This is a genomic window from Rothia sp. HMSC064F07, assembly GCF_001837265.1.
Lineage (GTDB): Bacteria > Actinomycetota > Actinomycetes > Actinomycetales > Micrococcaceae > Rothia > Rothia mucilaginosa.
Window position 1 is genome coordinate 385,194 of sequence record NZ_KV831926.1, and the last position, 202,243, is coordinate 587,436.

At 59.0% G+C, this 202,243-nt stretch carries 172 protein-coding genes, 5 tRNA genes and 1 pseudogene (1 of these 178 running past the window's edge); 127 read left to right on the top strand and 51 right to left on the bottom strand.

Annotation, left to right across the window (positions count from 1 at the left end; translation table 11 throughout):
- The 5 genes from HMPREF2712_RS04045 to HMPREF2712_RS04065 form a co-directional block, all read left to right on the top strand.
- Positions 1 to 907 carry the 3' portion of a TadA family conjugal transfer-associated ATPase gene (locus HMPREF2712_RS04045; protein ID WP_246828670.1) on the top strand. Its footprint begins 680 nt before the window's first position, so only the last 907 of its 1,587 coding nucleotides appear in the window; its start codon lies off the left edge, out of view; its stop codon occupies positions 905 to 907.
- Positions 908 to 947: 40 nt separating this feature from the next.
- Complete coding sequence (locus HMPREF2712_RS04050; RefSeq protein WP_070819340.1) at positions 948 to 2,219, top strand: type II secretion system F family protein; 1,272 nt, start codon at positions 948 to 950, stop codon at positions 2,217 to 2,219.
- Positions 2,220 to 2,362: 143 nt separating this feature from the next.
- Complete coding sequence (locus HMPREF2712_RS04055) at positions 2,363 to 3,022, top strand: DUF4244 domain-containing protein (RefSeq protein WP_070819341.1); 660 nt, start codon at positions 2,363 to 2,365, stop codon at positions 3,020 to 3,022.
- Positions 3,023 to 3,178: 156 nt separating this feature from the next.
- Positions 3,179 to 3,622 carry a TadE family type IV pilus minor pilin gene (locus HMPREF2712_RS04060; protein ID WP_231840284.1) on the top strand — a complete coding sequence of 148 codons (444 nt, stop codon included), beginning with the start codon at positions 3,179 to 3,181 and terminating at the stop codon, positions 3,620 to 3,622.
- Between the two features lie 7 nt (positions 3,623 to 3,629).
- Entirely contained in the window at positions 3,630 to 4,232 is a 603-nt protein-coding gene (locus HMPREF2712_RS04065; protein WP_210401008.1) for an Rv3654c family TadE-like protein, read from the top strand.
- A 39-nt stretch (positions 4,233 to 4,271) separates the two neighbouring features.
- Here HMPREF2712_RS04065 and HMPREF2712_RS04070 read toward each other — a convergent pair whose 3' ends face one another.
- Positions 4,272 to 7,034, bottom strand: a complete 2,763-nt coding sequence (locus HMPREF2712_RS04070) for a DEAD/DEAH box helicase (RefSeq protein WP_070819343.1) — start codon at positions 7,032 to 7,034, stop codon at positions 4,272 to 4,274.
- Between the two features lie 179 nt (positions 7,035 to 7,213).
- On the opposite strand from HMPREF2712_RS04070, the gene HMPREF2712_RS04075 reads away from it, so the two are divergent.
- The 6 genes and pseudogenes from HMPREF2712_RS04075 to HMPREF2712_RS09150 form a co-directional block, all read left to right on the top strand.
- The gene (locus HMPREF2712_RS04075; RefSeq protein WP_049338579.1) at positions 7,214 to 8,125 is read left to right on the top strand and encodes an oxygen-dependent tRNA uridine(34) hydroxylase TrhO; all 912 of its coding nucleotides are present in this window, start codon (positions 7,214 to 7,216) and stop codon (positions 8,123 to 8,125) included.
- A complete protein-coding gene (locus HMPREF2712_RS04080; protein WP_049338580.1) occupies positions 8,125 to 8,622 on the top strand; it encodes a GyrI-like domain-containing protein in 498 nt (165 codons plus the stop codon). Before HMPREF2712_RS04075 ends, HMPREF2712_RS04080 begins: the two co-directional genes overlap by 1 nt.
- A gap of 328 nt (positions 8,623 to 8,950) precedes the next feature.
- A complete protein-coding gene (locus HMPREF2712_RS04085) occupies positions 8,951 to 10,042 on the top strand; it encodes an LLM class flavin-dependent oxidoreductase (protein WP_070819344.1) in 1,092 nt (363 codons plus the stop codon).
- A gap of 195 nt (positions 10,043 to 10,237) precedes the next feature.
- Complete coding sequence (locus HMPREF2712_RS04090) at positions 10,238 to 10,597, top strand: Cd(II)/Pb(II)-sensing metalloregulatory transcriptional regulator CmtR (protein WP_005508274.1); 360 nt, start codon at positions 10,238 to 10,240, stop codon at positions 10,595 to 10,597.
- The gene (locus HMPREF2712_RS04095; RefSeq protein WP_005508275.1) at positions 10,594 to 11,244 is read left to right on the top strand and encodes a cation diffusion facilitator family transporter; all 651 of its coding nucleotides are present in this window, start codon (positions 10,594 to 10,596) and stop codon (positions 11,242 to 11,244) included. The genes HMPREF2712_RS04090 and HMPREF2712_RS04095 overlap by 4 nt, the downstream gene beginning before the upstream one ends.
- 38 nt (positions 11,245 to 11,282) lie before the next feature.
- Positions 11,283 to 11,369, top strand: a pseudogene (locus HMPREF2712_RS09150) (luciferase); the annotation flags it as partial.
- Between the two features lie 264 nt (positions 11,370 to 11,633).
- Here the strand turns inward: HMPREF2712_RS09150 and HMPREF2712_RS04105 are convergent.
- Both HMPREF2712_RS04105 and HMPREF2712_RS04110 read right to left on the bottom strand, forming a co-directional pair.
- On the bottom strand, positions 11,634 to 12,182 hold the full coding sequence (locus HMPREF2712_RS04105; RefSeq protein WP_070819346.1) for a pyrimidine dimer DNA glycosylase/endonuclease V: 549 nt from the start codon (positions 12,180 to 12,182) through the stop codon (positions 11,634 to 11,636).
- 2 nt (positions 12,183 to 12,184) lie between these two features.
- A complete protein-coding gene (locus HMPREF2712_RS04110; RefSeq protein ID WP_246828671.1) occupies positions 12,185 to 13,951 on the bottom strand; it encodes a DUF7059 domain-containing protein in 1,767 nt (588 codons plus the stop codon).
- Between the two features lie 165 nt (positions 13,952 to 14,116).
- Between HMPREF2712_RS04110 and HMPREF2712_RS04115 the strand changes: the two genes are divergently transcribed.
- From HMPREF2712_RS04115 to HMPREF2712_RS04135, 5 genes are all read left to right on the top strand, one after another.
- On the top strand, positions 14,117 to 14,575 hold the full coding sequence (locus tag HMPREF2712_RS04115; RefSeq protein ID WP_070642161.1) for a pyridoxamine 5'-phosphate oxidase family protein: 459 nt from the start codon (positions 14,117 to 14,119) through the stop codon (positions 14,573 to 14,575).
- Between the two features lie 247 nt (positions 14,576 to 14,822).
- The gene (gene topA, locus HMPREF2712_RS04120) at positions 14,823 to 17,642 is read left to right on the top strand and encodes a type I DNA topoisomerase (RefSeq protein WP_070819348.1); all 2,820 of its coding nucleotides are present in this window, start codon (positions 14,823 to 14,825) and stop codon (positions 17,640 to 17,642) included.
- Positions 17,643 to 17,933: 291 nt separating this feature from the next.
- Positions 17,934 to 18,905, top strand: coding sequence for a Ppx/GppA phosphatase family protein (locus HMPREF2712_RS04125; RefSeq protein ID WP_070819349.1), 972 nt, complete (start codon positions 17,934 to 17,936; stop codon positions 18,903 to 18,905).
- Positions 18,906 to 19,036: 131 nt separating this feature from the next.
- Positions 19,037 to 20,578 carry a hypothetical protein gene (locus HMPREF2712_RS04130; protein WP_070819350.1) on the top strand — a complete coding sequence of 514 codons (1,542 nt, stop codon included), beginning with the start codon at positions 19,037 to 19,039 and terminating at the stop codon, positions 20,576 to 20,578.
- A 644-nt stretch (positions 20,579 to 21,222) separates the two neighbouring features.
- Entirely contained in the window at positions 21,223 to 21,771 is a 549-nt protein-coding gene (locus tag HMPREF2712_RS04135; RefSeq protein ID WP_070691093.1) for a DUF6609 family protein, read from the top strand.
- Positions 21,772 to 21,846: 75 nt separating this feature from the next.
- On the opposite strand, the gene HMPREF2712_RS04140 is transcribed toward HMPREF2712_RS04135, so the two are convergent.
- Positions 21,847 to 23,256, bottom strand: coding sequence for a chloride channel protein (locus HMPREF2712_RS04140; protein ID WP_070819351.1), 1,410 nt, complete (start codon positions 23,254 to 23,256; stop codon positions 21,847 to 21,849).
- Between the two features lie 347 nt (positions 23,257 to 23,603).
- On the opposite strand from HMPREF2712_RS04140, the gene proC reads away from it, so the two are divergent.
- Positions 23,604 to 24,449 (top strand): pyrroline-5-carboxylate reductase, encoded by an 846-nt coding sequence (gene proC / locus HMPREF2712_RS04145; RefSeq protein WP_070819352.1) that lies wholly within the window; start codon positions 23,604 to 23,606, stop codon positions 24,447 to 24,449.
- Between the two features lie 201 nt (positions 24,450 to 24,650).
- Here proC and HMPREF2712_RS04150 read toward each other — a convergent pair whose 3' ends face one another.
- Both HMPREF2712_RS04150 and HMPREF2712_RS04155 read right to left on the bottom strand, forming a co-directional pair.
- Positions 24,651 to 25,313 carry a potassium channel family protein gene (locus tag HMPREF2712_RS04150; protein ID WP_005504725.1) on the bottom strand — a complete coding sequence of 221 codons (663 nt, stop codon included), beginning with the start codon at positions 25,311 to 25,313 and terminating at the stop codon, positions 24,651 to 24,653.
- Positions 25,306 to 26,931 (bottom strand): TrkH family potassium uptake protein, encoded by a 1,626-nt coding sequence (locus tag HMPREF2712_RS04155; protein WP_070687218.1) that lies wholly within the window; start codon positions 26,929 to 26,931, stop codon positions 25,306 to 25,308. Before HMPREF2712_RS04155 ends, HMPREF2712_RS04150 begins: the two co-directional genes overlap by 8 nt.
- 412 nt (positions 26,932 to 27,343) lie before the next feature.
- Here HMPREF2712_RS04155 and HMPREF2712_RS04160 point away from each other — a divergent pair, with 412 nt between their 5' ends.
- From HMPREF2712_RS04160 to HMPREF2712_RS04170, 4 genes are all read left to right on the top strand, one after another.
- Entirely contained in the window at positions 27,344 to 28,570 is a 1,227-nt protein-coding gene (locus HMPREF2712_RS04160; protein WP_070819353.1) for an ArsR/SmtB family transcription factor, read from the top strand.
- Positions 28,571 to 28,663: 93 nt separating this feature from the next.
- A complete protein-coding gene (locus HMPREF2712_RS04165; protein ID WP_070819354.1) occupies positions 28,664 to 30,730 on the top strand; it encodes a FadR/GntR family transcriptional regulator in 2,067 nt (688 codons plus the stop codon).
- A gap of 263 nt (positions 30,731 to 30,993) precedes the next feature.
- On the top strand, positions 30,994 to 31,092 hold the full coding sequence (locus HMPREF2712_RS08920) for a 30S ribosomal protein bS22 (protein WP_005504750.1): 99 nt from the start codon (positions 30,994 to 30,996) through the stop codon (positions 31,090 to 31,092).
- Between the two features lie 144 nt (positions 31,093 to 31,236).
- Positions 31,237 to 31,926: a histidine phosphatase family protein gene (locus HMPREF2712_RS04170; RefSeq protein ID WP_070819355.1), complete on the top strand. Its 690-nt coding sequence runs from the start codon at positions 31,237 to 31,239 to the stop codon at positions 31,924 to 31,926.
- Between the two features lie 126 nt (positions 31,927 to 32,052).
- Here HMPREF2712_RS04170 and HMPREF2712_RS04175 read toward each other — a convergent pair whose 3' ends face one another.
- The 8 genes from HMPREF2712_RS04175 to gluQRS form a co-directional block, all read right to left on the bottom strand.
- The gene (locus HMPREF2712_RS04175; protein ID WP_070819356.1) at positions 32,053 to 32,496 is read right to left on the bottom strand and encodes a PLD nuclease N-terminal domain-containing protein; all 444 of its coding nucleotides are present in this window, start codon (positions 32,494 to 32,496) and stop codon (positions 32,053 to 32,055) included.
- A 128-nt stretch (positions 32,497 to 32,624) separates the two neighbouring features.
- The gene (locus HMPREF2712_RS04180; protein WP_070819357.1) at positions 32,625 to 33,539 is read right to left on the bottom strand and encodes a 1,4-dihydroxy-2-naphthoate polyprenyltransferase; all 915 of its coding nucleotides are present in this window, start codon (positions 33,537 to 33,539) and stop codon (positions 32,625 to 32,627) included.
- 109 nt (positions 33,540 to 33,648) lie between these two features.
- Positions 33,649 to 35,004, bottom strand: a complete 1,356-nt coding sequence (locus HMPREF2712_RS04185) for an AMP-binding protein (protein WP_070819358.1) — start codon at positions 35,002 to 35,004, stop codon at positions 33,649 to 33,651.
- 170 nt (positions 35,005 to 35,174) lie between these two features.
- A complete protein-coding gene (locus HMPREF2712_RS04190; protein ID WP_005508297.1) occupies positions 35,175 to 36,128 on the bottom strand; it encodes a 1,4-dihydroxy-2-naphthoyl-CoA synthase in 954 nt (317 codons plus the stop codon).
- Between the two features lie 87 nt (positions 36,129 to 36,215).
- On the bottom strand, positions 36,216 to 36,830 hold the full coding sequence (locus tag HMPREF2712_RS04195; RefSeq protein WP_070819359.1) for an RloB family protein: 615 nt from the start codon (positions 36,828 to 36,830) through the stop codon (positions 36,216 to 36,218).
- Positions 36,820 to 38,202, bottom strand: coding sequence for an AAA family ATPase (locus HMPREF2712_RS04200; RefSeq protein WP_070819360.1), 1,383 nt, complete (start codon positions 38,200 to 38,202; stop codon positions 36,820 to 36,822). Before HMPREF2712_RS04200 ends, HMPREF2712_RS04195 begins: the two co-directional genes overlap by 11 nt.
- A 205-nt stretch (positions 38,203 to 38,407) precedes the next feature.
- The gene (gene putP / locus HMPREF2712_RS04205) at positions 38,408 to 39,895 is read right to left on the bottom strand and encodes a sodium/proline symporter PutP (RefSeq protein WP_070819361.1); all 1,488 of its coding nucleotides are present in this window, start codon (positions 39,893 to 39,895) and stop codon (positions 38,408 to 38,410) included.
- Positions 39,896 to 40,276: 381 nt separating this feature from the next.
- On the bottom strand, positions 40,277 to 41,308 hold the full coding sequence (gene gluQRS, locus HMPREF2712_RS04210) for a tRNA glutamyl-Q(34) synthetase GluQRS (RefSeq protein ID WP_070819362.1): 1,032 nt from the start codon (positions 41,306 to 41,308) through the stop codon (positions 40,277 to 40,279).
- 254 nt (positions 41,309 to 41,562) lie between these two features.
- Between gluQRS and HMPREF2712_RS04215 the strand changes: the two genes are divergently transcribed.
- The gene (locus tag HMPREF2712_RS04215) at positions 41,563 to 42,471 is read left to right on the top strand and encodes an MBL fold metallo-hydrolase (RefSeq protein WP_070598963.1); all 909 of its coding nucleotides are present in this window, start codon (positions 41,563 to 41,565) and stop codon (positions 42,469 to 42,471) included.
- A 108-nt stretch (positions 42,472 to 42,579) separates the two neighbouring features.
- Here the strand turns inward: HMPREF2712_RS04215 and HMPREF2712_RS04220 are convergent, their stop codons facing one another.
- From HMPREF2712_RS04220 to HMPREF2712_RS04230, 3 genes are all read right to left on the bottom strand, one after another.
- Positions 42,580 to 43,599, bottom strand: a complete 1,020-nt coding sequence (locus HMPREF2712_RS04220) for a glycosyltransferase (protein ID WP_070629961.1) — start codon at positions 43,597 to 43,599, stop codon at positions 42,580 to 42,582.
- A 276-nt stretch (positions 43,600 to 43,875) separates the two neighbouring features.
- Positions 43,876 to 45,705: a 2-succinyl-5-enolpyruvyl-6-hydroxy-3-cyclohexene-1-carboxylic-acid synthase gene (menD, locus tag HMPREF2712_RS04225; protein WP_070819363.1), complete on the bottom strand. Its 1,830-nt coding sequence runs from the start codon at positions 45,703 to 45,705 to the stop codon at positions 43,876 to 43,878.
- A gap of 78 nt (positions 45,706 to 45,783) precedes the next feature.
- Entirely contained in the window at positions 45,784 to 46,827 is a 1,044-nt protein-coding gene (locus HMPREF2712_RS04230; RefSeq protein WP_070819364.1) for an o-succinylbenzoate synthase, read from the bottom strand.
- A gap of 293 nt (positions 46,828 to 47,120) precedes the next feature.
- Between HMPREF2712_RS04230 and HMPREF2712_RS04235 the strand changes: the two genes are divergently transcribed.
- The 3 genes from HMPREF2712_RS04235 (at position 47,121) to HMPREF2712_RS04245 (ending at position 50,407) form a co-directional block, all read left to right on the top strand.
- On the top strand, positions 47,121 to 48,803 hold the full coding sequence (locus tag HMPREF2712_RS04235; RefSeq protein WP_049356277.1) for a phosphatase PAP2 family protein: 1,683 nt from the start codon (positions 47,121 to 47,123) through the stop codon (positions 48,801 to 48,803).
- Positions 48,804 to 48,971: 168 nt separating this feature from the next.
- Complete coding sequence (locus HMPREF2712_RS04240) at positions 48,972 to 49,349, top strand: cupin domain-containing protein (protein ID WP_049327511.1); 378 nt, start codon at positions 48,972 to 48,974, stop codon at positions 49,347 to 49,349.
- 224 nt (positions 49,350 to 49,573) lie between these two features.
- Positions 49,574 to 50,407 carry an oxidoreductase gene (locus tag HMPREF2712_RS04245; RefSeq protein ID WP_070819365.1) on the top strand — a complete coding sequence of 278 codons (834 nt, stop codon included), beginning with the start codon at positions 49,574 to 49,576 and terminating at the stop codon, positions 50,405 to 50,407.
- 100 nt (positions 50,408 to 50,507) lie between these two features.
- Here HMPREF2712_RS04245 and HMPREF2712_RS04250 read toward each other — a convergent pair whose 3' ends face one another.
- The 3 genes from HMPREF2712_RS04250 to HMPREF2712_RS04260 form a co-directional block, all read right to left on the bottom strand.
- A complete protein-coding gene (locus HMPREF2712_RS04250; RefSeq protein ID WP_049343223.1) occupies positions 50,508 to 51,287 on the bottom strand; it encodes an amino acid ABC transporter ATP-binding protein in 780 nt (259 codons plus the stop codon).
- 34 nt (positions 51,288 to 51,321) lie between these two features.
- The gene (locus HMPREF2712_RS04255) at positions 51,322 to 52,125 is read right to left on the bottom strand and encodes an amino acid ABC transporter permease (protein ID WP_070819366.1); all 804 of its coding nucleotides are present in this window, start codon (positions 52,123 to 52,125) and stop codon (positions 51,322 to 51,324) included.
- A 132-nt stretch (positions 52,126 to 52,257) separates the two neighbouring features.
- Complete coding sequence (locus HMPREF2712_RS04260; RefSeq protein WP_049349163.1) at positions 52,258 to 53,097, bottom strand: ABC transporter substrate-binding protein; 840 nt, start codon at positions 53,095 to 53,097, stop codon at positions 52,258 to 52,260.
- A 255-nt stretch (positions 53,098 to 53,352) separates the two neighbouring features.
- Between HMPREF2712_RS04260 and HMPREF2712_RS04265 the strand changes: the two genes are divergently transcribed.
- The 4 genes from HMPREF2712_RS04265 (at position 53,353) to HMPREF2712_RS08925 (ending at position 57,317) form a co-directional block, all read left to right on the top strand.
- Positions 53,353 to 54,084, top strand: coding sequence for a demethylmenaquinone methyltransferase (locus HMPREF2712_RS04265; RefSeq protein ID WP_049349165.1), 732 nt, complete (start codon positions 53,353 to 53,355; stop codon positions 54,082 to 54,084).
- Positions 54,085 to 54,138: 54 nt separating this feature from the next.
- The gene (locus HMPREF2712_RS04270; protein WP_070643047.1) at positions 54,139 to 55,200 is read left to right on the top strand and encodes a polyprenyl synthetase family protein; all 1,062 of its coding nucleotides are present in this window, start codon (positions 54,139 to 54,141) and stop codon (positions 55,198 to 55,200) included.
- A gap of 381 nt (positions 55,201 to 55,581) precedes the next feature.
- Complete coding sequence (locus tag HMPREF2712_RS04275) at positions 55,582 to 57,165, top strand: sodium-dependent transporter (RefSeq protein WP_049353824.1); 1,584 nt, start codon at positions 55,582 to 55,584, stop codon at positions 57,163 to 57,165.
- Between the two features lie 8 nt (positions 57,166 to 57,173).
- Positions 57,174 to 57,317: a methionine/alanine import family NSS transporter small subunit gene (locus HMPREF2712_RS08925; RefSeq protein WP_080974200.1), complete on the top strand. Its 144-nt coding sequence runs from the start codon at positions 57,174 to 57,176 to the stop codon at positions 57,315 to 57,317.
- 91 nt (positions 57,318 to 57,408) lie between these two features.
- On the opposite strand, the gene rarD is transcribed toward HMPREF2712_RS08925, so the two are convergent.
- Both rarD and HMPREF2712_RS04285 read right to left on the bottom strand, forming a co-directional pair.
- A complete protein-coding gene (gene rarD, locus HMPREF2712_RS04280) occupies positions 57,409 to 58,395 on the bottom strand; it encodes an EamA family transporter RarD (RefSeq protein ID WP_070819367.1) in 987 nt (328 codons plus the stop codon).
- 153 nt (positions 58,396 to 58,548) lie between these two features.
- Entirely contained in the window at positions 58,549 to 59,892 is a 1,344-nt protein-coding gene (locus tag HMPREF2712_RS04285) for a DUF6882 domain-containing protein (RefSeq protein ID WP_070819368.1), read from the bottom strand.
- Positions 59,893 to 60,172: 280 nt separating this feature from the next.
- Between HMPREF2712_RS04285 and HMPREF2712_RS04290 the strand changes: the two genes are divergently transcribed.
- A complete protein-coding gene (locus HMPREF2712_RS04290) occupies positions 60,173 to 61,507 on the top strand; it encodes an SseB family protein (RefSeq protein ID WP_070819369.1) in 1,335 nt (444 codons plus the stop codon).
- Positions 61,508 to 61,610: 103 nt separating this feature from the next.
- On the opposite strand, the gene HMPREF2712_RS04295 is transcribed toward HMPREF2712_RS04290, so the two are convergent.
- Positions 61,611 to 62,201, bottom strand: a complete 591-nt coding sequence (locus tag HMPREF2712_RS04295) for a Fur family transcriptional regulator (RefSeq protein ID WP_070819370.1) — start codon at positions 62,199 to 62,201, stop codon at positions 61,611 to 61,613.
- A 193-nt stretch (positions 62,202 to 62,394) separates the two neighbouring features.
- On the opposite strand from HMPREF2712_RS04295, the gene HMPREF2712_RS04300 reads away from it, so the two are divergent.
- Positions 62,395 to 62,658, top strand: coding sequence for a hypothetical protein (locus HMPREF2712_RS04300; RefSeq protein WP_070819371.1), 264 nt, complete (start codon positions 62,395 to 62,397; stop codon positions 62,656 to 62,658).
- 139 nt (positions 62,659 to 62,797) lie between these two features.
- Positions 62,798 to 63,682, top strand: coding sequence for a zinc metalloprotease HtpX (htpX, locus tag HMPREF2712_RS04305; protein ID WP_070819372.1), 885 nt, complete (start codon positions 62,798 to 62,800; stop codon positions 63,680 to 63,682).
- Positions 63,683 to 63,893: 211 nt separating this feature from the next.
- Here the strand turns inward: htpX and HMPREF2712_RS04310 are convergent, their stop codons facing one another.
- On the bottom strand, positions 63,894 to 64,385 hold the full coding sequence (locus HMPREF2712_RS04310; RefSeq protein WP_070819373.1) for a YajQ family cyclic di-GMP-binding protein: 492 nt from the start codon (positions 64,383 to 64,385) through the stop codon (positions 63,894 to 63,896).
- A gap of 141 nt (positions 64,386 to 64,526) precedes the next feature.
- Between HMPREF2712_RS04310 and HMPREF2712_RS04315 the strand changes: the two genes are divergently transcribed.
- The 3 genes from HMPREF2712_RS04315 to trxA all read left to right on the top strand — a co-directional run bounded on the left by HMPREF2712_RS04315 (position 64,527) and on the right by trxA (position 65,990).
- Positions 64,527 to 64,913 (top strand): hypothetical protein, encoded by a 387-nt coding sequence (locus tag HMPREF2712_RS04315; RefSeq protein ID WP_005508323.1) that lies wholly within the window; start codon positions 64,527 to 64,529, stop codon positions 64,911 to 64,913.
- Positions 64,914 to 65,150: 237 nt separating this feature from the next.
- Positions 65,151 to 65,232 (top strand) — tRNA-Tyr (locus tag HMPREF2712_RS04320).
- A 380-nt stretch (positions 65,233 to 65,612) separates the two neighbouring features.
- Positions 65,613 to 65,990: a thioredoxin gene (gene trxA / locus HMPREF2712_RS04325; protein ID WP_012902990.1), complete on the top strand. Its 378-nt coding sequence runs from the start codon at positions 65,613 to 65,615 to the stop codon at positions 65,988 to 65,990.
- 96 nt (positions 65,991 to 66,086) lie between these two features.
- Here the strand turns inward: trxA and HMPREF2712_RS04330 are convergent, their stop codons facing one another.
- Positions 66,087 to 67,232, bottom strand: a complete 1,146-nt coding sequence (locus tag HMPREF2712_RS04330; RefSeq protein WP_070819374.1) for a DNA-3-methyladenine glycosylase family protein — start codon at positions 67,230 to 67,232, stop codon at positions 66,087 to 66,089.
- 338 nt (positions 67,233 to 67,570) lie between these two features.
- On the opposite strand from HMPREF2712_RS04330, the gene HMPREF2712_RS04340 reads away from it, so the two are divergent.
- The 5 genes from HMPREF2712_RS04340 (at position 67,571) to HMPREF2712_RS04360 (ending at position 72,840) form a co-directional block, all read left to right on the top strand.
- Complete coding sequence (locus HMPREF2712_RS04340) at positions 67,571 to 69,412, top strand: DUF2079 domain-containing protein (RefSeq protein WP_070819376.1); 1,842 nt, start codon at positions 67,571 to 67,573, stop codon at positions 69,410 to 69,412.
- A gap of 659 nt (positions 69,413 to 70,071) precedes the next feature.
- On the top strand, positions 70,072 to 72,279 hold the full coding sequence (locus tag HMPREF2712_RS04345) for a DEAD/DEAH box helicase (protein WP_070629949.1): 2,208 nt from the start codon (positions 70,072 to 70,074) through the stop codon (positions 72,277 to 72,279).
- A gap of 304 nt (positions 72,280 to 72,583) precedes the next feature.
- A tRNA-Thr gene (locus tag HMPREF2712_RS04350) sits at positions 72,584 to 72,655 on the top strand.
- Positions 72,656 to 72,693: 38 nt separating this feature from the next.
- Positions 72,694 to 72,767 (top strand) — tRNA-Met (locus HMPREF2712_RS04355).
- Between the two features lies 1 nt (position 72,768).
- Positions 72,769 to 72,840 (top strand) — tRNA-Thr (locus HMPREF2712_RS04360).
- A 158-nt stretch (positions 72,841 to 72,998) separates the two neighbouring features.
- Here HMPREF2712_RS04360 and HMPREF2712_RS04365 read toward each other — a convergent pair.
- A complete protein-coding gene (locus HMPREF2712_RS04365) occupies positions 72,999 to 74,000 on the bottom strand; it encodes an LLM class flavin-dependent oxidoreductase (protein WP_070819377.1) in 1,002 nt (333 codons plus the stop codon).
- A 235-nt stretch (positions 74,001 to 74,235) separates the two neighbouring features.
- Here HMPREF2712_RS04365 and HMPREF2712_RS04370 point away from each other — a divergent pair, with 235 nt between their 5' ends.
- From HMPREF2712_RS04370 to HMPREF2712_RS04380, 3 genes are all read left to right on the top strand, one after another.
- A complete protein-coding gene (locus HMPREF2712_RS04370) occupies positions 74,236 to 74,688 on the top strand; it encodes a MaoC family dehydratase N-terminal domain-containing protein (protein WP_005504824.1) in 453 nt (150 codons plus the stop codon).
- Positions 74,688 to 75,149 (top strand): MaoC family dehydratase, encoded by a 462-nt coding sequence (locus HMPREF2712_RS04375; RefSeq protein ID WP_005508334.1) that lies wholly within the window; start codon positions 74,688 to 74,690, stop codon positions 75,147 to 75,149. Before HMPREF2712_RS04370 ends, HMPREF2712_RS04375 begins: the two co-directional genes overlap by 1 nt.
- A gap of 234 nt (positions 75,150 to 75,383) precedes the next feature.
- Positions 75,384 to 76,490, top strand: a complete 1,107-nt coding sequence (locus HMPREF2712_RS04380; RefSeq protein ID WP_070819378.1) for a UDP-N-acetylmuramate dehydrogenase — start codon at positions 75,384 to 75,386, stop codon at positions 76,488 to 76,490.
- A 117-nt stretch (positions 76,491 to 76,607) separates the two neighbouring features.
- On the opposite strand, the gene HMPREF2712_RS04385 is transcribed toward HMPREF2712_RS04380, so the two are convergent.
- Positions 76,608 to 77,579 carry a histidine kinase gene (locus tag HMPREF2712_RS04385; RefSeq protein ID WP_070819379.1) on the bottom strand — a complete coding sequence of 324 codons (972 nt, stop codon included), beginning with the start codon at positions 77,577 to 77,579 and terminating at the stop codon, positions 76,608 to 76,610.
- A gap of 132 nt (positions 77,580 to 77,711) precedes the next feature.
- Complete coding sequence (locus HMPREF2712_RS04390) at positions 77,712 to 79,136, bottom strand: MFS transporter (protein WP_070819380.1); 1,425 nt, start codon at positions 79,134 to 79,136, stop codon at positions 77,712 to 77,714.
- Positions 79,137 to 79,444: 308 nt separating this feature from the next.
- Between HMPREF2712_RS04390 and HMPREF2712_RS04395 the strand changes: the two genes are divergently transcribed.
- A complete protein-coding gene (locus tag HMPREF2712_RS04395; RefSeq protein ID WP_005504836.1) occupies positions 79,445 to 79,741 on the top strand; it encodes a PGPGW domain-containing protein in 297 nt (98 codons plus the stop codon).
- Between the two features lie 106 nt (positions 79,742 to 79,847).
- Here HMPREF2712_RS04395 and asd read toward each other — a convergent pair whose 3' ends face one another.
- From asd to HMPREF2712_RS04430, 7 genes are all read right to left on the bottom strand, one after another.
- Entirely contained in the window at positions 79,848 to 80,987 is a 1,140-nt protein-coding gene (gene asd / locus HMPREF2712_RS04400; RefSeq protein WP_070819381.1) for an aspartate-semialdehyde dehydrogenase, read from the bottom strand.
- A gap of 209 nt (positions 80,988 to 81,196) precedes the next feature.
- Positions 81,197 to 81,847 (bottom strand): dihydrofolate reductase, encoded by a 651-nt coding sequence (locus tag HMPREF2712_RS04405; protein WP_070819382.1) that lies wholly within the window; start codon positions 81,845 to 81,847, stop codon positions 81,197 to 81,199.
- 22 nt (positions 81,848 to 81,869) lie between these two features.
- Complete coding sequence (locus tag HMPREF2712_RS04410) at positions 81,870 to 82,751, bottom strand: thymidylate synthase (RefSeq protein ID WP_049353365.1); 882 nt, start codon at positions 82,749 to 82,751, stop codon at positions 81,870 to 81,872.
- Positions 82,752 to 82,904: 153 nt separating this feature from the next.
- Positions 82,905 to 83,912: an NUDIX hydrolase gene (locus HMPREF2712_RS04415; protein WP_070615210.1), complete on the bottom strand. Its 1,008-nt coding sequence runs from the start codon at positions 83,910 to 83,912 to the stop codon at positions 82,905 to 82,907.
- Between the two features lie 251 nt (positions 83,913 to 84,163).
- Entirely contained in the window at positions 84,164 to 86,437 is a 2,274-nt protein-coding gene (locus HMPREF2712_RS04420; RefSeq protein ID WP_083309665.1) for an RNA degradosome polyphosphate kinase, read from the bottom strand.
- 65 nt (positions 86,438 to 86,502) lie between these two features.
- Positions 86,503 to 87,567 carry a mycothiol synthase gene (mshD, locus tag HMPREF2712_RS04425; protein ID WP_070615208.1) on the bottom strand — a complete coding sequence of 355 codons (1,065 nt, stop codon included), beginning with the start codon at positions 87,565 to 87,567 and terminating at the stop codon, positions 86,503 to 86,505.
- A 179-nt stretch (positions 87,568 to 87,746) separates the two neighbouring features.
- Positions 87,747 to 88,424, bottom strand: coding sequence for a winged helix-turn-helix transcriptional regulator (locus HMPREF2712_RS04430; protein ID WP_005508348.1), 678 nt, complete (start codon positions 88,422 to 88,424; stop codon positions 87,747 to 87,749).
- 639 nt (positions 88,425 to 89,063) lie between these two features.
- Here HMPREF2712_RS04430 and HMPREF2712_RS04435 point away from each other — a divergent pair.
- Entirely contained in the window at positions 89,064 to 89,753 is a 690-nt protein-coding gene (locus HMPREF2712_RS04435) for a nitrobindin family protein (protein WP_049341091.1), read from the top strand.
- A 65-nt stretch (positions 89,754 to 89,818) separates the two neighbouring features.
- Entirely contained in the window at positions 89,819 to 91,054 is a 1,236-nt protein-coding gene (locus tag HMPREF2712_RS04440) for a CAF17-like 4Fe-4S cluster assembly/insertion protein YgfZ (RefSeq protein WP_070615205.1), read from the top strand.
- A gap of 132 nt (positions 91,055 to 91,186) precedes the next feature.
- On the opposite strand, the gene HMPREF2712_RS04445 is transcribed toward HMPREF2712_RS04440, so the two are convergent.
- Both HMPREF2712_RS04445 and HMPREF2712_RS04450 read right to left on the bottom strand, forming a co-directional pair.
- The gene (locus HMPREF2712_RS04445; RefSeq protein WP_005504866.1) at positions 91,187 to 92,218 is read right to left on the bottom strand and encodes a 6-phosphofructokinase; all 1,032 of its coding nucleotides are present in this window, start codon (positions 92,216 to 92,218) and stop codon (positions 91,187 to 91,189) included.
- Positions 92,219 to 92,690: 472 nt separating this feature from the next.
- A complete protein-coding gene (locus tag HMPREF2712_RS04450; RefSeq protein ID WP_070819383.1) occupies positions 92,691 to 93,893 on the bottom strand; it encodes a pyridoxal phosphate-dependent aminotransferase in 1,203 nt (400 codons plus the stop codon).
- Between the two features lie 353 nt (positions 93,894 to 94,246).
- On the opposite strand from HMPREF2712_RS04450, the gene HMPREF2712_RS04455 reads away from it, so the two are divergent.
- From HMPREF2712_RS04455 to HMPREF2712_RS04510, 12 genes are all read left to right on the top strand, one after another.
- Positions 94,247 to 94,319: transfer RNA gene (locus tag HMPREF2712_RS04455), tRNA-Trp, on the top strand.
- 77 nt (positions 94,320 to 94,396) lie between these two features.
- Positions 94,397 to 94,675, top strand: a complete 279-nt coding sequence (secE, locus tag HMPREF2712_RS04460) for a preprotein translocase subunit SecE (protein ID WP_070819384.1) — start codon at positions 94,397 to 94,399, stop codon at positions 94,673 to 94,675.
- Between the two features lie 104 nt (positions 94,676 to 94,779).
- On the top strand, positions 94,780 to 95,526 hold the full coding sequence (gene nusG, locus HMPREF2712_RS04465; protein ID WP_049338063.1) for a transcription termination/antitermination protein NusG: 747 nt from the start codon (positions 94,780 to 94,782) through the stop codon (positions 95,524 to 95,526).
- A gap of 266 nt (positions 95,527 to 95,792) precedes the next feature.
- The gene (gene rplK / locus HMPREF2712_RS04470) at positions 95,793 to 96,221 is read left to right on the top strand and encodes a 50S ribosomal protein L11 (protein WP_005504870.1); all 429 of its coding nucleotides are present in this window, start codon (positions 95,793 to 95,795) and stop codon (positions 96,219 to 96,221) included.
- Positions 96,222 to 96,358: 137 nt separating this feature from the next.
- Positions 96,359 to 97,054, top strand: coding sequence for a 50S ribosomal protein L1 (rplA, locus tag HMPREF2712_RS04475; protein WP_070819385.1), 696 nt, complete (start codon positions 96,359 to 96,361; stop codon positions 97,052 to 97,054).
- 304 nt (positions 97,055 to 97,358) lie between these two features.
- Positions 97,359 to 98,333: a TDT family transporter gene (locus HMPREF2712_RS04480; RefSeq protein WP_070819386.1), complete on the top strand. Its 975-nt coding sequence runs from the start codon at positions 97,359 to 97,361 to the stop codon at positions 98,331 to 98,333.
- Positions 98,334 to 98,434: 101 nt separating this feature from the next.
- Positions 98,435 to 99,562, top strand: a complete 1,128-nt coding sequence (locus tag HMPREF2712_RS04485) for an ABC transporter ATP-binding protein (protein ID WP_070819387.1) — start codon at positions 98,435 to 98,437, stop codon at positions 99,560 to 99,562.
- A gap of 409 nt (positions 99,563 to 99,971) precedes the next feature.
- On the top strand, positions 99,972 to 100,502 hold the full coding sequence (gene rplJ, locus HMPREF2712_RS04490) for a 50S ribosomal protein L10 (protein WP_005504882.1): 531 nt from the start codon (positions 99,972 to 99,974) through the stop codon (positions 100,500 to 100,502).
- A 156-nt stretch (positions 100,503 to 100,658) separates the two neighbouring features.
- Complete coding sequence (rplL, locus tag HMPREF2712_RS04495; protein WP_005504884.1) at positions 100,659 to 101,033, top strand: 50S ribosomal protein L7/L12; 375 nt, start codon at positions 100,659 to 100,661, stop codon at positions 101,031 to 101,033.
- Positions 101,034 to 101,381: 348 nt separating this feature from the next.
- Complete coding sequence (locus HMPREF2712_RS04500) at positions 101,382 to 102,923, top strand: glycoside hydrolase family 32 protein (protein ID WP_070819388.1); 1,542 nt, start codon at positions 101,382 to 101,384, stop codon at positions 102,921 to 102,923.
- A gap of 239 nt (positions 102,924 to 103,162) precedes the next feature.
- The gene (locus tag HMPREF2712_RS04505) at positions 103,163 to 105,151 is read left to right on the top strand and encodes a PTS sucrose transporter subunit IIABC (protein WP_070819389.1); all 1,989 of its coding nucleotides are present in this window, start codon (positions 103,163 to 103,165) and stop codon (positions 105,149 to 105,151) included.
- 273 nt (positions 105,152 to 105,424) lie between these two features.
- Positions 105,425 to 106,078 carry a GNAT family N-acetyltransferase gene (locus HMPREF2712_RS04510; protein WP_005504890.1) on the top strand — a complete coding sequence of 218 codons (654 nt, stop codon included), beginning with the start codon at positions 105,425 to 105,427 and terminating at the stop codon, positions 106,076 to 106,078.
- Positions 106,079 to 106,181: 103 nt separating this feature from the next.
- On the opposite strand, the gene HMPREF2712_RS04515 is transcribed toward HMPREF2712_RS04510, so the two are convergent.
- From HMPREF2712_RS04515 to moaA, 5 genes are all read right to left on the bottom strand, one after another.
- Positions 106,182 to 107,273 (bottom strand): LacI family DNA-binding transcriptional regulator, encoded by a 1,092-nt coding sequence (locus HMPREF2712_RS04515; protein WP_005504892.1) that lies wholly within the window; start codon positions 107,271 to 107,273, stop codon positions 106,182 to 106,184.
- Between the two features lie 136 nt (positions 107,274 to 107,409).
- On the bottom strand, positions 107,410 to 108,723 hold the full coding sequence (locus HMPREF2712_RS04520; RefSeq protein WP_070819390.1) for a molybdopterin molybdotransferase MoeA: 1,314 nt from the start codon (positions 108,721 to 108,723) through the stop codon (positions 107,410 to 107,412).
- A gap of 150 nt (positions 108,724 to 108,873) precedes the next feature.
- Positions 108,874 to 109,566, bottom strand: coding sequence for a molybdenum cofactor guanylyltransferase (locus tag HMPREF2712_RS04525; protein ID WP_005504901.1), 693 nt, complete (start codon positions 109,564 to 109,566; stop codon positions 108,874 to 108,876).
- On the bottom strand, positions 109,566 to 109,832 hold the full coding sequence (locus tag HMPREF2712_RS04530; protein ID WP_005504902.1) for a MoaD/ThiS family protein: 267 nt from the start codon (positions 109,830 to 109,832) through the stop codon (positions 109,566 to 109,568). The genes HMPREF2712_RS04525 and HMPREF2712_RS04530 overlap by 1 nt, the downstream gene beginning before the upstream one ends.
- A 126-nt stretch (positions 109,833 to 109,958) precedes the next feature.
- The gene (gene moaA / locus HMPREF2712_RS04535) at positions 109,959 to 111,170 is read right to left on the bottom strand and encodes a GTP 3',8-cyclase MoaA (protein WP_005504903.1); all 1,212 of its coding nucleotides are present in this window, start codon (positions 111,168 to 111,170) and stop codon (positions 109,959 to 109,961) included.
- A gap of 227 nt (positions 111,171 to 111,397) precedes the next feature.
- Here moaA and modA point away from each other — a divergent pair, with 227 nt between their 5' ends.
- From modA to tuf, 22 genes are all read left to right on the top strand, one after another.
- Positions 111,398 to 112,204 carry a molybdate ABC transporter substrate-binding protein gene (gene modA / locus HMPREF2712_RS04540; protein ID WP_005504904.1) on the top strand — a complete coding sequence of 269 codons (807 nt, stop codon included), beginning with the start codon at positions 111,398 to 111,400 and terminating at the stop codon, positions 112,202 to 112,204.
- 43 nt (positions 112,205 to 112,247) lie between these two features.
- Positions 112,248 to 113,120, top strand: a complete 873-nt coding sequence (locus tag HMPREF2712_RS04545; RefSeq protein ID WP_044145744.1) for an ABC transporter permease — start codon at positions 112,248 to 112,250, stop codon at positions 113,118 to 113,120.
- Between the two features lie 122 nt (positions 113,121 to 113,242).
- Positions 113,243 to 114,622, top strand: a complete 1,380-nt coding sequence (locus HMPREF2712_RS04550) for a molybdopterin molybdotransferase MoeA (RefSeq protein WP_070819391.1) — start codon at positions 113,243 to 113,245, stop codon at positions 114,620 to 114,622.
- Between the two features lie 107 nt (positions 114,623 to 114,729).
- Positions 114,730 to 115,230 (top strand): cyclic pyranopterin monophosphate synthase MoaC, encoded by a 501-nt coding sequence (moaC, locus tag HMPREF2712_RS04555; RefSeq protein WP_005504909.1) that lies wholly within the window; start codon positions 114,730 to 114,732, stop codon positions 115,228 to 115,230.
- Between the two features lie 65 nt (positions 115,231 to 115,295).
- Positions 115,296 to 115,814, top strand: coding sequence for a MogA/MoaB family molybdenum cofactor biosynthesis protein (locus HMPREF2712_RS04560; RefSeq protein ID WP_005504911.1), 519 nt, complete (start codon positions 115,296 to 115,298; stop codon positions 115,812 to 115,814).
- The gene (locus HMPREF2712_RS04565) at positions 115,804 to 116,310 is read left to right on the top strand and encodes a molybdenum cofactor biosynthesis protein MoaE (protein WP_005504913.1); all 507 of its coding nucleotides are present in this window, start codon (positions 115,804 to 115,806) and stop codon (positions 116,308 to 116,310) included. The genes HMPREF2712_RS04560 and HMPREF2712_RS04565 overlap by 11 nt, the downstream gene beginning before the upstream one ends.
- Before the next feature lie 113 nt (positions 116,311 to 116,423).
- Complete coding sequence (locus HMPREF2712_RS04570; RefSeq protein ID WP_070819392.1) at positions 116,424 to 117,617, top strand: ThiF family adenylyltransferase; 1,194 nt, start codon at positions 116,424 to 116,426, stop codon at positions 117,615 to 117,617.
- 78 nt (positions 117,618 to 117,695) lie between these two features.
- Positions 117,696 to 121,415 carry a nitrate reductase subunit alpha gene (locus tag HMPREF2712_RS04575; RefSeq protein ID WP_070819393.1) on the top strand — a complete coding sequence of 1,240 codons (3,720 nt, stop codon included), beginning with the start codon at positions 117,696 to 117,698 and terminating at the stop codon, positions 121,413 to 121,415.
- Complete coding sequence (narH, locus tag HMPREF2712_RS04580; RefSeq protein ID WP_005504921.1) at positions 121,415 to 123,028, top strand: nitrate reductase subunit beta; 1,614 nt, start codon at positions 121,415 to 121,417, stop codon at positions 123,026 to 123,028. Before HMPREF2712_RS04575 ends, narH begins: the two co-directional genes overlap by 1 nt.
- Before the next feature lie 3 nt (positions 123,029 to 123,031).
- A complete protein-coding gene (gene narJ / locus HMPREF2712_RS04585; RefSeq protein ID WP_005504922.1) occupies positions 123,032 to 123,772 on the top strand; it encodes a nitrate reductase molybdenum cofactor assembly chaperone in 741 nt (246 codons plus the stop codon).
- A gap of 26 nt (positions 123,773 to 123,798) precedes the next feature.
- A complete protein-coding gene (narI, locus tag HMPREF2712_RS04590; protein WP_049347293.1) occupies positions 123,799 to 124,632 on the top strand; it encodes a respiratory nitrate reductase subunit gamma in 834 nt (277 codons plus the stop codon).
- Positions 124,633 to 124,662: 30 nt separating this feature from the next.
- Positions 124,663 to 125,883, top strand: a complete 1,221-nt coding sequence (locus HMPREF2712_RS04595) for an MFS transporter (protein ID WP_049353781.1) — start codon at positions 124,663 to 124,665, stop codon at positions 125,881 to 125,883.
- A 286-nt stretch (positions 125,884 to 126,169) separates the two neighbouring features.
- Positions 126,170 to 129,010 carry an aminomethyl-transferring glycine dehydrogenase gene (gene gcvP, locus HMPREF2712_RS04600; RefSeq protein WP_070819394.1) on the top strand — a complete coding sequence of 947 codons (2,841 nt, stop codon included), beginning with the start codon at positions 126,170 to 126,172 and terminating at the stop codon, positions 129,008 to 129,010.
- 172 nt (positions 129,011 to 129,182) lie between these two features.
- Positions 129,183 to 130,301, top strand: coding sequence for a glycine cleavage system aminomethyltransferase GcvT (gene gcvT / locus HMPREF2712_RS04605; protein ID WP_049353778.1), 1,119 nt, complete (start codon positions 129,183 to 129,185; stop codon positions 130,299 to 130,301).
- A gap of 276 nt (positions 130,302 to 130,577) precedes the next feature.
- Complete coding sequence (locus HMPREF2712_RS04610) at positions 130,578 to 132,074, top strand: L-serine ammonia-lyase (RefSeq protein WP_070819395.1); 1,497 nt, start codon at positions 130,578 to 130,580, stop codon at positions 132,072 to 132,074.
- A 257-nt stretch (positions 132,075 to 132,331) separates the two neighbouring features.
- On the top strand, positions 132,332 to 135,838 hold the full coding sequence (gene rpoB / locus HMPREF2712_RS04615) for a DNA-directed RNA polymerase subunit beta (protein WP_005504932.1): 3,507 nt from the start codon (positions 132,332 to 132,334) through the stop codon (positions 135,836 to 135,838).
- Positions 135,839 to 135,948: 110 nt separating this feature from the next.
- Positions 135,949 to 139,851 carry a DNA-directed RNA polymerase subunit beta' gene (locus tag HMPREF2712_RS04620; protein ID WP_070687283.1) on the top strand — a complete coding sequence of 1,301 codons (3,903 nt, stop codon included), beginning with the start codon at positions 135,949 to 135,951 and terminating at the stop codon, positions 139,849 to 139,851.
- Positions 139,852 to 140,433: 582 nt separating this feature from the next.
- Entirely contained in the window at positions 140,434 to 142,464 is a 2,031-nt protein-coding gene (locus HMPREF2712_RS04625) for a neutral/alkaline non-lysosomal ceramidase N-terminal domain-containing protein (RefSeq protein WP_070819692.1), read from the top strand.
- Between the two features lie 663 nt (positions 142,465 to 143,127).
- Positions 143,128 to 143,502 carry a 30S ribosomal protein S12 gene (rpsL, locus tag HMPREF2712_RS04630; protein ID WP_005504939.1) on the top strand — a complete coding sequence of 125 codons (375 nt, stop codon included), beginning with the start codon at positions 143,128 to 143,130 and terminating at the stop codon, positions 143,500 to 143,502.
- Positions 143,502 to 143,972 (top strand): 30S ribosomal protein S7, encoded by a 471-nt coding sequence (rpsG, locus tag HMPREF2712_RS04635; RefSeq protein WP_005504941.1) that lies wholly within the window; start codon positions 143,502 to 143,504, stop codon positions 143,970 to 143,972. Before rpsL ends, rpsG begins: the two co-directional genes overlap by 1 nt.
- Before the next feature lie 72 nt (positions 143,973 to 144,044).
- Positions 144,045 to 146,159, top strand: a complete 2,115-nt coding sequence (gene fusA / locus HMPREF2712_RS04640; protein ID WP_005508395.1) for an elongation factor G — start codon at positions 144,045 to 144,047, stop codon at positions 146,157 to 146,159.
- Positions 146,160 to 146,359: 200 nt separating this feature from the next.
- Positions 146,360 to 147,550, top strand: a complete 1,191-nt coding sequence (gene tuf / locus HMPREF2712_RS04645; protein WP_005508397.1) for an elongation factor Tu — start codon at positions 146,360 to 146,362, stop codon at positions 147,548 to 147,550.
- A 603-nt stretch (positions 147,551 to 148,153) separates the two neighbouring features.
- Here tuf and HMPREF2712_RS04650 read toward each other — a convergent pair.
- Positions 148,154 to 151,294 (bottom strand): Fe2+/Zn2+ uptake regulation protein, encoded by a 3,141-nt coding sequence (locus HMPREF2712_RS04650; RefSeq protein ID WP_246828672.1) that lies wholly within the window; start codon positions 151,292 to 151,294, stop codon positions 148,154 to 148,156.
- A gap of 765 nt (positions 151,295 to 152,059) precedes the next feature.
- Between HMPREF2712_RS04650 and rpsJ the strand changes: the two genes are divergently transcribed.
- From rpsJ to glmM, 37 genes are all read left to right on the top strand, one after another.
- Positions 152,060 to 152,368: a 30S ribosomal protein S10 gene (rpsJ, locus tag HMPREF2712_RS04655; protein WP_004005287.1), complete on the top strand. Its 309-nt coding sequence runs from the start codon at positions 152,060 to 152,062 to the stop codon at positions 152,366 to 152,368.
- Positions 152,369 to 152,381: 13 nt separating this feature from the next.
- Positions 152,382 to 153,038, top strand: a complete 657-nt coding sequence (gene rplC, locus HMPREF2712_RS04660) for a 50S ribosomal protein L3 (protein ID WP_005504955.1) — start codon at positions 152,382 to 152,384, stop codon at positions 153,036 to 153,038.
- Positions 153,039 to 153,044: 6 nt separating this feature from the next.
- Complete coding sequence (rplD, locus tag HMPREF2712_RS04665; protein ID WP_005504957.1) at positions 153,045 to 153,662, top strand: 50S ribosomal protein L4; 618 nt, start codon at positions 153,045 to 153,047, stop codon at positions 153,660 to 153,662.
- A complete protein-coding gene (gene rplW, locus HMPREF2712_RS04670) occupies positions 153,662 to 153,964 on the top strand; it encodes a 50S ribosomal protein L23 (RefSeq protein ID WP_070819397.1) in 303 nt (100 codons plus the stop codon). The genes rplD and rplW overlap by 1 nt, the downstream gene beginning before the upstream one ends.
- Before the next feature lie 40 nt (positions 153,965 to 154,004).
- Positions 154,005 to 154,841, top strand: coding sequence for a 50S ribosomal protein L2 (gene rplB, locus HMPREF2712_RS04675; RefSeq protein WP_005504961.1), 837 nt, complete (start codon positions 154,005 to 154,007; stop codon positions 154,839 to 154,841).
- Positions 154,842 to 154,853: 12 nt separating this feature from the next.
- Complete coding sequence (gene rpsS / locus HMPREF2712_RS04680) at positions 154,854 to 155,135, top strand: 30S ribosomal protein S19 (protein ID WP_004005282.1); 282 nt, start codon at positions 154,854 to 154,856, stop codon at positions 155,133 to 155,135.
- Between the two features lie 60 nt (positions 155,136 to 155,195).
- Positions 155,196 to 155,561: a 50S ribosomal protein L22 gene (gene rplV / locus HMPREF2712_RS04685; RefSeq protein WP_005504964.1), complete on the top strand. Its 366-nt coding sequence runs from the start codon at positions 155,196 to 155,198 to the stop codon at positions 155,559 to 155,561.
- On the top strand, positions 155,562 to 156,359 hold the full coding sequence (gene rpsC / locus HMPREF2712_RS04690; RefSeq protein ID WP_005504966.1) for a 30S ribosomal protein S3: 798 nt from the start codon (positions 155,562 to 155,564) through the stop codon (positions 156,357 to 156,359).
- Positions 156,360 to 156,779, top strand: coding sequence for a 50S ribosomal protein L16 (gene rplP / locus HMPREF2712_RS04695; RefSeq protein ID WP_005504968.1), 420 nt, complete (start codon positions 156,360 to 156,362; stop codon positions 156,777 to 156,779).
- A 5-nt stretch (positions 156,780 to 156,784) separates the two neighbouring features.
- Entirely contained in the window at positions 156,785 to 157,024 is a 240-nt protein-coding gene (gene rpmC, locus HMPREF2712_RS04700) for a 50S ribosomal protein L29 (RefSeq protein WP_005504969.1), read from the top strand.
- Entirely contained in the window at positions 157,021 to 157,293 is a 273-nt protein-coding gene (gene rpsQ, locus HMPREF2712_RS04705) for a 30S ribosomal protein S17 (RefSeq protein ID WP_005508401.1), read from the top strand. The genes rpmC and rpsQ overlap by 4 nt, the downstream gene beginning before the upstream one ends.
- 473 nt (positions 157,294 to 157,766) lie before the next feature.
- Positions 157,767 to 160,502 carry an LPXTG cell wall anchor domain-containing protein gene (locus HMPREF2712_RS04710; RefSeq protein WP_070819398.1) on the top strand — a complete coding sequence of 912 codons (2,736 nt, stop codon included), beginning with the start codon at positions 157,767 to 157,769 and terminating at the stop codon, positions 160,500 to 160,502.
- A gap of 922 nt (positions 160,503 to 161,424) precedes the next feature.
- Positions 161,425 to 162,615 (top strand): YncE family protein, encoded by a 1,191-nt coding sequence (locus HMPREF2712_RS04715; RefSeq protein WP_070819399.1) that lies wholly within the window; start codon positions 161,425 to 161,427, stop codon positions 162,613 to 162,615.
- Positions 162,616 to 163,279: 664 nt separating this feature from the next.
- Complete coding sequence (gene rplN, locus HMPREF2712_RS04720) at positions 163,280 to 163,651, top strand: 50S ribosomal protein L14 (protein WP_005504986.1); 372 nt, start codon at positions 163,280 to 163,282, stop codon at positions 163,649 to 163,651.
- A 3-nt stretch (positions 163,652 to 163,654) separates the two neighbouring features.
- Positions 163,655 to 163,990 (top strand): 50S ribosomal protein L24, encoded by a 336-nt coding sequence (gene rplX / locus HMPREF2712_RS04725; protein WP_005504988.1) that lies wholly within the window; start codon positions 163,655 to 163,657, stop codon positions 163,988 to 163,990.
- A complete protein-coding gene (rplE, locus tag HMPREF2712_RS04730) occupies positions 163,990 to 164,550 on the top strand; it encodes a 50S ribosomal protein L5 (protein ID WP_070819400.1) in 561 nt (186 codons plus the stop codon). The genes rplX and rplE overlap by 1 nt, the downstream gene beginning before the upstream one ends.
- Before the next feature lie 73 nt (positions 164,551 to 164,623).
- The gene (gene rpsH / locus HMPREF2712_RS04735) at positions 164,624 to 165,022 is read left to right on the top strand and encodes a 30S ribosomal protein S8 (RefSeq protein ID WP_049331925.1); all 399 of its coding nucleotides are present in this window, start codon (positions 164,624 to 164,626) and stop codon (positions 165,020 to 165,022) included.
- A 27-nt stretch (positions 165,023 to 165,049) separates the two neighbouring features.
- Positions 165,050 to 165,586 carry a 50S ribosomal protein L6 gene (gene rplF, locus HMPREF2712_RS04740; protein WP_005505004.1) on the top strand — a complete coding sequence of 179 codons (537 nt, stop codon included), beginning with the start codon at positions 165,050 to 165,052 and terminating at the stop codon, positions 165,584 to 165,586.
- Between the two features lie 2 nt (positions 165,587 to 165,588).
- Positions 165,589 to 165,948, top strand: coding sequence for a 50S ribosomal protein L18 (gene rplR / locus HMPREF2712_RS04745; protein WP_070819401.1), 360 nt, complete (start codon positions 165,589 to 165,591; stop codon positions 165,946 to 165,948).
- A 29-nt stretch (positions 165,949 to 165,977) separates the two neighbouring features.
- Positions 165,978 to 166,622, top strand: coding sequence for a 30S ribosomal protein S5 (gene rpsE / locus HMPREF2712_RS04750; protein ID WP_171840195.1), 645 nt, complete (start codon positions 165,978 to 165,980; stop codon positions 166,620 to 166,622).
- A 2-nt stretch (positions 166,623 to 166,624) separates the two neighbouring features.
- Positions 166,625 to 166,831 (top strand): 50S ribosomal protein L30, encoded by a 207-nt coding sequence (rpmD, locus tag HMPREF2712_RS04755; protein ID WP_004005265.1) that lies wholly within the window; start codon positions 166,625 to 166,627, stop codon positions 166,829 to 166,831.
- 2 nt (positions 166,832 to 166,833) lie between these two features.
- Complete coding sequence (gene rplO, locus HMPREF2712_RS04760; RefSeq protein WP_005505008.1) at positions 166,834 to 167,280, top strand: 50S ribosomal protein L15; 447 nt, start codon at positions 166,834 to 166,836, stop codon at positions 167,278 to 167,280.
- Positions 167,281 to 167,561: 281 nt separating this feature from the next.
- Positions 167,562 to 168,869, top strand: a complete 1,308-nt coding sequence (secY, locus tag HMPREF2712_RS04765; RefSeq protein WP_070633781.1) for a preprotein translocase subunit SecY — start codon at positions 167,562 to 167,564, stop codon at positions 168,867 to 168,869.
- Positions 168,866 to 169,429 (top strand): adenylate kinase, encoded by a 564-nt coding sequence (locus tag HMPREF2712_RS04770; RefSeq protein ID WP_070633782.1) that lies wholly within the window; start codon positions 168,866 to 168,868, stop codon positions 169,427 to 169,429. The genes secY and HMPREF2712_RS04770 overlap by 4 nt, the downstream gene beginning before the upstream one ends.
- 120 nt (positions 169,430 to 169,549) lie before the next feature.
- Entirely contained in the window at positions 169,550 to 170,389 is an 840-nt protein-coding gene (gene map, locus HMPREF2712_RS04775; RefSeq protein WP_070633783.1) for a type I methionyl aminopeptidase, read from the top strand.
- 122 nt (positions 170,390 to 170,511) lie between these two features.
- A complete protein-coding gene (gene rlmN, locus HMPREF2712_RS04780; protein ID WP_044150213.1) occupies positions 170,512 to 171,726 on the top strand; it encodes a dual-specificity RNA methyltransferase RlmN in 1,215 nt (404 codons plus the stop codon).
- A 286-nt stretch (positions 171,727 to 172,012) separates the two neighbouring features.
- Complete coding sequence (gene infA / locus HMPREF2712_RS04785) at positions 172,013 to 172,234, top strand: translation initiation factor IF-1 (protein WP_005505018.1); 222 nt, start codon at positions 172,013 to 172,015, stop codon at positions 172,232 to 172,234.
- A 124-nt stretch (positions 172,235 to 172,358) separates the two neighbouring features.
- Positions 172,359 to 172,472: a 50S ribosomal protein L36 gene (rpmJ, locus tag HMPREF2712_RS04790; protein WP_004005257.1), complete on the top strand. Its 114-nt coding sequence runs from the start codon at positions 172,359 to 172,361 to the stop codon at positions 172,470 to 172,472.
- 179 nt (positions 172,473 to 172,651) lie between these two features.
- The gene (gene rpsM / locus HMPREF2712_RS04795; RefSeq protein WP_005505026.1) at positions 172,652 to 173,020 is read left to right on the top strand and encodes a 30S ribosomal protein S13; all 369 of its coding nucleotides are present in this window, start codon (positions 172,652 to 172,654) and stop codon (positions 173,018 to 173,020) included.
- Positions 173,021 to 173,088: 68 nt separating this feature from the next.
- Positions 173,089 to 173,496, top strand: a complete 408-nt coding sequence (rpsK, locus tag HMPREF2712_RS04800; protein WP_005505028.1) for a 30S ribosomal protein S11 — start codon at positions 173,089 to 173,091, stop codon at positions 173,494 to 173,496.
- 138 nt (positions 173,497 to 173,634) lie between these two features.
- Positions 173,635 to 174,627, top strand: a complete 993-nt coding sequence (locus tag HMPREF2712_RS04805; RefSeq protein WP_005505031.1) for a DNA-directed RNA polymerase subunit alpha — start codon at positions 173,635 to 173,637, stop codon at positions 174,625 to 174,627.
- Between the two features lie 105 nt (positions 174,628 to 174,732).
- Positions 174,733 to 175,386, top strand: a complete 654-nt coding sequence (gene rplQ, locus HMPREF2712_RS04810) for a 50S ribosomal protein L17 (RefSeq protein ID WP_070819402.1) — start codon at positions 174,733 to 174,735, stop codon at positions 175,384 to 175,386.
- A gap of 174 nt (positions 175,387 to 175,560) precedes the next feature.
- Complete coding sequence (truA, locus tag HMPREF2712_RS04815; RefSeq protein ID WP_005508409.1) at positions 175,561 to 176,526, top strand: tRNA pseudouridine(38-40) synthase TruA; 966 nt, start codon at positions 175,561 to 175,563, stop codon at positions 176,524 to 176,526.
- Positions 176,527 to 176,890: 364 nt separating this feature from the next.
- Positions 176,891 to 177,334, top strand: a complete 444-nt coding sequence (rplM, locus tag HMPREF2712_RS04820; RefSeq protein WP_005505035.1) for a 50S ribosomal protein L13 — start codon at positions 176,891 to 176,893, stop codon at positions 177,332 to 177,334.
- Between the two features lie 31 nt (positions 177,335 to 177,365).
- Positions 177,366 to 177,857, top strand: a complete 492-nt coding sequence (gene rpsI, locus HMPREF2712_RS04825; RefSeq protein ID WP_070541455.1) for a 30S ribosomal protein S9 — start codon at positions 177,366 to 177,368, stop codon at positions 177,855 to 177,857.
- A 177-nt stretch (positions 177,858 to 178,034) separates the two neighbouring features.
- Positions 178,035 to 179,102: a polyphosphate kinase 2 gene (ppk2, locus tag HMPREF2712_RS04830; protein WP_049353767.1), complete on the top strand. Its 1,068-nt coding sequence runs from the start codon at positions 178,035 to 178,037 to the stop codon at positions 179,100 to 179,102.
- 242 nt (positions 179,103 to 179,344) lie between these two features.
- The gene (gene glmM, locus HMPREF2712_RS04835; RefSeq protein WP_012903068.1) at positions 179,345 to 180,703 is read left to right on the top strand and encodes a phosphoglucosamine mutase; all 1,359 of its coding nucleotides are present in this window, start codon (positions 179,345 to 179,347) and stop codon (positions 180,701 to 180,703) included.
- A 176-nt stretch (positions 180,704 to 180,879) separates the two neighbouring features.
- On the opposite strand, the gene mscL is transcribed toward glmM, so the two are convergent.
- The 3 genes from mscL to coaA all read right to left on the bottom strand — a co-directional run bounded on the left by mscL (position 180,880) and on the right by coaA (position 183,568).
- On the bottom strand, positions 180,880 to 181,260 hold the full coding sequence (gene mscL, locus HMPREF2712_RS04840; protein WP_012903069.1) for a large conductance mechanosensitive channel protein MscL: 381 nt from the start codon (positions 181,258 to 181,260) through the stop codon (positions 180,880 to 180,882).
- 292 nt (positions 181,261 to 181,552) lie between these two features.
- Positions 181,553 to 182,461, bottom strand: coding sequence for a M15 family metallopeptidase (locus HMPREF2712_RS04845; RefSeq protein WP_070819403.1), 909 nt, complete (start codon positions 182,459 to 182,461; stop codon positions 181,553 to 181,555).
- A gap of 150 nt (positions 182,462 to 182,611) precedes the next feature.
- Positions 182,612 to 183,568 carry a type I pantothenate kinase gene (coaA, locus tag HMPREF2712_RS04850; protein WP_070819404.1) on the bottom strand — a complete coding sequence of 319 codons (957 nt, stop codon included), beginning with the start codon at positions 183,566 to 183,568 and terminating at the stop codon, positions 182,612 to 182,614.
- Between the two features lie 183 nt (positions 183,569 to 183,751).
- On the opposite strand from coaA, the gene glmS reads away from it, so the two are divergent.
- From glmS to HMPREF2712_RS04865, 3 genes are all read left to right on the top strand, one after another.
- Positions 183,752 to 185,635 (top strand): glutamine--fructose-6-phosphate transaminase (isomerizing), encoded by a 1,884-nt coding sequence (gene glmS, locus HMPREF2712_RS04855; protein ID WP_070819405.1) that lies wholly within the window; start codon positions 183,752 to 183,754, stop codon positions 185,633 to 185,635.
- A 277-nt stretch (positions 185,636 to 185,912) separates the two neighbouring features.
- Positions 185,913 to 186,350, top strand: coding sequence for a holo-ACP synthase (locus tag HMPREF2712_RS04860; RefSeq protein WP_005505045.1), 438 nt, complete (start codon positions 185,913 to 185,915; stop codon positions 186,348 to 186,350).
- Between the two features lie 70 nt (positions 186,351 to 186,420).
- Positions 186,421 to 188,007 carry a bifunctional ADP-dependent NAD(P)H-hydrate dehydratase/NAD(P)H-hydrate epimerase gene (locus HMPREF2712_RS04865; protein WP_070819406.1) on the top strand — a complete coding sequence of 529 codons (1,587 nt, stop codon included), beginning with the start codon at positions 186,421 to 186,423 and terminating at the stop codon, positions 188,005 to 188,007.
- Between the two features lie 218 nt (positions 188,008 to 188,225).
- Here the strand turns inward: HMPREF2712_RS04865 and HMPREF2712_RS04870 are convergent, their stop codons facing one another.
- The 3 genes from HMPREF2712_RS04870 to HMPREF2712_RS04880 form a co-directional block, all read right to left on the bottom strand.
- Positions 188,226 to 189,707 (bottom strand): sugar transferase, encoded by a 1,482-nt coding sequence (locus HMPREF2712_RS04870; protein ID WP_049356369.1) that lies wholly within the window; start codon positions 189,705 to 189,707, stop codon positions 188,226 to 188,228.
- Between the two features lie 505 nt (positions 189,708 to 190,212).
- The gene (locus HMPREF2712_RS04875; RefSeq protein ID WP_049338094.1) at positions 190,213 to 190,995 is read right to left on the bottom strand and encodes a phosphatase; all 783 of its coding nucleotides are present in this window, start codon (positions 190,993 to 190,995) and stop codon (positions 190,213 to 190,215) included.
- Between the two features lie 28 nt (positions 190,996 to 191,023).
- Positions 191,024 to 192,286, bottom strand: coding sequence for a glycosyltransferase (locus HMPREF2712_RS04880; RefSeq protein ID WP_070819407.1), 1,263 nt, complete (start codon positions 192,284 to 192,286; stop codon positions 191,024 to 191,026).
- A 144-nt stretch (positions 192,287 to 192,430) separates the two neighbouring features.
- On the opposite strand from HMPREF2712_RS04880, the gene alr reads away from it, so the two are divergent.
- From alr to tsaD, 5 genes are all read left to right on the top strand, one after another.
- Positions 192,431 to 193,744 (top strand): alanine racemase, encoded by a 1,314-nt coding sequence (gene alr, locus HMPREF2712_RS04885; RefSeq protein WP_070687294.1) that lies wholly within the window; start codon positions 192,431 to 192,433, stop codon positions 193,742 to 193,744.
- Complete coding sequence (gene tsaE / locus HMPREF2712_RS04890; RefSeq protein ID WP_070819408.1) at positions 193,744 to 194,349, top strand: tRNA (adenosine(37)-N6)-threonylcarbamoyltransferase complex ATPase subunit type 1 TsaE; 606 nt, start codon at positions 193,744 to 193,746, stop codon at positions 194,347 to 194,349. Before alr ends, tsaE begins: the two co-directional genes overlap by 1 nt.
- Before the next feature lie 23 nt (positions 194,350 to 194,372).
- Positions 194,373 to 195,170 carry a tRNA (adenosine(37)-N6)-threonylcarbamoyltransferase complex dimerization subunit type 1 TsaB gene (tsaB, locus tag HMPREF2712_RS04895; RefSeq protein WP_070819409.1) on the top strand — a complete coding sequence of 266 codons (798 nt, stop codon included), beginning with the start codon at positions 194,373 to 194,375 and terminating at the stop codon, positions 195,168 to 195,170.
- On the top strand, positions 195,171 to 195,725 hold the full coding sequence (gene rimI, locus HMPREF2712_RS04900; RefSeq protein WP_070819410.1) for a ribosomal protein S18-alanine N-acetyltransferase: 555 nt from the start codon (positions 195,171 to 195,173) through the stop codon (positions 195,723 to 195,725). It abuts the gene before it with no gap.
- 144 nt (positions 195,726 to 195,869) lie between these two features.
- Positions 195,870 to 196,970: a tRNA (adenosine(37)-N6)-threonylcarbamoyltransferase complex transferase subunit TsaD gene (gene tsaD, locus HMPREF2712_RS04905; RefSeq protein WP_070819411.1), complete on the top strand. Its 1,101-nt coding sequence runs from the start codon at positions 195,870 to 195,872 to the stop codon at positions 196,968 to 196,970.
- A gap of 173 nt (positions 196,971 to 197,143) precedes the next feature.
- Here the strand turns inward: tsaD and HMPREF2712_RS04910 are convergent, their stop codons facing one another.
- Entirely contained in the window at positions 197,144 to 198,292 is a 1,149-nt protein-coding gene (locus HMPREF2712_RS04910) for a glutamate--cysteine ligase (protein ID WP_070819412.1), read from the bottom strand.
- A gap of 352 nt (positions 198,293 to 198,644) precedes the next feature.
- Positions 198,645 to 200,120 (bottom strand): class I SAM-dependent methyltransferase, encoded by a 1,476-nt coding sequence (locus HMPREF2712_RS04915; RefSeq protein WP_371326249.1) that lies wholly within the window; start codon positions 200,118 to 200,120, stop codon positions 198,645 to 198,647.
- 226 nt (positions 200,121 to 200,346) lie between these two features.
- On the opposite strand from HMPREF2712_RS04915, the gene groES reads away from it, so the two are divergent.
- Together groES and groL are read left to right on the top strand one after the other, a co-directional pair.
- Positions 200,347 to 200,634 (top strand): co-chaperone GroES, encoded by a 288-nt coding sequence (gene groES, locus HMPREF2712_RS04920; protein ID WP_005505066.1) that lies wholly within the window; start codon positions 200,347 to 200,349, stop codon positions 200,632 to 200,634.
- A 105-nt stretch (positions 200,635 to 200,739) separates the two neighbouring features.
- Positions 200,740 to 202,243: chaperonin GroEL (gene groL, locus HMPREF2712_RS04925; protein WP_070634853.1), on the top strand; the 1,504-nt coding region annotated here is incomplete at its 3' end.

Sequence of the window (202,243 nt, forward strand, 5' to 3'; positions counted from 1 at the left end):
AACCATCACCGATATCTACGTGAATTCGCCCTGTGATATCTGGGCGGGCATCAACGGAACCACCCGCCCCGTGGCGCTGAGCCTCGGTAATGAGCGGCGTGTGCGTGACCTCGCCGAGCGGCTCATCCGCAGGCATGGCGGGCAGCTGGACGCTGCGCATCCGGCGGCTGACATTAGTGATGAGCACGGCAGGCGCATCCACGCGATTATCCCGCCGCTGAGCGAACGCACCCGGCTCTCCGTGCGCCTACCCGCCCGCGAGCGCCCCACCCTGGCGCAGCTGCAGGCCGCGGGGCTGTGCGATGAGGCGACCGCCGCCTACCTGCGCCGCATGATTGCCGAACGCCGCGGATTCCTCATTAGCGGGGGCACAGGCACCGGCAAAACCACCCTGCTCAACGCCCTGCTGGGGCTGTGTACGCCGCAGGAGCGCCTCATTCTGCTCGAAGACACCCCGGAACTCGCGCCGCAGCATGAACAGGTTATTGCCCTCAAAACCCGCGCCGCCAACTCCGAAGGTGCCGGCGAAATCGGGCTGGGTGAGCTGATCGTGCAGGCGCTACGCATGGGCCCGGATCGGCTCGTGGTCGGCGAGTGCCGCGGTGCGGAGGTGGTGCACCTGCTGACCGCCATGAATACCGGTCACCGCGGCGCCGGAACGACCCTGCACGCCAATAGTGCGCAGGCGGTGCCCCTGCGTTTGTGCGCCCTGGGTGCGCTCGCCGGACTGGATAGTAGAACGGTCGCTCTACATACGGCGACGGCTTTTGAACGCATTATCCACCTGGAACACCGGGACGGATGCCGCCGCATCGAGGGTATTTACAGCCTGCACCCCGCCACACAGGGGAGTGAAGAGTACCTGCAGGTCAGGCGTATTTCTGTGGGCTCTGAAGTTGGGTACTAGCCCCCGTAAAGGGGAAACGGAAAACGTGAAAGGAGGAACCATGAAAAGGGAAGAAACGAGTCGAGGAAGCCTTCGCGAACGCTGGGCTGAGCACCTCGCCGGAGCAGCCAGCGCCGAGGAAATGCGCATGTGGCCGCTCATGCTACGCACCCTCGCCCTGAACCTGCGCGCCGGCATTCCCCTGCAGGAGGCGGTGCACACCGACCCGGGCTCTGGTCAGTTCAGGCAGTTCGGGGAGAACGAGCTGATGCCGGGTACGGGGAAAACGCGCGCGAAGAATAGCTCTCGGAAAAGCGCCAGGAAAAACACCCGAGCTCGACGTGCACGAGGGTCCTCTTTCGAAGACTACGGGCACAAGCGGTGCGCCGAAGATATCCGCCGCTTCACGCAGGCGCTCGCCACGGTCACCTCCTGGGGTGCCCCCGCGCACCTCGCCTGCGCGCAGCTACTCGAAAATAGCACCCGGATGCGCCCGCACAGCCGCGAGCGCCTGCACGACCTGCAACTGAGCCTGCGCATGAGCGAGAGCGCCGGTGCGCCGCTCGCCACGAGCCTGGAACGCGCCGCCGAACACGCCGAAGAACGCATTGACGCGCTCCTGGGCAGGCAGAGCGCCCTCGCCGCGCCGCGTGCCACTGGCAGGATCCTCTCATGGCTACCGCTGCTCGGCCTCGGCTTGGGGGTACTCATGGGAAGCGACCCCGTGGGTGTGCTGACAGGGTCCGTTCTCGGAGCGCTCACCGGTTTGCTCGGGCTGGGGCTTGCCTTCGCCGGGCGCCGCTGGACCGCCGCGCTCGTACATCGGGCGGAGGTGGAGAGCGCAAGGCCGAGCACCAGGGTGGCGAATGCTGAATCTGAGATGGAAAAGCCTGCCTCGCCAGCAGGTGCCGTGCCCATTGATACCGCCCTCGTGCTGGAACTACTCGCCGCGCAGTTGAGAGCCGGGCTCGCACCGCTCGCCGCACTGGGCACCCTCGCCGAGGCGCTTAACAGCCGACCGTTGCACACGGTCTGCCAGCGCCTACAGATGGGTAGCGGCTGGGGGAGTGCCTGGTCGGGGTCCGCGGCGGGAACCTTCGGTGAGCTGCGGGATGCGCTCGCCCCCGCCTACACGGGCGGCGCACCCAGCACGGCGCTGCTGCTCTCCCTTGCCGATGCGCACCGCCTCAGCGAGCGACGCGCGGCAGAACGCGCCGCCGGAAAGCTCTCCGTAGCGCTCGTGGTGCCCCTCGGGTTGTGCTCGCTACCCGCCTTTATCTGCTTGGGTATTGTGCCCATCATCATTTCGCTACTACCCACGCTGACCGGCTAAAGAACCATGTCCATAAGCGCTGTCGATTAGCCGAAATGCTGAAAAGTTTAGACCTTCGCTTTTAGACCTTTGCCCATCTGCCGTGAACGCGGATGAGCACCCACCCCGCCCCGCATGTTTAGGGCACAACGAAAGGAAAACCAATGACGAACACCCTCTGCGAAGTAATCCGCCACGACCTGCACACTGTCGACGCTCCGGTCAACGCCCCGGCCGGTGCTCCGAGCGAAATTCAGCCCGCCGCGCTCGGTGCCGTGCAGGGCGCTGAAACGCAGACCATTCTGGGCCCCGTGCCGCTGTCCATTGCCATCGCAACCACCATGAAGCAGCTGCGTGAAGAATGCCCTGAGCTTTTTACCGATGCTGAGCTCTTCACTGATACCGAACTTTCCACCGGCGCTGAGCAGAAGCATGCCGGCCCCAGGATTGACCCTTGCGAAATGGAGATTGATATGAATACGAGTCACCTGAACCCCGAACAGGCGCTGACCATTGCCCGCGCGCTCGCCGAGGGCTGCACCCTGGACGAATGCGGCGCCACCTGCCGCAGCCTGGGTGAGCACGCGCCCGGCTGCACCGAATATGTACCCGCTGAGGGACACGAAAAGGCGCTCGAAGACTACGCCCCCGCGGGTGACCCGGAGGAGGGCGCCTCCACCGCGGAGTACGGCATTGTGATGCTCGCGGCGGTCGGTTTCGCGGGCCTGCTGGTGCTGATTCTCAAGTCGGATGAGGTGCGTTCCATGCTCCTGGATATTGTGCGTAACGCCCTGTCCATTGCGGGCAATACGGGACTGCTCTAGAGGCCTTAGTCTAGAGGTATTGGAAAACCCGCCGTAGGGTTTTGTCCCTAGATGCTAGGTTCTTTGGAAAATCAAGCCAGAAGGGAGGAATAAAGAATGAACGCTCATGTGAATTTGGGTGCTTTGCGGCGCACTTGCTCCGCAGGGAAAACCAGTGTGGACCCGACACTCTCGACCCCGCACAAGAGCCCGGCAGAAGAGGGCGTGATTACCGCCGAATTTGCGGTCGCCCTACCCGCCGTGACGGTGGTGCTCGCCCTCTGCATGGGTGCCGCCTCCACGGGGGTTGCGCAGCTGAAGGTGGAGGAGTCCGCGCGAACGGCTGCACGAGCCGCCGCCCGCGGAGATTCCGAGGCGCAGATTCGCTCCGCCGTCAGCCGCATCGACCCGGCGCAGAGCGTGCAGATTTCTGTTTCTCCTGATGATGTAGTCGTGACAGAGGCGGGGCGCGCCCGGGAAGTGCACGTTCGGGTGAGCCGCCCCGCCCCCGGTGTGATTGGTTCGGCAACCGGCTGGGTGCTGCGGGCGGACGCCCACGCCCGCGTTGAAGCCGGCGCTGAAAACGATGCTGAAAACGGTGCGGGTCATGAAGGTGAGTAGAGCCGCTATGGGTCCCACCCCGAAAACAGCCTCCGAGAATCAATACCCCGAAGCGGGTAGCGGCACCGTCCTTGCCCTCACCATTATTGCCGCGCTACTGGTGGTGACCGTGGTGATTGCCGGGCTCATTGGGGTGGTGTCCGCAAACCGCAGGGCTTCCGCGGCCGCCGATTTGAGTGCGCTCGCGGCGGCGGACGCCTACCGCGGGCTCACTGAGGGGGACCCGTGCGCGGTCGCGGCGGATCTTGCCGAACGCCACGGCGCGCACCTGGAATCCTGCACGTTTCCGGACCGCCCCGAAACGGTGGAGGTGACGGTCGCCGTCCCGGTCGCGGGGCCCATGGGTGCGCTGGGCCCGGCGAGGGTGCGTGCCCGCGCCGGGGCTGAGCATCTCGAAGAAGGGCGCCCCGAAGAAGAGCACGCGGCGGGCAACGTGGAGGAGCTGAGCCCCGATGAGGTAGCCGAGCTGGAGGAAGAGCTGGAAGCTGCGCAGGACTCAGCGCCCGAGCCTCCCGCACCAGAAAGCTCCGCAGAATCAGAGAATCCAGTTGAGCCAGAAAACCTACCCGAGACAGAAGGCTCAGCCGAGTCGGAAAACCCGGCCGACTAGGCTATTTACACTCATTGGGAGTTGTCATCCCAGCGTGTTCTACGCCTCCGCCATGCTCCGTAGCATCGCCTGCAGTAGCGCCCGGGCGCCGTGCTTGCTGAGCGGCTCGTTGCGGTTGCCGCATTTGGGTGAGTGCACGCAGGAGGGGCAGCCGTTGTCGCATCCGCAGCTTTCGATGGCTTCGAGGGTGGCGCTCAGCCACTGCGTAACCGCGTTGAAGCCGCGCTCGCTAATGCCCGCGCCGCCGGGGGCTGCGTCGTAGACAAAAATGGTGGGCCTGCCGGTGTCCACGTGAAGCAGTGTGGAGAGCCCGCCCAAGTCCCAGCGGTCGCTGGTGGCGATGAGCGGTAGCAGCCCGATGGCGGCGTGCTCGGCGGCGTGCAGGGTGCCGGGGCCGTCCTCTTCGGTCACGCCCGCGCCGAACAGGTAGCTGGGTTCGAAGGTGAACCAGACCGCCTCGGTCATGAGCACTTCCGGCGGCATGGGTTGCGCCTCTTCGCCCAGGTATTCGCCGCCGTAGACGGAGAATCGCCGGTATCCGGTGACCTGGTCGGTGACCTGAACCTGCCCGCGGTGCATGGTGAGCGGGGCGAGCTGCTGTTCTCCAGAAGCACTCTCGACGGGAGCAGTCTCGCCGGGAACCGCTTCCCCAACAGCGTTTTGCGCACCGTAACTAACCCGCGCACGCTCTGCCAGAATACGCACCTCTGTGCTCTCAATGGCGCGCGTGTAGTAGTCCGGGTAGACGCGGCTGAGTAGGATTACGCGCTCGCCCTCGCTGAGGGACTCGACCACGTACTGCGCGTTCTGGTGAATATAGATTGCGCCCGGGTGCCCCTGGCTCATGGCGTGCGCGGCGTCCATGGTGCCAACCAGGGTGCCGTCTTCGGCGTCGATGAGCTGGTAGGGTCCGCCGCCGGTGCCGCGGATATCGACCAGGTCGGCGGCTGATTCGGCGTGCGTCCAGTACCAGCCATCCGGGCGGCGACGCAGGTACCCCTGCTGCACCAGTCGATCCAGCAGAGCGGCGGTATGCGGCCCGAAGAGGCTCAGCTCTTCGGCGCGGATGGGCGCCTCCTGAGCGGCGGCGCACAGCTGCGGTGAGAGCACATACGGGTTTGTCGGGTCGAAAACGGTCGCCTCAACCTCCTGCCCGAAAATCGCCTCCGGGTGGTGCACCAGGTAGGTATCGAGCGGGTTGTCGTCGGCGATGAGCACGGCGAGCGCGTCCTGACCGCTTCGACCCGCCCGGCCCACGCGCTGCATGAAGGAGGCGCGGGTACCCGGCCAGCCCGCAACGAGTACGGCGTCCAGCCCGGAGATGTCGATGCCCAGTTCCAGCGCGGAGGTGCTCGCCAGGCCGAGCAGTTCGCCGTTGCGGAGTTTGCGTTCGAGTTCGCGGCGCTCTTCGGGGGTGTACCCGGCGCGGTATGCGGCGACGCGGTGGGAGAGGCCCGCCTCCACCTCGTCGAGGTAGCGTTGGGTCTTCTGCGAGAGGATTTCTACGCTGCGGCGCGAACCGGCGAAAACCAGCGAGCGGGTGCGGGAAAGCACCAGGTCGGTGAGCATTTGCGCGCCCTGCTCCACGGGGGAGACGCGGCGCGGCGCCTCCTGCTCAGCCTTCGACTGGACTGCCTGCTGCTGGGTGCTGCGGGCACCCTTGGCAAGCTGATCGTGCGCCTTGGGCGGCATGAATTCGGGCTCCCAGAGCGCGACGGTGGTTTCACCGCGTGCGGAGGTGGACTCGGTAATGGCGGTGACCGCCTGCTGCGGCACGCCGATGAGCTTGGAGAAAGACTCGACCGGGTTGGAACTGGTCGCGGAGGCGCCGTAGAACACGGGCACGGTGCGGTAGAGTGCGCAGACGCGGCGCAGGCGGCGTAGCAGGTTGGCGATGTGCGCGCCGAAAACGCCGCGGTAGCTGTGTGCCTCGTCGAGCACCACGTAGCGCAGCCCGCGCAGGAAGGATGACCACTGCCGGTGGTTGCTCAGGATTGAGTAGTTGAGCATGTCCGGGGTGGTGAGGATGAAGTTGGCGTGTTCGCGGATCCAGCGGCGTTCGCCGGTGGGGGTGTCGCCGTCGTAGCTTGCCGCGTGGAGTCCTGGCAGGTTGTAGGAGGTGAGGGCGGTGAGCTGGTCGGCGGAGAGTGCCTTCGCCGGTGAAATGTAGAGAACGTTCGCTCTATTATTGAGGTTTTCTGCTCCCGAATACGCGGAAGTTGAGCTCACCGGCTCGCCACACGATGCGCGATAAATAGCGTCCAGAGTGGGCATCAGGTAGCTCAGGGTCTTGCCCGAGGCGGTACCCGTCGCCACAATCACGTGCCCGCCGCTGCCGGTACTCTTCGCGTCTTCGGTGCGCGTTGCTGCCGATGCTTCGATACGCTCAGCTTCGATGCGCCCTGCCTGCCAGCCGTAGCGCGCCGCGCTCGCCGCCAGCGCCGCATCGAGACCGGCATGGGCGGCGTTCGCCGCCTGCACCTGGTGGGCGTAGGGCTCGGCAATACCGAGCGATTCAAAAGCCTCCACCACACGCGGATGCAACCACTGCGGCCACGGCGCGTAGCTCGCCTCCCTGGCGGCAATGGTATGGATATGGGTCACCTGCTCGGGCAGGATTCCGGTGCGTTCTGCCTCCGGCAGCAGGGATGCCAGCACCTGCTGTGCGCTCGTGGGCAGCTCTCGGTAACGGAGCGTTTTTGGGCGCGCCGCAGACTGCCCCTGCTCGGGCTGGTGTGTGGACTGCTGTTCGGGGTGCTGGTTGGCGTTCTGCGAAGGGGTGCTGTGCGGCATGGGTTCCATTGTAGAGCGGCGGGCTACAACACCCCGACCTGCCGCCGGTCATGTGCCGTCCTGAATCTGTGCCCCGTGCCTGTCTGAACCCCGCCTCGGCACCGCTTTTGTGCTGCCGACCCCGTAGTCAGCGCGCACATATCAAAAAATCTGCATGCTTTAGGCGTATATGACGATAAAATAGTTTCGTGGCTCAAAATAAGATTATTCTGTATTACCAGTTCGCCCCCATCGCCGACCCGCAGGCGGTCATGCTCTGGCAGCGTGCCCTCTGCGAGAAGCTCGGCCTGCGCGGGCGCATCCTCATTTCCAAGCACGGTATTAACGGCACCCTCGGCGGCGAAATCAACGCGGTCAAGGCGTACACCAAGGAAACCCGCAAGTACCCCGGCTTCAAGAACATGGAGTTCAAGTGGTCCGAGGGTGGCGCGGAGGACTTCCCCCGCCTGTCCGTGAAGGCACGCGACGAGATTGTGGCTTTCGGTGCTCCCGACGAGCTGCAGGTGGACGAGAACGGCGTCGTTGGTGGCGGCGTGCACCTGAAGCCTGAAGAGGTCAACAAGCTTGTTGAAGAGCGCGGCGACGAAGTGGTCTTCTTTGACGGCCGTAACGCGTTTGAGGCGAAGATTGGCAAGTTCAAGAACGCTATCGTTCCCGACGTGCGCACCACCCACGACTTCATCCGCGAGATTGAGTCCGGCAAGTACGATCACATTAAGGACAAGCCGGTCGTCACCTACTGCACCGGCGGTATTCGCTGTGAGATTCTCTCCGCGCTCATGAAGAACCGCGGCTTCAAGGAAATCTACCAGATCGACGGCGGCATCGTGCGTTACGGCGAGAAGTACGGCGATAAGGAACTGTGGGAAGGCTCGCTCTACGTCTTCGACAAGCGCATGCACATGGAGTTCACCCCGGACACCGTCACCATCGGCAAGTGCGAACAGTGCGGCGCCCCCTCGAACAAGTTCGAGAACTGCTCTAACGAGAACTGCCGTGAGCTGGTTCTGCTCTGCCCCGAGTGCGCAGCTGATGACGCGAAGCGTCATTGCGTGCCCGAGTGCTCGGTGGACCGCGAAGCAGCTGAGGCGAACGCCTAATGGCAGCCGCTAAGGGCGGCGCGGTTCAGATTTCTGAACCTCGCATTGAGGAGCACCCGGCGATGGTCGTTGCCGGCGTTTCGCAGGTGTTCCCCCTGGACGGCGACTTCTCCTCGCTGTGGGATGAGCTGAATCAGAAGGCGTCCCCGGCGATGCTGGATGTTCTGAACGTGACCCAGTACCTGGGCGTGTGCACTCAGCCGAACCCGAAGGGGCAGGTCCGCTACACGGCGGGCTTCCTAGTTTCGGAGCCGGCGAGCGCGGCGAAGCTTGGTCTGGGCGTGCTGGAGTTGCCTGCGAGCACCTATGCGGTGGTTGAGGTGACCGGCCCGATTTCGGAGTCCATTCCGGCTGGCTTTGCGAGCTTTGAGGAGGCGTTCTTCGCGAAGAATCCGCAGTACCGCCCGGTGGGTGGTCTTGAGGTGTACGGTCGCGGCGATATGCAGGCGGCTGATTACCGTATGGAGCTGTGGGTTCCGCTGGCGAAGCGTTCCTAGGGCAGTTTGTTTCTGCCGTTGTAGTTGCAGTTTTAGCTGTTGAGTAGAAGGGCCCGGTGGTGCGATGCGTTCGTGCCGCCGGGCTTTTCTGTGCCCTTTTCGGCTATATTTTGCGTCAGCATTTTGTGGCGGTATGTGTGCGCCGGGTGGGTGGGGTGTGCAGGCGGGTGAGGCGTGCGGGCGGGTGAGGTGTGCGGCGAAAGGGGAGTGGTGCTCTGTGTGTAATACTCCGAAACAAAATACTTGACATGTAAAGTATTTGGGTTTAGATTTAAACCACCAGCCCGGCACTACACGAACCCGGGCGCAACCCGCAAAGGAAAAAACAATGAGCACCCCCACCAACCCCGGCACCCCGCAGCTCGACGAGTCCATCCGCATCAGCCACCTCGAACCCATGCACGGCGACGAGAAGAAGCTCGGCTTCCTCTCCTTCGGCCACTGGGCTGAGGTCCCCGGCTCCCGCGTGCCCTCCGCCGCAGAATCCCTGCACCAGGCAATCGACCTCGCCGTAGGTGCCGAAGACATCGGACTGGACGGCGCGTTCTTCCGCGTGCACCACTTCGACCAGCAGCAGGCAACCCCCTACCCGCTGCTCTCCGCAATCGCCGCCAAGACCGAACGCATCGAGCTCGGCACCGGTGTGATTGACATGCGCTACGAAAACCCGCTCTACATGGCTGAACTTGCCGCCATGGCAGACCTCATTGCGGCGGGCCGACTGCAGCTCGGTGTCTCCCGCGGCTCGCCCGAATCCGTTATTCGCGGCTTTGAGAGCTTCGGCTACTACCCGGCAGAAGGCGAAAACGAGAGCGATATGGCGCGCCGCCACCTCGACATTTTCCTCAAGGCAATCGAGGGTGAGGGTATGGCGCCCAGTGCCCGTGTGGCGGGCAAGTACGCCCCCGTCCAGCCGCAGTCGCCGGGTCTGCGCGAGCGCATCTGGTGGGGCGCGGGCACCGATAGCACCGCCGTGTGGACCGCGCAGAAGGGTCTGAATCTCATGTCTTCAACCCTGATGCTGGAAGATAGGGGCATTCCCTTCGATCAGCAGCAGGCGCAGCAGATTCGCCTCTTCCGCTCCGAGTGGGTGAAGGCGGGCAATTCGGGTGTTCCGCGTGTTTCGGTGTCCCGCTCGGTGCTGCCCATTATTGATGAAACCTCGGCGCGCTACTTCGGGCGCCGCGCCGCGGAGGACTCGCAGGATTACACCGGCATTATCGACAACAGCTTCTCCCGCTTTGGTCGCAGCTACATTGGTGATCCTGCGGATATTGCCGAAGAGCTCGCTCGTGATGAGGCGGTTCAGGCGGCGGACACCGTGCTGCTGACCATCCCGAACCAGCTGGGTGTGGACTTCAATCTGAAGATGCTTGAGGCAATCGTGAAGGAGGTCAAGCCCGCGCTGACCACTAAGTAAAGCCCCTGAGGTGAAGACTCCGCAGAACCTTCTGCGCTAGCAGGGTTTCGCGCCAGCGTGCCGCCGTCGCTTCCGTGATGGGCGGTGGTCGCTGATGAGCGCGAACTCTGCCGCCTCCCGAGGGCAAGGGCGCGGAGCACGTGCGGCAGCCCGCACAAGTGGACAATTGGTCAGTTATCACTGTATAGTCATCGTATGCTGACTATTGCTTCACACCTCGACGTCATGAACCGGCTCGGCCGCGCCATGGCCGACCCGACACGTTCCCGGATTCTGATGACCCTCCTCAGCGGCCCGAGCTATCCAGCCGTGCTCTCGCGCGAGCTGGAGCTGACCCGCTCGAACGTGTCCAACCACCTGACCTGCCTGCGCGATTGCGGAATCGTCGTCGCCGAGCCCGAGGGCCGCCAGACGCGCTACGAGATCGCCGACCCGCACCTCGCCGCGGCACTGACGTCCCTAATCGACGTCACGCTCGCGGTGGACGAGGCCGCGCCGTGCATCGACCCGGCATGCTCGGTGTCGGGCTGCTGTGGAACGGCGGCGGGAGCATGAGCGAGACCCTGACCACCGCGCGCCGCGCGATGCTGCACCGGCGCGTCCGCTTCATCGTCGGCTTCACGATCACGTACAACGTAATCGAGGCAATCGTCGCAGTCTGGGCAGGCGTCCTCGCCTCGTCCGCGGCGCTCATTGGCTTCGGGCTCGACTCGGTTGTCGAGGTACTCTCGGCCGCGGCCGTCACCTGGCAGTTCACCCGCAAGGACCCTGAGCGGTGGGAAACGGTCACCGTCAAGGCCATCGGTATCGCGTTCTTCGCGCTGGCGGCCTACGTCTCAATCGACGCGGTGCTAGCCCTGGTCGGCCAGGAGGGCCCCGACCGCAGCCCGCTGGGTCTCGGTATCACCGCGCTGAGCCTGGTCGTCATGCCTCTGCTGGCGTGGATTGAGGTCCGCACCGGGCGGGAGCTGGGCTCCAAGAGCGTGATGGCCGACGCCAAGCAGCTCATCCTGTGTATCTACCTCTCCGGTGCAGTGTTCATCGGCCTCGTCCTCGACAGCCTGTTCGGCTGGTGGTGGGCTGACTCGGTCGCGGCGCTGGTCGTGGCGGTGCTCGCGGTGCGCGAAGGCCTGGAGGCCTGGCGCGGCGACGTCGAGTCGCCGTTCGAAGTGCTAGAGGACCTCGAAGACGAGGACGACTAACCCGTCACCCGACGATGAAGAGCCAGTGCTGCAACCCAGACATGCGCTACGAAAACCCGCTCTACATGGCTGAACTTGCCGTCATGGCCGATCTCATTGCGGCGGGTCGACTGCAGCTGGGCGTGGACTTCAACCTGAAGATGCTGGAGGCAATCGTGAAGGAAATTAAGCCCGCGCTGGCCACCAGGTAAAGGTCCTGAGGTGAAGGTCCTGGGGTAATGACCCCGTGCCAAGCTGTTTCCAGCGCTCTGTAACGCGCTGAGGTGCTTGTTTCCTTACAGCTTGAGCCACACATACAGCGATGCCCCGGCAGGCACCCGCAAGGGTTCTCGCCGGGGCATTACTATGCTTACGTTCTTAGAAATCCTTCTGTCTAGAAATCCCTCTGTCTAAAAGTCTTTCGTCTTTTCCCAAGGCTCAATAGCGCCCGGAACCACCTCAAAGAGCGGATGCGCACACGCCGCCAGCTCGCCGCGTGCCGCCAGGCGCTCGCTCAACCGGTGCTCCCACTCGGGGTCGCGCCCCGCCACCTTGTGCCGCAGAAAGGCGAGCTCGTACTCCAACTGACCCAAAGGAACGGGAATCAGGGCGACCGAAGCATAAGGGTTTTCTGCCTTGTCAGCGCAGTTTTTATCGGTGTCGTTTTTGCCTGCGCTATTTTCGTTTGTACTATCTTTGCCTGCATCATGTTCGCCCGCGCCAATCAGTGCACGGTTGAACGAGTAGCCGCGGGCATCCGCCTCATCCACCAGCCCGGACAGGTAGGCGGCAACCGCCTCCAGCGGCTGCGGATGCGCGCGAAAACGAATCAGCTGCGGGTGGTTCGTGTACCCGCGAGTCAGACCCCGCAGCACCTTCTGCGCCAGCAGGGTTTCACGCCAGCAGGCGACCAGGGCGCGCCGATCGAGCAGGCAGGGGTGAAGGGACCAAATGCGCACGCCTAGCCCTGCGCTTCTGCCGCATATACCTCAGCGGCATTTTCACCAGCCGACGCTGCGCCCGCGTGCTCGTCGCTAAAGTGCAGGAAGCTCTTGAGCACCAGCTCACGCACCGCGTGCAGCAGGGTATCGCGCGGATGCTGCTCCTGCGTACCGCGTGCCGCGGCGGCCGCCTCGTCGTATTCGGGCCAGGACAGCAGCATGGCAAGGGCCGCCACAATCTGACCGACGGCAAGCTCACCATCGCTTGCCGACGCAAAGCCCGCCGTCTCGGTGGAGAGCAGCTGGGTGCGGCACAGACCTGAACCGGCACGCAGCAAAATGACGCTGGGGTGCTCGGCGCCGGGGCGGCCGTGGCGTTCCTCGGTGACGTCCTCGGCGACCTCCAGGTGCGTGGCGAGGAGCGCCTCATCGTCCATGGCGGCGAGGCGGTCGTAGCGGCGTACGGACTCGGTGAGGGCGCGGGCAATGGGCTGCTGAATCGGGTAGGTAATCTCCTCGAATCGCTGCAGGGGCTCGGTTACGCCTGCCGCGGTAGATTCGTTCGGGCGGCGCAGCCAAATCATGCCGAAACCAATAGAATGAACGTTCCGGGAAGCGAAGTCGTTCAGGTACGCCACGTAGGTCTGCTCGTAGTGGCTGCGGTCGCGGTTCTCGCTCGCATCCTTCAGCCAGGTTTCCGCGTAGGAGGCGGGGGTCAGCGCCTCACGCTGAATGAACCACGCCTCCGCACCGCCGTCGGCAACCCAGGCACGCGGACGCTCATCCCACGGGCGGGGTGCTTCCGGGTCCGCCGAGTCGCGAATAATCTCCCAGTTGCCCAGCATCTGCGCGCGGCCACCGGGCACCAGCACCGACGGCAGCTGGCGCACCATCGTGCTCACAATTTCGTCACCGGGCAGGCCGCCGTCACGGTAGGTGAACTGCTCCTCGGCGCTCTCACCGGCAACGCGCGGGGTAATCACGAACGGCGGGTTCGACACCACCAGGTCAAAAAGCTCACCGGCGACCGGCTCCAGCAGGGAACCCATGCGCAGGCTCACGCGCGCCTGCGGGTTCTGCGGATCAATATTGAGCGCCTGCGCGTTCAGCAGCAGGTTAAAACGGGTGAACGCCAGGGCACGTTCCGAAATATCGGTGGCGGTCACGTGCTCAGCGTGGGCGAGCAGGTGGAAAGTCTGAATACCGCAGCCGGTGCCCACATCCAGGGCACGCTTGACGGGGGTGCGCTCGGTAATCTGCGCCAGCGTCAGGGAGGCGTGACCGATGCCGAGCACGTGATCCTTGCGGAGCACGCCGGGACGCTGATGCGCACCCAGGTCGGCGGCAACAAAGATTTCGGTGCCGTCATCGGCGGCGTGCGGGCGCAGGTCAACGCTCGCAGTCCAGCGGGAGGAATCCTCAGCGTCGCGCTCAACCAGCGCGGCGTCCGCAAAATCCTGCAGGGTCTCGCCGAAAACCTCGGTTGCCTCAGCCTCAGTGAGCGGGCGAGCCAGCAGGAAAAACGCCAGTAGACGCGCCAGGTTCTTCTCACCCGCGCTGTACTCGCCGCGCAGAACGTGCTCCACACGCCACAGACCCGGAACCACCTGGTCACGAGCCATCGCCTCAGCCGCCTCAACACCCAACAGCTCCTGCACAGCGTCATAGCTGTAATTCAACGCCAGCAGGCGTTCACGGATGCGGGTCAGGCGGGCGTAATCATCGCTGCGGGGAGCATCCGCAACGGCGGCATACTCGGGAGCAAAAGAGGCGGCAGAAATAGTCATGCACACCATTCTACGCACCCGCCGCACCCGACCGCCCTGCCCAGCTGCCTTACCTAACCGCCCGAGCGCGCCGCACCGCTGCATGTGTTTTCCAGCTCCGACCCACCCACTGACCAAAACCGTCATCTGCGCAAGAGTACCCAGCCCATCGCATACACTGAAACCATGAGTAACCTGTACCCCGATGAAAGCATCAGCGTCGACAAGTGCTGGGAGCGCCTGCACGCGAACACTCTCGGCCGCCTCATCCTCACTGACGGACAGCACGTTGATGTGCTGCCCGTGCTCTACGCCGTCGCTCACCAGGGCGATACCCAGGAAATCTACATCCGCACCACTCGCGGCAATAAGTTCTCCTCCGTGGTGGTCAGCCGCCGCGTCGCCTTCGAAATTGATGAGACCCTCGAGGACGGTATTCGCTCCGTCATCGTGGTCGGTATTGCGCACTGGCTGCCGCCGGAAATGACCCCGCAGATCGTGCGCACCTTCGACCTGCCCGACTCCGAAACCCACGAAATGCAGTGGGTGCGCATCGTGCCGCAGACCGTGTACGGTCGCGAATACCCGCTGCTGCCCGCATACCTGGACGGCACCCAGCCCGACTCGGACACCCTCACCAGCTAGAAGCATCGGTTAGTGGGTGCCGTGCGGCGCGCCCCAGCACCCGCCCCCCATGTACCCCGTGCACACACCACCTCCTCGGTACCGTATGATGTACCGAGTACCCTGCGCACTCGTGCAGACTCAACAAAAATACTCACCCCCACCGATCACCTCACCCCACGTACACCACACCCTGTCGGCGCCCACAAGCGCCAGCGTAGGTTATGGTTGAATACGTAGCTTTTCAACACACAGATAGAGGAGTGCCGTGCCCGCTCAGGCAAAGACCGGAAAAGCCCTGCTGATTGTGGAGTCTCCCTCCAAGGTCAAAACCATTAGCAGCTACCTCGGCGAGGACTACCTTGTCGACTCGTCCATGGGCCATATCCGCGACCTTCCGCAGCCCTCCGAACTGCCCGAAAACCTCAAAAAGAGCCCCGTCGGCAAGTTCGCTGTCAACGTTGAAGAGAACTTCGAACCCTACTACGTGGTCAACCCCGACAAAAAGAAAAAGGTCGCCGAACTCAAGCGCAAGCTCAAAGAAGTAGACGCGCTCTACCTGGCAACCGATGGTGACCGCGAAGGTGAAGCCATTGCATGGCACCTGAAGGAAGTCCTCAAGCCCAAGGTACCCGTCTACCGCATGACCTTCCCCGAAATCACCCGGGAAGCCATTCAGCGTGCCTTCGGCGAACTGCGCGACATCGACCTGCACCTGGTCGACGCACAGGAAACCCGCCGCATCCTCGACCGCATCTACGGTTACGAAATTTCCCCCGTACTCTGGCGCAAGGTAGGCCGCGGCCTCTCCGCAGGTCGCGTGCAGTCTGTCGCAACCCGCCTCGTGGTTGAGCGCGAACGCGAACGCATGGCATTCGTTGCCGCCAACTACTGGGACCTGACCGGACGCTTCCTGACCGCAGCCTCCGAAGGCTTCGACGCCAAGCTGGTCGCCGTAGACGGCAACCGCATCGCCACCGGCAAGGACTTCGCCGACAACGGCACCCTCAACACCTCCAAGGTCACCCACCTGACCGAGGAAGCCGCCCGCGCGCTCGCCGCAGCCCTGCAGTCCGCCGCGTTCTCGGTACGCTCCGTTGAGACCAAGCCGTACAAGCGCCGCCCGGCAGCGCCGTTCACCACTTCCACCCTGCAGCAGGAAGCCGCGCGTAAGCTGCGTTTCTCCTCCCGCGTGACCATGCAGGTGGCGCAGCGCCTCTACGAAAACGGTTATATCACCTACATGCGTACCGACTCGGTGGCGCTGAGCGAGCAGGCAATCTCCGCCGCACGCCGCCAGGCATCCGAGCTGTACGGCGCAGAGTTCGTGCCCTCCGCACCGCGCGTGTACACCTCCAAGAGCAAGAACGCGCAGGAAGCCCACGAGGCAATCCGTCCCGCGGGTGACACCTTCCGCACCCCGGACGCCGTGCGCGGCTCTCTGTCCAACGACGAGTTCCGCCTCTACGAGCTGATCTGGAAGCGTACCGTCGCCTCCCAGATGGCTGACGCGACCGGTTCCACCGCCTCCGTGCGCCTGGGCGCCGTGGCATCTAACGGCCAGGACGCCGAGTTCGCTGCATCCGGTACCGTCATCACCTTCCGCGGCTTCCTCGCCGCCTACGAGGAGGGCGTTGACGCATCCCGCGTGGCTGAGCGTGAGGCGAAGGACGCTGAGAAGCGCCTGCCGAACCTGACTACCGGCGAGGCACTGACCGCCGAGGCGATTGAACCCGCCGGCCACGAGACCCTGCCGCCTCCGCGCTACACCGAGGCGTCCCTCGTGAAGACCCTGGACGAGCTGGGCATTGGCCGCCCCTCCACCTACGCGGCGGTTATTTCGACCATCATGGACCGCGGATACGTGAACGTTCGTTCTGGTTCGCTGATCCCGTCCTGGATCGCGTTCTCCGTGGTGCGCCTGCTCGAATCCAGCTTCGGCCCCTACGTGAACTACGAGTTCACCGCGCAGATGGAAGAAGACCTCGACCGCATCGCACGCGGCGAAGAATCCCGCGTTGAATGGTTGGGTGAGTTCTACTTCGGCGGCGGCTCCAAGCGCGGCCTGAAGCCCATCGTCGACAACCTCGGCGAGATTGACGCCCGCAGCATCAACTCCATCCCGATTGCGGACGGCATTGTGCTGCGCGTGGGCAAGTTCGGCCCCTACCTGGAAGCCGAAGGCACCCTCGACACCGAGACCGGCGAACTGACCGAACCGATCCGCGCGAATGTACCCGCCGACCTGGCACCGGACGAACTGACCGAAGCGAAGGCACGCGAACTGCTCGAACAGGGCAAGTCCGACGGCCGCGTGCTCGGCGTGGACCCGGTCTCCGGCAACCAGATTGTGGCTCGCGACGGCCGCTACGGACCCTACGTCACCGAAGTCATCGAAGAGATGACCGAGGAGCAGATTCAGGCGTACCTGGACGCGCAGCCGACCGAATACTACAAGAACGGCAAGCCCAAGCCGAAGAAGAAGCCGAAGCCCGCCAAGCCGCGCACCGCGTCCCTGTTCAAGTCCATGGACCTGGCGACCGTGACCCTTGAGCAGGCACTGCAGCTGATGAGCCTGCCGCGCGTGCTTGGTACCGACGCTGAGGGCGTGGAAATCACCGTGCAGAACGGCCGCTTTGGCCCGTACCTGAAGAAGGGCACGGACTCCCGCTCGATTGGCAGCGAAGACGAAATCTTCACGATTACGCTGGAGCAGGCGTTGGAGATTTACTCCCAGCCGAAGCAGCGCGGTCGTGCGGCGGCTAAGCCTCCGCTGGCTGAGCTGGGCGTGGACCCGGTCAGCGAGAAGAAGATCGTGGTGAAGGACGGCCGCTTTGGCCCGTACATCACCGACGGTATTACGAATATTACGGTTCCGCGTGCGGAGTCGGTCGAGTCGCTGACCCACGAGCGTGCGGTGCAGCTGCTTGCTGACAAGCGTGCGAAGGGCCCGGTCAAGCGTAAGACCACCACGGCGAAGAAGACTACCACGGCGAAGAAGACTACTGCTAAGAAGACGACCGCAAAGTCTACTACCGCGAAGAAGACGACCACTCGTAAGACCGCGGCGAAGAAGACCGCCGAGTAATCTGCCGCGTCGTCAGCCGAGTAGCGTTTCTACTTGAAGGCGCAGGATGCGTCCCGAACCCCTTAGCGGGGTGGGGCGCCTCCTGCGCCTTTCGCGTGCTCGGGAGAGTACATGCCCTGCGCATTTTTTTGCCCGCGCTGCGTTTCTTAGGCTTGCGCTGTGCTGATGCTGGGCATCCGCCCGGATTGTTTGCGGAGTGAGCCGCGCCTCTGACAGACTGGAAGAGGCGCCGCACCTGCGGTACCGCACACAGACAATATCCCGCCGCGGGGCGGGGGAGGGGAGCGCATCGTGCGCCTGGGAGTTCTGGATGTCGGGTCGAATACGGTCCACCTGCTACTGATTGACGGCAGCCCTGGAGCGCGCCCCGAACCGTACGCATCGCACAAGATTCCGCTGCAGCTCGTGCAGTACCTCGACGCTGAGGGCAATATCTCGCAGGAAGGTGCGGACGCGCTGACCCGCTTCGTGACCAGCGCCCGCGACTTCGCGATCGAGAATGAGGCGGAGGACCTGCTGGCGTTCTCCACGAGTGCTATCCGTGAGGCGGGTAATGGTGCGGCGGTGCTGCAGCAGGTGCGTGAGCAGACCGGCGTGAGCCTGAACGGTATTTCGGGCGACCAGGAGGCGGCGATTACGTACTTTGCGGTGCGCCGCTGGCAGGGCTGGGGTGCGGGCCGTATCCTTGATTTTGATATTGGTGGCGGCTCGTTTGAGTTTTCGACGGGTACGAATGCGTTGCCGGATGCGGCGATGAGCGTGCCGTTGGGTGCGGGTCGTCTGACGCGTGAGTTTTTTGATGAGCAGCCGCCGAGCCCGAAGCAGGTGAAGCGTCTGCGTAAGTATGTGCGTGAGCAGATCGCCCCGGTGGCGGAGAATCTGCTGCGTTATGGTGCGCCGGATATGACGGTGGGTACGTCGAAGACGTTCCGTTCGTTGGCGCGTATTTGTGGTGCGGCGCCGTATTCGGCGGGCCCGCATGTGAAGCGTGAGATGCATCTGCAGGATTTGCGCCTGTGGACTCGTCGCATGGAGGCGATGACGGTGTCTGAGCGTAGCGATTTGCCGGGTGTTTCGAAGGCGCGTGCGGAGCAGATGCTGGCGGGCGCTATCGCTGCGGAGGCGGCGATGGAGGCGTTCGGGGTTGAGACGATGCGCGTGTGCCCGTGGGCGCTGCGTGAGGGCCTGATTCTGAAGCGTATTGAGCATCTGGCGGAGGGTACGGGTACTCCGGTCAACCCGAAGACCCTCCTGGGTGCGTAACCGGTGCGTGACGTGGCCGAATAGCCGCAGCTGAACCCCGCAGGCTGGTGTGTAATGGGCACCAGCCTACGGGGTCACCGCGTTTCTTGTACATACCCGCCGACAAAGACGTAGGAAAGGAACAATCACCGATGAAAATCCAAGAAGTTATTGACGAAGTCAACGGAGCTTGGGGCGAAGAGCACGAAGAAAAGAAGAAACAAATATATTGGGAAAATATTATTTGGATACCTTTCAAATTATTCAGAAATATTTCTTTTTGCTATATGGTTTTGGTTATTATTTTTTTGGTTATGTCTAGTACGGAACCTACTGAGGTTAGGCAATTTTTTCTAGATTTTATAAGCTCGATATTCAACATTCCATATTATCTTCTTGATGTGCGTAGCTCGATCATTGCTTCATTGGCTAGCTTGCTTTTAAGCTTGTATATTAGTGTTGGAAAATTTGCTGATAATATTGAAGGCGTTATTGGTGAGGCTCGCCGTGCTGTCTATCGACAATTTGCCAAAATTGTTAGTGGTATTGTTTTCGTAATATTTATAATTAACTTTTGGTATGGGCTGCTTGCTGGGTATTTTCAGGGGTCATCTAACGCACCTTCGATATTTGGGGCTTGGAGTGTGGGGCCTGGATGGGGTAAGGTTATCGTTCCAGAATACATTGACCTTTCCAGGTACGGTGAAATTCCTCAATGGGTATTGTTATTTTTTGCATGGTTTACGCTATCATCATCCCTGATGCTTACATATAACGAGAAAAGTATATTAATTAAAAATTCACTTTTTCTCAATAGGCTGAAGGGTGCCGATGCGACAGGGAAATCGACATATGAGGCGGAGTATGAAATAGCAAGATATGAATTTGAATACGGGAACCCGAAGAAAAATTGTGAAGAAAGTGATGGATTGAAAGAATCTGATGACTTGAATTGTGGTAAAGATGAAGCAGTTTATTACTCTAGTATCTTAAAGTTTGGGGAACGGTATTCCAATTTTTCCGCCGATGTGAATATTCGATCATATATTTTAAGCATACATTTTTTGAAGGTTTTCATTCCCTTGTTTGGTGTATGTGTTCTGTCCTCAATCTTTTTGGGGCGGGATGGAATTAAGCTTAATTTCACTCTGACTGCACTCTATGGTTTATATTGGTTTATGGTTATAGAAAATGCTATTAATCTTATGCCGGGAATATATAAATTAAATATTGTTTACCTGACTCGAAAATATCGTAGGGCGTTTGAGTATATTTCATTTTATTGGGTAGTGTGGGCAAATAGAATATTTGCATTTATAGCTTCCGTTGCTGCTCTCATGGTGCTGGTTGGTAAATATATTAGGGAGATATCGGATTTAATCAACGGGCTTAATTTTTCGGATGAAATTTCAATAGCGGTGTTTATTGCCGCGATTATAGCCACGGCTTTGATCGTGACTTATATTGTTGTTGCCCTTGTGGAAAATTCTGTGCGTGGGTCTCTAAAGGATATTATTAAAAGAGAATCTATACCAATTCTGGCAAAAAATTTTAAGTTTTCTGCCCTGGTATCCAGGGAGAAGGAGAAAGTTGATTTTATGGTGGTTGCCTACATCTATTATTTGATGTGGGTTGCAAGTGATATATATTCCAGGTATAAGTCTGAGGCGGGAGAAGTGAAATCTGAGGTTTAATCGAACCATGTATGATTTTAGAAAATGTGAGCGACTGAGCTTGAGATTTATGGATCTTTGCAAAGGTGTTATAAATAATTCGTTTTAGACACTTTTTGACTCATTAAAATTAAATTTGAGAAGCCACATGTGTTTCGAGCAGCCACGTCATAAGTGGCTGCTCGAAACACATGTGGCTTTTTTCTATTGGGGGCTGTAACCCGTGCAGAATTTGTGCCATGGTTTAGCGTCTTCTGCCATGGTTTTTAACTACGACCAAAGACACTAACCTATGGCACAAATCCGGAACTCATGACCGAATCTCTGGCTGCGCCATGTAGGTGAGAGTCGGTTATGGGTTATGATTTATCCTTTTCATCGATAGATTAGTGTCTTCACGGTGGGTTAAAGACCCATGGCGAAGGCACTAACCTATCGAAAACCTCGGTCTAAAAAGCATGGTGGCCCCGGACGCACACATGCATCCGGGGCTGCTTCTTTCGCTTTTTTGACGAATTCTCTATTATCATTTTGATATAATTATAGGAGATGTAATTAATAGTCAGAAGGACTGGGGTATCTTGATATATTGCAGAATTTTTTCATATTAAAATTTAGTGACGCAACAAGAGAAGTGACTCTATGAGAGGCTATTGGAGGTATCGATGAGTTTTCTAAACTATAACAAAGATGAAAAGCTAGAATTTAACTATAAGAGGGCATGCGGCCTGTGGTTAATTGTGGTGGCGGCAGTTATAGCAATAGCTACCTTGGTTGGAGGAAAGCAAATAATAAATATGCAAGTATTCAGCATTGGGTACGTCGTCAGCTTTTTCTCAATCAACATGAACAAGAAGGTGCTGGATAGACTAGCCGATGGCCCTTCGAGCGAATTTCAAAAGAAAGTATCTTCACGTGCCGTTATTCTATTATTTGTCTTAATGGTTTTGCTGGGTGGCCAATTCTTTGCAACTGAAAATTGGAGGCTGATTTGGCTTGGAGCGCTGATGGCAACCGCGCTACACTTCTTCCCATACTATTTTGTGCATGGAAAGTCAATGATATACCTGGGTCTTATCTGTGCCATTAATGTTTTCGTAGGATATGTTTATGTCGATGTTCCGCTAGAGGTAATTGCATATATTGATGCGGCAATTAAGCTCATGTTCGGAATTTATCTACTATTTCTTTCAAAGCCATCAAAGCAAATATAAGGCGCAGTTTGTCGATGTGCTAAAAAGCGGCCCCGGACGCACACGCATCCGGGGCCGTCCGCCACCTGTCTGAGCCTATTTCTTAGCGCCGAACGCCCGCGTCCACGCCCAACGGGTCAGCACCGCCGTACCCACCGCAACCGCCATCGGCAGCCACGCACTCGCACCCTGACCCGTAAAACCAATCAACAACGTCAACGCAGACAACGGCGCATTCATCGACACACCCAAAAACGCCGCCGTACCCGTCAACGCCGCCGCATACAACACCATCGACGCACCACCCGGCACCCCGCCCAAACCCGGGAACGCCCACAGCACCAGCGCCGCCACACAAAACGCAGCCGCCGCACCCAATGCCAAACCCGGAGTCAACGTACCGCCATAAGAACCGAAATGCAGACTCAACACCACCATGGCAGCCTTCGCAACAGCCAACGCCAACACATACACTGCCGCCGCCGCAGTCAAACCGCCAGCCGCCGCATCCAACGACACATTAAACGTGTGCTGAGTCAGCAGACGACCATTACCCAGAATCTCCGGGAGCCACAGCGAAACCACCGCGACCAGCGCAAACGCCACAGGAATACGCCACAACAGAGAACGATCCTTCGCCTTCAACTTCTCCGCACGCTGCGACAACGCCCTAAAACCCAACGCCAACGGAGTCAACACCACACCCGTCAGCGCCGCCACCGTCAGCGTCGTCGCATCCAACGGAAGCTGCGGCACCGGGTACGTCGGCTCATTGACGATCACCAGATTCGCCGTGACCGTCGCCGTCCACACCGTCACCGCACCCACATACAGCGACCGCAGGCTCAAACCAACAGCCATCGCCTCCACAAGGTATACCACGCCACCAATCGGCACCTGATACACCGCCGCCAAACCAGACGCCGCACCCGCCGCCACCAGCAGACTACGCTCACGATTACCTAACAGCGGGGCACCATCAGCGCCCACAAAACCAAGACGCTCCAGCAGATTCGAGGTACGGCCAGCCGCCAAAGCACCCAGCTCACGAGGTGCGACCTCCTTACCCACAGGAGAGCCCGCACCCACAGCAACAATCTGAATCACCGAATGGGCGATCTGCCGCCACAGCGACGGGGTACGGTCCTCCTCGGTAGCACCGGCAATCTGCGACTTCACGCCGACCACACGCCGACCGCCCGACTGCAGGTAATACCAAACCAGCGCCACAAACGGCCCCAAAGCCGCCAAAACCAGGGCACGACGCGCCGGATCGGCGCCGTCAGTCACCATCGGGTGATGCCCCTCAGTCTGGCCGAAAGTTAGCTCCTGCATAAAGTCCAGAACATAATGCAGAGTAATCGCGCCCAAGCCGCTGAACACGCCCGTGACCAGCGCGGCAAGGGTCAGCCCCAGCAGGAGGCGAAACGAAAAAGAACGGAAACCCGCAGGATTCTGCGGGCTATTCGGGGAAGAACTCGAGGAAGAACCAGTATGAGAAGACATAGAAAAATTTGTGTGTTGCGTGCTGTGTGGTGTTGGAGGCTTCATGCCCGGCACAAACTGCCGCGGGTGATGCTGTTCTCATTCTACGCCCGCAGAATTACGCCCTCCCCAGCATGCCAGAACGTGAGAAGCGGACCCCGCCCATTGGGTCGCGGAGCATGAGGTGAAGCCGCCGCCCAGAAAACGCGGAAGAAACACGAGCCAGGTCACATGCCCATAGCCGCACCCGCTATGCTGGAAGGGTACGCCTCCACGCGCCCGCCGCGCACCGAACAGTAGCCCCCGGAACACACCGGCGGCACGCCTGCCGGCACCCGGCGCAGGCACCCCATTAGGAAGGATCAACGATGACCGCAACTATTGCTTTTCTCGGCACCGGCTCCATGAACGGCTCCATTGCCGCAGGTCTGCTCGCTGCAGGCCACGACCCCGCCCACATCCGCGCTACCGTGCGTAGCGAAGAATCTCGTGCCGCCCTCGCCCAGCGCCTCGGCGACAAGGTAGAAATCATCACCACCGGCGGCGAAGCTGACGGCAACCACAAGGCAACCGCCCACGCAGATGTCGTGCTGCTCGGTGTGAAGCCCTACGGCATTGTTGAGCTTGCCCGCGATATCGCACCCGCCCTCGCACCGAACGCCGTCGTGGTGTCCGTTGCTGCTGGCGTGACCCTCGAAACCCTCGCCGAGTGCCTTCCCGCAGGTCAGCCCATTGTCCGCTGCATGCCGAACACCCCCTCCTCCGTGGGCAAGGGCGTGCTCGCCATCTCCACCACCGACACCGTGAAGGCCGAGCAGAAGAAGCTCGTCGAAGAGGTCCTGGGCACCGTCGGCTTGGTCGTTGAGGTCCGCGAAGATCAGATGGATGCGGTCACCGCCGTCTCCGGTTCCGGCCCGGCATACGCGTTCCTGCTTGCGGAGGCGATGGCAACCGCCGGTGAGAAGCTCGGCCTGGACGCAGACACCGCCCTCAAACTTGCCAGCGCAACCGTTGCCGGTGCGGGCTTCCTGCTCGACACCAACCCGGATGCCCCCGCCCTGCGCCGCGCCGTGACCAGCCCGAACGGCACCACCGAGCGTGCGCTGAACACCTTCGTGGACGGTGGCCTCTTCCAGCTGACCGAGGACGCGATGCGCGCCTGTGCGGCACGTTCGGCGGAAATGAGCCAGCTGTACACCGCTGACGAGGACTAATCAGCGGGGACTAATACCGTCCGGTAGCATCCCCCTGACTAGGTGAAACTATAGAAAAACAGCCTCCTCCCGGCAGAACGGGAAGAGGCTGTTTTTCTATGCCTATTTGCTTTTCTATGTCTAATCGTGGGCTACTCAACCGCGGCTCCTCAAAACCAACAGAGCGGGGGAAGATAACCGCCGCAGCGCGGAAAAACGCGCTTAGGGTCGAGCCGCGAAGCGCTCAATCAGGTCCACCTGACCGGACACAATCAGAATGTCACGCGAGTGAATGCGGGTGGTCGCGTCCGCGTAGGTGAAGTCCTCACCGGGCGACTTAATACCGACCACGGACACACCGTACTTGGAGCGGATATCCGACTCGGCGAGGGTAAAGCCGTGGGTTTCCTTCGGCGGGCGCATCTTCGCAATCGCGAAGTCGTCATCAAACTCAATGTAATCCAGCAGACGACCCGAGACCAGGTGCGCGGCGCGGCGGCCGGCGTCCGCCTCCGGGTAGACCACGTGGTGCGCGCCAATACGCTCCAGAATCTTGCCGTGCGCGGGGGTGATAGCCTTCGCCCAAATACGCTCCACGCCAATGTCCACGAGGTTCGCGGTAATCAGCACGGATGCCTCCACGGAGGTGCCCACACCCACCACGGCGGAACCGAAATCGTCCGCACCCAACTGGTGCAGGGTGTCGATATCGGTCGCGTCGGCGGAGACCACGTGCGTCAGCACGCCGGACCACTTCTGCACCAGCTCGGGGTCCTTCTCAATAGCAAGGACCTCCTTGTTCTGCAGGCGCAGCTGGGCCGCCACCGCGGAGCCGAAGCGTCCCAGACCAATCACGAGGACGGGGGCGTTATGTGCACTAGCCAATGGTGGGCCTTTCTTCGGGGAACTTGTAGAGGCGGCGGCGTGAACGCAGCGCCAGGCCGGTCGCGGCGGTTGTGGTGCCCACACGGCCAATGAGCATCAGGCCGCTGAGCACGTAGATACCCGCCGGCGGCAGGCTGGAGGAGAGACCATTCGAGAGGCCGCAGGTCGCGAAGGCGGAGATGACCTCGAAAATGACTTCCTTGAGGTCCGCGCCGCTAATAATCAGAATCGACGCGGCGCCGACACCTACCACGGTAGCACCCATAACAATCACGGAGATAGCAATACGCAGGGAGGACTCGGGGATGGTGCGGTTGAACGCGACAACCTTCTGATCGCCTCGCGCCTCAGCAAGGATAGACAGGGCAATCACGGCGATGGTCGTGACCTTCACGCCACCTGCGGTCGAGCCGGAGCCACCGCCAATGAACATGAGCATGTCCGTCAGGAGCGTGGAGACGGGGGTAATGCTGCTCATGTCGACCAGATTGAAGCCGCCCGAACGCATCATGACAGAAGCAAAAATGGCGTTCAGAACCTTGTCGCCTGCGGAGTAGTCGCCGATGGTGGCGGGGTTGTTCCACTCGAAGAGACCCCAGAAGAACGCGCCAAAAGCAAAGAAAAACAGGGTCGTCACGGTGGTCAGCTTCGCGGTGAGCGACCAGTGGCGGGGGCGGAAAGGATGATGCTGAATCGCAATGAAAACAGGGAAACCGAGCGAGCCCAAGAACACGGCAATGCAGATGGGCACGAGCAGGAAAAGGTCATGACCGTAAGGCACGATGCCGTCGGAATGCGGGGTGAAGCCTGCATTGTTGAAGGCTGAGATGGAGTAGAAAATGCTGTGCCAGATCGCCTGGAACGGGTCTTCGCCGAGGGTCAGGAAACGAGGAATCAGCACAAGCGCAATGATTGCCTCGATGGAGAATGAAGCATAGGAGACGCTCTTGATGATGCCACCGACCTCGCCAAGACGGCTGATGTTCAGGTCTTCCTGTGCGATGAGCTTGGTGCGCAGACCCATCTTACGGCCGATAGCCAGCGCCAGCAGGGAGGTAATGGTTAGAGTACCCAAACCACCGACCTGACAAGCCACAAGAATCATTGCCTGACCGAAGGTGGACCACTGCTCGGCGGTGGAGACGGTAGTCAGGCCGGTCACGGTCACCGCGCTGGTAGAGGTAAAAAATGCGTGGTGGAAAGGCGCGGGCTGCCCATCATTGGAGGAGATGGGCAGTAGCAAGGTGAGCGTAAAGAAGATGATGACCAGAAGAAACGCAGTGATTGCGGTGCGCGAAGGCGAGGCAAGAACGGTCACGTCAATAAAGTCACGGAACCGTTCGAGGGTCTGCAGATTGAACCCCATGGGGGCGCGCTTACGCTGAACCTCGGAGGTTTCGCTCACGTGGTCGCGTAGGGCGAGCAGACGATCGAGGTCAATACCGGGCACGCTCGTGAGGATGCTAAGGTTTTCGGCCTCGAGGCGGTCGCGTCGGCTACGGTGAACCTGCTGCTTTTGAGGTACGGATGTGGTGCCGCTGAGGGTGTCCCAGCGGCGGTTGAGCTGGCCCTGGGGGTGGTGATGTCGGCGCCGGGTGCGGCGGAGTATGCGTCCCATGCGCCTCCTTCAGCGGGTGTCTGGGTGTTGGTGTGTTGGGCGGCGGATTTGTGCCTGTTTTGACGCCTTCTAGTGTATCGCGCCGGGTGCTTTGAAAGGGGGTAGTGTGTTGATAGCTGGACGCTCAATATGTGAGTTTGGCAAAGGCGTAGGGGCGGTTTTCTGTATAAGGCGCGGAAGAGTGTATATGCTCTTTATGGTATATATACTGTGGTGGGTTGAAATATCAGCATATGCCCAAGAAGAGATACAGATATGTACCCTTACAATGTGACGGACACTTCATGCTTTTATCCCCTTCAATCCTGCATTTTGAGCTAGTGCTCAGGCTTCTTTCAGAATTTTTGAAGGTAATTTCTGCATCACCCTCATTCTAAGCTTGAGGCGCCACTTTATATGTCATAATCGCTATATGCATTCTGATGTTTTTTCTGTCATCGCGGATCCGACTCGCCGCCGAATTGTGCGTATTCTCGCCGAGCAAACCCACACTGTGGGTGCAGTGGTCGAAAAGCTGGGCATGAGCCAGCCGACCATCTCAAAGCACCTGAAAGTACTTCGCGATGCAGACGTGGTCTCCGTGACCGTGGAGGGGCAACGTCGCCTCTACTCCCTGAACCCGGATGTATTCGCCACCGTGACCGAGTGGATTAACGAGACCGTTCAGATTGCACGTCAGTCCAGCGAAGCGCACGTGCCCGTGGCACTGCCCGGTGGCGTGACTGCATCTGCCTCGAATAAGGCGACGGCTGAAAAGATGGCAGCTGAGAATGCAGTCGAGAAGGCTGTACAGAAGCCGGTCGAGAAGACCTCTGAGAAGAGCGCAACCGCTGAAAAGACCGAGGCGACCGACTCTGAGGCTCTTACCGTTGAGGCTCCCTCCGCTGAGGAAATCGAGCAGGCTCGCATCCAGCGCGCCCGCGCCCAGTACCTGACCCCGAGCGCACGCATTTACTCGCGCCCGGCGGAGCAGGCTGCTGAAAGTGCCGCCTCCGAATCGACTGTTGAGAAGACCACTGCTGAGCCCACCTCGCAGGAAGAGACAGTGGATAGCACCCCGATGCGCCCCTTCACTCCTGCATCGTACGGTTACGACGCTGGGGTGACCCCCGCGGCGTCGGCAACCCCCGTTCAGCCCGCTACCCCGGTGGCATCCGCTGAGGTGAAGCCCGCTGAGACCAACAAGACCACTGAGGCGAAGCCTGTCGTAGAGGATAAGCCGGTGGTAATCGCTCAGCCTGCGGCTGCGGTGTCTTACGGTATTGACCCGGCTGCGGTTGTGGGCGGTTCGATTCAGCCTATCGCCGTGACCCCCGAAGCTCCTGCTGCCCAGGAGCCTGCGGTGGCTGAGAAGACTGTCAACGAACAGCCTGCAGAAAAGGCTGAGGAGAAGCCCTCGGTTGAAGAAACCGTAGTTGCTGAGAAGCCAGCAGTTGAAGAATCTGCCCCCGAGAAGACCGCTGTAGAAGAGTCTGACAAGTCTGAAAGCAAGTCTGAGCCCTCCTCTGAAGAGGCTGAGTATCAGACCATGCCCGCTTACGATTCGGTGTACCGCCCCAGCACTGAGACGACCAACACCGAGGCGAAGGACGCCCACCGCGGTGGTCTCTTCGGCTTCCTGCGTGGCCGCCGCCGCTAAGGCGCGCCCTGACGCCGTTCAACCTCCGGCATAACTCATCGATAAAGCACACACACTCTCACTCACCTTTATCTAACCGAAAGACGCATTCACGTGGCTATTCATCGTAAAATTCTGCGCTGGCTCGAGAACGAACTGTTCGAGGGCAATATTCAGCTGGGTCAGGACCTGCCCAGCGATAGCGAGATTGCACGCGCTATTGGTGTGGGTCGTTCCCGCACTCGCGAGGCTCTGCGCACCCTGGAAGATATGGATCTGGTGCAGCTGTACAACGGTCGCGGCAAGGAAATGCTGGTACACCTGAGTGATGAGCCTGCCGCTGCCGCGAGTGCCGCTCTGCGCCTGCACATGTCCAGTTCGCGTTACCCGACTCGTGACCTGGTGCAGACCCGTATTCTGCTGGAAAGCTGGGCGATTGCGCGTATTGACCCGAAGACCGTCTCCTTCGCGGAGATGGACGAGGTTCTGGAGCAGATGGAAGACTTCGACCTGTCGATTCGTGACTTCCTGGAGCTTCTGTTGACGTTCCACCATCAGGTGATGCGTTGCGGTGGTAATGAGTTGCTGGTGGGTCTGCTCGCGTCGGTGCGTCAGCCGAGTTTTGAGTCGATGCTGTCTCTGGTGGGTCGTATGCCGCTGTGGAGTAGCGCTGTTGAGCGTCTGCGTGCTGAGAGCCGCGCTATTGCGGAGGCTCTGAAGGCTGGCGACGCTGCGACTGCGCGTGCCATGGTGATTGGTCAGCTGCGCGGCATGTATTCCGATGCCGGTATTGACCTGGAGCAGGAGGCGACCTCGGCGAATGGCCTGCCGGGCGAGCCGATTGCGTCTGAGTTCGCGCCGGTTGATGTGGATGAGTTCGCCGCTGATGACTTTGACGATTTGATGCAGGATGACCCGTCCTTCGCTGATGCGGAGGCTCTGCCCGCCGCAGATGCACCCGTTGCGGCACCCGCTTCTGTGGAGCCTGCGGCTGAGCCTGTTCAGGCTTCTGCTCCGTCTTCTGTCGTGGAGTACACGGTGCCTGAGGGCGATATTGTCTACATTGAGGAGACTGCTGCTGAGACTCCTGTGGATCGGGTTGATGAGCCTGCCGAGGTTCTTTCTAGCTCTAACGCTTCTGGCTCTGACAAGGTAGAACGTTCCATTCCCGCTGTTGCTCAGCCCGCACCTGCTGCAGCTCCTGCAGCTCCTGCTGCTCCCGCGCAGCCTACCGCTCATTCGGTGAGCGCGGATGTGCCGCTGAGCTTCGGCACCCCGCGCCGTAGCACCTCGGTATCGCAGGTTACCCCGGCTGCTTCTGCGGCACCGGTTGCTTCTGTAGCGGCTAGCTCCCAGACTCTCGCTTCCCAGCCCCCCAGCGGTCAGCTGCCGAGCGTCCCTGCCGCGTACGCGCAGGAAGAGGTTGAGGGTCCCGCGAAGGTTCTGCGTGCTTCTACGGCGGCTCCGCGTCGTCGTAGCGGCCAGATTGTTTCCCCGGTGCGTGCGACCATCATTAAGCCGGTGGATCGCAGTAAGGTGCTAACTGCCCCTGCCCGTGCCGCGCGTCCTGCGGCTGTCGTGACTGCCGCGGCTCCTGCGGAGTCTGAGTCGGCTGAGAAGGTTCTGCGTGCCCCTGCGCGCCAGGAGGCGCCCGCTACTGAGCCTGCTGAGCCTACCCGTCTTGAAGCGGCTGCGACTATTCACGATACCTACGAGAAGCTTCCGCATGAGGAGCCGGTGCAGGAGCGCGGCGGCATCTTCTCGAAGATGAAGCGTTTCTTTGGCGTGGATGTGTACGAGCCTGAGCATGACGAAGCGCAGGAGAGCGCCGAGAAGGAGCAGGTTCTGAAGGCTGAAACGAAGCTCGAGCCCCAGCCCGTCATTGATGAGGAGGCGCTGGCTCGTGCCGAGGCTGAGCGTGCTGAGCGTTTGAAGGCGTTGCACGCGGCGGCTGAAGAAGAGGTAGCTGAGGAAAGCGCCGTTGAAGAGGTTTCGATGGAAGAGCTAGTTGAAGAACCCGCTGAGGCTTCTGATCCCGCCCAGGAATCGGCTGCGGAATCGGTAGAGGCCGCCTCCTCAGCTGAGGAGAGCACTCCTGATGCTGCTGTAGCTTCTTCCGGTTCGGTGCTGTCTCATGGCCGTGCTAAGGGCTCGAAGAAGTCGAAGAAGAAGCGCCGTTAGGGCTACCGAATCCCCGTTTTCGTCCCGAGATATCCTCGATATCCCCGCGGGAAAAGCGGAAATTCAGGGAAAAACTCCTGAAAAGCCGCTCTCGAATGGTGAAAATGGGGGTAAACCTAGTACTCTAGGTAGGTAGCGCTCTAAAACGCAAGGGTATTTCTGTGCCTAAAATGCGTTTTGGATCGGTTATACCGGTATAAATATCCCCGGGTAGCTACCGAGTCGAATGGCTCGGCCGGGTACGAGTAAAGTGAGGAAATCCTATGGGTTCCGTTATCAAGAAGCGCCGCAAGCGTATGTCCAAGAAGAAGCACCGCAAGCTGCTTCGTAAGACCCGCCACCAGCGCCGCAACAAGAAGTAAATAGACTTCTTTCGCCCCGCCCTCCGTATGGAGAGGCGGGGTTTTTGCGTTCCTGCAGTTTTGGCGGGCTGGGTTTTGTATTTGTAGAGGGTATGTGCGGGTCACCTGTTTGGGGTGCGGCGCGCTATCTGAGAGACTGGGATTATGACTGAAACTTCCACCATTAAAGTTCACCTCATGCGTCACGGCGAGGTGCACAACCCCGAGCGTATTGTGTACGGCCGTCTGCCCGGCTACCGTCTGTCCGATAAGGGCCAGCAGATGGTGCGTCTGAGCGCTGAGGAGTTCGCGGCTCGTGCTGAGCGCGGCGCCCGTTTCGTGCACCTGGTCTGCTCGCCGTTGCAGCGTACCCGTGAGTCTGCCGCCCCGGTTGAGGAGCTGCTGGGCCTGACCGCGCAGCCGGATGAGCGCGTCATTGAGGCGGATAACTACTTTGAGGGTCTGCACGTGAACGCGCAGGAGCTGCTGAGGAACCCGCGTCACTGGACGAAGCTGTACAACCCGGCGCGCCCCTCCTGGGGTGAGTCGTACCTGGAGCAGATTCGCCGTATGGCTGCAGCTGTTCAGGATGCGGCGCGTACCGCCTACGAGCGCGGCGGCGAGGGTGCGGAGGCGATTATTGTGTCGCACCAGCTGCCGATTTGGATTACTCGCCTGGGGGTTGAGGGCCGCATGCTGCAGCATGACCCGCGTGCCCGTGAGTGCAACCTGGCGTCGATCACGACTCTGGCGTTTAGCACCACTGATTTTGAGCATGAGATGCCGCATTTTGTTGGGTATTCGGAGCCTGCCGCGCCGCTGTACGGTGGCGTGATTCAGCTGCCCGGTAGCTGAAACATCCGGTAGCTAGTTCCTGAAGCTGTTTTTGAGCATAGTAAGAGGCTGTGAGCCCATCCGTTGCGGATGCGCTCACAGCCTCTTGCTGTAAACCTTGAGGGGGTGCGAGCCTAGCTGTCCTGACTAGTTCTGCCCGTTACCCTGATTCGGCGTGCCGTCTTCAGGATTCTTACGTTCAGGATCCTTAAGCTCGGGGTCCTTATGATCAGAATCCTGCTTGTTGGTCGATTCTGCTTCGCGGCTGCGGCGTTCGCGTTCTGCTTTTGCCTTGAGCCAGCGCAGGTACTCTTCATCGTCGTCGGGGGAAGATACCGAGGGCGCCGGGGTGCTGCGTCGCTGACCGAAGCCGGGGCGAGGAGCGCCTGCTGCGGGCTGTGCCTTGGGGCGGCCCAGGATAAGCCACATGAGCGGGCCCACCACGGGGAAGAGTAGGGTGACGAGAACCCACAGCCACTTGGGCAGGGTTCGCGCCTCGTGTGCGGGGGTGCGGACGGCGTCCAAGAGGGTGTAGAGGGTCAGCCCCACGATGAGGGCGGCGCCGCCAATTATCAGCATGGCTCGAATCATAAGCACTACTATGACATACCGCCGCGTTATTGCGGAACTGTGAACCGGGTGCCCGCCAACGGCGTAATGGCGCGGCAATCCGGTGCAGATTTGTACGTCGGCTTAGTAGCCGGTCTTAGTAGCCGGTCTTAGTAGCCGGTGAACACCTGAACTTCGTGGCTAATAATATCCAGCGAGCCCAGCCACACGGCGAGGGCAAGAATCACGGAGTACACGAGCGCCACAATACCCGCCTGCTTGAGCACGGGAATCAGGTCGCGGCCGCCGCGCGTCCACACAGTCACGCAGGAGTGGATGGTCGGGCCGACCAGCAGGAAGATCAGCAGGAACCAGGGGTTCTCATCGAGCAGGAGCACACCCAGGCCCAGTGCCAGCGCCATCTCCACGATGTAGGTGATGCGCGACCAGCGTTCGCCCAGGCGGACCGCCATGGTCAGCTTGCCCGCCTCAATGTCGGTGGGAATGTCACGCACGTTATTCGCCATGAGCAACGCACAGGAAATCAGACCAATGCCGATAGCACCAACCCAGCCGAGCAGGGTCAGGGTGTGCGCCTGCGTGTAGAGGGTGCCCAGGGTCGCAACCAGACCAAAGTAGATGAAGACGAACACGTCGCCCAGGCCCATGTAGCCGTAGGGGTGCTTGCCGCCGGTGTAGCCCCACGCCGCGAAGACGCTGGAGGCGCCAATCGCCAGGAACCACCACTGGTTTGCCAGAGCCACCAGGGCAAGACCGGCAAGCATCGCTAGACCGAAGCAGGCGAAGGCGGCGTACTTGACGGAGCGGGGGCTTGCCACGCCGGAACCGACGAGGCGTAGCGGACCCACGCGGTCTTCGTCGGTGCCCTTGATGCCGTCGGAGTAGTCGTTGGCGTAGTTCACGCCGACCTGCAGGAAGAACGCGACGAGGAACGCCAAGAACGCGTAGAGCGGCTTGAACTCGTTGACCTCGTAGGCGGCAGCTGAGCCGGCAATAATGGGGGCGACGGCGAGCGGCAGGGTGCGCAGGCGAGCGCCTTCAATCCATTGGGCGGCAGTTGCCACGGGGGTTCCTTCCGGGTCTATGTGCGTATGATGCGTGGGTTTTGTGCGTGACGGTCAGGGCATGCGGGCGGGTGCGTGTGTGGGGTGAAAACCCGCGGATGAGCCTGCTTTAGCCCTGACGATAGTCTCTGTCCAGGATACTGTATATTTCTGCGCGGTCCGGCTTGCCGGTGCTGGTGAGCGGGAAATCCGGTAGGATGCTCAGCTGCTTGGGGGCGGCGGGGGCGCCGAGCTTTTCGGCGCAGCGGGCACGCAGTAGGGCGCAGAGTTCTTCGTTCAGGGCGGGGCGATTCTCGGTAGATGTAGCCGCGGCACCGGCAGAAGGTACGAGCGTGACCGCGGCGGCGATGGCTGTGCCCCAGCGGGCATCGGGTAGGCCGACTACGCAGGCTTCGCGTACGGCGGGGTGCTCTTCGAGGACGGTTGCCACGGCGCGGGCGGAGATTTTTACGCCTCCGCTGATGAGCACGTCGTCGCTACGACCGAGCACCTGCAGGCGCTGCTCGCTACAGTTCTCGTTGCTGTTGGGAGCTGCTGCAGGGCTCAGCAGCCCGTAGTCGTCGGTGCGGTACCAGCGGGTGCCGTCGGCGGCGGTGAAGAAGTGCTCGGCGGTGCGGGCGGCGTCGCCAATGTAGCCGCTGGCGAGGTGCGCACCGCTAATCCAAATACGGCCCACCTGTGCCTGCTTCCCGCCGGTATCCGGCACAGCGGGCATACCTTCTTCGGGTACGAGTTTAACCTGCACGCCGGGCAGAACAGAGCCGGAGTAGACACAGCCGCCGGCGGTTTCGGCGCTACCGTAGGTGGTCACCGTGTTCAGCCCCAGGGCGGTGGAGGCGGCGAGCAGGCCGGCGCTGGCGGGGGCGCCTCCAAGCAGGATGCCAGTGAAGGATCCGAGCGCCTCGTGAATTTCAGCGCCCAGGTGCGAATCGGCGTCCGCGCTTTCGAGCAGTTTATGGAGCTGAGTGGGCACCAGGGAGATAAACCGGCGTGCCGAGCTCATGCGCTCAACCGCCTGCAGGAAGACCTCGGGGCTAAAGTGCACGGGCTCAATGACGGAGCGGGCAATGACCGGGGCGGTACCGGCGAGTACGGAGCGGGCGAGTACCTGCGCGCCGGCAATATAGTGCGCCGGAAGAGCCAGGAGCCACTGCGATGCCCCATCGGAGTTTGAGCCGAAGAAGCGCTCGGTGGCTGCCGCACTGGCAGCAAGAGCTCGCGCAGTCAGTGCGGTGCGTTTAGGGGTTCCGGTGGATCCGGAGGTGCCCACCACCAGAGCGATAAGCTCCGCACCCGCAGCCGCATCGGCATCCGCCGCGTACCCGTCCAGCAGTTGCTCAAAGGCACTCAGCATGGCGTGCGGGTCGGCAGGCTGATCGGCGCGCACCTGTACCGCCTGTGGGTGCAGGGCAGCCTCCTGCGGGGCGGGGGAGGGCACGAGCCCGAGTACGGGGGTGTTAATCATGGCTAAATCCTTAGCGGCTGTTTGTCGCGGCTACGTGCTGTCATGCGCCGGTGTCATATGCCGGTGCGGCATCAAATGCGCCGGAGCCGGATTCTTAGCTGAGGTTCTCAGGGTTGAATCCGGCTCCGAGCCTATGCATCTGAAACTACTTCTGTAGAAGGGGCTGTCTCTTAGAAGTAGTAGGGGTAGTTGGACCAGTCCGGGTCACGCTTCTGCAAGAACGCGTCGCGGCCCTCCACGGCCTCGTCGGTCATGTATGCCATGCGGGTTGCCTCACCGGCGAAGACCTGCTGGCCGAGCATGCCGTCGTCGGGCAAGTTGAAGGCGTACTTGAGCATGCGGATTGCCTGCGGGGACTGGCGGGCAATGTGCGCCGCGTATTCCAGGCCCTTGTTTTCGAGCTCTGCGTGGGGGACTACGTCGTTGACCGCGCCCATTTCGTACATGCGCTGTGCGTCGTATTCCTTGGCGAGGAAGAAGATTTCGCGGGCGAACTTCTGACCCACCTGGCGTGCGAGCAACGCCGAACCGTAGCCTGCGTCGAAGGAGCCGACGGTTGCGTCGGTCTGCTTGAACTTGCCGTACTCTTCGGAGGCGATGGTCAGGTCAGCAACTACATGCAGGGAGTGGCCGCCGCCTGCAGCCCAGCCGGAGACGAGGGCGATAACGACCTTGGGCATGGTGCGGATGAGGCGCTGCACTTCCAGGATGTGCAGTCGGCCTGCGCGTGCCGGGTCGATGCTTTCTGCGGTGTCGCCGCTGGCGTAGTGATAGCCGTCGCGGCCGCGGATGCGCTGGTCGCCGCCGGAGCAGAATGCCCAGCCGCCGTCCTTGGCGGAGGGGCCGTTGCCGGTGAGCAGTACGGTGCCTACGTTGGAGGTCATGCGGGCGTGGTCGAGGGCGCGGTAGAGTTCGTCCACGGTGTGCGGGCGGAATGCGTTGCGGACCTCGGGGCGGTCGAATGCGATGCGCACGGTGGGCAGATCGCGTAGGATTTCGCCGTTTTCGTCGCGCTCAACCTGGCGGTGGTAGGTGATGTCGGTGAAGTCTTCGAAGCCTTCGACGACGCGCCAGTCGGCGGGGTTGAAGATGTCCGAGACCTTTTCGGGAAGTTGTGCAGTCATAGACCCTATTCTACGTTGCCCGGGCATATAAGAAGGCCCGGACCGCGTGTGTGCGGCCCGGGCTTCTCAATATGAAATAGATGTTATTTATCCATTGATAATTTTATCGATTAGAAGCGGCATAGCGCTAGAAGGGTTCGGGCCCCTCCTGTTAAAACTCATATCTGGGTCATTTTCTCGAGCTGTTACGGATGCCAGTTTATATCTGTCAACTGGGAATCTCATATTTAGCTCTTTGTTGTTCTGTCCCACCATGAAAGGATGTTTACTGGATATTTCCTTAACTCGTCTATTTATTTCTTGGTTTGGCATGTGGTGATTAAGGGATGAATCTATATGCCAAAGTAGCCACACTTCAAACTTGATATTTGTGACGACCATAAAGATATTTTGTTTTCTTGCTTCCTGCAATGCTTGCTCAAGATTTGTATGTTCATCAACATCGATAACACAGAAGAAACTGTCGTACTTATCATTATGCTTATCTTTAAATTTTAGGCATCCTTTGAGGATACTAAGTGGGTCGGTTCCTTTGGGTTTAACTGTTTTGAAATGGATAGACGTGTTTGTCGACCGGAGGTATTGCCGCAAAAGATCAAAATACTGAATTTCTGTTTTTTCCCCTTCAACACATATAAGTATACTTTTCTTAATGTTGCGTAAATTACGCTTTTCGCGAGTGAGGTGCCTCCTATTTTTCATTATTTTCTTCCTTGAGATTAGGCTTGGGTGAAGGGTGATTAACTAGATTTTTAAACATGCTTCCTGCAATAAGGGGAACAGCACCATAGCTGCCATTAAGGTAATGTTCCTCGATATCAATATCATTATTTAAATTAAAATCATTGAGAGAGAATAGTTCGGTAATTCCTTCACGATTTTTCTCAGTGAACCATATATTTTTATGATTTAGTCCAAGTTCTTCATTGTTGGCTAGAATAGTCGCATCATGTGTAGTAAAAATTATCTGAGCTCCTTGTGTGTTTATAGAAGAATCTGTAAACAATTTGATAAGAAGGTGTACTAGATATGGGTGCAGGCTAGAATCCAATTCGTCCCCGCAGACTACGCTACCTCTACGAATTGCTTTTAAAGCTGCAAAAGAAATAGCAAGCCACGCCAGTGTTCCGTCGCTTTCTTCATTTATATAGAGTGGCGGCACATTTTCATCGGAAGCGTAATGATAGAATTCTAGGCGCCGTTGAACTAATCGGGCAATCGGAGGTTTGAGTGTATCTGCTGAATCATTTTCATCTGAGGAATCTAATTTTGATAGAATGTCCATAATTTTTTCTTTTACTGATGCAGGGATGTTGGGTGGTAAGCTCTGCTCGTCGATTTCATTTTCTTGCTGCCAAAGGTCAACTTTTTGGATGCCGATATCCGCGATTTGTAGTAATGTTTCAAGCTCCTCGAAGGATATGGAATTTTCGGCGAGAGCCTTCACTATTGCATCAATGCGAGATTGTTGATCTCTATTAAGTAAGATGAAATCAATCCCGCGAATAATATTTTCCGAGATTTCCTGTAATATATCTTTTCGATTAAGGACAAGGGCGCGTGAAAGTATGAGTTCTCGGTGGTTAACTTCTACTTTTTGGGTTCCGGTTGAAAATACTGTTTTGTATTTATTGTCTCCCAACTGCTCTCGATAAAATATCTTCTTCCATCGTATGGTAGGGATGTGTTCCAAGGATTCAAAAGTAATTCCCTGAGAAGAAGCCCCAAAACTGTATCGATATCGCGTGTTCTTGATTAGGAAGTCTAGCTCATACACACTCTCCGAATTTTGGTCATTCTGATTTAACTTAAACGGGAAATGGGGAAAATCGGGGTGGCTCTGCCAATGAGTAGATGAATCACTAATTGCAGTAATGAAGTACAGAAGTGCGTCGAGTAGGTTTGATTTTCCAGATGCATTTGCTCCAAATATGCTTGCAACATTATGTACATACTGGTTCCAAGTTTTTCCTTCAGCAGGGGTTAACCTATTGAAGGAGGGGTCTAGAAGCTCCAGGGCGACCTCGTCCCTGACGCTCGTATGGTTCTTAACTCTAAAATTGAGAATCTTCATATTTTGAAGATATCATACCCTCCCTCCCTCAACTCTGAGCCACGAATCTATGCAAAGAAGAAGCAGCCCGGCACTACATGCTGTAGTACCGGGCTACCGGGGAGGGGGGGCGAACCTACGTCCTCACTTCCGATAAAGGTTCTGAAGGTTCGCCAAGCTGTCCTCGAGGTATCCGCTGAGCGCGGAGGTTTATTGAGTCAAACCTTTACTTGACCTTTGCGAGCTCTACCGCGCGGTCGAACTCTTCGTCAATGACCTGGTTCTTCTTGTAGGTGACCAGGGAGACGATGATTGCGACCAGCAATGCCGACGCGAAGCCGGGAACCATTTCGTAGAGCACGGACTTCATCGGGCTCTGGCCCCACGCGAATGCCACAACGGCACCGGTAATCATGGAGGCGAGTGCACCCTGTGTGGTCAGCTTACGCCAGTAGAGGGAGAGCAGAACGGTCGGGCCGAATGCCGAACCGAAGCCAGCCCAAGCGAATGCGACCAGCTGCAGAATGGAGCTGTTGGGGTTCCATGCCAGGGCACCGGCGACCAGTGCCACGATTGCCACGCCTGCACGGCCGAGCCACAGGGACTTGGATGCGCTGAGCTTCTTCGAGGAGAAGATGCCGTAGAGGTCCTCCACCAGAGCGGAGGAGCACACGATCAGCTGCGAGGAGAGGGTGGACATAATTGCTGCCAGAACCGCAGCCAGAATCAGGCCCGCAACGAGGGGGTGGAACAGAATCTGGGAGAGGTCCAGGAAGACCGACTCAGCGGTTTCGGGGTTGGTGAGGGATGCCTCGGGGTGGCGTGCAAAGTATGCGATACCCATGAACGCGCCGCTCAGTGCACCGAACACGGTCAGGACCATCCAGCTGATGCCGATGCGGCGGCCAGACTTAGCGTCCGCGGGGGTGCGCATTGCCATGAATCGCACGATAATGTGCGGCTGACCGAAGTAGCCCAAACCCCATGCGAGGGATGAAACGATACCGGCGAAGGTGGTGCCTGCGAAGATGCTCAGCGCGTCGGGGCGTACCTGGCTGATGGACTCAACCACGGGGCCCACGCCGCCGAGGTTAATAATAGTGACGACCGGAACGGCAATGAGTGCTGCGAGCATGAGCAGGCCCTGAACCATGTCGGTGTAGGATGCGCCCATGAAGCCGCCGAAGAAGGTGTAGAACACGGTGATACCTGCCAGCAGGAGCATACCGGTGTGGTATTCCTGTCCGAAGGAGGACTTGAAGAACAGGCCGCCGGACACCATGCCGGAGGAGACGTAGAAGGTGAAGAACACCAGAATCACGACGCCGGAGACGATGCGCAGCACGCGCTTGGTGTCATGGAGGCGGTTGCTCAGGAAGACGGGGACGGTCACGGCGTCGCCTGCTACTTCGGTGTAGCTACGCAGTCGCGGTGCCACGAACTTCCAGTTGCACCATGCGCCGATGGTCAGACCGACGGCGAGCCATGCCTGGGAGAGGCCGCTGAGGTAGACGGCGCCGGGCAGACCCATGAGGAGCCAACCGGACATGTCGGAGGCGCCCGCTGAGAGAGCGGCGACGGTGGGGGAGAGCTGTCGCCCGCCCAGCACATAGTCGTCAAGACTGTTGTTTTTGCTATTTGCCCATAGGCCGATTGCGATCATGGCAACAAAATAAATCGCCAGCGCGATGACCTGGTATGTACTCGCGGCCATAATGTTCCTTCTCTCCTGGTGATAGTGTGCGCCTGTGTGTATTTATGCGCTACCCCATAACTTTATGAGTGGCATAGGATACAGTCTAGGCTTTGAGGGGCTGAAAATAAAGTCTATTTGACGTTAAAGAGTTTGAGTCTGTGGAATAAATATGTATTTATTGTTTAAATTCCATGGTCGTACACGTGGGGTGCTGTGGGAGCATGTGCGAAAAAGTGCCCGAAAAACCCCTGAAATTCAGGGTTTCGGGCACTTCGGTGCAAGAGACGCAGTTTAAAAGCAACGTAAACGATCAGAGCTGTATGCATCTAAAACGAATTAAACGAAAAATTTAAAAGCCGTTCGGAGTGTTGAACTGTTACACAACAATGTCACAGAGGCTTAGAGATCCCTCACGACCCACGGCTCAGAAGCCATACGAGCCGGGTCAAAACGCTCCAAAATCGCCGCCGCATTAGGCACCGGAACATCCGCGGAATGGGCGGAGCCATCAGCGTTATACACCGGAATAGACGCGGCAATCCAACCCAAAATCGTCGGAATCTCGACACCCGCCTCACGCAGCTGCGGCAGGGTTACCGCCCCGTCACGCTTCGCCAGGCGCTTACCCTCCTCATTCAGTGCCAGCGGCACGTGAGCGTAACGCGGCTGCGCCAAACCCAAAAGCTGCGCCAAATACGACTGGCGGGGCGCAGAAGGCAACAGATCATCGCCGCGCACAATCTGCTCAACCCTCACAAATGCATCGTCCACCACGGAGGTTAGGTTATAGGCGTAGGTGCCGTCATTGCGTACCAGCACAAAATCATCCACCAGCCCCGTGTAAGCACCGTAAAAATCATCCTGTACCGTGTAGCTCGTGCGCTCGGCGCGCAGACGCAGAGCCGGCGGACGCTGAGCACGGCGCTCCTCCCGCTGTGCCTTGCTCAGCTCACGGCAGGTACCCGGGTATGCGCCCGGCGCACCGTGCGGGGCACTCGAAGCCTCCTGAATTTCGCGGCGGGTACAGAAGCACTCATAGACGAGGTTTGCCTCGCGCAGCTGCGCAACCGCCTGCTCATAGGCGGCAAGGCGCGTGCTCTGATGCAGTACGCCCGCCTCTTTAATCTCGGCTCCCTCAACGCGCTCTGCCGGGGCACCGGCTGCCGGGGTACCAGGGCTTGCATCCCAATCCAGGCCCAGCGCCGCCAAATCAGCAATCTGACGCTCTGCGGCACCCGGGCGCACGCGATCCAAGTCCTCCACGCGCAGATAGAAGGGCTTGGCGCCGCGGCGAGCCATCGCCCAGGCCAAAATAGCGGTACGCAAATTGCCTAGATGCAAGTCCCCCGAGGGGGAGGGGGCGTAGCGTCCGGTACCGCTGGGGAAAGGCAGGTTCGAAGGGGTGGAAGACGAGGTGAGGGAAGAAGTCATACTCCTATCCTATAGGGCGTGATTTCTGGTTCTTGCTCAGAGCCTAATCAGAGCTGGACTAGCTGGGAGAATGCGCTACCCGACTAATCAATCTGCAGAGGTTGTCAAGCATCACGTGCCACCTGCCCGTAGAGACGTAATTATGCGGAATGATGCACTTTTATGCCCTTAGTGATGTGCAATAGTGCAAAAATATGTTCTCCAGAAGCCCGAATAGCCCCGCAAGTACCAAAAATTACAGTAGGGTTGTATCTATGGCTCGTACTATTGAACTCGCAGACGGCGTGTACCGTATTGCGACCGACAACTACCGACTGAACACCGGACTGGTCCTCGGACTGGAACGGGCACTTGTCGTGGATACCGGCGCAGGTCCCCGTCAGGCCACCGAAATCTATGATGAGGTTCGCCGTCTCACGCGCCTTCCTATCACCGTCGTAAACACTCATGGACACTATGAGCGTTTCTTCGGTAACGATGTTTTCGCGGCAATGGGTGCCGAAGAATTCTGGGCGCATCCTCGCGCCGCGCGCGCAATTCGTAAATACGGTGAGGCGCAGCGTCCCTACGTCGAGACGCTCGAACCGGAAATGGCGCACCATCAGGGTGCAGCCACCAATATTATTGTCCCCAACCGCCTGGTCGCCAATAGCGGTGACGGCATTACCTTCACCCCCATTGATCTGGGTGAGCGTAGCGCAACCCTCATGTACATGGGTCCCGGCCACACCGATGGTGACATTCTGGTCGGTATTGAAGATGTGCTCTTCATGGGTGGTCTGATTGAAGAGGGTACCGACCCCTACTTCGAGGATTCCTTCCCCGACCGTTGGATTGACACTCTTGGTGCCGTGCTCGAATTTGATCGTTACCGCGTGTTTGTGCCCGGTAACGGTGAGCCGGTAGACCGCACCTTCGTGGAGCGTGAACGTAACACCATGGTGACCGCTATTGAGTCGATTCGCTCCTCCACTTTGGATCGTGATGATGAGGCGACGACCGCGGCAATGTATAAGCTGCCGTATGCGCCGGGTGCTACTCGCTTCCTGCTGGATCGTTTGGCTCAGCTTGAAGGTGCACCGGTAGCGGCATATCTCGAAGCGGATTACCCGGACACCAGTGGTTTCACGGGTCCAATTACTCTGGGTCAGGCTTCGTACTAAAACCCCGTATGCAATATGCCTCATGGGGCATAAATGCAGGTGAGGGCTGGTTTCTATGATAGAAACCAGCCCTCACCTTTTATATACCCATAACCTTAGGGCACGTATTTAGCGCTGAACGTACTGGGCGCGCATTGCCTCGCAATCAGCCGCCAAAGAAGCCGGGACTTCACCCATTGCCTCGCAAAGCTGCACGAAACGGTGACGCCAATCCAGGTGCTGCAGAGCCTGACGAATCTGCTGCTCACCCTGCGCGGGGGTCCAGCGGGAGACCGCATCGGCAACCTGCGCGAGGCCCGCGCGTGCATCCGCGTGATCAATGTCGATGGTCGCGCCATCCCAAAGGATTTCACGTACGGTGGTGGTGTTCGGAACCTTGCCGACCACGGTCACGCCCGAAGCCAGGGCGTCGGTCCAACGACCGGTGATGTACTCCTTGGTCGGGTGAGTGTACGGCGCCGGGCTGACCGAAGTGGAGAACGCCAGCAGGAACTTCGCGCGGTTCAGAGAATTCTGCAGGTGCTGAGCCGACTCGCGGTCATTTGCACCGAAGGGCGGGCGGCCCTCAAAGCTCAGACCCAGCTCCGCGGCGAGGGCGGCAGTCGCCTCGTCATCTTCGTAGGCGGCGGGCTGACGGCCCACGCGCAGCAGGTCGGTGCTCTTCGACTCCAGCGCAGCCAGACGGTCGCTGAACTTGCTCCAAACATCCGCACCCCAGGGCAGAACGCCGGGGACCTTCACTCCCGCGGCAGTCCAGGGCTGAACGTCATCAACGTCTGCAACGAAAATACGGTCGTAGGTGGAGGACTTAGCCACCGCGGGAATACGGTCATCCCAGAAGCTATCAATCACCCAGCCGTAGATTGCACCGTAGCGGCGGAACGCGAAGGAACGCTGCGAAATGGCGTACAGCTGACCGGGATCAGAAGCAATCACCAGGCAGCGCTTGGAGCCGCCCTTGAGACGGGGCAGACGCGCCAGAAGCTTCGTTTCCTTGCTGAGGGATGCGCCCACATCCACGGTGTGTACGGTACCGCCGGTGTAGCGGGCGAGAAGCTCCGCCATGGCGTGTACGGGAACCCAACCGGCTCCGGAGGGGACAGCAACAATAATATCGAGTGAGCTCATGAGAATCCTTGGGAGCGACGTCCGCCGCATGCACCGGGCTCGCCGGGGTAAAACCTCGGGTCGCGGGCGGTGTGCATCAGCGGCGAGAGCGTGAAGGTCAATAAATGATAGATAGGGTGCCTTACGTCAGCAGGCGCGCAAAAACGCGAATGCAGCGGCGAGTGAAACCGCTACGACCGGCTAGCGTTCAGCCACGGAAGGCTATGGCACAGGTAGTTTTCAGTATATCGGTCAACCCTGCGCACGGGGCTTAGCCTGCTGCCTTTAGAAACAGCTTTAGGGTGTGTGAATGCGCACCTCAACGCCCGATTCGGTGCCAAACCCGGCAGCCATGCGCGCCAAATCAGTATTCGGGGCGGCAGCCACCGTGAAGAAACGATCCACAGCCGCAGTGAACTGCTCCTGACGAGCCATATCACCGTGTTCAAGGGTCGTGAAAATACCGCCACCGGCATCGTCAAAGACCTCAACGCGCAGCTCGGGCAGAAGCTCAGTATTCGGCAGGTTCAGCGAGGAAACATCGTGCTGGAAGGTCAAATCACCGCACAGCAGGGTCACCGGCAGGGCGGTACCACCAATGATCGGGCGGGAGTTCTCATCCACACCGGCAGGGTAGTAGCCGGACAGGGATACACCAATAGCGGTCGCAATCGTCCCGTCAATACCGGCAAGACCGCGATTAGCAAACACATGCGCGGGGGCGGGCTCACCCAGGGCGGGGGCCGCCGCATCCAAATCACGCACCAGGTTTGAAGAACCCAGCACCATGAGGCGGCGCTGAGCCACCGCATCCTGCCAGACGCGGCGGGCGTAGGAGCGGCCAGCGGTGCGGTTGCGGTAATCGGTGTAGTCAACCGAACTCTCAGCACCCGGGTGTTCGTAGGCGGCAATGGCGCCCAGGCACTCATCCTGCAGCTCGCGGGCGGGCTCAACCCACTGCTCTAGCCAGCTCAGCTCGTCCACCAGCTCATCAGCGGCAGCAGAGGATGCGCACGCAAACTCGGCAAGCTCATGCGGGGTCGACAGTTCCACGAAGGAGCGAGCGCCCGGCTCGTACCAGCTGGCGCGGCGCGGGGCGTAGAACGCGCACTGAATATCTTTGCGTTCCAGCAGTGCGGTAATCGGGCGCGAGAGCGTCGGGTGGCCGAAGAGCACCACACGCTCAATCTGGGCGGCGGGGGCGAACGAACCATCAGCGAGCAGCTGCGGGTAGTGAGGAATGGAGGTTGCGCCGTGGCGCGCCTCGGAGGAAGGCTCCGCAAACAGTGGCAGGTTCAGCACGCGCGCGAACTCCGCCGCAAACTCGCCGGCACCGTCAGCGGCAACCACCACGGTACGGTGCGCCGGGGTGAACTCCGCCAGGTCCGCCTGCGCCTCCAAAGAATCCAGAAGCCAACGCTGCTCGGCGCTGGAGAACCCGGAACCTTCAGCGCGGGCGGCGCGGGCACGGCCCTCAGCCTGCGGGTCGTAATCCTCTAGCAGGCTCTGTGCCCACTGCGGCAGTATCTGCGCAAAACGGCCAGAGGGGGTCAGCGGCGTATCGAAACAAATGTTCAGGTGCACTGGGCCAATCGGCTCCGCAGACTGCTTGCGCCAGTGCTCGGCACTACGACCGGTCAGCGCATTCAGGCAGGCGGCAAAAGCCTGAGTCTGCTCGCCCTCCACCTGCTCGGGGTAGGAGGTCAGATCGGCTTCAGCACGCACAAAAGGATAGAAGAAACTCGCCTGGCGGGTCGTCTGATTCACGCCGCTACCGCGCAGACGCTCCGGGCGGTCAGCGCTCAGCACCGCCAGGGGCACACCGGCGTGATACGCCTCCATGACGGCGGGCACGTACTCGCCCAGTGCCGTACCGGAGGTGCACACCAGACCCACGGGCTGGCCGGATGCCTTGGCAATACCCAGGGCGGTAAAGGCTGCACTTCGCTCGTCCACACGCACGTGCGCAATGAGGGCGCCGGCTTCAGCGGCGGCGGCAATAGCGTACGCAAGAGGTGCGCTACGGGATCCCGGAGACACGACAACATGCCGCATACCGGCACGAATCAGCGAATCGAGCACGGATACTGCGGTGAGCATGGCGGGGGTTGAGCGGTTTTCAGTCACCGTACCATTCTAATGCCGTAAGGTTTTTCATTCAGTTATGGTTACCCTTCACAGGCGCAACCTTGAAAACTACAGTCTTCACAGTCCGCAGGCGCGTTCCAGTACCCGGTAGCAGGCGGTGACGCGCTCCACCCACCATTGGCGGGTCTGCTCGTCGGTGGCAAGACGCTCTAGGCGCTGCGGGCTGGGGGTGATGGTGCGCAGGTCCATGAACCCATCGCGGGCGATGAGCGGCTCGTCGCTGACGTCCTCAGCCATGAGGGAGACCGTGCCCAGACCGCACCCGTACCTCAAGGTCGGTAGGGAGGCCGCCAGGGACGCACCGACACCAATGCCCACCGAAGACTCCAGCGCAGAAGAAACTACCGCCGGAAGCTGCGCCTGCTCAACCAGAGCGAGCGCACGACGTACACCGCCCAGCGGCGCCGCCTTAATGACCATCAGGTCCGCGGCGTTCGCGCGCGCCACCTTCAGCGGGTCTTCCGCCTTGCGGATCGACTCGTCTGCGGCAATGCGGGCGGGCAGCCCCTCCTTGGCAATGGCAAAGCGGAGCGCCGCCATGTCTTCAATGGATGCCACGGGCTGCTCGGCGTAGATAATGCCGTACTCGCAGAGCTTGCGTAGCGCTTCAAGGGCACCGGCGAGGGTGTAGCCCATGTTCGCGTCCACCTTCAGACGCGCATTCGGGAGCGCCTCGCGAGCGGCTGCTACCCGCGCAATATCGTCGGCGAGGCTCTGACCCTTCTCCGCCACCTTGATTTTCAGTTCCTGAATCTCACCCTCGTACTTGGCGAGCACCTCCGGCACACGCTCGGCGGGCACCGCGGGCAGGGTCGCGTTCAGCGGGATGCGCGTACGCACCGGCTTCGGGGTGGGCAACCATGCCGCCTCTAGCGTGCAGGCAAGCCACGCGGCAGACTCCTGCGCACCGTACTCGAGGAAGGGCGCGAACTCGCCCCAGCCGTATGGGCCGCAAATCAGCGCGCTCTGGCGGCTATTGACCCCGCGGAAGGTGACCGTCATCGGAATTTCGACCGTGAACAGGTTCTCCAGAACCTCCTGCAGCGGCGGCAGGGGAGTGTTCGTGAGGTGAAAACCGTAGCCGAGAGGCGGCACGCTCATACTGGTGTTCAAGGTATCTGCCCTTCTGTGATGCGCTATGAGCTCACCATAACATTCTGGGGGCGGGTGGGTGCGCTCGCACCCTGTCACGCATTCTCTGGAAACTCTCAGGTTGTGGTCGAAAAAACTTTAGTTTTTCATAGCTTAACCTGGGATAGTAGGTAGTTATTCGCCTGAGAACTCGGACGGTGCTTCGCATAAAACGGCAGCTTGGGGGCTACCGTTTTGAGGGGCTGGCATCGGCGGGCTCGGGTATCACTAACAGACATGAGGGCGAGAAGGTACAAAGGGTTATGAAGAAGAAAACACCGGCAAATACATCGGGTTCGGAAAACTCCGGTTGGGAGAGCTCCGAAAACCTCGATGCTACCAGTGTGCTTCACCCCGCTGATGTGCATGCGGCCGCTGCTGACAATGCGCCCACTACGGTGTTTTCCTCTGATGAGACTGCGGTGCTCTCTGATTATCAGGACCCGACTCAGGCGCTTTCTGATTATCAGGATCCGACTGCGGTTCTCTCCGATTATCAGGACGCTACCCAGGTGCTCACCTCCCACGAAACGGCTACCCATGCCGCTACGCACAGTGATGACCGCACGAAAGTTTTGACGGATTACGGTTCCTCGCCGGCTAACAAAACTGCGCCTGCAGGTTCCATGAATACCGGTTCCGCGAACGCTGAATCTGCGAATACCGAAGTTATTTCTTCGCACCCCGACACCTCAGAGGTTATTGGCGCGACTCGTCCTTTGCCGCGCGCTTACCGTGCCCCCATTAAGATTCCTGAGACGATTCCCTCGCCGCAGGAACGCGCCTCTCAGGGGAACTACAGCGCGGATGAACCGATGCAAGCTACGCGCCGTCTGGACCCGCCGAAGCCTCCGGTGAGCGGTTTCCCGCTGAACAATCAGATGGGTGCTTCCCCAATGGGTGCGCCTCAGATGGGTGCTCAACAGCCTCTTCCCACGCGTGCGATGCCTCCGCAGCCGGTGGCTTATCCTCCCGAGGCGTATCCTGCCGCCGCCTACCCGAACGGTGCGTATGTTCAGACCGGTCAGGTTCCCGTGGATGCTTCGGGCCGCCCGGTGAATCGTCCCGGCGAAGAGCAGGGGCATCATCTTCCGAGTACCGGTATTTTGATGCGTCACGTGATGGCGTTGCTGTTCTTGGGTCTGTCTCTCTACGGTGCGTTTGTGTTCTTCATTTACACGGCGACCGGCCAGCAGGTTGATGAGCAGGCGTACACCGAGTATGCGCATCAGTTCAAGAGTTACCGCGGTCCGACCCTGACTGCGCTGGATTCTTTACCCACGATTGTTGGTGTGATTGCGGTGCTGGGTCTGATTGCGGTGCTGATTTGGAAGCACCGGTTCCTGCCCTCGCTGATTGGCGTGCTAGTTGGGGCTGCGGCGGTGACGAGCACGTACCTGCTCAAGCACTACCTGATCGTGAAGCCCGACCTGGGTGTTCAGGAGGCGCTGAGCAACTCGGCGCCCAGTGGCCACACGACCTTCGCGGCGGCGGCTGGCGCGGCGCTCTTCCTGGCGGCGCCTCGTTTTTTGCGGCCCACGGTGGCTCTCTGCGCGGCGTTGGCGACCTGCCTGACGGGTGCCTCCACGATTATTAACGGTTGGCATCGCCCGGCGGATGTGGTGACCGCTATTCTGGTCACCGCCATCTGGACGGTCGTGGGTATGGGCGTGTTGCGTTATGTGCGTCCGGCAGATTTTGCGGTGCCGGCGCGCGGTGGTTTGGTGCTGGTGCCGTTGATGACGATTGCGACGCTGTTCCTGTCGTTCTGCGCGGTCATCCTGTATCTGATTGCGATTTTTGCGCCGATTCCCGGTGGTGCGTTTACCGCGGCGACCTGCATGATTATTGCGGTGAGCTTTGGTACGACGGCGTTGATGGTGAACCTGTTGCGTCCGCGTAATAGTAATCGCTCCGCCTATTCGAAGGTGTGGAGTTATCAGTAGATGTTATTCCCCTCCCTGCTCGGGGTGTTTCAGCTTGATGTGAGCTGAGGTATTGTCCAGTTGCGGGGAGGGGAATACAATATAATAAATTTAGTATTTTTAATACCAATATTATGGAGGGGGTTGCGCGCCCCCTTTCACTCACCCCTAAAGAGAAAGGTGCGTACCATGGCAGGTACCCATGAAGGCCGCGTCCTCGTATTCCCCCAGCTCACCGAAGCGCTGACCCCCTTTGAAGATAAGCCCCAGGCCCGCAAGATTGTTGATGCCGACGGCGGCAACCTGACCCTCATGGAACTGGCTGCAGGCCAGTCCTGGCACGAGCACCACAGCGTGCACCCCATCTTTGTGCAGGTGCTCAAGGGCGAGGTGATTTTCCACGTGAAGGACCGCGATATTACCCTGGTGCCCGGCAAGCCGATTCACGTGACCGCCAAACTTCTGCACTCCCTGCGCGCCGTCAAGGACTCCACCCTGCTGGTGACCATGCTGACCGGCGAGTCGCACCCCGAACCCAAGGTCAATATTGACGTCGAAGAGGTCTAATCCCCGGCCCCAAAACCCCTGACCCCAAAACCTTAGCTCGCCGCCGCATCTGCACAGGATGTCGCGGCGAGCTTTTTCTCTGTCCTCCTGCCCTCATATATGTCGGCGAGAATACCCTCACGCTACGCCCTGAGTTTTCTGCATGCTCGTACGCCCCCGCGCGGGCGTACCCTGAGAAGTACACTCCCGCTAACATCACAGGGAGCAACCCGAAAGGATACGCAATGCCCAAGTCACTGCAACGCCCCGTCGTTCTTCTCACCGGCGCCAGCTCCGGTATCGGCTACGACGTGGCGCCGCTATTGGTGCGCTACGGATACACCGTCTACGGTGCCGCCCGCCGCGTTGAGAAGATTGAAGAGCTCGCCTCCGAGGGTGTGAAAGCGCTCAGCCTGGACGTTACCGATGAAGCATCCATGGAAGCCGCCGTACAGCAGATCATTGACGCAGAAGGCCGCATTGACGTACTCATCAACAATGCAGGCTACGGATCCTACGGCGCCATTGAAGACGTCCCCATCGACGAGGCACGCCGCCAGTTCGAGGTGAACCTCTTCGGCCTGGCGCGCCTCACCCAGCTGGTGCTGCCGCATATGCGCGCACGGGGCAGCGGGCGCATCCTGAACATCTCCTCAATGGCGGGGCGTATTACCTCGCCCCTGGGCGCCTGGTATCACGCCACCAAGTACGCTCTCGAGGCGTTCAGCGCTGCGCTGCGCATGGAGGTTGAAGAGTTCGGTATTGACGTGGTCATTATCGAGCCCGGCGGCATCAAGACCCCCTGGGGGCTCATCGCGGCAGACCACCTCGAGGAATCCTCCCGAAACGGTGTCTACGCGGCTCAGGCACAGCGCGTTGCGGCAAATATGCGTAAGCTCTACTCGCCGTCCTCCAACCTTTCAGAGCCCAAGGTTATCTCTAACGCTATTCTGCGAGCCCTGGAAGCGCGCCGCCCCAAGACCCGCTACCTGGTAGGTTTCGGTGCTAAGCCCTCCGTGTTCCTGCATACCGTGCTACCGGACCGTCTCTTTGACAAGGTGGCGCGCCGTATCTTCTAGAACCGAAATAGCGGCGAACTAGAGCATTAAAAAGCGGGCGGTGCTGCGCGAAACAGAATGTTTCGTACAGCACCGCCCGCTATATTTTCAAGAGCTACTACTAGTTTACAACCGCGTGGGTCGGATCGAGCACTCGAGCCAAGAAAGCCCGGGTGCGTTCGTGCTTGGGGGCGCCAATCACCTGGTCGGCAGGGCCTTCCTCCACGACCACGCCGTCGGCCATGAAGACGACTTTGTCGGCCACCTCGCGGGCGAACGCCATCTCGTGGGTCACCACAATCATGGTCATGCCCTCGTCGGCCAGGTTACGCATAATGCTCAGAACCTCGCCGACCATCTCCGGGTCCAGCGCACTGGTGGGCTCGTCAAAAAGCATCAGGTCGGGGTGCATGGAGAGCGCACGGGCGATGGCCACACGCTGCTGCTGGCCGCCGGAAAGCTGAGCGGGAAAACGGTCTTCCTTGCCGGCCAGGCCCACCTTAGCGAGCTGCTCGAGGGCCACAGCCTCCGCCTCCTCCTTGGAGCGGCCCAGCACCTTAATCTGGGCAATCGTGCAGTTATCCAGGATGTTCAGGTGACCGAAGAGGTTGAACTGCTGGAACACCATGCCCATGTGGGTGCGCACGCGGTTAATGTCCACGTCCGGGTCGGTGACCTCGGTATCGCCCACCATGATGGTGCCGTCGTTCGGCTCCTCCAGTAGGTTCACGCAGCGCAGCAGGGTGGACTTGCCCGAACCGGAGGGGCCGATGAGGCACACGACCTCGCCGGGGGCAACCTCCATGTCGATGCCCTTGAGCACCTGGACCTTGCCGTAGGACTTGTGCAGGTTAGAAATGCGCACCGAGGAGGCGGCCATGGATGAAGTTGAAGCAGTCATAGTATCCGTAATCCGTTCTGTCTCGTCGTTGCGCTTACTTGCGGCCGGTCAGCTGGGTGCGGCGCTCAAAGTATGCGGAGAGCTGGCCCAGCGGGACGGTGATGATGAGGTAGCACAGGCCGGCGACCACCAGGGGAGTCAGGCCTGCGTTAGCGGCGGTCAGGCCCTCACGGCCGAACTTTGCCAGTTCGTACTGCGATACGGTCACGCCCAACAGGTAGACGAGAGAGGAGTCCTTGGTCAGCAGGATAACCTCGTTGGTCAGCGGGGGAAGCACCACGCGGAAGGCCTGCGGGATGATGATCGAGATCATCGCGCGGGTGTGGGACATACCCAGGGAGCGTGCCGCCTCCATCTGGCCCTTCGGGATCGCCTGCAGGCCCGCACGCAGAACCTCACTGATGTAAGCAGCCGAAACCATACCCAGGGACAGGGTCACCGGAATCAGGTTATCCACGAAGCGGATCTTGAATGCCAGGGGAATACCGTAACCGAACGCGAAGAAGACCAGCAGCGCCGGGATGCCGCGGAAAAGCTCCACGTACAGGGTTGCAATCCAACGGTAGGGAGCGATAGAGGAAATACGCATGAGCGCCAGCAGCAGACCGCCGGAGAGGCCCACGATGAAGCCCAAGGTGGTGTACAGCAGGGTGTTCTTCAATGCCACGGTGATGACGTCGGGGAACTGCTGAGCCGCAACGTCCAGGTTGAATACCTGCTGGCTGAGGGTCTTCCAGTCAGCCAAAAGAATGGCTGCCAGAGCGATAACTGACAGAAGGGCGTACTGTGCGTAGCGGAAGAGCTTCTGCTTCTGACGGGGTGAGAGTTTAGAGGACATGCGCTTTCTTATCCGTGTGCTGTTCGGTCAAGAGCGTTTTATACGCTCACAAGGATAGAGGCCGGAGAATCCCCCAACCCAAAAGTAATAAGGGTACTCCTGAATTGGGGGAGAGACTAACCGGCTAGATGCTTAGGAAGCGGAGGAAGAGGCGCTCGCGGAGGTGGAGGAAGTGGCACCAACCCACTTGGCCTTCATCTTGTCGAGTTCGCCGTTTTCCTTGAGCTTGGCGATGGTAGCGTTTGCCTTGGTCAGCAGTGCCTTGTTGTTGGAGGAAACTGCTGCGGCAATCTGCTCGGTGTTCTCGGAATCCTGGTAGGCGATCTTGAAGGAGTCCGGGTCGTTGGTCAGTGCCTCGGATACCACGGAGAGGTTCGCTGCGACTGCCTTGACCTGACCGGTCTTCAGGGCGGAGAACATGAGGGAGGTGTCTTCGTACTGGATGACCTCTGCACCGTTTTCCTTGGCGTAGGTTTCACCGCTGGTTGCCTGCTGCGCACCAACGCTGACACCCTTCAGGTCTGCGGCGGAGGTGATGGAGGAACCCTTGGGGACCAGGATTGCCAGGTTGTCGTCGAAGTAGACGGTGGTGAATTCCATCTTGCTCTTACGTTCGTCGGTCACGCCGATACCCGCAAGGGCGATATCGCACTGACCGGTGGCCAGGCCGGTTCCGGAGTCCAGGCCCTCGAAGCTGATGGAGGTCAGCTGAGCCTTCACGCCCAGATCAGAGGCGATAGCGTTGGCGATGTCTGCATCCAGGCCGACGATGGTGCCGTTTTCTTCGTATTCGAAGGGCTTGTAGGGGGTGTTGGTGCAGACGCTGAGGGTGCCGGACTTGACGAGGCTGACCTCGCCGTTGGCGTCGGAGTTCTCGTTGGCGGTGGAGACGCAGCCGGTCAGCGCTAGGGGCAGTACTGCCAGTAGTGCGAGGGGCTTAAGGGATGCCTTCTTGAGGATTGCGGTGTTCATTGGGATGCTCCTGTGTGGGGTGTGCTCTATGAAATCTATGGTCTATTGTGCGCGCCTATGTTAAAAAATGCAAGTATATACATAAATATTCATAAATTTTTGCTGAATATGAATAATTTACACCCCCAAAAACTGAATAAAACCCCGAATTAGCGACTCGAAAACCACTTCAGAACGCACCTTAACGCACCGTGCGACACTACTACGGTTTACCCAACTATCGAATCTAGTAACCTCCATGCCACAATTGAGAGCGTGAACGCAGAGAAGAACACCCGCGCAACCCGCGCAACCCTAGACAAGAAAACCAGCGACATCGCCGCCATGTTCGATACCGTAGCCGAACGCTACGACCTCATGAACGGCATCCTCTCCCTCGGCCAGCACATCTACTGGCGCAAGCAGGCAGTCGCAGCCGTCGACGCGCACCCCGGCCAGAAAGTGCTGGACGTAGCCGCAGGTACCGGCGTCTCCTCCGAACCCTTCGCCGACGCCGGTGTGGACGTCATCGCAGCAGACCTCTCCGAAGGCATGCTGGATGTGGGCCGCCGCCGTCGCCCCGACATGACCTTCGTGCAGGCAGACGTCACAGCCCTACCCTTCGACGACGAAACCTTCGACGCAGTGACCATGTCCTACGGCCTGCGCAACGTCGCAAACTACCCCAAAGCGCTGAGCGAAATCTACCGCGTGCTCAAGCCCGGCGGACGCATCGTCATCCTCGAGTTCTCCACCCCGACCTTCGCCCCCTTCGGCGCGGTCTACAAGAACTACATCATGAAGGCGATTCCGCCGATTGCCCGCGCAATCTCCTCCAACCCCGAATCCTACGAATACCTCGCCGAGTCCATCATCGCCTGGCCCAACCAGCAGGAACTGGCGCAGAAGTTCAAGGAGGCGGGCTTCACCTCCGTGCAGTACCGCAACCTCACCGGCGGCATCGTCGCCATTCACCGCGGTTTCAAGCCTGAAGCACACAACGCATAGACACCGCGTTCACACACCACCGAAGACACCAACACCAAGAAGATAGAAGACACCGTGAGCAACGCAGAGCAGCCCATTGCCGCAACCGACCTGTTGGGAGACCTCGACCTGAAGCTTCCCGCAGGCTTCGAACTCATCGCCGCAGACCCCAAGCTGGGTCCGCAGATTCTTTCCTCCCTCGCGCGTATTGAGGAGCGCCTGGCCGAGGCGATCGCCCAGACCGACCACCTTGCGGATGTCGCATCCCGTCACCTGCTCTCTGCGGGCGGCAAGCGCGTGCGTCCCCTGCTGGCACTGCTCTCGGCAGCTGTCGACGGCGAAATCAACGACGAGGTTATCGAAGCCGCCGTGGTCGTTGAACTGACCCACCTGGCAACCCTCTACCACGACGACGTGATGGACGACGCCCCCAAGCGCCGCGGCGTGGACAGCGCCCAGATGATTTGGGGCAACTCCGTCGCGATTCTCACCGGCGACCTGATCTTCTCCCGCGCATCCCTGCTGGTGTCCGAGCTGGGCACCCGCCCCATGAAGATTCAGTCCCAGACCTTTGAGCGTCTGGTGCTCGGTCAGCTCTTTGAGACCACCGGCCCCCGTGAGGGTCAGGATCTGCTGGACCACTACATCGCGGTCATTGAGGGTAAGACCGGTTCCCTGATTGCCGCAGCTGGCGAGTACGGCTCCCTGCTTTCGGGCGCTTCCGAAGATGTTATCTCCATGGTCAAGGCGTACGGTGAGCTGGTGGGCGTGGCGTTCCAGCTGGCTGACGACGTGATTGACATTGTGAGCGACGGTAAGACCAGCGGCAAGACCCGCGGCACCGACCTGCGCGAGGGCGTGCCGACCCTGCCGACCATCCTGCTGGACCGTGCGGTAGCCGCCGGCGACGAATCTGCTATCAAGGTTCGTGCACTGCTGGATGCCGACCTCAGCTCCGACGAGGCTCTGGAGACCGCTGTGGAGGCGCTTGCCGCCCACCCGGTCACCCAGGAAGCATGGCAGATTGCTTACGACTGGGCGGACCGCGCGATTGCCGCGATTGCTCCGTTGCCCGAGTCTACCGCGAAGGCTGCGCTGGAGTCCTTCGCTCACGCTGTGGTTCACCGCGAAGGCTAAAATACCTCACCACGTAGCGTATGCGCTGGCGTAGGTGCTGATGCGTCTCATACTTCAAAACCCCCGCTGAATCTGCCTGGATTCGGCGGGGGTTTTCTGTATTTAGGCTAGTCAGTACCGGTTTTTGGGAGAGCTAGGTGCAGTCCCTGCCTCCCGAAAAGTTCCGTATGCTGGGGTCTCCTTGACCGCCATATGCCTTTAAGGTAAACCTTATAGGCATGCCTGAGGTGCACATCCACCCCTTAAGCGTTCGACGGCTCCCACGCCCAACCCGTGTTGGAGAGCCGTTTACTATTTCTGGACGCGAGCTGAGCCCAACCACCCTGACGGGTTATTCTCGCACCAACCATCCGCGTCCCCACACATTCGAGGTTTACAACTATGGGAGCATCTACCCCTAAGGCGCCCACGAAGCGCGAAGGCTTCTCGAGCCGTCGCGTCTTTATCTTTGCCGCCATCGGTTCTGCTGTTGGTCTGGGCAATATTTGGCGTTTCCCCTACATCGCATTTGATAACGGCGGCGGCGCCTTCATGATTCCCTACATTGTCGCCCTGCTGACCGCTGGCCTGACTTTCCTGTTCTTTGACTACGCGATCGGTCACCGTGCGCGTGCGTCGTCCCCGCTGGCTTTCCGCCGTCTGAACCGTAAGACCGAGTTCATCGGCTGGTGGCACATGGGTATTAACTTCGTGATTGCTATCTACTACGCCGCTATTGTGGCGTGGTCGCTGCGTTACATGGTTTTCTCCTTCACCAACGCGTGGGGTGATAACCCGAAGGCGTTCTTCCAGGGCGAGTTCCTGAAGGTTGCAGACAACCCCGGTGTCTCCCTGGACTTCAACATGAACGTCCTGATTCCCATGATTCTCGTGTGGGGCGTGCTGCTTGCCGTGATGGCTCTGGGTGTTCAGAAGGGTGTGGGCGCTGCCAACGTCGTCTTTATTCCGTTGCTGCTGGTCATGTTTGTCGGCCTGGTGATTTACTCCCTGACCCTGCCGGGTGCTGCCGACGGTCTGAACGCTCTGTTCACCCCCAGCTGGGATTCGCTGGCTAACCCGGACGTGTGGGTTGCAGCGTACGGCCAGATTTTCTACTCGCTGTCCATTGGCTTCGGCATCATGATTACCTACTCCTCCTACCTGAAGCCCAAGGCTGACCTGACCGGTTCCGGTGCTGTGGTTGGTTTTGCGAACTCCGGCTTCGAGCTGCTGGCGGGTATTGGTGTGTTCTCGGCGCTGGGCTTCATGGCTCAGGCTGCCGGCACTCAGGTGAGCGAGGTTGCGACCAGCGGTATTGGTCTGGCGTTCATCGCGTTCCCGACCATTATTTCGCAGGCTCCCGGCGGCGTGCTGATTGGTGTCCTCTTCTTCGGCTCCCTGCTCTTTGCTGGTTTCACCTCCCTCATTTCGATTCTTGAGGTGATTATTGCGGGTGTTCAGGACAAGTTCGCGACTTCGCGTCTTGCCTCCACCGCTCTGGTGATTATTCCGGTTGCCGTGATTTCGCTACTGCTGATGCCGACCACCACCGGCCTGTACGTGCTCGACATTCTCGATAACTTCGTGAACCTCTTCGGTATTCTGGCAGCCGGCCTGTGCGCCATTATCGTGGTCGCTTACGTGGTGCGTGCACTGCCCGCTCTGGCTGAGCACCTGAACCGTTACTCCTCCATCAAGGCTGGCAAGATTTGGATGGTCCTGCTGGCTGTTGTGACCCCGCTGGTTCTGGGCTACTCCCTGATTCAGAGCGTCATCAAGCTGATTGCAACCCCCTATGAGGGTTACCCGGCGGATATGCTGGCAATCTTCGGTTGGGGCATGAGCGCACTCCTGGTGGTTGGCGCGATTGTTGTTTCTCTTCTGCCCTGGTCGAAGAAGTCTCGTGCGGCTGAAGAGCCGCCGGCACCTCCGGTGATTGCCGGTCAGGTGGAGCACAGCCACGTTGATTCGACCATTACCCGTTAGGAGCCCTCATGTCTATCTCCGCAATTGTGATGCTCATTGTGGCAATCCTGATCATTTGGGGTGGCCTGGGTTTGGCTCTGCTGAACCTGCACCGTCACCCGGATCTGGATGCTCTCGATGATGCTGCTGAGGCTCAGGGCTCTGAGCTTTAGCGTGTGAACGCGACATAAAGTGATGCCCCGCAGGCGTTAGCCAGCGGGGCATCACTGTGTTTATATGGGCGTTTTACGCGGGCGTTGGGGGCTACTTGCTCTGCACGTCTTCAGCCTGTGCGTTGTCGGTGCTGACCAGCGGAATCATGCCGGTTTCCGGGTCGGACAGCGCGGAGGGTCGGTAAGAGCGGGAGGCGCGCAGCGCATCCACGGTGAAGATGATGAGCGCAATCCAGATGAGGCTCAGACCCAGCACCTTATCGGGGCTCATCTGCTCGTGCAGAACGGTGATGGCAAGAATGAACTGGATGGTCGGGCCCAGGTACTGCACCATGCCGATGACTGAGAGCGGCAGTGCCTTGGTTGCCGCGGCGAAGAGCATAAGCGGCACAACGGTGACCACGCCGGTGGAAGCGAGAAGCCAGAAGTGACCGGCGCCTTCGCTGAGGAGGGTCATCTGACCCTGCGCGTTGAGCACGAAGAGGGCGGCAACGCCGAAGGGCGCCAGGATCAGCGTTTCGAGGGAGAGCGAAACAATGGGGCTCACCTCGTGAGCGATACGCGCCTTGAGCAGACCGTAAATGCCGAAGGAGAACGCCACACCCAGGCCCGTCCAGGGCACCTGCCCGTAGATGAGGCTCATCATCAGCACGGCAAGGCACGAGATTGCCACGGACACCCACTGTGCGGCGCGCAGTCGCTCCTGCAGGAAAATCACGCCCAACACCACGGAGACCAGCGGGTTAATGAAGTAGCCCAGGGACACGTCAATCGTGTGGCCGGTCGTTGTCGCCACCACGTAGATGAGCCAGTTCGCGCAGATGAGGAACGATGCAGCCGTCAGTACCAGCATGACGCGGCGGTTCCGCAGAACGCGACGGAAGTCCGCGGTCGCGCGCACCAGCGGTAGCAGTATGGCGCAGAAAATCAGGGAGAAGACTACTCGCGCCACCACAATTTCGATGGGGCTGGCGGGAGCCATGAGCACGAAGTACAGGGGGAGCATGCCCCAAATGAGGTAGGTGCCGATGATGGTGATAAACCCGTTGCGGGTGGCGTGTTTCTGAGTCTCTGACATCGTTTCTTCTTCTGATCTGATTCTTCGGTTACGTTCTTCTAATGCTAATCGTCGATTCGGCGCTTGCGTACGTAGAGGGTTGAATACCTCCAAGAACGCCGCAGGCGCGGTACCACGAGGATACCGCGCCTGAAGTGTTGCTGTGTATTCGGTTTAGAGGCCGAAGAAGCGGGAGAAGAAGCCCTTCTTCTTGGGCTGCTCTGCCTCGCGGCGTGCAGTTTCTTCCTGCTTGCGGCGGGCTGCCTCTTCGTGCTCTGCCTGCAGGTCGGGAGCTGCACCAGCGTTGCGGATGGGCTCCACGTGCTGCTCCTCGTACTCTGCGTGCTCTTCGTAGTGCTCGGCCTCGGCGGGCTGCTCAGCAACAGGCTCAGCTGCGACCGGCTCATCAGCGTACTCTACGGAAGCCTCAACGGTCTCGTACTCGGGCTGCTCGGCACCGATAGACTCGTCGGTGTAGACGCGAGCCTGCTCGGTTTCCTCTGCCTCGTACTCGCCGGGCAGGGTCTCCACGGTGACCAGGCCGGGCTCTGCGTGCTCTGCCGGTTCCTGATCGAAGGGAGCCTCGTCGGCGGGGTAGAGGTTCTCGGTGCTCTCGACGCCGGGCACCTCGGTCTCTGCGACCGGTGCGTGCTCTGCAATCTCGACAGCGCGCTCAGCCTCAGCCTCGGCACGTGCGGCGGCGCGTTCTGCCGCCTCCTGCTCGCGCTGTGCGTTCTGAGCGGCTGCCTCTGCGGCTGCCACGCGCTCAATCTCGGCGCGCAGTGCGGCGAGGGATTCGCGGCGCTGAGCGGCAGCGGCTGCGCACTGCTCCAGAACCTCGGGGCCAACCTGAGGCTCAGCCTGCTCGATGCCGCTGATTCGGCCGTCGTCGAACCACAGGCGCAGCGCGCCGTCGGTTGCGGTCAGCACGGCGGTTGCCTCGGTGTCCCAGGCAATGTGGAAGCCGCGCTGCTGAGCGTAGGAGTCCACCGCCAGAACCTGGTTGTGAATCTCTTCGCTCTGCAGGGTCTTCGCGATGACACGGCCGATACCCTTGTAGGTCGGTGCCTCGAGGGTCAGCTCAGCACCCTCCAGCAGGGTCCATGCGCGCACGCCAGCACCCGCGGGTAGCGGGTAGTGTGCGTACAGGCCGCTGATGGTCTTGGTTGCCAGGGTGAGTCGGCGTGCCAGGGACTCGGAGAGGGGCAGTTCGTCGGTGGTCAGCTCGGTCAGGCCGTCACGCTCACCGGCTTCGCGCGCCTGAATAGCGGCAGAAACAACGGAGTCGGGGAAGTAGCCCAGCTGCTGCCAAGACCAAATCCAAGTACCGCGGTTCTCGGATTCGGTGCCCAGCAGGTGCGGCTTGAGCGAAAGCGGGGGCGTGGTCTCAAAGTCCAGAGACTGGGAGGTGAAGTCCACGTTCCACTCGGAGGTACCCACGAGCTCAGCGAGTCGAGCCTGGTACTCGGTGGAGATAAAGATCGATGCGTCGATAAGGTCCTGCAGAGAATTCGTCATGCTTCAAGATTATCAACCTTTTAGCGTTCACTATGCCGTGTATCCCCGGTTTCGGGGTGCGCTTTAGGCGTATTGGACGTTAAGAGGGTCGAATGGGCCGCCTGGAGAGGTGCAGGGGAGAGGTAGAGCATATATCTTTCGGCGTAAACTATCTGCGTGGAGTGCCCGTGTTCGTTAGAATCGAAGTGACGGCTTCTTCCGGCACCCTGTAAGCCGACTGATACGACCGAACACGGATGCCTCCAGCCGCGCCGTATTCACACTCAAGGATGTATGAACTATGACTGAACCCCGCCTTGCCGAGACGAGTAGCCGCGCCGCGCGCATTCAGGATGCGCTGAACAACATTGGAAGCTGGCTGCTGGATGTCGTTAGTGTTGACCCCGGCTGGAGCGAAATGGTGCTGGACGTCAAACCTCTGGCAGGTCAGATTTTCGTGCGTGTGCGTGAATTCCGCGACGGTGAAGAGTTCATTGGCACTATCGGCCCGCTCAAGGACGGCTCGCCCATTATTGCTGAGGTCCGCAAGCTGCAGCGTGCCGCCTACGACGGTAACCGCGGCACCTGGTTCACCGCCTCCATCGTGGTGGCGGCTACCGGCTGGCCCAACCCCCAGTTCAGCGTGGGTGCCTCCTATAACCGTGACGATGAGCCCGACAGCTGGAAGAATGAGGGCACCCTGACCGCGACCGACGTGCGTGAGCACCTGGCTGAGTTCCCGCGTGATGCGTCGCGTATCCCGCAGTGGGCTCGTGAACGTATGGAGGGTCGCGCCCGCCACTCTGCCGCTGCGGCGCTGTCTTCGAGCGAGCACGAGATTCCGAACCCCTACCTGGTTGCCGCTCTGGAGACCTTCCGTAACGATGTGCAGGAGCGAACCCTCATTAACGTGGTTCGTACCATGCTCGGCGGTGACGTTCTGCTGGATGCGACCGGCTCCCTGCTGATTCCGTCCGAGACCGACCCGATGGGCCCCGAATCGGTGCTGACCCACCAGGTCATTCGCATGCCCGAGACCGGCATGCAGGCTCTGTGCGTGTTCTCCTCCTCCGAGCACATTGGCAAGAGCTACGTGCGTCAGGAATCTGAGGGCGACGAGCTGATTTTGCGTGAACCGGCGATGAAGGTTTTCATTGACTTCCTCAACAACGAGGCGCTGGACTTGATTGTGGTTGACCCCGGCACCGACCACGAGTGCTACATTGAGCGGGCTCAGGTGCAGTGGATTGTCACTTCTCCCCGCAATGACGGTGCGAAGTTGGCGCTGACCCAGGACAACATGCAGATGCTGCTCGGCTCGCTGGTCTCCCCGGCATCCGTGCTGCTGGTGGGTGTTGACCCGGCTGACCCGTCGGGTACCTCCTTCGTCTTTGACCCGGATGAGAACGGCAACCCTCAGAGCCTGCTGGTGTTCACCTCGCCCATTGAGATTGCGGCGCTGGACCCGCATATTGAGGTGCGTTCGGCGAACGCCCTGGATATTCTGCGTTACGCCCTGGAGATTGGCGCACCGAGTGTGAAGGTGAACGCGATTAACCCCTCCACGGTGCTGACCGCGGCGCAGATCCGCGAACTGCTGGAGATTGTGGGCTCGCAGCCCCGTATGGGTGCCTAAGCTCCTGCATTAAATAACTTAAACCGTTGAGGCGGCGACACGAGTAGTGTCGCCGCCTCAACGGTTTAAGAGCTCTCATGACCGAGCCAACGTATTCCTCAGGCTATGCCGCCAGGATGCGCGCTGCCGCCTCCTGCTGGGTTCGGGCGAGAGCCGCCTCCTGTTCGGTCTGGCAGTCTACGCACACGCCCTGGTAGAGTACGTCTGCGCTGAAGAGCGCCATGCCGTGAAAATCGCTGGGGGTCAGGCAGGGTGCGGAGCCAACCGCGCAGTCCACGTCTTCGACCTTGCCGCAGCGTACGCAGAAGGCGTGGTGGTGGTTGTCGCCCGTTCGGGTTTCGTAGAGGGCGGGGGTTCCCGGCGGCTCGAACTTACGCAGCAGGTCGATATCGGTCAGGTCGGCAAGAATAACGTAGACCGACTGAACCGTGATGGCGGGGATGCGCTCGCGGACTGCCTGCACGATGGTGTCGGCGGTGGAGTGCGGGTGTTCCTGCACTGCGTGGAGTACGGCGAGGCGCTGCTTGGTGACGCGGCGGCCCTTGGTGCGCAGACCGGTGGTCCATGCTTCTTCGAGCTGTTCGGGGCTCATTGCTGAGAGCAGGGGCAGGCCGGTGGTGTGGGCGCAACCGGTGTTGTGATGGTCTGGGTTCTGGGTCTTTTTCGTATCGGAGGTTGTCTTTGCGTCGGTCATAGGTTTAAGTCTACACATTATTATGAGAAATTCATCATTATTTTATGAAAAGCTCATAATAAGCCGGCAGGGCATCCCTTTCATCCACTCTGTGGCGCCCCTCCTCACCCCGGCCTCGGGTGTGAAGAGATGCCGTACAATCAAAGAACCTAGAGTACCCGTACCGACGAGCATCATCAAGGAGGACAGGGTCATGGCGTACGACTTCACAAACCCTATCTACATTCTGCTGATGATTCTGCTCTTTGGCGTGCCCATCGTGACCCCGGTGATTTACGGTCAGTACCGTAGCACCACCACCGGTTTTGATTTGGAGGGTCAGCTGATGCTCGGCCTGCTCTTCATCCTTTTCCTGGGTGCTTACAGCACGATTCTGCTGCTCGGTATTTTTCCGACTGCTACGGCACAGGTGCTGGAGCAGGTGCCCCTGGTGAATATTCCGGGCGCCATTCCCTAATCCCTCTTGAGCTTTCGGTGCATGGGTGACGCTCTGGGTGAATCCGCGTGCCATAAGGTGCGCCCGCGGGTGCTTGCACGTATTCTATAGAGTCAAGTACACGCTGTACACACTGACCTAATTGTTCAGGAGGATACCCATGCACAGCCATAACAACGGACTGAAAACTGCCCTGTTGATGGGCTCCATGGTGGGCATGATGCTGCTCATCGGTGGCCTGCTTTCGGCGACTTTCCGCACCTCTATTTTCATCTGGGTTATGGGCCTGTTTAGCTTGGGTTCGGTCGCGTACACCTACTGGAACTCCGATAAGCTTGCTCTGCGTTCCATGAACGCGTACCCGGTCAGCCGTGAAGAGGTTCCGGTGCTTTACGACATCGTGGAGGAGCTGTCCTCCCGCGCGGGTCAGCCCATGCCCGCTCTTTACGTGGCACCGACCATGACTCCGAACGCGTTCGCGACCGGTCGTAACCCGCAGAATGCGGCGGTGTGCTGCACCGAGGGTATTTTGCAGTTGCTGGATGAGCGCGAGATACGCGGCGTGCTCGGCCACGAGCTGATGCACGTGTACAACCGCGATATCCTCACCTCTTCGGTGGCGGCGGGTATCGCCTCCATCATCGGTACGATTGCGCAGATCCTTTCGTTTGGCGCGATGTTCGGTGGTTCCAGCCGCGACGGTGAACGCTCGAACCCTCTCGCCATGTTTGTGATTGCGCTGCTGGCTCCCATTGCTACTCAGGTCATTCAGATGGCTATTAGCCGCACCCGCGAATTTGATGCCGACGAGGACGGTGCACGTCTGACCGGCGACCCGCTGGCTCTGGCTTCGGCGCTGAACAAGCTGGAGAGCGGTGTGTCCATGTATCCGATGGACCCGAACAACCGCAACACGGAGGCGGCGAGCGCCATGATGATTGCGAATCCCTTCGGCTCGCTGAAGAACATGCTCTCTACTCACCCGCCGATGGACCAGCGTATTGCGCGTTTGCAGCAGCAGGCTCGTGAGATGGGTCAGTACTAAGTCTTTTCTTCGCTGAATCATCCGGGCGCGAGTGTGTCACTGTATGCATGTGACGCTGTACGAATATGACCCGGCGTGACGATTATGACCCGCGATGACGGGTTGGCAGACAAAAATCCTCGGGGTGGCTACTGTGGAAGTAGCCACCCCGAGGATTTTGCATTTTGGCTTCTAACCGCCTCCCTCACCCATGGCGGGGGAGTGCCTGCGCTTAGCGGTAGTTGACGAACTGCAGGTCAACCTCAAGGTCGGCGGCCTTGAGCATTGCAATAACTTCCTGCAGGTCATCGCGGGACTTGGAGGAGACGCGCAGTTCATCACCCTGGATGTTTGCCTTCACGCCCTTGGGGCCCTCTTCGCGGATCATCTTGGAGATCTTCTTCGCCTGATCCTGCGCGATGCCTTCCTTGATGGAGCACTCGATGCGGGTTTCCTTGCCGGATGCGTAGGGCTTGCCGGAGTCCAGGGACTTCAGGGAGATGCCGCGCTTGACCAGCTTGGACTGGAAAACGTCGAGCACTGCCAGGGCGCGCTCTTCGGCGTTTGCCTTGATGAGGATCTTGTCGCCGGAGTAGTCGATTTCTGCACCTACGCCGCGGAAGTCGTAACGCTGGGAGATTTCCTTCTGCGCCTGGTGCAGTGCGTTGGAAACTTCCTGCTTGTCCACCTTGGACACAATGTCGAATGACGATTCGCTAGCCATGGGCTTTCCTTTCGTGAATGAGGTGCTACTGGCACCAGTTAGTACTAGCCTACCGGGTTGGGGCTCTTGTTCACAGCTAACTATCAGAATAACGAGCCTGTTTTACAGGCGTTACTAACCTTAAAAGAGGACAATAGAAATATGACCACTCCTAACCTGTCCGTAACGGACCTGCGCACGAGCGAGGAAGCTCGCGACCTGCAAACCCTGCTCTTCATTGACTTGCATACCTCTCTGGGTGCTGAGCCCGAGGGTATTCCTGAGGCGGAGCGTCTCAACGAATCTGACCACCACGAGATTCATCTTGATCTGCACGAGGAAGATGCTGAGCCTTCTCCCTTTGACGGTATCGGTATCACTCTGACGGAACCTTCGCTGGTGGCGCGTTTCCGTGGCGTTCGCCGTGACCTGGAGCGTGAGATTGCCGGTGACATGTGCACCGTGGAGCAGGCGCGCCGCTATCTGGAGCACCTGGAGATTGTGCTTCTGCTTGAGCAGGATGGCGATACTCCTTCCCGCTCCTTCTAAAACTGCTGTAGGCGGTGGCTTTATTCGCGGCTTTATTCATAAGGTGAGAGCGTGGGCGCTGCGATAGATATGGGCGCGCGGTGAGCGTGCGCTGACGCTCTTGTGTGACGAAAAGACGATAAATACAACCAGATATATAACCTTCGTCACAAAACTCTATGTGAAGTGTACAAGTCCCTAAAACTGCTGTAGAGTAGTCTCTGTTCGCTTGAGCGAGCAACTAGCACCTAGCTAGGCGGCAGGTTACCCGAGCGGCCAAAGGGGGCTGACTGTAAATCAGCTGGCACTGCCTACGGGGGTTCGAATCCCTCACCTGCCACAAATAGCCCGGTTACGAAAGTAACCGGGCTTTTGTGTATCTAAAACCAGTTTTATAGCGGATTCCGCAGCCGCTTTCCACCGCGGTGATCTTCCACAGCAACGGTCTTTCATGGTTGCGCCCGTATTTTCTTGGTGCCCGCATTGGGGGCTTTCCTCAGGATGCTGTAGGGGACGACCAAGGGGCTTTGCCCGCCGGGTCGGGCGCGTCCATCATTCGGCTACGAGGGCATTCGCCAGAGTATTCGCGACACGCCCGTGAACCGGCTGAAACAGCCGCAAAAAGTATTTACTATGACCGCAATTTGTCATATCTTTCACATGTTTGAATCCCAGAGCGAACAATTAGCGATTGGGGTCTTGAGGGTGTAGCTTTATCTCATGGCTACTAATGAAATTACTCAGCAGAACCTGACTGCTACCGTCGAGAGCAACGACATCGTCTTCCTGGACTTCTGGGCAGATTGGTGCGGTCCCTGCAAGCAGTTCTCCCCCGTCTACGAGGCGGCTTCGGAGAAGCACAGCGACATTGTTTTCGGCAAGGTCGACACCGAGGACCAGGGCCAGCTCGCTCAGGCAGCAGGCATCACCTCCATCCCCACCATCATGGGCTTCCGTGACGGTATCCTGGTTTACCAGCAGGCTGGCGCACTGCGCGAAGACCAGCTGGAGACCGTAATCGGTTCGATTCGCGAGCTCGACATGGATAAGGTCCGTGCAGAGATTGCAGCAGCAGAGGGCTCTGCAGAGAAGAAGTAAGCTCACCACCACAAAAGAGCTTGAACGGGGCGCACCCGCCGGCACAACCGGCTGGGGCGCCCCGTCCCCTTTTAACCTCGTGAGGGTGCAGGAACGTTAGCGGTCGCGGTGATCCTCAATGCACATGCGCGCCCCGTAGCGCTGCTTTGAGAAGCCCGAAGCGTGCATGAGCCGCACCAGACGTTGCCGATGCGGGCTAAAGGGCGCAAGTAGGGCGAGCATTCCCGCATCATCGGTGCGCTGACCGGTGAACAGTTCACCAACCGCGTGCGCTAGATGATAGTCGCCCACGCTGATGGCATCCGGGTGCCCGCACACACGCTGCAGGGCCTCGGAAATACTCCACGGGCCCACGCCGCGCACAGCGTGCAGGCTCCGCGCCAGAAGTGCGACGTCGCCTTCTGCCGCAATGTTTTTTAGAGACTCTGCGGAACGAGCGTAAGCGTACACGGCATCGTAGCGGCTTTTATCAACGCCAGCCCGATGCCAATCCCAGGTAGGAATCGTCGCCAGGGTCCGGGCGTTTGGGTAGACGCGCATCCCCTCCGGCTGATGCCCCAGCCCGGTCGAAGGGGCGGGGGAGCCGTACTTTCGCAGAACCCAGCCTAAGGTCCTGAACGCTTCGGTCTGGGTGATGCGCTGCTCCACAATGGCGTTGAGCATCTGCCGGTCCAGCTGCCCCGAAGCGCTGAGGCGGAGCCCCGGATTCTGCCGCCACGCCTGCTGAACACGCGGCGGAAGAGACTCAAAAGAAGACAGAGCACCGAACTGTTCGGCGGGGTCGTGCAACCCCAGCCAGTACGTCATTTCCTGCGCTAGCGCCTGAAGGTCGGCTCGCGCCTGCATCTGCTGATCAGCGGCACTATAAGAAACCCAGATACGAATACGCACCGGGCGCATCAGCAGGCGATGCAGGGAGGGGAGAGTCTCGGGAAGCTTAGCTGGCTGCGCCAATCGTTCGGCGTACAGCACCGCCGGGAACTCATGAAACGGCGTGCGAGCCGTCAACCAGATTCTCTCGGCACCATCCGCGCGGCTCAGCGCACGATACGAAAGATCCTGAGCACCGCGGCGCAACGACCCCAACGTCTGCGACAACTGCACCGGAACATGCGGCTCAATCACAACCTCGCATACCTCCGGGCTCAGAGCGCCCGGAAGAGACGAAACAGCGGGGGAGAGAGTACGAACCTGAACGCGCGGTTCGTGAAGAACATCCGCAAGCGCTGGCGCATAAGGCACACCAGCTGCCGCTAAAGGATGCCGGATGCGCCGAGCACCCGCTACCGGGTGGGTGTCAAGGGCCGCACAGTTAGGGGTGACACCGCCGGGGGTTGAGGAAGGAAACGTACTCACCACACCAGTCTATGCGCCCAAACCGGGCAACAACATCCGGGGCAGATATTTGAGGGACAAGATACAAAAAGCGCAGGAAGGGCAGGCACAGCGCTAATGCGATACCCTAAAGGGTAGAGCGAGAACGAACGCAAACTCCGCCACCGGCAACGACAAAGGCGACGCGTTCCACCCGTTCTGTGGGCGCCTGTAGCCCGGACACACACCCCGAGAGAAGGACGCCTATGGCACCGGAAGCACATGACGCACCCTCGACGACTAACGCACCTGAAACGACGAGCGGCACCGCTACAGGCGCGCGCCGCCAGCGTACCCAGAAAAAGCCGCGTCAGTCCCTCACCGAGCGCGTCAAAAGCATCCGCCCCCTCGAACTACTACCCGGCCTGCTGCTTGCCGCCGCCGTCATGGCGTTGTACACCTACTACTCGCTGCAACAGATGAAGCACTGGATTACCCCCTCCTGGGACCTGGCGATTTTCACCCAGATGGCGCAGGCGTACTCGCACTTCTCCGTGCCCATCGTGCCCATTAAGGGGCCCGACTTTAACCTCTGGGGTGACCACTTCCACCCGATTCTGGTGCTCCTGGGACCCATCTACGCGCTGTTCCCCTCACCGACCACGCTACTGGTCGTGCAGAACGCCCTGGTCGCCTTCGCAAGCTTCGCCATTGTGCGCTTCACTCAGCGTGCCTTCGCGCTCGCCCAAAAAACTGAAGATGCGCAGAAGAACGAACCTGCGCAGAATGCTCAGTCGGCAAAACTTCAGAGCGTCATCCCGACCCTCACCGGTCTGCTACTCGGCGCCGGATTCGCCCTCAGCTTCGGCGTTCAGCAGGCTATCGCCGCCCAATTCCACGAAGTAGCCTTCGCCGTGCCGCTGCTCGCCATGAGCCTCGGCTACCTGGTGCTCGCCTCGCGAGTGAGCGGCACCGAACGGGCCCGCTACCTCGCCTACGCTTGCTGGTGGTCCCTGCCCATTGCCTTCGTCAAAGAAGATATGGGTATTACTGTCGCAGCCATCGGCCTCATCATCTTTATCCGCACCGGCTGGTTGAGCATTGCTGTTGACATTCTGATGCCGCGCCTCTCCGCTGGTACCCCCGCTCCCATGCGCACCCGCATGCAACAGCTCTACTCTTCCTGGGCGCGCACTCCCGCCGTCGCCGAATCCACGATGGTCATGATGTGGGGCGTATTCTGGTCCGCCGTCGCCATCTACGTGATCCTGCCCTACTTCAATAGCGGTGGAAACTTCGATTACGCCGACAAGGTGAACTTCTCCGCAGCCCTGGGCGACCCCTTTGGCTCGGCACTGCAGATGCTCAGCAATAACACCAAGCTGGCAACCCTCGGACTGCTGCTCATTACCGGAGCGGTCCTCTGGGTGATTTCTCCGCTCGCGGCAATTGCCCTGCCGACTCTTGCATGGCGTCTGCTCTCCACCATGGAATCCTACTGGGCAAGCACCTGGCACTACTCGCTCGTGCTCATGCCCGTTGTCTTCCTCGCCTTGCTGGATGCCGTCGTGCGTGTACGCTACGGCGTGGTTCCCGCCGCAATTCCGGTGCGTTCGGGTGCGCGAGTAGCCGATAGCGCCTCCGCGCAGGAGGGCGATGCAGCGGCTGAGCCTGGCCGCCTCAGCGCTATGGCACGCCGCATGCCCGTATGGGCTCTGCCCGCCGTGGCGCTCTTCCTTGCCGCGTCCCCGATTTTTGTGCCCGGCTCCCAGCAGCCCCTCGCATCCCTGGCCAATACGCAGTTCACCGCCTCCGCGCTGACCACCACTGACCAGATGAAGCAGGACGCCGTGCAGAAGGTACCCGAAGGGGTATCGGTCGCGTCTGATCTGTCGATTCTGACTCAGCTGATTCCCGGCCGCACCGTCTACTGGATTGGTCACACCGGTGAGCCCGCACCCGACTACGTGGTCATCGACCGCAGGAGCAACTCCTGGGGCGGCAACCCGCCGACCAACGCCGCACAGTACGCGGCCGACCGCTACGGCCATTCCTACGCTAAGTACGCGACCGTCGGCACGATTGATATTGTGCGTCGCGTAGATTAATCCGAGGACTACATAGGCACGATGCGTGCCCGAAAAGCGCCCGCCCTCCGGCTGCGAGGGTGGGCGCTCGCCGTTAAGAGATGAGGTTTTAAGCACCTTTTGGGGTTAATCGGGTGCCGCTAAGGTAGACTAGGTAGAACACGGGAACCCCCGATGAAGGTCTTGTGCGCACCCGGCACCCAAGGTGGTGCTGGAATTGTAGGTGCGCCGTACTCACCATCACCGATTGATACGCCCCATAAACTTACGGTTTACACCGTACACGCGGGCTTCTCTTAACGATCTCTGGTCCAGCGTCTTTGCTGCGTCTGCTGTAACAGACACACCACCGCCGTGTCAGCGGGAAGGCGAACCACCAGGAATACGTGACATTGCATGTGAGCATTACCCACCCTGTACACCCCTGATCCACAGGGACTACTGTGCGCCAAGCGCAGAGTACGAGCAGGCGTGCGGATAATGTGCCGAGAAATTCAAGACCACCCCCAGCAAAAGCCGCTACCCGCAGCATCCGCAGAACACCTCTGCAGAATGCGCCGGTAACGGAGGACCCCTGGACGCTCTACTCCCCAGGGGATGATGTGTGGCTGGGCCGTGAAGGGGACACCCGGTAAGCGCCGAAAAGCGTGCGCTTCCACCCCTACCGTATAGAGGAAAAATTGACTGAGAATACTGCTACCCCGGCCGAACAGAACGCCGAGGCAGAGACCGTTGTGACCACCGAGAACATCGCCGAGAGCCCTGCTGTAGAAGCAGAAGAAACCACCGCAGAAGCTACTGCAGAAGCACCTGCCGAAGAAACCGCCGACAAGGCTGAAGAAGAAGGCGTACGCTTCACCGACCTGGGCCTGGACGCTCGCGTCCTGGCAGCTCTGGAAGAGGTCGGCTACGAGAAGCCGTCCCCCATTCAGGAACAGACCATCCCGCTGCTGCTCGAAGGCCACGACGTGGTCGGTCTGGCACAGACCGGTACCGGTAAGACCGCAGCATTCGCGCTGCCGGCACTGTCCCGCATGGCTGAACTCGCCGACATCAATGGCATCTCCCGCGACACCCAGGTTCTGGTCCTGGCACCCACCCGCGAGCTGGCTCTGCAGGTTGCAGAAGCCTTCTCCTCCTACGCAACCCACATGGAGGACTTCACCGTTCTGCCCATCTACGGTGGCTCCCCCTACGGCCCGCAGCTGGCCGGTCTGCGCCGCGGTGCGCAGGTCGTCGTCGGTACCCCCGGCCGTGTGATTGACCACCTCGAAAAGGGCTCCCTGGACCTGTCCAACCTGCAGTACCTGGTACTGGACGAAGCAGACGAAATGCTGCGCATGGGCTTCGCCGAAGACGTGGAAAAGATCCTCGAAGGCACCCCCGACAGCAAGCAGGTTGCGCTCTTCTCCGCAACCATGCCCAACTCGATCCGCAAGATTGCTCAGCAGTACCTGAACGACCCCACCGAGATCCGCGTCAAGGCTAAGACCACCACCAGCGCAAATATCTCCCAGCGCTACATGCAGGTCATGCACTCCCACAAGCTGGATGCAATGACCCGCGTGCTCGAGGTCGAAAACTACGACGGCATCATCGTCTTCGTGCGCACCAAGAAGGAAACCGAGGAAGTTGCCGACAAGCTGAAGGCACGCGGTTTCGCGGCAGCAGCGATTAACGGTGACATCCCCCAGCAGCTGCGTGAGCGCACCGTTGACGCCCTGCGTGACGGCCGCATTGACATCCTCGTGGCAACCGACGTGGCGGCACGCGGCCTGGATGTTGAGCGCATCTCCCTGGTCGTCAACTACGACATCCCCCACGACACCGAGTCCTACGTGCACCGCATCGGTCGTACCGGCCGTGCAGGTCGCGAAGGTGCCGCAATCCTCTTCGTCACCCCGCGTGAGAAGTACATGCTGCGTCAGATCGAGAAGGCAACCCGCCAGAAGGTCGAGCCGATGCACATGCCCACCGCAGAGGCAGTGAACGAGACCCGTAAGCAGCGCTTCGCACAGCAGATTACCGAGACCATCGAGTCTGAGGACCTGAGCTTCTTCCGCCAGATTATCGAGGACTACGAGAACGAGCACGACACCACCGCTGAGGACATTGCGGCTGCACTGGCTGTTATCGCCCAGCAGGGTCGCCCGTTCTTCCTGGATGAGGAAGAGGATATCGCGCGCAACTCCCGCCCCTTCTCCGACGACGATTCGGACCGCGGCGGCCGCAAGGCAAAGCGCGCGCACAACGACGAGGGCATGGTCAACTACAAGTTGAACGTTGGCCGTTCCTCCCGTGTGACCGCAGGCGCTATCGTGGGTGCGCTGGCTAACGAGGGTGGCATTAAGGGCTCCCAGATTGGCTCCATCGACATTCGCCAGCACTTCACCATTGTTGGCCTGCCTGAGGACCTGCCCCGCGACTTCTTCGACCGTCTGCGTGACACCAAGATCGCTGGCGAGTTCATCAACATCCGCAAGGACAACGGTCCCAAGGGCGGCGGCGGTGGCCGTAGCTTCGGTGGTGGCCGTCGTGAGGGTGGCTACCGCGGCAACCGTGAGGGTGGTCGCGACTTCGGTGGTCGTGATAACCGTCGCGAGGGTGGCTACCGTGGCAACCGTGACGGTGGCCGTGACTTCGGCGGCGACCGCGACTTCAAGCGTGGCGGCCGCGATTTCGGTGGCAAGCGCAATGACCGTGACTTCGGTGGTCGCGACTTCGGCGGCCGTGATAACCGCCGCGAGGGTGGCTACCGCGGTAACCGCGATGGTGGCCGTGACTTTGGTGGTCGCGACTTCGGTGGTCGTGATAACCGTCGTGATGGCGGCTACCGCGGTAACCGTGACGGTGGCCGTGACTTCGGCGGCCGCGGCAAGCGCTACTAAGATTCCGGCTAAGCATGGATTTGCGGTATGAGAGGCTTGCTGAGGCTATCGGCTAGCAACCTTGTCATCCGCAGATGAGTCAAAGACCGGCAGGGGAGCGATGAGCTCTCCTGCCGGTCTTTTGTATTTGTGTGTTGATGTGTTTGCATCAGCTGTTGCGGTGGTGCCTGGTCATTGCGGGGGCTTCTGATCAAAGCTGGGCTCTCATGCGGCAATGCGGAGAACAGGAAAACATCAAATGTGGCGTATGCCATAGCTTTTCCGCTTGCGAGCATTCCTGAAGACCTGTATAGTTTTACCTGTTGCCCCGATAGCTCAGTGGTAGAGCGCCATCTTGGTAAGATGGAGGTCCCGGGATCGATTCCCGGTCGGGGCTCTCTCATTAATTCATGCGAGAGCACGTATTAATGATGTGGCGGTGTAGCTCAGCTGGTTAGAGCGCACGACTCATAATCGTGAGGTCGACGGATCGAGCCCGTCCACCGCTACGCCCCGATAGCTCAGTGGTAGAGCGCCATCTTGGTAAGATGGAGGTCCCGGGATCGATTCCCGGTCGGGGCTCAGATAAGCCTGTCTCTTCGGAGGCAGGCTTTTTTGTTTCCCCATTTTGTTTGCCTAAGCCCGGTCTGCAGGCGCTCAGCGCACGGCTCGATACCGGGCATAGCGAAGCCCCCGAGAAAAATACTCGGGGGCTTCGTCTTTATGCTCTGATCAAAGCGTTAGGAGGCGCGGCGCACCACCGGCAGCTGGGACAACAGCTCGTAGGAGCGCAGACGGTCCTCGTGCTCCCACGCCTCGGTCATGACGATGAGCTCGTCAGCGCCCGTGCGCGCCACCAGGTCCTCAATGCGAGCCTGTGCGGTGGCGGGGGAGCCTACGATTGCTTCGGCGGTCATGCGTTCAATGTGCATCTTCTCCGCATCGGTCCAGACGGCATCCATATCCTCCACGGGAGGTGCGAAAGACAGATTGCCGCGCACCACACCCAGGAAATGCTGCTGCTGGCTCGTGTACAGGTAGCGTGCTCGCTCGTCGGTATCGGCGAGCATCGCGGTGGCGCCCACCATGACGTAGGGCTGCTCCAGGTGCTCCGAGGGCTTAAAGTTTGCGCGGTAGGTGTCTACCGCCTCCTGCAGCATTGCGGGCGCAAAATGCGAAGCGAACGCGTAGGGCAGACCCAGCTGTGCGGCAAGCTGCGCACCGAACAGGGAAGAACCCAGAATGTACAGGGGCACCTTCGAGCCCTGGCCGGGAATGGCGTGCACGCGGTGCATGGGGGAGGGCTCGCCCAGGTAGCGCTGCAGCTGCTGCACCTCGGCGGGGAAGCTCATGGCGGCAGAATCGTCGCGGCGCAGAGCGGCGGCGGTCATCGGGTCGGTGCCGGGCGCACGGCCCACACCCAGGTCAATACGACCGGGGTGGAACGCGTTGAGGGTACCGAACTGCTCCGCCACCACGTAGGGTGCGTGGTTGGGGAGCATAATGCCGCCCGAGCCCACGCGAATACGCTCGGTTGCGGCAGCGATTTCCGCCATGACCACGACGGTTGCTGAGGACAGCAGGGAGCCGGCATTGTGGTGCTCGGCGACCCAGAAACGCTCGTACCCGTAGGACTCAGCCGCGCGGGCGGCATCGATGGTGTTGAGCATGGTCTGGTGCTGGCTCTGGTCGGGGCGGTGCGGCATCAGGTCAAGCACCGAAATTTTTACGTTGGAAGACATAACTTTTCCTTCTTGATTGATTGCGGGTACCCGTCCAGCCTACGCCTGCTTGGGCTGGATGGATAGGGGTGCGCCGGGCGCCTTCGCTAGCAGGTAAAAAATGCGACGAAATACTGCACGCCTGCATAGTGGTTGCCTGCATGCCGGTTACCTGCACGCCGGTTACCTGTACAGTGGTCTGTCCACTCTGTGCGTTTGAGCTGAACACTGTGCACAAGAACGGTAGACTGAAACCATGAGCATTAACCCTGAGATTGTGGGCAGGGTCTACCCGTCCGAGAACACCTACGTTGTCGGCCGCGAAAAGATCCGCGAATTTGCCCGAGCAGTTCACGCAGAAAACCCCCTCCACCACGACGTTGAGGCAGCCCGCGCGGCAGGGTACGCAGATGTGATTGCCCCGCCGACCTTCGCCATTATCCTGGCGCAGGCAGCTGACGCGGCACTCATCAACGACGATTCCGCCGGTATTGATTTCTCCCGCGTGGTGCACGCCGACCAGCGCTTCACCCACCACCGCCCCATCGTTGCCGGTGATGAGCTGCGCACCGAAGTTCACGTGGACTCCGTGCGCGTTATGGGTGCCGGCGCAATGCTGACCACCCGCGAAGAAATCGTTGACGCGCAGGGCGAGCCGGTCACCACCTGCATTTCTTCCCTGCTGGTTCGTGCTGAGGAGGAAAACTAATGGTGCGTTTTGAAGATCTTGAAAAGGGCCAGGACATCGGTTCGCGTACCGTGGAGCTCTCCCGTGCTTCGCTGGTGCGTTACGCTGGTGCATCCGGTGACTTCAACCCGATTCACTGGAACGAGCGTTTTGCTCAGTCGGTGGGCCTGTCCGGCGTGATCGCTCACGGCATGCTGACCATGGGTACCGCCGTGCAGCTCGTAAGCGACTGGGTGGGCGACCCCGGCGCGATTGTGGACTACCAGACTCGCTTCACCAAGCCCGTTCCCGTGGCGGACGCACCCGGCGGCGAAAACCCCGACACCCCCACGAACGCCCTGACCATCAGCGGTAAGGTGGGCGCCCTGAACGAGGAGGAGCGCACCGCCCGCATTGACCTGACCGTCACCGCTCGTGACGAGGAAGGCAAGGAGCAGAAGGTTCTGATGAAGAGCCAGGCTGTGGTTCGTCTCTCGGCATAGATTTTCTGTGTTTGCAGATAGCCGTGTGAAAGCAACCAGGTGAAAGCTCCGGCGCTACCCGATGCGGTGGTGCCGGGGCTTTTGCATGCTCGGCTGCGCGCTCGCCGGTGCAGGTGGTGGCGCTTCTTTCTGCGGGAGGCGCGCCGGAAAATGAAGGCAAAATCACCATAAGGTTTTTGTGACTTTAACGCGTGGCGGGTGTTGACCCCGCACAACGACCGGTATTCTTAACCTATGACTGAAAAGCTGTTGAGCGAACTGACCACCGCCCAGGTAGGTGGCCCCGCTAAGACCTACGTCCGCGCCACCTCCGAAGCAGAAATTATCGAAGCAGTCTCCGCTGCAGACGCCGCAGGCGAACCCGTCCTCATCGTGGGCGGCGGCTCCAACCTGCTGGTTTCCGACGAAGGCTTCAACGGAACCGTCGTGCACATCGCCTCCGAAGGCGTAGAGGTCCTGCCCATCCCCGCATGCGGCGGCGCGAACGTGCGCGTGCAGGCGGGCACCATCTGGGACGACTTCGTGAAGCTCAGCATCGAGAACGAATGGGTTGGCCCCGCGGCTCTCTCCGGCATCCCCGGCACTGTGGGTGCAACCCCCGTGCAGAACGTCGGCGCATACGGCGTTGAGGTGGGCGAGTTCATCGCCTCCGTACGCACCTGGGACCGTGAAAAGAACACTCGGAAGACCTTCGCGAGCGCAGACCTGCGCTTCGGCTACCGCGACTCGGTGCTCAAGCGCGCAACCGTCAACGGCTCGCCCCGCTACGTGGTGCTGACCGTTGATTTCCAGTTCACCCTCGGTAGCCTGTCCTCCCCGATTCGTTACGCCGAGCTGGCGAGGAGCCTGGGTGTTGAGCCCGGTCAGCGCGCCGAATCCGCACTGGTACGCGAGAAGGTGCTTCAGTTGCGCGGCTCCAAGGGTATGGTGCTCAACCCCGAGGACCGTGACACCTTCTCCACCGGTTCCTTCTTCACCAACCCGATTGTTCCGCGTTCTACTCTGGAGTCCCTGCCCGAGGGCGCCCCGAACTTCCCGGTGGTCGTGAAGACTTCCCCGTTCACCGCGGGTGTCGAGGATCCGGATCACGTGAAGCTTTCGGCTGCTTGGCTGATTCAGCACGCTGGTTTCGAGAAGGGCTTTGGCTTGGAGGGTGAGTCTCGCGAGATCGCTCAGGGTCGTGCGAGCCTGTCGACCAAGCACACCCTGGCGATTACGAACCGCGGCGGCGCATCCGCTGAGGATATTTTCGCTATTGCCCGCGCTGTGCGCGACGGCGTGCGTGAACGTTTTGGTGTGACTCTGGTTCCTGAGCCTGTCGTGGTTAACGGCGAAATCTAAACGCTCAACTTCTCGCCTCTCGTAGCGCTAGGACGCATAGAATAAACGCTTCAGAATAAACGCTTCGGGCGGTCTCTGTATCAGAGGCCGCCCGAAGCGTTGTATTGACCCGCTGAGCTAATGGCGAGGTGAGGAAACGCGTGCCTGCCCCGGCAGGTAAGGCCTGCGTTTGGGCGCTGTGCGCGTTGCCGCAAGGGGAGCGGCGGGCAGGTGCTCCATCAACACCTGAACCGCCAGGGGAAGCTTCTGCGGCGGGCTGGGGGCGTGGAAAATCGGCTTGTGGCGCGTGGGCCGGTAGGGGTAGTATTCCGCATCCTCGCTGTGGGACCAGACAAGGTTGCCGAACTCGCCGGGAACAGGGGAGAGCACGTTGGCGTAGTAGGCGCGCGTCTGCAGATCGGCACGCTCGGAGGCGCCGGTAGTGGTGCCGGTGGATACGCCGCTGGGCACGCGGTCCTGCTCGATGATGAGGGCGCGGACCATGCCGCCTACGGTGCTAATCGCGTTTACGTGTAGGGCGAGCAGATCCCCGTCCTTGTGGTCGACCTGTACCTGCCCGTCCGCGAGGATTTGGGTGCCCATTGTGATGCTGCTGGCGATTCCTTCGCAGAGGGCGCGGATGAGCGCCATGCGTGCAGGGTAGAGGTCTGCGATATCCCAGCCGATGAGGGCGGGCGCGGCGGAATTGCCTGCGTATTCCTCGCAGGATTCGTAGGCTACGACGTCCACGTAGCCGCGGGCGATGGGCTCATGGTCGTAGGGGCGGCCGTCGCGCTGTTCCCAGAAGCTGAGGGCGGTTGCGGTGAAGACAGCCTGGCCGTCGCGTACGGCGACGCTGAGCGTAAAGTCCTGTGGGTAGCCGTTTTTGGTGCGCGGGCGCAGGGTGATTGCGCGGGTGTATTCGTTGAATTCCTCGGGCCAGTCCAGGTAGTAGCTCATTTTTGCCCCATCGCTACGGTGCACGGTGAGTTCGCCCGGCAGCAGCATGGCTTCGGGCACGCCGCCGGCACGTTCGGTGGCGTAGTGTTCGCTCACGGGCCAGGGGCTGAACTCTGTGCGGTAGGGGCTGGAGAGGAAGGAATCGAGCATAGAACGTATCCTCTCATAGTTTGAGGTTGTGGCGCATGGATAGGGGGCTTAAATGACAAATGAGCTGTCCCTTCTGGTTGCTCGGAAAGAGTGTTCAGGAGGGACAGCCCATCATGTAGGCTGGGCGGCTCGTTAGAGGGACTCGCCGCGGCGTTCAGGCAGCAGGAACACGGTGGTTGCCGCTACCAGGAACGCGGTGGAGAAGAGCGTAAAGAGCAGCGGGGTTCCACCAAATGCGACCAGCGGCGGTACAATGAGCGGCGCCGCGATGGAAGCGATACGGCCGATACCGGCGGCGGCACCGGTGCCGGTTCCGCGCAGGTGGGTCGGGAAGATCTCCGGGCTCAGGGCGTAGAGGGCGCCCCACGCGCCGAGGTTGAAGAATGAGAGCATGCAACCGGCGAGGATAATGAATACCTCGGCGTGCGCCATGCCGTAGCCAGCTGCCGCCAGTGCGGAGCCGAGCAGGAAGGTCGCCAGGGTTGCGCGTCGGCCCCACTTTTCGATGAGGTAGGCGGCGACCGCGTAGCCGGGCAGCTGGGCGAGGGTCATGATGAGGGTGAATGCGAAGGACTTCACGAGGCTGAAGCCCTGGGCGTTCAGCAGCGCCGGAATCCAGATGAATGCGCCGTAGTAGGAGAGGTTGATGCAGAACCAGATGACGCACAGGGCGATGGTCTTGCGGCGCTGACCGGCAGCCCAGATGGAGTGGATTTTCGCGGATTCTGCGTTGTCGGCACTTTCTGCGGCACCGTGTGCGGAAGCGTCTTCGGCCTGCTTCTTGGTTCGGGAGAAGAGCGCGGGGGAGGCCTCGAAACGTTCGACCACCTGGCGTGCCTGATCGTGCTTGCCGACCGACTCCAGGAAGCGCACCGACTCGGGGGTTCCCATACGGATCACGAGCGAGTAGATGGCGGGAATCAGACCAATGGCAAGCGCCCAACGCCAGCCGTTAGCCTGCGGAACGATGAAGGTACCGATGAGAGCGGCGAGGATCCAGCCCAGAGCCCAGAAAGCCTCCAGAGCGACCACGACGCGGCCGCGGATAGCGCGCGGCGAGAACTCAGAAATCAGGGTGGATGCCACGGGAAGTTCCGCGCCCAGACCCAGACCGACCAGGAAACGGAAGACGAGCAACACACCCAGGGAGGTTGCCAGGGCGGATGCGCCGGTCGCCAGACCGTAAATCAGCAGGGTGAGGGCGAAGATGTAGCGGCGGCCGAGCTTATCGGCGAGTAGACCGCCGAAGGTTGCGCCGAGCGCCATGCCGACGAATCCGATGGAACCGAGCCAGGAGGCTTCGGTGGGGCTGAGCTGCCATTCCTTGATGAGGGCCGCCATGACGAAGGAGATGAGACCTACGTCCATGGCGTCGAGTGCCCAGCCGAGACCCGAGATACCCAGGAGTTTGCCGTGGGCGCGGGTGAAGGGCAGGTTTTCGAGGCGTTCGTTGAGGGTCGGTGCGGCGTTGCGTTCAGCAGCGGGTGCAGAGGTACCAGCGGGTGCAACAGCGTTGGTGCGGGATGAGTCCGTTGATACGGGACGGGGGGAGGACACGGTAGTGGGTCGCTTCCTTAGTGTTTAGGCGTAGTGCCGAGCGAATTGTTCCCTTACAGTGTATAAAGGTACTTTCGACTTGAACACTATTGAAACGAAAAAATTTTGAAGATGACGGAAAAATCTCAACATGAAGAAATCTTTCACAGCCCCCATCCAGCGGTAGGTGCTATTCTCTAACCACCGCCGCCCGGTGAAACTCACCTACGGCACGTCTGGAAGGACCACCCCTGAAAACCATTGAAGATGAAGTCAAGGAAAGCGAGACCAGCCGCTTTCACCGCTGGCTCGAAGCCCGCAAGGAGCGCATGCACGCGCATCCGGTCATGCGTCATCTCTACAAGCCCCTCGTCATCGGCGTGGGCGCCTTCTGCTTCATCGCCGGACTGATTATGCTCGTCACCCCCGGCCCCGGCTGGCTGTTCATCTTTATCGGCTTGGGCATTTGGGGTACCGAATTCACCTGGGCACGCCGCGCCAATATTTTCATGAAGCACGTGGTGCTCACCGCCTGGTACCGCTACCGCGCCTGGCGGCAGCAGCGCAAGGAACGCAAAGCCGCGCGCAAGGCAGAACGCAAAGCCGCCGCCGCAAACCAGCGCTAAACCAGCTCGCGCTAAGCCCACACGCGCTATACGCAGGCACAAAAAGCCCTCGCTCCCATCCGAAAAGAATGGTAGCGAGGGCTTTCTTATAGCTTGTCAGTGAGCCTTAGAGCTTGCCAACAGCAATCTGCAGCATGCGGCGAATCGGCTCAGCAGCACCCCAGAGCAGCTGGTCACCCACGGTGAACGCGCTAATGTACTCGGGGCCCATCGCAAGCTTACGCACGCGACCAACCGGGATCTCCAGAGAACCGGAAGCAGCCACGGGGGTCAGCTGCTCCATAGACGCCTCACGCTCGTTCGGCACGAAGCGAACCCAGGGGTTGTCCTCAGCGATGATGCGCTCAATCTCCTCGAGCGGCAGGTCCTTCTTAAGCTTGATGGTCAGCGCCTGAGAATGCGAGCGCATCGCAGCGATACGGACGCACAGACCGTCCATGGTGATCTTATCGTCCTCGGAACGGCCCAGGATCTTGTTGGTCTCAACCTCAGCCTTCCACTCTTCGCGGGACTGGCCGTTACCCAAATCGGAGTCAATCCAGGGGATCAGAGAGCCGGAGAGCGGCACACCGAACTGAGTGGAATCCAGCTCACCGGAGCGCTGCTTAGCGAGAACCTTGCGGTCGATGTCCAGAATTGCGGATGCGGGGTCGTTCAGCTCCTCGGAGACCTCGTTGCCCAGGTCGCGGAACTGTGCGAGCACCTCGCGCATGTGGCGGGCACCGCCGCCAGATGCAGCCTGGTAGGTCATGGAGGTAGCCCACTCGACCAGGTCGTTCTTGAAGAGGCCGCCCAGACCCATCAGCAGGCAGGAGACGGTGCAGTTACCGCCGACGAAGTCCTTCACGCCGGATGCCAGGCCGCGGTCGATGACGTCGCGGTTGATGGGGTCCAGCACGATGATGGAGTTATCGTTCATGCGCAGGGTGGAAGCGGCGTCAATCCACAGACCGTCCCAGCCTGCTGCACGCAGCTTCGGGTGCACAGCCTCGGTGTAGCCACCGCCCTGAGCGGTCACAATAATCGAGTGCTTACGCAGCTCATCAATGTCGTATGCGTCCTTCAGCTCGGACGGCTCAATTACGCCGTCGAAGGTGGGCGCAGCGCCACCAACATTAGAGGTAGTGAAGAAGACGGGGGTAATGCCCTCGAAGTCGCCTTCCTCAACCATGCGCTTCATGAGGACGGAGCCCACCATGCCGCGCCAGCCAACAAAACCTACAGAGTCACCGGGATTAAAGTTCATGGTTCCCAGTGTACTCTCAGGCTGGCGGGTGCGGACTAACACCGTACAAAAAATTTGATATTCGGAACGGAATACCGTGTGAAGAGGCGGGGTTTATTACCGGGGCACCGGGAGGCGCATTAAACACTCAAGCCCGCGATACTCCGGGTGGAGCAGCCGCAGGCTTGAAATGCATGTCTATATCAGCGAGTGAATGAGGGAATCTTGAACTAGATACGTTCGAGCCGCTGGAACGAGAAGTACATGGGGTTCTTCGTGCCCGACTCATCGAGCAGGTAACCCTTCTCGCTATTCTCCCATGCACTCTCGGAGGTGACCCGCCAGCACCCGTTCGGTGAGCCGCCTTCGTAGCTACCCGCAGAATTTGCAAGCTGCAGTTCGGGCGCTCGCGTATCGCCGGTAATCTCGTTACCTTCCTGGCAGTAGAAGAGGGTCCGCTCCACCGTCTTCACCCGACCGAAGGCGGGCAGGTCGGTGCGGGAGAGCGCCTCCACGTAGACGGAACCGCCACCAATAATCCAAGCATCAACCGCGGCGGTATCTGCGGGGGTAGCTTCGACCGGCGCGCCTGCAGCGTCACGAGCCGCGTACAGCGCCGCATCCAGCGAAGGAACCCACAGGGCACCATCGCGTTCTTCCGCCTCGGTAACCGAACGGCTAATCACAATATTCGTACGGCCCGGCAGGGGGCGAAAACGCGGCGGGAACGACTCCCAGGTGCGGCGACCCATAATCACCGGAGCGCCCAGCGTCACCTTCTTGAAGTGCGCCAAATCCTCCGGCGCGTACCAGGGCATATCCCCGTCACGACCAATGATGCCGGCATCAGTTTGAGCCCAAATAGCGCCCAGACGAAACATCATGCCTCCTCATTACCTGCAGTTAGACCGCAATCGGTGCGGCAATACCGGGATGGTGCTTATAATCCACCAGCTCAAAGTCTTCATACTCGTAATCGAAAATAGAAGGCTTCTTCGTCTTAATAACCAGCTTCGGGTACGGGTATGGCTCACGCGGCGGGTAGGGGTTACCCTCCGGGTCGGTGCCGTAGCCCAGCTGCTTCTTCACCTGCTCCAGGTGGTTCGAGTAGATGTGGCAGTCGCCGCCGGTCCACACGAACTCGCCCGGCTCCATGCCTACCTCCTGCGCAATCAGGTAGGTCAGCAGCGCGTACGAGGCGATGTTGAAGGGCACACCCAGGAACATGTCCGCGCTACGCTGGTACAGCTGGCAGGACAGCTCCTTCACACCGTCCGCGCGTTCGTGCACGTAGAACTGGAAGAGTGCGTGGCAGGGCGGAAGCGCCATATTGTCCACCTCGGCAGGGTTCCACGCCGAAACAATATGGCGGCGCGAGCTCGGGTTATTCTTCAACGAATCGATAACCTTCGCAATCTGGTCAATCGTGCCACCGTCGGGGGTCGGCCACGAACGCCACTGCACGCCGTACACCGGACCCAAATCGCCGTTCTCATCAGCCCACTCATCCCAAATGGTCACGCCGCGCTCCTGCAACCAGCGTACATTCGAGGAACCGCGCAAGAACCACAGCAGCTCAATGGCAACAGACTTGAAGTGCACGCGCTTGGTGGTAATCAGCGGGAACGACTCACGCAGGTCAAAACGCATCTGACGCCCAAACACGCCGAAGGTGCCGGTGCCGGTACGGTCGGAACGCTGCGCATCCGCCGCGATGGCGTCCTTGTTCTCCTCGAGGATTTCGCGCAGAAGATCTTCATAGGGAGTGGGGATTGCGTGAGTCATAAGAAAAACCTTGAATCCTGTCAGTAGACGTGAGAGACGGTCACAAATCAACCGCCCCTCTATTGTAAAACCCACGAATGGGCGCAGGTAGAGCAAACGCGCTGAGCATAAAGCCCAGCGCGCTCGCCGTTAGAAGATCAAAGTATATGGATGCTAGTCCAGAGCCGCGCGTACTCGCTCCACCGAGACAATACGCGGGTCATCGCCCTCAGTCACCTGCAGAACCAGGGCATCGCCAGGCTCCAGGTACGGGTCCTCGGTCGGAAGAACCTCCGCGGAACCCTCAAACAGGTACTCACGCAGAACATCCATCACCTGGGGCAGAACCGGGCGGTGAGTGCACAGCAACGAGGAAGAATCCTTATCGAACAGCGACGCCACGGTACGGGCAACACGCGCCGGGTGACGCTGAGCGCCCGCCTCCGATAGGGACTTCTTCTCCTTCACCGACACACCATAATCCACCGAGTACGGGGTCACGGTCTGAACGCAACGCAGCCACGGGGAAGAAATAATACGGCTCGGAGCCCACGCCGCAAAGAGACGGCTAGAGGCCAACGCCTGACGCTTGCCGGTCGCCGCGAGCGGACGGTCATCCTCAGCAGCAGCCCAGTTCGAACGAGGCTTAGCCTTCGCATGGCGGGCAATGAGAATCGGGCGGGTGCGCAGCGCATCCGCCTCAGCCAGAGCCTCCAGGGACTCCAGGGGCGCCAGGTCGTCCTCGTTGGTCAGCAGGGCGCGAGCAACCTCGGTGGATACCCAGCGCAGCTCATCCACTTCACCCTCATCCGCCAGGGCGCGGGCGCCCTCGGGAAGCTCAGCAGACCAGTAGAAAACATCCTTCGGACGGCCGCCCACCGGGTAGGAAGTCACAGCCAGGGGCACACCCAGAACAACCTGCAGGCCGACCTCTTCGCGAATCTCACGAATAGCGGTCTCAGCCAGGGACTCGCCCGGGTCCTGCTTGCCCTTAGGCCAGGACCAGTCGTCATAGCGGGGGCGGTGAATGATCAGGACCTCAAGCGCACCGTCGCGCATACGCCAAATCAGTGCGCCAGAAGCAACAATATCCGCAGTGTTCGCGGGGGCTCGGTCAATGCTGTTGACCGCATCAAAACGTCGTGCCGAGTAGTAGATGGAGGGGGAATCCAGCGGTGCCATATCTCTCTCTGAACCTCTTCGCTAGGCTTGCGCACAATGCCAGAGGGCACCATGCTCCGCGTCTAATTGTAGGTGAGAGAGCGGTCAAGTTGTAATCTCAACGTAACCTGTTGTTCACTTTTGCGCTAAGTGCACTAGTCCACCGCACGTTTTTGCACGACACGCGGAAAACCCCGCCTGCCTCACGCCATAAAGCGCGAGAACAGACGGGGTTCACAACCAGAAATCACCGGTAGGTCAGCGGCACATCCTTAGACCTTATCGACCACGTTCTTACGGGAACGCGAGCTCAGGTAGTACGACTGCACGTCCTGCAGCGGGTTGCCCTGATCGTCGGTGTCGTGGCGGGTCCAGTTGCCCTCAGAATCCAGGTGCCAGGTACGCGAAGAATCACTCATATAAGTGGTGAACATGTCACGCAGGTACTTCACGTGGCGCGGATCCTTCACCGGCACCAGAGCCTCAATACGGCGGTCCAGGTTGCGGTGCATCATATCTGCAGAGCCAATGTAGACAATCGGATCGCCGCCGTTCTCAAAAGCAAACACGCGCGAGTGCTCCAAGAAACGACCCAGCACCGAACGGACGCGAATATTCTCGCTCAGACCCTTAACACCGGGGCGCAGGGCGCAAATACCGCGAACCACCACATCCACCGGCACACCAGCCTGCGAAGCGCGGTACAGCGAATCGATGACGGCCTCATCCACCATGGAGTTACACTTGATCTGAATCTTCGCCGGACGGCCCGCCTTGTGGTTCTCAATCTCCTGATCGATGCACTCAATCAGGCCGCTACGCAGAGTACGCGGCGCCACCAGCAGCGACTGGTAGTTGGTCTTCGGCGCGTAACCGGACAGCTGGTTGAACAGGCGGGAGACATCCTCACAAATCTGCTCATCGCAGGTGATGATGCCCAAATCCTCGTAGAAACGAGCGGTCGACGGGTGGTAGTTACCGGTACCAATGTGCGCGTAACGGCGCAGATGGTTACCCTCGCGGCGCACCACCAACGACAGCTTGCAGTGAGTCTTCAGACCCACGATGCCGTACACCACGTGCACGCCGGCGCGCTCCAGCTTACGAGCCCACGAGATGTTGGCTTCCTCATCAAAGCGAGCCTTGATCTCGACCAGTGCCACAACCTGCTTGCCCGCCTCAGCTGCCTCAATCAGCGCATCCACGATGGGGGAGTCACCACTGGTACGGTACAGGGTCTGCTTAATTGCCTGAACACGCGGGTCAGCGGCAGCCTGCGCCAAAAACGCCTGCACACTGGTCGCAAACGAATCGTACGGGTGGTGCAACAGCACGTCGTGGTCGCGGGCGGCAGCGAACACATCCGCAGCCTTCGCGGTCTCGGTGGCGTTGAGCCAACGGGAAGTGTGCGCAATGTGCTTGGGGTAGTGCAGCGCCGGACGGTTCGCACGAATAATCGCACTCATACCGCGCAAATCCAGCGGGGCCGGCAGACGGTACACCTCAGACTCGTTGATGTTCAGCTCAGAAATCAGCAGATCCAGGATGGTCGGGTTGATGGTGTCCTCAACCTCCAGACGGACCGGAGGGCCGAAACGACGGCGCAGAAGCTCCTTCTCCAGGGCCTTTAGCAGGTTCTCTGCGTCGTCCTCTTCCACCTCAAGATCCTCGTTACGGGTCACGCGGAAGACGTGGTGCTCCACAACCTCCATACCCGGGAAGAGGGTGTCCAGGTGCTCAGCAATGATGTCTTCGAGCGCAATGTAGCGGCTCTCACGGCCCGCCGTGTTGGCGGCGCGGGAACCATCCACAGAGACCATACGGTCCAGCTGATCGGGCACCTTCACACGAGCGAACAGTTCCTTGCCAGTCTGCGGGTTACGCACCAGCACCGCAAGGTTCAGCGACAGACCCGAAATGTACGGGAAGGGGTGCGCCGGGTCAACAGCCAGAGGGGTCAGAATCGGGAAGATATCCTGCATGAACTCCTGGCGCAGGCGCTGCTTAGCGTCCGCATCCAGGTCGCTCCAACCCACAATGCGGATGTTCTGCTCCTCCAGAGCCGGCAGAACCTGGTTGTGGAACACCTCAGCGTGGCGAGTCTGCAACTGGTGAGCGCGCTCAGCAATCTCTTCCATCTGCTCCTCGGGGCTCAGACCTGCCGCCGAAGGCACCGCCAGACCGGTCGCAATGCGCCGTTTCAGACCCGCCACACGCACCATGAAGAACTCATCCAGGTTAGACGCCACAATCGACAGGAAGTTCAGACGCTCCAGCAGGAACAGGTTCGGGTCCTCCGCCAGCTCCAGCACGCGGGTGTTGAAGTCCAGCCAGCTGCTCTCACGGTCGAAGAAACGCTCCGGGCCGAACTCCTCTTCCAGGCTGAAGTAGGAGCGCTTCTCACCCTTCTCAATGCGGTCGCCGCGAGACTCGGCACGCTCAATCTTCGAAATATCGTGGCCGATATGAATGACACCGGTCATGGGTGCCGGCTCAGACGGCTTAGGCTTAGGCGCCTTATTCAGGCCATTGGGGGCGGGTACCATACTGTACTTGCCTTTCTGCTCGGGGATAAGTCGTGAAGAAGCACGCCAACTGTGGCGCACCAAAACTAGGCGGCAGGTTCGTCCTGCTGGGCGGGGGCGTACATGCGGTCAACCGTCGCTACACCGAAACCCAACGAAGTGTAGAGGGAATATGCGGTGGTGTTATCGGCGTCCACGTACAGGTCGATGGCGCGCAGCGGCTCGCCGTTCTCGTCCTCAGCGCAGGCGAGGTATGCCAGCGCGCGCAGGGTGAGGGTTCGGCCCAGGCCGCCTCCCTGAGCCTGCGGGTTCACACCCACCACGTAAATCTCACCGGAGGGGGACAGCTCGCCCTGCTCCTGACCGGTCGGAATCTTCGTCCAGGTGAATGCCGCGATGGCGGAGTCATCCTCCACCTCGGAGGCGATGAAGAAACCCTCAGGACGGAACCAGGGGGAGCCGGTGCGCTCGCGCAAATCGGCAAGGGTGAGCTTGCCCTGCTCCGGGTGGTGCGCAAACGCTGCGGCATTCACGCGTAGCCAGGGGAACTCATCCGCGCCGGTGAAGGTGCGCATCCGCAGGTTCTCCGGCAGAGTGCGCGCGTCAGAGCGTTCCACGAGCTCTTCGCGGGTCTGAGCATCCAAAGGCAGAACCATCTTGTACAGCACGCGCACCGGCTCGAAGCCGTGCAGGGTAGCGAACGCGTGGGCGGGGCTTTCAATGCCGGTGTCGGTGGCGCTGCCGTGAACCCAGAGTCGGTATCGTACGGCGTCTTCACCCAGCTGGCGAACGGCGTGGTCGAAGAATGCGCTGCCGGCGCCTCGTCCGCGGTATTCGGGGGCGACGGCTGCCTCAATTACGCCGGTATCTTCGTCGTCTGCCGGGGTGAGCGCCACGAAGACGGCGGCGAGGGTGCCGTCGTCCTCGGCAACAAAGAAACGCGGAGGGGTGAGGGTGCTTTCGCGCAATGCCTTGCTCAACTCAACGCGGGTCTGCTCAGAGAACGCCGAGACGCCGTCATGGCGGGCAACCTTCTGCGCAAAGGAATCGAATCGTTCCAGCAGCTCTTCGGTGAGATGCGGTTCCGCGTAGACAAGGGAGCTTTCAGCGGGCAGGGTGGAGGGATTGGGTGTCTGACTGTGTACCATCATCGCCTTCTTTCGTAGCCTTCTGATTCAACTCTACCGGGGATAGTTGCTCTTTGAAGAGTTTGTTCTTCGTCCTGGGCGAATATGACAAGAACCGGAACATTTACACATTCTGGTACTCGGCTCAGCGGAGAGGCTACTTTATAACGGGTACACCAAAACAGGGGTTGGAGCCCCAAAATTTAGCGGGTGCTGTTGAAGGAATAGCCCACGTTACGCACGGTCGAAATCATCTGCTCGTATTCGGTGCCGAGCTTGGAACGCAGACGACGCACGTGCACGTCCACGGTGCGGGTGCCGCCGTAGTAGGAGTCGTAACCCCACACCTCGGAGAGCAGCTGGGCTCGGGAGAAGACGCGTCCGGGGTGCTGAGCCATGAACTTGAGCAGTTCAAACTCTTTGAAGGTCAGATTCAGAGCGGTGCCGGAGAGGTGCGCCGAGTACGCCTGGGTGTCAATGACGAGGTTACCCGCGCGCACGATGCGCTCTTCGGAGTTCTCTTCTTCTGCGGCTGCGTCGCTCTTGATGGCGAGGCGCAGGCGCGCATCCATTTCGGAGGGGGACGCCTGGTCAGAAACAATATCGTCAACCTGCCAGGAGGCAGCAACCGCCGCCATACCGCCTTCATTCAGGAGTGCGATGAGCGGCAACTGTACGCCGGCGGCGCGCAATAGCTGGGCGCATTGGCGTGCTTTGACGAGTGCGGTGCGGGCGTCGACCATGAGCAGGTCGAAGGTCTCAGATTCGAGGGTGGTGTGGGCAGTGTCGAGGGGGAAGACGTGTACCTTGTGGCTGAGGAGGCTCAGCGAGGGGATCATATCCTGCGCGGCGGTATCGCTCATGAGCGCAATACGGTACACACTCTCTCCTTTCCTGCATATTTCCCGTGTAAAACTTTTGGCTCTTTCTAGTGTACTCGCCCGGCTGTGATGCAGTTGTGGGAGCTGGCGTAGCCTGTCGCCGAATATCGTATTCCGGACTGTTCATACAGCCTTTTCAACCGATGACTACGGGGGTTCTGGCATGCTGGCGCGGAACCGGGGTCCTGCCCGGCGCTAGGCGGGTCTTGCACCCGGGAAGCAGCTTGGGTGTCCACTATGTTTCCGCCGTTGATTCTGCGCCCTTTCGGGGTGGGTCTGTGGTAGGTTTAAGGCATGGAAAACAATCTTATGGCTCTTGAAGCTCTCTTCATGTCGCTGATGGCTATTATCTCCGTGTGCATCGGTATCGGTGCATTCGCAGTGTTGCGTGGCCTCTTCAGCGGACAGAAGTAGTCTTCCCGCACAGAGCAGAAGCATCGCCCACACAGGGCTTTAGGCGGTCGTACGGTTCGTACCGCCTCGCCAATGACGGCGTGAACCCCCACCCGGTCCCCTCCGGTTGGGGGTTTTTCTTTATGCTGCCCGCCGTACCGTTTACTCTGCAGACGGCGGCGCTGCCCCGTGCCGTGAGCGAACGAACAGGCTACCGTTGTACGCACGGGTACTAAAATGGAAGGTATGGCTATTGAAATCCCTACCAACCTAACCCCTGAACTTGTTCCCTTCGCATGGCTGCTCGGCACCTGGGAAGGCACCGGAACCATGTGGTACGAAGGCCAGGAAAACACCCCCTTCGGCCAGATTGTTACTTTTGAGCAGGATGGTCTGCCCTTCATCGAATACCGCGCTGAGTCTTTCCTGCTCGACGATGAGGGCCAGAAGCTGCGCCCCATCACCGTTGAAACCGGTTTCTGGCAGATTGACCGCCCCCTGACCGACGCTGACGGCGGCTTCGGCATTGTCCCCAAGGACGTTGTTCCCGCCTTCGCTGACGCGGCAAGCGTAGAGACTCTCCGCAACGCCGACGACGGATTCTCCCTGCTGGCGACCATTGCGCACCCCGGCGGTATTAGCGAAAACTACGTGGGCATGGTCAAGGGCCCGGTTATTCGCATGCAGACCGGCAACCTGCTGCGCGATGATATTTCCCACGACTACGCCGGCTCCGTGCGCCTGTGGGGCCTGGTCAACGGCAACCTCATGTGGGACTGGGAGATTGCAGACGCCGAGGGTAAGCTGCACAAGCACGCCTCCGCTGAACTGCGCAAGACCTCCTCGATGACCGGCGATTCCCTGGGCACCTCGATGTTCGGTTCCCTGGATGGCGAAGAGCCCACCGGCGAGCCCGGTTCCGAGCCCACCGCCTAATAACTAACTTGTGTCTGCCCCGCTGGTCGGCGGGGCAGACTCTTTGCGTGAAAGGTGCACCTTCCGTGACTGAATCTTCGATTGAAGCGCCTCAGGCTGAGGCACCCCAGCCCGATGCCTCCCGCCCGGTGAGCCCCCTGCTGAGCCTGCACGGCGCTTTTGCCGCCTCCGGGCTGGATGCCGGCGTCGCCGCACACTACGGCAACCCCATGCTGGAGCAGCGCGCCCTCAGCTTCGACCGCTCCGCCGAGGCAAGCGAACCGCTGGTGCTAGTGGATCGCTCCTGCCTGGGCGTAGTGCGCATTGAGGGTGCGGACCGCCAGACCTGGCTGACTTCTATCGCCTCGCAGATTCTGACCGGTATGACCGCCGGGGAGAGCCGCGAGTTCCTGCTGCTTTCCCCTCAGGGCCGCGTGGAGTACGCACCCGCCGCAATTGAAGACGGCGAGGCGCTCTGGCTAATCGTTGAGGGCTACCAGGCTCAGCCGCTGACCGATTACCTAAACCGCATGAAGTTCATGATGCGCGTTGAGGTGCAGAACCTCAGCGACGAGTATGCGGTGCTGGAGAGCGCCCGCAACCCGATCCTGCAGGACGGCTCGGTGCATCAGGTACTCGCTGAGTGCAAGCTGCTGGTGTGGGAGGATCCCTGGCACACTCCGGCACCGGGTAGCTACCGTTACGATGAGGCGGGCGATGCTCACCCGGGTGCGGACTACGTGCGTTTCTTAAGCATCGTGCGGCGCTCTGTTCTGTCCGCCCTGGCTGAATCTTCGGACGCGCGTTTTGCGGGTCTGTGGGCTGCGGAGGCTCTGCGTATTGAGGCGTGGCGCCCGCGCTACGGCACTGAAGCTGACGATAAGACCATCCCGCAGGAGCTGGATTACACCCGTACCGCGGTGCATTTCGATAAGGGCTGCTACAAGGGTCAGGAGACGGTGGCTCGTGTGCATAACCTGGGCCGCCCGCCGCGCCGCCTGGTGTTCTTGGATATTGACGGTTCGGAGCACACCCTGCCGGCGGCAGGTAGTGAGCTGTTCGTGGAGGGAAAGTCCCGCCCGGTCGGTCGTATTACCTCAGTGGCGTTGCATCACGAGGCGGGCCCGATTGCTCTGGCTGTGATTAAGCGCGGCGTTGACCCGCAGGCGCCTTTGCGTGCGGTTGATGGCGGCGATTTCCTGCCCGATGGTTCGCCGGCGCCGGCGACCGAGTACGCGGTGGCTCAGACGACGGTGGTTTCGCCGGAGTCCGGTGAGGTGGCGCGTCGTTCTTTGGCGGGTCAGGACTTCCTGAAGCGCTAGGCGCTCCCCGACCCAAAACCGCCTGAACTAGAACCCATCCCAACTAGAACCGCGGAGGCGGACACTCGTTGCGAGTGCCCGCCTCCGCGGTTCTAGTATGAGTGCTCAGCGAGCTTGCTGAACCTGCGGGGTTTAGCGGCCGAAGAGGACGGCTGCTTCTTCCCAGCGTTCCTGAGGCACGGACTTCAGGCCGTCCAGTGCCTCTTCGAGGGGTACGTACTTAATCTCGGTACCCTGCACGGAGACCATCTTGCCCCACTGCTTCTGAGCGACCATGTCGACTGCGCCCATGCCCAGGCGGGTTGCGAGCACGCGGTCGTAGCCGGTGGGTGCGCCACCGCGCTGGATGTGGCCCAGGATGGTGTTACGGGTCTCGACGCCGGTCATCTTCTCGATCTCGTGGGTGATGTACTCACCGATGCCACCGAGGCGGGGACGACCGTCCTTTTCGGTACCCTTGTTTGCCATGACGTCGTCGAAGCCTTCGGGGATGAAGCCTTCAGCAACAACAACCAGGGGAGAGCGGCCGCGGTCGTGTACTTCCTTGACCCATTCAGCAACCTGCTCCATGGAGACCTTGACCTCGGGAATCAGGATTGCGTGCGCGCCTGCAGCCATACCGGAATGCAGTGCGATCCAGCCGACGTGGCGGCCCATGACCTCTGCAACCATGCAGCGGTGGTGCGATTCACCGGTGGTGCGGATGCGGTCCATAGCCTCGGTCGCGATGGACACTGCGGTATCGAAACCGAAGGTGTAGTCGGTTGCGCGCAGGTCGTTGTCAATGGTCTTGGGGACACCGATGACGGGCAGGCCTGCGTCTGCCAGGCGCTTTGCGCCTGCGAGGGTGCCTTCACCGCCGATAGCAACGATTGCGTCGATGCCGTGGCGTTCCATCATGATTTCGATGTTTTCGGGGCCACCGTTGGGGCCGTCGAAGGGGTTGGTGCGGGAGGTACCGATGATGGTGCCGCCCTGGGCTGCCAGGCCGCGGACCTTCTGACGGGGCAGATCCATGTAGTCGCCTTCAACGACGCCGCGCCAGCCATCACGGAAGCCGACGAACTCGTAGCCGTACTTCTTGACGCCGTTGAGGACAGCGCCGCGGATGACAGCGTTCAGGCCGGGGCAGTCGCCGCCGGAAGTAAGCAGACCGATCTTCATAGTTGGCTCCTAATGTCTGCGCGTTTTAGGTGTTGTGCGCGCGTGTATATAACTATGACCTCCACGAATTCGGCACGCGAATGTTCGCCGGTCGGGAGGTCGTTCTCTTGGTCTCTATTTTAGCGATGTTTGGGTTGTGTGGGTAGTGGTGGAAAGCCGTGGGAACGCCTGTTTTGGTGCTGAAAAGTTCAGGTTTTTAGTACCTGTATGTTTGGGTTTGAAACACAAATAGCCGCCCTTTCCCACCTATGGCACCGAAGAGGCGAATGAGGCTTCCTCACATCTGTAAAGATGCGGGAAGCCTCATTCGTTTTAAAAATATTTTTAAATATTTGTGGGATTCTCCGTTTTTAGGGCAAAAAACGGTCAATAGTCCTGTGATTGATCGTTTCACACCGGTTTATCCCACGTCTGAACCGCTTCCCACGGGGTGAGTTGCAGGTTCAGCAGGCGCGCTCAGAGGGAGACGGAACTAGTCGTGTGCCTGACCGAGGAACTTCTGCAGGCGTGCCAGACCCTCCGCCAGGTCCTCGTCGCTCAGGGCGTAGGAGAGGCGCAGGTAGCCACTGGGGCCGAATGCCTCGCCGGGAACTACGGCGACCTCAGCCTTTTCGAGGATGAGCTCAGCCAGCTCTGCGGTGGTCTGCGGGCGTACGCCCTCAATTTCCTTGCCGAGCAGTTCGCGTACGTCCGGGTAGGCGTAGAACGCACCGGTGGGTACGGGGCAGTGCACGCCTTCAATAGCGTTCAGGCCATCTACGATGGTGCGGCGGCGGCGGTCGAAGGCGGCGTGCATGATTTCCACGTCGTCCTGCGGACCGGTCAGAGCGGCAAGGGCTGCGCGCTGGGCGATGTTGTTGACGTTGGAGGTCATGTGGGACTGCAGGTTGGAGGCTGCGGCGATGACGTCGCGCGGGCCAATCATCCAGCCCACACGCCAACCGGTCATGGCGTAGGTCTTTGCCACGCCGTTGAGGATGACACACAGGTCAGCGAGCTCGGGCACCGCCTTCAGGATGGAGACAGCCTGAACACCGTCATAGGTGAGGTGCTCGTAGATTTCGTCGGTCAGCACGAAAATACCCTTGGACAGTGCCCATTCGCCGATGGCGCGGGTTTCCTCTTCGGTGTAGACGGCACCGGTCGGGTTGGAGGGGGAGACGAAGATGAGCGCCTTGGTTGCGGGGGTGTAGGCGGCTTCGAGCTGCTCGACGGTGACCTTGTAGTGCTGGTCGCTACCGGCGAACACCTCGATGGGGTTGCCGCCGGCCAGGCGGATGCACTCGGGGTAGGTGGTCCAGTAGGGTGCGGGCAGCAGTACGTCGTCGCCTTCGTCAATGACGGTTGCGAATGCCTGGTAGACCGCCTGCTTGCCGCCGTTGGTGATGACAACCTGGGAGGGGTCAATCTCTACGCCGGAGTCGCGCAGGGTCTTTTCCGCGATTGCCTTCTTCAGTTCGGGAAGACCGGAGGCGGGGGAGTAGCGGAAGTTCTTGGGGTCGTTGAGCGCTTCGCGTGCGGCGTCCACAATGTGCGCGGGGGTGGGGAAGTTCGGTTCGCCTGCGCCGAAACCGATGACGGGGCGTCCCTGAGCCTTGAGTGCTTTTGCCTTTGCGTCGACGGCAAGGGTTGCGGAGGGTGCGATGGCACCGATGCGGCTTGAAATACGCGCCATGGGGCTCTCTTCTCTTTCTTCTTGTGCGCTGCCGGCGTGAAGTCGACAAGGAAATAGGTGATGGGAATGCACGTGTGGGACCAATCCGCGCGTGATGGGCGCGGGTGTGTGCGGCGTTCCTTGTAATAGGATACGGTCCACTAGTAGCGATGCGGAACCCTTCGTCAAGGTATCTCAAGAGGTTTTTCGAAAAATATTACATTTTGAAGTTGCATCGGCCACGAAAGATGGTTTACAGTTAGTTCTGCACCCGCAAGGGTGTAATTGTTTGCCCCTCTAAAGCCACGGCTTAGGAGGCAGTGGAGGAGTAGACACGTGAGAAGCAACTCTCACACCTGAAGTTAACGCTTCAAAGGGTGGTGGCTCAATTGGTAGAGCAGCGGTCTCCAAAACCGCAGGTTGCAGGTTCGAGTCCTGTCCGCCCTGCTTTTATTGCCTCAATAAATAATTTGTACGCCCGCACCCCGGGCGTACTTTTTTAGACTCAGAAAGGGGCAGAAGAAATGGCATCGTCTGCTACCGCCGAGAAGGCTGTTCAGCCCGGCGCATCGTCGAAGAGCGATAAGAAGCTCGGTTTCTTCGGCCGTATTTTTGCATTCCTCCGTGAAGTTTTTGCGGAGTTGAAGAAGGTTACTACTCCCACCGGACGTGAACTGGTTGGTTACTTCTTCGGAGTTCTGTTCTTTGTCGTGGTGATGCTCCTTCTTATTTCTGGTCTGGATTTTCTTTTCGGCCAGGGAGCATTCTGGATTTTCGGTAACGGAACGATTCAGCGTAACTAGTACTGGTTGCATCCTTATCTGGGGTGCACCATCAGTGATTTCCCTCAGCGCATTGGCGAGTGGAAGTCCCCTCTAGATGATTAACGATAGAAAGTAGGAGCGACGTGTCCGAGCAGGAACTGGTATCCGAGATTGAAGAGGTCGAGGTAGCCGCTGCTGAGGCTACTGAGGAGTCTGCAGCTATTGAGCAGCAGGCTGAGGAAGCTACCGAGGCTGTCGAGGTAGCTGAAGCAGCTGCTGAGGCTGCTGAGGAAGTCGACGCTCTGGAAGAATTCAAGTCCAAGCTGCGCCGTCAGATGGGCGACTGGTACGTGGTTCACACCTACTCCGGTTACGAGAACAAGGTGAAGACCGGTATCGAGACCCGTATCCAGAACCTGGAAGCTGAAGATGAGATCTTCGAGGTTCAGGTTCCCATGGAGACCGTGGTTGAGTTCAAGAACACCGTGAAGAAGACCATCCGCCGCGTGCGTGTTCCCGGTTACGTTCTGGTTCGTATGGAACTGACCGACCACTCGTGGGGCGTTGTCCGCCACACCCCCGGTGTGACTGGCTTCGTGGGTCAGGATGCGTACAACCCGGTCCCGCTGCGCATGGACGAGGTCTTCGACATGCTCCTGCCGGTCTTCGAAGAGCAGCAGCAGAGCCAGGGTCTGCCTGTTTCCAAGCCCGTTATCGAGTCCGACTACACTGTGGGCGAGAATGTCCGCGTGAAGTCCGGTGCTTTCGAGGGCATGGACGCTACCGTTTCGGAGATCAAGGGCGAGTCCCAGCAGATTGTCGTGATGATTTCCGTCTTCGGCCGCGATACCCCGGTGACCTTGAGCTTCACCGAGATCGAAAAGATTTAACGCTTTTAGCGTGTGAATATGAGCCTCGCACTTCGGTGTGGGGCTCATATTTTGTAGTGGCTGTATAGCCGGTGGCGGCTGCGCAGGTGAGGTTTACTCTTTCTGCTAGCTGGCGCTGGATTAAGTCGCTGATTAACGCTAGAATGTTGGTTTGTGTATGCGCATGTCACGCTTTCATGTGGATGCACGGGTGACCGCGCCACGGTCACCGTCTTGCCGGCGTACGCTCCTGTGCGTCGGTTCCCAGCTAAGAAAAGGACCCTACATTGGCTCCCAAGAAGAAGGTCACTGGCCTCATTAAGCTGCAGATCCAGGCAGGCGCCGCTAACCCGGCTCCCCCCGTCGGCCCCGCACTGGGCTCGCACGGTGTGAACATCATGGAGTTCTGCAAGGCATACAACGCTGCAACCGAGTCGCAGCGCGGTAACATCATCCCCGTTGAGATTACCGTCTACGAGGATCGCTCCTTCACCTTCATCACCAAGACCCCTCCGGCTTCCCAGCTGATTAAGAAGGCTGCTGGCGTTGCTAAGGGCTCCGCTGTTCCTCACACCACCAAGGTTGGTTCGCTGACCGAGGCTCAGGTGCGCGAGATCGCTGAGACCAAGATGCCCGACCTGAACGCAAACGACCTGGATGCTGCTTCCAAGATCATCGCAGGTACCGCTCGTTCCATGGGTATCACCGTCGAGTAATTTCGGTTCGCCGAATAGCCGAGTAATCGGCACCGTAGATTTTTCTACACAGAACTTGTAAATGCCCGTCGTATGGACGGGATGTGGCAGAGCCGAGCGCGGCTCACGAGACCACAACTGCATAAGGAGAAAAGCAGATGGCAAAGCGCAGCAAGGCGTACAAGGCAGCTGTAGCCAAGATTGAAGAGGGTAAGCTCTACACCCCCGCTGAGGCAGTTGCCCTGGCGAAGGAAACCTCTTCCACCAAGACCGACGCAACCGTTGAGGTTGCAATGCGTCTGTCCGTTGACCCCCGTAAGGCAGACCAGATGGTTCGCGGTACCGTGAACCTGCCCCACGGCACCGGTAAGACCGCTCGCGTGGTCGTTATCGCAGCAGGCCCCAAGGCTGCTGAGGCTGAGGCAGCTGGCGCTGACTACGTTGGTTCCGACGAGCTGATTGCAAAGATCGCTGGCGGCTGGACTGACTTCGACGCAGCGGTTGCAACCCCCGACATGATGGGCAAGGTCGGCCGCCTGGGTAAGATCCTGGGTCCCCGTAACCTGATGCCGAACCCCAAGACCGGTACCGTGACCATGGATGTTGCAAAGGCTGTTGCAGACATCAAGGGCGGTAAGATCGACTTCCGCGTTGACCGTAACTCCAACCTGCACTTCATTATCGGTAAGGCTTCCTTCACCGCTGAGCAGCTCGAGGAGAACTTCCAGGCAGCTCTGGAAGAGGTTAACCGTCTGAAGCCCTCTTCGGCTAAGGGTCGTTACATCTCCAAGGCAACCGTTGCTACCACCTTCGGCCCCGGCATCCCCGTTGATCCGGCTGCCGTTGTTGCCTAAGGTATGCACCTGTAGCTTCTAGCATTTAGCTAGTAGTCGCCCCCGACGTTTAGGCGTCGGGGGCGATTTTTTGTGCATGATTTTGTCTGTGTGAAGATTCAAAACACAGCGTGAAGATTCAAGACATTGCGTGACCGGAATCGGTTAAAGTACGTCACGGATTTCCAGCTTATATAGGCTTAAAACATAGAATGATTTTCTGGTCCCTGGTTCCTATGGCGTTGCCCATGCCCCGGCCCCGTTGAAACACATATTGGGGCTGCGTGCCCCCATCCTGCCCTACAACTATGAGAGGTAAAACCTAATGCCTTCTTCCCTTCAGAGCGAGCAGAGCGCCCGTCGCGGTCTCAGCGTGCCGGTCAATTATTTTGCGGTGGCGCTGGGCACCGGTGCTTTGGGTGCTGCCTGGCGTACCGGTGCGTCGAAGGGAATGGCACCTGATTGGGTGGGGGAGAGCATCCTGGCTTTTAACGCTGTGGTGTGGCTGCTCCTTGTGGGGTTTTTGGTTCATTCGGCGGTGAAGTACCGTGCGTGGGTGCGTAGTTTTTGGGAGCATCCGGCGCGTACCTGCTTCTTTTCGCTGATTCCGGCGACGACGGCGCAGGTGGGTGCGGCTCTCTACCCGTATGCTGAGGTTCCGGCTCTGACTCTGGTGGTGCTGGGAGCTGTGGGTCAGTTGTATTTCGCGTCTCATCGTATTGCCGGTACGTGGCGTGGTGGGTATGTGCCTGAGGCTGCCTCGCCGGTGCTGTATCTGCCGACTGTGGCGACAAATTTTGCGACCGCTACGGCGATGGGTTTTGTGGGGTGGCACGATATGGCGATGCTTTTCTTCGGTGCGGGCCTGATTTCGTGGTTCAGCGTTGAGGCCGCGATTCTGAGCCGCCTGCGCACCCTGACTCCGCTACCTCAGGGGGAGCGCGGCATTATTGGTATCCAGATGGCGCCGCCTTTTGTGGGTGGTAACGCGTACCTGGCGGCTAATGGCGGCACGGTGGACTGGTTCTTCCTGGTGCTGACCGGTTATGGCATTCTGCAGCTGTTCTTCTTGATGCGTTTGCTCCCGTGGACTCTTGAGGGTGGTTTCTCGATGAGCATGTGGGGTTTCTCGTTCGGTATGGCTTCCATGGCGGCGAGCGGTATTCGCTTGACGGCAGCTGGCTCGCTGGGGTTGGTGGGTTCTGCGCTAACGGTGGCGGGTACGGTTTTCCTCATCTTCCTGTGGGTGGGTACGCTGCATCTGGCGTTGAAGGGGCGTTTGCTGGTACGACCGAGCTAGGGTGCTCACATGAGACTCTGGTGCGAGGCTCGCGCGTTGTTTTATGACGGTGTTTATCTTCTGCACCCGTGCCGGGCACAAGTTTCGGCGATAATGGGGGAATGACTTCTGTATCCTATTCTTCTGCCGCGGCGGAGCCTTTTGAAGGCCTGCGTATTCGAGGTGTCGCTAAGACCTTTGGCACCGATACGACGGTTCTGAATGAGATTGACCTGGATGTGCACCCTGGCGAGTTGATTTCTCTGGTTGGTTCTTCGGGTACGGGTAAGTCGACTCTGTTGCGTATTATTGCCGGCCTGGAGGAGCCGAGCGCCGGTCGGGTGACCTACGCTGGTCAGCCTCTGGAGCGCGGCTCGGTGGGTGTGGTTTTTCAGCGCCCTATTCTGTACCCGCACCTGAGCGTGAAGGACAATATTCTGTTTCCGACCCGGCTGGGTGCGTTCGCCGGTCAGGTTGATATGGACTACTACCGTGAGCTGCTGGAGGCTTTGAAGCTTGAGGGGCTGGAGTCCCGTAAGCCTTCGCAACTGTCGGGTGGTCAGGCTCAGCGTGTGGGTATTGCGCGTGCTTTGATTCGTCGTGCCCCGGTGGTTCTTTTTGATGAGCCGCTGGCGAGTGTGGATGAGCAGATGAGCGCGAGTATCCGCGCCGATATTGTGCGCCTGCATGAGCGTTACGGTTTTACGGGCCTGTACGTGACCCATGATCAGAATGAGGCGCTCATGCTGGGGCAGCGTGTGGCGGTGATGGATGCTGGCTACCTGGTGCAGGTGGACACTCCGGAGCGGTTGCTGGCGCATCCGCATACTCTGCAGGTGGCGAAGCTTTTGGCGGCGCCCGCACTGAACCTTTTGGCCCTTGAGGATTCGGAGTCGCTTCCTGCCGGGTGCGAGTTGGCGATTCGTGCGACCGCTTTGTGCCCCGTGGCGGCAGACGCTGCTCATGCTCTGCCGGTGCAGGTGCTCGGTAGCCGCCATCTGGTGGGTGGCATGCTGTACCGCGCGCGTCTGTTGGATGCGGTGTCCCTGCCTCTGGAATCTCGGCGGGCTTCGGCGGATTCTGAGCTGAGCGCCCGAACGTGTGCCCGAGTGCGTGCCGGTCAGGAGCTTGAGTTCTTTATCTCGGATGCGCAGGGCGGCTCCTCCCTAAGTGTTGGGGAGCGGGTGCACCTGGGGGTGGCGGCGGAGCGTTGCTTCTTATTCTCGGATGGAAAGCGTTTTTACCTCTAGAACACGGTTTCTGGGCCTTTCAACCGGACCTTTTAGGTTGGAGAAAGAATGGTTATTTGGCTTAAAAGGGGTCTTTAAGTGATTAACCCCGCTTAATCTCATTAATTTCTTGTTTTAACTTGCGACTCGGGCTTTAACCTGAGATGATGAATGAACCAAAGACCGCCGGTCTAGAACTATGTCCTTTATCGCTACCTCGATGGAGACGAAGAACAGAGTTCTGATAAGAGCAGATTTCACTAGAAATCGCCGCCCGCGTAGGTAACTCGAAGTGAATAGCCGTCGCCCTCATGCAGGGTTCCGTCTATCGTGCCTCGTACGCCTACGCGTCGGGGCATTTTTTATTGCTTGCAATAAATGCTTCGAGGCTCTACCGGCGACCTTACAAGAATCGGAAGAAGGAACTACCATGGCGACTCAGGAAAAGATCGCTGCAGTATCCGAGCTGAAGGAACTCTTCGAAGCTTCGAACGCAGTCATCCTGACCGAATACCGCGGTCTCACTGTTGCACAGCTCAAGGAGCTGCGCCGCGCACTCGGTGCAGAGACCGAATACGCCGTGGTGAAGAACACGCTGGCTGCTATCGCAGCTAAGGAAGCTGGCATCGACGCATTCGAAGGCCACCTCCAGGGTCCCTCCGCACTGGCATTCATCAAGGGCGACCTGATTGATGCTGCTAAGGGCCTGCGTGACTTTGCCAAGGCTAACCCCCAGCTGATTGTGAAGAACGGTTACTACGAAGGTGCCGCTCTGACCGAGGACGACGTCAAGCGCTACGCTGACCTGGAATCCCGCGAGGTTCTGCTGTCCAAGGTTGCAGGTGGTGCAAAGGCTACCATCGCACGCATCGCACAGGTTGTGGACGCACTGCGCGTCAAGCTGGAGGAGCAGGAAGGCGCAGCTCCCGCTGCTGCCGAGGAGGCTTCGGAAGAGGCATAGGCCCCTTTCGTGCTACTGCACCAGCGCTGAGATACTCAGCAGCGTGAACGCGAATAGCGTGTAACGCACCCTAAATTTGACCGACCCTTTCGGGGTAGGTACTGAAGATTTACACCGCGGGCGTCAGCCCGCACCAGATAGTGAAGGAGCCAAACAATGGCTAAGCTGTCCATCGAAGAACTCATTGCAGCATTCAAGGAACTGTCCCTCGTTGAGGTTTCCGAGTTCGTCAAGGCATTCGAGGAAGAGTTCGACGTCACCGCAGCTGCTCCCGTTGCAGTTGTAGCAGGCGGCGCAGCAGGCGAGGCTGCTGAAGAGAAGTCCGAGTTCGACGTTATCCTGGAGTCCGCTGGCGACAAGAAGATCGCAGTGATCAAGGAAGTTCGTGCCCTGACCTCCCTCGGCCTGAAGGAAGCAAAGGACCTGGTTGACAGCGCTCCCAAGGCTCTGCTTGAGGGCGTTTCCAAGGAAGACGCTGAGAAGGCTAAGGAGCAGCTCGAGGCTGCTGGCGCAACCATCACCCTCAAGTAATCGACTTCTTCTCGATTCTTACGCGGGCGGTGCATCCATCGGATGCGCCGCCTCGCGGCATTTAACAGCCCCGAACCTTCCCCGACATTACGGCGGGGGCGGTCTCGGGGCTTTACTATGCTCGCATTATGTTTGGAGTGTCGGTTACCTTCTCCGGTAGCTTACGGAGTGTTTTTGTTAGTACCTAGTGATGCCCACGGCGAAGAGGCCCCTGTGACCACCCTGTGCCCCGGGGAGAGAGGCTGAGAGCACTGTGGTGCCTCTCTCCTAGAGCCCGGCAACGGGGCAGAGGTGCCGTATGATGGGATGAGACAACCCAGACATTCCTTTGCACGAAAGCGGATAGACATGAGCGAGCAGAAGAAAAAGAAGAAGAGCGCAACCGAGCGACCCGCCCGCGACTTGGCGGCTGAAGCACAGCAGGTCCTGGACGCTTTCGGTGCCGGTGTTCGTGAAGACCGCGACTACCCTGCTCTGCACCTGGCGCCTCCCGTGGGCCGCCTGAATGACCCGAACGGCCTGGTCTTCGATGGTAAGCGTTATCACGCCTTCTACCAGTACTCGCCCCTGCACCCGGAGCGTATGGTCTACTGGCGTCATGCGGTCAGTGAGGACCTGACCCACTGGACCGATGAGGGTACCGCCCTGGTGCCCGATAGCCGCTACGACTCGCACGGCTGCTACTCCGGCTCCGGTATTAAGGTTCCCGGCGGTTTTGAGTTCTTCTACACCGGTAACGTGAAGGACGAAAAGGGCAACCGCGAAACCTACCAGATTCTCGCAACCGCTGGTGAGGATGCGAAGCCGACCCGTCAGCTGCCCCCGCTGATTTCTGGTCCCGAGAAGGGCTACACCGCGCACTACCGTGACCCGCACGTCTTTGAGCGTAACGGCGAATGGTGGATGGTCATTGGTGCTCAGCGTGAGGACCTGACCGGCGCCGTGGTCGTGTACACCTCCGCAGACCGCCGCGAGTGGACTTTCCGCGGCGAGCTGGGCATCAAGGACAAGACCCTCAAGGGCACCTACATGTATGAGTGCCCCTCCCTGCTGAGCATGCGCGATGAGCTGACCGGCGAAATCCGCGACGTGCTGATTTTCAGCCCGCAGGGCATGGAGCCCCTCGGCGAGAAGTACAACAACATTTTCCAGAGCGGCTACATTGTCGGTTCGCTGGATAACGAGACCCTCAAGTTCACCGTGGAGACCCCCTTCACCGAGCTGGATGCAGGTTTCGAGTTCTACGCTCCGCAGACCATCTCCGGTACCGGCCTGACTGCTGACCCGAAGGCACCGCACACCGTGAGCGGCGATGCCCCGGTGATGATCGCGTGGCTGGGCAACGCAGACCAGGACGACCTGCCCTCGTGGAGCCACCGCTGGGTGCACATGTTCACCTACCCGCGTGAGCTGCACCTGCGTAACGGCAAGCTGTTCCAGCGCCCGGTGCCGCAGCTCAACGACGCGATGGAGATGAAGCCGCTGTACCGCGAGGAGGAGAAGGGCAAGCTCGTGGAGCTGAAGAACGCCCTGACCTTCCGCCTGCGCGGTCGTGTGAACGTCTCTGATGAGCGCGTGAAGCTGAAGATTAAGGACACCCACGGCGTGGCACTGAGCATCGTCCTGGATAAGGACTTTGTACAGATGGACCGTGGCGGTACCCGCTACACCGAGGGCGGTAGCCTGCGCCGCCGCACCCTAAAGCGTTCGAAGATTCGCGAGTTTGACCTGCTCGTGGATGGCTCGGCAACCGAACTGTACGTGGGTGGCAAGCTGGTCGCATCCATGGGTGCTGAGGTCATGACCGCTCGTACCTTCTTCAAGGGCGATAAGCGCCGTGTCCGCCTGACTGGTGGCGAGGTGCTGACCCTGGAGTACGGCCGCCTCTAAGCCGTTTTCTAAGCGTTAGGAGCCGCCTGCACGGGTGGTTTCTGGTAATTTCTGAATATGTCTGAGGGCTCACTTTCCGTATGGAGGGTGGGCCCTCGCTTTTAAGAACTTTCCCGTGATACCATGTTTTACATCCGATATGTCAAACGTATGACATATGCATGACATGCACACACAGACATATCTCACCTCATTCACAAAGCATCATACGGTGGTGCTCCAAACAAAGGAGAGCGAGCGTGGACCACAAGTCAGTGGCACAGCGCGTGCTGAATGACGTCGGTGGCGCCGGCAACATCGTTGCAGCCGCACACTGCGCAACCCGCCTTCGCCTCGTCCTGAAGAACCAGGACAAGGTCGACCAGGCGGCAATCGACAACGACGAAGACCTCAAGGGCAGCTTCCTTAACGCTGGCCAGTTCCAGATCATCGTCGGCCCCGGCGACGTCAACGAGGTACATAAGCACCTCATCGCTGCTGGCGCACCCGAGGCATCCAAGGACGAGCTCAAGGAAATTGCCTCCAAGCAGGGCAACATTGTCTCCCGCTTCATCAAGACCATTGCTGACATCTTCGTGCCGCTCATCCCGGTGCTGGTCGGTGGCGGTATGCTGATGGCGCTCAATAGCCTCCTGACCTCTAAGGGTATTTTTGGCCCCCAGGCAGTTATTGAACTTTTCCCTGAGTGGGCTGACTTCGCGGATATCGTCAACCTGCTCTCCGCAGCTCCCTTCGCCTTCCTGCCCGTGCTGGTCGGCTTCTCCGCCACCAAGGTCTTCGGCGGTAACCCCTACCTGGGTATGACCATGGGTGCCGCAATGGTATCCCCGGCCCTGATGAATGGCTACAACGTCGCAGCATCCCTGGCAGGTGCTGAAGGCACCGACCCGATGAAGTACTGGAACCTCTTCGGTCTGCAGGTTCAGCAGGCGGGCTACCAGGGTACCGTGCTGCCCATCATGCTGGTCGCATTTATCCTGTCCCACGTCGAGAAGTTCTTCCACAAGGTCCTCAAGGGAACCATCGACTTCATCTTCACCCCGACCCTCACCATCCTGATCACCGGCTTCCTGACCTTCCTGTTGGTCGGACCCCCGATGTTCCAGCTGGGCACCTGGCTGGGTGAAAGCATCAACTGGCTCTACACCGTTGCCGGCCCGCTCGGCGGTCTGCTCTTCGGTACCTTCTACGCATTCATCGTGATGACCGGTATGCACCAGGCATTCCCGCCCATCGAGATGAGCCTGTGGGCTACCGGTGGTTCCTTCATCTTCGTCGTTGCCTCCATGTCTAACGTGGCTCAGGGCGGTGCCGCAGCCGGTGTCGCGCTGACCACCAAGAACAAGAAGATTAAGGGTATTGCTTCTGCAGCCGCACCCTCCGCGTTCCTGGGCATTACCGAGCCCGCAATGTTCGGTGTCAACCTGGCTCTGCGCTGGCCCTTCTACATTGCAATCGTTTCCGCGGGTATTGGTTCGATGGTTACCTCTATTCTTGGAATTAAGGCGGGTAAGCTGGGCGCTGCTGGTTACCTTGGCTTCCCCTCGATTGAAGCAACCGTTGGTGCAGGTATCCCGGGCTTCTTGGGCTGCCTCGTCCTGACCACCGTCATCGCCTTCGTTGCCTCCTTCATCTGGGGTAAGAAGGTCGAGGCAGGCAACACTGAGGAAGTTGAGGCACCCGCTGCTGCAACTCCCGTAGCAGCTGCCGCAGCCCCCTCTACTGCCGTAGCAGCTGAGGTTGGCGAGAGCGTCGAAATCGGCTCCCACATGGTCGGTTCCGTGGTTCTGCTGGCTGACGTCAAGGACCCCACCTTCTCCTCCGGCGCACTGGGTGCAGGCACTGCTGTGGAGCCCACCGAAGGTAAGCTCTACGCACCGGCTGACGGCAAGATTACCGTCGCATTCCCCACCGGCCACGCCTACGGTCTGCGAACCGAGGACGGTCTGGATTTGCTGATGCACATCGGCATGGACACTGTTGAGCTCGACGGCAAGCACTTCGAGCCCAAGGTTGCTAAGGGTGACACCGTCAAGCGCGGCGACGTGATCGCTGAGTTCGATATTCCCGCGATTAAGGCTGCTGGCTATCCGCTGGCAACCCCCATGGTGATCACCAACTCCAAGAAGGCAGCTGCTTCGGTTGAAGATGTCCAGGCTTCGGGCGCTTCTGTGACCAACGCGGATTCGCTCCTGAAGGTTGCACTGAAGGCAAAGGCTAACGCATAGTCTGCACTCTTAATGAGTAGATAACCTCAACGTGATGTGCACCCCGTACCGCTCTCCCTAGAGCTGGTGCGGGGTGTTCAATTTTTCCTGCAAGAGCGTGCAAAAAGTATGTGAATAAATATTCACTAAAATTATGCATATTGGTGCAATATAAGCTGGCACACATTGGTGCATAGCCATGAAAAATGTCTTGATAAGGAACAATTTATTAGCCAGGAGTGAATAATCCAGCTAATATTTATGTATAGTTTCAAGCTTTTGTAAAGGGTGAATATGACCTCAGCTTCCTATACCGTCCGCACCGCCGAGTCTCATGAATATGCAGATGCGCTCGAGGTGCTGATTGCCGCATTCGACGGAGACCCCGCCATGATGGCAGTCATTGCAGGTGGTAGCCGCCGACAGGAACTTGCCAAGCTCCGCGCAATCATGACCCTGCAGGTCTACGGTAACTTCCAGGGCCGCGGACGTATCGACATTGCTATTGATAACACCACCGGAAAAATCGTGGGTGTCTGCCTCTGGAACACCCCCGAATCCCAGGAAGGTTCCTTCGCTAACGAACTCAAGCAGATTGGCGCCTACTACAAGGCGCTCGGCTGCAAGACTCTGCTGAAGGCGATCCTAATGGAGCTGCATCTGCTCAAGTACCGCCCCGCGTACAAGCACTGGTACCTCTTCAACATTGGTGTTCTCGAAGAGTATCGTAGCCGGGGCATTGGCTCCCAGCTACTCGACTACGGTACCGAACGCATTGGCGACTACCCCGCCTACCTCGAAGCATCGACCTACGACAGTGCACGCCTCTACGAGCGCCGCGGATTCTTCTCCCTCGGCCCGTTCCACGGCATCTTCTCCAAGGCGCACGCCGTCGGCATGGTCTACCCTGGAACCGGCCCGGCCGAGATTGTGCAGCGCAACTCCTAAAACTTCCGGACGCTCACAAAACCGATAAATGTATATACAAAATCCGCCCCACCGTGAGCACTCGCACGGTGGGGCGGATTTTTATTCTCAGAAGACGAGATTCTTATTGGAGCTCATCCGGAGCAGACATATCAGGCTGAATCTGATCCAGATCTGGGATGGAACGCACCGTCGCCCCCAGATGAAGCTCAACGGGGAGCACATCCTCAGGCTGGCTTATCGGGGGCTGGCTGTTTGGGGGAGCAGCTTCCTCCGCGGATTCTCCCTGCTGCAGCTCAACCAACTCCAGCAGACGCTGCGCGGTACGCTTCGCTATACCCTCAATCGGCTGAACCACGGTCGCTAGTTCCGGCATGAGTAACTGAACGCTCTGCGTGCCGTCATAGCCAATCACCTGGAAATCCTCAGGAACGCGAATGCCTCGAGCACGCGCCCACCCCAGGGTGAGTGCGGCGTAATTATCGTTGGAGGCGAAGACCGCGTCCACCGGCTCGGGGCTATCGGCACGCTCATCCAGGTAGCGGTAGAGCACCTCACGCTTAATGCCCAGCGAAGGGCGGAAGCCCAGCTCTACGAACTCCGGCATGAGCCCCGCCTCAAGCATTGCCTCACGGTAGCCGCGCTGACGCTCATTGTGCTCACCCATGGTAGAAGTTACGTGCACAATATTCTGCGCACCCGTGGCGATGAGGTGCTCCGTGGCGGCGCGGGCACCTCCGTAGTTATCAGAGCGAATATTCGGATAGAAACCGCTTTCGAGACGGTCTACGGTCACTAGGGGAGCCTGCGCATGCGGAATGTTAACCAGCGCGTCTGAGTGGGCGCCGCTGATGATGCCGTCCACCTGATTGGAGAAGAGCATCTCCAGGTAGCGCTTTTCTTGCTCGGGGTGATCATCGCTATTGCAGAGAATGACCCGGTAGCCCTCTTCGGCGAGGTAGCTTTCGAGGCGGTACACCATCTCCCCGTAGAAGGGGTTTGCGACCGTGGGGAAGATGAGGCCCACCATCTGCGAGCGCTGACCCTGCAGGCTACGGGCGATGGCATTGGGTCGGTAGCCGAGTTCCCGCATCGCTTCGTGGACCTTGGTACGGGTATTTTCGCTCAGATAGCCGCGGTTATTGAGTACGCGGGAGACCGTGGTGGGGGAGACGCCCGCTAGGGCTGCAACGTCGCTGAGTTTGGGCTTTGCCACGGGGGCTCCCTTCGATATGTTAAACGATTGACATATCTCTCTACTATACCTTCTTCACAGAAGCTAACGGAGCCTCGAAAATCAGAAAAAGTGCTTTTCCCCTGTGCTATCAAACGCACCGATTTGCCGTGCCGGTCTACAGCACCGGAATAACCGGAACGCGAGCCCCCACCTCATGCGCAGAACCTCGCACCGAAGAATCATCCAACACTGCGCAGTGAGTAGCCGCCGCCAACGAGGACAGCATATGCGACGCCGACTTCGGCAGAGGATACGCCACTCCATCACGCACCGACACCGGAAGCAGACGAGCCCCCGCCGGCTTACGCAAAGTATCCACCGGATCACCCAGAACCGCCGAATCTAGCTCAGGAAGAGGCATATCCCTCATACCAGCCAAAAGCGGCGGCAAATACGAATACAAAGCCGTGTACGCAGCCAAAGGATTACCCGGCAGACCCAACACAAAACGCTCACGACCCGAATTCGGACCCTTCTCCGGAACCGGCAAACGCGCAGCCAATGCAGGATGACCCGGACGCACATCCACCGACTCAAACAGGTACGTCGCACCCATATCGTTGAGCACCTTACGCACCAAATCAACACCCGAAGTACTCGACCCGCCCGTAAACACCAGCACACGAGCCGTCGATGTGGACAAGAACGTGCGGAACTCAGACTCAACATCCGCCAGGCGAATCGACGGGCGCGCCTCGCAGCCTGCAGAAATAATCGCGTGCTCCATGAAGCCGCCAAAGGCATCACGCACCTGACCCGGCGCAGGCACACCAAAGGTAATGACCTCATTACCCGTAAACGCGCAACGCACCGGAATCGGGGCATACACCGGCAACTCATCAAAACCATTCGTGCCCAAGAATGCCGCCATACGAGCAGATACACGGTCACCGTGGCGCGCCAACAACTCGCCACGTTCCAGCTCAGCACCAGCATGGCGAATATCAGCACCCGGTGCCGGAGGCTCAAAACCCTCCGCCATATCCAGGTAATGAATGCTCGCCTGAGTCTCCAAATGGGCGCTCACGCCCGGATGCGAAGAACCCTCCGCACCTTCATACAGACGCGAATGCTCCTCACGCACAATCGCCTCGGCACCCTCAGGGACCAAACCACCCGTCAGAATCGGGGTCGCCTCACCCGGAACAATCGGCACCGTCAGGCGGTGAATATTCGCGCGAGAATCCTCCGGATACGCCGGAGTCACCAGACGCCACGGAGGCGTACCCGCCACAGCATAGCCGTCCATCGCCGAAGAACTATAGTGGGGCACCGGCATCACTGAATAAATATCGGCCGCCAAATAATGGCCAATCGTCGCCAACAGCGGCAAAGATTCCGTCTTAACATGGGGCGCAACCTGCTGGCCCTCCTCATGCAGAATCTGGCGGGCCTGCTGCCACGAAACAGAAGGAATATGGTGAGACATCGTACCTCGTAAAAGTGTGTGCGGGACGCGCAACAGCGCGCGAGCTCAAAAACATCGCCCGGTCGGGCGTTAAGAACTGAGACCTACCACTAGGGTACTCGTAGCTTGGCGACTAGCGCTCCTGGGCGCCTCAGATGCTAATAACTCGTGCTAATAACTCGACCAGAGCGAAGTCGTATAGCCAAGAGCCTGCGCCTGCTCCCACGTATCAACATCGGCGGTATCAGCGGCAGACATCTCCACCGCCGCGGGGTTCAAACGGCGCAAAAAAGAACGAACAGAAGCGTCAGTCGTGCCGGTCGAAAAGACCGAACGGATCGCCTCAAAACGGTAAATACCCACCAGCGGCTGATAGATGCCCTCAGCGACACCCCAAAAACCTGCAGATGCTTCAGAAGCAGCGGGGGCTGACTGCCCTACAGAAGCCTGCTCGGCAACCCGCGCGGCGGCAATCAACAGCTGAACCGCCGGGGCAATACGCGGAGTATCCACACCCAAAATCAGACACCATTCAGGCAGAGGCACCTGCGATCGCTCGCAATCCGCCGCAATACACTCCAACCCGGCATGAATCGCAGCGGCAGGACCCGAAAACGGTGGATCCTCACGAGTGCGCAACACACCGGACGGCAACGGCAAGCTCTCAGGACCCACCACCACGCGCGGGGACGCGGCGTCCACCGCCTCCAGGGCACAACCCAGCAGGGTATTCGTGCCATCAGACAGGGACGCCTTCGGCACGTGGTTCAGGCGGCGAGAAGCGCCTCCGGCAACAACGACCGCGGCGCACGAAAAATCACCCTCAGCGGCAAGCTCAGAACCGGGTATCTTATCCGCCCGCATTATCCACCCGCAAAGGGAGGCAGAACGTCCACACGATCGGTATCCTGCAGCGGAGCCTGCGCATCAGAACGGGCACCGTTGACCAGGAACGAGCACTGCTCCATGACCTGCGCAAGAGTCAGACCCGAAGGGGTTGTGCCCTCCAAGCTCTGGCCCAGATGCTCAATCAGCGCGCCAAGAGTTGCAGACGACAGCTCAGCCAGGGGCACCGACAGCTGCGCGGTACCCGCCGCAGAACGCGCGGCAGCGAAAAAATGAACCTGCATAATGCTCCTCAATCCTTGAATAAACTCTGAGCAGGGTAGCCGAAAGCCAGGGGGTAAGGTGGCAGTAAAAGACCTTGTCCCACGCATATTTGGGTGTATATCCGGCTAATAAATAGGGTAGCTTCCTTAGCCGCCAATAGCGCTCATCGAGCGGCTCGCCTTGGCGAACTCCTCAATATCGAAGTCAGCGTCTTCCTTGCCGTGAGCGCGCGGCTTGAACCACATGCCTTCACGCCAACGCAGAGCCAGCTGCTGATCGTCAGCACCGGAACGTAGAAGCTGCATCAGGTCAGTCTCAGTGTCAGAGAACAAACACGAGCGAATCTTGCCGTCCGCCGTCAGGCGGGTGCGGGTGCACGCATTGCAGAACGACTCCGTCACCGAAGCGATAATGCCCACACGGCCCAGCGACTCGGTACCGTCAGCCGGGAAGCCCGCCTCATCCAGGGCAGTGCCGAGCGGGTACACCTCCCACAGCTGAGCGGGGGAATCGCCACGTGCCTCAGCCACCGAACCCAGAACGTACTCAGCCGATAGCTTCTCGCGAATCTCAGCGGCAGTAATCGTGCCCTCGCGGGTCCAACGGTTATCGGCATCCAGCGGCATCTGCTCAATAAAACGCAGCTGATAGCCACCCGCCAATGCCCAGCGCAGAAGCTCCGGAGCCTGATCATCATTCAGACCCGGCATCAGCACAGCATTAATTTTGATGGGCCACAGGCCAGCCTCAGCAGCACCGTCAATACCCTTGAGTACAGCATCGAGCTTGTCGCGGCGGGTCAACTCGGCAAAGGTTTCACGGCAAATCGTATCCAGAGAAACATTGATGCGGGTCAGGCCAGCCTCCGCCAGGGCGGTGGCACGCTTCTCCAAACCAATACCGTTCGTCGTAATAGCAAGCGGAACATCCGGATGCGCCTGATGGATACGGGAAATAATGTCCACCAAATCGGCGCGCACCAGCGGCTCGCCACCGGTAAAGCGGATCTCCTCCACGCCCAGCTCAGTAATCGCAATATCGGCAAGGCGTGCAATCTCCTCTGCAGAGAGCAGATTCTCCTTGGGAAGCCACTGCAAACCATCCGCCGGCATGCAATAAATGCAACGAAGATTACATTTATCGGTCAGAGAGATACGAAGATCCGTCGCCACGCGACCCCAACGGTCCAAGAGCGGACCGCTATTCGTAATATTCGGAAGTTTACGCTGGGCCTTTACGCCACTCTCAGATTTTTGGGGCGTCACAAAAGCAGCCCCGTTACCCTCCGCAGAAGATAAGGTGCTTAACATTGGGCCCGCAATGAGTTCAGAAGAGGCCGAATTCGCCGTGTACGCCATGTAAAACCTATGTGGAAAATTTGCATATTTCAGGTGACAATATGATTATTCCATGTTCCGGCGCCCCGCACATAGTGTGTGCAGGGTAAGTTACAACTGCGCCACCGCAGACCACGTGACGAAAACAACGTGTACAAGCTAGGGACGTACACGGAACGTCACACAGAGCCCGAACAGGAAAACACCTCACCACCGCAAGAGTACGAACCACCAAGGAAACAAATTTCATGAAGACCCCCCTCGCAGCCCTCAGCGCGCTCGCCGCCGCAACCCTCGCCCTCACCGGATGCGGCGCCACCCAGAGCTCCTCTTCGTCCACTGCCTCCTCATCGAGTAGCCAGGCTGCCTCCGGCAAGGTCGAAGTCTTTGCCGCCGCCTCCCTGAACAACGCAGGTGCAGACCTTGAAAAGGCATACGAAGCCGCCAACCCCGGCGTAGACGTCACCTTCGTCTACGAAGGCTCCGCAAAGCTCGTCAACCAGATTGAGCAGGGCGCAACCCCCGACCTGCTCATCACCGCAGACACCAAGAACATGGACAAGGCAAAGAAGCTCGACCAGTTCTCCGACTCCAAAACCAACGTCCTGGTCACCAACAAACTCGTGCTCGTCACCGCCGAAGGCAACCCCGGCAAGATCAACAGCCTCGACGACCTCAAGACCACCGACGGCGTCGTCGCAGTCTGCAAAGAAGACGTCCCCTGCGGTACCATCGCTCACCAGGAACTGAAGAAGCACGACATTACCCTCAAGAACGCAACCACCGAAAGCAAGGTCACCGACGTAGCAACCAAGGTCACCACCGGTAACGCCGATGCGGGCTTCATCTACACCACCGACCTCGCCGCCGCCAAGAAGAAGGGTGTCAACCTCGGCTCCGTCGAGCTGACCGATGTGGAACGCAACGAATACCCCGCGGCGCTCAGCAAGACCGGCTCTTCTTCCGAAACCGCGAAGAAGTTCAACGAATGGCTGAAGAACTCCGACGAGGCGAAGAAGATCCTCACCGAGTACGGCTTCAACACCGCACAGTAATTCAACACCGCCACAGTAGGGAACAACCCGCGTCTCATCACCCATGACAGACACTACCGCTACCCATCGCAACGCCGGAACCTCACGCACACCCGGAAGCAGGCTCTTCGCCTCCGTGCCCGTGCTCTTCCTGGTTCCGGCGTCGCTGGGTATTTTCCTCATTGCCGGACCGCTCCTCGGGCTCTTCCTCAATATCCCCTGGAACCAGCTCGGCAGCATCTTCACCCCGCAGGTGCTCGGGGCGGCAAACCTCTCCCTCAGTACTGCCGCCGCCTCCACCCTCATCTGCGGGCTTCTCGGTGCACCCCTGGCGCTCGTGCTCTCCAAAGTGCTCAACCGCTCGCGGCTGCACCGATTCGGATCGGTCCTCTACGCCATCATCTACACCCCGGTGATTCTCTCCCCGGTCGTCTCCGGACTCGGTCTGCTCTTCTTCTGGGGACGCAAAGGCATGATCGGCACCTACCTCTACCAGGCAGGAATCTCTATCCCCTTCACCCCCAACGCGGTGATTATCGCCCAGGTCTTCGTCGCCCTACCCTTCTTCGTTGCCACAGCGGTCACCACCCTGCAGGCTATTCCCCGCGAATATGAAGAAATCGCCCTCGTCGAAGGCGCTAAACCCGCAGAAATCACCTTCAAAGTGCTCCTACCCCTCGCCGCGCCCGGCCTCGCCACCGCCTTCCTGCTCTCCTTCGCCCGCGCCCTCGGCGAATACGGCGCAACCGTCACCTTCGCCGGCAACGTGCAAGGCAAAACCCAAACCATACCCCTCGCCATCGACCTAGCCATCAATAGCAGCGACATCCCCAGCGCCCTCGGAAGCGCCCTGATACTCATCAGCCTCTACTTAGGAATCTTCGGGGTCCTCGGCCTAATCCGCGCCCTCAAAAAACTACGCGAAAGCACCCGATAAGCCACCCCGCCGCTCACCCCACCCACCCTGGCATGCAGAGAGCCTTAGGACAAGCTCCATTTACCAGTCCACAAACACACACCTACACTAGTCATAACCGCCGTCGCACGATTGGAACCGCCATGATTTCCCCCGAATTCATTGGAACCCCCAGCACCGAGGAATACCGCGCCTACCTGGCGCTACTGCTACGCGAAGTCTTCATCGGCACAGCAGAAACGGTTTCCCTCTACCACGCGGCAGGACGCATCCTCGCCCAAGACGTCACCGCACGCATGGACGTACCCAGCTTCGACAACTCCCAAATGGACGGCTACGCCCTCACCGCTGAAGCCGCAGGACGCGAAGACCGCATCTTCACCGTAGGACGCGAAATCCCCGCCGGCCGACCCCTCCAGCGTTCCCGCTCCTCCGACGACCTGACCTACCCCATCATGACCGGCGCGCCCATGCCCAAGGGCTACGATGCCGTTATTCCCGTCGAACAGTCCGAACGCATCGAATACCCCGACCTGCCCGAATCCTTCGGCCGCCCCAGCGAAAAGGTCAAACTTGCCCCCGGCAAGCCCGGGCAGTTCGTGCGCCGCCGCGGTGAAGACGTCGTCACCGGTCAGGTCCTCGCACGCGCCGGTGAACGCGTCACCCCCGCTCTGCTCGGTGCGCTCGCATCCCAGGGCTATGCCCGCTTGACCGTCGCGGCAGGTCCCCGCGTGCTCGTCTGCACCGGCGGCGACGAGATCCTCTCCGGTGTTGAAGAAGACGGCAGCGCCACCACCCAGGAACTCGGCCAGGGCCAGATTTTTGACGCCAACGGCCCCATGCTCACCGCCATGCTCCGCGAAGACGGAGCGGAGGTGCGGCGTATCGCTATCGGTGATGATCCCATCGAGCTGTTGCACCGCCTCACGGCAGAATACGAGAGCTTCAAACCGGACATCATCATCACCTCGGGCGGTATCAGCCACGGTAAATACGAGGTGGTCCGCAACGCCATCGCCAAGGCGCACGAAGCCGATATTCTGGTGCCCGTCTCCTGGTTTGGCCACGTCAGCCAGCAGCCTGGCGGCCCCCAGGGCGTGAACCTGCTCGACTTCAAGGGCCACCGCGTGCCCATGATTTCCTTCCCCGGCAACCCGGTGAGCACCCTCATCTCGTACGCGCTGATTCTGCGCCCCTACCTGCGAGCCGGCGGCCCCTACGGTGTGCCCCACGCGGTTGCCTCTGAACAGGCAACCCTGAACAACGCACCCCGAGGCGTGCTCATCACCGACACCCCGCTTACCGCACCGGCGACCAAGCGCCAGTTCTTGCGCGGCACCCTCGCCATGGTCGAGGTGGAACCCGGAACCTACCGGGTGGAGCTCTACCCGGACATCCTCTCAGGCTCGCACCTGCTGCACCGCGCCGCCCAGGCGGATGTGCTCATCGAGCTGGCACCCGGAACCACCTACACCGGGGGAGAGGCGGTACACTACCACCGCATTCGCCTCACCGATAACTAAACGAAACGCCCCGCATTGTTCCTTGTCCGATAGACAAGGAATAATTGAGACTCACACTAAGTAACGATTCGCGGCAGAAGAATACCGCGCAGAAGCCAGGAGAAACGATGACCTCTACCTCGCAGCCCAACCAGGAACTGACCCATGTGCGCGCCGACGGCTCGGCGCACATGGTGGATGTTACGGAGAAGGCGGTTACCACCCGCACCGCCCTGGCTGAGGCGACCGTGCGCACCCGCGAAGACGTTATCGCCATGATTTTTGATGCCGATCTGCCCAAGGGCGACGCTCTTCCCGTTGCACGTGTTGCCGGCATCATGGGCGCTAAGCGCACCCCGGAAATCATTCCCCTCTGCCACCCGCTGCCCCTGGGTAAGATCACGGTGGACTTTGAGCGCGGCACCGACTTCGTGCGTATTGAGGCGTCCGTGAAGACCCGCGGCGTCACCGGCGTAGAGATGGAGGCGCTCACCGCCGTCTCCTCGGCGGCGCTGACCGTTTTCGACATGATTAAGGCAGTCGATAAGCACGCCGTCATTACCGATATCCGTGTTCTGGAGAAGAGCGGCGGCAAGTCCGGCGACTGGTCCGTCCGCGAGGACTCCTAAGTTACGGCGGCACACCGCCCCCACCGATTCCACCGTCACCTGATAGATACAGAAAAGGAAAGCCAATGAGTAGCGAAGACTACACCATGCCCGAGAACCTCACCGGCCTGGTTATTGTCGCCTCCACCCGCGCAGCCCGCGGCGTGTACGAGGATAAGTCCGGCCCCATCGCCGTGGAGTGGCTGCGCTCGCGCGGCTTCGACACCCCGGATGCCGTGGTCATTGAAGACCGCGATATTGTCGAGTACTTCAACACCTTGGTGACCGAAGGTAAGAAGAACGGTAACCTGCCGACCTTCATCCTGACCAGCGGTGGTACCGGTCTGAACTCTGACGACCAGACCGTGGAGGCGGTTCGCCCCCACCTGGACAAGGAAGTACCCGGCATCATGCACGCTTTCTGGATGAACGGTCTGAAGAACGTTCCCGCGGCGGTGCTTTCACGTGGCGTGGCGGGTGTCATTGACCGCACCTTCGTGATGACCCTGCCCGGTTCTCGCGGCGGCGTGAAGGACGGCGTGGCAACCCTCGACCCGCTTGTTGAGCACATTTGCCGTCAGATGGAGGACTACCATGACCACTAAGCCGCAGAACGAAGAATCCCTGGACCATTCGGGTGCGCACGGTGCTGAGCCGAGCGGCTCGACCGTGGTGTTCACCGATATTACGGAAGCGCCCCTGGAGCCGCTGTACGCGGCGGCTAAGGCTGAGGTCATGACTGACGCTATGGGTGCACTGGTAATTTTTGACGGCATTGTGCGCAACCATGATCACGGTAGCGCGGTGCGCGGGCTGTCCTATAGCGCGCATCCGCAGGCTCGTGAGTATATTGCGGAGGTTGCCGCCGAGGTTGCTGCCGAGCTGGACGGTGTGCGTCTGTGGGCTGTGCATCGTGTAGGTCCGATTGCTATTGGTGAGTCGGCTCTGACCGTGATGGCGGCGGCTGCTCACCGTGGCCGCGCGTTTGATGCCTGTGAGCTGGTGGCTGACCGGGTGAAGGCTCGTGTGCCGATTTGGAAGGAACAGGAACTGCTCGATGGAAGCATCGAGTGGGTTGGTGTGGATACTTCGCCCGCTTAGCCTTCTGAATATTCTGATATCTCTATATAAGCCTGTCAGGGGGATTTCTCTCGGGCAGGCTTATTCTCCTTGAATGCTCAAGTCACCTCTACCACTAGACGCGAGGAATCCCTATGTCTTCTCAGCCTTCAACCGGCACGGGCGCGCTCTCTGCCGCTGAGCGTGCGTTCTATTCTCGTCAGCTGATTCTGCCCGAAATGGGCTACGAGGCTCAGCTGGCGCTCAAACGCGCACGCGTGGTGGTGCTGGGTGCTGGCGGTTTGGGTGCTCCCGCGCTGCTGTACCTGGCGGGTGCCGGGGTCGGTCAGATTGTGGTGGTTGATGATGACGTCGTGGATGCCTCGAATCTGCACCGCCAGGTGATTCATACGCACGCCAGAGTGGGTAATTCTAAGGCTGAGTCTGCCGCAGAGTCTTTGCGCTCGCTGAATCCTTTTATTGAGGTTGTGCCTGTGCGTGAGCGTTTGACGGAGGCGAATGTTGATGAGCTTCTGTCTGGCGCTGACCTGGTGCTGGATGGTAGCGATAATTTTGAATCGCGTTATGTGGTGTCGGCGGCGGCGGCGCGTGCTGGGATTGCGCATGTGTGGGCTGCGATTCTTGGCTTTGATGCGCAGTTGAGTGTGTTTTGGGCGGGACACGGTCCGGTGTATGAGGATTTGTACCCTCATGCTCCTGCTGCCGGTAGTGTGCCTTCGTGTAGTACTGCTGGCGTGGTGGGCGCTATGGCTGGTGTGGTGGGTGCTGCTATGGCTATGGAGGCCGTGAAGCTGTTGACCGGGGTGGGGGAGCCACTCATGGGTGAGGTTGGCCTATATTCGGCGTTAAGCGGGAGGTGGGAATATATACCTCTCGTAGCTAGCGTGCAAGCTGTACCTAAGAAAAGCGCTGTTTTGCCCCAAGAAACGAGTCATAAGCCCAAAAATTATGTAACAATTCGTAATATTTCTCAGGATTTTACAAGCTCTTCTGCTGACTCGAAACCCCGCTCGATGAGCGCTCAGGACCTTAAAAAGATGTCATCGGGTGAAAATATTGCCCTTTTGGACGTCCGTGAGCAGGTGGAATTCGAAGCTTTTGCTATTGATGGGGCTATTAATCTTCCTCTGACTGAGTTGCTTGAAGCGGCTCGAAATGACTCCCTCAAAGCCCTGATTGAGCGTAAAATCCCCGCAAATGCCCAGAAAATCGTTATTTACTGCACCGGATACACCCGAACGGTTGAAGCGGCTCGTGAAATAGCGCCTCTGGAGGAGCGTTCTGTGTACATGCTTGAGGGTGGAATTTCCGCCTGGCTTACGGTCTAAAACACCCTTATTTCGCATGAATTAGGCAAGGTTTTTATCTCGTATTTTCTATGCCAAATTTCCGATATATTGGGCAGTATGGAACAAGCATCACAGATTAAGGGCCCGGATGGCCCCCTTACCGATCAGCTGATTAAGTTCGGTAAGTTCTTCTCCCGCTGGGATGAGACTGAAGACGGCCGCGCCGTCTTCCGTGAAGGCGGCCGTGAAGGTGACGCCTTCTACCGCGACCGTTGGAGCCACGATAAGGAAGTTCGCTCTACCCACGGCGTGAACTGCACCGGCTCCTGCTCCTGGAAGGTGTATGTCAAGGATGGCATTATCACCTGGGAAGCACAGGAAACCGACTACCCCACGGTTGGTCCCGACCGCCCCGAGTACGAGCCCCGCGGCTGCCCCCGCGGTGCAGCGTTCTCGTGGTACACCTACTCTCCCACTCGCGTTAAGTACCCCTACGTTCGCGGTCTCCTGCTGGAGATGTACCGCGAAGCGAAGGCAATCCACAACGATCCCGTGGACGCCTTCCACTCCATCGTGTCCGACCCCGCCAAGCGTGCACGCTACGTGAACGCACGTGGTAAGGGTGGTCTGGTGCGCTCGACCTGGGCTGAGGCTCTCGAGCTGATGGCTGCTGCTCACGTGCACACCATCAAGTACTACGGTCCCGACCGTAACACCGGCTTCACCCCGATTCCGGCAATGTCCATGGCGTCCTTCAGCGCGGGTGTTCGCTACATCCAGCTGGCCGGTGGCGTCATGACCAGCTTCTACGACTGGTACGCTGACCTCCCCGTGGCTTCCCCGCAGGTCTTCGGCGACCAGACCGACGTTCCCGAGTCTGGCGACTGGTGGGACGCTGCATACCTCATCATGTGGGGTGCAAACGTTCCGCTGACCCGTACCCCGGATGCTCACTGGGTCTCCGAGGTCCGCTACCGCGGTACCAAGGTTGTCACCGTGAGCCCCGACTACGCCGACAACACCAAGTTCGCTGACGAGTGGCTGCCCGCCCAGGCAGGTACCGACGCGGCACTGGCAATGGCGATGGGCCACGTCATCCTTAAGGAGAACTACGTCGACCAGCGTGTCGAGTTCTTCGAGGACTTCTCCCTGACCTACACCGACCTTCCCTTCCTGGTCACCCTGGAAACCCGTGAAGACGGCATTAAGGTTCCCTCCAAGTTCCTGACCGCTGCAAAGCTCGCTGGCGAGGCTGAGCAGGCTAACGCTGACTTCAAGCCCGTCCTGATGGACCGCGAGACCGGCGAGGTCTTCGTGCCCAACGGCACCATGGGTCACCGTTACGCTCAGGAAGACCAGGGCAAGTGGAACCTGGATTTGCAGGGTCGTAAGCCGATTCTGTCGATTCGCGACCTGCCTCAGGGCCAGTCCGCAGCGGTTGAGATTAAGATGCCGACCTTCGATAACCCGAAGGGTCACGGCGACGTCATTACCCGCGGCGTGCCCGTAACCTACGTTGATGGTCACGAAGTTACTACCGTCTTCGATATCATGCTGGCACAGTACGGTGTGGGCCGTGAGGGTCTGCCCGGTACCTGGGCTAAGGACTACGAGGACTGGAACGTTCAGAATACCCCGGCATGGCAGGAGCAGATTACTTCTGTCCCCGCCGAGGCTGTTATCCGCGTTGCCCGCGAGTTCGCCAAGAGCGCCCTGGATTCCGGCGGTCGCTCCATGGTCATCTTCGGTGCAGGTATTTGCCAGTGGTACCACGCTGACACCACCTACCGCGCTATCCTCGCTCTGCTGAACCTGACCGGTTGCCAGGGCCGTAACGGTGGCGGTTGGGCTCACTACGTGGGCCAGGAGAAGGCACGTCCTCTGACCGGTCTGACCAACATCGCGAACGCTCTGGACTGGAGCCGCCCGCCGCGTCACATGATTGGTACCGGCTTCTGGTATATGCACACTGACCAGTTCCGTCAGGATGCGTACTCCACCGACTACCTGCAGTCCCCGCTGGCTAAGGGCGAGCTGCGCGACGTTCACACTGCTGACGTTGTGGCACGTTCTACCCGTATGGGCTGGATGCCGTTCTACCCGCAGTTCCCTGAGAACTCGCTGGACCTGGCAGACAAGGCAGAGCAGGCTGTGGCACGCGGCGAGGCTTCCTCGAACGCGGACTACATTGCACAGCGTCTGAACTCCGGTGACCTGGAGTTCTCCGTTGAGGACGTTGACAACCCCGTCAACTGGCCTCGTACCCTGACCCTGTGGCGTTCGAACCTGTTCGGTTCCTCCGCTAAGGGTGAGAGCTACTTCCTGAAGCACCTGGTCGGTAGCATGGACAACGTCCAGGGCTCCGACTCGGAGAAGCTGCCGAACGAAGTGAAGTGGGTTGACGACGCGCCTCAGGGCAAGCTGGATCTGCTGGTCACCTCGGACTTCCGTATGACCTCCACGACCCTGCTGTCTGACATCGTTCTGCCGACTGCTACCTGGTACGAGAAGCACGATATCTCCTCGACCGATATGCACCCGTTCCTGCACGCGTTCTCCCCGGCAATTGACCCGCCGTGGGAGGCAAAGACCGACCACGAGACCTTCAAGGCACTGGCGTTTGAGTTCAGCCGCCTGGCTAAGAAGCACCTCGGCGTCCGTAAGGACATCGTTTCGGTCCCGCTGTTGCACGACACCCCCGGCCAGATTGCTCAGCCCGGCGGCCACGCACCCGACTGGAAGAACACCCCCGGTATGGTGGGCGTACCCGGCAAGAACATGCCGAACTTCGTCACCGTCGAGCGCGACTACGGCGCACTGTACGACATGTACACCACCGTTGGCCCGCTGTTCGATAAGCTCGGTGCAACCACCAAGTTCATCACTTACGACCTGAAGGACGAAGTCGCGAAGATGGCTAAGGAATTCGGTGTGATGGACTCCGGTAAGGGCGCAGGTCGTCCGGCACTGGATACCGACGTGAAGATTTCTGAAGCAATCCTCATGATTTCCGGTACCTCCAACGGTGAGGTCGCTGTCAAGGGCTTCAAGGAGCTTGAGAAGCAGACCGGTCTGCACCTGATGGACCTGGCAGAAGGTAACGAGGAACGTCGTATCACCTTCCCCATGACCCAGGCCGCACCGCAGCCCGTGATGACCTCCCCCGAGTGGTCCGGTTCGGAGACCGGTGGTCGCCGTTACGCTCCGTTCACCGTCAACATCGAGAAGAAGAAGCCGTTCCACACCCTGACCGGCCGTATGCACTTCTTCCTCGACCACGACTGGATGCACGAAATGGGCGAGGCTCTGCCGATTTACCGTCCGCCGCTGGATATGACCGGCCTGTACAACGAGCCTGAGCTCGGTACTACCGATGGTGTTTCGGTTGCTGTTCGCTACCTGACCCCGCACAACAAGTGGGCAATTCACTCGCAGTACTTCGATAACCACTACATGCTGAGCATGTTCCGTGGCGGTCCGACTGCATGGATGAGCCCGCAGGACGCTGAGAAGATTGGCGTCAAGGATGGCGAGTGGATTGAGTGTGTGAACACCAATGGTGTCTTCGTCGGCCGTGCGGTTGTTTCGCACCGTATGCCCGAGGGCGTTTGCTACGTCTACCACGCTCAGGAGCGTATGGTTAGCCCGAAGTCTGAAGTCACCGGTAAGCGCGGTGGTATTCACAACTCGGTGACCCGTATTCTTCTGAAGCCCACCCACATGATTGGTGGCTACGCTCACCAGGCGTTCGCCTTCAACTATCTTGGACCGACCGGTAACCAGCGAGACATCGTCTCGTACATCCGTCGCCGTAAGTCCCAGGAGGTAACTTTCTAATGCGCGTTATGGCACAAGTTGCTATGGTGATGGCGCTCGATAAGTGCATCGGCTGCCACACCTGCTCCGTGACCTGTAAGCAGGCATGGACGAACCGAGCCGGTACCGAGTACGTCTGGTTCAACAACGTTGAGACTCGTCCCGGTCAGGGTTACCCCCGCCGTTACGAGGATCAGGAGAAGTGGAAGGGCGGCTGGGTGCTGAACAAGCGCGGTCGTTTGGAGCTCAAGAGCGGTAACCGCTTCCAGAAGCTCTTCACGATCTTCGCTTCCCCGATTCAGCCCGAGCTGAACGACTACTACGAGCCCTGGACCTACGATTACCAGAACCTGACCAGTGCTCCTCTGGGTGATGACTTCCCGGCTGCTAAGCCGGTCTCCCTCATCACCGGTGAGGACACCAAGGTCGAGTGGGGTATGAACTGGGACGACAACCTGGCTGGTGCGACCGAGTACGGTCACCTGGACCCGCTGGTTGAGAAGGTTCGCAAGAAGGCTGAGGACAAGATTAAGTTCGAGTTCGAGCAGACCTTCATGTTCTACCTGCCTCGTATTTGTGAGCACTGCTTGAACCCCTCCTGCATGGCTTCTTGCCCCTCCGGCGCTATCTACAAGCGCGCTGAGGACGGTATCGTTCTGGTTGACCAGGACCGTTGCCGCGGTTGGCGTCAGTGCATCACCGGTTGCCCCTACAAGAAGGTGTACTTCAACCACAAGACGGGTAAGGCTGAGAAGTGTACCTTCTGCTACCCCCGTATTGAGGCTGGTATTCCGACCGTGTGTGCTGAGACCTGTGTTGGTCGTATGCGCTACATCGGTATCTTCCTCTACGATGCAGACCGCGTGACTGAGGCTGCTTCGGTTGAGGATGAGAAGGACCTCTACGAGGCTCAGCTGTCGCTGATGCTTGATCCTTCGGATCCGGCTGTGATTGAGCAGGCTCGTAAGAACGACATCCCCGATGCGTGGATTACTGCAGCTCAGAAGTCGCCCGTATACAAGCTGGCGAAGGAGTGGAAGGTGGCTCTGCCCCTGCACCCCGAGTACCGCACCATGCCGATGGTTTGGTACGTGCCGCCGCTGTCTCCGATTGTTGACCTGCTCAAGGAACAGGGCCACGATGCAGAGAACAGCAACAACCTGTTCGGCGCTATTGAGTCTCTCCGTATTCCGGTTGAGTACCTGGCTGAGTTGTTCACCGCTGGTGACACTGAGGTTGTTACTAACGTTCTGCGCCGCCTGGCTGCGATGCGTTCGTACATGCGTGACATCAACCTCGGTGGCGAAGGCAACGAGGAGATTGCTCAGGCAGTTGGCATGACTGGTCAGCAGGTGTACGAGATGTACCGCCTGATGGCTATCGCTAAGTACAACGAGCGTTACGTCATTCCGAAGGCTCACATGGAAGACGCCCACAACCTTGAGGAAATGGGCTGCTCCCTGAGCGTGGATGGCGGACCCGGCATGTACGGCGATGCGTTCAACGACATGGAGGGTCGCCCGACCCCCGTGTCTACCGGTGTCTACGAGGCTAACAACAAGGTCAGCTTGTTCAGCTGGGATGGTTCTTCCCGTCCTGACGGCCTCTTCCCGAATACCACCGGAAAGAAGTAATAAGTGGCTGGATTCTTTTCCAAGCTCATGGGCAAGGCCGGTTCCGAGGCTACTGTCTCGGAGCCGGCTCAGCCGGAGAACCCGTTTGATATCGATTACGGTCCCGGCGAGGATAAGGACTCGGTGATTTACCAGGTGAGCGGTATGCTCCTGGGCTACCCCGATGAGGAGACTCTGAAGGTTCTGCCTGAACTGGTGGAGATTACCGCTTCCACCCAGGATGAGGCTTTCATTGCTGCCGTTGATGCGGTTCAACAGTGGCTGACTTCTAAGGACCTGGAGGATGTGCAGTCCGAGTACGTGCAGGAGTACGACCTTTCGCGTCGTCATTCTCTGCATCTGTCCTACTGGACCGATGGCGATACCCGCCGCCGTGGTGAGACTCTTCTGCGTTTTAAGCAGATGTACCGCGACTCCGGTATGTTGACCGTTTTGAATGGTGAGCTTCCGGACTACCTGCCGCTGGTGCTGGAGTTCTGTGCGTTGGTGGATCGCCGTAAGGGCCGTTCCGCTTTGCAGGCGTACCGTCCGTCCCTTGAGCTTCTTCGTCTGTCCATGAAGGACGGAAATCTGCCCCACTACGGGTTGTTGCAGAGCATCTGCGATACCCTTCCTGGCGTCTCTCCGCAGACTCAGGAGGAGGTCCAGAAGATGGCTGGCTACGGCCCTCCCGTCGAGACTGTTGGCCTGAATGGCTACGCTGATCATCAGCTGCTCCAGCAGGCTTCGGCTCGTTCTAACTAGTTTTATCCCTTGTGAGGAGACAACACGTGTACGTACTTGCTTCTGAGAACGCAGGACATGCTGCACAGGCTGTAGCCGATCCGGGTATTGTTGACATCCTGCTGTGGGGCGTTCTGCCCTATGTTGCACTGGTCATTCTGATTGGTGGCACCATTTGGCGTTACCGTACTGACCAGTTCGGATGGACTACCCGCTCGTCCCAGGTCTATGAATCGAAGCTGTTGCGCATCGCTTCGCCCCTGTTCCATTACGGTCTTGCGGCCGTTTTCCTTGGCCACGTTGGTGGTCTGGTGGTGCCTAAGGCATTCACCGACCTGGTCGTTTCGGATGACACTTACCACATTGTGGCGCTGGTCGGCGGTTCTGTTGCTGCGGTCGCAACCATTGTTGGTATGTTCGTTCTGATTGGTCGCCGTGTTTCGAACTCTCGTGTGCGTTCGGCTACCACTCGTAATGACGTTTTCATGTATGTCGTTTTGGTTCTGGTGATTCTCGCCGGTACTGCGGCTACTCTGATTTCGGCAGTGAACCCCTCGGGCGGTTTGCCTCCGGTGAATGGTCACGAGGTTCACTTCAACTACCGTGAGACCATTTCTGTGTGGTTCCGTTCGCTGTTCTACTTCCACCCTGAGGTAGCTTTGATGGTGAATATTCCCGTGGCTTTCAAGATTCACATCGTGGTGGCTATGGTTCTGTTCATCATTTGGCCCTTTACCCGCCTGGTGCACGCACTGACTGTGCCCCTGCACTACCTCTTCCGCCCCTACACCGTGTACCGCTCTCGTGGCGGCCAGCGTGTTGGTGCACGTCGAGGTTGGGATCCGGTAGGTACTCTCCCGCGTGAGCGCGCCGACCGCTAATACACATATCCATATTGCAAAAGAGGAAATATGAGCACCCCTGTTGCACCGAGCTACGACCTGAAGAATGGTCAGCTCCGTAACGTTCTGCTGGCAACGTTCATCTCGACCATCGGCTTCTGGGCTTGGACTATTGTTGGTCCGCTGGCCAAGCTGTACGCCAAGCAGATGCACTTGGACGCTGGTATGACCAGTGTTCTGGTGGCTATGCCGATTTTCATCGGCGCTATCGGCCGTATTCCCGTTGGTGGTCTGACTGACCGCTACGGTGGTCGTATTATGTTCACCGCTGTTCTGGCGATTAGCGCACCCCTGGTCTTCCTGGTTGGTGTTGCTGGTCAGATGAACTCGCTGCCCATGCTGCTTGTTGTGGCGTTCTTCCTGGGTATTGCGGGTACCGTGTTCGCTGTGGGTATTCCCTTCAGTTCCGCATGGTATGACGCTTCCAAGAAGGGTTTTGCGACCGGTGTGTTCGGTGCCGGCATGGTGGGTACTGCAATTTCTGCATTCGCTACCCCCCGCCTGGTGCAGGGTATTGGTTACTTCCAGACTCACGTTCTGATTGCTGTTATCTGTGCTGTAACCGCTGCTATCTCTTTCTTCTTCTTGAAGGATTCTCCGGCAACCATCGGCCGTGAGGTTACTCCGCTGATGCCGAAGATTGTTCAGGCATTCAAGGTGAAGACCACTTGGCAGCTGTGCTTCCTCTACGCTGTTGTGTTCGGTGCGTTCGTGGCATTCTCGAACTACCTGCCCACTTACCTGAGCAACATCTACAACTTCAACGCTAACGACGCTGGTATGCGTGCGGCTGGCTTCGCGGCTGCTGCCGTGATTGCTCGTCCCTTCGGTGGTGTGCTGGCTGATAAGTTCGGTCCGAAGATTATCACCCTCATCTCCCTGGGTGGTGTGGTGATCCTGGCAGTTATTACCGCGTTCCAGCCTGATGCTGAGCACGTGTATGGTGCTGTTTTCATCCTGATGGCTGCTCTTCTGGGTCTGGGCCACGGCTCGGTCTTCGGCTGGGTGGCTCGTGCGGCTGATCCGAAGAACGTTGGTGCGGTGTCCGGTGTGGTTGCTGCTGCTGGCGCTCTGGGTGGTTTCTTCCCGCCGCTGGTGATGGGTGCAACCTATAACCAGGCTGAGAACAACTACTTCATCGGTCTGATGCTGCTGGCTGTGACTGCGGCTCTGGCTTTCCTGTCGGCATTCCTGGTGCCGCACGGTGGCAAGCCCAACCACGCTAAGTAGGTTCTTCTAGTACATCCTTCTGCAGGATGTATGCGAAGTTTGCTTTGACTGAGTCCGGCTCGTTTTCTCTTCGGAGGGAACGAGCCGGACTTTGTGCTTTTCTGCTGTTTTGTCCTCTAACAGGGGTGGGCTTTGGCGGGGCAGAAGAGTTTGATGTTTGGGCATGTCGAATGTTGGTAAAGCTAGCGAAACTTTGTGGAGATGTGGGACACTTTAAAGTGTTCGACTCGTCGCAATAGCGCGACGTGACCCCTCTACGGTTTGCGCCGACCAATAGGAGAATCCTATGTCCTTTATTGATCGTCATCTCGGCCCCCGTTCCGCAGACGCAGAGCAGATGCTCGAAACCCTGGGATACTCTTCCCTGGATGCGCTGATGGACGCTGTCGTCCCCTCCCAGATTCGCCTTGACGGCGAATTGCAGTTGCCTGCTCCGCTGTCGGAGCATGAGGCTCAGGCAAAGATTGCCGGCTATGCTGCGAAGAATAAGGTTCTCGCCCAGATGATTGGTGCCGGATACTACGATGCAGTAACTCCCGCGGTTCTGCGCCGTAATATTCTGGAAAACCCCGGTTTCTACACTTCTTACACCCCGTACCAGGCTGAGATTTCTCAGGGCCGTCTGGAGGCTCTGCTGAACTTCCAGAACACCGTGATGGAGCTGACCGGCCTGGAGATTGCAAACTCCTCCCTGCTGGATGAGGCATCCGCAGTAGCTGAGGCAGCTGTCATGATGCACCGTGCGAACCGCAAGGTGAAGAACGGCTTCTTCGCGATTGACTCCCGTTGCCTGCCTCAGGTTATTTCGGTGACTCGCGGCCGTGCAGAGATGCTCGGCATTCCCTTCGTCATTACTGATTTCTCTGAGGGTCTGCCCGAGGGCGACCTGTACGGTATCGTCCTGGCGTACCCCGGCAATGAAGGCGATATTCGCGATATTGAGCCGCTGATTAAGGCCGCTAAGGAGCGTAACGCCCTGGTCACTGTGGTCGCTGACCTGCTGGCTCTGACCCTGCTGAAGTCTCCGGGTGAGCTGGGCGCTGATATCGCTGTGGGTAACACTCAGCGTTTCGGTCTGCCCTTCTTCTTCGGTGGCCCCCACGCTGCTTACATGGCTGTTCACAAGGGTATGGAGCGTACCATGCCTGGCCGTCTGGTGGGTGTTTCTAAGGATTCGGCTGGTAAGCCTGCATACCGTCTGGCTCTGCAGACTCGTGAGCAGCACATTCGCCGTGAGAAGGCTACTTCCAATATTTGTACTGCTCAGGCTCTGCTGGCGATTGTTGCTGGTGCTTACGCGATGTACCACGGTCCTGAGGGTCTGCGCGCTATCGCGAACCGCCTGCACACTAATGCCGCTCGTGTTGCTACCGCGCTGAAGTCTGCGGGCTACGGTATCGCTCACGATACTTTCTTCGACACCGTCGTGGTGGAGGCTGCTGGCCGTGCCGACGAGCTGGTTGCGAAGGCTCTGGAAGCTGGCGTGAACATCCGCCGCTTCGACGAGAACCGCATCGGTATTTCCGTGGGTGAGTCTCACGGTGAGGAGCTGCTCAAGGGCCTGGTTGAGGCTCTGGGCGGCACCCTGGGTGAGGCAGATGCACAGTACGATCTGCCCGCTGAGCTGCTGCGTACCGATGACTACATGCAGCACCCGATTTTCCACAAGTACCGTTCCGAGACCGAGATGATGCGCTACCTGCGTCACCTCGCCGACAAGGATCTGGCACTTGACCGCACCATGATTCCGCTGGGTTCGTGCACTATGAAGCTGAACGCGGCCGCTGAGATGGAGCCCATCTCCTGGCCTGAGTTCGCGAACATCCACCCGCTGGTCCCGGAGAATCAGGCTGAGGGCTGGCACGAGCTGATTAAGGATTTGAGCGAGTGGCTGGTTGCTATTACCGGTTACGATGCTATCTCGCTGCAGCCGAACTCGGGTGCGACCGGTGAGTACGCTGGTCTGCGCGCTATCCGTTCCTTCCATGAGGCTAACGGTGACCACGAGCGCGATACCGTCCTGATTCCGCTGTCTGCTCACGGCACCAACGCGGCATCTGCTGCTCTGGCTGGTCTGAAGGTTGCCGGTGTGGCAACTGCGGCTGACGGTTCGATTGATGTTGACGACCTGAAGGCAAAGATTGAGAAGTACGGCCCCAAGGTTGCCGGCATCATGATTACCTACCCTTCCACTCACGGTGTGTTTGAGGAGCAGGTTGCTGAGGTTTGCCAGCTGGTTCACGAGGCTGGCGGCCAGGTGTACCTGGATGGCGCGAACCTGAACGCTCAGATGGGCTTCGCTCAGCCCGGTAAGTTCGGCGGCGACGTTTCGCACCTGAACCTGCACAAGACCTTCTCCATTCCTCACGGTGGTGGCGGCCCCGGTGTTGGCCCGCTGGCTGTTCGTGAGCACTTGGCGAAGTTCCTGCCCGGTGACGCATACCGCGCTGATGCTGAAGGTAAGCTCCCCAACGATGCTGCACTGCCGATTTCGCAGGCGTTCTTCGGTTCTGCTGGTGTTCTGCCGATTAGCTGGATGTACATTGCGATGACTGGTGCTCAGGGTCTGAAGGACTCTTCGCAGTACGCGGTTCTGAACGCTAACTACATTGCGAAGAATCTCAACGACAAGTACCCGGTGCTGTACACCGGCCCCGGCGGTCTGGTCGCTCACGAGTGCATCCTGGACCTGCGTCAGCTGACCGATCAGTCTCACGTGACTGCTGAGGATGTCTGCAAGCGTCTGATGGACTTCGGCTTCCACGCTCCGACCCTGGCGTTCCCGGTTCCGGGCACCCTGATGGTTGAGCCGACTGAGTCTGAGTCGAAGGAAGAGCTGGACCGCTTCATTGAGGCAATGGAGACCATCTACGATGAGATTATCGAGGTGGCTGAGGGCAAGGTCGCTGTGGAGGATTCGGTTCTACGCAACGCACCGCACACCGTTGATGTGGTGAGCGCTGATGAGTGGGATCGCCCCTACAGCCGTACTCAGGCAGCTTTCCCTGTCCCGAGCCTGCGCGCTAATAAGTACTTCACTTCGGTGGGTCGTATTGATGGCGCTGGCGGTGACCGTAACTTCGTGTGCGAATGCCCCCCGATGGAGGCTTTCGACCTGGAAGCATAAGGAGCCTGTAACGCTCCTGGGTAGGCTGTAGCGGTCTACCTGCCTCACCCGTCCTCAGGTTCCTGGGGGCGGGTGGGGATCGCCTCCGCAGCGTATCTCGTGTCTGTGGGGGTGAACTAAATCTACGACGATTGAACGATAACAGCACAAGGCTGTGCGTGAGGAGAATCTAATGTCCCCCAAGAAGACCTCTCTGTACTCTGTCCACGAGAAGCTTGGCGCTTCTTTCACCGACTTCGGCGGCTGGGATATGCCCCTGAAGTACGCTAATGACGTTGCTGAGCATGAGGCTGTCCGTACTCGTGCCGGTATTTTCGACCTGTCCCACATGGGTGAGTTCCGTGTGACCGGTCCGGATGCGGGTGCGTTCCTGGATTACGCTCTGGTGTCGAACATGTCCATCCTGAAGGTCGGTAAGGCAAAGTACTCGATCCTGGTCAACGACAAGGGCGGCGTCATTGACGACCTGATTACTTACCGTCTGGGCGATGAGGAGTTCATGGTCGTTCCGAACGCTTCGAACATTGACACTGACTTCGCTGCGATGAGCGAGCGCCTGGGCGATTTCAACGTTGAGTTCGTGAACGAGTCGGATCAGACTTCTCTGGTGGCTGTTCAGGGTCCTCGTGCTGAGGAGATTCTGCTGGCTGCTGGTGTTTCTGATGAGGAGGCTGTCCGCGAGCTGAAGTACTACGCTTCGGTGCCGCTGACTGTTGCCGGTGTTGATGTTCTGCTGGCTCGTACCGGTTACACCGGTGAGGACGGCTTCGAGCTGTTTGTTCCGAATGAGAACGCTGTTGAGCTGTGGGATAAGCTGGCTGCTGCTGGTGAGCCTTTTGGTATGATTCCTGCCGGCCTGGCCTCTCGTGACTCCCTGCGTCTTGAGGCTGGTATGCCGCTGTACGGTCATGAGCTGGGTCTTGAGATTACTCCGTTTGAGTCCGGTCTGGGCCGTCTGGTCGAGATTGCTCTGGAGAAGAAGGCGGCTGACTTCGTTGGTCGTGAGGCTCTGACTGAGCTGGCTAAGAGCGAGTCGAAGCGCATCCTGGTTGGTTTGAAGGCTCAGGCGAAGCGTCCTGCTCGTGCCGGTTCTAAGCTGGTGGATGCTGAGGGCAATGAGATTGGTGAGGTTACCTCCGGTATTCCTTCCCCGACTCTGGGCTTCCCGATTGCTATGGCGCTGGTGAACCGTGAATTCTCTGAGGTTGGTTCTACTGTGGATGTTGATATCCGCGGTAAGCGTGCTCCGTTTGATGTTGTGGCTCTGCCGTTCTACAAGCGTGAGAAGTAAGAGTTTTTCTGCAGGTAATCTGTAGGGTAGAGGCGTCGTGTCCTGTGTGGGCACGGCGCCTTTTCTGTGCCGTGAGGTGGGCGTTGAATAGCGGGGGAGGGCGTGAGGTGTTCTGAGCCTTAGTTTGTGATGGTTCTGAAGTGCGTTAGGATTAGAGCGGCCAGTCAAGGGTGATTGTCCGCACTTATAGACTGCAGGTTGATGTGTGGTTCCTCCGTTGAGGGGCGCGTATCTTTTGGTGCGGTGCACAGACATTATTTATTTGAAGGACAGAACGTGGCTATTAACCAGAGCGCACCCAGTAGCGCCCAGAAGAAGGCAGAGGCTCTGCCGTATGACATCAGTGTTTTTGAGATGTTCAGCATTGGTGTGGGTCCTTCGAGTTCGCATACGGTGGGGCCGATGCGCGCTTCGAACCGTTTTGTGGCGGAGCTGATTGATGAGGGTCTGCTGGACCGTGTGACGGGTGTGCATGTTGACCTGTATGGTTCGTTGGCGGCTACGGGTGCTGGTCACGGTACGATGAGTGCTGCGTTGAAGGGCCTGTGTGGTTTTGTTCCGGAGACTATCAATATCGCTGATTCTGAGGCGATGATTGAGCGCAATAGCGTGGATGGTACTTTGCCGTTGGCTGGTTATCCGTCCTCTGCGTACGGTGTGACTGCGCCCGGTGGTGAGGAGCAGAAGGTATACGGCCCGGTGGTGAATTACCGTGAGCTGGATATGACCCTGCGTCCGTTGACGGTTCTTCCGCGCCATACGAACGGTATGAAGATTGCGGCGTTTGCGGGTGAGCAGCTACTGCTGGAGCGTACCTACTATTCGATTGGTGGCGGCTTCATTGTTGAGGGTGATGAGGCGGCGACCGGTGGCGCGTCGCTGATGAACCCTCCGTATCCGTTTGGTTCGGCTGCTGAGCTGCTGGAGATGGCGAATGAGTCTGGTCTGTCGATTGCGCAGTTGAAGATGGCGAATGAGTGTTCTCTGCGTTCTGAGCAGGAGGTCCGTGATGGTATCTTGCATATTTACCGTGTGATGAAGGAGTGTATCGGTTCTTCGTTGGCGCGTGTGGGTTATTTGCCGGGGCCGCTGAAGGTGCGTTGCCGTGCGGGTGCGTGGCATCGCGATTTGATGGTGGAGGATCCTTCGAAGTCTCCTGAGTTCGCTATTGACTGGGTGAATCTGATTGCTTTGGCGGTCAATGAGGAGAACGCTTTTGGTGGTCGTGTGGTGACTGCTCCGACGAATGGTGCTGCGGGTATTATTCCTGCGGTGCTGCATTACGCGATGAATTACACGCAGGGTATCCGCCATTGCGGTCAGGCTGCTCGTGATCAAGCGGTTGTTGATTTCTTCTTGGCGTCTGCTGCTGTGGGTGTGCTGTATAAGAAGCGCGCGTCGATTTCTGGTGCTGAGGTGGGTTGCCAGGGTGAGGTGGGTAGCGCCTCCTCGATGGCTGCTGCTGGTTTGGCGCAGGTGATGGGTGGTACTCCCGAGCAGGTTGAGAATGCGGCTGAGATTGCGATGGAACACAACCTGGGTCTGACGTGTGACCCGGTGGGTGGTTTGGTGCAGATTCCGTGTATTGAGCGTAATGCGATGGCTGCGTCGAATGCTGTGACGGCGGCTCGTATGGCGTTGCGTGGTGATGGTACGCACCGTGTGTCGTTGGATCAGGTGATTGAGACGATGCGTCAGACCGGTTTGGATATGTCTCACCGTTATAAGGAGACGTCCATGGGTGGTTTGGCTGTGAATGTGGTGGAATGCTAGGTGCACGCTGTGGCAGGTTTGCACTCCTGATGAGGGTGTGGTAGACAGAAGGGATTTCTTCCTGTATCGTTAGTATTTACGCTTTCCCTAACCTTTGTGCCTTCATATAGCGGTGGGCACGGGCTGAAGGTGACGTTTTTCCGTCCGACTCTATAGCTTCGAGCACCGTTCTATTCGGGGGCTGAGGTTGTCGTGTCGCCGGTAATGTCGCCGGGAGGCTGATTGCTAACAGACATGTCTGTGGAAGGATCCCCATTTTGGTCGCTTCGAGCACCTCTAACCATGACGCCGCTAACGGCGCAGAGAACGTCTCGCGCCGAATTTCATTCGCGAAGATTAACGAACCGCTGAAGGTTCCCAACCTGCTTGCTATCCAGACCGATAGCTTCGACCGCCTCGTTGGTAACGAGCGCTGGGCGGAGCGTCTGGAGAAGGCGCAGGCTGCTGGTGACACTTCTGTCCCCGCTCAGTCCGGTCTGGCTGAGATTTTTGAAGAAATCTCCCCGATTCGTGACTTCCAGGAGACTATGCAGCTCTCCTTCTCTGAGCCTGAGTTTGCTGACCCCAAGTACTCTGTTGAGGAGTGCAAGGACCGCGACGCAACCTACTCGGCTCCGCTGTACATTAAGGCTGAATTCATGAACCTCGCTACCGGCGAGGTCAAGCAGCAGACCCTGTTCATGGGTGACTTCCCCCTGATGACCGAGGCCGGTACCTTCGTTATTAACGGTACTGAGCGTGTGGTCGTTTCTCAGCTGGTGCGTTCCCCCGGTGCTTACTTCGAGAAGGCTCCGGACCGTACCTCCGATAAGGACATTTACTCTGCCCGCGTGATTCCTTCCCGCGGCGCATGGTTCGAGCTTGAGATTGATAAGCGCGACCAGGTTGGCGTGCGTCTGGACCGCAAGCGTAAGCAGTCCGTGACTGTTCTGCTGAAGGCTCTGGGCTGGACCGAGTCCAAGATTCTGGCTGAGTTCGGTCAGTACGACTCCATCCGCGCAACCCTGGAGAAGGACTCCGTCAAGGACCGCGACGAGGCTCTGCTGGACATCTACCGCAAGCTGCGTCCGGGTGAACCCCCGACGGTTGAAGCTGCCCAGGCTCTGCTGGACAACATGTACTTCACCCCGCGCCGCTACGACCTGGCGAAGGTTGGCCGTTACAAGCTGAACCGTAAGCTCGGTGTGGACGTTCCCATGGATTCCCCCGAGGCTTCCGTTCTGAGCCAGGACGACATCGCTCAGATGATTCGTTACCTCTGCGCTCTGCACGCAGGCGAGACCAGCATCCCCGGCGTCCGTGACGGCGAGGAGATCTCCCTCAAAATCGATATCGACGACATCGACCACTTCGGTAACCGTCGTATCCGCACCGTGGGCGAGCTGATTGAGAACCAGATCCGTACCGGTCTGTCCCGTATGGAGCGCGTGGTTCGCGAGCGCATGACCACCCAGGACGTGGACGCTATCACCCCGCAGTCCCTGGTGAACATCCGCCCCGTCGTGGCGGCTATCAAGGAGTTCTTCGGTACTTCTCAGCTGTCGCAGTTCATGGACCAGAACAACCCGCTGGCAGGTCTGACCCACAAGCGTCGTCTGTCCGCACTGGGCCCGGGCGGTCTGTCCCGTGACCGTGCAGGCATGGAAGTTCGAGACGTCCACCCCTCGCACTACGGTCGTATGTGCCCCATTGAAACCCCTGAAGGCCCGAACATTGGTCTGATTGGTTCGCTGGCAACCTACGGTCGTATCAACTCCTTCGGTTTCATTGAGACCCCCTACCGCGTGGTGACTGACGGCCGCGTGACCGATGAGGTCCGCTATCTGACCGCTGACGACGAGAAGTCTGTTGTTATCGCACAGGCAAACGCACCGCTGAACGCTGACCGCACCTTCGCTGAGAACGAGGTTCTCTGCCGTGCGGGCGATGGTTCTGGCGAAGCTGTTCTGGTTGCTCCCGGTGCCGTTCAGTACATGGACGTCTCCCCGCGCCAGATGGTGTCTGTTGCTACCGCTCTGATTCCTTACCTGGAGCACGACGATGCTAACCGAGCACTGATGGGTGCTAACATGCAGCGTCAGGCTGTGCCCCTGCTGGAGTCTGAGGCTCCCGTGGTTGGTACCGGTATGGAGAAGTACGCAGCGCTGGACTCCGGTGACTCCGTGCTCGCGAAGAAGCCCGGTGTGGTTTCCTCCGTGGACGCTAAGACCGTTATCGTCCGTAACGACGACGGCTCTGTCTCCACCTACCCGATCATGAAGTTCTCCCGCTCGAACCCGGGTAACTGCTACAACCAGCGCGTTGTGGTGAAGGAAGGCCAGCGCGTCGAGTACCGCGACGTTATTGCTGATGGCCCCTCCACCGACGGTGGCGAGCTGGCACTGGGTAAGAACCTGCTCGTGGCATACATGCCGTGGGAAGGCCTGAACTACGAGGATGCAATCATCCTCTCCCAGCGCATGGTTTCTGAGGACGTGCTGACCTCGATTCACATTGAGGAGCACGAGATTGACGCCCGCGACACCAAGCTGGGCCCCGAGGAGATTACCCGCGACATTCCGAACGTGTCCGAGGATGTTCTCTCGGCTCTGGACGAGCGCGGCATCATCCACATCGGTGCTGAGGTTGAGGCTGGCGACATCCTCGTCGGTAAGGTCACCCCCAAGGGCGAGACCGAGCTGACCCCCGAGGAGCGCCTGCTGCGCGCAATCTTCGGCGAGAAGTCTCGCGAGGTTCGCGACACCTCCCTGAAGGTTCCTCACGGCGAGTCCGGTACCGTCATCGGTATCCGTATCTTCGACCGCGAGAACAACGATGAGGACGATCTGCCCCCGGGCGTGAACCAGCTGGTCCGCGTGTACGTGGCTCAGAAGCGTAAGATTACCGACGGCGACAAGCTTGCAGGCCGCCACGGTAACAAGGGTGTTATTTCCAAGATCCTGCCGATCGAGGATATGCCCTTCCTGGAAGACGGTACCCCCGTGGACGTCATCCTGAACCCGCTGGGCGTGCCCGGTCGTATGAACATTGGTCAGGTTCTGGAAGTCCACACCGGTTGGCTGGCTAAGCAGGGTTGGAAGATTGAGGGCGAGCCCGAGTGGCTTAAGCACATGCCGAACTTCCCGAAGGAATCCGGCCCGACCCGCCTCGCAACCCCGGTGTTCGACGGTGCCCACGAGGACGAACTGTTCGACCTTATGGACCACTCGAACCCGAACCGCGATGGTGACCGTCTGATCAACCGTTCCGGTAAGGCACGTCTGATTGACGGCCGTTCCGGTGAGCCGTTCCCGGACCCGATTTCGGTTGGTTACCAGTACATCCTGAAGCTGCACCACCTGGTGGATGACAAGATTCACGCTCGTTCCACCGGTCCGTACTCGATGATTACCCAGCAGCCTCTGGGTGGTAAAGCGCAGTTCGGTGGTCAGCGCTTCGGTGAGATGGAAGTGTGGGCGCTGGAAGCATACGGCGCTGCATACACCCTGCAGGAAATCCTGACCGTCAAGTCCGATGACGTGGCGGGCCGTGTGAAGGTTTACGAGGCTATCGTGAAGGGCGAGAACATCCCTGAGCCGGGTATCCCCGAATCCTTCAAGGTTCTTATCAAGGAAATGCAGTCTCTGTGCCTGAACGTCGAGGTGCTCTCCACCGACGGCAAGATTATTGAGATGAGCGACTCGGAGGAAGAAGGCTTCCGGGCAGCAGAAGATATGGGCGTGAGCCTGACCCACGACGAGCCTAGCTCCGTCGACGAGGCATAAGCACCGCCTCCTTCTAGGGTGGGGAGCCCCGCATGCGCTCGCGTGCGTTGTGGGGTTCCCGCCCGCTAACCCAAGTCTTCAGAAACTTACAGAAAGAGATTAGGACCGATATGTCCAACGAATCTTCGCTTGGTTTGATGCGAATTGGCCTCGCCACCGCCGACGACATCCGTCGTTGGTCTTTTGGTGAGGTTAAGAAGCCCGAGACCATCAACTACCGTACCCTGAAGCCCGAGAAGGACGGCCTCTTCGACGAGCGTATCTTCGGCCCCACTAAGGACTGGGAGTGCTACTGCGGTAAGTACAAGCGCGTGCGCTTCAAGGGCATTGTGTGTGAGCGCTGTGGTGTTGAGGTGACCCGCTCTAAGGTACGTCGTGAGCGTATGGGTCACATTGAGCTGGCTGCTCCTGTTACCCACATTTGGTACTTCAAGGGTGTTCCTTCCCGCCTGGGTTACCTGCTGGATCTGGCTCCGAAGGACCTGGAGAAGGTCATTTACTTCGCTGCGTACATGATCACTAAGGTTGACGAGGAGGCTCGTCACGAGGATCTGCCGATGCTGCAGGCTGCTCACGATCGTGAGAAGCAGGAGCTTGAGGCTGCTCTGAACGCTGACGTGAACGCTATCAGCCGTGAGGTTGAGGCGGAGCTGGCTCGTATTGAGGCTGAGGGCGGCAAGGCTGCTGAGAAGCGTAAGCTGCGCGATAACGCTGAGCGTCAGCTCGCGTCGGTGCGTAAGCGCTACGAACGTGAGGCTGAGCACTTGGATCGTGTGTGGGATCGCTTCAAGAACCTGAAGGTCGCTGACCTTGAGGGTGATGAGGCTCTGTACCGTTCCATGATTGATAAGTACGGCCTGTACTTTGAGGGCGCTATGGGCGCAGAGGCTATTAAGAAGCGTCTGGAGTCCTTCGACCTGGAGGCTGAGGCTGAGGCTCTCAAGGAGATTATTCAGACCGGTAAGGGGCAGAAGAAGACCCGCGCTCTGAAGCGTCTGAAGGTTGTTAACGCCTTCCTGACCACTAACAACTCTCCGCTGGGTATGGTCCTGGATGTTGTTCCGGTTATTCCGCCGGAACTGCGCCCGATGGTTCAGCTGGACGGTGGCCGTTTCGCGACCTCCGACCTGAACGACCTGTACCGTCGTGTGATTAACCGTAACAACCGTTTGAAGCGTCTGCTGGAGCTGGGTGCTCCCGAGATTATCGTGAACAACGAGAAGCGTATGCTGCAGGAAGCTGTGGACTCGCTGTTCGATAACGGTCGTCGCGGTCGCCCGGTGACCGGCCCCGGTAACCGCCCCCTGAAGTCTCTGTCTGACATGCTGAAGGGTAAGCAGGGCCGTTTCCGTCAGAACCTGCTCGGTAAGCGTGTTGACTACTCGGGTCGTTCCGTGATTGTGGTTGGTCCTCAGCTGCAGATGCACCAGTGTGGTCTGCCCAAGCAGATGGCGCTGGAGCTGTTCAAGCCCTTCGTCATGAAGCGTCTGGTGGAGCTGAGCCACGCTCAGAACATTAAGAGTGCTAAGCGTATGGTTGAGCGTTTCCGCCCGCAGGTTTGGGACGTTCTGGAAGAGGTTATTGCTGAGCACCCGGTTCTGCTGAACCGTGCACCTACCCTGCACCGCCTCGGTATTCAGGCGTTTGAGCCGAAGCTGGTTGAGGGTAAGGCTATTCAGCTACACCCGCTGGTTTGCTCCGCGTTCAACGCTGACTTCGATGGTGACCAGATGGCAGTTCACCTGCCGCTGTCTCCCGAGGCTCAGGCTGAGGCTCGTATCCTCATGCTGTCCTCGAACAACATCCTGAAGCCGTCGGATGGCCGCCCTGTGGCTGTTCCTTCGCAGGATATGATCATTGGTCTGTTCCACCTGACGACTCCTCGCGATGGTCAGAAGAACGAGGGTCACGCATTCTCCTCGGTGTCTGAGGCTCTGATGGCGATGGATCGTCACGAGATTGAGCTGTACACCAAGGTGAAGATTCGCCTTGATGGTGACCAGTTTGTTGCTCCTGAGGGCTGGGAAGCTCCTGAGGGTTACAAGGCTGGCGACCCCGTGCTGCTGGACTGCACCGTTGGTCAGGTTCTGTTCAACCAGGCTCTGCCGAAGGATTACCCCTGGTTCTCCGGTGTGGCAGATAAGAAGGGCCTGGGTAGCCTGATTAACGATCTGGCTGAGCGCTACCCGATGGATGTTGTGGCTCGTGCTCTGGATAACCTGAAGAACTCCGGTTTCTACTGGGCTTCTCGTTCGGGCGTGACCGTGGCTGTTTCTGATATTGCTACTCCTGCTGAGAAGCCGGCAATTATGGAGCGCTACGAGAAGCAGGCTGCTGCAATTCAGGACGACTTTGAGATCGGTACCATCGATGACGAAGAGCGTCGTCAGGAGCTGATTAAGGTTTGGACCGAGGCTACCGACGTGGTTGCAGAGGCTATGCGTGAGAACTTGAGCTCTCACGGTGGTCTGAACACCATTTACCGTATGGTGACCTCCGGTGCACGTGGTAACTGGATGCAGGTCCGTCAGATTGCGGGTATCCGTGGTCTGGTGTCGAACCCGAAGGGTGAGATTATGCCTCGCCCGATTAAGTCCTCGTACCGTGAGGGCCTGTCGGTTCTGGAGTACTTCATCGCGACCCACGGTGCACGTAAGGGTCTGGCTGATACTGCGCTGCGTACCGCTAACTCGGGTTACCTGACTCGTCGTCTGGTGGACGTTTCGCAGGACGTTATCGTTCGCGAGCACGACTGTGGCACTCGCCGCGGTTTGGTTCTGCCTCTGATTGATGAGGATGGCGGTCTGCACCAGGATGTTGAGACTTCGATTCACGGTCGTACCCTTGCGGTTGACGTGAAGGACGAGGCTGGCAACGTTCTGGCTGCTGCTGGTTCCGATGTCTCTGATGAGCTCATTGAGAAGCTCTTCAAGGCAGGTGTGAAGGATGTTCGCGTCCGTTCGGTTCTGACCTGTGAGTCCGCTATTGGTGTGTGTGCACTGTGCTACGGTCGTTCGATGGCTTCGAACGTGCTGGTGGACATTGGTGAGGCTGTTGGTATTATTGCGGCTCAGTCGATTGGTGAGCCCGGTACCCAGCTGACCATGCGTACCTTCCACACCGGTGGTGTGGCTTCGGCTGACGATATTACTCAGGGTCTGCCCCGTATTCAGGAGCTGTTCGAGGCTCGTACCCCCAAGGGTGTTGCCCCGATTTCTGAGGTGTCTGGTCGCGTGACCATTGAGGATACCGAGAAGTCCTACAAGATTGTGGTGACCCCGGACGATGGTTCCGAGCCCCAGTCCTACACTGTTCTGCGTCGTGCGGCTTCTAAGCTGCAGAACGGCGATCACGTTCAGGTTGGCGATCAGCTGGCTACCGGTTCTGTTGATCCGAAGGAGGTTCTGCGTATTCGTGGTCCTCGTGAGGCTCAGAAGCACCTGGTGAGCGAGGTTCAGGGCGTGTACAAGTCGCAGGGTGTGGAAATCCACGACAAGCACGTTGAGGTTATTGTTCGCCAGATGCTGCGTCGCGTGACCGTGATTGAGTCCGGTGATACCGATCTTCTGCCTGGTGAGCTGGTTGATAACATTGCTTTCCAGACTGCTAACCGTAAGGCACTGGTTGAGGGTAAGAAGCCCGCAGCTGGCCGTCCGGAAATGATGGGTATTACCAAGGCTTCGCTGGCTACCGAGTCCTGGCTGTCGGCGGCCTCCTTCCAGGAGACCACCCGTGTCCTGACTCAGGCTGCTATGGAGGCGAAGACTGACCCGCTGCTCGGCCTGAAGGAGAACGTGATCATCGGTAAGCTGGTTCCCGCCGGTACCGGTCTGGCACGTTACAACGATATTGAGGTTGAGCCCAGCGCCCAGGCTACTGCTGAGCGTATGCAGGCTCTGGACACTTTCGGTGGTTACCAGAGCGCGTTCCAGATGGATAACGAGGTGTACACTTACGGCAACGGCGGCTTTATGGCTGTTTCGCTGGATGAGTACGGTCGTGGTCTGGACTAAGGCTTCTGCCGTGAGGGGTAGGTTGAGGGTTTAGAGCCCCGGCCTGGTCCTTGATAAAGAACGCGGATACTCGAGTTGTCTCGGGTATCCGCGTTTTTTGTTTCATGAGGAGGTGGAGGTTTCTTTTAAGCGTGGCTTTAATATTCTTTACCCTTCAATGTGAGGTTGTAGATTTTATGCCTAGTGGACGAATTTATTTATGAAAAAATCATTGGAGTGCATCATTTTTCATGATGAGAAAATTGCTTGACAGAGCAAGAAATTAGATGACGGTCAAATATGCTAAATCTCCCTAGAAACCGCACTAGAACTGCAATATATAGAATATTCACTCGTTTTTCTTTGGGGTATATATAGAATAAATGTTCTTGATTTGAACGATGCTAATTCAACTGGAAAGCCTTTTGACTAGGTTCTATTCTTGAAGGCATGCATATCACTCCAATCACTTCCGGACGGGTGACTACTAGCGGCACCCGACTGCCCTCCGGAACATCTCAATCTCAGATGCCTGAACAGAATTCCTCTTTGTCTGCAGGTGAGCAAAAGCGCTCCTCTGTCTTTTCGCGCTTTAAAGCACCCATGCATTCTCTAACTCGCATTGGTGCTGCATGCCTCATTGCGGCATCCGCAATTCTTCCCGCTGGCCAGATTGCGACGGCAGCTCCTGCCTCTCAGAGCTCCAGTGCTACCCCCTACCTGGTTGGTGCAGGTGCGGCGGATATTACCGGTGAGCCCGGTGAGGTCGGCTTCATGGGTTACGGTGAGACCTCTCAGAAGGGTAGCGGTGTGCATACTCGCCAGTACGCACGCGCTTTCATTGCTGTGGATCGAGCTTCGGGTAAGCGCAACCTCATTGTTGTACTCGATACGTTGACCAGTTGGCAGTCTTTGCGTGATGAGCTGGTGAAGCGTATCCGCGCTGAGTTTGGTTCTGCGTACGATGAATCGAACATTATGATTACTGCAACCCACACTCACGCAACTCCTGGCGGTATCACGCACCAGAGCCTGTACAACATTACGACTCTGGGCTTCCATCAGGACACGTTTAATGCACAGGTAGATGGGTCACTGAAGGCGATTCGCCAGGCGACGAAGGACCTTTCACCCGGTAACCTGACGATTTCTTCTTCAAAGCTGACTGGTGTCGGTGTTAACCGTTCTCGCGAGGCGTTCAACCTGGACTCTCCTGAGATTCGCTCTAAGCTGCCCGGCGGTACCGATCCGACCAATATGACTCTGCGTCTGGAGCGTAACGGTAAGACTCGTGCGGTGTTGAACTGGTTCGCAATTCACCCGACGTCTTTGACCTCGAAGAACACCTTGATTTCGAGCGACAACAAGGGTTACGCGGAGTACCTGCTGGAGAACCAGGACCACGGTGTTGACCGCAATGTTCCTGGCAGTGGTGATGGCTTCGTAGCTGCATTTGCGAATGCTAATGCTGGTGATGTTTCTCCGAATACTTGGTTGAAGCCTGGCCAGGGTCCGACCAATGACCAATTCAAGAACATGAAGATTCAGGGTGAGAAGCAGGCTAACGCTGTGCGTTCTCAGTTGAAGAGCTCGGGTACTCCGGTGGGTAAGGGCTTGGATTCGCGTATTTCGTACTTCAACTTCTCGGGTATGAATGTGGATGCCAAGTACACCGGCAGTGGCCATAATGAGCGAACTTGTCAGGGCTTCCTGGGTACTCCGTTCGGTGCGGGGTCCACCGAGGATGGTGGCGGTGGCTGGGCTGTCTATAAGGAAGGCTCCGGTCGCCCCTCTATTCTGGGTACTCTGGTATTCACTCCGAGTGCTGCCCAGACGCGTTGCCAGCAGCCGAAGGGCATTCTCTTCTCTGCAAAAAATGGAACGATCATTCAGGAAAAGTATCCGGTGCAGATTATGCGCTTCGGTGACTACTACCTGCTGGGTATGCCCGGTGAGTTCACCGGCGCGGTGGGTGTGCAATATCGCCAGGATGCTGCCAAGCTTTTCGGCGTTCCCGAATCGCACATTATTCTGCAGGGCTACACCAACGCCTACGACCACTACGTGACGACTCCTGAGGAGTATGACTCTCAGCAGTATGAAGGTGGCGCGACCCTCTTTGGTCGTTACACCTCCAGTGCGTTCCGCCAGACCATTAATGTTGTTGGAACTTCGCTGAAGAACGGCACTCCGCTGGGTATTGGCGACCGTCCGAATGACCGTCGCCCGGTAGCCAGCCTGCAGGGTAAGGTTGTCTACGATACCCCGATGTTCGGCACTCGTTACGGTCAGGTGACCCAGCAACCTCAGGATGCGATTGCTGGCCGCCAGGAAGTCTCTGCTCGTTTCGTGGGTGCGCACCCGAACAACAACATGCATCACGACGGTAGCTACTTTGTAATTGAGCGTCGTGTGGGTAATACCTGGAAGTACTATACTGCGGATAACAACCCGGACACTTTCTTTGAGTGGAAGCGTATCGGCATTTCTGCTTCTCAGGTGACGGTGCGTTGGAGTGTTCCGGCAAATACCCCTAAGGGTCAGTACCGCATCCGTTACTACGGTAATGCCAAGAAGAACTCAAAGACTATTACCCCGTTTGAGGGGCAGACTCGAGTCTTCCAGGTAGCGTAGTCCAGTAGCTGCTGTGGCGGACCTATAACTGAATACTCTCTTGCGGGAGGCGGGTGTAGATATGCGCTCGCCTCCCGCATCTGTTGGGGGCGCCAAGAATCATTGAGAGGTTCTTGGCGGCCTTCTGCTTTAAATTGCGGCAAGGGGGCAAAAGAAACAGAGCGGGCAGAGGTGGTGGCGGGGGAGAGGTAAATCCCAAAGATGTAATTTAAGTGAGGCAAATCATTGGGTTTTGCCCCTGGGGGAGGCATTAAAAGCAAAGAATCCCAGCTTGGGCGCTAGATTAAGCGGGATTTAACCTGTATAGTCTTATCCGAAGTACTTGAGCTCGGTGCACAAGGATCCACCCCCGGTGGGTTTACGCGGGATATTTCCCGAGGGCACGGGCATGATGAATCAATGGCAGTATGGATACCGTCCTTTGGCGTTGCTTTTTGCTGACGCCTAAATGCCATTTTTAAGCGTGCCCAAAAACTTTTTCACCTCTGATGGTGGGGAATTTTAGCCCTGAGAACTCGCCGAGATGTCGAGGAACCTATAGAAACCAACCGGATATGCATCCGAGCGTTTCTGATAACCGAGAGCACCCATCCAACGTGATGGGGGCCAGTAAGTTTATACGGGCTTCTCTAACGAGAAACCTGATCAAGCAACGGAGAAAACGTGCCTACTATTCAGCAGCTGGTCCGTAAGGGCCGGACTCCCAAGGTCGTTAAGACCAAGGCGCCCGCACTGAAGGGCAACCCCATGAAGCGTGGCGTGTGCACCCGTGTGTACACCACCACCCCGAAGAAGCCGAACTCGGCACTGCGTAAGGTCGCTCGTGTCAAGCTCAACGGCGGCGTCGAGGTTACCGCATACATCCCCGGTGAGGGTCACAACCTGCAGGAGCACTCGATCGTGCTCGTTCGCGGTGGTCGTGTGAAGGACCTCCCCGGTGTTCGCTACAAGATCGTTCGTGGCGCTCTGGATACCCAGGGTGTTAAGGGTCGCGGCCAGGCTCGCTCCCGCTACGGCGCTAAGAAGGAGAAGAAGTAATGCCTCGTAAGGGTCCCGCTCCCAAGCGTCCCCTCGTAAACGATCCTGTTTACGGTTCCGCTCTGGTCACCCAGCTGATCAACAAGGTTCTGCTGGACGGCAAGAAGTCCGTCGCAGAGCGCATCGTCTACGGTGCCCTCGAGGGCGTCGAGAAGAAGACCGGTTCTGACCCGGTCGCAACCCTGAAGAAGGCTATGGACAACATCAAGCCTTCTCTCGAGGTTCGCTCCCGCCGCGTTGGCGGTGCAACCTACCAGGTTCCGGTTGAGGTTCGCCCCGGCCGTTCCACCGCTCTGGCTCTCCGCTGGCTCGTTGGCTTCTCCAAGCAGCGCCGCGAGAAGACCATGACTGAGCGTCTGATGAACGAGATCCTGGATGCATCCAATGGTCTCGGTGCCGCTGTGAAGCGTCGCGAGGACACTCACAAGATGGCCGAGTCCAACAAGGCCTTCGCACACTACCGCTGGTAATTCTCCGTTTAGAGCCTGCCGAGTCGATTCGAGTCGGCAGGCTTTCGGAGTATCTCATTTAGGGAGAATAACGTGGCACTTGACGTGTTCACCGACCTTAACAAGGTCCGCAACATCGGTATTATGGCGCACATCGACGCCGGTAAGACCACCACCACTGAGCGCATTCTGTTCTACACCGGTATTAACCACAAGATTGGTGAGACTCACGACGGCGCTTCCACCATGGACTGGATGGCTCAGGAGCAGGAGCGAGGTATTACCATTACCTCCGCAGCAACCACCTGCTTCTGGAAGGACAACCAGATCAACATTATCGACACCCCCGGTCACGTCGACTTCACCGTTGAGGTTGAGCGCTCCCTGCGCGTCCTCGACGGCGCAGTTGCTGTGTTCGACGGCAAGGAAGGTGTTGAGCCCCAGTCTGAGACCGTTTGGCGCCAGGCTGACAAGTACGATGTCCCCCGTATCTGCTTCGTCAACAAGATGGACAAGATGGGTGCTGACTTCTACTTCACCGTTCAGACCATCATCGACCGCCTGGGCGCACGTCCGCTGGTTGTTCAGCTCCCCATCGGCGCTGAGAGCGACTTCCTCGGTGTTGTTGACCTGCTCGAAATGAAGGCATACGTCTGGCCCGGCGACGCCAAGGGTGACGTGAGCATGGGTGCTTCTTACGAGGTTCAGGACATTCCTGCTGACCTGGTTGAGAAGGCTGAGCAGTACCGCGCTGAGCTGGTTGAGGCTGTTGCTGAGTCCAGCGAAGAGCTCATGGAGAAGTACCTCGAAGAGGGCGAACTGACTATCCCCGAGATTAAGTCGGGTATCCGTCAGCTTGTTATCTCCGGCGAGGCATTCCCCGTTCTCTGCGGTTCTGCATTCAAGAACCGCGGTGTTCAGCCCATGCTGGACGCTGTGATTGAGTACCTGCCCTCCCCGCTGGACGTTCCGGACGTTGTCGGTTCCAACCCCTCCAACGAGGAAGAGAAGCTGACCCGTAAGGCATCCGCAGACGAGCCCTTCGCAGCACTGGCGTTCAAGGTTGCAGCTCACCCGTTCTACGGTCAGCTGACCTACACCCGTGTTTACTCCGGTGTTGCAGCTCAGGGCCAGCAGGTTCTGAACTCCACCAAGGGTAAGAAGGAGCGCATCGGTAAGCTCTTCCAGATGCACTCCAACAAGGAGAACCCGGTTGAGGAGATTACCGCAGGTCACATTTACGCTGCGATTGGTCTGAAGGACACCACCACCGGTGACACCCTGTGCGACCCCGCACACCCGATCGTTCTCGAGTCGATGACCTTCCCCGACCCTGTGATCTTCGTGGCTATCGAGCCCAAGACCAAGGGTGACCAGGAGAAGATGTCCACCGCTATCCAGAAGCTTTCCGCTGAGGACCCCACCTTCACCGTTTCGCTGAACGAAGAAACCGGTCAGACCGAAATTGGTGGTATGGGTGAGCTGCACCTGGACATCATCGTTGACCGTATGAAGCGCGAGTTCAAGGTTGAGGCTAACGTTGGTAAGCCTCAGGTTGCTTACCGCGAGACCATCAAGAAGGCAGTCGAGAAGGTCGACTACACCCACAAGAAGCAGACCGGTGGTTCCGGTCAGTTCGCAAAGGTGCAGGTCTCCTTCGAGCCCCTGCCCCTGGATGGCGAAGAGCTGTACCTGTTCGAGGACAAGGTCACCGGTGGCCGCGTTCCTCGCGAGTACATTCCCTCGGTCGACGCTGGTATCCAGGACGCTATGAAGTTCGGTGTCCTCGCTGGCTACCCGATGGTGGGCGTGAAGGCAACCCTGATCGACGGTGCTTACCACGACGTCGACTCCTCCGAAATGGCGTTCAAGATCGCTGGTTCGATGGTCTTCAAGGAAGGCGCTAAGCGCGCTAACCCGGTCCTGCTCGAGCCGCTGATGGACGTTGAGGTTCGTACCCCCGAGGAGTACATGGGCGACGTTATCGGCGACCTGAACTCCCGCCGTGGCCAGGTTCGTTCCATGGAGGACGCATCCGGCGTTAAGATCATCAAGGCTATCGTGCCCCTGACCGAAATGTTCGGTTACATTGGCGACCTGCGTGGCAAGACCCAGGGTCGTGCAGTGTTCTCGATGGCATTCGATAGCTACGGCGAGGTTCCCAAGAACGTCGCTGACGAGATCATCCAGAAGAGCCGCGGCGAGTAATTTTCGCGTCTCACCCGTGGGCCACGGGCTAAAAACCTGTGGCCCACGTCAAAATTTTCAATTAAATCCATTATTGAGAGCATGAACAGTTTCATCTCTGCGGCGTAATCCGCTATTGTAGACGCTAGACCGTTTTATAACGGGATGCGCCGGAGCGAAGATCCGCGTGCATGTTTTCAATCGTTCTAGGAGGAACACTCTTGGCTAAGGCTAAGTTCGAGCGCTCCAAGCCTCACGTTAACGTCGGTACCATTGGTCACGTTGACCACGGTAAGACCACCCTGACCGCAGCAATCTCCAAGGTTCTGGCTGACAAGTACCCGGACCTGAACGAGAAGCGCGACTTCGGTATGATCGACTCCGCTCCCGAGGAGCGCCAGCGCGGTATTACCATTAACATTGCTCACATCGAGTACCAGACCGAGAAGCGCCACTACGCACACGTTGACGCTCCCGGCCACGCTGACTACGTCAAGAACATGATTACCGGTGCGGCTCAGATGGACGGCGCAATCCTCGTGGTTGCAGCTACCGACGGCCCCATGGCACAGACCCGCGAGCACGTTCTGCTCGCTCGCCAGGTTGGCGTCCCCACCCTGCTGGTTGCACTGAACAAGGCAGACATGGTTGACGACGAAGAGCTCCTCGACCTCGTCGAGATGGAGGTCCGTGACCTCCTCTCCTCGCAGGAGTTCGACGGCGACAACGCTCCGGTTGTTCGCGTTTCCGCGCTGAAGGCTCTCGAAGGCGATCCCGAGTGGGTTGCTAAGGTCGAGGAGCTCATGGACGCAGTCGACACCTACATTCCGGACCCCGTGCGTGAGAAGGACAAGCCCTTCCTCATGCCCATCGAGGACGTCTTCACCATCACCGGTCGTGGCACCGTTGTTACCGGTCGTGCAGAGCGCGGTACCCTGAAGATCAACTCCGAGGTCGAGATCGTCGGTATCCGCCCGATCCAGAAGACCACCGTTACCGGTATCGAGATGTTCCACAAGCAGCTCGACGAAGCATGGGCAGGCGAGAACTGTGGTCTGCTGCTGCGTGGTCTGAAGCGTGACGATGTTGAGCGTGGTCAGGTTGTCGTGGAGCCGGGCTCCATCACCCCCCACACCGAGTTCGAGGCAAACGTCTACATCCTCTCCAAGGATGAGGGTGGCCGTCACAACCCCTTCTACTCCAACTACCGTCCTCAGTTCTACTTCCGTACCACTGACGTGACCGGCGTTATCACCCTCCCCGAGGGCACCGAGATGGTTATGCCCGGTGACAACACCGAGATGACCGTTACCCTGATCCAGCCCATCGCAATGGAAGAGGGTCTCGGCTTCGCTATCCGTGAGGGTGGCCGCACCGTTGGTTCGGGTCGCGTTACCAAGATCATCAAGTAATTGCCGTAAATTTACGACAATTCGCTAAAGATCTGCCGGAGAGAAAACTCTCCATCAGGTAGCGATACTCAAGGACCCCCGCAGATGCGGGGGTCCTTTTGTTATGCCCATATTGGCCTGTTGAGGACTCCGCCGAAGCAGAGAAAGCGGCATTATCAGCAGGGCCGCCAAAGTACAGCTCTGGGCATTCTCGGTCCCCTTTAGCAGCCGCTCAAGACTTCTGAGTGGGGAAACATGCGTAGTAATAGCGGAAGTTCACGTTGCATCCGTAACGATAGAAATCCCCCTGCGGCGGCATGGCAAGTCCGTACCTTCTAGCTGTAAATCCTGAACTCCCGGATATGGAAAGAGCACGGGCAGGTGAATGACTGCCTGATCCGTTTAGAGATTTGCAGACCTCAGAAAGAACCTGGTCATGTGGACCGGCTTGCGGCGGGGGAGCGTCTAAAGACCCTGCAGATAGGAATATAAGATCTGCGGACAAAGAAAAACGGTTCCCAGCCCGAAGGCTGGGAACCGCGATTCGAATGACTGCCCCTCGTAAGGGACATAGGTAATCCTACTACAGAATGCCGCAGGAAAAGAACCTATACCTGCAACAGGTTAGATATTCTCCCCGTCACGAGGCTGGTATCCCTGCTGAGGAACCGGAGGCAGCTGCATCTGGACATTACCCTGGGGGTACATGCCCTGCTGATTCTGAGGCTGTGTGAAATCCCCAAGCTGCTCAGAATCCTGGTGCGGAGCTACTGCATCCTGCTTGTTCTGTCGCACCAGCAGACGCCAGATAACGCCGGCAATAAGCAAGATAGAGATAATCAGCAGGGTCAGCGGGTTCAGACCGTTGAGCAAAATTGCCAGATCGAGGGTGACCAAGGCGGTTGCAATATAGGTCCAGACTCGGTCGAGCAGCAAAGCGCTCAGGAGAGTCAGAGCGATGCCGAGTACCAGCACCACAATATCCGGACCATCAGCGGGAACTGCCCACGTTACCAGGGTGAGAAATACCTGCAGACCCAAAGCCCAGTACAGAGGAGAATCCGATACCTGCTCGTCTACAGGCCTCTTTGCGATGAAGTTCTTGAGAACCTTGGCAGCTACAACAGCCAGCAGAATCAGGAGAGCAACCTCAAGAATGACGCTCAGGGGATTGGACTTCGAGTAATCAATGACCAGACGGGCGATGAAGAGGCTGAACGCCGTGGTGCAGACGATCGGCAGGTTCTTCGCCTTGGTGACAGACACGAAAGACAGAGCGCCTAGGCCCCAGAGAAGTGCGTTGAGTTCTACCTGCTTGGGCTCAAAAACCAACCCAACGAAGGTGTAGAATCCCAGCACCGCCAGAGCGGGAATCATCAGCAGCGTATTGACCGGTGCATAGATGCCCTGGCTCAGGGGGCGGCGAGACATGAAACGCACGTAGGGGGCACCTAACGGGCCGTGCATCGGCAAGTCAACCATCGTATTACCGACCGGGACAGCGATGCGAGGACGAACGTTTGCGTTCACACCGAAGACCTCAACCGGGAGCGTGACCTTCAGAACGAACAGGATAACGACGGCAATCAGAGCGTAGTAGCCCAGAAGAGTCATCACCATTGTGCTTTCCCTCGTGTTGAAGAGATTCCATAGAGAACCAATGCAGAAAGTCGTGATACTGATGGAGGCACCAATCTGCATGCGGGGGATCCTGAAGATGAGTGCAAGTACCCATACGGCGATGAAGATCATCGGGGTTGCTACTGCGAACAGCAGATTATCAAAATCACCAATGAAACGGCCTGCGCTCAGGATAGAACCAAGAGTGAAGAAAATTGCTGCCGCGTATGCTTCGTAGCTTCGCTTGGAGTACGCGTAGAGTAGCACGCTACACAGTGCCTGAACCGCCAACAGTGCAAGTACGAGGAAGTCTACGAGCGATTCCTGCATATTGCCGCTGATAGCGAGCAGAATGACCGACCAGCAGATGGGGAACCGTGCAACGGTGAGTAGCTCTGAACGAATCGAAGAGCCAGCCGGCATAAAGAAACCGAGTGCACCGTAGACGACGGTCAGGAGTGCCGGTAGCGCTACAGCGATGTACTCCTTCTGCAAGTCGTACAGCAGGTAGTGTCGTGAGCCGATCGTCGCGATAAGCAGAGTCGCGTAGAACGCGATACGGACAAACATGACAAGCGTTGAGCGGAAGGATCCAACGTCCGAAAGTCGCAACGCGCGAGCCAGAATAAGAGCGCCCAGCACGCTCAAGAAGAGGACGGCACCCGAGAAGAGAGGGAAACCAATCCAGAATCGGCCGTGTGCTCCGCCATCAGCATGGTTAGCCACGTACCCAACGAAGAGAGCAAAAACGCCCAAGAAGAGGTAAACCGACATCTCTACAAGACGGTAGCTTGCGTTCTGCGCTGCAACGCCCTGGGAGAGGCCAAAAGTCAGTAGCGCAATAGCGGCGCAGACCAGCGCAAACATCAAAAGCGACTCAGAAGTCTGCATCTCAGGAATGAGAGCGAGGAAGAGCTGAATCATACCAATGGCATAACCGATGTTGCTCAGTACCGCTCCTGCGGCACGTGCCTCGGGGGCCTTAGCACTGACCAGATAGATGACTACTGCCGCGGTAAAGAAGAGGTAGAAAGTACCCTGATTGCCGGGGGACGCGTACATGCCAACAACTGGAATGAGCGCTACAAAACTCATGAGTAGCAGAGGCTGGATTGCCTTGCGGTACAGCAAGAAACTCACAATGCAGAGGACACCAATAACCCAGGGGGCAGGGAAGATACCTTGATTACCTTCTGCATAAGGAAGGAAAGCACTCCAGCGCGTCGCGTATACAGGGCTATCGGCAGCATGAGCAGTGAAGAAGGCATCAAGGAGAGCAAAGAAGGAGAAGAATACGCCGACGCATGCATCGATGGCAGGCAACCACTCTATCTTGCGAGCGGGTTGGTGAAGAGATTCCTTCGCCCATGGGATAGACGGGGTGCTTTGTAGCTGCTTGAGCTGTTCATCGGCAGCAGGAGCGGAACCAGCAATAGTCTTCTGTAGACGAGGAATAAATACGTAGGCAGAAATCAGGTTAACAACCAGAACAGAGACGAAGAAGATGCTGGGGAACCACGGGCCGTGATCCGAGTCCATGATGAAGGAGAGAATGGACGCAATAGGGTAGATGCGTGCCTGGGCGTAGTAATCCGCCGTACCGTTCAGCCAGGTGAACAGAATGGCGTGCACAGACATAACTGCAAACGCAATACCCGCGTCCGTGTAGCTCAGGTTGCTGGTGAAGAAGAAAATGGCGATGGCAGTAGCCGGGACAAAAATACGGGAAGAATCAACAAGACCTTCGCGGATGCCCTTCGGGGCAGCATTCGGGGCAAAGTGCAGAATCAAACCCAGAACAGTGGCAACTGCAGTCAGTGAAACAAAATACCAAACGAAAGGCAGAGCCGCTACCTTCGTAGCCGCCAATGAGTCCGAAACGATGAACGAAATCAGCAGGTACGCCATCACACGGTTACGCATGAGGGCGCAGGCTCCAACAATGGCTGCAGTGCCAACCAGAGACGTGAGGAGCCAGATGTAGCGTCCTTCAGTCCAAATCTTGAGGACATAGATAGCAACGCCAGTCAGAGGAATAAACGCAAGACCGGTTGCTGCAAAAGAGTAGGAAGCGATACGTAGGCGCTCCACGAAACGGTAGGTGAGCAGACCGGCTCCGTAGAAGACGACTGCTCCAAGCGCCATTGCAAGGACACGGAAGATAGCCGTTTCATCCTGAGAAGACGTCACAGAGGTGACAAAAAGCCCCGCAGCACCGATGAGCAGGAGCGAACCGATATACAGAACAATATTGAGGAAGATATCCTCATTGACCCGGCGTCGCTGCGCAGGAGGCTGAGGATACGGACCCGACAGGGACGGGGGAACATACAGGCCGAGACCTTGCGGCTGGACATGCTGAGGGCTCTGAGATGAAGAGTGAGAGCTAGAGGATGCCTGATGAGGTTGTGTCGGCTGAGACATGGTTTCTCCTTAGGCTGTAGTGATACTTCTACGATACGAGAGTCTTTAGACCTAAAAGCTTTATTACGAGCAATAAAGCGCATGGAACTTACTGAAAGTAGATTGAAAGCTCCCTGAGAGTTGCATTCAGAGAAGTGCCTCAAATTGACAGAGACAGTTAAGTGTTCTTAAGCACTTAACTCGTGTTTGTATTGCGTAAGCGCTCTATCTCTGAGAGAATTGACGACGTTGTCAAAGCGTCTACCTGCACTAAAGGTAGGCCCACGTATGACCCGGTCCGAAGGATGACGGGATGAGTCTGTCTAGAAAATAGGCGACACGCCCGAGTTCGGGGGTCGGTACTCAGGCGGGGTGAGGAACCCGGCAAAGCCGGATTCAGTCCGTTCTGAGTGGCGCACGTGATGAATATATCGCGTTCCTTAAGCGCTATAACAAAGGGGCAAAAGCTCCGATACAGGGAATACATCAAGAAAGAGAGTCCGACAGATGGCGGGACAGAAAATCCGCATCCGTCTGAAGTCCTATGACCACGAGGTCATCGATTCTTCGGCACGGAAAATCGTCGAAACGGTAAAGGGCGCAGGCGCAACTGTAGTTGGCCCCGTGCCGCTGCCGACCGAGAAGAACGTTTACTGTGTTATCCGTTCTCCCCACAAGTACAAGGACAGCCGCGAGCACTTCGAGATGCGTACGCACAAGCGTCTGATCGACGTTGTTGATCCGACCCCCAAGGCTGTTGATGCCCTCATGCGTCTCGACCTGCCGGCAGACGTAAACATCGAGATCAAGCTGTAGAGGATCGCATCTAATGACTAACAAATTCGAGCGCCAGGTGAAGGGCCTGCTGGGCACCAAGCTCGGCATGACCCAGGTCTGGGACGAGGACGGCAAGTTCGTGCCTGTCACCGTCGTCAAGGCTGATTCTAACGTTGTTACCCAGATCCGTAACCAGGAAACTGACGGCTACGAAGCTGTTCAGATCGGTTTCGGTGCAATCGACTCTCGCAAGGTTACCAAGCCCCTGGCTGGTCACTTCGAGAAGGCCGGTGTTACCCCCCGTCGCCACATCGTCGAGCTGCGTACCGCAGATGCTTCTGAGTATTCCCTCGGTCAGGAACTGACCGTTGAGCTCTTCGAAGCAGGCCAGAAGGTCGACGTCGTTGGTAAGACCAAGGGTAAGGGCTTCGCAGGTGTTATGAAGCGTCACGGCTTCAAGGGTGTTGGCGCGTCTCACGGTCAGCACAAGAACCACCGTAAGCCCGGTTCCATCGGTGGCGCATCCTACCCCGCACGCGTGTTCAAGGGTATGCGCATGGCTGGCCGTATGGGCGCAGCACGTCACACTACCTTGAACCTGACTATCCAGGGTGTGGACGCAGAGAACAATGTCCTGCTGATCAAGGGCGCAATCCCCGGTCCCAAGGGCGGCGTTGTTCTGGTTCGTACCGCTGTGAAGGGAGCCTAATACATCATGGCTGTTAAGACCCTTAAGGTAGACCTGCCCGCAGAGATTTTCGACGCGCAGGCATCCGTGCCCCTGCTGCACCAGGTTGTCGTTGCACAGCTCGCTGCTGCACGCCAGGGCACCCACAAGACCAAGAACCGCGGCGAGGTTTCCGGTGCAGGCCGTAAGCCCTTCAAGCAGAAGGGTACCGGTAACGCACGTCAGGGCTCCATCCGTGCACCGCACATGACCGGCGGTGGCGTTGTTCACGGTCCGACCCCGCGTAACTACGCACAGCGCACCCCCAAGAAGATGATCGCCGCTGCACTGCGCGGTGCTCTCTCCGATCGCGCTCGTCACGACCGCGTCCACGTTGTCGAGAACTTCATCTCCGGTGAAACCCCCTCGACCAAGGCTGCAAAGGCTGCATTCGCAGCTATCACCGAGCGCAAGAACATCCTTCTTGTGATTGCTCGTGCAGAGGACGTTGTGGCTCTGTCCGCACGTAACCTGGAGAACGTTCACGTTCTGTACGCAGATCAGCTCAACACCTACGATGTGCTGGTTTCTGACGACGTGGTCTTCACCAAGGCAGCATTCGACGCATTCGTTGCTGCAGCTCAGAAGAAGGAGGGCGCTAAGTAATGAGCGTTTCCACCAAGTCTGTATACGGCGTGATCATCGCTCCCGTCGTTTCCGAGAAGAGCTACGGTCAGCTCGACGAAGGTAAGTACACCTTCGAGGTCGCTACCGATTCCAACAAGCTGGAAATCAAGCAGGCCATCGAGAAGATCTTTGACGTCAAGGTTGCTTCCGTCAACACCATCAACCGTCAGGGCAAGCGCAAGCGCACCCGTTTCGGTTGGGGCGCTCGCAAGAACACCAAGCGTGCGATTGTGACCCTCAAGGAAGGCACCATCGACATCTTCGGCGGTCCGCAGGCATAAGCCCCGCGGAGACCACTTTAACGAAGGAAGAAATATCTAAATGGGTATTCGTAAGTACAAGCCGACGACCCCGGGTCGCCGCGGTTCGAGCGTTGCTGATTTCTCCGAGATCACCCGCTCCACCCCGGAAAAGTCCCTGCTTCGTCCGCTTCACAAGACCGGCGGCCGTAACAACACCGGTCGCATCACCACCCGTCACAAGGGTGGCGGCCACAAGCGCCAGTACCGTCTGATCGACTTCCGTCGTCACGACAAGGACGGCGTGAACGCACGCGTTGCACACATCGAGTACGATCCCAACCGTACCGCTCGCATCGCACTGCTGCACTACTTCGATGGTTCCAAGCGCTACATCATCGCTCCGAACAAGCTCGCTCAGGGCGACATCGTCGAGTCCGGCCCCGCAGCTGACATCAAGCCCGGTAACAACCTGCCCCTGCGCAACATCCCCGTTGGTACCGTGATTCACTGTGTTGAGCTCCGCCCCGGTGGCGGCGCAAAGCTGGCTCGTTCCGCAGGTGCTTCTGTACAGCTGGTTGCTAAGGAAGGCAAGTACGGTCAGCTCCGTCTGCCCTCCGGCGAAATCCGCAACGTGGATGTTCGCTGCCGCGCAACCGTTGGTGAAGTTGGCAACGCTGAGCAGTCCAACATCAACTGGGGTAAGGCAGGCCGTAACCGCTGGAAGGGCATCCGCCCGACCGTCCGTGGTGTGGTCATGAACCCGGTTGACCACCCGCACGGTGGTGGTGAAGGTAAGACCTCCGGTGGTCGTCACCCGGTTAACCCCAACGGTAAGCCCGAGGGTCGTACCCGCCGTCCCAACAAGGAAAGCGACAAGCTCATCGTTCGTCGCCGTCGTACTGGCAAGAAGCGCTAAGGAGCCTGAAACATGCCTCGTAGTTTGAAGAAGGGCCCTTTCGTTGATCAGCACCTCTACCTGAAGGTTGCAGCTCAGAACGAGAAGGGCACCAAGAACGTAATCAAGACTTGGTCGCGTCGCTCGATGATTATCCCCGACATGCTCGGTCACACCATCGCAGTGTACGACGGTCGCAAGCACGTGCCGGTGTTCATCACCGAGTCGATGGTTGGTCACAAGCTCGGTGAGTTTGCTCCGACCCGCACTTTCCGCAGCCACGTGAAGGACGACCGTAAGGGCAAGCGTCGCTAATCGGTTCACACCGATAAGCTAACGTTTCCCTTTCGGCAATAGACGAAAGAGAGATAGGCAATGGAAGCCAAGGCATCAGCGCGTTTCGTTCGCGTTACGCCTATGAAGGCCCGCCGTGTCGTCAACCTGATCCGTGGTAAGCAGGCGGAAGAGGCTCTGGCGATTCTGAAGTTCGCCCCCCAGGCAGCTTCGGAACCGGTATACAAGATCGTTGCTTCGGCAGTAGCTAACGCTCGTCAGAAGGCGACCCAGCAGGGTCTGCCCTTCCGCGAGGAAGAGCTGTTCATCAGCGAAGCATTCGTGAACGAGGGCCCGACCATGAAGCGCATTCAGCCCCGCGCTCAGGGTCGCGCATACCGAATCAACAAGCGCACCAGCCACATCACCGTGGTAGTTGCTACCCCGGAGAAGGAGGAGGACCGCTAAATGGGTCAGAAAATTCACCCGAACGGTTTCCGACTGGGCATCACCACTGACCACGTCTCCAAGTGGTTCGCTGATTCCAACAAGCCCGGCGAGCGTTACGCTGACTTCGTCCGCGAGGACGTAAAGATCCGCGAGCTGCTGGCAAAGAACCTGGATCGCGCAGGCGTTGCAAAGGTCGAGATCGAGCGTACCCGTGACCGCGTGCGTGTGGACATCCACACCGCTCGTCCCGGTATCGTGATTGGCCGCCGTGGCGCAGAAGCAGACCGCATCCGCGGCGAGCTCGAGAAGCTCACCAACAAGCAGATTCAGCTGAACATCCTCGAGGTTGCTAACCCCGACCTCTCCGCTCAGCTGGTTGCACAGAGCATCGCAGAGCAGCTCGCATCGCGTGTTGCATTCCGCCGTGCAATGAAGAAGGCAATCCAGTCCGCACAGCGTGCAGGCGCAAAGGGTATCCGTATCCAGTGCTCCGGCCGTCTGGGTGGCGCTGAAATGTCCCGTTCCGAGTTCTACCGCGAAGGCCGTGTGCCCCTGCACACCCTGCGTGCGAACATCGACTACGGCTTCTTCGAGGCTAAGACCACCTTCGGTCGCATCGGCGTGAAGGTCTGGATCTACAAGGGCGACCTGACCGACAAGGAGCTGGCAGCTCAGCAGGCAGCAAACAACCGCCGTGGCAACCGCCGCGATGGTGACCGCCGCCGCCAGGGCAACCGTGGTCCTCGTCGCGAGCGCCGCAACGAGAACGCTTCGGCAAAGGTCGAGGCCAAGACTGCAGAGAACGGTGAGGCATAAATGCTTATTCCCCGTCGAGTAAAGTACCGCAAGCAGCACCACCCCAAGCGTAGTGGTCTCGCAAAGGGCGGCACCGAGGTTAGCTTCGGTGAGTGGGGCATTCAGGCCCTGTCGCCCGCATACGTGACCAACCGCCAGATTGAGGCTGCACGTATCGCAATGACCCGTCACATCAAGCGTGGCGGTAAGGTCTGGATCAACATTTATCCCGACCGTCCGCTGACCAAGAAGCCCGCTGAAACCCGTATGGGTTCCGGTAAGGGTTCGCCCGAGTGGTGGGTCGCAAATGTCAAGCCGGGTCGAGTCATGTTTGAACTCTCCGGTGTGTCCGAAGAAGTGGCTCGCGAGGCAATGCGCCTGGCAATCCACAAGCTCCCGATGAAGGCACGTGTTGTGCGTCGCCGCGAAGGTGGTGAATAAGCGAGATGGCAGTAGGATCCAAGGACCTGAGCATCGATAAGCTCGCAGAGCTCTCCAACGAAGAGCTGGCTGCAAAGCTGAGCGAAGCGAAGAAGGAACTCTTCAACATCCGCTTCCAGGAAGTCACCGGTCAGGCTAACGCAGGTCGTCGCCGCACTATCAAGCGCGACATCGCACGTATCTACACCGTGCTGCGTGAGCGCGAGCTCGGTATTCGTCCCGCAACTGAAGGTGAGTCCAAGTGAGTGAAGTAAAGAACGAAGAGCGCGGCTACCGCAAGACCCGCCGCGGCTACGTTGTCTCCGACAAGATGGACAAGACCGTTGTCGTCGAGGTCGAGGACCACGTGAAGCACGCACTGTACGGCAAGGTCGTTCGCCGTAGCTCCAAGATCAAGGCACACGATGAGCAGAACGCTGCTGGCATCGGTGACCTCGTTCTGATTGCAGAGACCCGTCCGCTGTCCGCTTCCAAGCGCTGGCGTATCGTGGAGATCATCGAGAAGGCTAAGTAAGCCCTTTTCATGACTCTCTGCTAGAGCAGTAAAAGAACCCCTCTCCTACTTCGGTGGGAGAGGGGTTCTTTATGTTTTAACCTTTGTTAGGGAAAACTAGGGCGGGCGCCCTATGACATGGGCTAATAACAGATGCTAAGACAATATCTGTCATAAATGTCTTGATATGTCATACGAGAAAACAATATTTTTCTCTCGCGTTGATGGCGCAATCCACGAGTAGATGCTACTAGAGAAGAAAGCGCATGTGGAGGCGGAATTAGGGCGAAAAAATGAAAAGTAATACGTGAGTAAGGCGCCTGGGGACTGCGGAATCCGATGAGCAGCACTTGAAAACAACCTGATTAGGGACTTATTATCAACTTTATAGTTGCTTAGCATAACCTTGCCTAATAATCAGTCGAGTGGCTTTGCACCTTCCGGAGGTTGCACGACCTTTGGAGAAGTACCACTACACATCATTGAGGATCATCATGACTTCTTCACCCAAGCCCTCACGTAAGCTGCTCGCCATTGCTGGCGCACTTTCCGTTGTTGCAGGCTCTTTCGCAGCCGTTCCCGCTACCTTTGCGGCAAACATCTCCGCATCCGTTCCCGGCGGGAACTCCCAGAGCTCCACTGAGGAATGCCGCCACATTGCAGTGCGTGCTACCCAGTACCAGGGCCTGCCCGGCCAGTACCAGCTTGCATACTCGGCAGCAACCTCCTCCCTCTACACTTCCTTCTCCTCCGGCCGCCCGCCGATTCTGACCGGTGGCGTCGGCACCTGGAACGTTGCATCCACCCCGAGCCTTGCTACTGTCTACCAGTTCCCGACCACGGACTTTATTGCACGTGGCGCTACCGCACCGACCGGTAAGCAGATTGAATCTCCCTACGGTATCGCTTACGATGAAGCAACCGGATACGTATGGGTGACCCAGACCCGCGTCAACAAGGTATCTGTCTTCGATCCCGCGACCAACAAGATTATTTGGAGTAGCGCAGAAGGCGACGTCAACCACCCCCGCGAGGTACGCGTCGACCCCTCCAGCGGCAAGGTCTTTGTATCTGGCTCCGGCGGCATTAGTGTCTTCGACACCACTCGGCACGCCCTGGTCAAGAAGATTGAATTCACCGACGCCAAGGGCGAATCTGACATCGCAATGAACATGCACGTGGACTCCGCTGATGGCAAGCTCTACGTGCCCTCCTTGAGCGCCGGCACCGTGAAGGTAATCGACACCAAGAGCTACGAGGTTGAGAAGACCATTCAGCTGCACAAGGAAAATGCTGAAGCTGCTCTGAACCCCTCGGACGTCACTATCGACAAGTCCCTGAAGGAAATCTACGTCAGCTCCCAGGGTGACCGTAAGGGCGCTAACTCCGCTATCACTGTCTACGACCTGGAAACTGGTGCCTACAAGAAGACCATTCCTTTCGGCAACCAGGCCCTCGCCCTCGCCTCCGACGAAGCCCGTGACCTGCTGTACGTGACCGATTACGGCACCGGCAACGTCGGTGTTGTTGATGCACGAACCGGCACCGTTGTTTCTCAGGTGTCTACCGGTGCAACCAGCGGCGCAAATGATGTTCTGGTCACTGCAGACGGCAGTGTATACGCTGTAGCACGCAGCATCGAAGGCGCTTCCGCTATCGAAACCGACTACACCATCGATAAGACCACCGGCGAATACCGCACCTCTAGCACCGAGCCCAAGGGTAAGGACAACGCGGATTCCCCGATTACTCCCGGTGTCATGGTGAAGATCAACACCACCGTTGAAACCACCGCGAAGCCTGCTGCACAGACTTCTTCTGAAGAACTGGTGAAGACCTACGCTGACGGCGCTAAGCTCTACGCCGTGAAGGACTGGACCACCGGTGAAACCCTGAAGCTGCGTGGCGAAGGTTTCAAGACTCAGGACGGTTCAAAGGGCTCCGTACTCGCAGTCAAGCTGAACAAGGGCCGCATCTCCGCGAAGGAAGAGCCGAAGCTCAACGGTGCCGAGGGCAACAGCGCCGGCGTCTGGGCGTACATCCAGGCAGATGAGAATGGTAACTTCACCGCTGAGCTGCCGTACCCGACCACTGAAAACTCCAACCTGACGGAAAACCTGAAGAGCGGCGATAAGGTATCTGTCTTCCTGCTCTCCGGCTCCATGGTTGAAGGCGATACCGCACGTGGCGGTGAAGCGCTCTCCGCAACTGTTGCAGAGAAGAAGGCAGACACCGCTGCGACCTGCGCACCGGCAGAAACTACCCAGGTCTCTGCTGCTCCCTCTGGCGTGACTACCACTTACCCCGCCGGTACTAAGCTGAGCCTGCCTGATAGTGATGCGCCCACTCCTGCTCCGAGCGAGTCTGCTAAGCCTGAGCCGACCACCCCGGCTCCGAGCGAGTCCGCAAAGCCCGAACCCAGCACCCCGGCACCCTCCGAAAGCGCAAATTCCAATGAGGTTGTGCACGAGTACAAGGACGGCGCTAAGGTCTACTTCCCCAAGACCTGGGACGGCCAGAAGCTGACCTTCCGCGGTGAAGGCTTCAAGACTCTGGACGGTAAGGGCTCTGTTATCGCCGTCAAACTGAACAAGGGCGCTATTTCCGCGAAGGAAGAGCCCAAGCTCGAAGGCGTTGAAGGCAATAGCGCAGGCATCTGGGCATACATCAAGGCGGACGAAAACGGTAACTTCACTGCAACCATCGACCGCCCCACCGTGGCAAACTCTAACCTGACTGAAGAACTGAAGACCGGCGATAGCGTTGCTATCTACCTGCTCTCCGGTTCCCTGACCGAGAACGATAACGTGCGCGGCGGCGTTGCCGTAGAGTACACCTTCAGCGTTGAAAACAAGGCACCTGCGCCGAAGGCTTCGGAACCGAAGACCTCCGAGCCGGCTACCGCACCTGTAACTAACCCCTCTGCTGCTCCGTCTGCACCTGCAGATTCTAAGGAACAGGCAAAGGACCAGCCTGCTAAGGATCAGTCCAAGGCTCCCGTGGACTCTATGAATTCCGAGACCCAGAAGAAGGACAACACCGCCCCGAAGACCTCCGGATCTTCGTCGCAGAACGTCACCTCTTCCAGCAATGGCTCGACCTCTTCGAACTCCTCGAAGTCTTCACTGGCTAACACCGGTGCTTCGGGCGTCGTCATTGCAGCCGGAATTGGTGTTCTTGCACTGGTTGTTGGCGCAACTGTGCTGGTAGCACGTCGCCGCAAGGCATAGTCCGTACCCCACGGCAGCCCACGATACCACCGCTCGGTAGTAGCTAAAGAGGCAGAGCGGGATCTACTAGATATTCAAGAACCCGATTGACTCTCTGAAACTGCCGATACACATTGAAAGGGGCGGTACCCATCAAAGCGATGGGTACCGCCCCTTTCAGTTTGCACATATGCCTGTTATAAAGGCGGAAGGCCTAGATCAGGGGCAGAAGTAGCAGCGGGGGCGCCTTCTCTGCACTTGCTCGCCCATATTTGACGATTTAACAGCCCCCAAAGAATGAAATGTAGGGTTCTAGCGCCTCAGATACAAAGAAAACCCGCACCGAAGTGCGGGTTTAGTGTCAAAGCGAGGTTCGGTCCCTAGACAAACGGATTAGCGAGGAAAAAGGGACCCAAGAAATCTGTCCGATAAGGACCGAACCTCTTATTTGACGCATGCGTCTCTTCTATTATGGTACATCTCGCTGATTTTCGCACCTTGAAGCGTGTTTATTACCAAAAAACTTGATTTTTGAAAAAACAACCCTTAATTTCTAAATTTTTAAGCAGATTTTTTCGGAACGCTGCTTTGAGGGGCTCAAAAGTGACGAAATATTACGAAATCCATGGCTCTAGACGCCTTCAGGATAAGCTTATAAACTCTATAATCTGTCAATATCTCTAGATAGATGTCTTTTGTGCTGATTATATGCAGACTGCAAAGTTTTCGTTGAGTAAATCCACCTCACTCAGATCCCGGGGGAGAGCAATGAGTATTGCCGATATGGGGTATCTTGGCCACGAACGGCGCAGCGCATGGACTACGCCAGAAAAGCCTCAAAGTGGAGGGTGAAGCGTAAGATATATAACAGAAAGCTCCGGATGCTAAGCCCGCAAAATATGAGGTGAGCTAGCCTCCAACCTACACAACTCTGGAGATATCTATGGTTCCCTCAGCCTCAGGAGAAGAACAGAAGAGCACCCTGGGCGCCAACCATTTTTCTGTGGATCGTTCTGCGGGGCTCGCTGGGCAGTATCAAGTGGCATACAACCCCGAAGAGAACGTTCTTTTCGTAAGCGGAAGCTTTAATCACACGAAGACCCACGGTACTCTCTGCGCAACAATCGCACGCATAAACGCAGATACCCTGCAGATTGAGAAGACGGCTGTTCTGCCTGCTATCCCGGAAAATAACCCCGGGTTAGAGAACCTCTTCCAAATCCAGGCTGCCTACGGTCTAGCAGCAGACAACGAGCGGGAGCTTCTCTGGACCGGAGGAACCCGCACAAACTCGGTATCCGCATACTCCCAAAAAGATCTAGCGCTCGTATGGGATTCTCTCGCTCTAGGAGTGGAGATGCTAATTCCGCGTGAGCTATACGTTGCACCCAGCGGTTCCGTACTCGTGACCGGAATGGGTGGTTACCAGGTAATCGCTGCACCTAACGCAGAAGGAGAACGCGCGGTTAGCTCTCTTCAAGGGGACGGTCCCGCTATGCTACTAGGGCCCGTAGCTGATGAAGCTCGTAGCCGCCTGTACATCCCGAATACTATGCGAGATGAAATCTGGGTTGTGGACATGAATACCTGGGGGCTCGTACGTAGGCTGCCCGTAACTGGCGGGGAAGACGCCAATGCTCCAATCGGTGTTCACGGTGTGGAGATTGATTCAACGTGCGGCGAACTGTATGTCTCTGCACAGGGGCGCGAGGGTAAAAACGGCGGTCTATATGTTCTGAGTTTTGAGGGTGAACACCTCGCTTATCTTCCATTCGGCAAAATGCCCACCGATATCTTGCTCGATGCAGAACGCCAGCTGCTCTATGTTGCTGATTTTGGCGGTAAGGGAGAGCCTGCAGTTGCAGGCGGTGGAACTATCACTGTCATTGACACGCTCAATCGAACCATCATCGAGACCTTGCAGGTAGCCCCGACCCGTATTAATCACCAGGTCCTGCTGAAGGACGGGAGCGTCATTGCTATCGACAAGGCGGGGGATTATCCCGCAGTTGAGGTTTCCTACGTGCTGGATGCATGCTCTGGTGAATACTATGAGGCTGCGGAAGAAAACCGGCCGGGAGAAGCTCCTCGTCCTATCGTTCGTGATGGTATCGCGAAAGTATATATGTCATAGCTGCAGAGTGAAGAGCAGTTGATATACCCAAAATAGTCACTGTCGCTCTCTAGCCTCTGTGTGCGCACTAGCGGGGTGGGGGAGTAAGACTGGGGTAATCCTATCGCTAGGCCGCGGCAAGTCTGTCGTGGGGGCATATTAAAACGTAGTAAAATATAAATATCTACCATCCTTGTTTGACACATTGTTTGGTAGATTTCTCGAGGCCCCTTCAGTTTCTTATGCGTCAGGAACTACACGAAGGGGCCTCCTGCTTTAAGTGTCAAATAAGCCGCCTTCTCGCTCGGTGTTGATGTGGGGTATGAGGTTTTTAATCTCCGATACATGCATTGTCTTGGTGGAGAGGGTGGTGGAGACCGAAATCATAGTTAACAAGCCCTTGCGCTAGATACCTGCTTCCTGTACAGTGTTAAGACTGTGTGGCTGTATCCAAATAGCCGCACAACCACGGGCTTCTCGTGCCAGTGCATAATGCCGCTACTTACGGGTGGATACGCCCGCTTCACGCGGGTCCAAATGCTTCTGGCATGGGTTTGCCCCAGGCGTTTCCGCTAACCCCTTCCATAGAGATGGGGCCCGGGGCGTCAACCAATCCCGTAAAAATGTTCCGCAAGGCTGGCTCGCGCCTAAAGCGAGTCGGAACCGGCGAGACGACAGGAGAAATATGATTCAGCAGGAGTCGCGACTGAAGGTCGCCGACAACACTGGTGCGAAGGAAATCCTGACCATCCGTGTTCTCGGTGGTTCCTCGCGTCGCTACGCAGGCATTGGCGACATCATTGTCGCAACCGTCAAGGATGCAATCCCCGGCGGTACCGTAAAGAAGGGTGACGTTGTCAAGGCAGTCGTCGTCCGCACCAAGAAGGAAACCCGTCGTCCCGACGGCTCCTACATCAAGTTCGACGAGAACTCCGCAGTGATCCTGAAGAACACTGATGGTGATCCCCGTGGTACCCGTATCTTCGGCCCCGTGGGTCGTGAACTTCGCGACAAGAAGTTCATGAAGATCGTTTCGCTGGCTCCGGAGGTGCTCTAATTCATGGCTAAGATCAAGTCCGGCGACCTGGTTCAGGTTATTTCCGGTGCAGATAAGGGCAAGCAGGGCAAGGTTCTGAAGGTTCTCCCCAAGGAAAACCGCGTGATTGTTGAGGGCGTCAAGGTCGTCACCAAGCACACCAAGGCTAACCCCCTGACCGGCGCAGCAGGCGGCATTCAGAAGGTTGAGGCACCGATCCACGTTTCTAACGTTGCGATTGTTGACCCCGAGACCAAGAAGCCGACCCGTGTTGGTTTCCGCCTCGAGACTGTAGAGCGTGACGGCAAGGAGCGCACCGTTCGCGTGCGCGTTGCTAAGCGTTCGGGTAAGGACATCTAATGACCGAAACCAAGATCACCCCCCGCTTCAAGACCAAGTACGCTGAGGTCGTCGTTCCCGCTCTGCAGGAAGAGTTCAAGTACGAGAACGTCATGCAGACCCCGAAGATCGTTAAGGTCGTCGTAAACATGGGTGTTGGCGAGGCAGCTCGCGACGCAAAGCTCATGGACGGCGCAATCCGCGATCTCACCGCAATCACCGGTCAGAAGCCGATTGTTACCCGCGCTAAGAAGTCCATCGCACAGTTCAAGCTGCGCGAAGGTATGCCCATTGGTGCACACGTCACCCTGCGTGGCGACCGCATGTGGGAATTCCTGGACCGCCTCGTCACCCTGGCACTGCCCCGAATCCGCGACTTCCGCGGCCTCTCGGACCGCCAGTTCGACGGTAACGGTAACTACACCTTCGGTCTGACCGAGCAGTCCATGTTCCACGAAATCGATCAGGACTCGATCGACCGCGTGCGTGGTATGGACATCACCGTGGTGACCTCCGCGAAGACCGACGACGAAGGCCGTGCAATCCTGAAGGCACTGGGCTTCCCGTTCAAGACCAACTAACGACTACGTTGTAGGTCCAGACCCCGTTACCGCGGGGTAGGGAAACCACAACGAGGAAGGGCTAAAGCCCACAATGACTATGACTGATCCGGTCGCAGATATGCTGACCCGTTTGCGTAACGCAAACTCCGCATACCACGACACCGTATCCATGCCCTACTCCAAGCTGAAGTCTCGCATTGCTGAGATCCTGAAGGCTGAGGGCTACATCGCCGACGTGAAGGTTGAGGATGCAAAGGTCGGCAAGACCCTGACCCTCGTCCTCAAGTACGGTCCGTCCCGCGAGCGTTCCATCGCTGGCGTGCGTCGTATTTCCAAGCCGGGCCTGCGTACCTACGCAAAGTCCACCAACCTGCCCCAGGTTCTGGGTGGCCTCGGCATCGCAATCCTGTCCACCTCTTCGGGTCTGCTCACTGACAAGCAGGCTGCGAAGAAGGGCGTGGGCGGCGAAGTCATCGCTTACATCTGGTAGTCGGTTAGAAGAGAAAGGAAGAGAATAATGTCACGTATTGGACGTCTCCCCATCTCGGTTCCCGCCGGCGTTGAGGTTAAGGTCGATGGCAACCTGGTCACCGTTAAGGGCCCCAAGGGCGAGCTCTCCCACAAGGTAGCTTCCCCCATCACCGTGGCTCTGAACGAAAACGAGATCGTTGTATCTCGTCCGAACGACGAGCGCCTGTCTCGCTCGCTGCACGGTCTGACTCGTACTCTGATTCAGAACCTGATTATCGGCGTTACCTCCGGCTACGAGAAGAAGCTGGAAATCGTTGGTACCGGTTACCGTGTGACCCCGAAGGGTAACGACCTGGAGTTCGCTCTGGGCTACTCCCACCCGATCAACATCACCGCTCCCGAGGGTATTACCTTCGCAGTGGAGGGTGCTAACAAGCTGACCGTGTCGGGTATCGACAAGCAGCTCGTTGGTCAGGTTGCAGCAAACATTCGTGGTCTGCGTAAGCCCGATCCCTACAAGGGTAAGGGTGTTCGCTACGCAGGTGAGCACATCCGCCGCAAGGTCGGAAAGGCTGGTAAGTAAACATGGCTATCAAGTCGAAGGCAGCGCAGCGTGCACGTCGTCACGCTCGCATCCGCAAGTACGTTTCGGGTACCGCTGCGCGTCCGCGCCTGTGCGTCACCCGTTCGACCCGTCACATGTTCGTTCAGGTTATCGACGATGTCAAGGGCGTAACCCTGGCATCCGCTTCCACCATGGAAGCAGAGCTGCGTGTAGCTGACCTGGACAAGACCGCTAAGGCAAAGCGCGTTGGTGAGCTCGTTGCAGAGCGTGCCAAGGCAGCTGGTGTTGAGGCAGTCGTGTTCGACCGCGGTGGTAACAAGTACCACGGCCGTGTTGCAGCCGTTGCTGACGGTGCACGCGAGGGAGGTCTTGCACTCTAATGAGCGAGCAGAACGTAAAGGAAACTCAGGTGAGCGAAGCAGTAGTAGCTGAAACCGCTGAGACCTCCAACCAGCGCGAGGAGCGCCGCAACAACCGCGGCGAGCGTCGTGGCCGTGGTGAGCGCCGTAACAACCGCGCTCGCGAGGAGGAGAAGGACAAGTACATCGAGCGCGTTGTGACCATCAACCGCGTTTCCAAGGTCGTCAAGGGTGGTCGTCGCTTCAGCTTCACCGCACTGGTCGTCGTTGGTGACGGTAACGGCCTGGTCGGCGTTGGCTACGGTAAGGCTAAGGAAGTTCCCGCAGCAATCTCCAAGGGTGTCGAGGAAGCAAAGAAGAACTTCTTCCGCGTTCCCCGCATCGAAGGCCGCACCATCCCGCACCGCGTGCAGGGTGAGGCAGCTGCAGGCGTTGTGATGCTCCGCCCGGCAACCGCTGGTACCGGTGTTATCGCAGGTGGCCCCGTGCGTGCAGTACTCGAGTGCGCAGGCATTCACGACGTGCTGTCCAAGTCGCTCGGTTCCTCGAACCAGATCAACATCGTTCACGCAACTGTTGCAGCACTCAAGGAGCTCGAGGAGCCCCTGGCAGTGGCAGCCCGCCGTGGCCTGCCCACCGATGAGGTTATCCCCAGCTACCTGCGCAACACCAAGTCTGAAAAGGCAGGTGCGTAGTAATGGCCAAGCGTATTCAGCCCAGCGACGCAAAGCTGGAAATCACCCAGGTCAAGTCCTATGTTGGTCAGAAGCAGAACATGCGCGACACCCTGCGTTCCCTGGGCCTCAAGCGCCCCGGCAACAAGGTAGTCCGCACTGCTGACCCCGTCACCGTTGGCATGGTTAACACCGTTGCTCACCTGGTGAAGGTTGAGGAGGTCAAGTAAAGATGGCAGAAGCTATCAAGATTCACGATCTGCGCCCGGCTCCGGGTGCCCACAAGGCAAAGACCCGCGTTGGCCGCGGTGAAGGCTCCAAGGGTAAGACCGCAGGTCGCGGTACCAAGGGTACCAAGGCACGTTACCAGGTTCGTGCAGGCTTCGAAGGCGGCCAGCTGCCGCTGCACATGCGCCTGCCGAAGCTGCGCGGCTTCAAGAACCCCTTCCGCACCGAGTACCAGGTTGTTAACCTGGACCGCATCCAGGAACTGTTCCCCAACGGTGGCGACGTCACCGTCGAGGCACTGGTTGCTAAGGGTGCCGTTCGTAAGAACGAGCTCGTGAAGGTTCTGGGCAACGGCGAAATCTCCGTCAAGGTGAACGTTGTTGTCGACAAGGCATCGGCTTCCGCTATCGAGAAGATCGAGGCCGCTGGCGGTTCTGTAACCGTTAAGTAGTCTTCAAGACGAGAAAGCCCCTGTCCGTACGCTGTACGGCAGGGGCTTTTTGCTGCTTGAAAAGATTCACAACAGGACTATATTCCTGTATTCGCATATTTGAACGCTTGGTGTGCGCCACATTTTGTGTTCAAAAATCACGCTAAGAGAATATAAAAGCTACATAATCTGCTAGGGAGTTATCGTTACCCGCTCCAAACACGATAGACTGGAAGATGTGTTTACTGCGCCCTAAAACTCTTTGAGAGGGATGGGCGCCCCATAGACTTACAGGAGGACATGTGCTGAGCGCATTCGGGCGAGTCGTTAAGACCGCCGATTTGCGGCGTAAGCTGCTGTTTACCCTGGCAATGATTGTGCTGTACCGCGTGGGCACTTTCATCCCCGCGCCAGGCGTTTCCTACGGAAATGTACAGCAGTGTCTGAACGCCAATGTTACAAGCGGTGGCGTCTACGATATCGTCAACCTTTTCAGTGGTGGCGCACTGCTGCAGCTTTCGATCTTTGCCCTCGGCGTGATGCCGTACATTACCGCGTCCATTATCATCCAGCTGCTACGCGTGGTCATCCCGCGATTCCAGGAGCTGCACGATGAGGGCGCGCAGGGTCAGGCAAAGCTCACCCAGTACACCCGCTACCTGACCATCGCTCTTGCTCTGCTGAATGCAACCACCATCGTCTCGATGGCACGCTCTGGCGTTCTGCTGGGTAACTGCCCGGGCATCATCCCCCAGGACGACGTACTGCACATCCTGCTGATTATCGTCACCCTGTGTGCGGGTACCACCGTCATCATGTGGATGGGCGAGCAGATTACCGAGCGTGGCGTCGGCAACGGCATGTCCCTGCTGATCTTCACCTCCATTGCGTCCTCCTTCCCGAGCGCTCTGGGCTCCATCCAGCGCACCCACGGTTGGGGTATCTTCGCGGCTGTCTGCGGTATTGGCCTGCTGGTCATGCTCGCCGTGGTCTACGTGGAACAGTCCGTTCGCCGTATTCCCGTGCAGTACGCAAAGCGCATGATTGGTCGACGCACCATTGGTGGCACCAGCACCTACATCCCGCTGAAGGTCAACATGGCCGGCGTGATTCCGCTGATCTTCGCCTCCTCCCTGCTGACCCTGCCCGGTCTGATTGCCCAGTTCAACACCCCCACCAACGGCTCCACCCCGCCGGACTGGGTTAACTGGATTAACGCATACCTGGTGCGTGGCGACCACCCGCTGTACATTGCTCTCTACTTCTTCATGATTATTGGCTTCGCCTACTTCTACGTGGCGGTCACCTTCGACCCGGTGGAAGTAGCGGACAATATGAAGAAGTACGGTGGCTTTATCCCCGGTATCCGTGCTGGTAAGCCCACCGAGCGTTACCTCAGCTACGTACTCAACCGAATTACGTTGCCTGGCGCACTTTACCTGGGTGTAATTTCCATGATTCCCCTGGTAGCGCTTATCCTATTCAACGCAAACCAGAATTTCCCGTTCGGTGGCGCCTCGCTGCTGATCGTGGTGGGTGTTGGTCTTGATACTCTCAAGCAGATCAACGCTCAGCTCCAACAACGAAACTACGAAGGACTGCTCCGATGAACCGTCTGCTCATCGTCGGCCCTCCCGGTGCAGGTAAGGGCACCCAGGCCGTCAAGATCGCTGAAGCGCTGAAGATTCCCGCGATTTCCACCGGTGATATCTTCCGTAAGAACATCAAGGAAGAGACCGAACTCGGTAAGGAAGCGAAGTCGTACATCGACTCCGGTAACCTGGTTCCCGACTCTGTCACTAACAACATGGTGCGTGCACGCCTGGACGAAGGCGACGTCGTCAACGGCTTCCTGCTCGACGGCTACCCCCGCAACACTGCACAGGTGCACGAGCTGGACTCCATCCTTGAAGCTAAGGGCGAGAAGATCGACCGCGTTCTGCTGCTCGTTGCAGATAACGACGAACTCGTCGAGCGTCTGCTCAACCGTGCAGCTGAGCAGGGTCGTACCGATGACAACGAAGAAGTCATCCGTCACCGCCTGAAGGTCTACGAAGAGGAGACCGCGCCGCTGATCGCAATCTACCGCGAACGCGGCATCGTCAAGGAAGTTAACGGCCTCGGCGAGATTGCTGAAGTCACCGAGCGCATCCTCGACGCTCTGAAGTAATCTTCTGCTGTACCCCCGCAATTTGAGGTGCATGATGCATCACAAAAACTTGCGGGGGTACAGTGCTGTCTGTAGAGTTCTAAGCTTGGGCATACCGCCCCATACACCTAAGGAGCCAGAATGGCACGAGTCGAAATCAAAACCAATGCACAGCTTCAGCAGATGGCTCGTGCAGGTGTTATCACCAGCCGCGCACTTGACGCGGCCGTAGCGGCAGCCCGCCCCGGCGTAACTACCGCAGAGGTGAATGCCGCCTTTGAACGCACCCTGCTGGAACTGGGCGGTACCTCCAACTTCTACGGCTACTACGACTACCCGGCAACCGTATGCACCTCCGTCAACCACGAGGTCGTTCACGGTATCCCCGGCGACTACGTTCTCAAGGACGGCGATATCCTCTCCATCGACGGTGGTGCATACGTGATTGACCCCGCCACCAACCGCCAGTGGCACGGCGACTCGGCACGTACCGTTCTGGTCGGTGACAACGTAAGCGAAGCGCGCGCGGAGCTCTCTGCCGTGACCCGCGAGGCGATGTGGCACGGTATCGCGGCTCTCGCGACCGCAAAGAAGGTCGGTGAAATCGGTCTGGCTATCGAAGCATACGTGACCGAAGAATACGGCGATAAGTACGGCATCATTGAAGACTATGTGGGCCATGGCATCGGCTCGCAGATGCACATGGCTCCGGATGTGCTGAACTACGCTGTGCGTGACATGGGCCCGAAGATTAAGCCCGGTATGGCTTTCGCTATCGAACCGATGCTCGTCACCGGTTCCATCGAGACCAAGGTGCTCTCCGATGACTGGACCGTTGTGACCGTTGACGGCTCCGATGCATGCCAGTGGGAGCACTCCGTTGCTGTGCACAGCGACGGCATCTGGGTTCTGACCGCAGAAGACGGCGGCGCCAGCGAACTTGCTCGCTTCGGCGTAACCCCGGTTCCGATTCCCGCCTAAGCCCCACCACTGGGGGAGGGGAACACCTTTAGTTGCCCCACCTCCACCCGAAGAAACCGGCGAATCCGGTCCGGTGCGTGATAGCGCATCCGAAAGCATCCACATCACAAGGAAGAAGCTCCATGAGCGAAACTCTCAATAGCGGCGAGGCAACCGCGCCCGCTGCGACCAAGGTGCCGGTTGAAATCTCGAACGTTCGCCCCGCACCCGGCCAGATTGCCCTGAAAGCACCGCGCCGTGCGAAGCCGCCCAAGCACATCGCTGACTTCGATATGGCTGGCCGCCGCGAATTTCTGAAGGAACTGGGCTACCAGTCGTTCCGTGCGTCCCAGCTGTCCAAGCACTATTTTGAGCGTCTGGTCACTGACCCCGCCGAGATGACTGACCTGCCGGCTAAGGATCGCGAGCAGATGGTTGCTCAGGCGATGCCCCAGCTTCTGACTCCGGTCCGTACCCTCGAGGCTGACGGTGGCGACACCCTGAAGGTTGTGCACCGCCTCTTTGACGGTGCGCTCATTGAGTCCGTCATCATGCGCTATGACAACCGCGTAACCATGTGCATCTCTTCGCAGGCTGGCTGCGGTATGAACTGCCCCTTCTGTGCAACCGGTCAGCAGGGTTTGACCCGTAACCTGTCCACCGCAGAAATTGTGGAGCAGGTCGTTGCCGGTGCCCGCTACCTGAAGCAGATGAAGGGCCTGGAAGAAGCAGAAGGTGGCTCTGAGGATACTCGTCCACTGCGTGTTTCCAACATTGTCTTCATGGGTATGGGTGAGGCGCTCGCTAACTACAAGGCAACCATGGGTGCTGTACACCGCCTGATTGACCCTTCGCCCGAGGGCCTCGGTATTTCTGCTCGTGGTCTGACCATGTCGACCGTGGGTCTGGTGCCCGGCATTCGTAAGTTTGAGCTGGAGAAGCTGCCCATTACTTTGGCGCTGTCTCTGCATGCTCCGGATGATGAGCTGCGTGATGAGCTAATCCCGATTAACCAGCGTTGGAAGGTTGACGAGACTCTGGACGCTGCGTACGACTACTACCGTACGACCGGCCGCCGCGTCTCCATTGAGTACGCGCTGATTCGCGATATTAACGATCAGGGCTGGCGTGCGGATTTGCTCGGTAAGAAGCTGGCGCAGCGCGGCCGTGGCTGGGTGCACGTGAACCCGATTCCGCTGAACCCGACCCCGGGTTCAAAGTGGACGGCATCCCGTAAGGGCGTTGAGCAGAACTTTGTGGAGCGTCTGCGTGCCCACGGTATTCCGACGACTATTCGTGATACTCGCGGTTCCGATATTGATGGTGCATGCGGTCAGCTGGCTGCTAAGGAAGACTAAGCGGCTGAGCTGCGACCGGTGAACGGTGCCCCTTTCCTGCGGAGGGAAGTCATTAAGACTTCCTGGAGCGTGGCGGAGGGGCTTCTTCCTTTTAAACATTAAGTGCCTGATGTCATAAAAATCACGGTTGTTTTTCCATGGTCTTTGCCGTAGAGTTAACAGTTGGTTGTTTGTGCCAGTGTTAAGTGCGCCTTAAAACGCCCTAGCGCCTCACCGCGGTGAGCTCACAAGCAGAAGATACATTTGCCCGCCGCACCTGCGACGGGCACCGACGTTAGCGGAGGATATGGCTAAGAAAGACGGCGTCATCGAGATTGAAGGCTCTGTGGTTGAAGCTCTGCCCAACGCGATGTTCCGTGTTGAGCTGGATAACGGCCACAAGGTTCTCGCACACATCTCGGGCAAGATGCGTCAGCACTACATTCGCATCCTGCCTGAGGACCGAGTAGTAGTGGAACTGAGCCCCTACGACCTTTCCCGAGGTCGTATCGTCTACCGTTACAAGTAAACCCGAGATAAACGTCGCCCCTGGCGGCGTTTAAATCGTGTTCAAAGGGATAACGCAGTTCCCCAACGTAAGTGAGGGAACCTCTTATCTCGCCAGTAATCAAGTTGCAATCAAAAGGAATGCGATGAAGGTCAAGCCGAGCGTTAAGCCGATCTGCGATAAGTGCAAGGTGATCCGCCGTCACGGTGTGGTCATGGTGATCTGCGAAAACCCGCGCCACAAGCAGCGCCAGGGCTAATCCCTAGCAGCTGACTTCATAGCCGCCCTGTAAGAGGGCGGAATTGTCATAGGCACCGCTCCGAAGCAACGCCAACGAGGCGCCTTCGGATACCTCCGGACTCAGAGGCCGGGGACCGGGTCAGAACAACCCGGGCAGTGATGCTATAGACCTCTGGAAAACAACAAGGAGAAGCCAGTATGGCACGTCTCGCTGGAGTTGATATTCCCCGCGAAAAGCGCGTGGAAGTTGCTCTCACTTACATCTACGGCGTGGGCAAGACCCGTGCACACGAAACCCTCGCTGCTACCGGCGTCAACCCTGACACCCGCGTCAAGGACCTGACCGACCAGGAGCTCGTGGCACTTCGTGACTTCATCGAAGGCAACTACAAGGTTGAAGGTGATCTTCGCCGCGAGGTTGCAGCTGACATCCGCCGTAAGGTTGAAATCGGTTCCTACCAGGGCCTGCGCCACCGCCGCGGCCTGCCGGTTCACGGTCAGCGCACCAAGACTAACGCACGTACCCGCAAGGGCCCGAAGCGTACCGTCGCAGGTAAGAAGAAGTAAGCAACGTTGCTCTGTTGGATATCTCTATCCGACCAACGTATTAGAAAACCTTTGTAGGAGAATCAAAAATGCCTCCCAAGACTCGCGCTGCGGCAGCTCGTAAGACCAACCGCCGCAAGGTTAGCAAGAACATCGTTGCTGGTCAGGCTCACATCAAGTCGACCTTCAACAACACCATCGTCTCCATCACCGATCCCACCGGTGCAGTGATCTCCTGGTCCTCCGCTGGCGACATGGGCTTCAAGGGCTCCCGTAAGTCCACCCCCTACGCCGCACAGCTGGCTGCTGAGGCTGCTGCAAACCGCGCCAAGGAGCACGGCGTCCGCAAGGTTGACGTGTTCGTCAAGGGCCCCGGTTCCGGTCGCGAAACCGCAATCCGCTCCCTGCAGGCTGCAGGCCTCGAGGTCGGTTCGATCCAGGACGTTACCCCCGTTGCACACAACGGTTGCCGTCCCCCGAAGCGCCGCCGCGTCTAATTAGGTCCCTGACCTAATCCCTCGACGGGTACGCTCCACGGAGCTGTACCCGGAGAGTACAGACACCCGTCTGCTTCCTAAGATATGTTTTCCCCAACCTGTGGGCTCATATAGCGGAGCTCACCGAAAGGAAACAAAGTGCTTATTGCACAGCGCCCCACTCTGACTGAAGAGGTCGTAGCGCCCAACCGCTCACGCTTCACCATCGAGCCTCTGGAGCCCGGTTTCGGCTACACCATGGGTAACTCCCTCCGCCGTACTCTGCTGTCCTCCATCCCCGGCGCCGCTGTTACCAGCGTCCGCATTGATGGCGTACTGCACGAGTTCAGCACCGTTCCCGGCGTGACCGAGGACGTCACTGAGATCATCTTGAACATCAAGAAGCTCTCCATCTCTTCTGAGAACGACGAGCCCGTCGTGGCCTACCTGCGCAAGCAGGGCGAAGGTGAACTGACCGCAGGCGACATCGAGGTTCCCGCTGGCGTGGAGATCCACAACCCGGAACTGCACCTGGCAACCCTGAACGCCTCGGCAAACTTCAACGCTGAGCTGGTTATCGAGCGCGGTCGCGGCTACGTGACTGCAGCTCAGAACAAGGTCGGCGATGGCGAGATTGGCCGTATCCCGGTTGACTCCATCTACTCCCCGGTTCTGAAGGTTACCTTCAGCGTGAACGCGACCCGTGTTGAGCAGCGCACCGACTTCGACAGCCTGACCCTGGACGTCGAAACCAAGGAAGCCATCGCACCGCGTGACGCCGTTGCTTCTGCAGGCAGCACCCTGGTCGAGCTCTTCGGCCTGGCACGTGAGCTGAACATTGCAGCTGAGGGTATCGAAGTTGGCCCGTCGCCCGCCGACGAGTCCATGGCCGCTGATTTGGCACTGCCGATCGAGGACCTGAACATGTCCGTCCGCTCCTACAACTGCCTCAAGCGCGAGGGCATCCACACCGTGGGTGAGCTCGTGACCCGCAGTGAAGCTGACCTGATGGACATCCGTAACTTCGGTGCTAAGTCCATTGACGAGGTCAAGGCAAAGCTCATCGAGCTCGGCCTGGCTTTGAAGGACTCCCCTCCCGGTTTCGAGCCTGCTGCACGCCCGCTTGATGACGAAGACGGTTCCGGCGAATAATTTCGACCGAATAGTTCACCCGGTTCCACCGGGATCAGTCAAACTTGATTCCCTAAGAGGCTCCGCTGCTGGGGCGTTAGGGAACGCAACTATGGAGATTTAACTATGCCTACTCCCACTAAGGGTCCCCGCCTCGGCGGTTCCCCGACCCACGAGCGCCACATGCTCAACAACCTGTCGGCGCAGCTGTTCCAGCACAAGCGCATCACCACCACCCTGACCAAGGCAAAGCGCCTGCGTCCGGTGGCAGAGCGCTTCATCACCTTCGGTAAGAAGGGCGACCTGGCTGCTCGCCGTCGCGTGCTGCGTTCCATCACCGACAAGTCCGTCGTGCACGAGCTCTTCACCGTTATTGCTCCGGCAATGGCAGAGCGCCCCGGTGGTTACACCCGCATCATCAAGATCGGTAACCGTAAGGGTGACAACGCTCCCATGGCAGTCATCGAGCTCGTCATGGAGCCCGTTGCAACCAAGGGTGCAGTTGCTGAGGCAACCAAGGTTGCTGAGAAGGCAGCTGAGGCTCCCAAGGCTGAAGCAGCTGAGGGCCTGCCCGCAGGTTCCCACGCACCCCTGGAGTCCGGCGAGGCTCCCAAGGGCTTCGAGGTTAAGGGTAACGCCGATTCCATGAAGTACCACGTGCCCGGTTCCCGCTGGTACTCCAGCACCAAGGCTGAAATCTGGTTCGACTCCGCTGAGTCGGCAGAGGCTGCAGGTTACGCCCCCGCAGGTGGCGCAGCAGCACAGAAGGTTTCCGAGTAATACGGATCCCAGCTGATTTAGGCTAAGCCTAAAATATGTCAATCCGCCGTCCACTGCTGTGGGCGGCGGATTGGTGTATCTGCATACTTAACGAGGAGACGGTTCTTTGCGCATTCGCTATACAAGAGTCGATCCGTATTCTTCAACCGTCCTTTACCGCTGAAAGGCACACCAATGCATAACGCTACTGCTTTAGAGAATCACGAAGCGCAGCCCTTCACTGCTACGCACCGCGTGCGCATTGATTGTGCCTACGACGGTTCTCTTTTTAGCGGGTGGGCTGCCCAACCGAACCTAGTTACCGTGCAGGGGGCCATTGAGAACGCCCTTGAACTGATTTTGCGGGCGCCTCACCGCGTGGTGGTCGCGGGCCGAACCGATGCCGGTGTGCATGCGGAAGCCCAGACCCTGCATTGCGATTTGAACGATGAGGATTGGACTCGCCTGCAAGGTCGAACGGGGGAGGACGACCCGACGGCTGCCCTGGGGCGCCGCCTCACCGGCGCTCTTCAGCGTTGTCTTTACGATGCGGAAGAGCAGTTGAACTTGCCGAAGAACGTTCGCGGTATTCTGCAGGGTGCTATTCAGATTCACCGCGTGAGCGAAGTTTCTTTTGAATTTGATGCGCGCTTCTCTGCTACCGGTCGCCGCTACGTATATCGCATTGCAGATGGCGCGGCGAACGGTCTTAATCCTCTGCACCGTACCTACACCTGGGCGGTACCTGAGCACCTGGATTGTGCTGATCTTAACCAGTCGGCGCAGCAGCTACTCGGCCTGCGTGATTTTCTCTCCTTCTGCAAACCGCGTGAAGGCGCGACCACGATTCGTGAGCTGCGAGAACTTAGCTTCACTCGTACTGAAAGTGGCCTTATTGAGGTGCGTGTGGTGGCTGATGCCTTCTGTCATCACATGGTGCGTTCACTTGTGGGTGCGTTGGTGCTCTACGGCACGGGTAAACGTGACGCCGCCTGGTTGCGTGAGCGGATCGAGAACCCGGGACGCGAGGCTTCGCTGACTCTGGCGCCTCCGCATGCTCTGGCACTAGCTGAAATTTACTACCCTGCCCCGGAGTTGTATGGAGCGCAGGCGGAACGTGCTCGAGCAAAGCGCGAGGACCACGAAGCACAGAGCGCTTAACGCCCTGTGTATATTGAGCCCCGTCACGTTGCTCATGCGCCGTGAAGCGTCGCGGGGGAGTGCAACTACCTCAGGTGAATTACACGGATGGAATTTAAAATGTGTTTAAGGCAAAAAAGCCCTATTTTTAAGGCTTTGGCGGTGGATTAAGCACTCGACGTCCTGTATAGTCTTGATATGTTGTGCGTGTTCTACCCGAGCGCGCTCTAAATCGCTGTCTAGTTGCAGGACGTTAAGGCGATATAGAGTACGGGCAGAACGGGCGGCAGCTCGGTCCTCACCCGGGTGTTCGTCATGCACGTAAGTAAAAGGCGCGATACCCAACTAAGCGCCGTATGTACATTTCGAGACAAAGGCCAATATTTTGCGCACTTATACTCCCAAGCCCGGCGAAGTCGAGCGCCAGTGGCACGTCATTGACGCCACCGACGTTGTTCTCGGCCGCCTCGCAAGCCAGACCGCTATCCTGCTGCGCGGTAAGCACAAGCCGACTTTTGCTCCCCACGTTGACACCGGTGACTTCGTTATCATCGTGAACGCTGAGAAGGTCGCCCTGACCGGTGCAAAGCTCGAGCAGAAGCGTGCATACCGCCACTCGGGTTACCCCGGCGGTCTGAAGTCCGTGAACTACGCAGAGCTGCTTGAGACCAACCCCGTTCGCGCGGTTGAGAAGGCTGTCAAGGGCATGCTGCCCAAGAACAAGCTTGCTGCACAGCAGCTCAAGAAGCTGAAGGTCTACGCTGGCCCCGAGCACCCGCACGCGGCACAGCAGCCCAAGACCTACGAATTCAACCAGGTCGCCCAGTAATTCGGGCCTACGAGAAACAATAGGAGAAATCGTGGCTCAGAACGAAGAGCTGATCGTAGTCGAGGAAGAGCTGACCAGCTACACCTCGGAGTCCGCTGCTCCCGCAGCGGCTAAGGCAGCACGCCCGGCCCTGACTGTTGCAGGCGCAGCAGTTGGTCGCCGCAAGGAAGCAGTGGCACGCGTTCGCGTTGTGCCCGGTTCCGGCAACTGGACCATCAACGGTCGTAGCCTGGAAGACTACTTCCCCAACAAGCTGCACCAGCAGGACGTCAACCAGCCTTTCAAGCTCCTGGAGCTTGAGGGCGCATACGACGTCATCGCACGCATCAACGGTGGTGGCCCCTCCGGTCAGGCAGGTGCTCTGCGCCTGGGTATCGCTCGTGCACTGAACGAGATCGACCGCGAGAACAACCGCCCCGCACTGAAGAAGGCTGGCTACCTGACCCGTGACGCACGCGTCATCGAGCGTAAGAAGGCTGGTCTTAAGAAGGCACGCAAGGCTTCGCAGTTCTCCAAGCGTTAATCGCTGGTTTTCACGAAGCGTTACGCCCCGTCTCTCCCTAGGAGAGCGGGGCGTTTGCGTATCTACTCACCCTGAGCGTTACAAGGTTATAGGGTGCATATAACTGTTACGTTTGTTCATCGAAGAGCACACCGGTAGAGTTAAAGAGTCAAAGCAGACAGGAAGAAAAGAGTACTCATGGCAGAGCAGAATCCCTCCACCCAGCCCGAAGAGAAGGCTGTGGAGGCTCCTCAGACTGAAGCCCACCACCACGCCGCTGAAGGCGCACACGCACACACCGGTTCTGAGAAGAAACAAGCCATCAAGGAAGCCCTGAAGCCCCAGGCACGCCGCACCTCCGTTGTCGAGGACTACTCGGCAGAGCTGGACGAAATGGCTTCCCTCACCCGCGCCCTCGGCAAGGACAAGAAGGACGACGAAACCTCGCAGGCATGGAAGAAGGGTTACCCCTACGACACCAAGCTCAGCCGTAAGGCATACGAGAAGGAAAAGCGTGCCCTGCAGATTGAGCTGCTGAAGCTGCAGCTCTGGGCTAAGTCCACCGGTCAGAAGATCCTCATCATCTTCGAAGGCCGTGACGCAGCAGGTAAGGGTGGCTCCATCAAGCGCTTCACCGAGCACCTGAACCCCCGTGGCGCTCGCGTTGTGGCACTGGAGAAGCCGACCGATATCGAGCAGACTCAGTGGTACTTCCAGCGTTACATCAAGCACCTGCCCTCCGGCGGCGAAATCGTTCTGATGGACCGCTCCTGGTACAACCGTGCCGGCGTTGAGCGCGTTATGGGTTACTGCACCCAGGCACAGTACTTCGAGTTCATGCGCGAAGTTCCGGACCTGGAGCGCATGCTGGTGAACTCCGGTATCCACATCATCAAGTTCTGGTTCTCCGTCACCCGCGAAGAGCAGCTCGCACGCTTCACCTCCCGCCGTACCGACCCGGTTCGCCAGTGGAAGCTTTCCCCCACCGACCTGGCATCCCTGGACAAGTGGGACGACTACACCGCGGCGAAGGAAGCAATGTTCTTCTACACCCACACCGGTGACGCTCCCTGGACCGTTATCAAGTCCAACGACAAGAAGCGCGCACGTCTGGAAGCAATGCGTTACGTGCTCTCCCAGTTCGACTACCCCTCTAAGGATGAGGCAGTCGTGGGCGAGCTCGACTCGCTGATTGTTCGCTCTGCATCGCACGTTTTCGAGGATGAGTCCGGTGACTCTCCCGACGGCTTCCCGGTCGTCAAGTAAGCGTTGATAGATAGGGGAGAGCAACAGCTCAACCCTGCGGCGATAGAACCGCTAAACAGCTTGCGCTATGAAGGTGCCTGCCTCTCTTTTCCCTCTCTGGGAACTGAGAGCAGGCACCTTTGCGTGTCTATAGAAACATTAGCTATGAAGCAGATATGTAGCCGCTGAAAATCACTTTCTGATTCTGAAGAAAATGCGGTGTATGCGCCTAAGCAGAGTTACGCACAACGTAAAATAAAAGGGTGACTGAACGACTTTTTGGAACCGACGGCGTACGCGGTCTGGCAAACGATGTAATTACTCCCGCCCTGGCTATGGAGCTCGCGCAGGCGGCTTCTATTGTTCTGGGCTTTGACACGGTAGAAGAGGGCGTACGCCCCCGTGCCGTGATTGCAAATGACTCCCGATCCTCTGCAGACTTTATTGTCTCTGCGATGAAGGCTGGCTTCGCTAGCGCAGGTGTTGACGTGCTGGATGCCGGCATTGTCCCCACCCCCGCAGCAGCTTACCTGGTGGCACACACCGGTGCTGACTTCGGCGTGATGATTTCTGCATCGCACAATCCTGCAGCGGACAACGGTATTAAGTTCCTGGCTCGTGGCGGCCAGAAGCTGGAAGACTCCGTTGAGGACGCTATTGAGCGCGTTTACCGCGAGAAGTCCTTCCGCTACCCGACCGGTGGCGCTGTGGGTACCGTCAAGCCCCTGGAGAACGGTACCGAGGCTTACGTGAAGCACCTGGTCTCCACCCTGCCCGATGGCAAGCCCCTCGCAGGCATGAAGATTGTTCTGGACTGTGCAAACGGTGCAGCCTACGCGGCGTCCCCGGCAACCTTCGAGGCACTGGGTGCAGAGGTCATCGCACTGGCTGTAGAGCCCAACGGCACCAACATCAACGACGGTGTGGGCTCCACCCACCCCGAGAAGCTGCAGGCAGCTGTCGTTGAGCACGGCGCGGACCTCGGTATCGCCCACGACGGTGACTCCGACCGTTGCCAGGCAGTTGACGAAAAGGGCAACCTGGTAGATGGCGACCAGATCATGGCTATCCTGGCTGTTGCCGCTAAGCGCGAAGGTAAGCTCGCAAAGGACACCCTCGTCGCAACCGTAATGAGCAGCCTGGGCCTGGAACTGTACCTGCGCGAGCACGGTATTACCCTGGGCCGTACCGCTGTGGGTGACCGCTACGTCCTCGAGTCTATGCGCGAGCACGGCTACAACCTTGGCGGCGAGCAGTCCGGCCACGTCATCATGAGCGACTACGCAACCACCGGTGACGGCGTTCTGACCGGCATCCAGCTGGCTGCAGAGGTGGCTCGTAGCGGTCAGACCCTCTCGGAGCTGGCATCGCGTATGCAACCCACCCCGCAGCGTCTAATCAACGTCAAGGGCGTTGACCGTGCGGCGGTCAAGACCAACGAGGCGCTCGCTACCGCTGTGAGCGAGGCTGAAGGCGTACTGGGCGAGAGCGGCCGCGTGCTGCTGCGTGCATCCGGCACCGAGCCTCTGGTCCGCGTGATGGTTGAAGCTGCAACCCAGGAGCAGGCTGATGAGGTTGCTCAGCAGCTGGCTGGCGTTGTGGCTAAGGAACTGGCACTCTAAACGTATCCTTCCGGTGCGAAGACCGCAATGGAGGATAGAGAAGGGCTGGGAAGGTGTTACCTTCCCAGCCCTTCTTCGTTATCTTGGGCGGGGGAGGGGGGGACGAGGATACGGAAAACCCCCGTATCCACAGGGGATACGGGGGTCTAAAAAATTAGTGGTAGAGAGCAGAGAAATTACTTCTTTGCCAGAGCGTCGCGGATCTCCTTCAGGAGGTCAAGCTCGGTCTCTTCCTTTTCAACAGCCTCGTCTTCAGCCTTCTTCTTAGCCAGCGCGAGTTCAGTCAGCTTCTGAGTGGGCACAACAACTGCGAAGTAGACAGCAACTGCAATCAGGATGAAGTTGACAATAGCGGTTAGGAACACGCCAACCTTGATCTGGCCGAAGACCAGGAAGTTGTCGAAGTTGGGGGAGCCAACCAGCATGGAGATAGCCGGCATCAGGACGGCCTGGACAAGCGAGGTCACCACAGCGGTGAAGGCGGTACCCATAATCAGACCAACTGCGAGGTCGATGACGTTACCGCGGATTACAAAATCTTTAAAACCCTTAAGCATGAGATATAGAATAGCGCCTTTTCACCTCAGAAAATGCCATATTCTGAGAAAATTTTCATTGTAAAGCATGTGTTTTTCTTCACAGTGGTCCTATGGCGCCCGATACTTAAAGTCTAGCTCACATGAACCTGAGCAAAAATCTCTAAAACCTGCGAAAAACCGCGGATTTACGGGGTGTGTATGCGAAAAAATATGCATCTACTGTGCCTATTTATCTCCGGTACGGAAGCTTGAAAGACGATACACATCACCACTTGGCGCACCGACCAAAGCCGAAAGATTAGCCTCGACCCTAGCTCGCACTTGCATAATCGGGTGCCGCACCCGTACCGATAAACTCCTCAAAAGTCTTCGCGCCCGAAGACACATACTCCTGAGCAATCTGCACACCCACATAGCGGTAATGCCACGGCTCAAAACGATAACCGGTCACCGATTGACGACCATCAGGGAAGCGCAAAATATATCCGTAACGCGGAGCGTTCTTCGCCAACCACTGACCAGCCAGCGTATCGCGATAACACTCCTCCAAACGGCAACCCTCAGGAGAAGCAAAATCAATCGCCAAGCCCGTCTGATGCTCCGAATAGCCGGGACGAGCCGATAACTGGTCCGCCACCTGTTGACCGTTCACCGAAACCCAATACTGATAGGTCTGCTGCTGCACCGCATACGAACGATACGCGCTAGAAACAAGCAGAGTCACGCCATCAGTAGCAGCCGCATCAATCATCGTATCCGCTGCCTTAGCCGCCTCAGCGCGCAATTGATGACCGTAGAACTCCACCAGGTCATTCGGCTCCCAATCCTGCTGCGCAAAGGGACGCATCTTATTCACGAGGCAACGCAAAGAATCCGGCTGAGACTCAACACTCGGCTGAGCAAGCGCCAACGGGGAAGAAGACACGCTCGCAGAAGCCGAAGCACTTGCAGAAGCACCGGTAGCAGAAGCAACAGGGGAGGGCGCGGCAGAAGATGCCGACGCAGCGGAAGAGGCGCTAGAAGAAGCCGCCGAAGCCGCCGCAGACTCAGAAGCACTCGCAGCAGAAGATGAAGAAAACGCACCCTGACCCTGCGAACCGCAAGCTGCCAATAGCGCCGTGCCACCAACTCCCAAAGCGGCACCCAAAAGAGTACGGCGATTCACCGCAGAACTATCAAAAGACTCCTGAGCGGTAGACGTACGGTGCAGGGACTTCACAATAACTCCTCATCATGGCGTAGGTGCATACAAAAGCACCGGAAGCCTAAACCCACCCAGCGAGGGAGTGGAGCCTCCGGCGCCTTCTACTAGAATGCACCACAATACCGGCTAAAAGCCGCACACGAACACTAAAAACCTAAAGAACCTCTAGTTCTTACGCAGAAGAACCTGCTCCACGGTATGCTCGGCACCCTTCTGCAGAATTAAATGCGCACGAGCACGAGTCGGCAAAACATTCTGCACCAGATTAGGCTCATTCACGCTCTTCCAAATGCCGGTCGCCACCTCAACCGCCTGCTCATCGCTCAGCTCCGCATAACGCTTGAAATACGACTCCGGATTCGCAAAAGCCGAAGAACGCAGTGTCAAGAAACGATTCACATACCAGCGCTCAATATCCTCAGTGCGGGCATCCACATAAATAGAGAAATCAAAGAAATCGCTCAGCGTCAGATCGGAAGTCTCCGGACCCTCAGCTTGAGAAGGCGCCAAAACATTCAAACCCTCAAGAATCAGAACATCCGGTGCGGTGACCTCAATATGTTCATCCGGCATGATGTCGTAATACAGGTGTGAATACTTCGGCGCCACCACACGCTCGGCACCGGACTTCACCTGCGACACAAAATTCAGCAGGGCACGGCGATTATAAGACTCTGGGAAACCCTTGCGGTGCATAATGCCGCGACGCTGAAGCTCCGCATTCGGGTACAAGAAACCATCCGTAGTTACCAACTGCACCTTCGGAGTCGAAGGCCAGCGACTCAAAAGAGCCTGCAAAATACGAGCCGTCGTCGACTTGCCCACAGCAACAGAACCCGCCACACCAATAATGAACGGGACACGGCGCTGAGACACATGCAGAAAATCATTCGTCATATGGTTTAACGAAGAAGCAGCAGTCACGTACAGGTTAAGAAGACGAGAAACCGGCAGATAAATACGCTGCACCTCCTCAAGGTCGACAGTTTCACCCAGGCCACGAAGAGACTCAATTTCCTCAGCACTGAGGGGGACAGAAATCTCATCGGCTAGGTGCGACCAGCGGGAACGGTCAAGATGCATGAAGCGGTCATCGCCAGAAAAATACGGTGCGGTGCTCATTTATCTAAGTGTACGAACTTTCAGCCCGCGGGGAAAATATCTACTCTCATGGTTTGTGCGAAGAAATAAATTGATGGAAAGAAAAGGGTAAAACCTGAAAAGCTAGGAAAGCCACATTAAACGTGACGCATAACGGTATTTCACCGTGCACATATTCGGATACTTGTGGGATAAACTTATAGCATGTGTGGAATCGTAGGATATGTAGGTCTGGACACTGCTCCGGACGGTAACAAGTTTGACCACAACGCATACGATGTGGTCCTCGAAGGTCTGCGCCGTCAGGAATACCGCGGCTATGACTCTGCTGGCGTGGCACTCGTGTGCCCCGACGGCATCGTATTCCGTAAGAAGGCTGGTAAGCTCCTGAACCTTGAGAACGAGGTCAAGGAACACCCCCTGCCGGACTCCCAGATTGGTATCGGTCACACCCGTTGGGCAACCCACGGTGGACCCACTGACAACAACGCTCACCCCCACGTTGTCGACAACGGCCGCCTCGCCGTCGTACACAACGGTATTATCGAAAACTTTGCAGAACTGCGCGCCGAGCTGCTCGCCGAAGGTGTAGAGTTCGCATCTCAGACCGACACCGAGGTAGCTGCAGCAACCATTGCAAGCATCTACAACAAGCTCGGTACCGGTGACCTCACCGAGGCAGTACGCGTAGCATCCAACCGCCTCGAAGGTGCATTCACCATCCTGGCTATCCACGCCGACCACCCGGACCGCGTTGTGGCAACCCGCCGCAACTCCCCGCTGGTTATCGGCCTGGGCGAGAACGAGAACTTCCTCGGTTCGGACGTCTCCGCGTTCATTGACTACACCAAGGAAGCCGTCGAAATGGGTCAGGACCAGATCGTGACCATCACCGGCACCGACTACTCCATCATCGACTTCGAAGGCAACCCCGCAGAGGGTAAGCCCTTCCACATCGAATGGGATGCAGCAGCAGCTGAAAAGGGCGGCTTCAACTCCTTCATGGAGAAGGAAATCCACGAGCAGCCCACCGCAGTTGAGCAGACCCTCATGGGCCGCCTCGACGAAAACGGCAACCTCACCCTCGACGAACTGAACATTGAAGACTCGGTGCTGCGCACCATCGACAAGATCATCGTCGTCGCATGTGGTACCGCAGCATACGCAGGCCAGGTGGCACGTTACGCCATCGAGCACTGGTGCCGCATCCCCACCGAGGTTGAGCTCGCGCACGAATTCCGTTACCGTGACCCCATCGTGAACGAGAAGACCCTCATCGTGGCACTCTCGCAGTCCGGCGAAACCATGGACACCCTGATGGCAGTGCGCCACGCACGCGAACAGGGCGCAAAGGTTATCTCCATCTGCAACACCCACGGCTCGACCCTGCCCCGCGAATCCGACGCTGCGCTGTACACCCACGCAGGCCCCGAAATCGCAGTGGCATCCACCAAGGCATTCCTGGCACAGATTACCGCAGCATACCTGCTCGGCCTGTACCTGGCACAGCTGCGCGGCAACAAGTACAAGGACGAAATCGCTTCGATCCTCGCCGAGCTGCAGAACATGCCCGCAAAGATCCAGAAGGTCATCGACAACGACACCCAGGTCAAGGAACTGGGTGTCGAAATGAAGGATGCCTCCTCCGTGATCTTCCTCGGCCGCCACGTGGGCTTCCCCGTCGCAATGGAAGGCGCACTCAAGCTCAAGGAAATCACCTACATCCACGCTGAAGGCTTCGCAGCAGGTGAGCTCAAGCACGGCCCCATCGCACTGATCGATGAAGGCCAGCCGGTTATCGTGGTGGTTCCCTCCGCAAATGGTCGCGACTCCCTGCACGGCAAGGTCGTCTCCAACATCCAGGAAGTGCGCGCTCGCGGCGCCTTCACCATCGTCATCGCCGAGGAAGGCGACGAGGCCGTCAAGCCCTACGCAGACCGCCTCATCACCGTCCCGGCATGCCCCTCGCTGCTACAGCCCCTGCTGGCAACCGTGCCCCTGCAGATCTTCGCATGCGCACTGGCAGAAGCTAAGGGCCTGGACGTTGATCAGCCGCGTAACCTCGCAAAGTCCGTGACCGTGGAGTAATCCTCAGAAGTAATCATCTGGAGTAATCCTCGGAAATTGCCTCGGCGATAACGAAAGGGCGGTGGTTGAGTTCTCTAAGAACTCAACCACCGCCCTTGTCGTTTAATCGGGCGGTTATTCGTGGATTAACCAACAAAAATGACGCTGTGAAACAGACATCAACCATGCGTCATATTTGACGCTATCCCACCTAAAAGAAACGAATCTCGCTAGACTTAAAACAAGAGAAACCGCAAACAGGACGCGGTTACCACCCCTACCGTAAAAGGTGAAGCTCATGATTATGGGAATCGGCGTAGATACCGTCAACATTGAACGATTCGAACGAATTGTCACCGAAACACCCGCCTTCGTCCGCCGCGTCTTCACCCCCAACGAACGCACCCGGAACGTACGCTCCCAAGCCGTACGATTTGCCGCTAAAGAAGCAGTCGCAAAAGTACTCGGAGCACCCGCCGGACTCAACTGGCAAGACTGCGAAGTCGCCACCGCCGAAAGCGGCCAGCCGTACCTCATCATTCAGGGCACCATCGCCCGCCGAGCCAAAGAACTCGGCATCAACCGCATTCACCTCTCGCTGACCCACGACGAACCCATGGCCATCGCCATCGCAACCGCCGAATACCTCAGCGACGCAGAACTGGCGCACCTGCAAAAGTTCAACCCCGAAAGCTACCGACTCAGCGTCATCGCCGGTGACGACACCGACGACTAACGCAGAGTCACACCAACACCACAATCAGGTGACCCCTAAGGCCCGCACGGTGCCACCCAAGGAGACAGCAATGAAGCTCATCTACACTGCTTCCCAGGTACGCGAAGCAGAAAAGCCCTACATCGAAGCCGCCGACTACGACGGATACCTCATGCAACGCGCCGCAGATGCCGTCGCAGCCGAAGCGCAGGATTTGCTCCACGGCACAGAAAACGCCAAAATCCTGCTCCTCATCGGCCCGGGCAACAACGGCGCAGACACCATCTACGCCGGCGCCCGCCTCAGCGCCAAGGGCCACCGCGTTGACGCAGTCATCTTCGACCCCAGCGAAAAGAACCTCGAACTCATCGCCCGCGAAGGCGGCGAAGGCACCCGCGTACTTGACCCCGAACACACCCTCGAACACCTTACCGGCTACGACTTGACCATTGACGGCATCCTCGGTACCGGCTCCAGCGGTGCCGTACGCGGTAGCGCCGGCGAATACCTGGGTGTACTCCGTGCAGCGCAGCTTGACGGTAAGCTCGGCGCGGTCCTCGCAGTAGACACCCCCTCCGGAGTCGACAACAACCGCGGAACCGTGCACGAACCCTCCCTGCGCGCCGATCGCACCGTCACCTTCATCGGCCACAAGCTACCGGCAGGCACCTGCCACAGCGTCCACTCCGGAGACATCAAACTCTACGACCTGGGCGTTCCCGAAGCCCTCAACGCCCACAAGCCCGCCCTGCGCGTCCTCGACCGCGAAGACTACCGCGAACTCATCGAAGTACCCGACGAGCACTCCCACAAGTACACCCGCGGCGTACTGGGCATGCTCACCGGAAGCCTCGAATACCCCGGTGCAGCCCTCATGAGCGTACGCGCAGCCCTCAACACCGGCGTGGGCATGGTCCGCTTCAACGCCAACTCTCACGAGCTACGCCAGCTCATGATTGCTCACAACCCCGAAACCGTCTACTTCAGCGGCGCCCCCGCCCTGCAGAGGGTCACCGTCTGGGCCGGCGGATCTGGCTCTAGCCACGACTCGCTGGATAAGAACCGCTACCTGCTCCACTCGCCCGAACCCGCCATCCTCGACGCTGGCGCCTGCGACCTGGCGGCAGAATACCTGGCAACCGGCAAGCACCTCGGCTCCCACAAGATCCTCACCCCGCACGCCGCAGAGCTCGAACGCTTCCTGCGCATCGTGCACGAGCTCGCCCCCGAAACCTGGAAGAAGCACCTGGGTGACGCCATCGTACCCAGCCGCAAGGATATCGACGCAGAGCCCTTCCGCTGGGTGCGTGCCGCCTCCGAGCTTTCCGGTGCCACCGTCATGCTCAAGGGCGGCTACACGCTCATTGCGGCACCCAACGGCGCCACCTACAGCGTTGCCGGAGGAAGCCCCTGGCTCGCCACCGCAGGCAGCGGCGACACCCTCACCGGCATCTACGGCGCCCTGCTCGCCCAAACCGTAGCCGCCTTCGACGCCCGCGGAGAAGCCCTAGAAGGGTGCACCTTCGCCTCCATCGGCGCGCTCGCAGTCTACCTGCACGGTGAAGCAGCACGCGCCAGCGCCACCGGAAGCGTCAAGGACGCTCTGCCCGGCCCGGCACCCGCAACCCGCGTCGCGCAGATGCTCCCCGAAGTCATCGCGCGCCTCATCGCTGAATAGGGGAGCGGAACTAGCGCCCTGATGTTCTGACGCTTGTCTAGAAGCGAAGAGCTAACCAGACACCCTGGGCACACAGAAGGGGCGTGAATCCACCGGAAATGGATTCACGCCCCTTTTTCAACGCGCTTATATCAATGTACGATGCCGAGCTGCCTGTGCCGGGACAGCATCATAAAAACCGGCATACGCACCAGTGGGAGAAACTCTCACCGTCCTTCTTAGTACGCGCCTTCCTTAGCGAAAACCGCACGGACAGTACGCAGAAGAATAATGAAGTCACCGGTAAGCGACCAGTTCTCAACATAGTAGAGGTCCAGACGAACCGACTCTTCCCAGGAGAGATCACTACGACCCGAAACCTGCCACAGACCGGTAATACCCGGCTTCACCAGCAGACGGCGGTACGCAATGTCCTCGTACTGCTCAACTTCCTCAACCAGCGGAGGACGCGGACCCACCAGCGACATATCGCCAATGAACACGTTCCACAGCTGAGGCAGCTCATCAATCGAGTACTTACGGATGAACTTACCAATGGGGGTAATACGCGGGTCGTCCTTCATCTTGAAGAGCACGCCGTTACCCTCGTTTTGCTCCATGAGGCGCTTCTTGACCTCTTCAGCATCAGTACGCATAGAACGGAACTTCACCATCTTGAAAAGCTCACCGTTCAGACCCACACGATTCTGCAGGAAGAAGACCGGGCCACCATCACGCTTCACCAGCAGCGCCACCACCAGGAATAGCGGAGACAACAGAATCAAACCAAGACCCGAAGACACAACATCCATAGCGCGCTTGAAGAACGCCGACAGACCGGTAATACGCGGAGTCGACACGTGCACCAGCGGCAGACCGTTCAACGGCTGCATGTGCATACGCGGACCAGCAATATCGGTCGTCGCAGGAGCCATAATCAGCGAAATATGCGCATCAGCAAGCTTCCAACCCAGCAGGCGAACCTGATCCGGGCTCAAGTGATGACCATTCGTAACAGCAACCATGTGAATATCATTCTCGCGGATGGCTTCCATAATGTCAGCCGGAGAAGTGCTGTAACCAAGCACCGGAATCGGTGCACCAGCAACAGTGGTACCCGGGGTAAAACCGGGCAGATAGAACGCAGCGGGGGACAGACCGGAAGCAACCACGCCCTCCAGGTTCTTGTACAGGTGCTGACCGGTCGTCACATCAGAAATAATCATGACGCGAGTGAGCGCACGACCGCGGGTACGCGAACGCACCAGACCCTGACGAATCAGCCAACGCTCCGTCAGCAGAAGGAACAGACCCAGCGGGTAAGCAATCAACAAGTACATACGGGTGACGTCAACCTTGAGGAAGAACGCCACAATAATCAGCAGGCAGAAGAAATAGGTGCTACCGCGAGTAATGAGGCGGTATTCCTCATTGCCGAAACCCATGATGCGCAGGCTACGGGAGCCGTTCACCTGGAGGATAAACCACCAGCCGACGACCATACCGACGCCCAGGAAAATGTAATCAATAGCGGGAATACGGCCATCCAAGGCGTTAATAGGCCAAACGTTCACATAGGGTAGGTCAGCATTCTCCCACCCGAAACGAATCAGATGCGCAGCAACAACCGCGATAACAATGGCGAGAAAATCGCCAAAGTAAAGGGCGCGCTGAACCTTGGGATGCCAGCTTCGCTTGACGACGAAGTCTGCACCCCACATTTTTTTAAGACGATCTTGTACTTTCAACGGTGTAATCTTCCCCGGAAATTTGTCCTGTGTCGTGGACTGAGAGCGGCGAATAGGCACATTTACCCCTAATTATCGGTGTAAGGGAGACGTGTCCTAGTCTATGTTCTGAATGAATGAGTGAACCCTTAATCTTGCTGAGTGAATAATGGCAGAGATTACGGTAAAGGCGCTGGTTAGACGCCTAGTGGAGCATTATATGAACCCACAGAGCGCATAAACGTGTTCCGTAAACTATTCTACGGGGTCGGGGGTCTTACGTCTCGAAGAATAAAGCCGTAAAGTCGCTCCCGCGTGATGAAATCAATCACAGAAAAAGAAGAGAATAAGAGCCCCCGAGAAGAATGCCTAGTGGAGCTAAGAAACTCCTAAAAACACCAGACTGTTTCACGCACCTGCAGAAAAACAATAACCGGCATATAAAAAGACAAACCCCGGAGGCTCAATAACAAACCCTACACACGGTGTAAAAGAGGCATTAAGGACGCTCAAGCCCCGCACGATCCAAAATGAAATCAATCATCGGCTCATAACGACGCGGCGGAACGTTATCGTCCATCGGCACGCACACAGGCAGGTCCCCCTGCTCAGCCGCCACAAACAGACCCGGATCGTTACAATCCGCAATACCAATCGTCAGCAGCTTACAGGTCGAGGAAGCATAACCAGCCATACCGTGATCCGAAACCACCAGATCCGGAGTCACACCGCGCGCCTTCAACTGATCCAGCGCGATGCGCATCGGGCCGGGGAAATGCGTATGCTGCAGATTACCGTACTGCTCAAACATCACGACATCCATAATCTGACGGACATCGCCGTCCAGGAAGCGCTCGCCCTCCTCAATCTGGAGAACCTCAGCGCCGGCAGCCTTCGCAGCCGCAGCCATCACCGCATAGATGGGGAACAGACCCGCCGGGTGACCGGTCGCAAACAGAATACGAGAACCCGCACGCACCGCCTCACCGAAGATGCGGGCGTACTCCTCCAGCGCGCTGATGCACTGCTCAGCACCAATAGTGTCCTGGCCGTGAGTATGCGAACGATCCGGGTTCAGACCCGCGCGGCGAACCATCACCTCAAACACCGAATCGTAATCCCATTCGCGGGTCCACTGCACACCAAACTCAAGGTGCTCATTACCATCCAGGAAACCCTGAATATGGTCCAGGTTATTCTCTCGGGCGGTTGCCACCTCGCCGGTAATACGCACGGAATCCAGGTACGCGGCGAACTCATCGCGGCTCATCGAGAAAGACATTAAAACTCCTCACAACGTGAAAAATACATTACTGCGAGATACCCTCACGTACCTCGGCATAAGCTTCTAGGGTCTTACGCGCCGTCTGATCCCAACCCATCGTGCGGGCACGCGCAGCGGCGTTCGCACCCAACGAATGACGCAGATACGGGGCACGCACCAGACGCTCAATAGCTGCAGCCCAACGCTGCGGAGTACGAGGCGCCACCAGCAGACCCGTACGGTGGTTCTCCACCGCAAAGCGCAGACCGTCAGCATCCGTGGCGAGCACCGCCGCGCCGCACGCCTGCGCCTCTAGAGCCACCAACCCGAACGTCTCAGACGACGACGGGGACGCCACGATATCGGCGGCACGGAAAATACTCGCCAACTCAGACGCCGGAACCGGGTCCTTCAAATGCACCCGATCTGCCACACCCAGCTCAGCAGCACGCTGCAACAGGCGGCGCTCATAATCCGAATCGGAGCGACCAATAATATCCACGTCCACCTGCAGGTCGGAGGGGAGCAGCGCGAGCGCCTCCACCAGCAGATGCGGGCCCTTCAACGGCTGAGGCCTACCGGCAAACACAACGCGGCAACGAGTCTCCGAGGTGTCATTAAGCGGATGCACGCCAGGAATCGTATGGAAAATCGAGGTGTCAACACCCGGCGGGATAATGGCAAGCTTCTGCGCGTCTGTACCGTAGTACTCGCCCATCTGCTGCGCCTCCAGGGGGGTATTCACAATCACCCGGCTCGCGGAGCTACTCATCAGACGCTCGGCGCGGTAGCGTTCCTCAGGCTCGGGTGCTTCACCTTCGCCGCGGCGCGCATCCTTGGCGGCAGCCGTCGTATGCGGAGTGAAAAGAACGGGGACCGGGAAGCCAACGCCCTGAGCCGACCACAGCTGGGATGCGCGAGCCGCAGCCTGACCAGACAGCCAATAGTGGGCGTGAATAATATCCGGGGTGTACAGCGCCTGCTCCACGCACGCCTGCGCAAAATCATCGGTGACCGTAGCCAACTCATTCTTCGAAAGACCACGAGCGGATGGAAGATCAAGGCTGTGGCGCACAATGCGCTCGCCGGGCTGAGGAGGCTGACGGAACGGCGAGTCAGCCGGAAGCGCCTCACCGCGGTCCAGGGTGAAAACCTCAACCCGCAGCTCGGGATCGAGCTCCAGCATGGCGTGCACCGACCGGGCAATATAGACGTTCATGCCGCCTGCATCTCCGCTACCGGGTTGCGCAAAAGGGTCGGTGTGCATGGAATACACGTGAACCGTCCGAGCCGGCGGCAGAGTGCTCATCGATGCTTTCCTCTCTCAAAGGTGTACCTGACCTAGTGTAGCGCGACAGGACTTTCGCACACCGGGAGGTCTAGAATTTAGTAGAAAAGAGGCTGCCCAAGCGCAGCCTGTAGTACCCGCCCGTTAGAAGGACCGTGAAGGACCATGACTCACCCTCAGCAGCCTGCCGAACCGCTCTATTGCCCGCCCTGCACCCCGGCAGAGGCAGAGCGAAGCGCCACCATTGACCTTGATGCGCTAGAACATAATGTGCGCCGCCTCAAGGAACTTATTGGTGACCGCGCGCTCATTGCAGTGGTTAAGGCGGATGCGTACGGTCACGGCGCGTACCCGGTGGCACGTTCGGCTATTGCCGCCGGTGCTGACCTGCTGGGTGTGGTGCACGTGAACGAGGCGCTGGAACTGCGTGCTGACGGTATTGAGGCGCCGCTCATGGCGTGGCTGCACACTCCCTCCACCGATTTTGAGGCGGCGCTGCAGGAAAAGATCCGTCTGGGTGTTTCCGGTTGGGACCTGGAGGCGGTAGCCGCCGCAGCCGAACGCACCGGCGAGTGCGCTATCGTGCATCTGAAGGCTGATACCGGTCTGGGTCGTAACGGTGCGACCGCTGCGGATTGGCCTGCGCTGGTGGCTCGTGCCGCTTCTCTCGAGGAGTCCGGTCTGATTACGGTTGAAGGTATTTTTAGCCACTTGGCGGTTGCTGATGAGCCGACCCGCGCCGAGACTGCTCAGCAGCTCGACACCCTGGATACTTTTGTGGCTCAGGCTCGTGAGGCTGGTCTGGCCCCGAAGATCGTGCATTTGGCGAACTCCCCGGCGACCCTGACCGCCTCGCTGGAGGGCTGGGACACGGAGGAGCGTCTGCTCGGTGACGGCGTGCGTTGCGGCCTCGCGCTCTACGGTCTCTCTCCGTTGCCGGAGGTGACCGCTGAGGACCTGGGGTTGAAGCCCGTCATGACGGTGGGCAGCTATATTGCCGCTGTGAAGGAAGTTCCTGCAGGTCAGGGCGTTTCCTACGGTCTGCGCTACCACACTCCCAAGGCAACCACCCTGGCGCTGGTGCCGCTCGGCTACGCTGACGGTGTGCCGCGCATTGCGGAGAACGCGCCGGTGCGCATCTACCCGGGCGCGCAGAACGCGGAGAACGGCTCCGTGCCTAACAACGCGGAAGGTAAGACCTACCGCGTGGTCGGCCGCATCGCCATGGACCAGATGGTCGTTGACCTGGGCGAACCCGGCCTGAGCGACCCCGCCCTGGGCTACCTGGGGGCGCCCGCCATCCTTTTTGGTGCCGGTGAGAACCCGCCCGTGGAAGAATGGGCGGATGCCGCGCAGACCATTAACTACGAAATCGTGACCCGCATTTCGTCCCGCGTGGAGCGCCTCTATGTTGGCGGCTCCTGGGTTGAAGCTGAGCTGAACGAGCTGTGGGGTACCGGGCAGGAGCAGGAGGGCTAATGAGCGCTGAGTACATTTCTGCCGCACTCGACCTGGATGTGACCGGCCCCGACCATACCCGCCGCCTGGCGCTCACCCTGGCGCAGCACCTGAACGCCGGGGACGTACTGTTGCTCTCGGGTGAGCTCGGTGCGGGCAAGACCACGTTCACCCGCTCCCTGGGTGAAGGCCTGGGCGTGCGCGAAGGCGTTATCTCACCGACCTTCGTGCTCTCGCGCGTGCACCCGAACCTGCCGGACGGACCCCGACCCGGCGGCCCCGACCTGGTGCACGTGGACGCCTACCGCCTCTCCAGCGCCGAAGAGCTCGACGACCTGGATCTGGAGTTCTCCCTGCCGCGCTCGGTGACCGTCATCGAGTGGGGCCGCGATAAGGCTGAGCACCTGAGCGATTCCCGCCTGGAGCTGGACTTCACCCGACTGACCGGTGCGGATGCACGCTTCGCCTACTCGGCTACCGAAGAGTTCAGCTGGGACGACGAAGACGAGGACGAAAGCGACGAGGAAGCGGACACCCCCGAACCTCGCCTGCTGCGGGTGCGCGCCTTCGGCCCCCGCTGGGAGCACGCTTTCGACGCACTGAAAGAGGCCCTACAGAGCGCCTAGAGCCCGCGCGCTAGAATGATAGGGTGCTAGTACTTGCCCTTGATTCATCCGCCACCGCATCTGTGGCGCTCGCCCGTGTGCACGGCTCCGAAGCCGGTGCGTCCTTCGAAATCCTCGCCCGCTACGAGAGTGAAGATACCCGCTCCCACGCCGAGGTGATGGGCCCCTACGCGCAGGCGGCCCTGCAGGACGCTGGCGTGCGCGGCGAAGATTTGGATGCGATTCTGACCGGTACCGGTCCGGGACCTTTTACGGGTCTTCGCGCCGGTATCGTTACTGCGCGCGCTCTGGGTTTTGCCTGGTCGGTGCCGGTGTACGGCATGATGAGCCTGACCGCGCTGGCTGAGCGTGCTGTGTCTGGCGTGGTTGCCGGTGATGAGAAGATAGAGCGAGCGTTCGCCTCTGCTGAAGGTGCTGAGCTGCTCGTACTCTCCGACGCGCGCCGCCGCGAAGTCTACTCCGCCCGCTACCGCGTGAACGCCGAAGGCTACAGCCTGGTGGACGGCCCGAACGTATGCCCCGCCTCCGAAATTCTGCCCGGTGGGGCTCCCGCCTACGCCTACGGTTACGGTGCTGGCCTGTACACCGAGGCTCTCAAAGAGCACGGCTGGACCATCGTGGATTCTGCCCGCGAGGTTCACCCCCACGCCGAGTACCTGGTTGCCGCCGCGGCACGCCTGGGCGTCGAGAACCTGAGCGAGGACACCTCCGCCCAGTACCTGCGCGACTCGGACGCAAAGGTCCCCGCCGCAATGCTCGCCCGCCAGCAGAAGCAGGCCGCGCAGGCCGCTGCACAGGCTGCCGCGCAGAAGGAGAGCTAAATGAGCGCTACCGACAATATCGTGCGAGACGACCTGGCGCTGAATAATCTGGCACTGAACAACCTGGCGCTGAGTGATCTGGCATTGGGCGCCCGCCTGCGCGTTGCCGAACTTGCCGACGTGCAGGCCATGCACCGCATGGAAACCGCCCTGTTTCCCGCCGACGCCTGGCACATCGACATGTTCCTCGAAGAGCTGACCCACCCGACCCGTACCTACTACATGCTCGAATTACCTGCAGAAGATTCGGAAAATAACGAGGGCGGCTGGCGCGCTATCGGCTACTGCGGAACCATGGTCGTAGCCGACACCGCCGACGTTCAAACCATCGGCGTGCTCCCCGAGTACGAGGGCCACGGCTTCGGCCGCGCCATGCTTGAGCAGATGCACGAGCGCGCCCGCGAGCAGGGTGCCGAGCGCATCCTGCTGGAGGTGCGTGCCGACAACCCGCGCGCTCAGCGCCTCTACGAACGCAACGGCTACCGTGCGATTCATGTACGCCGCGGCTACTACGATGACGGAACCGACGCCATCATTATGGAATGCACGTTCTAAATAGTCCGTTGGGCTAAACGGCAATCCCTGCAATAGAGGCGAGCTTCCGTCGCTCTCTACGACGCCGCATCCCTACGCCACAGCATCCTTACCTCACTGCAACTAGAAGCACTACGCGCAGACAGCGCAACAGAAAGATAGACTATGAGCACTCGCGAACCCCTCGTTCTGGGCATCGAATCCTCCTGCGATGAGACCGGTATCGGCATTGTGCGCGGTGCACAGCTGCTCAGCAACACCATCTCCTCCTCCATGGAAGAGCACGTGCGCTTCGGCGGCGTGATCCCCGAAATCGCCTCCCGCGCTCACCTGGACGCCATGATTCCCGCCCTCAAAGCGGCACTTGCCGAAGCGGACATCACCCTCGATCAGGTGGACGCTATCGCCGTCACCGCTGGCCCCGGTCTGGCGGGCGCACTCATGGTGGGTGTCTCCGCGGCTAAGGCGCTCGCTATTGCCACCGGCAAGCCCCTCTACGGCATTAACCACCTGGTTGCCCACGTTGGCGTTGGCCTGCTGGAGGATAACGGCACCGAAGATGGCTCCGACCTGCTGGCGAATGCCGGTTCCGGTGGTCTGGGTGCGCTACTGGTCTCTGGCGGTCATACCGAAATCCTGCAGGTGCGCGACATTACCTCCGATGTGCGTCTGCTCGGCGCGACCCTCGACGATGCCGCAGGCGAGGCCTACGACAAGGTCGCCCGACTGCTCGGCCTGGACTACCCGGGCGGCCCCGCGATTGACCGCGCCGCCGCCGAGGGTTACCGCAACGCCTTCGTGTTCCCGCGCGGCCTGTCGAACCGCAAGTTCATGGGCACCGCCGAGGAGCCCGGCGCGCACCGCTACGATTTCTCCTTCTCCGGCCTGAAGACCGCCGTGGCGCGCGTGATTGAAAGCTTTGAAGCGGCCGGTGAAGAGGTCCCGGTTGCCGATATCGCCGCGTCCTTCCAGGAGGCGGTCGTGGACGTCATCACCAAGAAGGCGATGCTTGCCTGCCGCGAGCAGGGCATGAAGACCCTGCTGCTTGGCGGTGGCGTGGCGGCTAACTCGCGCCTGCGTGAGCTGCTTGCTGCCCGATGCGCCTCCGAGGGGGTGCGCCTGATTATCCCGAAGTTCACCCTGTGCACCGATAACGGCGCGATGGTTGCGGCGCTGGGTGCCCGCCTGGTCGCTGCCGGTCGTGAGCCCTCGGGTGTGGACTTCACGACGGACTCCTCGCTGCCGGTGACCACGGTTTGTTTCTAAGCGGGCTGCCTCTGAAATAGCTACTTCCGCAGGGATTATTAGCGCGAGCCCGTTGATGCGGCTCGCCTCGAAAATGCTCATAGAAATGCCTCGGCACAGTCTCACAAAGGACTGCGCCGAGGCATTTTCTGTATTCAAGCTTTAGTTACGGGGGGGGGCGCGGGGGAGCGGCTCTAACGCAGCGCTCGCGCACGAGACTGCGCGGCAACATCCAGCGCCACCTCACGCAGAGAGCCGGTCTTCTCAAAGACCGCACGCTGACGATCCGCACCCGTACCCTCGGCAAGGATGCGACGCACCTGCGCCAGCTCTACCTCGCAGTCAAGGTCGCGTGCTACCGGCTCCAGCTTGGGCAGAAGCAGCTCAAAATCTTCACGCAGGGTACGCTGCACCGGCTCGTTAGAGACCACGATCTTAGCCTCCAGGCCGTAGCGGGCGACGCGCCACTTATTCTCCTGAGCGTGCCAGGGGGCGAGCACCTCAACGCTTTCGCCCGCCTCAATGCGGCGGGCGAAGTACTCCACCAGGCACTGCGTGAACGCCACGATTGCCGCAACATCCGGCAGGGAGGCGAGGCCATCGCAATAGCGCATCTCAATGGTGCCGTAACGTGGAACCGGGCGAACATCCCAACGGTCCTCGCTCGGGTCGTTGATCACGTCGGTTGCCACGAGTGACTCCAGGTACTCGCTGTACTGCTCCCAGGTATCAAAGTGGAAGGGCAGACCGTTCGTGGGCAGCTGCTGGTAAAGCTGGGTGCGGTGCGAAGCGTAACCGGTATCGATTCCGTCCCAGTAGGGGGAAGAGCACGAAAGCGCCAGCAGGTGCGGTCCGTAGTTGGTCAGCGCGTCAATAAGCGGCAGAACCTTATCGCGGGAGTCAATACCCACGTGCACGTGCACACCGTAAATGACCATGTGGCGGCCCCAATACTGGGCGCGCTCGACCACACGCTGGTAGCGTTCCTTCGCCACGACCGGCTGGTCAGCCCAGTGGGAGAAGGGGTGAGTGCCGGCGGGGTAGAACTCAATGCCGAGCTCATCGGTGATTTCGCGCAGGGTATCCGCCAAATCCTGCAGCTGACGGCACGCCTCAGCGACGGTACGGCAGATGCCGGTCACCACCTCGACGGTGTTCTCCAGGAATTCGCCGGTCACATGCGCGCGGTCGGAGGCGGGCTCAAGCAGCTCGGGGCGGCGCTCGCGCAGGATGGATAGCACCTCGCTGGCGCGCTGGGTCAGTGCGCCGCTTTCACGGTCGATGAGCGCAATCTCCCATTCCACGCCGAGAGTGGACTGCGGGGAGGTAGCAAAGTCGATCATATTGCCTTTCCTGCGTCTGGAAATAGGGTCGTGCATGGTGCCGACTGTGGAAGTTATTATCGGTGGGCTCTGCCCGGCTGTGCGCTAGCCGGTGGGAGCCGGCTCCTTGGGGGAGTGCCTCTACTAGGCCGCGTATCATTGATCAGGCATAGTATCTTTATCCGGCACAGCGTCTTTATCGGGCACCGTATCTAGTGTACGGTCTTGCGGTGCTCGGTGCCCTGTCGAGTGCAGAATCCGGAACGGAAACGTCATGAATCGTCACGAACGGTAACCCGTCCTCGGGGCTGGGCAGTCGGGGCTGAGTCGTCAGTGCTGGGTAGTTAGGGATGGGCGGCCGGGGCTGGTGAGGTTAGAGCGGGCGCACATGCCAGCCGACGCGGCGTGAATCCCTGCCCGAACCGATGCGGGTAAAGACCAGCGTTGCCGGACGGTACGAGGACTCCTGCGTACCCTCCTGTGCACCCAAAGAAGAATTAGCGTTCTTTTTCTGTTTCTTCTTGGAAGGCTTAGAACCCGCAGAACCCAGCAGGCGCGCACGCAACTGCTCCGGAACAATGTCCACGCCACGCTTCTTAATCGTCAGCGCCGTAAAGCCCTGCTCACGCACCCAACGCTTCAGCTGCTTCTCCTGCAGGGGAATCTCCTCCAGCACCTCGTAGCAGGCAACCAGCGGATGCTCCACCGGCTCGGCAGAACACAGATACGCCAGATGCTCATCCAACAGATGCGCGCCAATACTCTGCGCAAACTCAGCGACCAGATGCGAGCGCACAATCGCCGGGGCGGGCTCCAACAGGTATTCACTCGGCTGCGGCAAGGACGTCGGAACTTCAACGCTCTGCTGCGCCTCTTCCGCCGTTAAGGGGCTGCGGAAGCTCACCGCCTCGTAAGGCGGCAGCAGAGCACTGGTTTTGGCGGTGCCTCCGCTGGAGGCATCATTAGGGGTAGTCTCTTCCGCAGGCAGCTCGCGCGCAGAGGTTTCATGCACAGAGGTCGCCGTGCGAGCCACCCCCTCCTGAGCTAGCGCGTTAAACCAGAGCACCAACTCGGCGAGGGAACCCTCCGACTGGATCCACTCCGCCTCAACGCGTGGGTTGGGGTTTGCCTCCGACGCAATATCTTCGGGGGAGGGGATGCCCTCATGCGGAAAACCGGGACCCAACTTCACGCCCATCGGCACGCCAGTGCGCGCCAGACTCAGCACGAACGAGAACGGGGGAGAGAACGCCTCCGGATCAAAAAGACGCTCCGTCTGAGCCTTCTTCGCACCGCGCAACTCGCGGCGTGCCGGGTCCATCCACACAATGCCCACCGGCTCGCCGGAAGCGTCCAGAAGCTCACCGTGCACATAATCGGTCACATCCCCCGAATACACGCGCGCCTGCGGGCAAAACTCAAGGTTCTTCGCCGCAAAAGAAGCCGTCAACGGATCCAACTCCACCGCAACCACGGCACCGCGCTCCGCCGCATACACGGCAGAATCCGAGGCGATACCGCAACCCAAATCAGCCACCGTGCCAACAACCGGGCGCAGACGCTGAGCACGATAATGCGCAATCACCGGGCGGGTCGCCTGCTCCGCAGCCTCCTGAGTCAGCATGAGCGTGCGGGCGCGCTCGCCGAACTTGGCACGCGCACGGGTACGAGCCTGCGCCAGCGAAATAATCTGTGCAGACTCCTCGGGGCTAAAACCTCGCGAACGCAAAGAAGTAACGGCGCTGAGCGTATCCGAGCCCAGCGGGTAGAGCTCGTCGGCTGCCGCGAGCGCTTCGGCGCTGAACGGAAGCTTGGCGGCGGGAGTAAAAGGGGATGCGGGAATAGGCATGCTCCTCATTTTACGGGGTGCCGGTTTTGAGAGGTGAGGAGCCCGATTTGCCCAGCTTTTTGCTCAGCGTTCGCCTTGCGGTGAAACACCCCGGTAGAGGGGCGCTTTTCTTGACCGAAAGCACAGGTGAAACTAGAGTTGAGGTAGCACTCGAGACAGTCATCGGGCGCGCCACTGCGCCGCTGTCTCGCATCAAACGTAAATCCACAACCCGGAGGAACCGATTATGGCTATCAAGCCCCTGGAAGACCGCGTCGTTATCAAGATCGAGCAGGCTGAGCAGACCACCGCATCCGGTCTGGTCATCCCCGAAACTGCGAAGGAAAAGCCGCAGGAAGCACGCGTTGTCGCCGTTGGCCCGGGCCGCGTGGATGAGAAGGGCAACCGCATTCCCGTAGACATCAAGGAAGGCGACGTTGTCGTGTTCTCCCGCTACGGTGGCACCGAGGTCAAGTACCAGGGCGAAGAGTACCTGATTCTCTCCGCACGCGACGTTCTGGCAATCGTCGACTAATACTTTCAGATGCTCATGCGCCGTACCGCTCATCCGGTACGGCGCATGAGCTATCATCTGCCCCTCAAATTTTCCTTTCTGTGACGCACTAGGAGTAGCGAACACATGGCTAAGCAGCTTGAATTCAACGATGCCGCCCGCAAGTCCCTGCAGGCCGGCGTCGATAAGCTGGCAAACGCGGTCAAGGTAACCCTCGGCCCGCGCGGGCGCAACGTTGTGCTCGACAAGCAGTGGGGCGCACCCGTCATCACCAATGACGGCGTGTCCATTGCCCGCGAAATTGAACTGGACGACCCGTACGAGAACCTGGGCGCCCAGCTGGCGAAGGAAGTCGCCACCAAGACCAACGACGTAGCCGGTGACGGTACCACCACCGCAACCGTGCTCGCACAGGCACTGGTCAACGAGGGCCTGCGCAACGTGACCAGCGGTGCGGCTCCCGCCGACGTCAAGCGCGGCATTGAGGCTGCTGTGGAGGCTGTCTCCGCACGCCTGCTCGAGAACGCACGCCCCGTGCAGGGCCCCGAGGTGGCGCACGTTGCCGCTATCTCCGCGCAGTCCGAGCAGATCGGTGAGCTGCTGGCTCGCGCCTTCGAGAAGGTCGGCCAGGACGGCGTCATCACCATCGAAGACGGCTCCTCCACCGAAATTGAGCTGGACATCACCGAAGGTATGCAGTTCGACAAGGGCTACCTCTCGCCCTCCTTCGTCACCGACGCTGAGCGCGGCGAAGCAGTGCTGGAGAACAGCCTCGTGCTGCTCTACCAGGGCAAGATTTCCACCATCGCAGAGATTATGCCCGTGCTCGAGAAGATTGTTCAGGCGAAGAAGCCGCTGACCATCATCGCAGAAGACGTTGACGGTGAGGCGCTCTCCGCACTGGTCGTGAACAAGCTGCGCGGCACCATCAACGTGGTCGCTCTGAAGGCTCCCGGTTTCGGTGACCGCCGCAAGGCAATCATGCAGGACCTGGCAATTCTGACCGGCGGCACCGTCGTGACCGGTGAGCTCGGCATTGACCTGCCGCAGGTCACCTTGGAGCACCTGGGCTCGGCACGCCGCGTGACCGTCACCAAGTCCCACACCACCATCGTGGACGGCGGCGGCGACCCCGAGGCAATCGAGGACCGCGTGCAGCAGCTGCGCCGCGAAATTGAGCGCGTGGATTCCGAATGGGACCGCGAGAAGCTCAAGGAGCGCCTGGCTAAGCTCGCCGGCGGTGTGGGTGTCATCAAGGTCGGTGCCGCAACCGAGGTTGAGGCGAAGGAACGCAAGCACCGCATCGAGGATGCTGTGTCCTCCACCCGTGCCGCTCTGGAAGAGGGCATCGTCTCCGGCGGCGGTTCCGCACTGGTTCACGCACTGAAGGCACTGGACGGCATGGACCTGGGCAACCACGACGCAAACGTTGGTGTACAGATCGTTCGCCGCGCCCTGGTTCAGCCGCTGCGCTGGATCGCTGAGAACGCTGGCGAAGACGGCTACGTCATCGTCTCCAAGGTCTCCGAACTGCCCGTGGGCCACGGCTTCAACGCCAAGACCGGCGAGTACGTGGACCTCATCGAAGCCGGTGTGATTGACCCGGTGAAGGTGACCCGTTCGGCTCTGC

What these genes read in the sequence shown, in the direction of transcription:
- HMPREF2712_RS04050 (WP_070819340.1), top strand. Translation starts at nt 948, where the DNA reads ATGAAAAGGGAAGAAACGAGTCGAGGAAGCCTTCGCGAACGCTGGGCT.
- HMPREF2712_RS04055 (WP_070819341.1), top strand. Translation starts at nt 2,363, where the DNA reads ATGACGAACACCCTCTGCGAAGTAATCCGCCACGACCTGCACACTGTC.
- HMPREF2712_RS04065 (WP_210401008.1), top strand. Translation starts at nt 3,630, where the DNA reads ATGGGTCCCACCCCGAAAACAGCCTCCGAGAATCAATACCCCGAAGCG.
- HMPREF2712_RS04070 (WP_070819343.1), bottom strand. Translation starts at nt 7,034, where the DNA reads ATGGAACCCATGCCGCACAGCACCCCTTCGCAGAACGCCAACCAGCAC.
- HMPREF2712_RS04080 (WP_049338580.1), top strand. Translation starts at nt 8,125, where the DNA reads ATGGCAGCCGCTAAGGGCGGCGCGGTTCAGATTTCTGAACCTCGCATT.
- HMPREF2712_RS04085 (WP_070819344.1), top strand. Translation starts at nt 8,951, where the DNA reads ATGAGCACCCCCACCAACCCCGGCACCCCGCAGCTCGACGAGTCCATC.
- HMPREF2712_RS04090 (WP_005508274.1), top strand. Translation starts at nt 10,238, where the DNA reads ATGCTGACTATTGCTTCACACCTCGACGTCATGAACCGGCTCGGCCGC.
- HMPREF2712_RS04095 (WP_005508275.1), top strand. Translation starts at nt 10,594, where the DNA reads ATGAGCGAGACCCTGACCACCGCGCGCCGCGCGATGCTGCACCGGCGC.
- HMPREF2712_RS04110 (WP_246828671.1), bottom strand. Translation starts at nt 13,951, where the DNA reads ATGACTATTTCTGCCGCCTCTTTTGCTCCCGAGTATGCCGCCGTTGCG.
- HMPREF2712_RS04115 (WP_070642161.1), top strand. Translation starts at nt 14,117, where the DNA reads ATGAGTAACCTGTACCCCGATGAAAGCATCAGCGTCGACAAGTGCTGG.
- HMPREF2712_RS04130 (WP_070819350.1), top strand. Translation starts at nt 19,037, where the DNA reads ATGAAAATCCAAGAAGTTATTGACGAAGTCAACGGAGCTTGGGGCGAA.
- HMPREF2712_RS04135 (WP_070691093.1), top strand. Translation starts at nt 21,223, where the DNA reads ATGAGTTTTCTAAACTATAACAAAGATGAAAAGCTAGAATTTAACTAT.
- HMPREF2712_RS04140 (WP_070819351.1), bottom strand. Translation starts at nt 23,256, where the DNA reads ATGTCTTCTCATACTGGTTCTTCCTCGAGTTCTTCCCCGAATAGCCCG.
- proC (WP_070819352.1), top strand. Translation starts at nt 23,604, where the DNA reads ATGACCGCAACTATTGCTTTTCTCGGCACCGGCTCCATGAACGGCTCC.
- HMPREF2712_RS04155 (WP_070687218.1), bottom strand. Translation starts at nt 26,931, where the DNA reads ATGGGACGCATACTCCGCCGCACCCGGCGCCGACATCACCACCCCCAG.
- HMPREF2712_RS04160 (WP_070819353.1), top strand. Translation starts at nt 27,344, where the DNA reads ATGCATTCTGATGTTTTTTCTGTCATCGCGGATCCGACTCGCCGCCGA.
- HMPREF2712_RS08920 (WP_005504750.1), top strand. Translation starts at nt 30,994, where the DNA reads ATGGGTTCCGTTATCAAGAAGCGCCGCAAGCGTATGTCCAAGAAGAAG.
- HMPREF2712_RS04170 (WP_070819355.1), top strand. Translation starts at nt 31,237, where the DNA reads ATGACTGAAACTTCCACCATTAAAGTTCACCTCATGCGTCACGGCGAG.
- HMPREF2712_RS04175 (WP_070819356.1), bottom strand. Translation starts at nt 32,496, where the DNA reads ATGATTCGAGCCATGCTGATAATTGGCGGCGCCGCCCTCATCGTGGGG.
- HMPREF2712_RS04185 (WP_070819358.1), bottom strand. Translation starts at nt 35,004, where the DNA reads ATGATTAACACCCCCGTACTCGGGCTCGTGCCCTCCCCCGCCCCGCAG.
- HMPREF2712_RS04190 (WP_005508297.1), bottom strand. Translation starts at nt 36,128, where the DNA reads ATGACTGCACAACTTCCCGAAAAGGTCTCGGACATCTTCAACCCCGCC.
- HMPREF2712_RS04195 (WP_070819359.1), bottom strand. Translation starts at nt 36,830, where the DNA reads ATGAAAAATAGGAGGCACCTCACTCGCGAAAAGCGTAATTTACGCAAC.
- HMPREF2712_RS04200 (WP_070819360.1), bottom strand. Translation starts at nt 38,202, where the DNA reads ATGAAGATTCTCAATTTTAGAGTTAAGAACCATACGAGCGTCAGGGAC.
- putP (WP_070819361.1), bottom strand. Translation starts at nt 39,895, where the DNA reads ATGGCCGCGAGTACATACCAGGTCATCGCGCTGGCGATTTATTTTGTT.
- gluQRS (WP_070819362.1), bottom strand. Translation starts at nt 41,308, where the DNA reads ATGACTTCTTCCCTCACCTCGTCTTCCACCCCTTCGAACCTGCCTTTC.
- HMPREF2712_RS04215 (WP_070598963.1), top strand. Translation starts at nt 41,563, where the DNA reads ATGGCTCGTACTATTGAACTCGCAGACGGCGTGTACCGTATTGCGACC.
- HMPREF2712_RS04220 (WP_070629961.1), bottom strand. Translation starts at nt 43,599, where the DNA reads ATGAGCTCACTCGATATTATTGTTGCTGTCCCCTCCGGAGCCGGTTGG.
- HMPREF2712_RS04230 (WP_070819364.1), bottom strand. Translation starts at nt 46,827, where the DNA reads ATGAGCGTGCCGCCTCTCGGCTACGGTTTTCACCTCACGAACACTCCC.
- HMPREF2712_RS04235 (WP_049356277.1), top strand. Translation starts at nt 47,121, where the DNA reads ATGAAGAAGAAAACACCGGCAAATACATCGGGTTCGGAAAACTCCGGT.
- HMPREF2712_RS04240 (WP_049327511.1), top strand. Translation starts at nt 48,972, where the DNA reads ATGGCAGGTACCCATGAAGGCCGCGTCCTCGTATTCCCCCAGCTCACC.
- HMPREF2712_RS04245 (WP_070819365.1), top strand. Translation starts at nt 49,574, where the DNA reads ATGCCCAAGTCACTGCAACGCCCCGTCGTTCTTCTCACCGGCGCCAGC.
- HMPREF2712_RS04250 (WP_049343223.1), bottom strand. Translation starts at nt 51,287, where the DNA reads ATGACTGCTTCAACTTCATCCATGGCCGCCTCCTCGGTGCGCATTTCT.
- HMPREF2712_RS04255 (WP_070819366.1), bottom strand. Translation starts at nt 52,125, where the DNA reads ATGTCCTCTAAACTCTCACCCCGTCAGAAGCAGAAGCTCTTCCGCTAC.
- HMPREF2712_RS04260 (WP_049349163.1), bottom strand. Translation starts at nt 53,097, where the DNA reads ATGAACACCGCAATCCTCAAGAAGGCATCCCTTAAGCCCCTCGCACTA.
- HMPREF2712_RS04275 (WP_049353824.1), top strand. Translation starts at nt 55,582, where the DNA reads ATGGGAGCATCTACCCCTAAGGCGCCCACGAAGCGCGAAGGCTTCTCG.
- HMPREF2712_RS08925 (WP_080974200.1), top strand. Translation starts at nt 57,174, where the DNA reads ATGTCTATCTCCGCAATTGTGATGCTCATTGTGGCAATCCTGATCATT.
- rarD (WP_070819367.1), bottom strand. Translation starts at nt 58,395, where the DNA reads ATGTCAGAGACTCAGAAACACGCCACCCGCAACGGGTTTATCACCATC.
- HMPREF2712_RS04285 (WP_070819368.1), bottom strand. Translation starts at nt 59,892, where the DNA reads ATGACGAATTCTCTGCAGGACCTTATCGACGCATCGATCTTTATCTCC.
- HMPREF2712_RS04290 (WP_070819369.1), top strand. Translation starts at nt 60,173, where the DNA reads ATGACTGAACCCCGCCTTGCCGAGACGAGTAGCCGCGCCGCGCGCATT.
- HMPREF2712_RS04295 (WP_070819370.1), bottom strand. Translation starts at nt 62,201, where the DNA reads ATGACCGACGCAAAGACAACCTCCGATACGAAAAAGACCCAGAACCCA.
- HMPREF2712_RS04300 (WP_070819371.1), top strand. Translation starts at nt 62,395, where the DNA reads ATGGCGTACGACTTCACAAACCCTATCTACATTCTGCTGATGATTCTG.
- htpX (WP_070819372.1), top strand. Translation starts at nt 62,798, where the DNA reads ATGCACAGCCATAACAACGGACTGAAAACTGCCCTGTTGATGGGCTCC.
- HMPREF2712_RS04310 (WP_070819373.1), bottom strand. Translation starts at nt 64,385, where the DNA reads ATGGCTAGCGAATCGTCATTCGACATTGTGTCCAAGGTGGACAAGCAG.
- HMPREF2712_RS04315 (WP_005508323.1), top strand. Translation starts at nt 64,527, where the DNA reads ATGACCACTCCTAACCTGTCCGTAACGGACCTGCGCACGAGCGAGGAA.
- trxA (WP_012902990.1), top strand. Translation starts at nt 65,613, where the DNA reads ATGGCTACTAATGAAATTACTCAGCAGAACCTGACTGCTACCGTCGAG.
- HMPREF2712_RS04340 (WP_070819376.1), top strand. Translation starts at nt 67,571, where the DNA reads ATGGCACCGGAAGCACATGACGCACCCTCGACGACTAACGCACCTGAA.
- HMPREF2712_RS04365 (WP_070819377.1), bottom strand. Translation starts at nt 74,000, where the DNA reads ATGTCTTCCAACGTAAAAATTTCGGTGCTTGACCTGATGCCGCACCGC.
- HMPREF2712_RS04370 (WP_005504824.1), top strand. Translation starts at nt 74,236, where the DNA reads ATGAGCATTAACCCTGAGATTGTGGGCAGGGTCTACCCGTCCGAGAAC.
- HMPREF2712_RS04375 (WP_005508334.1), top strand. Translation starts at nt 74,688, where the DNA reads ATGGTGCGTTTTGAAGATCTTGAAAAGGGCCAGGACATCGGTTCGCGT.
- HMPREF2712_RS04380 (WP_070819378.1), top strand. Translation starts at nt 75,384, where the DNA reads ATGACTGAAAAGCTGTTGAGCGAACTGACCACCGCCCAGGTAGGTGGC.
- HMPREF2712_RS04385 (WP_070819379.1), bottom strand. Translation starts at nt 77,579, where the DNA reads ATGCTCGATTCCTTCCTCTCCAGCCCCTACCGCACAGAGTTCAGCCCC.
- HMPREF2712_RS04395 (WP_005504836.1), top strand. Translation starts at nt 79,445, where the DNA reads ATGCACGCGCATCCGGTCATGCGTCATCTCTACAAGCCCCTCGTCATC.
- asd (WP_070819381.1), bottom strand. Translation starts at nt 80,987, where the DNA reads ATGAACTTTAATCCCGGTGACTCTGTAGGTTTTGTTGGCTGGCGCGGC.
- HMPREF2712_RS04405 (WP_070819382.1), bottom strand. Translation starts at nt 81,847, where the DNA reads ATGTTTCGTCTGGGCGCTATTTGGGCTCAAACTGATGCCGGCATCATT.
- HMPREF2712_RS04410 (WP_049353365.1), bottom strand. Translation starts at nt 82,751, where the DNA reads ATGACTCACGCAATCCCCACTCCCTATGAAGATCTTCTGCGCGAAATC.
- HMPREF2712_RS04415 (WP_070615210.1), bottom strand. Translation starts at nt 83,912, where the DNA reads ATGGCACCGCTGGATTCCCCCTCCATCTACTACTCGGCACGACGTTTT.
- HMPREF2712_RS04420 (WP_083309665.1), bottom strand. Translation starts at nt 86,437, where the DNA reads ATGGTACCCGCCCCCAATGGCCTGAATAAGGCGCCTAAGCCTAAGCCG.
- mshD (WP_070615208.1), bottom strand. Translation starts at nt 87,567, where the DNA reads ATGATGGTACACAGTCAGACACCCAATCCCTCCACCCTGCCCGCTGAA.
- HMPREF2712_RS04435 (WP_049341091.1), top strand. Translation starts at nt 89,064, where the DNA reads ATGGCTATTGAAATCCCTACCAACCTAACCCCTGAACTTGTTCCCTTC.
- HMPREF2712_RS04445 (WP_005504866.1), bottom strand. Translation starts at nt 92,218, where the DNA reads ATGAAGATCGGTCTGCTTACTTCCGGCGGCGACTGCCCCGGCCTGAAC.
- HMPREF2712_RS04450 (WP_070819383.1), bottom strand. Translation starts at nt 93,893, where the DNA reads ATGGCGCGTATTTCAAGCCGCATCGGTGCCATCGCACCCTCCGCAACC.
- secE (WP_070819384.1), top strand. Translation starts at nt 94,397, where the DNA reads ATGGCATCGTCTGCTACCGCCGAGAAGGCTGTTCAGCCCGGCGCATCG.
- rplA (WP_070819385.1), top strand. Translation starts at nt 96,359, where the DNA reads ATGGCAAAGCGCAGCAAGGCGTACAAGGCAGCTGTAGCCAAGATTGAA.
- HMPREF2712_RS04480 (WP_070819386.1), top strand. Translation starts at nt 97,359, where the DNA reads ATGCCTTCTTCCCTTCAGAGCGAGCAGAGCGCCCGTCGCGGTCTCAGC.
- HMPREF2712_RS04485 (WP_070819387.1), top strand. Translation starts at nt 98,435, where the DNA reads ATGACTTCTGTATCCTATTCTTCTGCCGCGGCGGAGCCTTTTGAAGGC.
- rplJ (WP_005504882.1), top strand. Translation starts at nt 99,972, where the DNA reads ATGGCGACTCAGGAAAAGATCGCTGCAGTATCCGAGCTGAAGGAACTC.
- rplL (WP_005504884.1), top strand. Translation starts at nt 100,659, where the DNA reads ATGGCTAAGCTGTCCATCGAAGAACTCATTGCAGCATTCAAGGAACTG.
- HMPREF2712_RS04500 (WP_070819388.1), top strand. Translation starts at nt 101,382, where the DNA reads ATGAGCGAGCAGAAGAAAAAGAAGAAGAGCGCAACCGAGCGACCCGCC.
- HMPREF2712_RS04510 (WP_005504890.1), top strand. Translation starts at nt 105,425, where the DNA reads ATGACCTCAGCTTCCTATACCGTCCGCACCGCCGAGTCTCATGAATAT.
- HMPREF2712_RS04520 (WP_070819390.1), bottom strand. Translation starts at nt 108,723, where the DNA reads ATGTCTCACCATATTCCTTCTGTTTCGTGGCAGCAGGCCCGCCAGATT.
- HMPREF2712_RS04525 (WP_005504901.1), bottom strand. Translation starts at nt 109,566, where the DNA reads ATGCGGGCGGATAAGATACCCGGTTCTGAGCTTGCCGCTGAGGGTGAT.
- HMPREF2712_RS04530 (WP_005504902.1), bottom strand. Translation starts at nt 109,832, where the DNA reads ATGCAGGTTCATTTTTTCGCTGCCGCGCGTTCTGCGGCGGGTACCGCG.
- moaA (WP_005504903.1), bottom strand. Translation starts at nt 111,170, where the DNA reads ATGGCGTACACGGCGAATTCGGCCTCTTCTGAACTCATTGCGGGCCCA.
- modA (WP_005504904.1), top strand. Translation starts at nt 111,398, where the DNA reads ATGAAGACCCCCCTCGCAGCCCTCAGCGCGCTCGCCGCCGCAACCCTC.
- HMPREF2712_RS04545 (WP_044145744.1), top strand. Translation starts at nt 112,248, where the DNA reads ATGACAGACACTACCGCTACCCATCGCAACGCCGGAACCTCACGCACA.
- HMPREF2712_RS04550 (WP_070819391.1), top strand. Translation starts at nt 113,243, where the DNA reads ATGATTTCCCCCGAATTCATTGGAACCCCCAGCACCGAGGAATACCGC.
- moaC (WP_005504909.1), top strand. Translation starts at nt 114,730, where the DNA reads ATGACCTCTACCTCGCAGCCCAACCAGGAACTGACCCATGTGCGCGCC.
- HMPREF2712_RS04560 (WP_005504911.1), top strand. Translation starts at nt 115,296, where the DNA reads ATGAGTAGCGAAGACTACACCATGCCCGAGAACCTCACCGGCCTGGTT.
- HMPREF2712_RS04565 (WP_005504913.1), top strand. Translation starts at nt 115,804, where the DNA reads ATGACCACTAAGCCGCAGAACGAAGAATCCCTGGACCATTCGGGTGCG.
- HMPREF2712_RS04570 (WP_070819392.1), top strand. Translation starts at nt 116,424, where the DNA reads ATGTCTTCTCAGCCTTCAACCGGCACGGGCGCGCTCTCTGCCGCTGAG.
- HMPREF2712_RS04575 (WP_070819393.1), top strand. Translation starts at nt 117,696, where the DNA reads ATGGAACAAGCATCACAGATTAAGGGCCCGGATGGCCCCCTTACCGAT.
- narH (WP_005504921.1), top strand. Translation starts at nt 121,415, where the DNA reads ATGCGCGTTATGGCACAAGTTGCTATGGTGATGGCGCTCGATAAGTGC.
- HMPREF2712_RS04595 (WP_049353781.1), top strand. Translation starts at nt 124,663, where the DNA reads ATGAGCACCCCTGTTGCACCGAGCTACGACCTGAAGAATGGTCAGCTC.
- gcvP (WP_070819394.1), top strand. Translation starts at nt 126,170, where the DNA reads ATGTCCTTTATTGATCGTCATCTCGGCCCCCGTTCCGCAGACGCAGAG.
- gcvT (WP_049353778.1), top strand. Translation starts at nt 129,183, where the DNA reads ATGTCCCCCAAGAAGACCTCTCTGTACTCTGTCCACGAGAAGCTTGGC.
- HMPREF2712_RS04620 (WP_070687283.1), top strand. Translation starts at nt 135,949, where the DNA reads ATGTCCAACGAATCTTCGCTTGGTTTGATGCGAATTGGCCTCGCCACC.
- HMPREF2712_RS04625 (WP_070819692.1), top strand. Translation starts at nt 140,434, where the DNA reads ATGCATTCTCTAACTCGCATTGGTGCTGCATGCCTCATTGCGGCATCC.
- rpsG (WP_005504941.1), top strand. Translation starts at nt 143,502, where the DNA reads ATGCCTCGTAAGGGTCCCGCTCCCAAGCGTCCCCTCGTAAACGATCCT.
- HMPREF2712_RS04650 (WP_246828672.1), bottom strand. Translation starts at nt 151,294, where the DNA reads ATGGCGCTTGGAGCAGTCGTCTTCTACGGAGCCGGTCTGCTCACCTAC.
- rpsJ (WP_004005287.1), top strand. Translation starts at nt 152,060, where the DNA reads ATGGCGGGACAGAAAATCCGCATCCGTCTGAAGTCCTATGACCACGAG.
- rplC (WP_005504955.1), top strand. Translation starts at nt 152,382, where the DNA reads ATGACTAACAAATTCGAGCGCCAGGTGAAGGGCCTGCTGGGCACCAAG.
- rplD (WP_005504957.1), top strand. Translation starts at nt 153,045, where the DNA reads ATGGCTGTTAAGACCCTTAAGGTAGACCTGCCCGCAGAGATTTTCGAC.
- rplW (WP_070819397.1), top strand. Translation starts at nt 153,662, where the DNA reads ATGAGCGTTTCCACCAAGTCTGTATACGGCGTGATCATCGCTCCCGTC.
- rplB (WP_005504961.1), top strand. Translation starts at nt 154,005, where the DNA reads ATGGGTATTCGTAAGTACAAGCCGACGACCCCGGGTCGCCGCGGTTCG.
- rpsS (WP_004005282.1), top strand. Translation starts at nt 154,854, where the DNA reads ATGCCTCGTAGTTTGAAGAAGGGCCCTTTCGTTGATCAGCACCTCTAC.
- rplV (WP_005504964.1), top strand. Translation starts at nt 155,196, where the DNA reads ATGGAAGCCAAGGCATCAGCGCGTTTCGTTCGCGTTACGCCTATGAAG.
- rpsC (WP_005504966.1), top strand. Translation starts at nt 155,562, where the DNA reads ATGGGTCAGAAAATTCACCCGAACGGTTTCCGACTGGGCATCACCACT.
- rplP (WP_005504968.1), top strand. Translation starts at nt 156,360, where the DNA reads ATGCTTATTCCCCGTCGAGTAAAGTACCGCAAGCAGCACCACCCCAAG.
- rpmC (WP_005504969.1), top strand. Translation starts at nt 156,785, where the DNA reads ATGGCAGTAGGATCCAAGGACCTGAGCATCGATAAGCTCGCAGAGCTC.
- HMPREF2712_RS04710 (WP_070819398.1), top strand. Translation starts at nt 157,767, where the DNA reads ATGACTTCTTCACCCAAGCCCTCACGTAAGCTGCTCGCCATTGCTGGC.
- HMPREF2712_RS04715 (WP_070819399.1), top strand. Translation starts at nt 161,425, where the DNA reads ATGGTTCCCTCAGCCTCAGGAGAAGAACAGAAGAGCACCCTGGGCGCC.
- rplN (WP_005504986.1), top strand. Translation starts at nt 163,280, where the DNA reads ATGATTCAGCAGGAGTCGCGACTGAAGGTCGCCGACAACACTGGTGCG.
- rplX (WP_005504988.1), top strand. Translation starts at nt 163,655, where the DNA reads ATGGCTAAGATCAAGTCCGGCGACCTGGTTCAGGTTATTTCCGGTGCA.
- rplE (WP_070819400.1), top strand. Translation starts at nt 163,990, where the DNA reads ATGACCGAAACCAAGATCACCCCCCGCTTCAAGACCAAGTACGCTGAG.
- rpsH (WP_049331925.1), top strand. Translation starts at nt 164,624, where the DNA reads ATGACTATGACTGATCCGGTCGCAGATATGCTGACCCGTTTGCGTAAC.
- rplF (WP_005505004.1), top strand. Translation starts at nt 165,050, where the DNA reads ATGTCACGTATTGGACGTCTCCCCATCTCGGTTCCCGCCGGCGTTGAG.
- rplR (WP_070819401.1), top strand. Translation starts at nt 165,589, where the DNA reads ATGGCTATCAAGTCGAAGGCAGCGCAGCGTGCACGTCGTCACGCTCGC.
- rpmD (WP_004005265.1), top strand. Translation starts at nt 166,625, where the DNA reads ATGGCCAAGCGTATTCAGCCCAGCGACGCAAAGCTGGAAATCACCCAG.
- rplO (WP_005505008.1), top strand. Translation starts at nt 166,834, where the DNA reads ATGGCAGAAGCTATCAAGATTCACGATCTGCGCCCGGCTCCGGGTGCC.
- HMPREF2712_RS04770 (WP_070633782.1), top strand. Translation starts at nt 168,866, where the DNA reads ATGAACCGTCTGCTCATCGTCGGCCCTCCCGGTGCAGGTAAGGGCACC.
- map (WP_070633783.1), top strand. Translation starts at nt 169,550, where the DNA reads ATGGCACGAGTCGAAATCAAAACCAATGCACAGCTTCAGCAGATGGCT.
- rlmN (WP_044150213.1), top strand. Translation starts at nt 170,512, where the DNA reads ATGAGCGAAACTCTCAATAGCGGCGAGGCAACCGCGCCCGCTGCGACC.
- infA (WP_005505018.1), top strand. Translation starts at nt 172,013, where the DNA reads ATGGCTAAGAAAGACGGCGTCATCGAGATTGAAGGCTCTGTGGTTGAA.
- rpmJ (WP_004005257.1), top strand. Translation starts at nt 172,359, where the DNA reads ATGAAGGTCAAGCCGAGCGTTAAGCCGATCTGCGATAAGTGCAAGGTG.
- rpsM (WP_005505026.1), top strand. Translation starts at nt 172,652, where the DNA reads ATGGCACGTCTCGCTGGAGTTGATATTCCCCGCGAAAAGCGCGTGGAA.
- rpsK (WP_005505028.1), top strand. Translation starts at nt 173,089, where the DNA reads ATGCCTCCCAAGACTCGCGCTGCGGCAGCTCGTAAGACCAACCGCCGC.
- rplQ (WP_070819402.1), top strand. Translation starts at nt 174,733, where the DNA reads ATGCCTACTCCCACTAAGGGTCCCCGCCTCGGCGGTTCCCCGACCCAC.
- truA (WP_005508409.1), top strand. Translation starts at nt 175,561, where the DNA reads ATGCATAACGCTACTGCTTTAGAGAATCACGAAGCGCAGCCCTTCACT.
- ppk2 (WP_049353767.1), top strand. Translation starts at nt 178,035, where the DNA reads ATGGCAGAGCAGAATCCCTCCACCCAGCCCGAAGAGAAGGCTGTGGAG.
- mscL (WP_012903069.1), bottom strand. Translation starts at nt 181,260, where the DNA reads ATGCTTAAGGGTTTTAAAGATTTTGTAATCCGCGGTAACGTCATCGAC.
- coaA (WP_070819404.1), bottom strand. Translation starts at nt 183,568, where the DNA reads ATGAGCACCGCACCGTATTTTTCTGGCGATGACCGCTTCATGCATCTT.
- glmS (WP_070819405.1), top strand. Translation starts at nt 183,752, where the DNA reads ATGTGTGGAATCGTAGGATATGTAGGTCTGGACACTGCTCCGGACGGT.
- HMPREF2712_RS04860 (WP_005505045.1), top strand. Translation starts at nt 185,913, where the DNA reads ATGATTATGGGAATCGGCGTAGATACCGTCAACATTGAACGATTCGAA.
- HMPREF2712_RS04865 (WP_070819406.1), top strand. Translation starts at nt 186,421, where the DNA reads ATGAAGCTCATCTACACTGCTTCCCAGGTACGCGAAGCAGAAAAGCCC.
- HMPREF2712_RS04870 (WP_049356369.1), bottom strand. Translation starts at nt 189,707, where the DNA reads ATGTGGGGTGCAGACTTCGTCGTCAAGCGAAGCTGGCATCCCAAGGTT.
- HMPREF2712_RS04875 (WP_049338094.1), bottom strand. Translation starts at nt 190,995, where the DNA reads ATGTCTTTCTCGATGAGCCGCGATGAGTTCGCCGCGTACCTGGATTCC.
- HMPREF2712_RS04880 (WP_070819407.1), bottom strand. Translation starts at nt 192,286, where the DNA reads ATGAGCACTCTGCCGCCGGCTCGGACGGTTCACGTGTATTCCATGCAC.
- alr (WP_070687294.1), top strand. Translation starts at nt 192,431, where the DNA reads ATGACTCACCCTCAGCAGCCTGCCGAACCGCTCTATTGCCCGCCCTGC.
- tsaE (WP_070819408.1), top strand. Translation starts at nt 193,744, where the DNA reads ATGAGCGCTGAGTACATTTCTGCCGCACTCGACCTGGATGTGACCGGC.
- rimI (WP_070819410.1), top strand. Translation starts at nt 195,171, where the DNA reads ATGAGCGCTACCGACAATATCGTGCGAGACGACCTGGCGCTGAATAAT.
- tsaD (WP_070819411.1), top strand. Translation starts at nt 195,870, where the DNA reads ATGAGCACTCGCGAACCCCTCGTTCTGGGCATCGAATCCTCCTGCGAT.
- HMPREF2712_RS04910 (WP_070819412.1), bottom strand. Translation starts at nt 198,292, where the DNA reads ATGATCGACTTTGCTACCTCCCCGCAGTCCACTCTCGGCGTGGAATGG.
- HMPREF2712_RS04915 (WP_371326249.1), bottom strand. Translation starts at nt 200,120, where the DNA reads ATGCCTATTCCCGCATCCCCTTTTACTCCCGCCGCCAAGCTTCCGTTC.
- groES (WP_005505066.1), top strand. Translation starts at nt 200,347, where the DNA reads ATGGCTATCAAGCCCCTGGAAGACCGCGTCGTTATCAAGATCGAGCAG.